Origin of the sequence: Carnimonas nigrificans ATCC BAA-78 (assembly GCF_000526695.1) — a bacterium.
In the GTDB taxonomy this organism is placed as follows: domain Bacteria; phylum Pseudomonadota; class Gammaproteobacteria; order Pseudomonadales; family Halomonadaceae; genus Carnimonas; species Carnimonas nigrificans.
In genome coordinates, this window is record NZ_JAGO01000013.1 from 1 (window position 1) to 230,686 (window position 230,686).

General features: G+C 54.7%; 188 protein-coding genes, 1 other RNA gene and 1 pseudogene (1 of these 190 cut by a window edge). 92 read left to right on the plus strand and 98 right to left on the minus strand.

Annotation, left to right across the window (positions count from 1 at the left end):
- Positions 1 to 210: 210 nt before the first annotated feature.
- From ruvX to poxB, 5 genes are all read right to left on the minus strand, one after another.
- Positions 211 to 747 (minus strand): Holliday junction resolvase RuvX, encoded by a 537-nt coding sequence (ruvX, locus tag L881_RS0107550; RefSeq protein ID WP_025733090.1) that lies wholly within the window; start codon positions 745 to 747, stop codon positions 211 to 213.
- The gene (locus L881_RS0107555) at positions 740 to 1,297 is read right to left on the minus strand and encodes a YqgE/AlgH family protein (protein WP_025733091.1); all 558 of its coding nucleotides are present in this window, start codon (positions 1,295 to 1,297) and stop codon (positions 740 to 742) included. The genes ruvX and L881_RS0107555 overlap by 8 nt, the downstream gene beginning before the upstream one ends.
- Before the next feature lie 18 nt (positions 1,298 to 1,315).
- Positions 1,316 to 2,215 (minus strand): TonB family protein, encoded by a 900-nt coding sequence (locus tag L881_RS0107560; RefSeq protein ID WP_169730601.1) that lies wholly within the window; start codon positions 2,213 to 2,215, stop codon positions 1,316 to 1,318.
- Positions 2,216 to 2,258: 43 nt separating this feature from the next.
- Positions 2,259 to 3,218: a glutathione synthase gene (gshB, locus tag L881_RS0107565; RefSeq protein ID WP_025733093.1), complete on the minus strand. Its 960-nt coding sequence runs from the start codon at positions 3,216 to 3,218 to the stop codon at positions 2,259 to 2,261.
- Positions 3,219 to 3,948: 730 nt separating this feature from the next.
- A complete protein-coding gene (gene poxB / locus L881_RS0107570) occupies positions 3,949 to 5,676 on the minus strand; it encodes a ubiquinone-dependent pyruvate dehydrogenase (RefSeq protein ID WP_025733094.1) in 1,728 nt (575 codons plus the stop codon).
- A 338-nt stretch (positions 5,677 to 6,014) separates the two neighbouring features.
- Here poxB and L881_RS0107575 point away from each other — a divergent pair, with 338 nt between their 5' ends.
- Positions 6,015 to 6,383, plus strand: a complete 369-nt coding sequence (locus L881_RS0107575) for a hypothetical protein (RefSeq protein ID WP_025733095.1) — start codon at positions 6,015 to 6,017, stop codon at positions 6,381 to 6,383.
- Between the two features lie 89 nt (positions 6,384 to 6,472).
- Here the strand turns inward: L881_RS0107575 and L881_RS0107580 are convergent, their stop codons facing one another.
- From L881_RS0107580 to L881_RS0107590, 3 genes are all read right to left on the minus strand, one after another.
- Positions 6,473 to 7,210, minus strand: a complete 738-nt coding sequence (locus L881_RS0107580; RefSeq protein WP_025733096.1) for a 16S rRNA (uracil(1498)-N(3))-methyltransferase — start codon at positions 7,208 to 7,210, stop codon at positions 6,473 to 6,475.
- Between the two features lie 6 nt (positions 7,211 to 7,216).
- Positions 7,217 to 7,672, minus strand: coding sequence for a protein-export chaperone SecB (gene secB, locus L881_RS0107585; protein WP_025733097.1), 456 nt, complete (start codon positions 7,670 to 7,672; stop codon positions 7,217 to 7,219).
- A 111-nt stretch (positions 7,673 to 7,783) separates the two neighbouring features.
- Entirely contained in the window at positions 7,784 to 8,218 is a 435-nt protein-coding gene (locus L881_RS0107590) for a rhodanese-like domain-containing protein (RefSeq protein WP_025733098.1), read from the minus strand.
- A 304-nt stretch (positions 8,219 to 8,522) separates the two neighbouring features.
- Here L881_RS0107590 and L881_RS0107595 point away from each other — a divergent pair, with 304 nt between their 5' ends.
- Positions 8,523 to 10,100 carry a murein hydrolase activator EnvC family protein gene (locus L881_RS0107595; protein WP_156926524.1) on the plus strand — a complete coding sequence of 526 codons (1,578 nt, stop codon included), beginning with the start codon at positions 8,523 to 8,525 and terminating at the stop codon, positions 10,098 to 10,100.
- A gap of 529 nt (positions 10,101 to 10,629) precedes the next feature.
- On the opposite strand, the gene L881_RS0107600 is transcribed toward L881_RS0107595, so the two are convergent.
- The 4 genes from L881_RS0107600 to L881_RS0107625 form a co-directional block, all read right to left on the minus strand.
- Entirely contained in the window at positions 10,630 to 11,343 is a 714-nt protein-coding gene (locus L881_RS0107600) for a LysE family translocator (RefSeq protein ID WP_211238907.1), read from the minus strand.
- Positions 11,344 to 11,434: 91 nt separating this feature from the next.
- Positions 11,435 to 12,730, minus strand: coding sequence for a UbiH/UbiF/VisC/COQ6 family ubiquinone biosynthesis hydroxylase (locus tag L881_RS13045; protein WP_034578886.1), 1,296 nt, complete (start codon positions 12,728 to 12,730; stop codon positions 11,435 to 11,437).
- Positions 12,731 to 12,793: 63 nt separating this feature from the next.
- A complete protein-coding gene (ubiH, locus tag L881_RS0107620) occupies positions 12,794 to 14,005 on the minus strand; it encodes a 2-octaprenyl-6-methoxyphenyl hydroxylase (protein ID WP_025733103.1) in 1,212 nt (403 codons plus the stop codon).
- 23 nt (positions 14,006 to 14,028) lie between these two features.
- Positions 14,029 to 14,640 (minus strand): UPF0149 family protein, encoded by a 612-nt coding sequence (locus L881_RS0107625; protein WP_025733104.1) that lies wholly within the window; start codon positions 14,638 to 14,640, stop codon positions 14,029 to 14,031.
- A gap of 266 nt (positions 14,641 to 14,906) precedes the next feature.
- On the opposite strand from L881_RS0107625, the gene L881_RS0107630 reads away from it, so the two are divergent.
- From L881_RS0107630 to pyrC, 4 genes are all read left to right on the plus strand, one after another.
- Entirely contained in the window at positions 14,907 to 15,227 is a 321-nt protein-coding gene (locus tag L881_RS0107630) for a cell division protein ZapA (protein WP_025733105.1), read from the plus strand.
- A gap of 65 nt (positions 15,228 to 15,292) precedes the next feature.
- Positions 15,293 to 15,472: non-coding RNA, 6S RNA (gene ssrS, locus L881_RS13585), on the plus strand.
- Between the two features lies 1 nt (position 15,473).
- Positions 15,474 to 16,202, plus strand: coding sequence for a 5-formyltetrahydrofolate cyclo-ligase (locus L881_RS0107635; protein WP_342664100.1), 729 nt, complete (start codon positions 15,474 to 15,476; stop codon positions 16,200 to 16,202).
- Positions 16,203 to 16,665: 463 nt separating this feature from the next.
- Entirely contained in the window at positions 16,666 to 17,718 is a 1,053-nt protein-coding gene (gene pyrC, locus L881_RS0107645; protein ID WP_025733107.1) for a dihydroorotase, read from the plus strand.
- A gap of 119 nt (positions 17,719 to 17,837) precedes the next feature.
- Here the strand turns inward: pyrC and L881_RS0107650 are convergent, their stop codons facing one another.
- Both L881_RS0107650 and ilvA read right to left on the minus strand, forming a co-directional pair.
- Positions 17,838 to 18,323, minus strand: a complete 486-nt coding sequence (locus L881_RS0107650) for a universal stress protein (protein ID WP_025733108.1) — start codon at positions 18,321 to 18,323, stop codon at positions 17,838 to 17,840.
- Positions 18,324 to 18,593: 270 nt separating this feature from the next.
- Complete coding sequence (ilvA, locus tag L881_RS0107655) at positions 18,594 to 20,159, minus strand: threonine ammonia-lyase, biosynthetic (protein WP_025733109.1); 1,566 nt, start codon at positions 20,157 to 20,159, stop codon at positions 18,594 to 18,596.
- Positions 20,160 to 20,740: 581 nt separating this feature from the next.
- On the opposite strand from ilvA, the gene rpiA reads away from it, so the two are divergent.
- Together rpiA and L881_RS0107665 are read left to right on the plus strand one after the other, a co-directional pair.
- Positions 20,741 to 21,445, plus strand: coding sequence for a ribose-5-phosphate isomerase RpiA (gene rpiA, locus L881_RS0107660; protein ID WP_025733110.1), 705 nt, complete (start codon positions 20,741 to 20,743; stop codon positions 21,443 to 21,445).
- 23 nt (positions 21,446 to 21,468) lie between these two features.
- On the plus strand, positions 21,469 to 21,672 hold the full coding sequence (locus L881_RS0107665; RefSeq protein WP_025733111.1) for a hypothetical protein: 204 nt from the start codon (positions 21,469 to 21,471) through the stop codon (positions 21,670 to 21,672).
- Between the two features lie 200 nt (positions 21,673 to 21,872).
- On the opposite strand, the gene L881_RS13050 is transcribed toward L881_RS0107665, so the two are convergent.
- From L881_RS13050 to L881_RS0107685, 4 genes are all read right to left on the minus strand, one after another.
- On the minus strand, positions 21,873 to 24,824 hold the full coding sequence (locus L881_RS13050; protein ID WP_025733112.1) for a DEAD/DEAH box helicase: 2,952 nt from the start codon (positions 24,822 to 24,824) through the stop codon (positions 21,873 to 21,875).
- A 173-nt stretch (positions 24,825 to 24,997) separates the two neighbouring features.
- Entirely contained in the window at positions 24,998 to 26,320 is a 1,323-nt protein-coding gene (waaA, locus tag L881_RS0107675; RefSeq protein WP_025733113.1) for a lipid IV(A) 3-deoxy-D-manno-octulosonic acid transferase, read from the minus strand.
- Positions 26,321 to 26,322: 2 nt separating this feature from the next.
- Positions 26,323 to 27,753 carry a bifunctional D-glycero-beta-D-manno-heptose-7-phosphate kinase/D-glycero-beta-D-manno-heptose 1-phosphate adenylyltransferase HldE gene (gene hldE / locus L881_RS0107680; RefSeq protein WP_025733114.1) on the minus strand — a complete coding sequence of 477 codons (1,431 nt, stop codon included), beginning with the start codon at positions 27,751 to 27,753 and terminating at the stop codon, positions 26,323 to 26,325.
- Complete coding sequence (locus tag L881_RS0107685; RefSeq protein ID WP_245587950.1) at positions 27,750 to 28,865, minus strand: glycosyltransferase family 9 protein; 1,116 nt, start codon at positions 28,863 to 28,865, stop codon at positions 27,750 to 27,752. Before L881_RS0107685 ends, hldE begins: the two co-directional genes overlap by 4 nt.
- Before the next feature lie 151 nt (positions 28,866 to 29,016).
- Here L881_RS0107685 and L881_RS0107690 point away from each other — a divergent pair, with 151 nt between their 5' ends.
- Positions 29,017 to 29,766, plus strand: coding sequence for a 3-deoxy-D-manno-octulosonic acid kinase (locus L881_RS0107690; RefSeq protein ID WP_025733116.1), 750 nt, complete (start codon positions 29,017 to 29,019; stop codon positions 29,764 to 29,766).
- Here L881_RS0107690 and L881_RS0107695 read toward each other — a convergent pair.
- Positions 29,742 to 30,863 (minus strand): glycosyltransferase family 4 protein, encoded by a 1,122-nt coding sequence (locus L881_RS0107695; protein WP_025733117.1) that lies wholly within the window; start codon positions 30,861 to 30,863, stop codon positions 29,742 to 29,744. The genes L881_RS0107690 and L881_RS0107695 overlap by 25 nt on opposite strands.
- Positions 30,864 to 31,331: 468 nt before the next feature.
- Between L881_RS0107695 and L881_RS0107700 the strand changes: the two genes are divergently transcribed.
- A complete protein-coding gene (locus L881_RS0107700; RefSeq protein WP_025733118.1) occupies positions 31,332 to 32,369 on the plus strand; it encodes a glycosyltransferase family 9 protein in 1,038 nt (345 codons plus the stop codon).
- A gap of 31 nt (positions 32,370 to 32,400) precedes the next feature.
- On the opposite strand, the gene L881_RS0107705 is transcribed toward L881_RS0107700, so the two are convergent.
- The 3 genes from L881_RS0107705 to L881_RS0107710 all read right to left on the minus strand — a co-directional run bounded on the left by L881_RS0107705 (position 32,401) and on the right by L881_RS0107710 (position 34,606).
- Complete coding sequence (locus L881_RS0107705) at positions 32,401 to 33,486, minus strand: NAD(P)H-dependent flavin oxidoreductase (protein ID WP_025733119.1); 1,086 nt, start codon at positions 33,484 to 33,486, stop codon at positions 32,401 to 32,403.
- A gap of 109 nt (positions 33,487 to 33,595) precedes the next feature.
- Positions 33,596 to 33,763, minus strand: coding sequence for a hypothetical protein (locus L881_RS13770; protein WP_156926525.1), 168 nt, complete (start codon positions 33,761 to 33,763; stop codon positions 33,596 to 33,598).
- 150 nt (positions 33,764 to 33,913) lie between these two features.
- Entirely contained in the window at positions 33,914 to 34,606 is a 693-nt protein-coding gene (locus L881_RS0107710; protein WP_025733120.1) for a glutathione S-transferase family protein, read from the minus strand.
- 116 nt (positions 34,607 to 34,722) lie between these two features.
- On the opposite strand from L881_RS0107710, the gene L881_RS0107715 reads away from it, so the two are divergent.
- Positions 34,723 to 35,502, plus strand: a complete 780-nt coding sequence (locus L881_RS0107715) for a glycosyltransferase family 2 protein (protein WP_025733121.1) — start codon at positions 34,723 to 34,725, stop codon at positions 35,500 to 35,502.
- Between the two features lie 550 nt (positions 35,503 to 36,052).
- Here L881_RS0107715 and waaF read toward each other — a convergent pair.
- The gene (waaF, locus tag L881_RS0107720) at positions 36,053 to 37,105 is read right to left on the minus strand and encodes a lipopolysaccharide heptosyltransferase II (protein WP_025733122.1); all 1,053 of its coding nucleotides are present in this window, start codon (positions 37,103 to 37,105) and stop codon (positions 36,053 to 36,055) included.
- A gap of 2 nt (positions 37,106 to 37,107) precedes the next feature.
- Positions 37,108 to 38,061, minus strand: a complete 954-nt coding sequence (gene rfaD, locus L881_RS0107725) for an ADP-glyceromanno-heptose 6-epimerase (RefSeq protein WP_025733123.1) — start codon at positions 38,059 to 38,061, stop codon at positions 37,108 to 37,110.
- A gap of 243 nt (positions 38,062 to 38,304) precedes the next feature.
- On the opposite strand from rfaD, the gene glyQ reads away from it, so the two are divergent.
- From glyQ to gmhB, 4 genes are all read left to right on the plus strand, one after another.
- Positions 38,305 to 39,294: a glycine--tRNA ligase subunit alpha gene (gene glyQ / locus L881_RS0107730; protein ID WP_025733124.1), complete on the plus strand. Its 990-nt coding sequence runs from the start codon at positions 38,305 to 38,307 to the stop codon at positions 39,292 to 39,294.
- Between the two features lie 2 nt (positions 39,295 to 39,296).
- Positions 39,297 to 41,375, plus strand: coding sequence for a glycine--tRNA ligase subunit beta (gene glyS, locus L881_RS0107735; RefSeq protein WP_025733125.1), 2,079 nt, complete (start codon positions 39,297 to 39,299; stop codon positions 41,373 to 41,375).
- A 435-nt stretch (positions 41,376 to 41,810) separates the two neighbouring features.
- A complete protein-coding gene (gene crcB, locus L881_RS0107740) occupies positions 41,811 to 42,194 on the plus strand; it encodes a fluoride efflux transporter CrcB (protein ID WP_025733126.1) in 384 nt (127 codons plus the stop codon).
- 146 nt (positions 42,195 to 42,340) lie between these two features.
- Positions 42,341 to 42,898, plus strand: a complete 558-nt coding sequence (gmhB, locus tag L881_RS0107745; protein ID WP_025733127.1) for a D-glycero-beta-D-manno-heptose 1,7-bisphosphate 7-phosphatase — start codon at positions 42,341 to 42,343, stop codon at positions 42,896 to 42,898.
- 996 nt (positions 42,899 to 43,894) lie between these two features.
- Here the strand turns inward: gmhB and L881_RS0107750 are convergent.
- The 6 genes from L881_RS0107750 to L881_RS13055 all read right to left on the minus strand — a co-directional run bounded on the left by L881_RS0107750 (position 43,895) and on the right by L881_RS13055 (position 47,961).
- A complete protein-coding gene (locus tag L881_RS0107750; RefSeq protein ID WP_025733128.1) occupies positions 43,895 to 44,158 on the minus strand; it encodes a hypothetical protein in 264 nt (87 codons plus the stop codon).
- A gap of 77 nt (positions 44,159 to 44,235) precedes the next feature.
- Positions 44,236 to 44,586, minus strand: a complete 351-nt coding sequence (locus tag L881_RS0107755; RefSeq protein WP_034578891.1) for a hypothetical protein — start codon at positions 44,584 to 44,586, stop codon at positions 44,236 to 44,238.
- Positions 44,587 to 45,247: 661 nt separating this feature from the next.
- On the minus strand, positions 45,248 to 46,174 hold the full coding sequence (locus tag L881_RS0107760; protein WP_025733130.1) for an electron transfer flavoprotein subunit alpha/FixB family protein: 927 nt from the start codon (positions 46,172 to 46,174) through the stop codon (positions 45,248 to 45,250).
- Positions 46,171 to 46,923 carry an electron transfer flavoprotein subunit beta/FixA family protein gene (locus L881_RS0107765; RefSeq protein WP_025733131.1) on the minus strand — a complete coding sequence of 251 codons (753 nt, stop codon included), beginning with the start codon at positions 46,921 to 46,923 and terminating at the stop codon, positions 46,171 to 46,173. Before L881_RS0107765 ends, L881_RS0107760 begins: the two co-directional genes overlap by 4 nt.
- Positions 46,924 to 47,324: 401 nt before the next feature.
- Positions 47,325 to 47,480 carry a YbhB/YbcL family Raf kinase inhibitor-like protein gene (locus L881_RS13985; protein WP_245587951.1) on the minus strand — a complete coding sequence of 52 codons (156 nt, stop codon included), beginning with the start codon at positions 47,478 to 47,480 and terminating at the stop codon, positions 47,325 to 47,327.
- Positions 47,458 to 47,961, minus strand: coding sequence for a YbhB/YbcL family Raf kinase inhibitor-like protein (locus tag L881_RS13055; protein ID WP_245587952.1), 504 nt, complete (start codon positions 47,959 to 47,961; stop codon positions 47,458 to 47,460). Before L881_RS13055 ends, L881_RS13985 begins: the two co-directional genes overlap by 23 nt.
- 384 nt (positions 47,962 to 48,345) lie before the next feature.
- On the opposite strand from L881_RS13055, the gene L881_RS0107775 reads away from it, so the two are divergent.
- A complete protein-coding gene (locus tag L881_RS0107775) occupies positions 48,346 to 48,549 on the plus strand; it encodes a cold-shock protein (protein WP_025733132.1) in 204 nt (67 codons plus the stop codon).
- Positions 48,550 to 48,689: 140 nt separating this feature from the next.
- On the opposite strand, the gene L881_RS0107780 is transcribed toward L881_RS0107775, so the two are convergent.
- Together L881_RS0107780 and L881_RS0107785 are read right to left on the minus strand one after the other, a co-directional pair.
- Positions 48,690 to 50,984 carry an ATP-dependent DNA helicase gene (locus L881_RS0107780; protein WP_025733133.1) on the minus strand — a complete coding sequence of 765 codons (2,295 nt, stop codon included), beginning with the start codon at positions 50,982 to 50,984 and terminating at the stop codon, positions 48,690 to 48,692.
- Positions 50,981 to 52,633 carry a VRR-NUC domain-containing protein gene (locus tag L881_RS0107785; protein ID WP_025733134.1) on the minus strand — a complete coding sequence of 551 codons (1,653 nt, stop codon included), beginning with the start codon at positions 52,631 to 52,633 and terminating at the stop codon, positions 50,981 to 50,983. The genes L881_RS0107780 and L881_RS0107785 overlap by 4 nt, the downstream gene beginning before the upstream one ends.
- Positions 52,634 to 52,863: 230 nt before the next feature.
- On the opposite strand from L881_RS0107785, the gene L881_RS13065 reads away from it, so the two are divergent.
- From L881_RS13065 to L881_RS0107810, 5 genes are all read left to right on the plus strand, one after another.
- Positions 52,864 to 53,310 carry a MerR family transcriptional regulator gene (locus tag L881_RS13065; protein WP_025733135.1) on the plus strand — a complete coding sequence of 149 codons (447 nt, stop codon included), beginning with the start codon at positions 52,864 to 52,866 and terminating at the stop codon, positions 53,308 to 53,310.
- Positions 53,311 to 53,517: 207 nt separating this feature from the next.
- Positions 53,518 to 54,687 (plus strand): siderophore-interacting protein, encoded by a 1,170-nt coding sequence (locus L881_RS0107795; protein WP_025733136.1) that lies wholly within the window; start codon positions 53,518 to 53,520, stop codon positions 54,685 to 54,687.
- Positions 54,688 to 54,699: 12 nt separating this feature from the next.
- Complete coding sequence (locus L881_RS0107800; protein WP_025733137.1) at positions 54,700 to 55,506, plus strand: TrmH family RNA methyltransferase; 807 nt, start codon at positions 54,700 to 54,702, stop codon at positions 55,504 to 55,506.
- Positions 55,507 to 55,691: 185 nt separating this feature from the next.
- A complete protein-coding gene (locus L881_RS0107805) occupies positions 55,692 to 56,093 on the plus strand; it encodes an OsmC family protein (protein ID WP_025733138.1) in 402 nt (133 codons plus the stop codon).
- 168 nt (positions 56,094 to 56,261) lie between these two features.
- Positions 56,262 to 56,939, plus strand: a complete 678-nt coding sequence (locus L881_RS0107810; RefSeq protein WP_025733139.1) for an HAD family hydrolase — start codon at positions 56,262 to 56,264, stop codon at positions 56,937 to 56,939.
- 89 nt (positions 56,940 to 57,028) lie between these two features.
- Here L881_RS0107810 and L881_RS0107815 read toward each other — a convergent pair whose 3' ends face one another.
- Entirely contained in the window at positions 57,029 to 58,570 is a 1,542-nt protein-coding gene (locus L881_RS0107815; RefSeq protein WP_025733140.1) for a mannitol dehydrogenase family protein, read from the minus strand.
- 341 nt (positions 58,571 to 58,911) lie between these two features.
- Here L881_RS0107815 and L881_RS0107820 point away from each other — a divergent pair, with 341 nt between their 5' ends.
- The 9 genes from L881_RS0107820 to L881_RS0107860 all read left to right on the plus strand — a co-directional run bounded on the left by L881_RS0107820 (position 58,912) and on the right by L881_RS0107860 (position 76,231).
- Positions 58,912 to 59,949, plus strand: coding sequence for an AGE family epimerase/isomerase (locus L881_RS0107820; RefSeq protein ID WP_025733141.1), 1,038 nt, complete (start codon positions 58,912 to 58,914; stop codon positions 59,947 to 59,949).
- A 325-nt stretch (positions 59,950 to 60,274) separates the two neighbouring features.
- Positions 60,275 to 62,320, plus strand: coding sequence for a capsular polysaccharide export protein, LipB/KpsS family (locus tag L881_RS0107825; RefSeq protein ID WP_034579001.1), 2,046 nt, complete (start codon positions 60,275 to 60,277; stop codon positions 62,318 to 62,320).
- A 2-nt stretch (positions 62,321 to 62,322) separates the two neighbouring features.
- Positions 62,323 to 63,588: a capsule biosynthesis protein gene (locus L881_RS0107830; RefSeq protein ID WP_025733143.1), complete on the plus strand. Its 1,266-nt coding sequence runs from the start codon at positions 62,323 to 62,325 to the stop codon at positions 63,586 to 63,588.
- The gene (locus L881_RS0107835) at positions 63,552 to 64,337 is read left to right on the plus strand and encodes an SDR family NAD(P)-dependent oxidoreductase (protein WP_025733145.1); all 786 of its coding nucleotides are present in this window, start codon (positions 63,552 to 63,554) and stop codon (positions 64,335 to 64,337) included. The genes L881_RS0107830 and L881_RS0107835 overlap by 37 nt, the downstream gene beginning before the upstream one ends.
- Complete coding sequence (locus tag L881_RS0107840; protein ID WP_025733146.1) at positions 64,334 to 65,926, plus strand: LTA synthase family protein; 1,593 nt, start codon at positions 64,334 to 64,336, stop codon at positions 65,924 to 65,926. Before L881_RS0107835 ends, L881_RS0107840 begins: the two co-directional genes overlap by 4 nt.
- Positions 65,923 to 73,251, plus strand: coding sequence for a type I polyketide synthase (locus L881_RS0107845; protein ID WP_025733147.1), 7,329 nt, complete (start codon positions 65,923 to 65,925; stop codon positions 73,249 to 73,251). The genes L881_RS0107840 and L881_RS0107845 overlap by 4 nt, the downstream gene beginning before the upstream one ends.
- A 228-nt stretch (positions 73,252 to 73,479) precedes the next feature.
- Entirely contained in the window at positions 73,480 to 74,820 is a 1,341-nt protein-coding gene (locus tag L881_RS0107850; protein WP_025733148.1) for an aminotransferase class I/II-fold pyridoxal phosphate-dependent enzyme, read from the plus strand.
- A 168-nt stretch (positions 74,821 to 74,988) separates the two neighbouring features.
- Positions 74,989 to 75,996: an adenosine deaminase gene (locus tag L881_RS0107855; protein ID WP_025733149.1), complete on the plus strand. Its 1,008-nt coding sequence runs from the start codon at positions 74,989 to 74,991 to the stop codon at positions 75,994 to 75,996.
- 16 nt (positions 75,997 to 76,012) lie between these two features.
- Positions 76,013 to 76,231 (plus strand): hypothetical protein, encoded by a 219-nt coding sequence (locus tag L881_RS0107860; RefSeq protein WP_025733150.1) that lies wholly within the window; start codon positions 76,013 to 76,015, stop codon positions 76,229 to 76,231.
- Positions 76,232 to 76,710: 479 nt separating this feature from the next.
- Here the strand turns inward: L881_RS0107860 and L881_RS13070 are convergent, their stop codons facing one another.
- Positions 76,711 to 77,232 carry an IS481 family transposase gene (locus L881_RS13070; RefSeq protein ID WP_051464841.1) on the minus strand — a complete coding sequence of 174 codons (522 nt, stop codon included), beginning with the start codon at positions 77,230 to 77,232 and terminating at the stop codon, positions 76,711 to 76,713.
- 455 nt (positions 77,233 to 77,687) lie between these two features.
- Here L881_RS13070 and L881_RS0107870 point away from each other — a divergent pair, with 455 nt between their 5' ends.
- On the plus strand, positions 77,688 to 78,035 hold the full coding sequence (locus L881_RS0107870; RefSeq protein WP_025733151.1) for a hypothetical protein: 348 nt from the start codon (positions 77,688 to 77,690) through the stop codon (positions 78,033 to 78,035).
- A 330-nt stretch (positions 78,036 to 78,365) separates the two neighbouring features.
- Here L881_RS0107870 and L881_RS0107875 read toward each other — a convergent pair whose 3' ends face one another.
- Together L881_RS0107875 and L881_RS13990 are read right to left on the minus strand one after the other, a co-directional pair.
- A complete protein-coding gene (locus L881_RS0107875; protein ID WP_025733152.1) occupies positions 78,366 to 78,944 on the minus strand; it encodes a histidine phosphatase family protein in 579 nt (192 codons plus the stop codon).
- A gap of 370 nt (positions 78,945 to 79,314) precedes the next feature.
- Positions 79,315 to 79,956, minus strand: coding sequence for a hypothetical protein (locus L881_RS13990; protein ID WP_245587953.1), 642 nt, complete (start codon positions 79,954 to 79,956; stop codon positions 79,315 to 79,317).
- A gap of 506 nt (positions 79,957 to 80,462) precedes the next feature.
- Between L881_RS13990 and L881_RS13775 the strand changes: the two genes are divergently transcribed.
- The 3 genes from L881_RS13775 (at position 80,463) to L881_RS0107895 (ending at position 82,787) form a co-directional block, all read left to right on the plus strand.
- Entirely contained in the window at positions 80,463 to 80,630 is a 168-nt protein-coding gene (locus L881_RS13775; protein ID WP_156926526.1) for a hypothetical protein, read from the plus strand.
- A 15-nt stretch (positions 80,631 to 80,645) separates the two neighbouring features.
- Positions 80,646 to 81,836, plus strand: a complete 1,191-nt coding sequence (locus L881_RS0107890) for an aminoglycoside phosphotransferase family protein (RefSeq protein WP_025733154.1) — start codon at positions 80,646 to 80,648, stop codon at positions 81,834 to 81,836.
- Between the two features lie 216 nt (positions 81,837 to 82,052).
- Positions 82,053 to 82,787, plus strand: a complete 735-nt coding sequence (locus L881_RS0107895; protein ID WP_025733155.1) for an FkbM family methyltransferase — start codon at positions 82,053 to 82,055, stop codon at positions 82,785 to 82,787.
- Positions 82,788 to 82,797: 10 nt separating this feature from the next.
- Here the strand turns inward: L881_RS0107895 and L881_RS0107900 are convergent, their stop codons facing one another.
- From L881_RS0107900 to rfbB, 5 genes are all read right to left on the minus strand, one after another.
- Positions 82,798 to 83,976, minus strand: a complete 1,179-nt coding sequence (locus L881_RS0107900; RefSeq protein ID WP_156926527.1) for a hypothetical protein — start codon at positions 83,974 to 83,976, stop codon at positions 82,798 to 82,800.
- Positions 83,977 to 84,276: 300 nt separating this feature from the next.
- Positions 84,277 to 85,302 carry a glycosyltransferase family protein gene (locus tag L881_RS0107905; protein WP_025733158.1) on the minus strand — a complete coding sequence of 342 codons (1,026 nt, stop codon included), beginning with the start codon at positions 85,300 to 85,302 and terminating at the stop codon, positions 84,277 to 84,279.
- 454 nt (positions 85,303 to 85,756) lie between these two features.
- Complete coding sequence (locus L881_RS14120; RefSeq protein ID WP_156926535.1) at positions 85,757 to 85,900, minus strand: DUF3761 domain-containing protein; 144 nt, start codon at positions 85,898 to 85,900, stop codon at positions 85,757 to 85,759.
- 278 nt (positions 85,901 to 86,178) lie between these two features.
- Positions 86,179 to 87,084, minus strand: a complete 906-nt coding sequence (gene rfbD, locus L881_RS0107915; RefSeq protein ID WP_025733159.1) for a dTDP-4-dehydrorhamnose reductase — start codon at positions 87,082 to 87,084, stop codon at positions 86,179 to 86,181.
- On the minus strand, positions 87,081 to 88,166 hold the full coding sequence (gene rfbB, locus L881_RS0107920) for a dTDP-glucose 4,6-dehydratase (RefSeq protein WP_025733160.1): 1,086 nt from the start codon (positions 88,164 to 88,166) through the stop codon (positions 87,081 to 87,083). Before rfbB ends, rfbD begins: the two co-directional genes overlap by 4 nt.
- A 661-nt stretch (positions 88,167 to 88,827) precedes the next feature.
- On the opposite strand from rfbB, the gene L881_RS13995 reads away from it, so the two are divergent.
- The 3 genes from L881_RS13995 to L881_RS0107930 all read left to right on the plus strand — a co-directional run bounded on the left by L881_RS13995 (position 88,828) and on the right by L881_RS0107930 (position 91,481).
- Positions 88,828 to 89,310, plus strand: coding sequence for an AlbA family DNA-binding domain-containing protein (locus L881_RS13995; protein WP_245587954.1), 483 nt, complete (start codon positions 88,828 to 88,830; stop codon positions 89,308 to 89,310).
- Between the two features lie 101 nt (positions 89,311 to 89,411).
- On the plus strand, positions 89,412 to 90,563 hold the full coding sequence (locus L881_RS14000) for an ATP-binding protein (protein WP_245587955.1): 1,152 nt from the start codon (positions 89,412 to 89,414) through the stop codon (positions 90,561 to 90,563).
- 300 nt (positions 90,564 to 90,863) lie between these two features.
- Entirely contained in the window at positions 90,864 to 91,481 is a 618-nt protein-coding gene (locus tag L881_RS0107930; RefSeq protein WP_025733161.1) for a nucleoside deaminase, read from the plus strand.
- Between the two features lie 422 nt (positions 91,482 to 91,903).
- Here the strand turns inward: L881_RS0107930 and L881_RS0107935 are convergent, their stop codons facing one another.
- The 18 genes from L881_RS0107935 to L881_RS13600 form a co-directional block, all read right to left on the minus strand.
- On the minus strand, positions 91,904 to 92,737 hold the full coding sequence (locus tag L881_RS0107935; RefSeq protein WP_025733162.1) for a DUF4435 domain-containing protein: 834 nt from the start codon (positions 92,735 to 92,737) through the stop codon (positions 91,904 to 91,906).
- On the minus strand, positions 92,730 to 93,992 hold the full coding sequence (locus tag L881_RS0107940; protein WP_025733163.1) for an AAA family ATPase: 1,263 nt from the start codon (positions 93,990 to 93,992) through the stop codon (positions 92,730 to 92,732). Before L881_RS0107940 ends, L881_RS0107935 begins: the two co-directional genes overlap by 8 nt.
- Positions 93,993 to 94,342: 350 nt before the next feature.
- Positions 94,343 to 96,652 (minus strand): glycosyltransferase family 2 protein, encoded by a 2,310-nt coding sequence (locus tag L881_RS13435; RefSeq protein ID WP_025733164.1) that lies wholly within the window; start codon positions 96,650 to 96,652, stop codon positions 94,343 to 94,345.
- 99 nt (positions 96,653 to 96,751) lie between these two features.
- The gene (locus L881_RS0107950; protein WP_025733165.1) at positions 96,752 to 99,874 is read right to left on the minus strand and encodes a glycosyltransferase; all 3,123 of its coding nucleotides are present in this window, start codon (positions 99,872 to 99,874) and stop codon (positions 96,752 to 96,754) included.
- 42 nt (positions 99,875 to 99,916) lie between these two features.
- The gene (locus tag L881_RS0107955) at positions 99,917 to 102,535 is read right to left on the minus strand and encodes a hypothetical protein (protein WP_156926529.1); all 2,619 of its coding nucleotides are present in this window, start codon (positions 102,533 to 102,535) and stop codon (positions 99,917 to 99,919) included.
- A gap of 111 nt (positions 102,536 to 102,646) precedes the next feature.
- On the minus strand, positions 102,647 to 103,201 hold the full coding sequence (gene rfbC, locus L881_RS0107960; RefSeq protein ID WP_025733167.1) for a dTDP-4-dehydrorhamnose 3,5-epimerase: 555 nt from the start codon (positions 103,199 to 103,201) through the stop codon (positions 102,647 to 102,649).
- A gap of 45 nt (positions 103,202 to 103,246) precedes the next feature.
- Positions 103,247 to 104,125 (minus strand): glucose-1-phosphate thymidylyltransferase RfbA, encoded by an 879-nt coding sequence (gene rfbA, locus L881_RS0107965; protein ID WP_025733168.1) that lies wholly within the window; start codon positions 104,123 to 104,125, stop codon positions 103,247 to 103,249.
- Between the two features lie 215 nt (positions 104,126 to 104,340).
- Entirely contained in the window at positions 104,341 to 106,776 is a 2,436-nt protein-coding gene (locus L881_RS0107970) for an acylphosphatase (protein WP_084055447.1), read from the minus strand.
- Positions 106,777 to 108,285: 1,509 nt separating this feature from the next.
- The gene (locus L881_RS13595; protein WP_156926530.1) at positions 108,286 to 109,107 is read right to left on the minus strand and encodes a glycosyltransferase; all 822 of its coding nucleotides are present in this window, start codon (positions 109,105 to 109,107) and stop codon (positions 108,286 to 108,288) included.
- A gap of 367 nt (positions 109,108 to 109,474) precedes the next feature.
- Positions 109,475 to 110,488, minus strand: coding sequence for an ATP-grasp fold amidoligase family protein (locus L881_RS0107980; protein ID WP_025733171.1), 1,014 nt, complete (start codon positions 110,486 to 110,488; stop codon positions 109,475 to 109,477).
- Positions 110,485 to 112,305 (minus strand): glycosyltransferase family A protein, encoded by a 1,821-nt coding sequence (locus L881_RS0107985; protein ID WP_169730602.1) that lies wholly within the window; start codon positions 112,303 to 112,305, stop codon positions 110,485 to 110,487. The genes L881_RS0107980 and L881_RS0107985 overlap by 4 nt, the downstream gene beginning before the upstream one ends.
- 450 nt (positions 112,306 to 112,755) lie before the next feature.
- Complete coding sequence (locus L881_RS0107990) at positions 112,756 to 114,849, minus strand: glycosyltransferase family 2 protein (RefSeq protein WP_169730603.1); 2,094 nt, start codon at positions 114,847 to 114,849, stop codon at positions 112,756 to 112,758.
- 599 nt (positions 114,850 to 115,448) lie between these two features.
- The gene (locus tag L881_RS0107995) at positions 115,449 to 116,537 is read right to left on the minus strand and encodes an alginate lyase family protein (RefSeq protein WP_084055451.1); all 1,089 of its coding nucleotides are present in this window, start codon (positions 116,535 to 116,537) and stop codon (positions 115,449 to 115,451) included.
- A 223-nt stretch (positions 116,538 to 116,760) separates the two neighbouring features.
- Positions 116,761 to 117,888, minus strand: coding sequence for a KpsE/RkpR family capsule polysaccharide export protein (locus L881_RS0108000; protein ID WP_245587956.1), 1,128 nt, complete (start codon positions 117,886 to 117,888; stop codon positions 116,761 to 116,763).
- A gap of 2 nt (positions 117,889 to 117,890) precedes the next feature.
- Positions 117,891 to 118,592: an ABC transporter ATP-binding protein gene (locus L881_RS0108005; protein WP_025733176.1), complete on the minus strand. Its 702-nt coding sequence runs from the start codon at positions 118,590 to 118,592 to the stop codon at positions 117,891 to 117,893.
- Between the two features lie 27 nt (positions 118,593 to 118,619).
- On the minus strand, positions 118,620 to 119,435 hold the full coding sequence (locus L881_RS0108010) for an ABC transporter permease (RefSeq protein WP_025733177.1): 816 nt from the start codon (positions 119,433 to 119,435) through the stop codon (positions 118,620 to 118,622).
- 63 nt (positions 119,436 to 119,498) lie between these two features.
- Entirely contained in the window at positions 119,499 to 121,337 is a 1,839-nt protein-coding gene (locus L881_RS0108015; protein ID WP_034578898.1) for a polysaccharide biosynthesis/export family protein, read from the minus strand.
- 18 nt (positions 121,338 to 121,355) lie between these two features.
- On the minus strand, positions 121,356 to 121,721 hold the full coding sequence (locus L881_RS13600) for a DVU3141 family protein (protein ID WP_245587957.1): 366 nt from the start codon (positions 121,719 to 121,721) through the stop codon (positions 121,356 to 121,358).
- 462 nt (positions 121,722 to 122,183) lie between these two features.
- On the opposite strand from L881_RS13600, the gene argG reads away from it, so the two are divergent.
- Positions 122,184 to 123,518, plus strand: a complete 1,335-nt coding sequence (gene argG, locus L881_RS0108025; protein ID WP_025733180.1) for an argininosuccinate synthase — start codon at positions 122,184 to 122,186, stop codon at positions 123,516 to 123,518.
- A 125-nt stretch (positions 123,519 to 123,643) separates the two neighbouring features.
- Here argG and L881_RS0108030 read toward each other — a convergent pair whose 3' ends face one another.
- Together L881_RS0108030 and L881_RS0108035 are read right to left on the minus strand one after the other, a co-directional pair.
- The gene (locus L881_RS0108030) at positions 123,644 to 123,856 is read right to left on the minus strand and encodes a hypothetical protein (protein ID WP_025733181.1); all 213 of its coding nucleotides are present in this window, start codon (positions 123,854 to 123,856) and stop codon (positions 123,644 to 123,646) included.
- A gap of 323 nt (positions 123,857 to 124,179) precedes the next feature.
- Positions 124,180 to 125,655 carry a carboxypeptidase M32 gene (locus L881_RS0108035; RefSeq protein ID WP_025733183.1) on the minus strand — a complete coding sequence of 492 codons (1,476 nt, stop codon included), beginning with the start codon at positions 125,653 to 125,655 and terminating at the stop codon, positions 124,180 to 124,182.
- Positions 125,656 to 125,980: 325 nt separating this feature from the next.
- Between L881_RS0108035 and galE the strand changes: the two genes are divergently transcribed.
- Positions 125,981 to 127,033, plus strand: a complete 1,053-nt coding sequence (gene galE / locus L881_RS0108040) for a UDP-glucose 4-epimerase GalE (protein ID WP_245587958.1) — start codon at positions 125,981 to 125,983, stop codon at positions 127,031 to 127,033.
- 168 nt (positions 127,034 to 127,201) lie between these two features.
- Here galE and L881_RS0108045 read toward each other — a convergent pair whose 3' ends face one another.
- Both L881_RS0108045 and pdxR read right to left on the minus strand, forming a co-directional pair.
- On the minus strand, positions 127,202 to 128,368 hold the full coding sequence (locus L881_RS0108045; RefSeq protein ID WP_025733185.1) for a nucleotide sugar dehydrogenase: 1,167 nt from the start codon (positions 128,366 to 128,368) through the stop codon (positions 127,202 to 127,204).
- A gap of 113 nt (positions 128,369 to 128,481) precedes the next feature.
- Positions 128,482 to 129,945 (minus strand): MocR-like pyridoxine biosynthesis transcription factor PdxR, encoded by a 1,464-nt coding sequence (pdxR, locus tag L881_RS0108050; protein ID WP_025733187.1) that lies wholly within the window; start codon positions 129,943 to 129,945, stop codon positions 128,482 to 128,484.
- Between the two features lie 175 nt (positions 129,946 to 130,120).
- Here pdxR and gabT point away from each other — a divergent pair, with 175 nt between their 5' ends.
- Entirely contained in the window at positions 130,121 to 131,392 is a 1,272-nt protein-coding gene (gene gabT / locus L881_RS0108055; protein WP_025733188.1) for a 4-aminobutyrate--2-oxoglutarate transaminase, read from the plus strand.
- A gap of 78 nt (positions 131,393 to 131,470) precedes the next feature.
- Here gabT and L881_RS0108060 read toward each other — a convergent pair whose 3' ends face one another.
- The 3 genes from L881_RS0108060 to L881_RS0108070 all read right to left on the minus strand — a co-directional run bounded on the left by L881_RS0108060 (position 131,471) and on the right by L881_RS0108070 (position 134,038).
- Entirely contained in the window at positions 131,471 to 132,343 is an 873-nt protein-coding gene (locus L881_RS0108060; protein WP_025733189.1) for an oxygenase MpaB family protein, read from the minus strand.
- Between the two features lie 9 nt (positions 132,344 to 132,352).
- On the minus strand, positions 132,353 to 133,141 hold the full coding sequence (locus tag L881_RS0108065; RefSeq protein WP_025733190.1) for an SDR family oxidoreductase: 789 nt from the start codon (positions 133,139 to 133,141) through the stop codon (positions 132,353 to 132,355).
- A 207-nt stretch (positions 133,142 to 133,348) separates the two neighbouring features.
- Complete coding sequence (locus L881_RS0108070) at positions 133,349 to 134,038, minus strand: S24 family peptidase (protein ID WP_025733191.1); 690 nt, start codon at positions 134,036 to 134,038, stop codon at positions 133,349 to 133,351.
- Positions 134,039 to 134,316: 278 nt separating this feature from the next.
- Here L881_RS0108070 and L881_RS0108075 point away from each other — a divergent pair, with 278 nt between their 5' ends.
- Positions 134,317 to 135,393 carry a mandelate racemase/muconate lactonizing enzyme family protein gene (locus tag L881_RS0108075; protein ID WP_025733192.1) on the plus strand — a complete coding sequence of 359 codons (1,077 nt, stop codon included), beginning with the start codon at positions 134,317 to 134,319 and terminating at the stop codon, positions 135,391 to 135,393.
- Between the two features lie 78 nt (positions 135,394 to 135,471).
- The gene (locus L881_RS13085; protein ID WP_025733193.1) at positions 135,472 to 136,374 is read left to right on the plus strand and encodes a LysR family transcriptional regulator; all 903 of its coding nucleotides are present in this window, start codon (positions 135,472 to 135,474) and stop codon (positions 136,372 to 136,374) included.
- Between the two features lie 62 nt (positions 136,375 to 136,436).
- On the opposite strand, the gene argC is transcribed toward L881_RS13085, so the two are convergent.
- The 3 genes from argC to L881_RS0108095 form a co-directional block, all read right to left on the minus strand.
- Positions 136,437 to 137,396, minus strand: coding sequence for an N-acetyl-gamma-glutamyl-phosphate reductase (gene argC, locus L881_RS0108085; protein WP_025733194.1), 960 nt, complete (start codon positions 137,394 to 137,396; stop codon positions 136,437 to 136,439).
- A gap of 243 nt (positions 137,397 to 137,639) precedes the next feature.
- On the minus strand, positions 137,640 to 137,885 hold the full coding sequence (locus L881_RS0108090) for a CsbD family protein (protein ID WP_025733195.1): 246 nt from the start codon (positions 137,883 to 137,885) through the stop codon (positions 137,640 to 137,642).
- Positions 137,886 to 138,034: 149 nt separating this feature from the next.
- On the minus strand, positions 138,035 to 139,303 hold the full coding sequence (locus tag L881_RS0108095; protein WP_025733196.1) for an NAD(P)/FAD-dependent oxidoreductase: 1,269 nt from the start codon (positions 139,301 to 139,303) through the stop codon (positions 138,035 to 138,037).
- A gap of 385 nt (positions 139,304 to 139,688) precedes the next feature.
- On the opposite strand from L881_RS0108095, the gene L881_RS0108100 reads away from it, so the two are divergent.
- Both L881_RS0108100 and L881_RS0108105 read left to right on the plus strand, forming a co-directional pair.
- A complete protein-coding gene (locus L881_RS0108100; protein WP_025733197.1) occupies positions 139,689 to 140,021 on the plus strand; it encodes a hypothetical protein in 333 nt (110 codons plus the stop codon).
- A gap of 419 nt (positions 140,022 to 140,440) precedes the next feature.
- Entirely contained in the window at positions 140,441 to 140,647 is a 207-nt protein-coding gene (locus tag L881_RS0108105; RefSeq protein WP_025733198.1) for a hypothetical protein, read from the plus strand.
- Between the two features lie 193 nt (positions 140,648 to 140,840).
- On the opposite strand, the gene L881_RS0108110 is transcribed toward L881_RS0108105, so the two are convergent.
- Positions 140,841 to 141,497, minus strand: a complete 657-nt coding sequence (locus L881_RS0108110; protein ID WP_051464842.1) for a helix-turn-helix transcriptional regulator — start codon at positions 141,495 to 141,497, stop codon at positions 140,841 to 140,843.
- Positions 141,498 to 141,748: 251 nt separating this feature from the next.
- Here L881_RS0108110 and L881_RS0108115 point away from each other — a divergent pair, with 251 nt between their 5' ends.
- From L881_RS0108115 to L881_RS0108125, 3 genes are all read left to right on the plus strand, one after another.
- Complete coding sequence (locus tag L881_RS0108115; RefSeq protein WP_025733200.1) at positions 141,749 to 142,375, plus strand: superoxide dismutase; 627 nt, start codon at positions 141,749 to 141,751, stop codon at positions 142,373 to 142,375.
- A gap of 174 nt (positions 142,376 to 142,549) precedes the next feature.
- Positions 142,550 to 143,386 (plus strand): mechanosensitive ion channel family protein, encoded by an 837-nt coding sequence (locus L881_RS0108120; protein WP_025733201.1) that lies wholly within the window; start codon positions 142,550 to 142,552, stop codon positions 143,384 to 143,386.
- 83 nt (positions 143,387 to 143,469) lie between these two features.
- Entirely contained in the window at positions 143,470 to 143,907 is a 438-nt protein-coding gene (locus L881_RS0108125; protein ID WP_025733202.1) for a hypothetical protein, read from the plus strand.
- Positions 143,908 to 144,084: 177 nt separating this feature from the next.
- Here the strand turns inward: L881_RS0108125 and L881_RS0108130 are convergent, their stop codons facing one another.
- The 6 genes from L881_RS0108130 to dnaA form a co-directional block, all read right to left on the minus strand.
- Complete coding sequence (locus tag L881_RS0108130; RefSeq protein WP_025733203.1) at positions 144,085 to 144,414, minus strand: helix-turn-helix domain-containing protein; 330 nt, start codon at positions 144,412 to 144,414, stop codon at positions 144,085 to 144,087.
- On the minus strand, positions 144,395 to 144,778 hold the full coding sequence (locus tag L881_RS0108135) for a type II toxin-antitoxin system RelE/ParE family toxin (protein ID WP_025733204.1): 384 nt from the start codon (positions 144,776 to 144,778) through the stop codon (positions 144,395 to 144,397). The genes L881_RS0108130 and L881_RS0108135 overlap by 20 nt, the downstream gene beginning before the upstream one ends.
- Positions 144,779 to 145,251: 473 nt before the next feature.
- Positions 145,252 to 147,666 (minus strand): DNA topoisomerase (ATP-hydrolyzing) subunit B, encoded by a 2,415-nt coding sequence (gene gyrB, locus L881_RS0108140; RefSeq protein WP_025733205.1) that lies wholly within the window; start codon positions 147,664 to 147,666, stop codon positions 145,252 to 145,254.
- Positions 147,667 to 147,878: 212 nt separating this feature from the next.
- Positions 147,879 to 148,973 carry a DNA replication/repair protein RecF gene (recF, locus tag L881_RS0108145; RefSeq protein WP_245587960.1) on the minus strand — a complete coding sequence of 365 codons (1,095 nt, stop codon included), beginning with the start codon at positions 148,971 to 148,973 and terminating at the stop codon, positions 147,879 to 147,881.
- 39 nt (positions 148,974 to 149,012) lie between these two features.
- Positions 149,013 to 150,137, minus strand: coding sequence for a DNA polymerase III subunit beta (gene dnaN, locus L881_RS0108150; RefSeq protein ID WP_025733207.1), 1,125 nt, complete (start codon positions 150,135 to 150,137; stop codon positions 149,013 to 149,015).
- 113 nt (positions 150,138 to 150,250) lie between these two features.
- Complete coding sequence (dnaA, locus tag L881_RS0108155) at positions 150,251 to 151,717, minus strand: chromosomal replication initiator protein DnaA (RefSeq protein WP_025733208.1); 1,467 nt, start codon at positions 151,715 to 151,717, stop codon at positions 150,251 to 150,253.
- Between the two features lie 494 nt (positions 151,718 to 152,211).
- On the opposite strand from dnaA, the gene rpmH reads away from it, so the two are divergent.
- The 9 genes from rpmH (at position 152,212) to L881_RS0108200 (ending at position 164,709) form a co-directional block, all read left to right on the plus strand.
- Entirely contained in the window at positions 152,212 to 152,346 is a 135-nt protein-coding gene (gene rpmH, locus L881_RS0108160) for a 50S ribosomal protein L34 (protein ID WP_025733209.1), read from the plus strand.
- 32 nt (positions 152,347 to 152,378) lie between these two features.
- The gene (rnpA, locus tag L881_RS0108165; RefSeq protein ID WP_025733210.1) at positions 152,379 to 152,777 is read left to right on the plus strand and encodes a ribonuclease P protein component; all 399 of its coding nucleotides are present in this window, start codon (positions 152,379 to 152,381) and stop codon (positions 152,775 to 152,777) included.
- A gap of 417 nt (positions 152,778 to 153,194) precedes the next feature.
- The gene (yidC, locus tag L881_RS0108170; RefSeq protein ID WP_025733211.1) at positions 153,195 to 154,874 is read left to right on the plus strand and encodes a membrane protein insertase YidC; all 1,680 of its coding nucleotides are present in this window, start codon (positions 153,195 to 153,197) and stop codon (positions 154,872 to 154,874) included.
- 207 nt (positions 154,875 to 155,081) lie between these two features.
- Complete coding sequence (locus tag L881_RS0108175) at positions 155,082 to 155,483, plus strand: pyridoxamine 5'-phosphate oxidase family protein (RefSeq protein WP_025733212.1); 402 nt, start codon at positions 155,082 to 155,084, stop codon at positions 155,481 to 155,483.
- 245 nt (positions 155,484 to 155,728) lie between these two features.
- Positions 155,729 to 157,120 (plus strand): tRNA uridine-5-carboxymethylaminomethyl(34) synthesis GTPase MnmE, encoded by a 1,392-nt coding sequence (mnmE, locus tag L881_RS0108180; RefSeq protein ID WP_025733213.1) that lies wholly within the window; start codon positions 155,729 to 155,731, stop codon positions 157,118 to 157,120.
- Positions 157,121 to 157,288: 168 nt separating this feature from the next.
- On the plus strand, positions 157,289 to 160,177 hold the full coding sequence (locus L881_RS0108185; RefSeq protein ID WP_025733214.1) for an autotransporter domain-containing protein: 2,889 nt from the start codon (positions 157,289 to 157,291) through the stop codon (positions 160,175 to 160,177).
- 245 nt (positions 160,178 to 160,422) lie between these two features.
- On the plus strand, positions 160,423 to 162,699 hold the full coding sequence (locus tag L881_RS0108190) for an outer membrane protein assembly factor BamB family protein (RefSeq protein ID WP_025733215.1): 2,277 nt from the start codon (positions 160,423 to 160,425) through the stop codon (positions 162,697 to 162,699).
- A 370-nt stretch (positions 162,700 to 163,069) separates the two neighbouring features.
- Entirely contained in the window at positions 163,070 to 163,849 is a 780-nt protein-coding gene (surE, locus tag L881_RS0108195; RefSeq protein ID WP_025733216.1) for a 5'/3'-nucleotidase SurE, read from the plus strand.
- Positions 163,850 to 163,908: 59 nt separating this feature from the next.
- Entirely contained in the window at positions 163,909 to 164,709 is an 801-nt protein-coding gene (locus L881_RS0108200) for a DsbA family protein (RefSeq protein WP_025733217.1), read from the plus strand.
- A 333-nt stretch (positions 164,710 to 165,042) separates the two neighbouring features.
- On the opposite strand, the gene L881_RS0108210 is transcribed toward L881_RS0108200, so the two are convergent.
- Together L881_RS0108210 and L881_RS0108215 are read right to left on the minus strand one after the other, a co-directional pair.
- Complete coding sequence (locus tag L881_RS0108210) at positions 165,043 to 167,160, minus strand: pyrroloquinoline quinone-dependent dehydrogenase (RefSeq protein ID WP_025733219.1); 2,118 nt, start codon at positions 167,158 to 167,160, stop codon at positions 165,043 to 165,045.
- Between the two features lie 10 nt (positions 167,161 to 167,170).
- Positions 167,171 to 167,536 (minus strand): hypothetical protein, encoded by a 366-nt coding sequence (locus tag L881_RS0108215; RefSeq protein ID WP_025733220.1) that lies wholly within the window; start codon positions 167,534 to 167,536, stop codon positions 167,171 to 167,173.
- Positions 167,537 to 167,857: 321 nt separating this feature from the next.
- Here L881_RS0108215 and L881_RS0108220 point away from each other — a divergent pair, with 321 nt between their 5' ends.
- From L881_RS0108220 to L881_RS13090, 4 genes are all read left to right on the plus strand, one after another.
- Positions 167,858 to 168,772: an MBL fold metallo-hydrolase gene (locus tag L881_RS0108220; RefSeq protein ID WP_025733221.1), complete on the plus strand. Its 915-nt coding sequence runs from the start codon at positions 167,858 to 167,860 to the stop codon at positions 168,770 to 168,772.
- 368 nt (positions 168,773 to 169,140) lie between these two features.
- On the plus strand, positions 169,141 to 170,478 hold the full coding sequence (locus tag L881_RS0108225) for a paraquat-inducible protein A (protein ID WP_025733222.1): 1,338 nt from the start codon (positions 169,141 to 169,143) through the stop codon (positions 170,476 to 170,478).
- A complete protein-coding gene (pqiB, locus tag L881_RS0108230) occupies positions 170,475 to 172,130 on the plus strand; it encodes an intermembrane transport protein PqiB (RefSeq protein ID WP_025733224.1) in 1,656 nt (551 codons plus the stop codon). Before L881_RS0108225 ends, pqiB begins: the two co-directional genes overlap by 4 nt.
- Positions 172,127 to 172,819, plus strand: coding sequence for a PqiC family protein (locus tag L881_RS13090; RefSeq protein WP_025733225.1), 693 nt, complete (start codon positions 172,127 to 172,129; stop codon positions 172,817 to 172,819). The genes pqiB and L881_RS13090 overlap by 4 nt, the downstream gene beginning before the upstream one ends.
- A gap of 248 nt (positions 172,820 to 173,067) precedes the next feature.
- Here the strand turns inward: L881_RS13090 and tcuC are convergent, their stop codons facing one another.
- The 3 genes from tcuC to L881_RS0108255 all read right to left on the minus strand — a co-directional run bounded on the left by tcuC (position 173,068) and on the right by L881_RS0108255 (position 176,787).
- Entirely contained in the window at positions 173,068 to 174,342 is a 1,275-nt protein-coding gene (gene tcuC / locus L881_RS0108245) for a tricarballylate/proton symporter TcuC (protein WP_025733226.1), read from the minus strand.
- A 75-nt stretch (positions 174,343 to 174,417) separates the two neighbouring features.
- Positions 174,418 to 175,215 (minus strand): substrate-binding domain-containing protein, encoded by a 798-nt coding sequence (locus L881_RS0108250; protein ID WP_025733227.1) that lies wholly within the window; start codon positions 175,213 to 175,215, stop codon positions 174,418 to 174,420.
- Positions 175,216 to 175,509: 294 nt separating this feature from the next.
- Positions 175,510 to 176,787, minus strand: coding sequence for an NTP/NDP exchange transporter (locus L881_RS0108255; protein ID WP_211238909.1), 1,278 nt, complete (start codon positions 176,785 to 176,787; stop codon positions 175,510 to 175,512).
- Positions 176,788 to 176,936: 149 nt separating this feature from the next.
- Between L881_RS0108255 and L881_RS0108260 the strand changes: the two genes are divergently transcribed.
- Positions 176,937 to 177,665 carry an NADPH-dependent F420 reductase gene (locus tag L881_RS0108260; RefSeq protein WP_051464843.1) on the plus strand — a complete coding sequence of 243 codons (729 nt, stop codon included), beginning with the start codon at positions 176,937 to 176,939 and terminating at the stop codon, positions 177,663 to 177,665.
- A 171-nt stretch (positions 177,666 to 177,836) separates the two neighbouring features.
- On the opposite strand, the gene L881_RS0108265 is transcribed toward L881_RS0108260, so the two are convergent.
- Genes L881_RS0108265 through L881_RS0108280 form a run of 4 tightly spaced genes read right to left on the minus strand, consistent with a single transcriptional unit; the run spans position 177,837 to position 181,001 of the window.
- On the minus strand, positions 177,837 to 178,331 hold the full coding sequence (locus tag L881_RS0108265) for a nucleoside deaminase (protein WP_025733231.1): 495 nt from the start codon (positions 178,329 to 178,331) through the stop codon (positions 177,837 to 177,839).
- A 59-nt stretch (positions 178,332 to 178,390) separates the two neighbouring features.
- Positions 178,391 to 179,158, minus strand: a complete 768-nt coding sequence (locus L881_RS0108270) for an ABC transporter permease (protein WP_025733232.1) — start codon at positions 179,156 to 179,158, stop codon at positions 178,391 to 178,393.
- A complete protein-coding gene (locus L881_RS0108275) occupies positions 179,159 to 179,977 on the minus strand; it encodes an ABC transporter ATP-binding protein (protein WP_025733233.1) in 819 nt (272 codons plus the stop codon). It abuts the gene before it with no gap.
- Position 179,978: 1 nt separating this feature from the next.
- Positions 179,979 to 181,001 carry an ABC transporter substrate-binding protein gene (locus L881_RS0108280; protein ID WP_051464844.1) on the minus strand — a complete coding sequence of 341 codons (1,023 nt, stop codon included), beginning with the start codon at positions 180,999 to 181,001 and terminating at the stop codon, positions 179,979 to 179,981.
- Positions 181,002 to 181,627: 626 nt separating this feature from the next.
- On the opposite strand from L881_RS0108280, the gene L881_RS0108285 reads away from it, so the two are divergent.
- The 5 genes from L881_RS0108285 to L881_RS13095 all read left to right on the plus strand — a co-directional run bounded on the left by L881_RS0108285 (position 181,628) and on the right by L881_RS13095 (position 187,664).
- Positions 181,628 to 182,647: an ABC transporter substrate-binding protein gene (locus L881_RS0108285; protein WP_025733235.1), complete on the plus strand. Its 1,020-nt coding sequence runs from the start codon at positions 181,628 to 181,630 to the stop codon at positions 182,645 to 182,647.
- A 93-nt stretch (positions 182,648 to 182,740) separates the two neighbouring features.
- On the plus strand, positions 182,741 to 183,757 hold the full coding sequence (locus L881_RS0108290) for an isopenicillin N synthase family dioxygenase (protein ID WP_025733236.1): 1,017 nt from the start codon (positions 182,741 to 182,743) through the stop codon (positions 183,755 to 183,757).
- A gap of 24 nt (positions 183,758 to 183,781) precedes the next feature.
- On the plus strand, positions 183,782 to 185,137 hold the full coding sequence (locus L881_RS0108295) for an amidohydrolase family protein (protein ID WP_025733237.1): 1,356 nt from the start codon (positions 183,782 to 183,784) through the stop codon (positions 185,135 to 185,137).
- Positions 185,138 to 185,544: 407 nt separating this feature from the next.
- A complete protein-coding gene (locus L881_RS0108300; RefSeq protein ID WP_025733238.1) occupies positions 185,545 to 186,777 on the plus strand; it encodes a purine-cytosine permease family protein in 1,233 nt (410 codons plus the stop codon).
- Complete coding sequence (locus tag L881_RS13095) at positions 186,777 to 187,664, plus strand: polysaccharide deacetylase family protein (RefSeq protein ID WP_034578924.1); 888 nt, start codon at positions 186,777 to 186,779, stop codon at positions 187,662 to 187,664. Before L881_RS0108300 ends, L881_RS13095 begins: the two co-directional genes overlap by 1 nt.
- Positions 187,665 to 187,760: 96 nt before the next feature.
- Here the strand turns inward: L881_RS13095 and rlmJ are convergent, their stop codons facing one another.
- The 10 genes and pseudogenes from rlmJ to L881_RS0108350 all read right to left on the minus strand — a co-directional run bounded on the left by rlmJ (position 187,761) and on the right by L881_RS0108350 (position 196,092).
- Positions 187,761 to 188,387 carry a 23S rRNA (adenine(2030)-N(6))-methyltransferase RlmJ gene (gene rlmJ, locus L881_RS13100; RefSeq protein WP_245587961.1) on the minus strand — a complete coding sequence of 209 codons (627 nt, stop codon included), beginning with the start codon at positions 188,385 to 188,387 and terminating at the stop codon, positions 187,761 to 187,763.
- A gap of 38 nt (positions 188,388 to 188,425) precedes the next feature.
- Positions 188,426 to 188,590, minus strand: a pseudogene (locus tag L881_RS14125) (23S rRNA (adenine(2030)-N(6))-methyltransferase RlmJ); the annotation flags it as partial.
- Between the two features lie 69 nt (positions 188,591 to 188,659).
- Positions 188,660 to 189,376: an OmpA family protein gene (locus tag L881_RS13440; protein ID WP_084055455.1), complete on the minus strand. Its 717-nt coding sequence runs from the start codon at positions 189,374 to 189,376 to the stop codon at positions 188,660 to 188,662.
- A 120-nt stretch (positions 189,377 to 189,496) separates the two neighbouring features.
- Positions 189,497 to 190,666 (minus strand): radical SAM family heme chaperone HemW, encoded by a 1,170-nt coding sequence (gene hemW, locus L881_RS0108320; protein WP_025733240.1) that lies wholly within the window; start codon positions 190,664 to 190,666, stop codon positions 189,497 to 189,499.
- Complete coding sequence (rdgB, locus tag L881_RS0108325; RefSeq protein ID WP_025733241.1) at positions 190,666 to 191,265, minus strand: RdgB/HAM1 family non-canonical purine NTP pyrophosphatase; 600 nt, start codon at positions 191,263 to 191,265, stop codon at positions 190,666 to 190,668. Before rdgB ends, hemW begins: the two co-directional genes overlap by 1 nt.
- A gap of 168 nt (positions 191,266 to 191,433) precedes the next feature.
- Positions 191,434 to 192,594 (minus strand): P-loop nucleotide/nucleoside kinase family protein, encoded by a 1,161-nt coding sequence (locus tag L881_RS13110; RefSeq protein ID WP_025733242.1) that lies wholly within the window; start codon positions 192,592 to 192,594, stop codon positions 191,434 to 191,436.
- Between the two features lie 129 nt (positions 192,595 to 192,723).
- Positions 192,724 to 194,007 carry a glutamate-1-semialdehyde 2,1-aminomutase gene (hemL, locus tag L881_RS0108335; RefSeq protein WP_025733243.1) on the minus strand — a complete coding sequence of 428 codons (1,284 nt, stop codon included), beginning with the start codon at positions 194,005 to 194,007 and terminating at the stop codon, positions 192,724 to 192,726.
- An 88-nt stretch (positions 194,008 to 194,095) separates the two neighbouring features.
- A complete protein-coding gene (gene thiE / locus L881_RS0108340) occupies positions 194,096 to 194,725 on the minus strand; it encodes a thiamine phosphate synthase (protein ID WP_025733245.1) in 630 nt (209 codons plus the stop codon).
- On the minus strand, positions 194,718 to 195,551 hold the full coding sequence (gene thiD / locus L881_RS0108345; protein ID WP_051464845.1) for a bifunctional hydroxymethylpyrimidine kinase/phosphomethylpyrimidine kinase: 834 nt from the start codon (positions 195,549 to 195,551) through the stop codon (positions 194,718 to 194,720). Before thiD ends, thiE begins: the two co-directional genes overlap by 8 nt.
- A 109-nt stretch (positions 195,552 to 195,660) precedes the next feature.
- Positions 195,661 to 196,092, minus strand: a complete 432-nt coding sequence (locus tag L881_RS0108350) for a CopD family protein (RefSeq protein WP_025733247.1) — start codon at positions 196,090 to 196,092, stop codon at positions 195,661 to 195,663.
- Between the two features lie 548 nt (positions 196,093 to 196,640).
- On the opposite strand from L881_RS0108350, the gene erpA reads away from it, so the two are divergent.
- The 17 genes from erpA (at position 196,641) to glmS (ending at position 214,402) form a co-directional block, all read left to right on the plus strand.
- Positions 196,641 to 196,994, plus strand: coding sequence for an iron-sulfur cluster insertion protein ErpA (erpA, locus tag L881_RS0108355; RefSeq protein ID WP_025733248.1), 354 nt, complete (start codon positions 196,641 to 196,643; stop codon positions 196,992 to 196,994).
- A gap of 855 nt (positions 196,995 to 197,849) precedes the next feature.
- Positions 197,850 to 199,748, plus strand: coding sequence for a tRNA uridine-5-carboxymethylaminomethyl(34) synthesis enzyme MnmG (gene mnmG, locus L881_RS0108365; protein WP_025733249.1), 1,899 nt, complete (start codon positions 197,850 to 197,852; stop codon positions 199,746 to 199,748).
- Entirely contained in the window at positions 199,745 to 200,380 is a 636-nt protein-coding gene (gene rsmG / locus L881_RS0108370) for a 16S rRNA (guanine(527)-N(7))-methyltransferase RsmG (protein ID WP_025733250.1), read from the plus strand. Before mnmG ends, rsmG begins: the two co-directional genes overlap by 4 nt.
- 126 nt (positions 200,381 to 200,506) lie before the next feature.
- On the plus strand, positions 200,507 to 201,277 hold the full coding sequence (locus tag L881_RS0108375) for a ParA family protein (protein ID WP_025733252.1): 771 nt from the start codon (positions 200,507 to 200,509) through the stop codon (positions 201,275 to 201,277).
- 49 nt (positions 201,278 to 201,326) lie between these two features.
- Positions 201,327 to 202,337 carry a ParB/RepB/Spo0J family partition protein gene (locus L881_RS0108380; RefSeq protein WP_025733253.1) on the plus strand — a complete coding sequence of 337 codons (1,011 nt, stop codon included), beginning with the start codon at positions 201,327 to 201,329 and terminating at the stop codon, positions 202,335 to 202,337.
- A gap of 298 nt (positions 202,338 to 202,635) precedes the next feature.
- Positions 202,636 to 203,055 carry an ATP synthase subunit I gene (locus L881_RS0108385; RefSeq protein ID WP_025733254.1) on the plus strand — a complete coding sequence of 140 codons (420 nt, stop codon included), beginning with the start codon at positions 202,636 to 202,638 and terminating at the stop codon, positions 203,053 to 203,055.
- A gap of 9 nt (positions 203,056 to 203,064) precedes the next feature.
- Positions 203,065 to 203,874 carry a F0F1 ATP synthase subunit A gene (atpB, locus tag L881_RS0108390; protein ID WP_025733255.1) on the plus strand — a complete coding sequence of 270 codons (810 nt, stop codon included), beginning with the start codon at positions 203,065 to 203,067 and terminating at the stop codon, positions 203,872 to 203,874.
- Between the two features lie 126 nt (positions 203,875 to 204,000).
- Positions 204,001 to 204,228: a F0F1 ATP synthase subunit C gene (gene atpE / locus L881_RS0108395; RefSeq protein WP_025733256.1), complete on the plus strand. Its 228-nt coding sequence runs from the start codon at positions 204,001 to 204,003 to the stop codon at positions 204,226 to 204,228.
- Positions 204,229 to 204,308: 80 nt separating this feature from the next.
- Positions 204,309 to 204,779 carry a F0F1 ATP synthase subunit B gene (locus L881_RS0108400; protein WP_025733257.1) on the plus strand — a complete coding sequence of 157 codons (471 nt, stop codon included), beginning with the start codon at positions 204,309 to 204,311 and terminating at the stop codon, positions 204,777 to 204,779.
- 12 nt (positions 204,780 to 204,791) lie between these two features.
- Complete coding sequence (locus L881_RS0108405) at positions 204,792 to 205,334, plus strand: F0F1 ATP synthase subunit delta (protein WP_025733259.1); 543 nt, start codon at positions 204,792 to 204,794, stop codon at positions 205,332 to 205,334.
- 16 nt (positions 205,335 to 205,350) lie between these two features.
- Positions 205,351 to 206,892 (plus strand): F0F1 ATP synthase subunit alpha, encoded by a 1,542-nt coding sequence (atpA, locus tag L881_RS0108410; RefSeq protein WP_025733260.1) that lies wholly within the window; start codon positions 205,351 to 205,353, stop codon positions 206,890 to 206,892.
- A gap of 142 nt (positions 206,893 to 207,034) precedes the next feature.
- Positions 207,035 to 207,904, plus strand: a complete 870-nt coding sequence (gene atpG, locus L881_RS0108415) for a F0F1 ATP synthase subunit gamma (protein ID WP_025733261.1) — start codon at positions 207,035 to 207,037, stop codon at positions 207,902 to 207,904.
- Between the two features lie 66 nt (positions 207,905 to 207,970).
- Complete coding sequence (gene atpD / locus L881_RS0108420; RefSeq protein WP_025733262.1) at positions 207,971 to 209,347, plus strand: F0F1 ATP synthase subunit beta; 1,377 nt, start codon at positions 207,971 to 207,973, stop codon at positions 209,345 to 209,347.
- A gap of 96 nt (positions 209,348 to 209,443) precedes the next feature.
- Positions 209,444 to 209,863 (plus strand): F0F1 ATP synthase subunit epsilon, encoded by a 420-nt coding sequence (locus L881_RS0108425; protein ID WP_025733263.1) that lies wholly within the window; start codon positions 209,444 to 209,446, stop codon positions 209,861 to 209,863.
- A gap of 265 nt (positions 209,864 to 210,128) precedes the next feature.
- Complete coding sequence (gene glmU / locus L881_RS0108430) at positions 210,129 to 211,496, plus strand: bifunctional UDP-N-acetylglucosamine diphosphorylase/glucosamine-1-phosphate N-acetyltransferase GlmU (protein WP_025733264.1); 1,368 nt, start codon at positions 210,129 to 210,131, stop codon at positions 211,494 to 211,496.
- A 108-nt stretch (positions 211,497 to 211,604) separates the two neighbouring features.
- Entirely contained in the window at positions 211,605 to 212,396 is a 792-nt protein-coding gene (locus tag L881_RS0108435) for a DeoR/GlpR family DNA-binding transcription regulator (protein ID WP_025733266.1), read from the plus strand.
- A gap of 167 nt (positions 212,397 to 212,563) precedes the next feature.
- A complete protein-coding gene (gene glmS, locus L881_RS0108440) occupies positions 212,564 to 214,402 on the plus strand; it encodes a glutamine--fructose-6-phosphate transaminase (isomerizing) (protein WP_025733267.1) in 1,839 nt (612 codons plus the stop codon).
- A 172-nt stretch (positions 214,403 to 214,574) separates the two neighbouring features.
- Here glmS and L881_RS0108445 read toward each other — a convergent pair whose 3' ends face one another.
- Positions 214,575 to 216,263, minus strand: coding sequence for a BCCT family transporter (locus L881_RS0108445; protein ID WP_025733268.1), 1,689 nt, complete (start codon positions 216,261 to 216,263; stop codon positions 214,575 to 214,577).
- 418 nt (positions 216,264 to 216,681) lie between these two features.
- On the opposite strand from L881_RS0108445, the gene L881_RS0108450 reads away from it, so the two are divergent.
- The 8 genes from L881_RS0108450 to L881_RS0108485 all read left to right on the plus strand — a co-directional run bounded on the left by L881_RS0108450 (position 216,682) and on the right by L881_RS0108485 (position 227,448).
- Positions 216,682 to 217,806, plus strand: a complete 1,125-nt coding sequence (locus L881_RS0108450; RefSeq protein WP_025733269.1) for a M20 family metallopeptidase — start codon at positions 216,682 to 216,684, stop codon at positions 217,804 to 217,806.
- Positions 217,807 to 217,863: 57 nt separating this feature from the next.
- The gene (locus tag L881_RS0108455; RefSeq protein WP_025733270.1) at positions 217,864 to 219,258 is read left to right on the plus strand and encodes a YfcC family protein; all 1,395 of its coding nucleotides are present in this window, start codon (positions 217,864 to 217,866) and stop codon (positions 219,256 to 219,258) included.
- 629 nt (positions 219,259 to 219,887) lie between these two features.
- On the plus strand, positions 219,888 to 220,862 hold the full coding sequence (locus tag L881_RS0108460) for a 4-hydroxyproline epimerase (RefSeq protein WP_025733271.1): 975 nt from the start codon (positions 219,888 to 219,890) through the stop codon (positions 220,860 to 220,862).
- A gap of 68 nt (positions 220,863 to 220,930) precedes the next feature.
- Positions 220,931 to 221,875 (plus strand): dihydrodipicolinate synthase family protein, encoded by a 945-nt coding sequence (locus L881_RS0108465; RefSeq protein ID WP_025733272.1) that lies wholly within the window; start codon positions 220,931 to 220,933, stop codon positions 221,873 to 221,875.
- 94 nt (positions 221,876 to 221,969) lie between these two features.
- Entirely contained in the window at positions 221,970 to 223,547 is a 1,578-nt protein-coding gene (locus tag L881_RS0108470; protein WP_025733274.1) for an aldehyde dehydrogenase (NADP(+)), read from the plus strand.
- 117 nt (positions 223,548 to 223,664) lie between these two features.
- Positions 223,665 to 224,327 carry a GntR family transcriptional regulator gene (locus L881_RS0108475; protein ID WP_025733275.1) on the plus strand — a complete coding sequence of 221 codons (663 nt, stop codon included), beginning with the start codon at positions 223,665 to 223,667 and terminating at the stop codon, positions 224,325 to 224,327.
- A gap of 240 nt (positions 224,328 to 224,567) precedes the next feature.
- Positions 224,568 to 225,902, plus strand: coding sequence for an NAD(P)/FAD-dependent oxidoreductase (locus L881_RS0108480; RefSeq protein WP_025733277.1), 1,335 nt, complete (start codon positions 224,568 to 224,570; stop codon positions 225,900 to 225,902).
- Positions 225,903 to 225,966: 64 nt separating this feature from the next.
- Entirely contained in the window at positions 225,967 to 227,448 is a 1,482-nt protein-coding gene (locus L881_RS0108485) for an alanine/glycine:cation symporter family protein (protein WP_025733278.1), read from the plus strand.
- Between the two features lie 420 nt (positions 227,449 to 227,868).
- Here L881_RS0108485 and L881_RS0108490 read toward each other — a convergent pair whose 3' ends face one another.
- Both L881_RS0108490 and L881_RS0108495 read right to left on the minus strand, forming a co-directional pair.
- Complete coding sequence (locus tag L881_RS0108490; RefSeq protein ID WP_025733279.1) at positions 227,869 to 228,819, minus strand: 3-hydroxyacyl-CoA dehydrogenase family protein; 951 nt, start codon at positions 228,817 to 228,819, stop codon at positions 227,869 to 227,871.
- Positions 228,820 to 228,903: 84 nt separating this feature from the next.
- Complete coding sequence (locus L881_RS0108495; RefSeq protein WP_025733280.1) at positions 228,904 to 229,833, minus strand: sugar phosphate isomerase/epimerase family protein; 930 nt, start codon at positions 229,831 to 229,833, stop codon at positions 228,904 to 228,906.
- 245 nt (positions 229,834 to 230,078) lie between these two features.
- Here L881_RS0108495 and L881_RS13115 point away from each other — a divergent pair, with 245 nt between their 5' ends.
- Positions 230,079 to 230,686 carry the start of an MFS transporter gene (locus tag L881_RS13115; RefSeq protein WP_034578944.1) on the plus strand. The gene runs 691 nt beyond the window's last position, so only the first 608 of its 1,299 coding nucleotides appear in the window; it begins with the start codon at positions 230,079 to 230,081; its stop codon lies off the right edge, out of view.

Consider the following 230,686-nt stretch of genomic DNA (forward strand, 5'->3'; position numbering starts at 1 on the left):
GGGCGTGGGCGTGGGCGTGGGCGTGGGCGTGGGCGTGGGCGTGGGCGTGGGCGTGGGCGTGATTATCGTTGCATTTGCTACACGTACAATAGTGACGGTACGCTTTTTCATCATGCAAAAGTGCAGGCGGAGATTAGGAAGCCCGCTAATGCAAGCCGAATACTGCGCAGGGCGCGGCAACAGAGATTCTACTCTCTCACCACGCGCAGTTTATGCTTCAGGAAGGCGTAATTCAGCGAACTTTATGCGCGTTACAGCGCCTTGCCAGGCGTCAAAAAAGGTGCGCAGAATGATCTCCGCAGCAATGCCGTCAACGCCATCATCGCGATAGCTGCCCGTTTTCCTGCCACGTTCACGGGCGATCAGCTTGGCTTCCCGGGTGGAGCCACGCTCATCAACCAGCTCAAGCGGGCGTGCATAACGACCATAAAGGCGATTGCCGAATTTGCGGGCACGCCGACTCATCTCTGATTCGCTACCGTCCATATTGAGGGGCAGCCCCACCACAAACAGGTCTGGCCGCCACTCGCAGATCAGATCAGTCACCTTGCGCCAGTCGGGAATACCGTTGCGGGCCGTCAAAGGGGCCAACGGTGTCACGGATTGCGCCATTTCATGGCCTACCGCAGCGCCAATACGGCGAGCGCCAAAATCGAACGCCAGCACCAGCCGCTGGCCCGCTTCCAGAGAGGGGGAATCAGCGCGAAGCTGGGCAACTCTGGCATTTTCAATAGCGTCTTCAGCCATGTCCGGCGATGCTCCCCAACAGTCCTAAATCAACGCCCAGCAAGGCCGCTGCCGCATCCCGACGGCGATCACAGGGGGTATCAAACATCACCCTGCTATCCGCTGCGACCGTCAACCAGGCATTGCCTTTAAGCTCTTCTGTCAACTGAGGAACCTGCCAGCCCGCGCAGCCCATCAGCATCACAAACTCTTCCGGCCCTTCACCGCACGCGATGGCATTAAGCATATCCATCGAAGTTGTGAGAGCAATCTCTTCACTCACCTGTAGGCTGGATTCCCACTCACTGGCACTCCCGCGATGCACGATAAACCCGCGATCGCTATGCACGGGGCCACCATAAAGCACAGGCATGTCAGCATTAACGGAATCGGCGACATCCAGCTCAAGCTTTTCGAGCAAGTGTCCTATCGTCAACGTTAACGGCCGATTGACGATAACGCCCAACACGCCTTGCTCATCGTCGTCACACACATACACCAACGAGTTGGAAAAGTTGTCGTCCGCAAGCTGCGGCATGGCAATAAGAAAATGATTACGAAGACCGTGCATTGACCAATTGAATCTCGATTACTGGAAACGGAACCACGCCCCTTCACCGAATACCCACGTCCGGCTGAAGGTAAGCTCTGGCAGGGAACCCATGCCGGAGTCAAAGGGGCGGAATGGCCCTGCCCGATGAATTGTACGCACCGCCAACCTGTCAAGGTCGGCGTTGCCGGTCGATTGTATCACCCATACCGAACGCAGCCGCCCATCGCGTCCGACGGTAATTCCAAGCTGCATACGCGCATTGCCAGAGGCTTCGCTACCGAGATTAAGATCAATGTAGGTCTGCACGGAGCGGGTGAAGTACGCGATATAGCGACTCACCGCATTACGTTGCGCGTTGGTTGACGGCCCGGCAGCGAAACGATCAGCGGCCCGCTCCCAACCGTTCGAAGAGGCGGTAGAGGCCACCTGATTAATCAGCTCCTGAGCGGAGGGCGTATGCCCCGAGGAACGCTGCTGCTGGGCGCTGCTGGCACTTCTACTGGAAGCTGCGACATGCTGGGTGGACTGGCGACTGGCTCGCTGAGTCGTCGATTGACGGGAAGGCGTCGGGGGGGCCTGACGTGATGCTGAACGCGGCGGCTCGTGCCTCTGCTCACGGGCGGGCGGAGCCGCCTGAGCCACGGCCTGCTCGACGCTGGAAGTATCGACACGCGGCTCAAGAGAACGTGCATCAATGATTGACACGCGATAGGGCTTACCCTGATCCAGCGGCGGCAGCTTGTGCTCCGGACGCTGTTCAAGCCACCAAATACCCACAAGATGGAGCGCGACAACTACCAGCAAACATAGCCATGTCAGCCATAGTGAGCGCCCACTACGGCCTTGATAGCCGACATCATCTTCCTCCAATGACGAAATAGAGGCCGTTAGCGGCGGATCGTCACGGTCGGCAGAAATCCCCCTGCAAATAGTCACTGGCGGCTCCCCGAAACGGGGGGCCACCAGGCTGACAAACTGCTCAGGTTCGCGTGAGTCGCTTCTCAATTGCATCCATTAACTGTCCGGCAATGTCCGTGCCTTTTTGATCATCAATCTCGCGTAGGCAGGTCGGGCTGGTCACATTGATTTCAGTAATATAATCACCAATGACGTCGAGGCCAACGAAGATCAGCCCCTGTGCCTTGATTGACGCTTTCACCTGATCGACCAGCCAGAGATCGCGTTCGGTCAGATCACGCGCAACGCCGCGGCCACCAGCGGCAAGGTTGCCACGTACTTCTCCTGCGCTTGGAATACGCGCCAATCCGTAGGGCACTGGCTCTCCGTCAATCAGCAGAATGCGCGTATCACCGGCACTGATTTCAGGAAGGTAACGCTGCACCATAATCTGGCGCTTTCCGCCCTGGGTGAGCTGCTCGATCACCGCTCCCAAATTGCGTCCATCTTCACCCACTCTGAAGATACCGGTGCCGCCCATGCCATCGAGCGGCTTGTAGATTACGTCACGGTGTTCAGCATGAAAGGCACGCAGAACTTCCTCATTGCACGACACCACGCTAGGCGGAAGGCACTGGGGAAAGCACTGGGCATAGAGCTTCTCGTTGCATTGGCGCAGCGCATCGGTCGGATTGACGACCAGCACACCTTCACGCTCGGCAAAGCCCAGCAGGTGAGTAGCGTCCAAAAATTCCTGGTCAACCGGCGGGTCCTTGCGCATCAGGATCACATCAAGCTCGGCCAGCGGGCGCCCCTGACGCTCGCCGAGGTCATACCAATGGGAGGCATCGCGATATACCTGCAACGGCGCCATCACGCCATAGGCGCGGCCATTATCGAGATACAGATCGGACTGCTCAAGATAGAAAAGCTCCCAGTCGCGCTCAGCGGCAGCCCAGAGCATGCCCAGCGTGGAATCCTTCTTGAAGGAAATATCGGCGATGGGGTCCATGATAACCCCCACCTTGATTGTTGCTGTCATCTCACTCACTCAATACTGGTCGAAAATATACAAAGTAAGCACTTGCTTACTTTGCTTACCCCAAGGTAAGAGGCCCCTTCCATGGCTATTATCGCTAGCCTGCTCGGACCACCACTCCCTCAAGGGTTCTATAGTGCCAGTATGGGCGAATGCAGAGGCAGGAACCAGCGTGCTATATGCAATTCCTGCTATATCGGAAAATCGTCGCCGTAAACGTTTCTCTTTCTGCCACGTTAGTGCTCGCGCATTATTGAAGGCAAGCACGGCTCTTCAGCACCCTGAGTATCGTGATTACTCCTCAGGGCAGCAGAGCAGCCGTCAGTGGCGAAGCAATCCCTATCCAGATCAGGTCACAATATGCTTCGCGATGTGCCGGGCAGTAGCCATGGAAGACAAAGCCGACACTTCCCCAGAAGTTCGTTAACCCATTGGCATTTCAGGAATCACAAAAGGGCTTGCTTCGTCATTCCCAGCACTTATCTGGCGGATGGCCGTTACCATCTTACGGTGAATGTTCGGCGCGCACCCGATTCAACACAAACGCCAAAGGGGCACCGCACGGCATTCGTCCTTGTGCTGCCGGCAAACTTCGAGCGAAATATCTTCTCACCAAATGCCATAAAAAAGGGATGCAGCCTGAATGAACTGCCCCCCTTCTATATTGCCAACTGTCACTCACTTCATTGAATAAGCATTTTGGCGCGTTATATGCCCAATACTGACGATATCGCTACGAACGCAGCAGCGGGATATTATCGCGCGCCAGGTCGATCAGCTCGTCGCCACGCCCGCTCATCACCGCGCGCAGCATATAGAGACTGAAGCCTTTCGCTTGAGCCGCCTTGATTTGTGGTGGCAGCGACAGCTCCTGCGAAGCGGTCCACACGTCGATAATCACCGGCCCATCATGACTGAACGCTTCCGACAGCGCTTCATCCAGCTTATCGGCCTGCTCGACACGAATGCCTTTAACCCCCAGCGCATTCGCCATGTCAGCGTAGTTGATGTTGTCGTATTTGGTCGTGTCGTCTATGAATCCTGCGGCCTTCATCTCCATGGCGACAAAGCCCAGCAGAGAGTTGTTGAAGACCACCACCTTCACCGGCAATTTACGCTCGCGCAGCGTAATCACATCACCGAGCAGCATGCTCAAGCCACCATCACCCGATAGCGAGACCACCTGACGCTGCGGCTGCGCCGCCTGAATACCGAGCGCCATCGGCAGCGCCGTCGCCATTGAACCGTGGGTAAAGGAGCCTGTCAGGTGGCGTTTGCCATTCATCTGAAGGTAGCGTGCGGCCCACACCGTCGGTTCGCCCACATCGCAGGTGAAGGCGGCATCTTCGTCGGCCAGGGCACTAATGCGCGCGGCAACATGCTGCGGATGCAGTGCATATCCCTCTTTCGACGGTACTGCCAGGTCATCAAGCCCTTCCCGCGACTTGCGATAATGCTTCTGACTCGCTTCCAGGAAGCGCGTATCTTCATGGGCGTCGAGCTTCGGCAGCAGTGCGTGAAGGGTCGCCTTCACATCGCCTGCCAATCCCCATTTGAGCGGCGTGCGACGCCCCAGATGATGAGGTCGGGTATCAATTTGAATAACATTGCCGTGCTCGGGGTAAAAATCGCGATAAGGAAAGTTGCTGCCCAGAACCAGCAGGCAGTCACACTCCTTCATCGCTTTATAGCCCGAGGCGAAGCCGATCAGCCCTGTCATGCCGACATCGTAGGGGTTATCGTACTCGACCGCGTTTTTGCCCCTGAGCGCGTGAATAACGGGCGCTTGCAGCTTTTCAGCCAGCGCTACGACCTCATCGTGCGCTCCCATGCAGCCATAGCCGCACAGCATGGCGATCTTTTTCTCGCCATTGAGGTATTCCGCAATTTCATCAAGGCGCGGCTCGGGGGGCGTAATCACCGGCGCTACAGGGTCTGTCCACTGGGTCTCCTTGAGCGGAGATTCAGCGAGCGCCACATCCCCCGGAAGCACAATCACGGAGACAGAGCGGTTGAGAATTGCGCTGCGCATTGCAGTTTCCAACACGCGCGGCAGCTGCTCGGCATGGCTGACCAGCTCGCAATAGTCACTACAGGGTTTAAACAGTGATTCAGGATGAGTTTCCTGGAAATATCCCAGGCCAAGTTCGCTGGAAGGTATCTGCGCTGCGATGGCGAGCATCGGCACCTTGGCGCGCTGCGCTTCAAACAGGCCATTAATCAGGTGCAGGTTGCCAGGGCCGCAGGAGCCTGCGCACACCGCCAGACCGCCGCTGATATCTGCATCGGCACAGGCGGCAAGTGCGCCTGCTTCTTCGTGGCGCACGCCAATCCACTCAACGTTACCGTTTTTGCGCAGGCTCTCGGTAATGCCGTTGAGAGAGTCGCCAGGCAATCCCCATACTCGCTTGACGCCTGCCTTTTCAAGCGTACCAACCAATAGATCGGCAACCGTTGCCATAACGTACTCCTTCTCACTATCTACCGCGGATGGGAAACGTAGCCAGTGCCTGCCGCTTGCTGCCAGGCAAGGCTGGCCTAAAGTCGATTACCGTACTCCAATATAAGTAGCCCGTCAGCCACTTTGGGCAGGCTGATATCTGGAATAAAAGGCCCAGCTAAGTCCGGCTGATTTACCTATGGCGTGGCAAAATCAATCTATTGGCCCCCTTCTTACGCGACACGGCGCTTCTCTCCCCAGGCGCTCATTTCCTGGCTATATATTCGCAGGGCTATCATAAACCGCTACAGTGAAGCCAATTCACCTAACACGATGCGGGCGAGCGGGAGTTTAATCACATGAAATCGAGCGGCTTGAAAGGCACGACAGGATTAATCGCCATCGTCTGCCTTGCACTGGCGCTGGCGGGCTGCCACGGAAAAGATGACGAAGAAACCGGGGCTGACTCTTCACCCGATACCACAGAACATCACGCCACCCCGCCGGAGCCTAACGACAGCGTTTCAGCACCTCAGCAGACGCCACCGGAGAAAGAGGCGCCCCCAGAAAGCCAGCCGCAGCATAATGGCTTGACCGCCGCCGATTGCACCCGCTCGCAGTGGAAGCGAGTCAATTGCACCAATAAAAGCGATAGCTGTATCGAGCAGCAGATTGACCAGATGGGTAAATACGAACGCTGCCGGAAGGCTGGCCTGCTGGAGAAGTAATACGCGCAGCCCCCTCTTTATCTCCAGCCAATAAAAACGCCGCGAGCAATGCCAATGCTCGCGGCGTTCTCATTACCGATCATCCGACGCTACAGGTCACCATAGCGGCTCTGTAGAATACTCAACGCCACCAGTGGCGCAGTTTCAGTACGCAAGATCCGTGGGCCGAAGGTACGTGGCATAAAATCCCGACGACGCGCCAGCTCCACTTCTGCCTCGCTAAAGCCCCCTTCCGGGCCGATCAGCAGCGATGTTTCACGTGAAACATCAGCGCCGAACACATCAGCCTCGGCAGAATCGGCGGCTTCTCCCGGATGCAGTATCCAGCGCAGCGGCCCATGCTCGCCTTCCAACCAATCGGAAAGCCGGCAAGGGGGATTGATCCGCGGCAGCCAGGCACGTCCGCACTGTTCGCAGGCACTGATCGCCACCGCGCGCCAATGAGCCAGTTTCTTGGCTTCCCGCTCATCGTTCAAGCGCACGTCGGCACGCTCGCTATACAGAGGCGTAATCTCGGCAACGCCAAGCTCAGTGGCTTTCTGTACCACGAAATCCATGCGCTCGCCCTTGGAGACCACCTGCCCGAGATGAACACGCAACGGTGATTCCGGTAGCGGCTCATGGAGGGAGACAATGCTCACATCCACCTGCCGCCGCGCGACGCTGGAGACCAGCGCCTCGACTTCACCGCCGCGCCCATCGAACAATCGCAGCGACTGCCCTTCCCGAGCGCGCATTACGCGACCAACATGACGCGCCTGAGCATCGGGCAGAGTAATCTCCTGCCCGACCAGTGACTCAAGCGCTACATCGAGATAAATACGCATTCAGGATCAGGCGTTGTTCTGCTGTTCCTGCTTCTGCGCATAGAGCGCATCAAAGTTGACCGGCGCCAGCATCAATGTCGGGAAGCTGCCACGGTTAACGAGACTATCGACGCATTCACGCGCATAAGGGAAGAGAATATTGGGGCAGAAGGCATTCAGCGTGTGATCAAGCTGCGCGCCTTCAAGACCGGAGATAGAGAAGAGGCCCGCCTGCTGCACATCTGCGAGAAATGCGGTGGTTTGCTCTTCGCCATTAAAGACCTGAGCGGTGACGTGAACTGTCACTTCATACAGATCATCGGCCAGCTTGGTGAAGTTGTTATCAACGTCCAGCTTGACCTTGGGCTGGAAGGGCTGCTGGAAAATGGTCGGAGAATTGGGCGACTCGAAGGAGATATCCTTGACGTAAACACGCTGTAGCGCGAACTGAATGTTGCTTTCCTGGGCGTTGCCTTCACTCATGGTGGCTCTCTCATTAAAGGTAACAAAATGGATATTGCGCACTTTCTGGCCGTTATCAATCGGCCATTAAGCTTGTGGCGGCCACGCCATCGTGGGTGGCCGTCCGAGATACTACTTCTTCTTTGAGGTGTTCACGGTGGGCAGATCATCTGCCTGCCACTGCGCCATGCCACCGCGTAAACGCTTCACTTTGCTGAAGCCAGCCTTTTCCAGCTTGAGTGCCGCAGCAGAAGCCTGCTGCCCCGCTTTGCATACCAGAATAACAGGGCGATCCTTGAACTTCTCAAGCTCGTTGATGCGCGAGTCCAGCTTGCCATTGGGGATATTGATGGCGCCAGCGATGTACCCCGCCTTGAACTCCTTGGCTTCACGCAAATCAACGATTTGTGCATCTTCGCGGTTAATCAGATGAGTCGCTTCACTCGAACTGACAGCATTGGCACCCGAGCGACGGGCTTCATAGAGAGCCCACACCAGCAGCACAACAACAAAGGCACCTACCAACAGAGGGTGGTGAGTAGCGAATTCTAGAAATCTGTCAAACATGGGGGTAAATAACTCTTGAACATCCGGGAACGTGCTATTGCCCCAAGTATACACTGAGCCTACCGTCATTTCACCGAACGACGTGATTTGAAGCACTGTACAGGCAAGGGGTGGCTGCGCCTGAAATCAAGCTGCGCTATCATCCCTGACAACTATCGCTCAAGAATGCGCAGCAGAACTCAATGTGCTTTTTTGACTACACTCGATTGGCCAGATTGCGGCTTGCTTATCGCTGTCCTACGCGCGCCGGCAAACCCTATGCACTGAAGCAGCTCACACAGGGCAGTGAACGAGAGCACGCGCCTTGTTGAACAGGCAACCGACGCACCACGCCGATGGCGGCACTCCTTACGCCGGTAACAACCCTATGACGATTGATCGCAGCACCCCGCAGTACAGCAATGCGCACGCCAAAATGCCCACGACGGCAGCAAGGCTGAGCCTCTATGGCGCAGGCGCGCTGCTTTCGTTTCTGCTGTGTGCTCCTTTGGCACACGCTGATCGAGTGGATGTTCCTGCCCAGCAGCTGCGTCAGATCAATCAGAACATTACCCGTGCCCAAGGAGACCTGCGCACGACCCGAGGTCAACGCACACAGGCACAGCGCGACCTGCAACTTGCCGAAGAGAATCTCGCCAACACTCACACCACTCTCGACCGGCTGACCCGCCAGCATCGTGATACCTCTCAGCAGCTGGAAACACTTTCTGCCCAGCTAGAAGCTCTGGAAAAGGAAGCAGGCCAGCAGCGCAAGGCCCTCGCCGCTCAGTTAAATGCCCTGTATCGCCTGGGAAGGGACCCTGAAATCAAGCTGCTGCTGGAGCAGAAAGATCCTACGCAATTGGCACGCTATCAGCGTTACTTGAACGCGATTGAGGGCGCACGCCGCAACCGGCTTGAGACTCTGGCGGCACTCAACAGCAGGATCACCGCCAACCGCGACGAAACCCGCCAGCAGCAGCAGCGCCTCGACAAACTGATTGCCGCACAGCGCGATAACGAGAAGACCCTGGCCGCGCAACAGGCACAGCGTCAAAAGGTGTTGAAGGAAATCAATCAGCGTTACAGCAGCACTCAATCCCGTCTCGATGCCCTGAGCAGCCAGCGCGAGCAAGCCGAGCAAACGCTGGCGCGTATCGAGCGTGAAGTGGCTGCTGCGCGTGCTGCCGCCGCCCGTCGTGCCGAGCAGCAGCGCAAACAGGCAGCCGAGCGCCGTCGCCGACAGGCCGAGCAGGAGCGGCGCGCCCGCGAAACTGCCAGACTGGCCGAATCACAGCGTCAGAAGGCTGAGCAGGATCAGGCACAACGCCAGCAAAGCGAACAGACGCGCCCCAGTGAGCCCGATACCACAGCGCCTTCAACCTCATCCCCATCGCAGAGCGGCAACACGCATCAGCTCACCGCAGAAGAGATGAGTGCAGAAGCGCCGTCAACCACGAGTGAACCGGAAGACTCCACGCCAGCCCCCAGCCGCCGCTCAGATGCGCCACGCAACCTGTCAGGCGCTCCCTGGTCGGGAAGATGGCCAATCAATGGAGTGGTCGCTTCAGGCTACGGTCAGGGCGAGGGAATCAACAAGAATGGCGTGATGCTCAGTGCCCCCGAAGGTACGCCCATTCACGCACTGCGCGCAGGACAGGTTGTATTCGCCAGTTGGCTGAACGGCTTCGGCTATCTGGTGATTGTCGATCATGGCAGCAGCTTGTCGGTGTATGCCCACAACCAGCGCAACACGGTCTCCGTCGGTGATAACGTTAAACGAGGCACCGTCATCGGCAACGTAGGCGATACCGGCGGCCTCTCTTCACCCGCCCTTTACTTCGAAGTACGTCGTGGAGGCAAACCGATCAACCCCAACGCCTGGGTAACCTCCTCCCGCTAACGGCAACCCCACGGCCTTCATGTACGATATTGTGTCATGAGCGCCGTGGGAAACTTCGTTCCGCTTCTTTCGAAAACGTACTTGTGCGCTAACTACCCTCGCTTCCTGCTATTTGCTGCTGGCGTATTGGGCGGCTATGGCGCACACCGAACGCGCCACTTGCACTGCAAATACTGAAAGCTACCGCAAGACATCAGCCCAGCCTCTTCCGTCACCCGCTATCCCGAGTTTTTCCCAGCTCAATGGTGTTAAGTGCCTCCCGTCCCGCAGCTCAACAGCACGACAACCGAATGTTTCACGTGAAACAAAACCGGGCTGATACCAGAACAACAGCGGCTCTAGTCCACAGTGAATAGTGCGGAGGAAAATCCGGTTATCAGCGATGGCTTCCAGCTACGCGAAGGTGAGGTGTTTTTGGAAGGGTAAGTAAGTAAGATAATAAGAAACCTGGTGCGACCAAGGGGCAGGTGACCGCCCCGAACGCTTGCGCGGAATACTTAATAAATCAAAGGGAGGAACGCCACTATGACTACCGGGGAGAGAGAGCCAGGCGCGCAGCAAAGGCCACGAATACGCCGCCGGTAATGCGGTCCATCCAGCGCACCATCGAGCCTTCACGCAATCGACACCCCAGCGGGCGCGTCGCGGCAATCAGAATCCCGCACCAGATCACTCCCAGCAGTACATGAATACTTGCCAGTAGCATGGCGTAACCCGCAATCGAAGCACCTGCGGGAATAAACTGTGGCAGGAAGGAGACATAAAACACGCCGATCTTGGGATTCAGCACATTGGATGCCAGCCCTTTCAGCAGCCAACCACCGCCGCCCAGCGTTTGAGTGCTGCCTTCAGTACGAAAGGATTGGCGCGGTTTCAGCAGCATGCCTAGTCCTAGCCACGCAAGGTAGGCAGCGCCTATCCATTTGAGCAGGTGGTAGGCAAGCTCCGAGGCAGTTAGCAGCGCACCCAGCCCGACAGCGACCAGTGCGCCCCAGCACAGCAGCCCCAGATTGATGCCCAGCGCAGCAAATACCGCGGGTCTGATGCCCTGAACCAGAGAGGTACGCAGCACCAGTGCAGTATCCAGCCCAGGCGTCAGGACAAGCAGCAGCACTGTGCCCGTATACACCCACAGCATCGACGACATACGTTCTCCCTGCTCTTTTTGCACTGCCAAAAGAATATTCTGCCGCTCAGATTCATGAGGCAGCACACGCACTTCATCTTCACCGAACAATGGCATAACGCTTCGTTTTCATACGCTACTGCGCCGGAGCGCTTAGTCAGGCGGGAGAGTGACGGCTCCAGCCAGTTATCCCGCAATCAGGCCACTATCAGAGGGACGTTTGCCTTTTCATCCGCTCAGGCAGGTCATGCCGATAACCCAACGCCTGATGAATCATCGCCTGCTTGACCGGCGCGAAACGGTCGATGCTGCGCAGCCCAAGATTACGCGCCATGCGCACCAGCGGTTGACGACTGCCAAAACCGAGCCGGAAGCCGTCCATCAGCTTGAGCATGGCGCTGTTATCCATACGCCGACGACGTGCGTAACGCTCCAGCACACGCTCATCGCCAAGCGCCGCACCCCGCTGATGCGCCCGCGCCAGCTCCTCGGCCAATACCGCCACGTCCAGAAAGCCCAGGTTGGCCCCCTGACCGGCCAGAGGATGCAGGCTGTGCGCCGCGTCCCCGACCAGCGCCAGCCCCGGCAGCGTATAGCGGCGCACATGGCGCTGTACCAGCGGGAAGGAGGCGCGCCCTCGAAGCTCAAGGATATCTCCTACACGCCCTTCAAACGCCTCTCGAAGCGCGCCGGCAAACTCATCGTCGTTCAACGACCGTAAACGATCCGCCTCGTGACTATCAGCAGACCATACAATCGACGACCAGTACTCACCTTCCACCGGTGAAGCGATAGGTAAAAACGCCAGTGGTCCGGTGGGCAAAAAGACCTGCCGCGCCGTGTTGTCATGGCTTAACTGGTGATGAACGCTGGCAACGATCGCCTGCTGCCCCGTGGGGTATTCATTCACTTCCATCGCCGCCATGCGTCGCACCATGGAGCGTCCGCCATCGGCTCCCACCACCAGCGGCGCAACCACCTGTCTACCGTCATCCAAGGTAAGCGAGCGCTTACCTTCCGTATAAGGCCGTGGAGTATCTTCCGGCTCATACCACTCAAGCGCTGTAACCTGATGCCCAAACAGGCCGGTGACCCGCTCGTTTTTCGCCAGCGCTTCATTCAACGCATCGACGATGGCGCTGTTTTCGACGATATGCCCCAGCTCGCTGGCTGCTACATCGCTGGCGGAGAAGTTGATCTCCCCCAGGCCCTCGCTGTCCCATACCTGCATGTGCTGATAAGGCGCAATGCGGCGTTTGGCAATGTCAGGCCATACGCCCAGCGAGGTAAAGAGCGCCCGGGAAGCAGCCGTGATTGCGCTAACGCGGTTGTCGAGCTGCGCCTTCTTCCATCGAAGTGAATACTCACCAGCATCAATAAGGGCCACGCTGATACCTGCCTCGGCAAGCAACAGCGCCAGGGTAGCGCCGACCATGCCCGCCCCCACGATCGCTACTTCGCTCTCCAGCACCTTGTTGGAAGGCTGCGCGCTATGATCCTTCATCTGACACCTCTCGCTTGACCGCTGCTGCTACTGAAATATCGTCTCTTGCCATTGATTACGGAATTAGCGCTCAATGCCCATCGCACGGCGCGTTAGCCCTCGGCGTATTGGCCCCAGCAGATTCAGGCCAATCAGGCCCACTGCACGGGCATGGGAAAGCAGCGGATTATCAATGCCAAACAGCTCGACCAGCCCATGGCTCGCCTTGACCATGACGTCACGGTCCCGCGCGCGCCGTCGCTCAAAATCGTGCATGACCGTCGCGTCGCCCACTTCCTTCCCTTGTGACAGGGCTTGAGCCAGCGCATCGCGAAGGTCAGTTACACCGCGCAGCGCCAGGTTGAAGCCCTGCCCCGCCACCGGATGCATGGAGTGCGCCGCATTCCCAAGTACCGCCAAATGAGGTCTGACCTGTTCACGCGCTTGCACCAGTTGCAGCGGATAGGTACTACGGGTGCCGATACGAGTGAAGCGCCCCAGGCGGTCACCGAAGAAGCGCTGAATCTCCTCCAGTAACTGCGCATCGCTGAGCGCTTCCAATTCAGCCAAACGCTCCGGTGAACGCGTCCATACCAGCGCCATGCGCTGTTCGTTGAGCGGCAGCAGCGCCATTGGCCCCAGCGCGTCGAAACGTTCGTAAGCGACACCGCGATGAGGGCGGGAAATTTCCAGCGTGCTGATCAGGGCACGTTGCTGATAATCATGAACAGCGCTATCAATACCCAGCATCGCTTTGAGCGGCGAGCGCCCGCCGTCAGCGAGAACCGTTAGCCCCGCTTGCAGGGTATCGCCGTTATCCAGGGTAAGCTGATAACCACCTTCCATGGGCACAACCTGCTCAACGCGGGCCGGACAGCGCCACTCCAGCGGCAGTGTCGCCATGCGCTGCATCAGTACCTGGCCCATCCACGCATTGGGCACCACATAGCCAAGCGCATCGGTTCCCATATCACGATCATTGAGGCGCGCAGCACCAAACCGACCACGCTCCGCAATATGCACCTGATGGATCGGGCAGGCTTCACCCGCCAGCCCTGGCTGTTCATCATCGTGATGCCACAGGCCCATTCGCTCAAAATGCAGCCGTGTCCCATACGCCAGCGCGCTGGAGCGCTGATCGAAACTGGGCTGCCACGTGCGCTTTTCAAGGGAGATGGCGGCGGCCTCAATCACGACCACCCGCAAGTGATGCTGCTCTGTCAACTCGGCCAGCGAAGCCGCCAAACTGGCCCCCACTAGCCCACCGCCAACGATGGCAATATCAAACCGCTCCATCGGTTGTTCTCCCTGAAAGTAAATCAATGCAGCTGTGAAGGTGACTGTTCGTCTTCCTTGAATACCTGCGGATTGCCCGGATGGCATTCGAGATAGAGCGTAAGTGCGGTCACGCGCACATGCTCGTAAAGCGCCAGCAGATCAGCTTCGCTCTCGCCATCGTCGGCCACGCCGTCATCAAGATCGAGGGCACCGATTTCCGACATCGCTTCAACCGCCTCGCGCAGTGGCGCCGACCAGTTATCATCAATACCGAACTCGTCGATCACCTCAGAGAAGCCCATCGCCCACATCTTGAGGCTTTGGGCACGCTCGGGCACCGAGAAGAGTTCGTCGGGCAGCAGCGGTTCGAAATCCATCTGCTCGTCAGCTAGCTGGTGACGCGCCTGACTGCGCCAACCCAGCAATACAGCGGCATCTTCCCTGTCGTGAGGCTGTTCTACGCCCAGCACGGCACAGATTTCCTGTAGCCACTCTTCACTGGCAACATCCTGTTCGTCAGTCGCTACGGCCAGCGATGCCACCATGCGCCCATCAAAGAATGAAGGCGATGACAGCGAGCCATAGCGCAAAAAAAGATCGGCGATATCTGAAAATTCCAGGGCGTTTTCTGCGCTGCTCGGGTCGTTGTTCATGCGGTCCTCTTGATTGCCATACCGCCGCAGATTGGCGTATTGCAACGGCGGTGTGCTTGCAGGTAGTGGTGACGAGACTTGCGTAACCGCGCCTGGCGGCGCACAGCTCTCGTGAAGCACCCCCGTGGCTGCTATAGTAAGCCCCTTAAAGGAGACTTGGCGTTAGAGATGTGCGCGGCACACCCAACGCGCCCAGAATACCATTTCCGTGACATCGTGGTCGCCTCAAACGCCTTGACGCCGCCTAGCCAACCCAGGAGCCTCGCATGAGTGACGCCCCCCAAAGCACTGTCGAAGTTACTCTACTTGGCAAACGCTATACGTTCCGATGCAGCAAGAAGGAAGCCTCTGGCGTTGAGCGCGCCGCACGCTATCTTGACCAGGCGCTGTCCGGCGTGCGCGAACATAGCCAGACCAAGGATGACGGCAAGGTCGCCATCATGACCGCACTTAACATCACCCATGAGCTACAGCAGCAAATAGAAGAAAAGAAAAAGCTGGAAAAAGAGGTCGCGGCGCTCACCCAGCGCATCGAGAATGCACTTTCTCAATCACGATCCACCAACGACGACGAGCACCAGCAATAAGTGCGGAAAAATCAGCAACTTCATGTCAAGTCTGTTGTACAGCCATGCATCTGATACAATGGTGACGTTCTCTGGTGTGTGCGTGAGTTGCCATCGTCCCTCGAGCCTATGCTTTACCCTCGGGAGGCTTGCTAGCCAGGGCTGTGTGCATGTCCATGCGTCGGAACGCCTGAGGCCCTGACTGTGGCTTCCCACCTGAACCAGTAGGTTCAGGGCCAGGACAACAACGGCACTCCGGAGAACCCTATGCTTTTCCCCCGTTTGTCGAAGCCGACCAAACGCACCCGCCATCAAACACGCTCAGCTACATCGCTGTTTACGGTGACACGCTTCCACGCTCCTACTGGCAAAGACATGCCCTGCCAGCCGCTTGCCGCCAGCAGCAATCGCTCTGCCCTGCGCCGCCAGCTACGCCTGCGCCGTCGCTCGCTCGCCCCTTCCGATCAACGCTACGCCGCCCAGCGCCTTGCGCAACGGCTACTCTCCAGCACCGCCTTATTGAACGTTCGCCACCTTGCGCTCTATCTTCCGCACAATGGCGAAATTGATCCGTCACCGCTCATTACCGCACTCCATCAGCGTGGCATCGCGCTATATCTGCCGGTATTACGCCCGTTCACTGCGCATCAACTGTGGTTTGTGCGACTGACGCCAGCCACACGGTTAACCGCCAATCGCTTCGGTATTTTAGAGCCTGTTACCCGTGATGCAGCCCGCTCCAGCCGGCGCCTTCCTTCATGGGCGCTCAGCACGCTGCTGGTGCCGCTGGTCGGGTTTGACCGGTATGGCGGGCGGCTTGGCATGGGGGGAGGCTTCTACGACCGCACGCTGGCCTTCACTCGCAATGCTAAAGGCCCGCGCCCTACGCTTTACGGGGTCGCTCATGACGAGCAAGAGGTGGTACGCATTCCAATGAATGAATGGGATATTCCTTTGGATGCGGTTATTACCCCCCGCCACTGGTGGCAGGCGTAACGCTAGTATTCATTGGGTAAATTCATGGCGGGCGTTTGACGACTATCGAACAGGCCGGATTTGCAGATTGTCACACTGCTCACGCTGACAATGGAAGAGCGACATTGCCGCTGCGGGCAACCATCAAAGCGCCTGCCAGAAGGGAGTCAGGAATCAGAAACTGCTCAGCATGGCCTGCGCATAGCCCGTGGCAACCATACCGACACCAAATACTACAAAAAGGATGACCATCAGGTCGGGCTTACGTCTTCTCATTATCGTTCACTTGATTAACTATCCCTCGCGCCCGCAACCATGGCGCTCATGCCCCTGCGGCGATAAAGTAGACCACAGTCGCCGCATTTTACCAGCAGTAAAATCGCCAAACATGTTACGCCGTTTAATGCCTCATCGCGACGCGCATGGCAATCGCTTTGACGCCACGGCAAAATAACGTCCCCACTCTACCAAGCGACCGATCACCATGACTTCAGCTTCTGCCCCCGAACGACTTACCTTGCGCCGCCCTGACGACTGGCATCTTCACTTGCGCGACGGTGCAATGCTGCAAGCGGTATTGCCCAGCACAACCGCTCACTTTGGCCGCGCAATCATCATGCCTAACCTGGTGCCCCCCATTACCAGCGTGAATGCAGCCATCGCTTATCGCGAGCGGATTATCGCGGCCATTCCCGAAGGGGACGACTTCACGCCGCTGATGACCTGCTATCTCACCGATACGCTGAGTCCTGAAGAGCTGGAGCGTGGCCATCGCGAAGGAGTATTTACGGCAGCGAAGCTTTACCCCGCCAATGCCACCACCAACTCAAGCCACGGCGTCAGCGATATTGCCAATATTCACCCGCTGCTCGACACCATGCAGCGGATTGACATGCCGCTGCTGATTCACGGTGAAGTCACCTCTCCCGATATTGATATCTTTGATCGCGAGGCGCGCTTTATCGAGACGGTGCTTGAGCCGCTGCGGCGCAACTTCCCGGAGCTGCGCATCGTGATGGAGCACATTACCACTCGCGACGCCGCTTCCTATGTGCAGGCGGGCAACGACTATATTGCTGCCACCATTACGCCCCAGCATCTGCGCCATAATCGCAATGACATGCTGGTGGGCGGCATCAAGCCTCACCTTTACTGCCTGCCCATTCTCAAGCGCAATGTTCACCAGCAGGCACTGCGTGCGCTGGTTGCCAGTGGCTGTGAACGTGTATTTCTGGGCACCGATTCAGCACCGCACCCTCGCCATGCAAAAGAGAGCACATGCGGCTGTGCAGGCGTTTTCAATGCCCCCGCTGCACTGGGCGTTTATGCGGAAGTCTTCGAGGAAGAGCAGGCGCTACAGCATCTGGAAGCCTTCTGCTCGCTGAATGGGCCGAACTTTTACAAGCTGCCGGTTAACCAGGGCACCATCGAGCTGGTGCGTCACGAAACCCACTATCCGGATACCATAAGCGAAGGGGATACCGTTCTGCATCCGTTTATCGGGGGAGCCAGCACTCGCTGGGGTGTCCAGAAGTAAGCGAGCACAGTTTCCTTCCCTGAAAACAGCAAAGGCGAGCATTAAATGCCCGCCTTTGTTCATTACGCCGTTCCTCACACAACAGCACTATCACTGCCTGCTAACGTTCTTACGCCGGTTCACTCCAGTTCGCCCGGGTCTCTGGTAGAGAGCACCGGCACGGGAGAAGCACGCACTACCCGTTCGGCGGTAGAACCCAGCAGGACACGCCGCAAGCCCCTGCGTCCATGAGTTCCCATGACGATCAGGTCAGCCTTGATGCGCAGGGCTTCCTCGATAATCGCCTCGTCAGGGAGCGATGCCTGAATGACGCGGGTCTCTATCCTTCCGGCCTGAATGTCGCTCGATGAGCGCAAATGGGTATCGGTAAATTCATTCAGACGGCGTACCGCATCATCCACGATTTCGCCATTGATGGTATCGGCATCCACCGAGTGGGCAAACAGCGTGCTTTCGACGCCTGAACTTTGCGAGAGCGGCAGCGCCACGTTTACTACGTGAACGCTGGCTCCCGACAGCGACGATAGAGTGAGCGTCATGGCCGCAGCCTTGACAGAGCCTTCCGAGAAGTCAGTTGCCAGCAGAATCGTATTCAGTTGCGCCATGAGCAAGCCCTCCATGGATAAAGGTGGCAGCGTTAAAAGCCACGCACATTGCATGACCTAGCCTACTATAGCGCCGAAACCTCCCCAGTGCGTGCTTCAAGCCCCGCGCAGGGCTAGTCAATAGGTCTAAGCCAAGGGCGCAAAAAAAGCGGTGTTTCACGTGAAACATCGCTTTTCCTGAAAGCTCGGACCGCTACCGGCTTTGATGCAGCGCAGCGTCATCCGTTATTGGCAATGGGCTACCGCCTACGCGAACGATGTTCCACCGCGCTATTGCAAAAACAGGCTATTCGCCGGGTTATCGCTCTCGTTCCAGTAGCTGTAGCCAATTTTATCGAGGTGGGATTCCAGCCCTTCCAACTCCTGCTGCGGCACCTGCATGCCCACCAGCACTCGTCCATAGGCCGCACCGTGGTTACGGTAGTGGAACAGCGAGATATTCCAGCTTTCCGGCAGATGATCGAGGAAGTTGAGCAGTGCGCCGGGGCGTTCCGGAAATTCGAACCGATAGAGTGCTTCCTGCATACCGGAGGGCGCATCACCGGGGACTCTCCCGCCACCAAGATGGCGCACATGCAGCTTGGCCAGCTCGTTATCGGAGAGATCTTCAACGGGATAGCCCGCTTCTTGTAGCGCACTAATCACCGCGTTGCGGTCACTACCCCCAGGGACGACCTGCACACCGAGGAAAATACGCGCGCGTTCAGGGCTAGCGTAGCGATAATTGAATTCAGTCACCATGCGCTCACCGATGGTCTGGCAGAAGCGTTTGAAGCTGCCCGGCTGCTCAGGAATGGTGACCGCCAGAATCGCTTCACGCTGTTCGCCCAGCTGAGTACGCTCGGCAATATGCTGAAGGCGATCAAAGTTGGTATTGGCGCCTGAATTCACACAGGCCAGTGTTTTCCCTTCAAGCGCGTGACGCTGCGCATATTTCTTCAGCCCCGCCAGAGATACGGCCCCTGATGCTTCAGCAAGGCCGCGCGTGTCTTCGAAGATATCCTTGACCGCCGCGCAGATTTCATCGGTCGTTACCGTGACAACGTCATCCACCAGCGATTTCGCCAGCCGGAATGGCTCCTCGCCAATCCGTGCCACCGCCACACCTTCGGCAAAAAGCCCCACCGATGGCAGCGAAACCGGCTCCCCTGCTTCGAGGGCCGCCTTGAAACACGCCGCATCCTCAGGCTCCACCGCAATCACTTTGGTATCAGGACGCAGGTATTTGATATAGGCCGCCATGCCTGCCAGCAGGCCGCCCCCGCCCACCTGGATAAAGACCGCATCAATGGGTTCCTGATGCTGGCGCAGCAGCTCCATGGCGACCGTTCCCTGGCCGGCAATCACGTCAGGGTCATCAAAGGGCGCGATATAGCTATACCCATGCTCCGCCTGAAGCTGGGTAGCGCGTTCGAGTGCCGCGTTGAACGCATCGCCATGCAGCACTACTTCCGCACCTCGTGCACGCACCGCTGCCACCTTGATATCCGGCGTAATGCGCGGCATCACGATAATCGCATTGATGCCCATTTGCTGCGCTGCCAGCGCAATGCCTTGCGCATGGTTGCCCGCCGACGCGGTAATCACGCCTTTGCTTTTTTGCTCGTCAGTGAGCTGCGCCATACGGTTATAAGCGCCGCGAATCTTGAACGAGAAGACCGGCTGAAGATCTTCACGCTTGATCAGTACCGTGTTGTTCAAACGCTTGGACAGAAAGGGAGCTGCGGAGAGGGGCGTCTCAATAGCGGCACCGTAAACGCGCGCGTTAAGGATCTTTTTGACATAGCTCGCTACGTCGCTGGTGGTATCGCTACTGAGCTTCGAACTGTCTGACATAAATGTGTTCCGAGGCAAAAAAGGCTCGGTCGCCGACTTCCCGGTGAGATGAAGAGATAAGGCTTTACGCCAGCCAGAGAAAACATCTTCAGCAGGGAGAAGCCGCTGCGCCAAACCATCAATATGAGTTGTGCGTCATGGGAAAGAGAAGAAACCGCGCCTTGCGTCGCGGCAGCGAAGGGCAAGCACAGTATCTCTTTGCGCGACATCATCTTCGATCATAGGCGCTTGTCACGCGTTTTTATACCCTCGCGCCCGGTAGATGCCCCCGTATTCGATGTTAATCGCTGGCAATTGCCGCTCGGCGAGATGTGGAATCACGATGCATCATTCCAGCAAATTTCGCTTCACATCCACGAGCGTTTTATACTGGGAATCCTGGGGACTGGCCTGAGCATCGCCTCATGGAACGGCAAGAGGCATGGCGCATCGCCTCAAGGCATCTCGCGGCATACCTGCGTAATGCCCAGACAGGCACCATTCAGACAACGCCTGGCCAGCGCGATGAGTGATCTTCATGCATCAACACATCAATATCGAACGTTACGTGTGCCGCGTGAGGCGGCATTCTGGAGCTTGTGATGTCAGCGCGGAACAAAGCCGCTCAGCGGCAAGACCAACTGAAACAGGCGGTGGCCGAAGCCGCCATTGAAGAAATTGCACCGCACCTCGATGCCGATACCATTATCGGGGTGGGAACAGGCTCCACCTCTACGCTGTTTATAAAAGCGCTTGGCGCCCTGAAGGATCGCTTCGCCGGAGCAGTTGCCAGCTCTGATGCCAGCGCAGCACTGCTGAGATCAGAAGGAATAGAAGTGGTTGATCTCAACAGCGCCGGTACGCTGCCCTTCTATATTGACGGTGCTGACGAGATTACTTCCGACCTGGCAATGATCAAGGGTGGCGGCGCAGCGTTAACACGCGAGAAAATTGTCGCCGCCAGCGCAACGACCTTCATCTGTATTGCCGACGAAAGCAAGCAGGTAGATATCCTCGGCCAGTTCCCTCTACCCATCGAAGTGATCCCCATGGCCCGCTCCTATGTCGCAAGGGAGCTGGTCAAACTGGGAGCGAATCCGGTCTACCGCGAAGGTGTCACCACCGACAATGGCAATCAGATTCTCGATTTGTACAACTTCATGATTGAAGACCCGCGCGCCACAGAAGATGCCATCAACGGCATTGCCGGTGTGGTGTGCAACGGCCTCTTCGCCCATCGCGGCGCCGATATACTGCTGCTGGGCTGCGGCGACGGTGTTGCCCGCAGCGAACGCCGCACTAGATAGACGCCCCATTCACAGGAGAAATTATGCGCCGCTTACTCAGCTATCCGTTTATCGCCGTGCTGCTGTGCTACGCGAACAGCGCGCTGGCCAAACGTGAAGCTACCCCCGAAGCCATTGCCTACTGGCGCGCCAATGGCCCCTACTGGGTATTTGCTGCCGGCATTGTCAGTGTGCTGATCGTGCTGTTTATCGCCTGGACATTGGCGATAAGAGCCAAGCGGCGTTAGCAGCGTACCGGTGGGAGCTTCCCTTTCTGACGCCCTTTGCAAGTACTCACTAGCAGCGCAGTACCTATAATTTCAAGGAAGGGAAGGAAGAGAGGAGCGGGCAGCGCGATGGCCCGCTTTTTTGTCAGTGCATGATATTCACTACTGCCGAAAACCGTAATGAAGAAGCGCGCTGGGAATCGTTTGGCGCGCGCACCCCGCTACTCTTCATCCAGTGGGGCAAACAGCTCTCTGAGCGTCGCGGTATCAAATGACCAGTCGAGGCCACTTTCGCCTTCCAGCAGCGTATTGCTCAACGCAGCCTTGCGGCGCTGGATCACGCGAATACGCTCTTCGACCGTACCGCGGGCAATCAGGCGGTAAACGAATACGGTCTTGTCCTGACCGATGCGGTGCGCACGGTCGATGGCCTGGTTCTCTACGGCAGGGTTCCACCATGGGTCGAACAGAATAACCGTATCGGCAGCGGTCAGATTAAGCCCCGTACCGCCCACCTTCAGACTGATCAGCATCAGTTGGGCTTCATGGGCTTGAAAGGCACGCACCGGTTCACGCCGATCCTGGGATTCACCGGTCAGCACCAGATATTCCCAGGCGCGCTCGTTGAATGCGTCCTGCAACAGCGTGAGTACGCTCGTGAACTGCGAGAAGATCAGCACTCTGCGCCCCGCCGCCAGCATTGGGCCGAGCATGTCGATCAACGCCCCCAGCTTGGCTGAATCCCCTTCCTGCCAGTCCGCATCAGGCCGAGTTTCATCACCGCTGACGCCACCGACCAGACGCGCGTCGCAGCAGATCTGACGCAGCCGCAGCAGCGCTTCAAGCACCAGCATACGGCTGGCATTCATGCCCTCTCTGTTAAGCCGCTCCTCAATGGAAGCCAGCATATGGCTGCGCATCTCTTCATAGCGTTCGCGCTGCTGCCCTTCCAGCTCGACCCTGACCACCATCTCGTTTTTACTGGGCAGATCGGCGGCCACCTCTTCCTTGGTGCGACGCAGCAGATAGGGTTCCAGACGTGCCAGCAGCAGCTCCAGCCGCGTGCGATCCCCACGCGCTTCGATAGGCTGACGGAAGCGCCGATTGAACTCCTCCTGCTTACCCAACAGCCCCGGCATCAGGCATTCGAACTGCGACCATAGCTCGCCCAGATGATTTTCGACCGGCGTACCGCTGAGGCAGAGGCGCATGCCAGCGCGCAACCGACGCGCCGCCGTTGCCGTGCGGCTGGTGGGATTTTTAAGCGCCTGAGCTTCATCGTAGATTGCGGTATGAAACACACGATCAACCAGCACCTCAACATCGCGCACCAGCACCGGATACGAGGTCAGCACTACAGCGTATTGGTCGATGCGCTGATAATGCTGATGGCGAGCATTGCCGTGCAGGGTCAGTACGGAAAGTCCGGGGGCGAAGCGGGTGAACTCATCCTGCCAGTTGGCTAACAGACTGGTCGGCACCACCACCAGCGAGGGCGCTGTCGCCGAAGGCTGTTCCCCCAGCAGAAAGGCGATCACCTGGACGGTTTTACCCAGCCCCATATCGTCAGCCAGCAACCCGCCTGCGCCCACGCGCTGCAACCGTTTCAGCCAGCCCAGCCCCTCGCGCTGATAGCCTCTTAGGGTGGCATTCAGTTGCGCTGGCACCACGGTTTCAGCTGCTTCATTCTGCTCACGCTGGAACTGTTTCAACCACGCGACTACACGCTGATCAGGCCATTCAATTTCGTCATCTACCAGCGGCAACAAGCGCTGCAACTCAAGCCGCGACCAGCGCAGCGGCTCCCCTTCGATAAAGGCAGCAGGGTCAAGGCGCAGCTCAGTGAACACATCCAGCAATCGGCGCAGACGCGGATACGGCAGCGCCAGGCGCATGGTGGGACGATCAAGTTCGGCAGGAAGCTCAAGCACCAGCGCTTTATTATCGTCACGGGCACTTAACGCCTCGATACTGAAGCGCTGAGGATTGCGCGAGATGGCCCGCGCCAGCGCGGCACGTAGATCAATATCGAAGGCGTTCCCTTCCATATCCCGGGCGTGCACGCCAAAACTGATATCGGTAGGAAACTGCTCAGGGTCGAAATGCAGATACCAGCCTTCAATGGACGCAATATTGAAAGCAAAATCGGGCTGCATCACGATATGCCAACCGGCATCACGCAAGGCGGCAAGCCCGCGTCGTGCAAACGTCAGCCAGCCATTTTCAAGGCCCATCTCGAAGGCTTCACCACAGGCTTCACTCAGCGCCTCGCTACGGCGCTTGGCAATGCGGAAACCCCACTCGCCCAGCTTCGCACGCGCCTGCTGTTCAGCACCACGGTCGCGGCTTACCTGCCAGGTTTGTCCATCATGCTTTACCGATATGGCTCGCGGCGTCTCCCCTGACACCACCACACCGCCATAGCTGAAGGCGAGTGCTGCGCGATGCCGTTGGCGTACCACCATGCGGCCGCTGCGGGGCTGATACACCCGCTCACGACGACTGCCAAGGGTCAGTTGCGGCACCATCGCGAAGGCGCTGTTGGAAGATTGTGCCAACGGAGGCGGCACAACCCCGCCCAGTTCAAGCATCTCCGCACGCAGCGCTTCCGCCTCATCAATACCGAACAGCGCACCGTGCTGCGCCTTGTGCATCATGGTGTCACTCAGGCCCGTGGTCAGCGCCCCGATTTGCCCGTGATAGAGATCGAGATAGTGCGGTGGGAAGGTGCTCAATACGCGCTGAAAGTGCTCGGCGGGATCGGCCGCTAACCATTGCAGCTGATAGAAGTCACCCGGGCCGCTGGCAGGCCGCCAGTCGAGCTTCACACCGCGTGGTGCCCCTTGGGTCAAGGCGAGACCATCCACGTTGTGCAGCGAGAAGCGCTCAGTATTCAAAAGAAGAGTGAGAATGGCTTCAGCGCCCGCCTCATCAAGCCGCAACACCTCGGGATCATGCTGCTGCGCTGCCAACGTGGAGAGCTGATGGTCCTGCTCCGTGAGCTGGATACCAGTGAGTGCTGCCAGTCCGCTGAGGGCTATACGCTCAACCCCTTCAATGGTGCTGTCACGCCGCTTGAACACCAAATAGCATTCAACCAACGCTAGATCGTCGTGGCTATAGGGCGCCAATACATATTCAAGCGCGCCTGTACCTGTATAACCTGACCCCATCTCAACATCCCGGCCAATCACGAAAACCCATCATGCTAGGGCGTTTTTGGCAGTGGGCACAAGCAAAACAGCGATCGTGGGCGTACAAAAAACCGTTGCAAAGAACTGCAACGGTCAGGGATGAATGGCTTATTGATGAAGCACTCGCACCACACTCTGTGCGCGTGAGCCTGTTACTGCTCGTGCTGCTGACGGGAAGAAAACTGCTGCTGCTGTGCACTGTAGGCTTCAGCAGAGAGCGGATGCACCATGGTTAGCAAGTGCTCACGTATGCGCTCGGCGGCACCACGGTTGCGCTCCACCACATCGAAAGCAGCAGCGCCCCGCGCCTTGCGTTGCTCGGGTGAGGCCAGCCAGCCATTCACCGTCGCGCCCAGTTCGTCACCATTTTCGACCTTCTGCAGAGCAGCATGAGCGCTCATTTCTTCAGCCACCTCGGTGATATTGGCGAGATGCGGGCCGCTGATTACCGGCAGCCCCAGCGCGGCAGGTTCCAGCAGATTGTGGCCGCCCACAGGCACCAGACTACCGCCAACGAAGGCGATATCCGCACTGGCGTATAACGTCATCAGCTCGCCCATGGTGTCACCGACATACACGCTGACCGATGGGTCGATGCGCTCGTTAAGGCTGCGTCGGGCGATGCTCAAAATGCCGAAACGCGATTCGCAGAGCAGCGCGACCTCATCAAACCGCTGCGGATGGCGCGGCACTAAAATCAACAGGGCGTTGGGATGTTGCGTCAGCACTGCCTGATGCGCTTCCAGCACGCTCTCTTCTTCCCCTTCACGCACTGAAGCTGCTACCCACACCGGACGCGCGCCGATCTGTTCGCGCAGAGCCTTCCCGGCAGTTACCGCTTCGGGCGGCACTACCACATCATATTTAAGCGGCCCGGTGACGGTAATGCTTTTGGCTCCCATGCCCAGCGCACGGAAACGCTTGCCATCCTCGCCGCTTTTCACCGCCACCCAGTTGATCCTTTCCAGCACGTCGCGCACCAGAATCTGGAAGCGCGCATAGCGGCGGAAGGAGCGTTCACTGATGCGCGCATTCACCATCACGATGGGCACCTGATGATCGGCAGCGGCATGAATCAGGTTAGGCCATAGCTCGGTTTCGATAATCACCAGCAGGGAAGGGTCCAGACTGCGCACCATCCGGCGCGTGGCATGAGGGAAATCGAGCGCAACGAAGTGATGACTTACTTCGTCGCCAAACAGCGCCATTACCCGTTCGCCCCCAGTGGCCGTCATCGTGGTTACGATAACCTGATAGTCAGGATTATCGTTGATAAGATTACGGATGACCGGCGCGGCGGTCATCACCTCCCCCACTGATGCAGCGTGCACCCAGACCACCGGCTTGTCGTTCGTCTTCTCTATCCAGCCCAGACGCTCGGCGCGCGAATGGCGCGGAAGCTGCTCACGCCAGACAAGCTTCCATACCAAGGGCGATAAGAAATAGAGCAGCGTGCTGTAGAGATGTCTGCCCACAATCAGGTCCGCGATTTGATCTTATTGATGAGGCCCGTGGTGGAAACACCATCTTCAAAGCTCAGCACCCTGACTTCACCACCGTTGGCAAGTACCGCTTCATGACCTGCAATCTCTTCCACACGGTAATCGCCGCCTTTCACCAGCACATCGGGCAGCACCGTTTCGATCAAGCGCTGCGGCGTATCTTCACTGAACGCCACAACCCAATCCACAGCGGCCAGCCCCGACAGTACGCGCATCCGCTGCTCAAGGGAGTTCATCGGCCGCGTCGGCCCCTTCAAGCGCTGCACCGAAGCGTCATCATTGACCGCCACGACCAGACGATCGCCCAGTTGACGCGCTTCTTCGAGATAGCCTACGTGCCCAGAGTGGAGAATATCGAAGACGCCATTGGTCATGACCACCCGCTCGCCGCGCGCCTGCGCCGAACGCACCAGCCCCGCCAACGCAGCCCCGCCGGTATCAGCGGGTTCAATACTGAAGCCATGTTCGTGCAGCGCGCCATACAGCTCGGCCATCGTCAAGGTCGCGGTACCGGGTTTGGCGACCACCAATCCTGCCGAGAAGTTGGCCAGCCACAGCGCCTGCTCCAGCGACTTGCCCGCCGCCAGTGCCAACCCCAGCACGCCGATGACCGTATCCCCCGCGCCGGTAACGTCATACACCTCGCGGGCATGAGTAGGCAGATGCAGCGGCGCGGCACCTTCACGAATCAATACCATGCCGCGCTCCGACAAAGTAATCAGCAGCGCTTCAAGGCCCAATGACTCACGCAGCTCTTCACCCTTGGCAAACAGCTCGGCGTCATTCGCGGAAGGCCCGACCACTGCCTCGAACTCGCTAAGGTTCGGAGTGATCAGACTTGCCCCTTGATAGCGCGAGAAGTCGGTGCCCTTGGGATCGACCAGCACACGCTTGCCCGCCTTGCGGCCAGCCTGAATCAACGCCTGCACATCCGATAGCGTACCCTTGCCATAGTCTGACAGGATCATCAGATCGCACTCGCCCAGGGTTTGCTCAACCTGTTGCAGCAGCGGTGCCTTATCTACGTGAATCAGCGGCACTTCGAAGTCGAGGCGCAGCAGCTGCTGGTTGCGGCTCATCACCCTCAGCTTGGTGATCGTCGGTACATCGCTATTCACATGAAAGTGCGGAGCGACACTGTTTTTTTCCAGCGCGCTGGCAAGCAGCTCGGCATTTTCGTCATCGCCAACCAGCCCAATCAGCCCTGCATACGCCCCCAGAGAAGCGATATTAAGCGCTACGTTGGCTGCGCCACCGGGGCGATCCTCGACTTCATCCACTCGCACTACCGGCACGGGCGCCTCGGGCGAAATCCGCGAAGCTGGCCCATGCCAATAGCGATCAAGCATGACATCGCCGACTACCAATACGCGCGCCGCATCCAGCGCATCTATGTCGAGTTTCACTCACTGTCTCCCGCGACTTGCGTTTGAGTATCCTGGTAAAGCTGATCGAGCTGCGTGCATACGTCAGCGCTGGTAATCAGCGACATCGCATCGGGGTGGCGCACACGCGCTCCCCAGGTAATCTGGTCCGGCGCTTTTTGCATGTAGGCACGCACGGCGTCAGGGTAGCGATTGACCACGTAATGCTGCCATAAATAAGGGGCCGCACGCTCCGGATTGGTGGTGGCATAGAGTCCTACCACTGGAGTTCCTAGCGCGTTGGCCATATGCACGGGGCCTGAATCCGGCGCGATGACTATGCGCGCTTTCGAGATAACGGCCAGCACCCCTTTCAATGATGTCTTGCCGAGCAAACTGACCGGCTGCCCTTCGCCAAGATGACGGCTCAGCTCGCTGATGCGTGCCACCATCTGCTGCTCCACCTCACTGTTTCCACCGGTCAGAAAGGTAGTAAGTCCATACTTACGCCATGCGTGCTCAATTACTGCCGCGTAACCTTCAGCCGACCAGTTACGATAATTACGCAGCCGTGGATTGGCACATGGGCTAATCACCAGCGCCGGACGACTGCCAATAAGGGCATCAGCCTCCTGATATGCCGATGCAGGAATGGGCAGATCCCAGCGTAGCTGCGCCAGTTCTTCTCTGGTATCCAGCCCCAGCGCGCCCGCAAAATCCATGAAAGACTCAAGCACATGAGCGTGAGCGTGCGGTGCAATACGGCGGTTGGTAAACCAAGTTTGGTGATCCTTGGCGCGCGCCTTGTCATAGCCGAGACGCATGTTCGCGCGAATGCCCAGCGATAGCACGCTGGCCCTGAGCGATTGCTGCATATGCAGCAGGATATCGAAGCGCTGGCCTTTCAACTGTCGCCATAAGGCGCGCATTCCCGCCAGCCCGGTACTCTTGTCATAGGCCAGCAGCTCAATGCCATCAATGCCGCTGAGCAGGCTGTATTCCGCCTTGCCCACAATCCAGGTGATATGCGCCTCGGGCCAGCGCGCGGCCAGCGCACGCACCGTCGGAACCAGGTTGCAGACATCGCCCAACGCTGAGAGTCTAAGTACGCAGATGCGTTTCGGCGCTGCCGACAGCAGTGAGTTGTTACTCAAAAACGTGTCCCCATATATCGAAAGCGACGCCGCGCCCGTATTCTCTACAGGCACCAGCGTTATAGCCATGCGCCAAACGTTACGCTTCGCCCTAAATACGTGCACTATAGACGTGTGCCAATAAAGTACTGCCTACCGCCCCTGGAACAGCATGTCGATTACTTATCTACAACACGCGAATACCTACATTCTATATGAAGCCGACCAATTTTGCGGAGTCGGTCAGGGGGAGCAGGCTGTGCAGCAACTTGAGCCGCTATTCACCCCCTCTTATTGGCAGCACCAGCAGACAATCGTGGCAAAAGCACCAGGGCGTGGCGAGAGCCTTTTTGTAACACCGGAAAGCATGGCAAGTGATACCGAGGCTCAGTGGGTACTGCGCCCCTATCGGCGCGGCGGCGCCATCGCACGGATAAACCGCCAGCGCTACTGGTGGCATGGCGTCAACACCACGCGCGCTTTCAGGGAGTTTCGCCTGACCGCGACGTTGAAAGAACGTGGGCTGGCCGTACCACAACCGGTCGGCGCCTGCGTTTGGCGCACGGGTGTGACCTATCAGGCGGCCTTTCTCAGCGCCAGAATCGAAGGCGCCACGCCGTTGGCCGCCCTGCTTGATCGTATCGACAACGCGACTCTTGAGCAGACTGGGCGGCTGATTCGCGACGCTCACGACCTGGGGCTTGATCATGTCGATCTGAACGCCCGCAACCTGCTAATCGACAAGCGCGGCAAGCCCTGGATCATTGATCTGGACCGCTGCCGTTTGCGCACGCGTGGCCGCTGGCAGGAAGCCAACCTTCAGCGGCTCGGGCGCTCTCTGGAAAAGTTCGCGCCACAGCGCAGCACCGCACTGCTGGAAGCGATCCAGCGGGGCTATCAGGAAACCGGTATCCCACGGTAGTAGTTAATCAGCGTGTCCAGGTGGCGCTCCAGAGAAAACTGCTGTTCTACCCGTGCACGCCCCGCCTTGCCTAATTCGTCACGCAGGCGAGCATCGTTTTCCAGCCGAACAATGGCCTCACACCACTCTGAAGGCTGCTGCGGATCAGCCAGAATACCGGCGCCGTTGCCGAGAATCTCAGGCAGTGCGCCTGAGTCAGAGCCGATCACTGGCCGCGACATCGCCATGGCTTCAATGGCCGTCAGGCCAAAGGCTTCATTGGGCGACGGCACACAGACGATATCCAGCGCCCCTAGCACATCCGCCAGATCACTGCGAAATCCTACAAACTGCACACGCGACTCAAGCCCTGCCGCCACCACCTTGTGGCGCAGTTCGCTGACAAACTCCTCGCTGCTGCCGCATGAACTATCAAGCCCGCCAATAATCAGGCCGCGCACGCGGCTGGACGCAGGCAACTGTGCTAAAGCGTCGAGAAAGACATCATGCCCTTTACCTGGCGTGATACGTGCAGCCAGCCCGACCGCAATATCATTCTGCTCAATGCCCAGCGAACGGCGCACCTGCTGCTGAGCCATCCCAGAGTGGGCACCAAATTCAGCCACATCCACACCATGGTAGAGCCGCGCAATGCGCTCGGGAGCCACCGGCAGCGCCTTTTTATTGCGCGCCAGTGTCGCTTCACTGATCGAGATGACCTGATCGACCTTGCCAAACGCCCAGCGGTGGTACAGATCGCGCTTGGGCCTGCTAACGCCCATGTGCTCGGTGAAGACAATGCGCAGTGATGGCATACCCGACTTAAGCAGTGCAGCGAGGCGCAAATCGCTGGATTTATGGCAGTGCAGCACCGAAATCTTGCGCGCACGAATCCAGCGCCGCAGGCGACATACGCGACACAGGGCGCGAGTAACAGAGCTGTACTCCAGCACTTCGACACCCTGTTTACGCATTTCTTCCCCCAGACGCGCCCCTTCCAGCGTCACGCAGTGCACTCGCCAGCCACGATTGGATAGTGCGGGAGCAAGGCGAGAAGGGTACATTTCCAGCCCCCCCCAGCCTCGCGACATACACATTTCGAGTACGCCCTCACTCATACCGACAGTCCCTTCCCTTTATCATCATGTGGCGTGCATCGGGCGAGTTACCCCATCGCACGCCACACCCGTTATTCTTTGCTCAACCACACATGGCAGATATGAAAGCAGCTCTCCTCCGAGATACTCCCCCACGAACGAAAGCCCACTGCCCCGCCAAAAGCCGCACAGAGTACATTGGTTAATCTGCGATTACACTACCCGTTAAAGGTATCAATATTGATGTGAATGTTGTTCACGGCAAGCCATGTCGCCAGCGTCCTCAAAACCACTTCAAAAACAGTGAGATATATTCATCACGACAAGCTGAAATGTGCTCGGCAGCACTGGTTTTGCGCGTGAGAGCGAGAGTCACCGCGCAGCATTCTTCCCACCGGACACACGTCGCACGGATGAAAAATCCGCTTTTTTCAGGTAGTCTAAGGGCCGCTCGACCACCCACCTCGCCATCCGGAACCCCTCCACGTCATGAGTTTTTCGCACCGTATTCTCGTTGTTCGCAATGACAAACTGGGCGACTTCATGCTCGCGTGGCCTGCGCTCAAGGCATTACGACATGCCTCACCGGATAACCACATCGCGGTTCTGGTTCCTGACTACACAGCGCCAATGGCACGCCTTTGCCCTTGGATTGATGAAGTCATCATAGATCCAGGCGCAGGCAGCGGCAGCCAGCTCACCACCTTAATGCGCAATGGTCATTTTGATGCGCTGCTAACGCTATTTTCCACGCCGCGTGTTGGCTGGGCTGGCATGCGTGCCCGTATTCCGCTGCGCATGGCTCCTGCCACCAAATGGGCGCAGCTGTTTTATGGCACTCGCATTCCTCAGCGTCGCTCGCGTTCATTGAAGCCGGAGTACATCTACAATCTTGAGCTGGCAGAAGCGCTGGCGGAGCGTCTGAACCAGTATCCGCGCCGCGTATCTCCCCCGTATTGGCCACTCAGCGATGAAGAGAGAACTGCCCAGCGCCAGCAGCTTGCACAAGAGCTGAGCCTCGATAGCCAACGACAATGGTGGGTGCTGCATCCCGGTAGCGGAGGCTCCGCAGTCAACCTGACGCCACAGCGCTATATCGAACTGGCAGAGAAAGTGGCCCGCCAAACCGACAAGGCGATCAGCTTTATCGTGAGCTGGGGGCCGGGGGAAGAAGAGCGAGCGACTGCCGTGGTAGAAGCGCTGACGACCCACGGCGTCGATGCCCGCCTGATGCCTGCGCGTGCCGGCCTTGCCGAATTCGCCCTGACGCTGGCGGCAGCCAATGGCATGATTGCCGGCTCGACTGGCCCGCTTCATATCGCAGGCTGTCTGAATATCGCCACCCTCGGCTTTTACCCTGCCAAGCGCTCCGCCACATCATTACGCTGGCAAACCTGCAACAGCAGTGACAAACGCCTCGCTTTCAGCCCGCCCCCCAGTGAAAATGCAGGCCAGGCCACCAATATGGAGCTTGTCGATATTGATGCAGCTGCCTCTGCGCTTGCAGAGCTAATCAATAAAGGCTGATGTTTCACGTGAAACATCATGAGAACAGGCGCTACGCCTGCGGCGGTTGAGGAACAGCCTGACCGCCCTCGGCCTCCTCCAACTCAGCGGCAAGCACCGCGATCAGCTCCTCGGCCTCCATATACCGAATACGAGCCACGCCCGTACCAGCCCACAGCGACAGATAGTCGGCATCGCCCTGACGGGCTGCTGCGGCGCGCAGTGGGCCGGTCAAGGCATTCTGAATCGGATAGGCTGGCACGCTGGCTTCATTTTTTTCAAGAATGCGCATCGCACGATTAGGCAAGCCACGCGCGTAACGTCCGCTGAATACACGCGTCAGGCGCGTTTCCCCACTGGCTTCCAGCAGCGCATTCTTCCAGGCATCACAGATGCCGCTCTCGGGAGTAGCCAGAAACGCCGTGCCTAGCTGCACCGCCTGCGCGCCCACCGCCAGCAGTGCAGCGATGCCGTAGCCATCTATCACCCCGCCCGTCGCAATAATCGGTAGCGAGGTGACATCAAGACACGCCTCGACCAGCTCCGCAGTATCGAACAGGGCCTCCTCATATGGCCCCATAAAGGTACCGCGGTGTCCTCCTGCCTGCGCTCCCTGAGCCACAATCGCATCGGCACCCAGCGCTTGCCAGGCTACTGCTTCCTGCGGATGGGTCACATTACCGACCACCAGAATGCCAGCGTCATGCAACCGCTCACACTGATGAGCTTCAAGTATTCCGAAAGTAAAGCTTGCCACCGCGGGGCGCACATCAAGCACTGCTTCCAACTGCGCTTCGAACGGCTGGCACCATTGATGTGGTAACTCAGGCGAGATGCCCAGCTCCTCATGAAGAGGTGCCAAACGCTGCCACGCTTGCTCAACTTCCGCCGGATCAGGTACAGGAGTGGGCTGCACAAAAAGGTTGATAGCGAAGGGCCGGTCGGTGAGCGCCCGAATCTCACTCACCCGCGCCACGATTGTCTGCGGCGTCAGCGCAGAAGCCGCAAACGAGCCAAGTGCCCCTGCGTTGGATACCGCCGCCACCAGCTCTGGCGTAGTGGCACCGCCCGCCATCGGCGCCTGTACGATAGGCAGCTCCAGCCCCAGCGCCCTGATAAAAGAACTCGTCGTCGACATACCCCACCTCCCTCAACCGAGAATATGGCCTCATAGAAGCACAAAACATCTTCGTCTGCATGGGAGGAAGCGTTGGTACTTCGGCTAACCCAGCCTGATATTCGCAGACTCACAGACCATGAAACTGGATGCGTTTACCAAGGTCATCCGGCACGACAAAGGTATCCCTGTTGCCCTGCCTGAACCTGCGCAGCAGATTCAGAGCGGCCAGCCCCTTCAGATCAGTTCGGGCCGTTGGTCGGGTGACCCGGTATTCATTGGAAATGTCACAAAGCATTGTGAGGCGGCTCGGTGACTCTTCGGTGGGAAACGGCTAATTTTTCAAACATTAGCCGTTTTGCTCATGGGAGTAATTTTTTACTTTAACTATCAGATAGATACAAACACTTCACCATTAGCCATGTTTGAGATCTTACTGGCAAAATGGTCAATCGCTTGTATTCGAGCGCTTATCCGCCACTATCTCCGCATAGGCCCGCGAATCCGCTTCATGCCCCTCTTCCGGCGACTCCTTGAGCGCGGCGCTCAGCCACTGCTGCATGGAATCAAGCGCGAGCATGTGCTTGATATAACTCTGACAGGGGGCAGATAGCGGCAAGCCATAACCGACACAGCGGAAGACCACCGGAGCGAAGAAGGCATCGACCGCCGAGAATTTACTTCCCGCCAGGAAAGGACCGCCAAAACGTTCCAATCCTTCGCACCAAAGCTGGTCAAGACGCGCCAGATCCCTGGCAAGATCCTCAGGCAAAGAGGAGAAGCGCAGCTCCAGCGCGCAGTTCATCGGGCAACGATTACGCAGCGCGGAGAACCCCGCGTGCATTTCGGCGGCTGCACAACGGGCCCATGCACGCGCCTGATGAGATTGCGGCCAGATGCCTTCGTGCTGCTCGGCAAGGTATTCGATAATCGCTAGAGATTCCCAGATGGTCAGCTCGCCATCCTGCAACACCGGCACCTTAGCCGTAGGAGAAAAACGAATGAAATCAGGGTTCCCGCCTGCATGGGTAAAGGCCACCTGCTTCTCTTCAAACTCAATCCCGGCTTCTACCAGCGCCATCCATGGCCGCAGCGACCAGGAAGAGTAGTTTTTATTGGCAATCCACAAGGTTAGTGACATGGGCCGCGTCTCTCTCCAGCATTATTCATCAGGAATCACTCGGATCATGGCACGGTTCGCTCATCCTCTCCAATACCATTAAGATAGGCGCTTTATTGATTCAGCGAGTATCCCTCATGCCTTCGATTACCGGCGTCGTTATAGCATTCAACGAACAAGAGCATATTCAGCAGTGCGTCGAATCGCTCAGCCAGGTATGCGATGAAGTTATTGTCGTCGATTCGCATAGTCAGGATGATACGCCTGCATTGGCGCGACAGGCTGGCGCGCTGGTACTGGATAACGATTGGCTAGGGGATGGGCCGCAGCGCAGCTATGGCGCCAAGCGGGCCAGGAATGACTGGATTCTGTCGCTGGACGCTGATGAACGGCTGGAAGATGACACGGTCGCCTTTATCAAGGCACAGTCGCTGGATGACCCCAGCGTGGCCTATAGCTTTCGCCGCCGCAATCTGGTCGGCAAACGTTGGATAAAGGCCGCAGGTTTCTACCCCGACCTCGTCACACGGCTTTATAACCGCACTCACTCTGATTTCAATGACAAGAAAACCCACGCCAATCTCATTGCTGCTCGCACGATCAACAGCAATACGCACCTGCGCCACTTCACCTATCAAGGGCTGAATGACTGGATCACTCGCATCAACACCCTCTCCAGCGAAGATGCGCTCTCCATGCACGCCCGCGGCAAAACCGCCTCACGCTTCTCCCCCGGCTTCCACGCGCTGAATAGTCTGGTGCGCAAACTGGTATTCAAAGGCGGTTTCTTCCAGGGGTTGGATGGCATGAATGTCGCCGTGACCACTGCTTTTCATGCCTATATGAAGTATTTGAAGCTGTATGAGATGGGCGTGAAGGAAAAAGGCGAGCAGTCACAGTGGGAAGGTAGAAGGTAGCCCTTCCGGGGGCTGGCCTTCCTTGGGAATTCTGGAGCCTGTGCGAAGCTTCATTGTTGGTGGCCTTTCTTGGGAATTCTGGAACCTGCGCAGAACCTCACTGTTAGAGTCTTTGCAAACCTGATCTTTTCTTTAAATGCGAGAGGAACCTTGTCCCTCTCGCGCTCTCCCGCTGGTGGAAGCGCCCCGAATGTGATGACGCTGTGCAAAAGCAGCACAGCGCACACATTCAATGGGCTGTCATCCCTTCATGGTTATCACGATTTCCATGGATAAAGCATCAACACCAGCCAACGTCGTAATAAGGAAGGCGCGGAATCATACAATTGCAGCGCAGTTTTGCAATCGTATGGTCTGACGCGCCTGACGACTGCGGGGGTGAAGGGGGGCTGCAAGGCCCCCTTCAGAATCAAATCAATAACGTGCGAAAAGACACCAACAGTGAAATTCTGCGCAGGCTCCAGAATTTCCAAGAAAGGCCACCAACCATGAAGTCCTGCGTAGGCTCCAGAATAAGCTACTTAGAAAAGTCACCAGCCCCCCTGACAAACTATCCCCCCTCCACCTCATACCGCTTTATCGCACTCCCGATCCTCGCCACCGGTAACTGATTCAGGCAGTTGGTATGCCCGAGCGGACAGACGCGCTTAAAGCAGGGTGAGCAGTCAAGGTTGAGCCAGTGAATGTCGGCATTATTGGTGAGGGGCGGGGTGTAGTGCGGTGAGGAGGAGCCGTAGATCGCTTGTATGTGAGTACCCACTGCTGCTGCAACATGCATCAAACCAGAGTCATTACTAACCACTTGCTCACATAAGGCGAGGAGATCAACGGCATCTTCAAGGCGGGTTTCACCGCACAGGTTATGCACGTTGAGCCCCCCTTCGGCAATACGCGCTCCCGCTGGGTGATCCTTGGGGCCGCCCAGAATGATGACATGCTTCCCTTGATCGACCAGCTCCTTCGCCAGTGCGTGGAAGTATTCCAGCGGCCACTGCTTGGCGGGGCCATATTCGGCACCGGGCATCATGCCGATTACGTGATGGTCAGGCAGGCCAAAACGCTGTTTAAGAGCGTACTGGTTCTCGCTATCAATGCGAAGTCTAGGGAAGGGAATGTGTGCAGGCACACCAGGCTGTTTCAGCCCCAGCGAGACGAAGCGTTTCACCGTTTGGTCGAGCTGCTGCTTATCTAATGTGCGGCGCCGATTGATAACGCCATAGCGCTGTTCACCGGTAAAACCGATACGCACCGGAATCCGCGCAAAAAACGGCACCAGCGCCGACTTGAGCGAGCGTGGCAACACGATCGCACGGTCGTACTCCCCCTTGAGCTTACGCGCCAGTTGCCAGCGCGTGCGCAGGCCCGATTCACCGTGACCGACATCCAGGGTTAGCGCCCGACGCGCCTCGGGCATGCGATGAATGATGGGCGCTGACCATTTAGGCCCCAACACGTCGATAACGCAGTCAGGCATCTGGCGTTTCAGCGTTATCAGCAGGCTTTGCGCCATGACCATATCGCCCACCCACGACGGCCCCACAATTAGAATGCGCGGGCCGCCTTCATCGCTACCACGGTGGTTATGCTCAAAGTGATCGCTCACTTTTATACCGCTTCCCGCTCTTTGGTCAGCCACTCAAGGTATGCCTGCACACCTTCAGCCACCGTATGAAACTGATGGTCGAAACCAGCCTCACGCAAACGCGTAATATCGGCCTGAGTGAAACTTTGATAACGGCCCTTCAGCGAATCAGGAAAGTCGATGTAGTCGATCTGGCCTTTGCCATAGAAGTCGATCACGGTATCGGCAATTGCCTTGAACGGCTCTGCTCGCCCAGTGCCCAGGTTGAATACACCGGAAACCTCGGGGTGGTCAAAGAACCACAGGTTGCACGCCACAACATCGCCGACATAAATAAAGTCACGGCTCTGCATGCCTGCTTCATAGCCATCATATGCCCCGAACAGTTTAGGGTTTTCACCGGCCTGCACCTGCTGATGATGATGGAACGCCACGCTGGCCATGCTGCCCTTGTGCTGTTCGCGCGGGCCATACACGTTGAAGTAGCGGAAGCCCACCACCTGTGTTTTCAGCTCGCTCTCACGCGCACGCACATATTGATCAAACAGCAGCTTGGAATATCCGTAGACATTAAGCGGCTTCTCGAACTGCGGCTCTTCGATGAATTCAGCGCTGCCGCCATAGGTCGCGGCAGAAGAGGCATACAGGAACTGCACGCCGTTTTTCTGGCAGTAGTGGAGCAGCTCTTTGGAGTAGGTGAAGTTGTTGTCGAGCATGTACTGACCGTTCCACTCAGTGGTCGAAGAGCACGCTCCTTCATGGAACACCGCTTTGAGCGGTGGCAGCTCGTCATTGGCCAGTTTGGCGCGAAATTCATTGATATCCATGTAATCTGCAATCTGGCAATCGACCAGATTGACGAATTTCGTACCATCAGTGAGGTCATCAACCACAATAATGTCGCTGATACCGCGTTCATTAAGCCCTTTTACGATGTTCGAACCGATAAAGCCGGCGCCGCCAGTCACCACAATCATGCGCTACTCCTGAATCGAAGCTGATTTCTACCGTTATCAACGCCGAGGTCAACGCGAAAGCCATCGAATAACGCTTTACCTATACCACGGGTCTACAACGAATTTGCCCGTAATTGTATACTTGTGAGTCTTTTAATTCATGAATTACAGGTCAACAGCGCGTTAAACGCCGCCTGACCAACGATGGAAGCGCGAAACGCCCCCCATGTATTCATGCTTTCCTCACCCAGCCGGACCAAGCCAATGACACAGTCAACGCCAGACGTGACCACCTTTCAGGGCCTGATCCTAGCGCTACAGCACTATTGGGCCGAGCAGGGCTGCGTCATCATGCAGCCGCTTGATATGGAAGTCGGCGCCGGGACCTTTCACCCCGCGACCTTCCTGCGCTCAATCGGGCCGGAGCGCTGGAATTCAGCCTATGTTCAGCCATCGCGACGCCCCGCTGATGGCCGTTACGGTGATAACCCGAACCGTCTGCAGCATTTCTACCAGTATCAGGTCGTCATGAAGCCGTCCCCCGAAAACTTTCAGGAGCTTTATCTAGGCTCACTGGAAGCACTTGGGTTCGACCGCTCCATTCACGATATCCGCTTCGTCGAAGACAACTGGGAATCACCCACGCTTGGTGCCTGGGGTCTTGGCTGGGAAGTATGGCTTAACGGCATGGAAGTCACGCAGTTCACCTACTTCCAGCAGGCCGGAGGCATTGAGTGCTATCCGGTGATGGGCGAGCTGACCTACGGTCTTGAGCGCCTGGCCATGTATCTGCAAAACGTCGATAACGTTTACGATCTGGTCTGGGCACGCACGCCCGATGGCAACACCGTCACCTACGGCGATGTATACCTGCAAAACGAGCGCGAGCAGTCGGCCTACAACTTCGAGCAGGCGGATGTCGAGTATCTGTTCGGACTGTTTGATGAGTGCGAAAAATCCTGCTCTCGCCTGCTGGAAGCCAAACTGCCCCTGCCCGCCTACGAGCAGGTCATGAAAGGCTCCCACACCTTCAACCTGCTCGACGCACGCCGCGCCGTATCGGTCACCGAACGCCAGCGCTATATTCTGCGCGTGCGCACCATGGCGCAGAAGGTGGCCCAGGCGTATTACCAATCGCGTCTGGAAGCAGGCTTCCCGCTGGCTGATGAAGCTATCCGCGCGCCGCTACTGGCCGCCTATCGCGCTGAACAGGAAGCAGCAGCGTCCGCTTCCGACAACGAACAAAAGGCTTGAGCATGTCATCGCAAACTACATTTCTGGTGGAACTAGGCACTGAAGAGCTACCGCCAGGCAGCCTTTCCTCTCTGGCGGATGCCTTCGCAGAGAGCCTGCGTGACAGCCTTGAGACAGCCGACATCGCTCACGGCGAAATCCACGCTTATGCCACCCCGCGCCGCCTCGCGGTAAAAATCGAGCAGCTGAGTGAACGCCAGCCTGACCGTGAAAGTGAGCGGCTGGGGCCGGCAGTTGCGGCAGCCTTCAAGGATGGCGAGCCTACCAAAGCGGCAACCGGTTTTGCGGCCTCACTGGGGATTGATGTCAGCCAGCTGGCGACCATCGACACCGACAAAGGCCCACGTATCGGCTATCGTCAGACGCTGCGCGGCGAAGCCACGGAAGCGCTGCTGCCGGCCATGGTCGAGAGCGCCATCAAGCACCTGCCGGTCGCCAAGAACATGCGCTGGGGGGATTCACGCATTGAGTTCTCACGCCCCGCTCACTGGCTGGTCATGCTATATGGCAACAGCGTAGTGGAAGGCTCCGCGCTTGGTTTGAGCGCAGGGCGCACCACCTACGGCCACCGCGTGCACTGCTCCCACCCTATTGAGCTGACCAGCGCCGATGACTATCTCGCACAGCTTGAGTCTCCCGGCCATGTCATTGCCGATCAGCAGCGACGCCAGGCACTGATCCGCGCTCAGGTAGAGGCGGAAGCTGACAAGCTTAATGCGCAGGCGGTCATTGATGATGATCTGCTGGAAGAAGTAACAGGGCTGGTGGAGTGGCCGGTCGCCTTGACCGGAAGCTTCGATGAACAGTTCCTGAAGGTGCCGCAGGAGTGCCTGATCACGTCGATGAAAGAAAACCAGAAGTATTTCCACCTGGTCGACGGCAACGGTCAACTGCTGCCCTCTTTCATCACCATTGCCAATTTGGAAAGCCGCGATCCTGCTCAGGTCATCGCTGGCAACGAGCGCGTTATTCGTCCACGCCTGGCGGATGCCGCCTTCTTCTTCGATACCGACCGCGCCAAACCGTTAGCAGAACGACGCGGCATGCTTGAATCCGTCGTATTCCAGCGTCGTCTTGGCTCGATGGCAGACAAATCCCGCCGTATCGAAACGCTGGCCGCAGATATCAGCGAGCGTATTGGTGGCGACCCCAGCGCTGCGGCGCGTGCGGCTCAGCTTGCCAAGTGCGATCTGGTCACCGAGATGGTGATCGAATTTTCCGACCTGCAAGGCGTGATGGGCGGCTACTATGCTCGCCACGACGGTGAGTCGGAAGAAGTGGCGCAAGCGATCGCCGAGCAATACCTGCCGCGTAACGCAAGCGATGCGATTCCTGCTTCGCTAAGCGGTGTTGCGCTGGCACTGGCAGATCGACTGGATACCCTGACAGGCATCTTCGGTATCGGTCAGCGCCCCACCGGTGCGCGCGATCCCTTCGCGCTGCGTCGTGCCGCCATCGGCGTGCTCAATATTCTGATCAAGGGGAAATACGATCTTGATCTGAAACAGCTGCTTCAGCTGGCCGTTGAGCAGCACACCGAACTGAGTGATGACGACCGTCAGGGGCTGGCATTCGACGTGCTGGAGTACACCCTTGAACGTTTGCGTGGCTGGGCGCAGGACAACGACATCGAAACCGATGTGTTCAATGCCGTGCAGGCGCGTCCCGTGTACAAGCCGCTCGACGCGGTGCGTCGTTTGCAGGCAGTACAGGCGTTCACCCAGCGTCCTGAAGCCAAGGCGCTGGCAGCCGCCAACAAGCGTGTCGCCAATATTCTGGCCAAGCACGATGAGGCGCTGCCCGAGGAGATCAATGCGGCACTGTTTGAATCCGACGCTGAACGCGACCTGAACGAAGCAGTCCAGCGCCTGCGTGAGCAGACCCAACCGCTGTTCGCCCAGGCAGCCTACGGCCCTGCGCTGGATGCGCTGGCAACCCTTCAGCAGCCGGTCGATACCTTCTTCGATCAGGTGATGGTGATGGCGGAAGAGCCTGCCGTGCGTGGCAACCGTCTGGCGCTGCTGAAAGAGCTACAGGAGCTGTTCCTGGAAGTAGCTGACATCTCGCTACTGCCCCAGTAAACCGCACCCCAGCATGGGGTAAGTGCTGGCAAAGCCCGTTATTCCGCTTCGGCGGATAACGGGCTTTTTTACATCTCTACCGTTTTTTAGCCCTCTACAGGCTGAACCGCAGTAACCTGGAAAGAGAACTCTTCCTGCCCGCATAAAGGCCCACCCTCACTGCAAGGGAAGCTCTGCTGCCCTGACAACGCCATATTGCTCGCGCAGCAATCAGGCGCTATCCTGCAACGCCTAGCGGAGATGGATATCCTCCGGCCCAGCCGCCATAGGCTGGCAAACCACCTACCTGCTGTGTTCTACCAGCCGTGAAGGTTAATGATACCTGCGTACTCGCGCTGCCACTCCACTGAGAGGCAGGGGAGCCTTGCGCAGTGGATTTCATTCAACCTTGCGCCATGCCCCCCGCGCGTTCTGAACCTTTGCTGGAGATTATTGATGTTTGCAAGTCTGATCGCTGTTGCCTGTGGCGGAGCCGTGGGGAGTGTATTGCGCTGGTGGATGAGCCTGCGATTGAACGGTCTTAATCAGCACATTCCACTGGGCACCCTGGCCGTGAATATTCTCGGCAGTTTTATCATCGGGATATTGATTGCCAGCTTCACACGCATGCCCAACCTTGACCCTATGTGGCGCGCCCTGCTGGTGACCGGCTTCTGCGGCGGTTTAACGACGTTTTCGACCTTCTCCGCTGAAGTGGTCGGCATGCTCTACAGCGACCGTTTCGGCTGGGCGCTGGTGATCGCTGCCAGCCACCTGATCTGTGCGCTGGCGATGACCTACCTCGCCTTCCTGCTCGTACAGTGGCTGGCACCCCGCTGAGTTTATTCATACACTGGCAGGTCGCTCATCAGCGGGGCTAATAGGCGCGTCACAATACCTGCGGCCAATCATTGCCGTATGGTGAAAGAGGCGCGTTCCTCTCCTGCTGCCCAACTATATCCATGAGCATTTCCAGGAGGCGTCTGGTGAACAACCAGCTTGTTATTCTTGATCGTGATGGCGTCATCAACCGTGACTCCAGTGCCTACGTCAAAACCCTTGCAGAGTGGATCCCCCTTCCTGGCTCCATTGAGGCGATTGCACAACTCAGCAAGGCAGGCTATCAGGTGGCGATCGCCACCAATCAGGCGGGCATTGGGCGCGGCATTCTCGCTGCCGAAGAAGTCGCGAAAATGCACCATCACCTGACTCAACTGGTTACCGAAGCCGGCGGTCATCTGGCAGCCATCGAGTTCTGCCCTCACCATCCTGATGATGGCTGCGCATGTCGTAAACCGCAGCCCGGCATGCTGTTTGCCATTCGCGATGCACTTGGCATCGACGACATGACAAGCGCATGGATGGTGGGCGACTCGCTGCGCGATCTTGAAGCGGGAGAAGCCGCTGGAACTCGTACCGCGCTGGTACTGACCGGCAACGGTGAAAAAAGTCGCCAGCAGCTTTCTCAGCTCCAGCACCCCGAGCGGGTCGAGGTTTTTGCCACGCTGGCAGATTTTTCCGACTGGCTTCTGTCAAAGCAGTAAGCACATGCTCCCTGGCACAGCTTCCCCCTGCTGAGAACCGTTCAACGTTTTGCGAGCTAGCGCTATGCAAGACAAAAGCAGGCGGGGATGCGGAGTTTACGCACTGTAAATAAGCAGCCCGAGCCTGTTTTAACGCAGTAGAGCCAACGCGCAGCAGACGTTAAACAGGCTCTTGGGTACGGCGCTGGTAACGACGCAAAACTCAACCAGAAGACATCGCTCCGTACCGTCATCCCAATGCCCTCTGAGTCAGGCATCGCTGCCAAAGCTCCACACTCCTGCCAACACTTCGCGCTTCTCCGCACCGGCCTGATAGTCTGATCCAGGCTACCCCGAGGCCCGATGTTTCACGTGAAACATTCCCGTGCCAATGGGTTCATTCCATACCTATCAATGTCATTGTTGTAATGAAGCAGGGAAAGGGCTGCTGAGCGGCCCAAGCGATTCTGATGCAGACGTTCCTTTTCAGCGACGGCCCTTTGGAAGCATCCGGAATTTCGAATACGGGTTCTGGCAGTAGATGAAGCTGCCACCTGAAACATGCAGGCTAGTGCGCCTTACTCTACCCTGACTTGATTGCCGCAATGAGTTGGATTCATTCATGGCTCGGGAATCGTTAGAAGCAACTGACTTCGAGACCTTTTTGCCGTAGGGCATCAAGGCATAAGCCCGTGGAAATAATTCTGATAACAGTGGAGAGTGGCTCAAAAGCGCCTGATGGGAGAAGCGGCCAGTTCAGCTACTCAGCTCAGAAGAACAGCGCCTCTGGCAAGGAACGAAGCCTGAGTAGTCACTATTGAAGCGGCAAACAGTAAGACAGAGATTATAGAGCGAAAACCCAGAAATTGGCTCACTCCGCACTGCATAAACCAGAAGCAACGCCTTCCCGATATACCGCTACTGTTGGCGGCCCTGACACCTTCCAGGCGCGCACTAAATCAGCTACCGCACATGCCAATAGGCCAGCAGCCGACGTATTCAGCAAAATAATGAGGATTAACGATTCAGCAGCGCGTGAATAAAACTGAGGTCGCTGAAGTACACCAGCGCTATCAGGTTAGCCAGGCTGATAATGACACATGCCCAGAAGGGGCCACGCCCAAATACCCGAGCAGCAATGCCCAGCGCCAGCGTGTGGCTGATGGACGCAAGGCCCACCGACAGGTATCCCAGCGAAAGTGTCGAGGAGATGATAAACGGCAGCACGATCAGCAGTACAACTGCGCTGATCACACCGATAGAGAAACGACTGACGCCCATGCAGAGGATCCCAAGGCGATTTATTGAGGGGGCACAGCATAAACGATTGCGCAGTGCTTCGCGACGACTCTGTTCTATCAGCGGCTTAATAGCTGCACGATCAAGCTGGCAAAGCTCAACGCAACCAGCGCAGAGATGCCCAGCCCCAGCAGACCGGAAATGATGCTTTTGACCCGCGCCCTCAGCGTATGGAACAGGCGCAGCTTTTTAAACAGGTAAGCACTGCCATCAATCGCCTGCATAATCAGCGGCACCGATACCGCCAGCCCCACCACCAGCAGAATAACGCCGCCGAAGCTGGTATCCCGCGACCATCCCCACCCGATCATGCCGCCTGTCAGCAGCAGACGAATCAGCCAGTTGAACAGCGCATCAACGTAGCTACGCGCCTTCATCCAATCATAGAAGTCAGCCAATCGCCTGATCATCGCAAACCCTTTTCACGGCCTATATATCTACAGGAATGGGGAGAAGTGCCCTTCAGCCAGAATATGCTCAGCAGGGGCTCTTGGCCGGCTCAATTGCCCTTATATCAGGAAAAAGCGCCTTGCCGTGCTCGCCGAGCATTCAGGCGGCTTCGCGTGACATCACGGCACGAAGCCATTAGCATAATGATATACGCCGATTTAATCAGCAACTTGCGGGGCGTAAGCGATATTGATCGCTGCAAGAAGTACCGCTAAAGCCGCTTTCCGGGGAGCCAGGCCTGCACCGGCAAAGCCAGTGACCAAGGAATCATTTGCCGTATGTCCGCTAATACCCCCACTCCCTGCCCTACCGTCACTCAGTGCAAAGCACGCATTTTATTGTGCGGTTACGACCGTCGCCCCCTTCTCCAGCGACTTTACAAATGGCAGCGTGGACAGCGCATAACGCTTGCGCAGTTCGATATCGTCTTCGCCCTACCAAGCGAAACACTTCCCATTCCCTCGACTTCAGCATCAGAAAAGGCGTTTCAGCTCATCGTCTGCCAACTCTCTGAGCGCGAGAATTTTTCAGAGTGGCTGACATACTCAATAGCCCTCGCCGATGAGGCGCTGTTTCTCAAGCCAACTGCTGCACCGGCCGTTGCAGCCAGTGCAGATAACGTTACAGCTTGGCCGTCAGCTCGGGCAGCAGCTCAAACAGATCGCCTACCAGCCCGTAATCGGCGTTCGCAAAAATGGGCGCATCGGCATCCCGGTTGATCGCCACCACCACCTTGGCTCCCTGCATTCCCGCCAGGTGCTGCATGGCGCCAGAAATCCCAACCGCGATATAAAGATCAGGGGCCACCACCTTACCGGTCTGGCCCACCTGAAAGTCGTTGGGCACATAGCCTGCATCAACAGCCGCACGAGAAGCGCCTACGGCAGCCTCTAATTTGTCGGCCAGCGCTTCGACCAGAGCGAAGTTTTCACGACTGCCAACACCGCGCCCGCCGCTCACGACCACTCTGGCTCCCATCAGTTCGGGGCGGCCACTACGGTTAAGCTCTTCGCCTTCCAGCTGCACGCCCAGCGTTTCACCGTAGGGGTCGAGAGCGATACATTCCGCCTCGGGTTGTTCACCTACCGGTTCAAACGCCGTACTGCGCACGCTAATCACCTTCTTCGGCGCATCCACACGCACCGTCGCGATCAGCGAGCCAGCATGAACAGGGCGCTTGAAGGTCGCCTCGTCGATCACCTCAATGATCTCGGAAACCTGGCTTACCCCTAAAAGAGCTGCAGCACGCGGCAGCACATCCTTGCCATAGCAGGAAGCCGAGGCCAGTACGTGCGTATAAGGCTTCGCCTGTTCAGCCAGCAGCGCAGCGGCCGGTTCGGCAATATCGCCTGCGTAGCGCGCATCGTCCGCCACCAGCACCTTGTTCACCCCTGCCAGCGCCGCCGCCTCGCGCGCGCAACCCGCCATCTGGTGGCCGATCACCAGCACATCGACCTCGCCCCCCAGTTGCAGCGCAGCGGAGATCAGCCGTGCGCTGGAGCCGATAATGTGGCCATCACGATGCGCCATCAGCACCAACGTACTCATAGGATCACCTTATCTATATTTTTCAGCTGCTCCAGCAGCTCATCGACGCTCTCTACCATCATGCCCGCCTGCCGCGGCTGCGGCTCCTCAATCGCCAGAAGCTCCACCTGAGAGGACAGCTCAAGCCCCAGCGCACTCAGCTCGCGCTGATCAATCGGTTTTTTCCTCGCCTTCATAATATCGGGAAGACGTGCATAGCGCGGCTCGTTAAGGCGCAGATCAGTGGTAATCACGGCGGGAAGCGGCATGCTCAGAGTGCGCAGGCCGCCATCGACTTCGCGAGTCACGGTTGCTCGACCTTCATTGATAACCACTTTCGAAGCGAAGGTGGCCTGCGGCCAGCCCAATAACGCAGCAAGCATTTGTCCCGTCTGGTTATCGTCGGAATCAATCGCCTGCTTGCCCAGCAGCGCCAGTTCGGCACCTTCTTCGGCAACCACATGCGCCAGCACCTGAGCCACCGCCAGCGGTTCCAGCGCCTTTTCAGTGGTAATGAGCAGCGCCCGATCGGCACCCACCGCCAGCGCGGCCTTCAGCTGCTCCTGCGCGGCAGGCTCACCGATGCTGACCACGACTACCTCGGAGGCGATGCCTTGTTCCTTGAGACGAACGGCTTCTTCCAGGGCGATTTCACAAAACGGGTTGATTGCCATGGTCGCGCTGGCCGCTTCGACGCTGCGACCGTCAGCGGATGGGCGCACGCGAACAGCATGGTCGATAACGCGCTTTACAGGCACGATGATCTTCATTCACACGTTCTCTCTTGAGTGTACAAGCCACGTTGACAGCAGCTTGCACAGGATTTTGCGCATAGGGATAAATGCAAATGCGCCTCGATTCAGCGGTGTAGTTTACGCGAAAGAGGGGATGTCGGTCGAAGGGCGTACTTGATGAGCGTTGCCGAGAGAGCCTGCACGGTGGTGCGTAAACCAACCAGCGCAGGCGTGTTTTTCTCGCAGTCGATGGCCGATCACCCTCTTCAACGCTCTAGTGGAAGAAGACATTGAAGGGAAGCACGCTTTCGAGAGTGAAAGAAACGCCTGCCTGCACACGCGACGCAGCGCATGCCAACGCTTTTCAAAAAGCCAACAAGACCGAATGGCCGGACTGACCGCTTGAACAGCAGCGGCCAGCCCTCGGCCCGTCGTGCTTATGCTTTCAGCAGCCGGCTATTCAGCGTGTAGGTGCCGGTAATACTGGCCTGACCAAGAATCTTCACGCCTTCCAATGCTTCTACACCATTGGCGCCGCAAAGGGAGCCGGTTACTTCAAGGTAGGACGCATCAATAGCGTAAACGGTGAACACATAGCGATGCTCCAGCGCGTCGTTCCAGGGGGGGGAAAGGACCGTCGTAGCCATAGTAGTCCCCCCTCAGTTCTTCGTCATCGGCGACGAAGGAAGTATAATCGTTCAGCGCATGTCGCCAGCCCTGAGGGGCTTCAGGGCCACGCTTGCCGCCCTTGGTGACACCGTTGGAGTGCGATCCCTCTGCGATTTCAGTCACCTCTGCGGGAATATCGAACAGCACCCAGTGATAGAAATTGACGCGCTTCAGTGATGCCGGCACCTCGCGATCCTCCTGATTGAGATCTGTCATCTCGCTCGGCACATCAGGATCAACACAGGTCACGACAAACGATTTCGTTCCCTCTGGGATATCACTCCACTGCAAATGAGGGTTAACGTTATCCGACAGTACAAAATGCGCCGCTTCATCGGGTGCCGCAAATGCATACCGCGTTGCAATACGTTCACCGTCAGCAATACTTTGGCTTGTAAGTTTCATTTAAGAAAACCTCGTGAGAAAACTGTTCGAAGCTTCGCAAAAGCCCATGCCTTGCCAGCTACAACCTAACAGACACAGCACTATCGCCCCAAAAATAGCCAAAATGTGATTTAACGTCTGTTCACTCGTTCAGTTCGCGCAATAAGTGCATTAAAAAGCAGCGAACATGTGTCACTTCTATTAAAAAACACGATATATTCATTTTCACTCTTGACGCTCATACCGTAAAGGGCGCAGGATGCCAGACAGGGTCGGCAAGTTGCATATCGCAAGACCGTCGGAATGACCGACGATCGGGTGAAATCCCTTGTTAACCTTGAACACTCGGGTTACACCCGTAAATACTAAAGTAACAAGCGCGCAAGCGTAGTTAAGGAATATTGAATGGCAACTGGTACTGTCAAATGGTTTAACGATGCCAAAGGCTTCGGCTTCATTTCTCCGGACGACGGTGGTGATGACCTGTTCGCTCACTTCTCTGAAATCCAGGCTGAAGGCTTCAAGTCTCTGCAAGACGGCCAGAAGGTTTCCTTCGAAGTGACTCAAGGACGTAAAGGTCTGCAGGCATCCAGCATCAAACCGCTCTAAGCGACTGATACTGAAGCACACCGAAGCAGCTCACCGGAAGGTGGGCTGTTTTTTTATGTGCCAATTTTCCATCCTGTAGCTACCTGAGTCGCGCGGCCGTTTTCACCTTCCCTCTTGGTCTGAGGGCTTTCCCCCTCCCCCTAGCGAGAGATATCCCACCAGCGCGGTAGCAACGCCTGCACTTCCCTGCCAGTGAAGCGATCGTCGATGAGCCAGATCTGGCCCTGATCCTGCTCGCTGCGAATAACCCGGCCAGCAGCTTGAACCACCTTGGTAAGGCCAGGGTAAAGATAGGCGTAGCGATAGCCCGCAGCGCTGCCGTACAGCGTTGCAAACCGTCGGCGAAGTGCCTGGTTAAAAGGGTTGAATTGCGGCAGCCCGAGGGTAGCAATAAAGGCACCGATCAGTCGCCCACCCACCAGATCAATGCCCTCTGCAAAGACACCGCCAAGCACCGCAAACCCTACGCCATGTCCGCCTTCACGAAAGCGCTCGATAAACTTCCCGCGCTCCTCTTCATCCATATGGCGCTGCTGTTTCCATAGGGGAATATCGGGCGCTAGCCGTGCAAGCTGTTCAGTCACCCGCTCCATATAATCAAAGCTGGAAAAGAACGCGAGATAATTGCCCTGCTGTTTAGTTACCTGAGCAGCGATCAAAGCCGCCAGCGGCCCTACTGATTGCGCCCGATCGTGATAGCGCGTTGAAATGTGGCTAATCACATGAACATCAAGCTGACGCGCATCGAAGGGCGAAGCGATATCGCGCCATAGAGTCTGTTCAGGCAGCCCCAGCAGCGTGCGGAAGTACTCGCCGGGGGCCAGGGTCGCCGAAAACAGGGTCACAGCGGCACTGGCAGTAAAGCGGGGTGACAGCCAAGGGCCAGGAATCACATTGCGCAGCCGTAAGGTCAACTGCGCATAACGCCCGAATGAACGTTCAAATTCCCATTGGAAGTAGCGTGGATCATAGCGTTCAAGCAGTTTTTCGAAGCGCAGCGCGTCAAAGTAGAAGCGCATCAATGGCCCTTCGAGCGGCTGCTCAGGGTGTTCTGCCAGATACTCGCCAATACGGCCTGCCACACGTTTTACCTCAGAGGCCAGCGCCGTGGGCAACTGCTCCATAACCCCTGCCATTTGCCCGCGCTGTTGTTCTTCATCCAACTGCTCGCGCTGCTGCGAGAAGGTGCACGCCAAGCGTTTGAAGCCATTGCCTAAACCACGCGGAACCGAGCCAGCCAATGCCTTCACGCTACGCTCACTCAGTTCGGCGGAAAACATCGACCGGCCCCGCTCAACCAGATTGTGCGCTTCATCCAGCAGTACGCCCGGCTTCCAGCGCTGCTGTTGAGCGAGCACAAACAGCATGCCGCCCAGACCGAAGTAGTGGTTGTAGTCCCCCACCACCACATCGCTCCAGCGCGCCATCTCCTGCCCAAAGTAGTAGGGGCACAGTGAGAAGGTCAGTGCGATGTCCCGCAGATGCTGTCGATCCAGCAAAATACCATCCCGCGCTACGGCTTCTACCGCCCAACGACGCGCCTCTGGCAGACGATCATAAAAGCCTTGCGCCAGCGGGCAGCTTTCGCCATGGCAGGCCAAATCGGGATGCTCGCACGCCTTGTCGCGCGCAATCAGTTCGAGCGTACGCAGCGGGGTGGCTGTACCGCGATTCATCTCCCGCACTCCTTCCAGCGCCAGTTGACGCCCCGTAGTGCGTGCGGTGAGGAAAAAGAGGCGATCAATATCGCCATCGGCAACCGCTTTCAGCATCGGAAAGAGCGTGCCCAGCGTTTTGCCGATACCGGTAGGCGCCTGTAGCAGCAACGGCCGTGATAATCGCGCTGCTTTATACACGCTTTCTGCAAGATCACGCTGACCCGGCCGGAAGCTCGACTTAGGGAAGGCGAGACGCCGCAGGGCGTCATCACGCTGCTGGCGGTGAGCGCTCTCCTGACGTGCCCAGCCAAGAAACTGCTCGCAGCATTGCTCGAAGAAGCGGCTTAACTCATCCCGAGAGAAGCGCTGCACCAAGGGCGTTTCACGATCGCGCTCGATATCGAAATAGATCAGCGCCAGCTCAATCTCTTCGAAACCGAAGTGTTCGCACGCAAGCCAGCCATACAGTTTGACCTGCGCCCAATGCAGCGCTCGATGGTTGACAGGCTGCCTGTCCAGCGCGCCGCGATGTGTCTTGATCTCCTCAAGACGCCGCCGCTGAGAGTCAAAGCCATCCGCGCGCCCTCGCACAACCAGATCCTGATATTCGCCCGAAAGCACCAGTTCAGCCTGATACTCCTCTGCCCGCCGTTCGACCACCCTGGCATGGCCTTCAATACCTTCCAGCGATGATGGCGACGGGGTAAAGCGCAGATCAAGATCGCCGTGCCGTGCGACAAACTCGCTCAACGCTCTGACCGCTACGCTGTAGCTCACACGCGCTCCTCACGCCACGACACCCAGCATACGGCGATGGGCAGATCATGCGCGTGGCAGAACGCCATCATGCGCTTTTGATTATCCTGAAGGCGATCTCCCGGCCCCTTGACTTCGATCATGCGGTAGCGCTTTTGGTCAGGGTAGAACTGCACCAGATCAGCGAAACCTGCGCGGTTGCGCTTGATATCGCGCATCAGCCATTCACACCAATGACGCAGGTGCTGGGCAGGAATACTGTGCAGCGCCAGTTGGAGCAACGCTTCATCTATTTTTCCCCACATCACAAAAGGCGACTGAATTCCCTGCTTGATCCGGAAACGTTCCAGAATGCGCTGCTGATAACTACCGTCCTCGATATAGCCAAGGCAGCGCTCAAACAGCACGCGCCGCCGCTCGACGAAATCACTGCGCAGCAGATCAGCGGGGCCGCGATGAAACGGATGGAAGAAGGCACCGCTCAACGGCGCAAAAATGGCTTCCCAGCACAATAGCCCGAAAAGTGCGTTGATCAGCGCGTTCTCCACGTAGAAAACCGGCGCCTGATCGCTGGCAAGCGCTTCAGCCGCAGCAATTTCAACGCTGGGAGCGCGCTCGACTTCCAGACAGAAGTGATCTATTGAGGCACTCGCCGGAACAGCCGTTTTGGGCTTGCCCAGCTTGCGCTCAAGGCGCGGCAGAATACGCGCTATCTGCTGCTCCTCTTCGCTATTGCCGGGGGCATGTCGAGCCTTCTCGGCCAACTGCCAGGCATGCTCTACAGCCCCGGTTCGCTCCAGCAGCCGCACCTGCTTTACCCTTGCTGACGGCTCTCTACATAGAGCATACAGCCCTAGCGAGCGCTCACTTTCTCCTTCTTTCTGAAGCACTTCGGCTGCCTTTAATAGCCATCGTTGACGGCGCTGCTCTATCCATTCGTTGGCACATTGGTACGCTATAAGCGCGGCAGCATCCTCACTATCAAGCGCCCCACTGCCATCGCGTTCAAGGGCTTCACGCTGGTGATGAATACGCAGATAGTCATCAATATCCTGACGGCACTGAAATCCGCGCGATTGTGCGTCGATGGGCACTGGTTCGAAGCAGAAAACGCCCAGGTCAGCCAGCACGAAGTCGGAAAAATCCTGGCGCAGATTGCCAAAAAACATCAGCCGCAAGCGCTCGTAAAGATCGGGAAACAATAACTCGATGCCACACTCATTGAGCTGCGGCGCCCACTCCTGCAAAGTACGGGGCGGCCAAGGCTGCTCGGCCAGCTCATCATGCCACTGCTGCTTACGAAGTGAGCGATCAGGTTTACCGAAGATAGGCTCAAGCTCAGCCTTCCTGAGCAGCTTGAACAGCGCCTCAAGGGGCAGCCGTGGCGATAAGTTCACCAACCCCGCTTCGCTGAGCAGCATTAGCGCATTCGGGCCATGTTCAAGCGCCTCGATTTCGGGATAATTCAGCGCAGAGCGGCGAAACAGCTCGCCTTTGCGCATCACCACTCTCGCCAGCAGCGCCGTGGCACCCTCCGGCAGCGCGTGAATCCTGTGAAGCAACGTACGCTCCTGCGCATCGAGCATATCGTCGTAGCGTTGCGCCACCCATTGCAGCAGCGTGCGAAAGTTATCCAGATAATAAAGGGGGTCGTCCAGCGGGTGGCTCATGGCAGGGGCACAAAAAGGGAGGGAAAATTACTGTATATCCAGCCACTCTATACTACGCTTGCCACCTTCATCAATCGACTGATGAGAGTCAGCTTCCTACTGTTTACGCAGAGCGCCGAGGCTTCGCCGCTTCCCAACGCACCCCATAAGGAAACGCCAAAGAAGCTGCAAACCAGCGGCGTTACCGGTATGTTATAGGGGTCTGTTTCTCCAATGCTAGGTTCGCTGCCATGTCCGACAGCCTGACGATCTCCGCGCTCGCTCGCGAACTGGGCGTCACTACCCGCACCATCCGTTTTTATGAAGAGCAAGGGCTTGTGGAGCCAGAGCGTCGCGGCCTGGAACGCATCTACAGCGCCAACGATCACACGACGCTTGTGCTGGTCCTGCGGGCCAAATCGCTCGGCTTCCCGCTCAGCGAGTGCCATACCCTGGTATCGCTGCTCCGGCAGTCGCAGCAGCATCTTGATAAAAACGCGCTGATCCATCGCCTCGAAGAGATAGCCTCACTGCGCGAACGGCTCGAAGAGCAGCGCAGCTCCATCGAACATATCACCCAGACGCTGGAAGATGCCGAGCGCTCGGTCTATAAGCGCCTTGATCGCATGCAGCGCCCCCATGCTGAAGCCACGGGTGCCAGGTATCAGCTTGATCTGGGCTTTCTCGACGACGAATAGATATTACTGGTGGCGCTTACACAGGCCACACTGCCGCAGCCGCCTTCTGTATTCAGGGCCAATGGATGGCTTATGAGACAAAAACAAAAATGCTAGAGTAATAGCCACGATAACCCTCACCTGCCCGGCCTTTTGGCGTACTTATATGCCTGTTGGCGTCGTGCTCCCCGCAATCACCGTATTCACTTGATAAAGGCTCGCCCGCCGATGATAAGCAACGTACTTCCTATCACCCGCCAGTGTTCCAGCAAGGAACAGAAACTGCTGCGGGCACTGCGGGCGATGAATGGTCGCAATGCCTGGCCTACCCACGCGGGCTATCTGTTGGCCGACATCGGTGTCGATTCGAGCGGCATCTATTCGCTGGCGCGCTTGATGCAGGCGATTGAAAAGGATGTGGAAGACTTTGAACTGCTGGGGCCACGCTCGCAGTTTGTGTCACGCGATGAACTCAATCTGCTGGCGGCACTCGGACAGCCGCTGGAAGTCGAGGAAGCAGCACGGACGCGCGCGCGAATTATTGGCAACGAGCAGTTTGGCGGCGCTGAACTGATTCGGGCCTGCGCCGAGGCGCTGGAACGGGCACAGGTTACCTTGCGCCCACGTGCCGCGCTCAAATCAGCCTTCAACCCTTTAAGCACCGATAGTGTGCTGACCGTACATCCGGTCGCCGAGCGTCGGCTGCGCAAGGCACACATCGTTTCCATTGAAGAGATCACTCCGCGCGTGCGTCGCCTTACCCTCGGCGGTGACGAATTCGACGGCTTCTCGGTCACCGCCCCTGCGCAGTGGGTACTGCTGTTTTTGGGTGGCGACAAGGAGCATCGCAACCGGGGCCGCATCTATACCCTCCGCACCTTCGATCCAGCGCTGGGGCAGCTCACCCTCGACATCACGCTAAATGATGATGGGGAAACCTCAAACTGGGTACGTCACGCCAGCCCTGGCGATGAAGCCATTGTGGCAGGCCCTCGCGGCGGCTTCGTACTGCATGAAGACGAGCCGTGGCTGCTGCTGGCAGGTGATGAAAGTGCGCTGGCGGCAATGAGCGATATCATTTCCGCTCAGCCTGCCCAGCGACGCTTGACCGTCTTCATTGAAGTCAGCGCGAAGGAGGAGATGCAGCCCCTTCCCGAGCATTCGAACATGAACGTGGAGTGGCTGATTCGCGGGCAATCGCGCTCACTGATGGCAGCCATTCAGGCGTGTGCTACCGACCACCAGCACGGCTATGCCTGGGTAGCGGCGGAGGCCGCCACGGCGAGCGATATTCGCCAGACACTGACCCGAATGCGCGGCTTCGGCTTCGAACGCACCCACGTCACCGGCTACTGGAAACAGGGCGAAACGCGCTTCAAGGATATCGCCGCCGGATAGCGGGCACTTAATATGGCAGAGATTATTTCCAGCCTTGCCAACGGCAAGGTAAAAAACATGCGCAAACTGCGCGAGCGCAAATATCGCGATCGCACCCAGTCTCATCTGGTGGAAGGTGTGCGTGCGATTGAGGAGGGGCTTGCGGGTCAGGCGCACCTCGTGCAGCTACTTTACGATCACGCGCAGGCTACCCAGCAAAGCGAACTGGCGGCTCTCGTCAAAACTGCCCGCAGTCACCATGCGGAGCTGCTGCCTACTACCCGTGAAGTGCTTGGCGGGTTCTCTTCCCGCGATAATCCGCACGCGGCCATTGCCGTATTTGCACAGCGCTGGCAGCCGCTGAATACTCTCACGCTGGACGAAAAGAGCGTCTGGATTACCCTGGAATCACCGCGTGACCCCGGCAATCTGGGCACCATTATCCGCAGTTGCGAAGCTGCGGGGGCGAGCGGCGTGATATTGATTGACCATGCGTGTGACCCCTACAGCCCTGAGGCGATGCGCGCCAGCACCGGGGCGCTCTTTGGTGTGTCATTGGCCAGAGCCAGTCTGGATGAATTTATCGAGTGGCAGACCAACAGCGGCGCTACGCTGGTAGGTACTGGCCTTGAACGCAGCACCGATTATCGCGCCCCTGACTACACAGGCCCCATCATCATTGCAATGGGCACAGAGCGTGATGGCATTACTCCGCGCCTTCACGCTGCCTGCGGGCAGATCGTGCGCATTCCCATGCGCGGCAATACCGATTCGCTCAATCTTTCCATTGCCAGCGCCCTGATGCTGTTTGAAGTGACCAACCGCAAATATCAGGATTGAGTTCCTGCTCACCGGATGTTTCACGTGAAACATCCGGCCCTTTCATCAGACAGCCTGCCCGCAAACTTCCCCGATAACAGCTCGCCACCGCAGCCGCCAGTGCTATATTGGGCGCGTACTCACGGCTCAGCGGCTCAAGCGCCGCTCATGCCATACCAGTAACGCCCTGCCCCGCGGAGGTCAGCATGTCTTCCCATACAGTCCATAGCAGCAGTAACGGTACCCCCTGGCAAGTAGCGCTTCATAGCGATAGTCACCAATGGCAAGCAGACGTTGATCCCCAAAGCGGTGGCGGCGACCTTGCCCCCAATCCGGAAAGCTATCTACTGGGAGCGCTGGGCGCCTGCACTGCGATGACGGTCAGAATGTACGCCGAGCGCAAGCAGTGGCCGCTGCAGGGCGTGGATGTCACGGTCTCGATAGCCCAACACGACAAGCAGCATGTGCACCTTGAACGCCACATTTCGCTACAGGGCGAGCTGAATGACCAACAGCGCCAACGGCTGCTTGAGATTGCCGAGAAATGCCCCGTGCACCGTTTGCTTACAGGCGAGGTCACCATTGGCAGCCAACTGACGCCACAGTGATAATTGGCGCGCCTCTTGAGCCAGGTGCTGCCTAAAGCGGTGAATTCCCGCGGTGGCCAACAGGAGTACCACTCTTCAGTGTGGTTGAAAATGTTGAGTTATACCCATTAATTGGCCAACATGAAGTACACCTTCGTGCCTTTTCAGCGCCACTTTGGAGACTCCCCAATGTCAGACAACACTACCGTTAATGCCGTAATTTTCGACATGGACGGCCTGCTGCTTGATTCCGAAACGCTGGCCATGGATGCACTGGTCATCTCTGGGCGCGAGCTGGGCTACGACATGCCCGACGACTTCTGCCAGGCGATGATTGGCATGCCCGCAGACCGCTGCCGCGAAATGGTGGTTGAAACCTACGGAGCAGAGTTCCCCCTCGAAGCCTTTTTCGAAGGACAGGAAAAAGCGCTGCACCGTTTGGTGGAAGAAGGCGCGCTCACCACCAAAAAAGGGGTCGAGAAGCTGCTCGATCTGCTCGACCAGCACCAGATACCGCGCGCGATTGCGACCTCCTCAAGCCGCTACCGCACCGATCGCCATCTTGAGAAAGCGGGCCTCGATGGGCGCTTCAACGCCATCATCAGCCGCGATGACGTCAGCCAGGGCAAGCCGCATGCAGAACCCTATCTGACCGCGGCCAAGGCGTTGGGTGTAGCGCCCGCCCACTGCCTGGCGCTGGAAGATTCCTATAACGGCATCAGGGCAGCCCATGCCGCCGGAATTCGTGTCATGATGGTGCCCGATCTGCTACCGCCCACCGATGAGATGCGCGAGCTTGCGTTCAACATCGTGGATAACCTTGAAGAAGTCGCGGAGTGGCTGGCGCCACGACTCGCTTCTGCCTGATACGCCATGATTCATCAGTAATAACAACGGCGGCCCTTGGAGGGTCGCCGCTGACGTTTACGTAAAGCGCAAGCCTGCTTTCCGCGCCGTTACTGCTGAGGGTAACGCCTGCCCAGAATGGTCTCCTCAAGCGTGGCGGCAATCACTTCCCGCAAGTCATAGCGGTGCAGGTTATTGATCGCTTGTGCCAGTTCACCGGTTACCTTCTCCTGACGCGGGAAGCCTTCACCGAACACTTCATCGTATTCAAGAAAGGTTTCAGCACGCAGCAGAGGGTTTTCACGGGTGGCGCGACACAAGCGATAAATTTCGTCCTTGTTCGGATCATCAATATGGATCGCGGTGCCGCTGGTATCCAGCATGGAGAAGCCGCGAATCCAGGCGGCAATGGCGAAGATGGTACAGGGCGTATCGCGACGCTCCGCCAGGTTATAGCGCATCGGTTCAAGCAGGCGCGTTGCCAGTTTCAGCGAGCCATTACGACCAACGCGCCCCACCTCATGGTGAATCGCCGGATTCTCAAAGCGTTTCAACAGCTCATCAATATAGTGTTCACTCTGGGAATGCGCGACCGGCACCGTCGGGCCTTGCTCCGAACGCATGAAGCGCTCGGTGAGGCGTTTGATTAGCGGGTCGGCAATCGCTTCAGCAATGGTTTTATAGCCCGCCAGTGAGCCGACATAGGCCAGCAGCATATGAGTGCCGTTAAGCAGCCTCAGCTTGGCGATCTCATAAGGCTCTACATCGCTGACAAACTTGGCGCCGCCCTTGTCCCACGCGGGGCGCGGGCCGTCAAAATCCTCGATCACCCAGTCAAGAAACGGCTCCGCCACTACAGGCGCAGCGTCATGCATGCCGAGCAGACGGTCGGTTTCCTCAATATCATGCTCGGAGACGGAAGGAGCGATACGGTCCACCATGGTATTGGGAAACTGCACGTTGCCTTCGATCCACTGACTTAGCCCGTCACTCTCGAGCGCAGCGAAGTCGAGCACCGCTTGCCGCAACGTCGCGCCATTGGAAGTCAGGTTGTCGCAACACAGGATAACCGGCGGCGTATGTCCCGCTTTGCGGGTCAGCTCCAGGCCACGCACAATCGAACCGATCGCCGTAGCGGGGCGCTCCTTGCCGATATCCTCCTTGATCGCGTCATCTTCGACATTAAGGCGGTGCGTCGAGGGGTCAAGAAAATAGCCCCGATCCGTAATGGTGAGGGTGACAATCCGCGTATTGGGGTCCGCCAGGCGCGCCGCCATGCCCTTTTCATCACTGGGGGCATGAACAACTTCAGCCAGCGAGCCAACCACTTCGACATGGTTCCCCTTCGCAGAGCGCTCCAGCAATGTATAGAGACCTTGCTGAGGACGCAGCGCATCCGGCGTATTGGTGCGCACCAGGCTCGCGGACGCGATGCCCCAGCGCAGACCTTTCCTGCCTTCTGCTTCAATGGCGCGCTGAGTCACCAGCGCCTGGTGAGCGCGGTGGAAAGCTCCGCAGCCAAAGTGAAGGATGCCTGCTTCCAGACGGCTTACGTCATAACGCGGCAGGCGAATATTGTCTGGCAGTTCACGCAGCGTTTCACGGCATAGTTGCCGCTTTGCGGGGGTATCCGAGGATGTAGCGTCACTCATGGGTCATCTCCTGTCCGTGGTTGGCAGCGCCGAATACCCAAGCGCCCTCAAGGTGTCACACGTGGAAAAAATCTCGCGCAGCGCTATTCCTCTATGGTGTTTCTATCGTGTTGGCCGCGACTCTTGTCATTAGCATGGCGGCGAATGGGCATGATGATATGCGACCATCGTCGCAAGGCTTCCATGCAGAAGTTAAAACGATAGCAGTAAAACAGGGCCACGTTTGAAACTCCGAGGCTCAGGAACCCTCTCAGAACATACCACTATAGCGTAGAGGTAACGCCTATTTGTTCGTGTCGTGGTACGGTAAGCACCGGTTCTACACTATTGAGACTGTATTAATGTCTACCCTTTCACACTTCCGCGCCTGTATCGACAGTTTTTACGAGACGCTTCTTACCGCTGTCGATCAGCACGGTCTAGTGCCCGAGTTCATTGCGCAAAGTGACATGGCACAGCCGCAGCCGCGCATGCTGTGCCAGACGCGCGGCATTCTGTATCTGTGTCATGTGTACGAGCTAAAGGGCGATAGCACGGCATTACGCTATGCGCGTCAGCTCTATGAGACGCTGCGACAGCGCTATCTACAGCCGCAAGCCGATTATTTTGCTCCCCCTGCCGCGCACGATGGCGGCGCACGCTACGAGCTGGCCTTTCTGCTTCAGGCGCAGGCGCGTTTGAATCATCTTGAGCCTATCGAAGGGCTAGGCGCTGACCTTGCTGCCACGCTCGATGATATCCTCTCAAGCCCCCTTTCTCGCTGGCTGGCTCCGCGCGAACAGGGCGACTTCCTTGAGCTGAACGCGCTCATGCACCTCTACGAAGCGCTGGCTTTTAGCCACCGCTGCCGTCCGGATCAACGTACTGCCGCGTACCTGCATCAGCTGACGCAGCTCGCTGCGGCTCATTTCGTCGATCATCAGCACGGCATACTGGCAGAGAGGGTAAGCTCCTCCGGCGATATTCTGGAATACGATCTGGGCCATATCTATGAATGGTCATCGCTTCTGCTCATCCATCAGGATCAAGGCTTCACGCTGGAAGGCATTGAACCGGCCACTCAGCTTACCAAGGCAGAAGAGATCAGCCGCCAGGCATTCGGCACCGCGATGGTTTCCCATCAGCTTGATCGCGCCTTCACGCCTATCGGCAAGGATGCACGTATTTGGGTAAATCTCGAACGCCTGCGTAGTCTTTCCCTCATCCAGCACCCCAATGCTGACACGCTGCTGGAGACTATTCTGGCGGACTACTTCCCGAACCGGCTGCCTGAAGAGTACCTGGGCAAATCAGGGCCGATTAAATCGACCACCGGCTATCACGTTATCGAGTGCTATCGCGCGGTAGTGCATGCGCAGCGTTCCTCCCACAGTTCGTGATAATTCAGGAAAGGGGCGCTTCAAACCGCCCTCTTCCCGAAGCAGGGGCGCTGCCCGCTTTTAGCTCCTTATGCTAAACTGACTCGCTTAAGGCTTATCCTGGGTTAGGGGTGCGCTACATACTTGCAGCCAAATAAATAAGTGTGGCAAGCATTTATGTTGCTGCTCGACTATCCTGAGTCCATCTATATGCAGGAAGTCATTGAGCTGGTCCATAAGAGCATGTACAGGAAGACACTTGCTCGCGCAGCCCTGCCAGGCTAACCGTGCATACCTCTCATTCATTGAATTTCATGCCAAAATAAAAGGTGTTGCGACAGGTCCCGTGCTTTCCTCCACTCCCTCTCATACAACCGCAGGCTATTTTTCGCGTGGCATCATGCGCTGGCAGGCTGTCCCTGAGTTATTGCACGAATATCGCCACTTTGTCGCGCTTGGAAAAACTTCCCGCCGTCAGGTTGGTGCAGTGGTGGGCTGGGGAGCAAAGCCCAGCAGCGAGCGCGCCCGTCACTATGCGGTAAAGCACGGGCTTCCCTATATTGCACTGGAAGATGGCTTCATACGCTCCTATGGACTTGGCGTAGAAGCCGAGCAGCCGCACAGCCTGGTGGTTGATCACACCGGTATCTACTACGATGCCACGCGCCCTTCTGATCTTGAGCAACTGATCAGCGACGCCAGATTCAGCGATGCTGAACTGCTGCGCGCGCGCGACGCCATGGCGCAGATTCGCTATCACCGCCTGAGCAAATACAACGCCGCCCCCGACCGCCTGCCCAGAGAGCTGGTTGCCGGCCGCCGCTATGTGCTGGTGGTGGATCAAACCCGCGGGGACGCCTCTGTCGCGCTGGGCATGGGCAGCGCAGAGTGTTTCAACTCGATGCTTGAAGAGGCGCTGGCGCGACACCCTGACGCCGATATCTTGATCAAGGTGCATCCTGATGTTGCCAGCGGTCATCGGCGTGGCTATCTCGCTGAGGGCGCGCTTCCCGAACGCTGCTACCGGATCGACGAGGCACTGAACCCCTGGGCGCTACTGGAACATGTGGAGGCGGTACATGTGGTGACCAGCCAGCTTGGTTTTGAAGCGCTGCTGGCCGGCTGTCAGGTATTTTGTCACGGCATGCCCTTCTACGCGGGGTGGGGGCTAACCGAAGATCGCCAGTACTGCCCACGACGCAAAGTGAAGCGCTCTCTTGAACAGGTATTTACGGCCGCTTATTTACGCTATAGCCGCTACTACAACCCGATTACCCGCAGCGCCACCAGCCTTGAAGAGACCATTTACCTGCTGGCTGACATCAAGCGTCAGACCCAGCGCCTGAGCGGCCGCTGGGCTATCCATGGCATGTCAGGCTGGAAGCGACGCTTCATCCACCAGTACCTCGGCCCCCAGGCGCACATTCGCTACATCAAAGACAGTGCCCGCGGCCTGCATATCGCTCCCGACGAACGAGTATTGGTGTGGGGCTTCAATGAAAGTGATCAATTGAAGGCGGCATACCAACAGCGCGGTATCTCCCCCTATCGTGCAGAGGATGGCTTCGTTCGCTCGAATGGGCTGGGAGCCGACCTTGTCCACCCATTGTCTTTGGTGATCGATGCCAACGGGCTTTACTACGACCCGGCCCAGCCCAGCGATCTCGAACATATTCTTCAGCATCACGCCTTTGATGAAAGCCTGATTCATCGTGCCACGGCTCTGCAAAAATCACTGGTAGAGCTAAAACTCTCCAAATACAACCTTGGCGGTGCATCGTTGCCGAGCCTGGCTGCCCTTCCCAAGCATAAGGAAGTCATTCTGGTGCCGGGGCAGGTAGAAACCGATGCATCAGTGCTGCGTGGCTCGCGCTCGGTAACCAGTAACAGCGAGTTATTGCGCAGGGTCAGAGAGCGCTACCCTGAGGCGATTATTCTCTACAAGGAACATCCTGATGTGGTCAGCAAGGCCAGGCGGGGGGCGCTGTCGGCAGATGAGCACGCGCTCTATGACATCAACGTAAGCGACGCCAATATTACTGATCTGCTTGATCGAGTAGATAGCGTACACACCATGAGCTCTTTGACTGGCTTTGAAGCCTTATTGCGTAACGTAAGGGTTCACACCTGGGGCATGCCCTTCTATGCGGGCTGGGGGCTCACCGAGGATGAGGTTGAGCTGCCGCGCCGTAAACGGCGCTTGAGCCTTGAACAGCTGGTAGCTGGCGCTCTGATCCTTTATCCATGCTACGTGGCCCCCCATAGCGGCCAACTGTGCAACATTGAGAGCGTCATCCAGCTCATTCACCAGCGCGCCTCCCTGCAGCAACGGCTGACACTTAAAACCAGACTGTGGCGGTTGTACCGCGGCGTGGTAGAGGGACAGCGTTAACAATGACCAGTAAACGTTCATTTCTGTTTCTGCAAGGGGTGTGCAGCCCCTTTTTCAACGCCCTCGGAAGCGCCTTGCAGCAGCGTGGACACCGTGTTATCAAACTGAACTTCAACGTCGGTGACCAGCTATTCTGGCACACTTCTCCTTCCTATAACTGGCGCAGGGGCCCAGGTAAACGCCTGACCGAGTACGTCAGCACCCTGTGGGAAAAGCACGGCGTCACCGATCAAATTCTGTTTGGTGATCGTCGCGCCGTTCATATTGATCTCGTTACTGCCGCCCGTCAGCGCGGCATTGTTAACCATGTGTTCGAAGAGGGCTATCTACGGCCTTACTGGGTGACGCTGGAGCGCGAAGGAGTGAACGCTCACTCAATGCTGCCACGGAACCCGGAATGGTTTCTTGAGGTGGCAAAACAGCTCCCCGATCAATGGAAGCCTTCCAAAATCAATAATGCGTTCAAGGTGCGTGCATGGCACGACGTTAAATACCACCTGGGCGGAATATTGAACCCGATGCTATACCCGGGGTATCGAACCCACGCCGCGCTCAATGCACCGCAGGAATACATGGGCTATTTATGGCGATTCGCGCGCATGCGCAGCTATAAAAAGCGCGACACGGTCCTGATCCAGAAACTATGGGGCAGCCGACGCCCCTACTATTTACTGCCGTTACAGCTCAATGGCGACTTCCAGGTACGCCATCACTCCTCTTTCAACGATATGAACGAGTTGATGACATTTGTTGCTGAAACCTTCGCCCTGCACGCGCCCAAGGATGCCATTCTGGTCATCAAGAACCATCCTCTGGATATGGGCATGACGCCCCATGCGCGGGACGTAAAGCGCATTACCGAACGCTACGGCCTGAAGGATCGTGTGGTCTATCTGGAAACCGGCAACCTTGAACGGCTGGTCAAATACAGCCGTGGGCTGATTACTCTTAATAGCACCAGTGGCCACGTATCACTGGCCGCTCTCAAGCCTACTATCGCTCTGGCCAATGCCATTTACGATATGCCCGGCCTGACCCATCAAGGCCCCCTCGAAAGCTTCTGGTATCAGCCTCAGGCCCCTGATCCTGCGACACTGGATGCATTTCGCCGCGTTCTGACGCACAGTGTGCAGTTAAATGGGGGCTTTTATACTGGTGATGCCATTGAACTTGCTGTAAAAAACGCCCTTCCCTTAATAGAAGCTGAGCGATCACCATTGGAGCAATTGCTATGTCAGACTCCCGCAGGCCTATGCGCCATATCCTGATTACAGGCGCGACAGGCGCAATAGGGGGAGCACTGGCAGTGGACTGGGCCGCGGCAGGTGTCACGCTGCACTTGCATGGTCGCAATCGTCCTGCCCTTGAAGCACTCGCCGGGCAGTGCCGAGCGCGCGGGGCGGCTACCGTTTTACATAGCCCGTCACTAACCGATCATGATGAGTTGAGACGCTGGATTACCGCCCTCGATGAAGAGGTGACGCTTGATATTGCAGTGGCTGCTGCAGGAGTAAATACTCACTCCCAGCATGAGAATGGTGAGCAGTGGAACCAGGTCAAGGAGCTAATGGAGCTAAACTTCGGCGCTCCTATCGCCCTCACCAACTGTCTGGCAGAACGCATGAAACAGCGCGGACGCGGTCAAATTGTGCTGATGAGTTCGCTAGCGGGCTATTTTGGTCTGCCCGTCACACCGGCCTACAGCGCCAGCAAAGCGGGCATTAAAGCGTATGGAGAGGCAATGCGCGGCTGGCTGGCGCCTCATGGCGTCAAGCTCAACGTAGTGATGCCCGGCTATGTCAGCTCAAAAATGTGCCATGAAATGCCCGGCCCCAAGCCTATGCTCTGGACACCCGCACGTGCTTCACGGCGTATCCGGCGCGGTCTTGAGCGTAACCAGGCCCGTATCAGTTTTCCCTTCCCGCTTAATTTTGGCTGCTGGTGGCTGGCGGTGTTACCGGCAGCGATCTCTCAGTGGATTGTCGGTCTGGCGGGCTACAACGGAGATCACTCATGATCCTGGCGCTATGGATGCCCCTGGTACTCAGTCTGGTGCTGTGGTGTGCGTTCGAGCAATTGCTGTTGCCGCGCCCACGGCCAAACGGTCAACGTCCCGCCTTCACTACCGCCATTGATATAGGCAGCTGGGCGCTGCTGTACGGCGGCTTCGTGCTGTTACTACAGCGCCCATGGTTCGCTACAGTCGTAGTCGGGGCGCTGCACATGGTGATCGTCCAGGTCAGCAATACCAAAGCGCGCACGTTGCGCGAGCCATTCTTGTGCCAGGATTTCGAATACTTCATCGACATGGTGAAGCATCCGCGGCTCTATCTGCCGTTCTTTGGCGTTGGCTTGGCGATCGCTTCCATTCTGGCAGGCATTGCCGCCATTGTGGCCGGCTTCTGGTTAGAGCCATCGGTGCTATTGGCCCGAGGTTGGCAAGCACTTACCCCCACGCTTGGCCTTATGGCAGCAGGAGGCATTGCGCTGCGCTGGGGGCTCAGCAAGGATACTCCCAGCGATTATCGCGATCAGCCGCCACTGCATCCCAATGATGAATTGACTCGCTTTGGCCTGACCACTTTGCTGTGGCGCCAAGGCCGTGAACTGGTCAAACCATTGGATGCAACGGTTGGCCGCGAAGAGTTCCGCCAACCCATGCCGCAAGTTCCGGCACAGGCACTGCCTAATGTGGTGATCGTACAGAGCGAATCCTTCTTCGACCCACGTCGTTGGAACGATGCCGTGCGCGAGCAGGTGCTGGCCCCCTGGGACAACATCGCCCAACGTTCGCTGTTACGCGGGCCGCTCAACGTACCCGCCTGGGGCGCCAACACGGTACGTTCTGAATGTGCCTTCCTGACAGGCCTGCGCGACGGTGCGCTGGCAGGCCATCGATTCAACCCCTACCACTCGCTCTCCCATCAGCTGGTGCCCTCGCTGATTCAGCGCTTCAAGACGCTCGGCTATCGCACGCTCTGCGTTCACCCCTATCCCAAAAGCTTTTACCTGCGCGACCGGGTATTTCCTCTGTTTGGCTTTGATGAATTCATCGATGGCGAAGCGTTCAATGAGCAGCAGAAGGATGGCCAATATATCGCCGATGCTGCGCTGGCAGAAAAAGTGGAGCAGTTGCTGGCATCGAGCGATCAGCCCACGGTGATCATGCTGATTACCATGGAAAATCACGGCCCGCTTCATCTGGAACGACAGCCCGCCGAGCCGCAGCAGTGGCTGCACCGTCCTCTTGAAGAAGGCTGCGAGGATCTGGCGGTCTACCTGCGCCATCTGCACAATGGCGCGCGAATGGTTGAAGGACTGGCAACAACGCTGCAAGAACAGCAGCGGGAAGGTATCCTGTGCTTTTACGGTGACCATGTGCCTATCATGGACAAAACCTATCAGCGACTCGGCGAGCCGGACGGTTTTACCGAGTATTTTATTTGGTCTACCTCAGGTACCGCACAGCCTGACGAGCGGACCATGGATATCGCTGACCTGGGACCAATCCTTTTGAATGCAGTACTAGCCAGCATCACCCATGCCCCCCTTTCAGCCGGTGGTGCTCACTATAATGCTGGCTCTGGCGACGAGACATTTCAATGACAAAGAAAGTGGCCATCATCGGCGCCGCCTATCGCTTTCCGGGCGCTGACACCATCAAGGCCTTTGCCGACGCACTGATTAACGAGCGAGACCTCGTCACCGAAGTCGACAGTTCTCGCTGGGACAAATATTCCTTTCAACACCCTGACCGCAAGCACCCCGGTACCAGTGTTACCTTCGCTGCCGGCAGTCTGGGAGATATCAGTGGCTTTGATGCTGAATTCTTTGGCATTTCACCGCGTGAAGCGGCCCAGCTTGATCCGCAGCAGCGCATTATGCTCGAACTGGCATGGCAGACGATGGAGCATGCCGGCATCAAGCCCTCATCGCTGCGCGGTAGCGACTGCGGTGTATACCTCGGGGTCGCCAGTCTGGATTACTCGTATCGGCTTGCTGAAGATTTAGCGCTCACCGATACCACCACCGCGACCAGCAACACCATGAGCCTGGTCTCCAACCGCATCTCTTACCTGTTTGATCTGCATGGCCCCAGTGTCTCGATGGACACCGCCTGTTCCTCGGCCATGGTCGCCTTCCATCACGCCTGCGCAGCGATTCGTGCGGGCGACATCGACATGGCACTAACCGGCGGCATCAGCCTGCATCTGCACCCGTTTGGCTTCCTGATCTTCTCCAAGGCGAGCATGCTCTCCGCCAACGGTCGCTGCCGCAGCTTCGACGCCGATGGCGATGGCTATGTGCGTTCGGAAGGCGCGGGCATGTTCATGCTCAAGGATTACGACAAGGCCGTGGCCGATGGCGATCGCATTATCGCCGTAGTGGCAGGCAGTGGCGTTAATACCGATGGCAGCAAGCAAGGTCTGACGGTGCCCAACCCTGCTGCGCAGCAGTCATTGATGGCGCGCACGCTTGCTACTTCCGGCATCAGCGCCGATGAACTCAGCTATGTGGAAGCACACGGCACCGGCACCCGGGTGGGCGACCCCATTGAGGTCAGCGCCATCGGTGACGCCTTCGCCAGCCAGCGACAAGCGCCATTGCCGATCGGTTCGGTCAAAAGCAATATCGGGCATATGGAAACGGCCTCCGGTGTGGCGGGGCTGGCCAAAGCGCTGCATGTACTGACCCAGCGCGAGATTCCGGCCACCATTGGCGTGCGCCGTTTGAATCCTGCGCTGAAAGTGGAAGAGCGCAATATAGAAGTTGTCACCCAGCGCCGCTCGCTGCCCGCATCAGGCAAGCTGGTGGTGGCGGTGAACTCCTTCGGCTTTGGTGGCGCCAATGCTCATGTTCTGCTGGAGAGCGCGCCCGATATCAGGAACGTTGAGCAGAACCTTCCTCAGTCAAACGAAAAGCCCCTGCCCCTTTTCCTGAGTGCGAAAAGTCCCGACACCTTGACCGCTCAGGCGGGTGCTCTCGCGCACCACTGGCAGCACCTCGCTCAGCACAGCGACGCCGCCCCTGCCCTTGAGCGCATTGCCAGCGAGCTGTGGTTCCGTCGCGAACATCTCAATCATGGAATGCTGCTGTGGCCCTCCAGCGATCAGCAGGCGATTCAGCAGCTCGAAGCCTTTGCCAACAGCGGCTCGAACGCTTTTCAACGGACCCTCAGCGCTGATGCAGCACGCCAGGGGCCAGTATTCGTCTACTCCGGCAACGGCTGCCAGTGGTTCGGCATGGGGCAGGCGCTGCTCAAGCACTCGCCGCTGTTCGCGCAGACGATAGATCAGGTCGATGCGCTCTATCAACCGCTGGCAGGTACGTCATTACGGGCAGAGCTGGAAGGTCAGCACGGCGACCGCCTTGACGCCACCGAATTCGCCCAGCCTACCCTCTTTGCAATTCAGGTGGGCCTCACCCAACTGCTCAGAGAGCACGGCATCGAGCCGGCTGCCGTTGTCGGTCACAGCGTCGGTGAAGTAGCCGCCGCCTGGGCTTGCGGCGCATTAAGTCTTGCCCAGGCTGTCTCTGTCATTCATTGGCGCAGCCACTATCAGGGCAAAACCCGTGGCGCGGGAGCAATGCTGGCCGCAGCGCTGGAACGAGAAGAACTGGACGGCTGGCTGGCCGATCCACGCTTCAGTGACATCGTGATCGCTGGCACCAATAGCGCCAAGGGCTTCACTCTGGCGGGCGATACTCGCCAGATTGCGCAGCTACAGCAGGCGCTTACTGACCAGCGCATCTTTGCGCGCACGCTACCGCTTGACTATGCGTTCCATAGCCCAGCCATGGATAGCGTGAAGCAGGCGCTACTCGACAGCCTCAGCGATATTCGTGGTGGCACCACACGCTGCCCCATGTACTCGACCGTGACTGGCAAAGTGATCGAGGGCAGTGCGCTGGATGCCGATTACTGGTGGCACAACATTCGCCAGCCCGTTGCCTTCCACGCAGCGCTCAATGGCTTGATTGGCGCGGGATTTAGGCTCTTCACCGAAGTGGGTACTCACCCCATCTTGCAGCGCTATATCAAGGATAGCCTGGCCGAGTTGGGTCAGAGTGGTGCAATTCTCACGACACTCAAGCGCCCGACCCACGACAGTCACGACTCCGAGATCAGCAGCATTGAGCAGTGCATTGCGGCGCTGTGGATCAGCGGCATCGAAATTCCCATCGAGCGCTGGCTAACTCCTGACAGCGCACGTATCGACCTGCCCCATTATGTCTGGCAGCGGGAGTCGCACTGGTACAGCAACAGCGGTGATCAAACGGGGCTGGTAGATCGCCGCTATGAACATCCGCTGCTCGGCTACCCTCTGGTGGGGCACGATCACCGCTGGCAGAGCGAGCTTGATACCCAGCGTCTGTCCTGGCTTGCCGATCACAATGTCGGCGACAGCGTGATCTTCCCCGGTGCCGGTTTTGCCGAGCTGATGCTAGCGGCCGCGGCCTCCTGGCAGGGCCGGAGCGTGATCGAGGTAGAAGCGCTTGAGATACTCTCGCCGCTACTGCTTGATGCTGCTCCCAGCAAGGAAGTGCGTACCGAGATCGACGAACGGCAGGGCCACGTCAGCATTCACGCCCGCGAAGCCGCCAGCGGTGATGCCTGGCACCTTCATGGTCGCGCACGTTTGCCAGCAGATACGCTCGGCCTTTCACTGGCTGCCAACGCTCCCTCGCTTCCATCCCGCCAGCCCGACTTCGAGCGCCAGCAGCATTTGGCGCAAGCCCAGCAGCTGGGTCTCAACTACGGCCCTGCTTTCCAGGGCATCGCCCATGGCTGGCTCGAAGAAGGTTGTGCCATCGCAGTACTTGAAAATACTGCGGCGATCAGTGAATCCCAAAGCGAGTGCCTGCTGCCGCCCGGTTTGCTGGATAGCGCTTTCCAGCTCTTTATTCCGCTACTGAGCGCGCTGGGCGTCAGCGATGCCAGCATGGCGTTCGTTCCTGTCAGGCTGGAGCGATTGCAGTTCAACGCAGAAGCGAGCGCTCCTGCACTGGCCTGCGTGCGCCCGACCCAACGCTCCCCGCATTCGTTGTGTGCCGATCTTGAGCTGTTCGATGCCAGCGGCAAGGCAGTGGCGGTAATAGAGGGCGCACGTTTCCGCGCCGTGCGCCTGAAAAGTGCTGCTCAGCGCCCCATCGAGCGACTGCGTCAGCGACTGGCACCCGCACCTCTGTCAAACGCCATTGTTTCACGTGAAACATTACAGCCTCCGATAGTGACGGACAGCGACTTCGCCCGCCTTGGTGAGCTGACCGCGCACAGCAGCCAGCGCTATTCGGAAGAGCTGGAGCCACTGCTGGAAGCGATGACCTACGCATTTGCCGAGGAAGCCCGCCAACAGCATCACGGTAGCGCTGATGATGAAGCACTCAAGCGCCTGTTCGAACGTCTTGCGCTCAGCGACGATGACGCAACGGCAGAGGCAACGGACACCTCGGCAGCAGATATCTGGCAGCTCGCGTTGCAGGACTACCCCGATTACGCCGAACTGGTGCTCGCGCTGGGTCGTGCCGGTTATTGTTTGGGAAGTGCTCAGCCGCCGGAGATGGATACTGCGCGCCTGTGGCAGGCCGCGATGGATAATGCCACCAGAAAGTCTCTCGCCACTGATATTTCTCAGCTGATCGAGCGCCATGTAGCTGAGCTGCCTGCGGGGCAACGCCTCACGCTGATCGAAGTGGCTGCACGCCAGCTGAGCTGGCTGCCGCGCCTCAGCCCAGGGAACGGCTCTCTCGCCCTTCGAGAACAGCTGATCACGCTGGATGACAGTGCCTGGCACGACGCACATCTATTTGCACCGTCGCGTGCGGGGCTGGACATCTACAAGGCTGATGAGCCGATTGAAGCCGGTAGCGATGCCGCGCTGGTGCTCGTCGGGGCTGGCATTACGTCGCCCCAGCTAAAACAGTTGCTTGAACAGCTGACGCAGCAACGCAGGACCCTGCAACTTCTGTTTGTTGGTCCACGCAGCAGTCGCTGGCAAGCGCTGGTTGAACAAGGCAAGCAGCCGCTCCCATGTACCAGCGAGCAGGTTCGCCAGCTGCTGGAGCTATACGATTTTGCTGTCGAAAGCGGTGATAGCGATGCCGCTGGCATTGAGCTGCTGCTCGCAACAGCGCCTGAAATAAACGCTCAAGAAAACTTGCCTGCGCCGCCTCAGCACTGGCTGATATGCAGTGACGCCAGCTCGCAGGCCATGGCGACAGCACTTGCAGAAGCGCTACAGGAAGCCGATCAGCAAGTGACGCAAAATGATGGCACTACGCCTCCGGCGGCACTGTTGCTGGAAGTCGATCATATCGTCGATCTCGCCCTGCTGGGCTGTAGTGCGCCTGACGCACGCTGCACGCGCATGGCAACGTGGTGGCAGCAGCTTGAGCAGCACGCCAGCGCTGCGCGCCTGTGGTGGTTCACCCTGGGAGCCACTCAGCAGTGGAGTAATGCCCAACACATCACCCTTGCCGAAGATGCGGCGAGCTGGGGCTTTGGACGTACCCTCCAAAATGAGAGTGGCGGCGATCGCGTCAGGCTGGTGGATCTTCCTGCTCAGGTGGATCATGCCAACGAGTGTCCAGACGCACTGATTGATGCGCTGTTGGCGCAATTGATTGAGCCAGATGCTGAGCTGGAAGTCGTGTTTGATGAGGATGGCACCCGCCTGGCACCGCGGGTAGAAGTCGTTGCCGACGAAAGCGCAACGACGCCCGACACAGCGCTCACTCTTGGATTCGACGTACCAGGCCAGCTACGCCATTTGCGCTGGAAGGAGCGCACATTGGCACCGCTCGGGGATGACGATGTTGAGATCAGCGTCAAGGCAACCGGACTCAACTTCCGTGACGTGATGTACGCGCTGGGGCTGCTCTCTGATGAAGCAGTCGAGCAGGGCTTTGCTGGTGCCAGCCTTGGGTTGAAATTTTCCGGCGAAGTGGTTCGCACTGGCGCGAATGTTACCCGCTTTGCGCCCGGCGACGCGGTGGTCGGCTTCGGCCCCTCCAGCTTCTCCACCCGACTCATTGCGCGCCAGCATACCCTTGCCCCCATTCCCGCGGGCATCAGTTATGCAGCCGCGGCCACGCTGCCTACCACCTTCTTCACTGTCTACTATTCGCTCAAGCATCAGGCACGGCTGGAAGCAGGTGAACGCCTGCTAATTCACGGTGCCGCAGGCGGTGTTGGGCTGGCTGCGATTCAGATTGGCCGCTGGCTGGGTGCCGAGATTTACGCCACCGCAGGCAGCGATGAGAAACGCGATGTGCTCAGACTGATGGGCGTCGAGCATATTTACGACTCCCGCTCGACCACCTTCGCCGAAGCATTGCTGGCCGACACACCGGATCACCAGGGGGTCGATGTCGTGCTTAACTCCCTGGCGGGCGAAGCGATTGCGCAAAACCTCAGGGTATTGAGGCCGTTCGGGCGCTTTGTAGAGCTTGGCAAGCGCGATTTCTACGACAACACCCAGGTGGGCCTTCGCCCATTCCGCAATAACCTGAGTTATTTTGGTGTCGATTCCGACCAGCTGATGCAGGAACGCCCGGCCCTGACGGAGCGACTGTTCGGTGAAATGATGGCGCTGTTTGGCGATGGCACGCTGTCACCGCTGCCCTTTACCGCCTTCAGCGCTGATCGCGTGGTAGAAGCCTACCGCTACATGCAGCAAGCGCGCCAGATCGGCAAGGTGGTGGTGACCTACGAGCAGCCGCCGAAAGCGCAATCTTCCAGGCACAGTGAAGCGCCACTGACGCTTGATCCAACAGGAAGCTACCTTATCACCGGCGGGCTAAGCGGCTTCGGGCTGGCAACGGCACGCTGGCTCGCCGATCATGGTGCCCGCCATCTGGTGCTGGTGAGTCGGCGCGGACTGAACGCTCAAACGTCTCAAGACGAAGAAGCGCAACAGGCCATTGAGCAACTCAAGGCGCAAGGTGTGACGGTCAATGTCGCTGCATGCGATGTGAGCCAGCGTGAGCCTCTCACTGCGCTGCTGGGAAGGCTTCGCCAGGAGGAAGTACCTCTTACCGGCGTGGTACATGCTGCCACGGTAATTGATGATGCGCTGGTGCGCGATCTGACACCCGAGCAGATCACTAATAGCATGCGCGCCAAGGTAGAGGGTGCGCGCCTGCTTGATGAATTGACACGCAGCGACGATCTTTCGCTCTTTGTGCTCTACTCCTCAGCCACAACGCTCTTCGGCAACCCGGGGCAGTCCTCCTATATCGCTGCCAACATGTGGCTTGAGGCACTGGCCGCCAGCCGTCGCAGCCAGGGGCTGGCAGCCACCTGTATCAGTTGGGGTGCCATCAACGATGTTGGTTTCCTGGCCCGAAATACCCGCACGCGCGATACTCTCGTCCAGCGTCTCGGCGGTCGCGCCATGAATGCCAGTGAAGCTCTTGAAGCCTTGGGTCAGGCGTTGGTGCGCGATTCTTCCAATGAAGGTCTCCTGCCGTTTGACTGGGCAACCACGGCGCGCTTCCTGCCCACCTCATCTTCGCCGCGCTACCGCTTGCTGCCGCATGATGCCAACGAGCAGAGCGACAGCGACGGTGACGAAGATCTGCGCCAACAGCTGATGTCGCTCTCCCCCGAGCAGCAGCGCGAGGCATTGATCGCTCTGCTGCGCCGTGAACTGGCGACCATTTTGCTGAGTGACGAAGCCTCTCTGGAGACTGAACGCTCGGTATATGACATGGGTTTCGATTCCCTTATGGGGGTTGAACTTGTGACCGCACTAGAGGGAAAACTGGGCATTCAGGTGCCGGTCATGGTGCTCAACGATAGCGCCACTATCGCGAAACTGGCGGACTATCTGGTCGAGCGCTTAACAGAAGGCGAAGAAGGAGGAACCGACAATGAGGATGAGGTGCTGGCGGATATTGATTACCGTCACGGTATCAGTGAGGGCTAATGCTTAAGGATGGGTGCGTTGTTCACCGTTCAGTTGTAGCGGAAAATAGCGTAGCATCACGTTTCTCTACTATACAGCTGCACTAAACGCTGTCTGAGCGTGGGCATAGGCGGCATTCAGACCTGAAAAACATCGGGAGGGGTGCCGTTTACCGAGCCATACGAGCCACTTACCGACCGTTTTGAATACCTCATCACCCGTGTCGGCACTGACGGAAAGCACCCAGACATGAGCAACAGCGGTACCGACAAGCTCAAGAAGTCCCTCAAGCAACGCATTATTGAGCAAGCCAAGCAGCGCCGCCAATCGCCTGATGGCGAGCGGGGCGCTGGTCTGGCAAACAGTGCCGAGCCGCGTATCTCCGAGAAGTTCACCCGTTTCGATCTTCAGCCGGGCTATCAGCAGGTCAAGATGATGCGCGCCACAGGCGAGCGCCGAGGCATTGATAACCCCTTCTTCAAGCTCCATGAAGGGATTGCTGGCGCCACCACGGTAATCGGCGGGCGTACGTGCATTAACTTCGCCAGCTATAACTATCTGAACCTGTCCCACCATCCCGAAGTGCTGGAGGCCGCTACCGAAGCGATGCAGCGCTACGGCACCTCCGTGTCGGCAAGCCGCGCCGTGTCGGGCGAGCGCCCTATCCATGAAGCTTTCGAGCGTGAGCTGGCAGCGGCTTATGATGTTGAAGACGCCGTAGTCTTCGTCAGCGGCCACGCCACCAACGTATCAACCATTGGCCATCTGCTCGGCCCCAGGGATCTGGTTCTTCACGACGAGTACGCACACAACAGCCTGCTGATCGGTGCGCAGCTTTCTGGCGCTCGGCGCATGAGCTTTCCGCATAACGATGCAGGAGCGCTGGAGAAGCTGCTCTCACGCCATCGTGAACAGTTCGAGCGCGTGCTGGTGGTGATCGAAGGGCTGTACAGCATGGATGGTGACATTCCTGACCTGGCGCGTTTCGTGGCGATCAAACAGCATTACCACGCCTGGCTGATGGTCGATGAGGCCCACTCTTTCGGCACTTTGGGCAGCAGCGGCAAGGGCATTCGCGAGCATTGCGAGGTCGCCTCCCGCGATGTTGATATCTGGATGGGCACGCTAAGTAAAACGCTGTCGGGGTGTGGCGGCTATATCGCAGGGTGCCATGCGCTGGTCGAAAATCTGCGCTACCTGGCACCCGGTTTCCTTTACAGCGTCGGCCTGCCCCCACAAAATGCCGCGGCCTCGCTGGCTTCCCTGCGTATCATGGCGCGCGAACCACAGCGTATCGAGCGGCTTCAGCACAACTCCCGCTATTTCCGGGAACAAGCGATCAACGCAGGCTTCAATGTCGGCAAAAGTATAGGTGTCGCGGTCATCCCCATTATTACCGGCAGCTCCATTATCGCCGTCAAACTCTCCGAGGCATTGTTGCGGCGCGACATCAATGTGCAGCCGATCCTCTACCCCGCCGTGCCGGAACGCAGTGCGCGCCTACGCTTTTTTATCAATAGCGAACATAGCGAAGCGCAGATCGACGCGACACTGAGCGTCTTGCAGCAGGAGTGGGCGCAATTGGCCTAGCGTTAACCGCCGCGAGCAACTGAGGAGTACCTGCCGAGGCTACTCGGCAATGCGATTGGAGTATGAGGTGGGTGTATGCCTATTGCGCATCGCTTACCATGAGCAGGTAGGGGAAAGCTACGCTGCTGCCCCTCTCATACTCCCTTCGGAACGGACTCCTTGCTATTCATGAATACCTTTCTTCATAGCCTCCCGAAAATCGAGCTGCACCTTCATATTGAAGGCACCATGCAGCCAGAGCTGATTTTCTCCCTGGCCGAGCGCAACGGAGTAACGTTGCCATATACCAGTATCGACGAGCTGAAGGCCGCCTACGATTTCAAGAACCTGCAATCGTTTCTCGATCTTTACTATCAGAATATGCAGGTGCTGCTGAGCGAGCAGGATTTCTACGACCTGACATGGGATTACTTTTCCCGTGTTGCCGCTGAGCAGCTGATTCACGCTGAAATATTCTTTGACCCACAGGCGCATCTGGCTCGCGGCGTTGAGATTGGCACTCAGCTAGCAGGTATCTCGCGCGCCTGCCAAGAGGCCCAACAGCGTTACGGCATTACCAGCGCCATTATCCTGAGTTTCCTGCGGGATATGAGCGAAGAATCAGCGCTGGAAACACTGCAAGCCGCCCTGCCCTACCGCGAACAATTCATCGGCATCGGGCTGGATTCAGCGGAAATGGGCAACCCGCCAGCCAAATTCCGTCGCGTGTTCGAACAGGCCAGAGCCCTTGGCCTGCGTCTGGTCGCCCATGCCGGTGAAGAGGGGCCGCATGACTACATCAGCGAAGCCCTCGACGAATTGAAGGTAGAACGCATCGACCATGGCGTGCAGTGCATCACTTCTTTGCCATTAACCGAACGCCTCGCCCGCGAACAGATTCCTCTGACCGTTTGCCCTCTCTCCAACATCTATCTGAAGGTGTTCGGCACCCTGCAAGAGAGCACCATTCCGCAAATGCTTGAATCCGGCCTCAAGGTCACGCTCAACTCCGATGATCCCGCCTACTTCGGCGGCTATATGAACGATAACTTCGAAGCGGTGCAGCAAGCGTTTGGGTGGAATAAAGAGATTTGGGCACAGCTCACCCGTAATGCGATTGATGCAAGTTTCGCCAGCGACATCCGTAAGCGGGAAATGAGCGCCCAGCTTGATCGTTATCTGGCAAGGTGCTCATAACAAGGAGAGGTCGAAAATGGTAACAGCAACACTATTAGGAGTATTAACAGGGGCACTAGGAAACCTGAGTGCAGATACGATAAAAGCCCTGCTAGTAAAAGTTTTGGTAGACCGTCCAGAGGTTAAAGAGCCCATAGATCTGTTAGAAACACCTATGTCATTGGATAAGGTGAATGATCTTTTTTCAAAAATGAAAGGGGCGATCCAAGCGTCCGCAGCAACGGGAAAAAAATAGAGCTAAGCCATGCTTACTTGAATGCTATCAGCGGTATAAAACTTGATCACCAAAAAGGACAAATATTAGTGGATGGCATGGAGATAGAGGCGCCTATCCTAGTCACCGGTGGGAGCACTGGTGCCATAGGCAGTACTTTTATAACAGGTGAAACCACCATGACTAGCCAAGGAACTTCAGTGAAGGTATCAGGAAGGGCTAAAATCACAATAACGGGTGATGCCCAAATAATTCAGAATTAGCCTCAAATACAGTTCGATCCTGCTAGCAACCATTGATCTCGATACGTTTTTCTTGCTCCCTGTAACTTCCAGGCCACTTATTCACCTTGGCCCAAGTCTTAAAGCTTAAATGTGTCGAGTCCACAACTTCCGGACAGGGATCCAAGTGAATAGCCACAAGAATGAATGCACCTATCAGGATCCTTTAAACCAGTAATGGGGCCTGCTAGTTGTGTAACCCCAGCACGTTGTTCACGATTAGCCCCAATCGTTGGACTGGAGGTTGGTAGCTGATTCCGACGTGTGCTTCAGCCCCAGTTTGCGGCATAAGAGTGCAAATTCACGGGAGCGGTAACACGCTCCATTGTCGGTCAACAGCGTTCTGATACGTCCCCCCAGTCGCGTGTAGTGCAACAGCGATTGTAGCAGGGCTTTACAGGCGCTCATGCCTGTCTCATTCTCCTGTACCGTGGCATGGGCAACGCACGAGTAATCATGGATCGCCACATGGACATATTCCCAGCCAGCGCCACGAGAATTTTCCGTCCGGTTACCGGTCACTCGATGCCCTGGCCGCTCGAACCGCTCCAGCTTCTTGATATCGAGGTGTAACATGTCACCCGGCGCTTCGTGCTCGTAGCGATTGATTAGGCGAGCCGGCTCCAGGTTGGCAAGCCGGTTGAGACCTGCCTGTGCAAGGATACAAGCGACGGTGCTTTTACCCACTTTCAACGCTATGGAAATCTGACGATACGTTTGTCTCTCATGATGCCGCCGCATCACTTCCTGCTGCACCGTCTGGCCGTATTCATAAGGGCAGCTATAGGGCCTGGAACTACGATTTGCCAGACCATCGCGAGCTTCTTTCCTGAATCAACGCAGCCATTTGTAAACTCCCCCCTGTGCCTTGACTACCTCAATCGGCCGGTAGACCTTCTTCGACAACGCATTTTACCAGCAAGGCTCGACTATACGCTGCCAGATGTCCATTCGGGCATCCTTGCCCTGAGGGTTGTGGATTCGACACCCTCGGTCTTTCAGGTCTGGATTCGAGTGAACAACCCACCTGGAAATCATACTTAGTCATTATTCATGCAAAATATAATAAAAATATTATTATTTTGTATATATTTCTGGAAATTATCGTATTGAGTTAAAAGGGTAGGTGTGTTTAAAATAGAAGTTTGACACTGCTGATGGCAATAATTCAGCGTATAGAATAATCAGGAGCTTTAATGAAAATGAAGTTATCGGACCATTTTAAATATAAGAATTTTTCAGAAGAATTGCTTCCTTTCTTGAACAATTTTTTATCAACATCCGTTTTAATGGCAATATCTTTATCTGTTGTGATAATGCATGTTAATAAAATAGTGACTTTCTTCATGATTTTTTTCATGATAATGGTTATATTGGCGATGTTTATCAATAACAAAAAATTTGTTAGCTGTATTATAGATAACCCTGTGCCAGAGTCTGTGTCACCCTTCTATAACGCAAAAGGTCCGAAACCTTTAGGTTGGTATATGGAGTTTCTCAAAACTCTTTTAAAAGAAAAAAATATATGTTTGTGGGAGTGGTAATATTTTTTTTGATAGAAATCATAATGATGGCAAGTTTTTGTTCGGCAATAATAAGTCTCAAGTCTTTGATTTGACCTTTTTTCCTCAATTATAACAGGTTATATTTTTCTCGCTGACCGATATAAAGGGCGTTTCGATAAATATGAGCGTCCTGTTCAGCTAATAAAAGACGCCCCAACCAACCTCACTTTTATTTTTTACTCCAGAAAGCACCAAATATAATAACCAAAGGCCCGACCTTTTCGGATCGGAGCCTTTGGCATTAACGGGCTATCAACGGCCCTTTTTCACTGCACATCACTCACATAATAAACGTGAACGCGAGTTGGCTCAGTGGTGCGTCACGTTCCATTTCTTGATGACGCGATCTTCACGGTGATAGCTCAGTACGCTGAGCGACGCTGGGGAAAGCGCTAAATGAGCGCCGAAGCGAATATCACCAGTCGTCCAGTAGCCTGCGATACAGCGCAGTATGTGGGCATGGGCAAATAGCGCAATACGCCCCCCCTGCTGATGCAGCTCTTCTACAAACGCCGCTACCCGCTTCTGTACATCCTCGCAGGACTCACCTTCAGGAATAGGCGATCTGAATACGTCCCAGCCGGGTATTTCCTTGCGAATATCGCTAGTGGTACGCCCCTCATAGATGCCGTAATCCCACTCCAGCAGCTGCGGTTCGATACGCATTTGCTCAGCGACACCTGCCAGTTCGCAGGTATGTTTGGCACGCCTCAGCGGACTCGACAGCACCTGATCGAAGGCGATGCCGCTCAATGCAGGCTCAAGCGTTTTTGCCTGCTCGACACCCTCTTCCAGCAGAGGTAAATCAGTACGCCCGGTATGCTGGCCCGACTTGCTCCACTCCGTTTGTCCGTGGCGCACCAGCCACAACTCTGTAGATGATGACACTTTGCTCTCCCGTCGTTTTTATCGAAGTCAGACCTTACAACATGAAGGTGTAACTGAGCCTATCTTTTATAGGTTCATAGGCATAGTAACGTAACACGCCATGAAACTCTCAATACCTCCCTGACACATTCTGAGAGCAATATCGAAGGCAGCCACGAAGGGCCAACAAAACCGGAAAAAAGCACGGTCATAGCCGTCACATAGGTGCCTACTGACAAAGCAACGGACGGTAGTTAGGCAAAGAAAAACAGGCATGGAAGCAAAGTTTACGTGGGGTAAATAAGCAGTCCGAGCCTGTTTTTAACGCAGTAGAGCCGGTGCGCAGCAGATGTTAAACAGGCTCTTAGCGCTGGCAGTTTTCAGACAGCCGCTAACGCCTGCGCCCCCCGATATAGCGATACAGAATCGCCACCAGCACACAGGCAATCACAGGGCATATCACATCCATGATTGAATCAAGGTGCCAATGGGGTGAAAGAATGCCTGCATACCAGGGCACATTGAGCGGTTGCCCGTAGCTCCACCCCATATAGCGGGCTGCCCACCAATATTCATTTTGGGCAATTTCCCTTCCCAGGAAGACGGCGACGGCAATGCCTCCAGTGCCCCATAACGTGATGCGCTTCACGAAAGGAATCTGAAATAGCGCTATTTGGATAGCCGCCGCAATAATGGCATGTTCCAGATTACTTGGTGTAATTGACATACCTAGCCCTGCTCCCGTTAATGGAAGTTTGGCGGACAACTCCCCATTGTGGCCGGTATGGGCCATCTTCAACAGCCAGTGGACTATCTGCTCTTTTTCAGCATTTCGCTTCAATATATAGCCATAACCCACCTGGCTCATCATGAATGCCTGCCAGAGAAATCGAGTGGGTATTTTCCCGCCCGGCCCTCGGCGTCTGGATGACCTTGCCCCTTTTTTCGAGCGCTTTCGTGACGCGCTCGGCCCCGAGCTTCTTCCCAATATGTATTTTGCAGCGTCGAGCATTGTCGGCTTCAGCTCCTTCATGCGAGCCATCATCAAGGCCACTATGCCCACCCTATTGCCCCGCCAATTGTAGAAGGTGACGCTCCCGCTGCCCAGATCCCAGCGAATATCCGCTCTCATCTAATGTTGTTCGACACACCGCGTGTCGATGACAGGACGGTGATGGAGCGCGCTTTTCAGCGAACTGGCATATCGCACGAAAAAGAAGAGGCTCGGAACAGCCCCAGATCGCGCCGGTGCTGCGCAGCTTCTGCCGCCCTAAACATGTCATAGAGCTGAAGATTCAAGAGGCTCTATCTATCAGCGCGTACCAAAGCACCAGCCTCCTTACGCCGTGTTGCGCCAGAGGCTAGCACTGCAAAGAGTGACCAGCTACAAGCGGCCCCGCATGACACCGGCACCTAAAACATAGCGGGATAATTATTCACGCCCACCGTGCAAGTGTAGTAGTCTGATGCGAAAAGCAGTCTTTGATAGATAAAGACAATCACATCTATCCTGAAACGTAAGTTATAAAACAGGAAGGCATGATCATCCCATCCGCTGGCAAGAGCATCGCAGGCGATGACACCAGCGCGTCACAGGAACACATTGCAGCCGGAACGCCGCGCTGTACCAGCGAACTCCAGACGCATCGGGCGACAGCTACCCCGCGCAACCGTGCTGAGCAGCGCACCGTTGACGAATACTTATAACCCAATAGAGTTTTCATGGGATTATTCCGCCCACATCGTCAAAATACCGCAACCGGCGCTATCGACAGAATAGGCACTGATGGTGTGAGAGGCTGGTGCAGCACGTCAGATCGCGTGGTCATCACGGTCAATGGTCAACCCCGCATTACCGCCCTTTGCTGGGTCAAGCGCCCGGATGCGCAGCGAGCGTCTGGCGCCACCACTGACAGACTCGGCTACCACATCAAGCTCCCGATTCAACCCGGCGACCAGGTAGCCATCCATACGCCGGAAGGTCAGCTATTGCCCGGAAGCCCCGGCTTTGTGGGGGACAAGGAGTGGCTGGACCTCCACTGGCTGAGCCTCCCTGTCTTTACGCCACTGGGTACACTGGCCGAGCAGTTTGAGGCGACGCACTTCTGCCCGTTCTTCCATCGTAACCGGAGAAAACGGCAGCTCATTGGCGCCGCTTTTGATACCCCCTCGGGTCAGATCATATGGGCAAAAGTCGCCTTCGCGCGCGGCGAAAAGGCCGCCATTGCCGACTACCATGCCAATATCATTACCCCTTATGGCTTGCCAGCGCCCCAGCTTCTCACCCAGCCCCCCAATGGCACACCGCTGCCTGAGCAGGTGATATTTTTCGAATACGCCCAGGGGCATAACTACAAATCCCCGCTGCGCCTTTCTGTAGAAGAGCGCCAGAAAGTGCTCGCCACACTCACCACACTACACGGCATTGCTCCCCTGATCGGTCGTCGCTCTTTCCTGTTCCGGTTAACCGTCAAACAGAACCTGTACCGGCTGATCACTCACTTTGTGAATGATACCCTGCGCTCCTGTAGCCCTCGGCGCATCCGGCTGATGACATCAATGCTATGGCAGCTGGCTCGCCTGCCTCGGGTGTTGTCCCACGGCGACATGCACAGCTCCAACGTCATTCTGGATCATCAGGCGGAAACCATCACGGTGATTGACTGGGATCACTTGGGTATGCGTCCTACCGGCTATGACGAAGCCTTTTTTCTCTCGGGCCTCTCCTTCAGGGAGGCGCTTGAGCACCTGCCTAACGAACGAGATATGCGGCTCGGCTTCACTATTGTGCTGTTCTGTCGAAAGCTCATGTATACACGCCACTTCGTCACCACCCCCGAGTACGATGAGATGATCGCGTACTTCCATCAACTGCGGAAACAGAAGGCCACCGTACCGACGACCGATAGCTGAAGATCACTTCCTCGAAAGCTGGGCGTTCCTACCTTCGGGATTTTGCATAATAGAAGCCGCACTTATCAGCCCCGTAGCCCTCCTCTCAAGCTGTCGCCAGCCACTCTTCCGTTTGACCGAAGTAACGCTTCGACCAGTGGCGCATTTCACACAGCGCATTTCCTGATCTATGCTTAATTTTTTCGCTGTTTCTATGCCAGCCAAAGGAGCCACCTGATGCCGGATACGCGTATCGACGATTTCCTCAGCGATATTGCGCCTTTTTTCAAGGGACGTGCTATCTGCTACCTGGATGTGGGCGCTTATATAGGCTTGGTATATGACGACCTGATGCGCTCCGCTATCGTGGTGGGAGATGCTTATCTGATTGAGCCTAATCCTGACTCCTTCGCGAAGCTTGAAGAGCGTTTGGCAACAGCGCTGAAAGCCGGAAAGCTGCACACCTATAATCGGGCCGTGAGTGATAAAAATACGACGCTAACGCTGCAAAAAAATCGTACCATGACGCGAGTTGTCAACGCGGGAGAAAATACTGAGTCCCGGGTGACGCACCCAGGCCGCGAACGCGCCTCGAACAGCTCCGATGGCGAACTCTTTTCCATTGAGAGTATTCGCCTGGATGGCTTTGCGAATCGCCATATCAAGCAAAACGTCGATCTCATGAAAATTGATGTGGAAGGGCATGAAATCCCTGCCTTGCGAGGAGCGCGCAAGCTACTGCAACGCCAGCAGATCAATGTGATCTATATCGAGGCTGGCCTTGACCCCGCTAATACCCAGCAAACGCATCTTCATAAGATAGATGAGTTCCTGCGCCGGTACGGATATCGGATTTACCGCATCTATGAACAGAAGCATGAATGGCCAACCAAATCGCCCTTGCTACGCCGGGTCAACGTGGCTTATATGAGTGAGTCATTTGCGGCTGAGCATCCAGTGGAAGACAGGTAGAGTCATAGTATTAGAACAATGACCGCAACCGCTCTATAAATTCATCCAGATTCAAGCGCTTATGCTTTTCAACGCCCAGTGCTTCATCCAAATGGGCAATATAATCCACAATGGCCCTGAGCCTCATTGCATGGCGTTCGTGCGGGGGTATTTGTCCATTTTCAGTGCCGCTGCTTAGGCGGATCACTCGCCCTGCTTGACCGCCATAGCTCGATTTCAGTTTGCCTGCCGGGCGGCGTGAAGGGTCGAAGAAGGCATCCTTGTACTTATCCCATACACCGCTCGCCCCAAGCCGCCAAATCAATTCGACCTTATCGCGCCGGCTGTAATAGTAGCGCTCATCGAAGCGATGACAGGTGTAGCGATTGAACGCCAGCTGCGGCTCCTCCGAATAGGAAAATTCGTGAGCGCGCTTCTCGACAGCCTCATTCATATCGGCTCGCGCCATTGGTAATGCGAAAACGCCTTTACGCGTGGCCTGTACCGCCTGATTAAATTCGTTCCATCCCTCGCGCGTCACCATACAATTACCATCCATGGGCAACGCCCACCGGCCCCTCAATTGCGCCTGTTCCAACGCGACATTACGCGCCTCATTGATGGGTATCGCATACCGAATTTTGCTCTGCAACAAACCAATTGCGAGCGTCAGTACCTGGCCCGATATCTTGCACTTTTCAGGCTTTCCCATATGCTGACGAAGTCGTTCATTACTGACTTCTTCCAGACCAATTTCTCGGTACTGAGCTGGAATAAAAGGAATCTCGACATACTCTTGCCCATAAGACGCAATTAACGCTTTCAGCTCGCTGGCAACCGTGCGGTCGGCAAAGCGATTCAGTATCCAGATCTTTTCACAGCCCTCAAAACGCTTCTCGTACTCTAGCAGATAGCGAGTGTTTCCCACTGTTTGGCCGAGCTTATGGCGCGGCACCAAGTCGTTACCAAGAATGCGCGCAATACAGACATCTTCAACATCCGTAAACAGCTCTTCCCTCACCGCCTGATAAGAGAAGTCAGGCAGCAAATCATCGCCCTTGGGATAGCACTTCTTGATATAGATATCGAGCGCATCCAGATCGGGGTACTGCGTAAATAACCCTAGTTTTTTATAATGAGCATCCAGTGCCTTGCCCAACCCATGAACCGTCACCAGCCGACTTAACCACTTTTTTGAAATTCTACGCATACTATCTACTGTCCAATATCTGGCGAATACCAATGAGGAGCGCAACACTCAATATATTAGGGGACGAGAGTTGCCAATTACGATTACGAATCTCCTTTAGAGACCACTACTAACAAGCTAATAGGCTATGGCCCATGCGCAACCTACACCGTGACACATGACTCAACTTTAAGAGGGTGAATGAAATGCTGATAACGCAGGCCGCACCAGCAGGTCATATTGCATAGCTGCTGGTACTCAGACTCCGCTGCTCCCCTCCCGGCAGAAATGACCTCGAAGGATCGGAAGGCTAACCACTGCCTACCACAAGCGCTCCAGCCAAAACTGCCTGGCTATTTGCGGGTCACCCACTGTCAGTGCCTTGCGCGCAGCCGCTTGCGCCATTTTTAGTCGGGTTTGTGGGGATGATGCCAAGGAGTGAAGCGCCTCATACCAGGCGCCGGGCGTATCCTCTACCAGCAAGCCGTCCACGCCATCTTCGACGACCTCAGTATAGGGCGCACGCTTGCTATAGATGCCAACGCCCCCCATCACCGCGATATCCAGAAACTTGATCCAGGACTTCCCCGCGTTGAAATCGGTCGGCCATAGCGGCGCAATCCCAATCTGCAAGCGATGCTGACGCTGATACTCAAGAAAGGCCTGCCAGGGCAAGGGAGCGGGCGTATTCACGGCCTCCAGGGCTTGCAAGGCAGGCGGCGTATAGTCGCCCAGCATAAGTTCAAGGGTGATATCAGAACGGCTCTTTACGATATCCACCAGGGCAGGTGTTACCGCCTGTAGATCAGGCAGATGCGCACGGGTGCCGTGAAAGCCAATCTCCACCTGATGATGAGATTGATGCTCCAGCGTCGGCAAGGGAGGGATCAGCGAAGGCGTTAAAAGAGAGACCTTCCGATGGCGCCGCCCCAACTGCTGCTGAAGATGATGACATGCCACCACTACCTCATCGGCAAGCTCCAGGATGCCAGGCTGGATACGGTGCGCCAGCTTCGTCATGCGCTTGCGATATTTGGCAGGCAAGGCGGGATCAGCGGCGGCGGCCGCAAAGTCGTCATCCACCAGATAGAAAATCCTGCCGAGCCGAGAACGGTGCCGCTGCAACCAGCGTAACCAGACCAGCGGAAGGGAGCGTGTAATCAGAATATGCGCCCCCTGCCATCGGGAGCTACGCCACTTTGACGTGAACAGGGGGGAGCGCGCGAAGGCGTCGATACGCTCGCATTGAATTCCTTCACGCTCAAGCCAAGGGATGGTGTGATCGAAATACAGCGCTTCCGTTGGGCGAGCACCATCACTCAGCGACAAAATTCGAGAAGTAGGCATTGGCGCTCTCTTATGGTGGCGCGGGAAAATTTCATGCGCTCAGCTTGTCATTGCTCTCGGCCGCCGCTTCAGTAGTTGACATCACCGCTCTATGAATTGAGGGCATCGTCAGCGCTTTATTGGCAATATCAATGATGGAGCCACAGTACGTCAACACATCCTTCCTAAACAAGCGACTTCTCGGAGGTCCCATGGAGACAGGCGAGCTAGACTTGATGATGGCCTTCTTATCAGAAAAGTGTCGGATCTGCTTATGAATTTCGGGCGTTATCTATGAATAAGTCCTTCAGCTCATTGGAGGTTAGCCGTTTATTCGATTATATAATTATGGCTACGTCCATATTAATTTTTGGTTGCTATGATTTTTCTGGTATAACTTTTACTACTCTACCGTATCTCTTTACCAGGGGGAGTTTATATCTATTCCTTCCTCACATTATTACAAGCAACCATTTCATTTATAATGATCAACCCCACCATGATGTGAGCAAGTACCTCGCCCCACTGAAACGGAATAAGTTCCATCTCTACACACTGCCCTTATATTTGGATCATCTGGATCGGTAGTGATATATCTAAAAGCATAAGAGGGGAGCATTATAAAAAATAACAAATAAAATATTTTCAAGATTTATTATCCTTATATTAAAATAAAATTAGCATCACGCCTGCCAGTTACAATAAAGGTAGGATATATCGGCTTTATTATTACCAGAACTTCTCTAAGCCAAGCGAGCTGACGGCAATGTAGCAAACGATATTCAAAATACTCTGATGCCCCCTGGCACCCCTGAACCTGAGGGGACCTCCCCCAGTGCTTGACCAAGGCAAAGTGGGACTCAACTACCGCATGCCGAAAGTAAGCCGTATAACACATCAACGCATCCCATACCAAAGACGCTCAACCACAGCCCTTTCGACACCCCGTTGCCATGCGGGCAGCGTTAGGCCCGTTAGTGCTGTGATGCTCTCGGTATTCAGGCGAGAATTCAGGGGTCTGGCTGCTGGTGTGGGATATTCACTGGTGGTAACTGGCGTGATCTCCGCTAATGGCTTTTCACCGGCTTCTTCCAAAAGCTGCTTAATAAAGCACGCATATTCAAACCAGCTCGTTTCACCCGCAGCAGTGAGATGCAATATAGAAGAAGTAAGCGGAGCCTTTTCCACTATAACGCTACGCAGTACAAAAGCGGTCATATCGGCAATCAGCTCGGCGCTGGTGGGTGCCCCCCACTGATCCGCCACCACCGATAGGGCAGGCTTTTCGCGAATCAACCGCATCATGGTGCTAATGAAACTTTTTCCCTGAGTGGAAAAGACCCAGCTTGTGCGCAGAATCAAGGCTCGGCAGCCACTGGCGCAAATGGCCTTTTCTCCTGCCAGTTTGGACGCGCCATACACATTCAGCGGCCCAGTGGGGCTATCTTCCTGCCAAGAGCTGCTGCCACTGCCATCAAAAACATAGTCGGTGGAGTAATGCACCAGCAGCGCATTCAGCCGCTTCGCCAGTCGGGCCAACAGCGCGGGAGCCTGAGCATTAATGTCGAAGGCGTGTTGCTGATTTTCCTCAGCGGCATCGACCGCCGTATACGCAGCCGCGTTGACGATAACGTCAGGCTTCAACTGCATCAGGGTACGTTCGATACCTTCCGCATCATTGAGATCGCCGCAGCCTACCGCTGTATTCTCACGCCCTAGCGCGGTCACACGGCCCAATACGCTCAATGAGCGCCTTAATGCCCAGCCCACCTGACCGTTAGCTCCCAGAAGCAAGATATTCATGACTCGCCATCCTTCACAGAAGCATGTCCCATGCCTAATCGCTGGCGTTGGTAGCTGCCTTCAAAGATGTGCTGACACCATTCAGGATTCGCCAGATACCACTCGATGGTCTTACGTAAACCGCTGGAGAAGTTATCCTGCGGACGCCAGCCAAGCGTCGCTTCTATATGGGAAGCATCAATGGCGTAACGCATATCATGCCCTGGTCGATCCTTCACATAAGTAATCAACTGGTCGTAACGATGGCCGTTGGCGCGTGGACGCAACTCATCAAGCAAGCGACACACCTCGTGCACCACCTCGATATTGCGCCACTCATTATGCCCCCCCACCGTGTAGGTCTGCCCCAGCTCACCGTGGCGCAGCACCTCCACAAGCGCTCGGGCATGATCTTCCACATACAGCCAATCGCGAATCTGCCGCCCCTCGCCATACACCGGCAGCGGCTTCTCCTCCAGCGCATTCAAAATCATCAGCGGAATCAGCTTTTCAGGAAACTGATAAGGCCCGTAATTGTTGGAGCAGTTGGTGACCACCACCGGCAGGCCATAGGTCCGATGCCAGGCACGCGCCAGGTGGTCGGAGCTGGCCTTGCTCGCGGAATAGGGCGAACTCGGCGCATAAGGCGTGGATTCAGTGAAACGCGGCTCGTCTTCGCCCAGATCACCAAACACCTCATCGGTGGAAACATGCAGAAAGCGAAAATGCTCGCTGGCGTCCTTCTCCAGCGAAGCCCAATAACGCCGCGCGCTTTCCAGCAGCGTATAGGTGCCCACAATATTGGTATGAATGAATTCCGCAGGGCCATCAATCGAACGATCAACATGACTTTCAGCCGCCAGGTGCATCACCGCACTCGGCTGATAACGCTGAAAAACGCGATCAAGCGCCGCACTATCGCAGATATCCACCTGCTCAAAATGGTAGCGCTCGCTGCCAGCTACGGAAGAGAGAGATTCAGGATTACCGGCGTAAGTAAGTTTATCGACATTCACCACCACCGCGTCTGTGGTGTTAATCAGATAACGCACTAACGCGGAACCGATAAAACCGGCACCGCCGGTGACAAGAATGGAAGACACAGCGGCCTCTGATAGAAAGAAGGGGTGAATGGTGGGGGAGATACCAAGAGGGAGGTTAGCAAAGTGATGACGAAAAACGAAGGTGGGAGAGTTGGTGGGGCACTATCACAATGGGAAAAAGGCCATGGAACAGCCGCGCGACTCGCTACCCTTCCAGCAAGCCTTGCTGCCTACCATGCCCTTCAGCAAGTCGAGTTCTTTGCGACGCTGGAAGCCAATCGTAGATGATCGGCTTTCTTCATTGTCCCAGTGGTATTGAGGTAGGGTTTCTCAGAAATGTTTCACGTGAAACACCTGTGTCTGAGAGGGGGATATTATGGTCTTGGACTTAAGGCGGTTACTGCCAGCGGCTCGGTATCGGGTCAGCGTGATACAGTGACGCTAACGGCTCCAGCACGATGTTGATATCCATCGTGGAACATGACAGCACGCATATCGAGCAAAATGTTGTTGGTACGGTAATATAGCCGATACGTCCTTTCCTTTACCAAAGAGAACCCCTTTGCATGATGGAATTTACCTCAGCGCAGTTACTGGACCAGCTAAGGGAATTGGATGAATGCGCCCGTATCGAGGCAAAACGCGGTGGTGAGATAAGCCCATCGGTAATGCAAAGTATCTGTGCTTTTGCCAACGAGCCAGGCCTGGGCGGGGGGGGTATTTGCTACTGGGTGTCGATGAACCCAGCGCTACTCAAGCAAGCTTTGTTGTATGTGGCATCAATAATAGCGATCAATTGTTGGGTAACCTGCAAGCCAACTGCCGCGAACAGTTTGAGCAGCCCATTCATTGCGAGGCCGAAGTAACGCTGTTGGAAGGCAAGAAGGTGCTGGTTATCTTTGTATCTGAATTGGCCCCTGCGGCCAAACCTTGCACTTTCAAAGGTCGATTCGACAGCAAAAACAAGCGTAAAAGTGGTGTTTGGCGACGCGGCCCCAACGGCGACTACGAATGTACTCAGACAGAGTTAGAACCACTGCTACTGGCCAAGAGTGGCTTAGGGTTTGAGCGGGTAGTGCTACCTGATACCGAGTGGGACGATTTAGACTCGGAAGCCCTTGCCCTTTACCGTACCTTACGCGCGCAGGTGCGGCCCAACGCACCCGAATTACAAGTATCCGACCAGGAGATGCTATACGCCTAGGGCTGGTAGAGAAGTGTAGCGATAGCTGGCTACCCAACATTGCCGCACTGCTGCTACTGGGTAAGCCCCTGTCCTTAAGACGGTTACTGCCAGCAGCCCGGGTGGATTATGTGCGCATTGCTGGCAACCAGTGGGTGGAAGACCCCAAAAAACGGTTCCAAACCACACTCGACCTGCGAGAGTCGCTACTGCGGCTGATCCCCAGACTAGAGGCGACCATTCTTGACGATCTGCCCAGACATTTTCGCCTGGAAGAGGGACGAACCCAACGCACAGACCATCCGCTATTGCCACAGCAAGTAATCCGCGAGGCAGTGGTAAATGCCGTGATGCACAGAGATTACCGGGTCAATCAACCCATACTGGTAGTACGTTATAGCAATCGTATCGAGATCCATAATGCCGGTTACTCTCTCAAGCCCGAGGCCAGTCTGGGAGATGTAGGGTCGATACTGCGAAATCCAGTGTTAGCAGGCGTGCTTTATGACATCAACTTTGCTGAAACCAAGGGTTCAGGTATCCGCACTATGCGTGGTTTACTTGAGAAAGCGGGGCTGACCGCACCGGTGTTTTTGAGCAAGGTCCTCTACAATCAATTTCTGGCCACCTACCTGCTGCACCAGTTATTAGGAGAAGAGCAGCTTGGCTGGTTGAAGCAATTTGGCCACCTCCAGCTCAGTAACGACGAAGCCAAAGCGTTGATCCTGGCCTGGGAAACGGGCGCCATCGACAACGCTGGCCTGCGCGCTATCACAGGGCTTGATACCCTTGCAGCAAGCCAGGTACTGAGCCGTCTGCATCATCAGTATCATTTGTTGGTTAAAGGCGGAGCAGGACCAGCCACTTACTACCGGCTGTCAGAACTCAGCGAGCTCCCTGCCTTTGCCGCCAACGATGCAAATACGAGTGACCTCAACGCAAATACGAGTGACCTCAACGCAAATACGAGTGACCTGCCTTTGGCATTGCGCCAGCGCCTTGCCCAACCGACCCCCAAGGCCCGTAAGGAAAGCCTTTGGCCGGTAATCACTTGGCTTTGTGCAATCAAGCCACTCAAGGCGGAACAGCTAGCCAGCCAATTGGGCCGAACCGTTACTGCCTTGAAAACGGCCCATTTGAACAAGTTGCGGGAACAAGAAGGGCTGCTCGATTATCTCCATACTGAAGTGGTCAATCACCCCGAGCAGGCCTACCAAATAACAGAGAAAGGCCGTCAATGGCTGGCACAGCAAGGCATTGAATTGGATAACTGATCCACACTTTCACAGCCACCAAGGGCAATAACACAGCAAAAGGGCTGAGATGGACGTATCCTCGCCTTCCACCTGATTGGCACTATTTGGGCTTCGTGCAGGAATGATTTGCTCAGTAGCTGACAATCATATAACTTTACAGAGAGGTAAATTCTTAGGGTCAGTTAAAAAATACATTAGCGCCGACCTTGCTATAGCCCCTCATCTATTCAGTCTAGATTGAAGCACCAAGTCAAGATATTGCATGTTGTGCAAGTGAAATTAAAAGGATAACCGTTGAATTGGAAGGAATGCTTGATTATGAAACAAAATGTATCCAATAATAAAAATTCCATCGCTTTTATAAATCAACTACTCTCTGCCATTGAGTCGGATATCATTCCAAAAACCAAAGCAGGTATTGCAAAGGGCAACAAATTATTTGGTGGCGCTTTGTTAAGAAAAAACGATTTTTCTGTATTCCTAGCAGCAACCAATGATGAAATAACCAGCCCACTATTGCATGGAGAAATAAATTTATTAAAGCAGTTTTATGAGCTTCCCACTTCTCAACGCCCCGAAACCAGTGAGCTCATATTTCTTTCAACACATGAACCCTGCTCCATGTGCCTCTCTGCCATTACATGGGCAGGCTTTGATAACTTCTACTATTTCTTCACGCATCATGACTCCCTGGCCTCATTCTCTATTCCTCATGATTTGGATATTTTACAAGAGGTTTTCACATTATCACCAGGCGAGTATAGACAACAAAACAAGTACTGGACAGCCTATTCAATTAAAGACTTGATTGACGAAGCCGATATAAAATATAAGGCTAGCTTTGAAGCACGTGTAGAAACAATCACAAAATCCTATGCGGACATGTCCAAACACTATCACAAACATAAAGCCAACAATGGCATCCCTCTGAACTAGGCTATTTATACATGTAGAGTGTTCAACTCGGCGGCTTTCCGACGATCGATAAGTCTTGTTTTATACAGGAGTAGAAGAAGGGATCATCTACCATTGATATGTAATCCCAACTGTATAGGGACGCCACGTTCCATTCACTCCCAACTCGCAGCTCGTTTCCCCTTTGAGGCCCGCAGAGCGAGCCGCGAGCTATGAAGGTAGTCTTTTCGGCGCCCTTGCGCCTCTCCAAAGCTGCGCCTGATCATTTGCTTTCCCATCGCATAGCCCCCCTAGTACACACATAGATTATTTTACTTATACAAATGATAACAAATTAAAAGATAGCTACAATAAGAGTATCAATGCATATCTTTATATAGCTGAACTTTTAAAAAGGAATGTATAATACTATAGGCTATAATAAAACCTCATCTCCATAAAAATCAAAATATTGCTTTTATTTGCTTTTGGTAGAAATAGAAATGTTTATGACCATCATGAAAATTATTCTCAAAAACAGGGGACAAATTAGCAAAAAAAGAGTCATTCGACATATTCCCTGATTTATTCGATCGTTTACTCATTATAGTGATAAACCTTAATGCCATAGAAAATAAAAAATGCCCTCTTACAATATCATAAAAAAACAGCCCTTGATCTTTTATATTATATTTGCAATTATCAATCTCTTCGGATGTGAATTTTATACATTTACTTTCTATATATTTTTCTATCTTATCAGAACAAATTCTATATGATTGCTTAGATTCTAAAAAAATATTACATGCACTAGGTGTTATAGAAACACTCTTACAAGTTTGTCGGCACAATATATCATATATTGTTATAATTTCTAAACATTCATCTAACTCCTTCATCCATTCATCGCATTTCTCTATAAGAACTGACTTTGAAAGTGATTTAGACATATATTTCAAAATTTTAAAAATGGCCTCTCTTGTAATCATGCTGTTTTCAATAGAATATCCATAAGTTCTTAATAAAAAAGGGAACTCTCTTCCACCTTGAATATAATCATAGTCCGAATCTTTTGCTATTAGATATTCCACATCCTCACCTATCGACTTATTTATCTTTTTTGCTATTTCTTCCTTTCCTCCAAGAGGAATACATTTAATACTAAGCTCCGCTATTTTTGAAAAAATAATTTCCCAAAAAATTACATCATCATCTCCTTCAACATAGACAATCTTATCTTTTCGATAAAATTTATTTAGGACATTACTAGCATCTATAGAATAATCTATTTCACTCATGAATCAATTGTTCCATATCAAAAATACTATCTTTGTATTTTGATGCCACCTCAGGGGAATGAGTAGCCACAACAACCTGAGAATTGGGATTGATCCTTTTTACGGCCGGTATTATATTTCTTTGCCAACTAATATGCAGTGATAATTCAGGCTCATCTGTCAAGAAAACATGATCACTCTTTTGTTGTAACAACGCCTCTACCATTAGAATTATCAATTGTTTCTCACCAGAAGATAACTTCTGATAACTAATTTCTCCATACTTACCTAAAATAATTAATTTCCCAGAAGAAAATTCGATAGTTTTATCCGTAATAAATTCCTTCAAAATCTCAATAAACAATTCAATTTGGGAATATATTTGTTTTGTTTTTTTTTGGGCCGAGAGTGAAAAATCAATTATTTTTTTACTTTTACGCCAAGCCTCTAATGGCTCAACATCAATAGGCTTAATATTCTCGCTTTTACCATTTCTTATTTCATAGAGAGTTTTTTCAATTGCTGAGACATGGAACTTAATCTTTTTCCTAATACTTGTATCCATAACTCCTAGTTGAGTATATGCTCCGATGAGAGACTGCCTTTCCCTTTCTTGTTCAAACTCTAATTGAATCTTATAATTTTCATTAGCATCCTCCTCACTATACAAGATAGATGCCAAAACCTCTTTTTGAAGTTGAATAGATACTTTCTGCGCTTCTTCAGCCAAATCCAACTGATACTTTGTTAAATTTTGCAGAGCTTGATCTAATCTTTGATCTACAGGTGATAATATTTTAGATCCTCGATTACCCCTTAACTCTTCATCACTGTCATTCCTCATTCTGTAAACTGATAGTGATGAAATAGAAACCAAACTATTCAATTCGTTTCTTATTTTTGAAGTATGTTCATACACCCTACGCCTCATGCTAATAGGATATTGACGATCATCAATCGAAGCTATCCTCATAGAATACTTAGACTTAGATATCACATATTCTAAATGAGCAGAAGAACCGTCATCACCTTCTATTTTTTGGACCTTTATTGTTTTTACTTTATTGTTACCTCTTAATTTAATTTTAGCGGAATCAAACTGATTCTCAAGCAATCCATTAATATCAACAGTTAAGACTGCATTAATTATATTAATAAAAGTTGTTTTTCCTGTACCGTTTTTCCCTATAATAACATTAACATCATTGTTAAATAAACAGGCAGCATCAAAGCGATGCCAAAACCCATTAATTTCAACTTCCGCTATTTTATACAATATCAATACCTTAAAATTAAAAAATTAAACATATACGATATTACAAAACAATCCAATATGTATATATTGCAGGCGATATTCATCGAATATGTAATGCTAAAACCGAGCAGATAACCGAATAGTTATTTAACTAAGTTAACCAATGATACCTCCGTACAGGATCATATGTTTAACCATAACTACACAAGCCCCAGATAGGCCATCAATTGACACAGAGAACCAAAACAACTCAGGCCCCTAGACCGGGTTGCCTCCCACAAAACTCTCCAAGTTAATTCCTCTCAGCTCACACGCCTTCCAGCTTTGTTAAAAGCTGGGGCCACATAACTGAACTGGCCCACTCCACTTTACTAACCACCAGGCCGATGCTCCTGCACAAGGCGTTGATAGAGCTCTTCCCACTGCTGCCAGACCGGTTCGCTAGAAGCTGTATCTAAAGGGGGCATCGCCACAGCACGTCTCTTTTCGATGCGCTCGAACTCCGCGTCATCGGCAGCGGCGATCTTTTCCCGCAGAGATTCCTGGAATGAAAAAGTAGCCACGGGGGGGCGAATGGCAAACCGCGCCGTCGTTTGCATCAGCAGATAATCGGGCGTAAAGGCATCCAGCAAGACTTCGTCCAGGTTGCCAGCGGTATGTGCGAATACTACGCGGGCAAACATGCGCGAAAGGTAGTTGAACAACGCGGTGCTGGACGAAGCGCCGCACAGTAGCAAGGTGCCTTCAGCCGGCGCGTATTCATTTTCAAAGACCACCAGACGGCCGAAATTGGGTATCGCGTTGTCGTAAACCTTGAGCTTCGCATTGGAGAAGGATTTCAACACCTTGACCGGCTTCAGTACCGGCGGCTCCAGCTTTCCACCAAGATCGCCCTTGTGATCCACTTCACGATACTGATCTTCATGAAACAGCTCTTGTAGTGTTTGCCGTTCCAGCCCGATGGAGACGCCAAACTCAATCGCGGTACGCATGGCCGCCTGGTGTGTCCAGTGGGTATCGGTTCGATAGAACGCCTCATCGCCGAGCTCGCGCAGTACCGCAAGCGGGTAGAGTGTATCGGAAGGGGCCAACCGCAGAATTTGATCAACAGCAGTGAACGGCGCGCGGGGTGTGCCGTATGCTTGCTCCAGCACCGTCTCCTTGGAGGGCGTAATTAGAAAACGGCTGGTGATATTTCTCGATGCCGTTTTAGTCGCCAGAGTGTCGAAATAATCCTGCCAGTGCGACAGCCCCTGGTCGGTCAGCAAAAGCGCACCGCACTGTTGCTCCAGGCTCATGTTGGTATCGGCACGTAGAAACAGCCAACCATCTTCCCCCGAATAGACCTTTTCCCACTCCTGCGGCGTTTTGTCGGCTGAATGTATTTTCAACTTTTGCAGGGGCCAGCGCTGCTGACCAAGTTCCAGCTCCAGCTTGCACCGGGAAACGCCCAGAGGCAGGAAAAACTTGAACCCGCAACAGAGCTGAGGATGATCAGTAGGGTCGTCGAAGCCAAAATGCTCTACGACATCGGGCCGTTCTTTGGTCAAACCATGCTTTAGCTCGAATTCCGATGTCCAGCTGGCGACAATTTTCGCTTCAGGATTGAGGTCAGCAAAACTGTCCGTGAGAAACAGCCATCCCTGAACCAGAGTCTGTCCCGCTTCGGTGCGGCTCTCCCCTTCTGCCGAAGGATAATCCACGGCCAGCCGGCGAATGGGAGAGGCTCCCTGAGCGCGCTTGCGCGAAAAGAAAGGAAGATCAAGTTTCCCTTCAAGTGCGCCTTCTTGCGCCAGACGGCGCTCAATATCTACGTGTAGCTCAAGCCGCTCGAGCTCCGCTTTAACCAACGGCGCAAGCGAAGCCGCCAGGGCGCATGGCTCGTCATTCCGGTCGTGGCGCTCGAAATAAACAGATGTCTTGGTATATCCCACCGTGGCGGCACTACCTCGGCGCGCTTTTTTCAGCACGAACTCTTCAACCGACTTCACGATATAGTGATTAAGCCGCACACCCTGCCAGCATATTTCCTCGGATAGCCCACGACGGGGCAAGCCCTGTTTGGAGAGGCGATATTCGAACTGCCGCCCATCAGCATTGCGCATCTCTCCCCCCTTCAACCCAGGGTGATGGGGGTTTTGCATGCGCTCCAGCGCAGAGCGGCGAACGATGGATTTGTAGTGATGATTAGGGCCAAACCCCTTTTTGGCACGCTTCTGAAAGCGCTCAATCACCAGCCCCTCCTTGCGGAAGCGATGTCCATTCGACCCGAAACAGGCCCAGCTCATCGTCACCGCATTGATATTTTCATCACTGAATCGGGCATTGAGCCAGTCGTGAAGGTACTGACGCGGCGAATCAAGCGCTTCATCGCTTTCAGCCATCGGCAGGATGTACTCGTCAGCATCAATGAACGCAATCAGATCAACATCCGCAGGGCAAAGCGCTGCCAGTTTTTCATAAGCGACCAGTTGGGGCGCTCGATCCGGCGGCGTGGCAACGTCGATAACATCCAGCCACTCGCTGTTATGCTCCAGCGACTGCAAGTACTCTCTGGTGCCATCCTGACTTTTATTATCTGCGATCAGGAAATGATCCGCGCCGAGGACGCGATGATAGGCAATCCATTCCGCCAGCGAATCAATTTCATCTTTAACAATTGCTGCAATAGCTAGCTTCACCAACGGCTCCCGTCACATCCTGCGTCGCTCCGGCATGGGTGCCGAACGTATAAAACCTGCCCTATCCCTGCGACATGGACGCCTCTCAGCGCCACCTGCTCAGCGACCCAACAGACCGGTATAGGCTTCTTTCAGTGAATTCACATAGGCGGCCCACCCATAGCGCTCAACCGCTCGCTCCCGCCCAAGCTGCCTCAGCGCTAGTACGCGCTCGGGAGAATGCTTCAAGATCATCAGCTCACGGGCCAGTCCTGTAGTATCGCCAAACTCGATCAGAACTCCCGCATCGCCCACCACCTCGGGCAAGGCCCCGTGATGATACCCGACAAAGGGGCGGCCTGCCGCCATCGCTTCCAGTGCGGTGCGACCGAAAGACTCCTGAAAGCGTGACAGACTCAAGACCACATGAACACGCTCCAGCGCTTCAGCGGGAGAACTCACATAACCGGCCAGTTCCAAACAGACTTTCCCTTCATTCAGTCTGGCTGCCATCGACCGTAGCGCAGGGTCAACATCACCAAAAACGACGAAGCGAACCTCCTCGCGGGCAAGTGCTCCTATCAGGTGCTCAATATCTGCCAACCCCTTCTTGGTATGACCACTGGAGAGAATACCTACCTTGACGGCTTCCTCCGGTTCAGGCGCTGTAGAGGGCAACGATAACAGCGGTTGCATCTCGATGGTATTGGGAACGGTCGCCATGGTCACGGAAGCGCTATTGACAACGCCTCCCTTAGCAGCGATATGGCTTGCGCTGGGGACAGGAGCAAACTGAAGTGCGGTAAAGCTGGAATTGGCGATCAATAGATCCGCCTGTGCCCGAGCATGTTCCACGATCCAGCTCGCGTCTGCATTCAATGTCTCACACAGAGCAGAATCTGCATGTGGCAGCTCTCTTAAGTGAATCGCAACCGGAATGCCAAGCTGTTTTGCCGTCACCGCAGGCTCATCAAGCACCAGACTGTTGAGCGCAACCGCTTGAATGGAGAAACGCTCAATCATCGCGTGGAAGTGAGCCACTGTCGCTGGCTCGGGCGGCTTGCCCTGTTGCTGCCAGCCATACGGCAAAATAACCAGCCAGTCACATAGCGCCAGCAGAGAGTGCATGTAATCGCGATTCATGGCTTCCGGCAGCGCTATCACCAGGCGATACCCCAATTCATCCAAGCCTCGCGCCACATCAATCAAACTGCGCTCCGCGCCGTATAGATGAGCCCCCGCCTGGTGACCACACAGCAGCACTGTTGTCGCGCTCGGCTTCGCTTGCTGCCTTCCCTTCAAGGCTGGCATCGGCGACGCATGAGCCAAGGCGGATTCATCGCCCGATGGAGTGCGATCAATCAGGCCACACTCCTGAGCATCCAGAAAGTGCGATAACGCCTCACTCAAGGGAACCTCATCGTTAAGCTGGCTGACATAACCGGATTGGCTAAACCCGGGGTTAGGGTCCAGCCCGGCAAAACGACCTTCACGCCAATAATGATCGAAGGCTTCGACCCGAGTGTCATGCAACTGCACATACCGCCGCAGATACCACCCAGCATCAAACAGCCCTGACGCCTCAATTCTGTCCCGCTCATCGTACTCGGTCACGGTGACTTCACGACGCAACAGACCAAGGGGTGCAGGAAAGGGGCGAACATCGCCACCGGCAGAAAGATAGAAGTTGTCCGCGCTCGCCGCGCGCTCATGCCAACGACGGGCAGCGGCCATATATTGAGCGCGAATGCCGATGAACTGAGTTTGCAGATGCGTCTCGCCATGCTGGCTAAGTGAAAGCTCCCAGGCACGCCCAAAGGCCAACGGCACGTTCGGTAGCACCTCGGCGAGTGCGCCAGCGCCATAAGCAGCGCGAACTCTTTCCAGATACTCCGAATCGGCATTGACGCTGACCTCATCCCAGAAGCCGAGCTTTTTGATCACTTCACGGCGAAACATCAGCGAGGAGACGTTTCGATGCACAAAGCCCTCCTCTTCCAGGCGCCAGCGATGAAACTCCAGGCTCGGGGTTACCCGCGCCCAGGCACTTACACATGCAACCGGAGGGCGTGCTGAATCAACCGGATACTGCAACGCCTGAACCTGACGGGCCAGCTTTTCTGGATGGGACCAATCGTCCGCGTCATGGGTAGTGATGAAGGCACCTGTGCAGGCGTTAAGACCCGCATTGCGCGCAACATAAGCGCCCTGATTGGTCTCCTGTGGAAGGATTCTATAGGTTATGTTAGCCGGACACTCGCTTTCGAGTTGTCGCAGCACCGCAAGTGTCTGATCTTCACTCGCATCATCAACAACAATGATCTCCAAAGAGCGCCAGCTCTGTGCGAACAGGCTACGAATTGCCGTCGCTACCGTGCCCGCAGCGCTGAATACCGGCACGATGACACTAACCAGTGGCGCTTTATCTCGCTGATGAACGGGCGATTCCTTCGCGGCGAGCAAGCGATCAAGCAGTGGCGCATCCTCTGGCGCTATCGAGATCGGCATAAGCTCATGGCGCCCCCAAAGCGCATTGAGCGAGGCCAGACACGCCCCCTCCCCTGCTCCGCTCCAGAGCGAAAGATTAGCGCGGGCCAGGTCAAGATTCGTATCCTGCGGGCAACGCTCCTCAAGAATGCTCAGCACTTCTCGCAATCGCTCAACTGGCGCAGCGGTGCGGTGCAGACACTCCAGCGCCAGCAGCCCCGGAGCCACGCTACGCGGCCAAATGCTTAGTCCTGCCGGTGGCAGTAGATAATCAAGCGCTTTGGCAGGATCTTCATGGCGCGCCCACCAGCGCCCCAGCGCCCAGCGGGCCGTACCCTGCTCTTCCTCACTACCTGCCGATGACTCCAGCAGCCGCTCCAGGCGCGGCAACATTGCCGCATCGGCACCACGCCACAGATGGAAATCCCATGCCAGCGCGCGATTCCGACGTGGCAAGCGTCCTTCGAATTGACCGAATTTCACGAAATGGACGAGCGGATTCATATTGGCCTGGCCCACATCAGGGTAAGCAGCCAAGTACCACGCAGCATCGAAATCCGGCCCCGGCATCAACCCGTGTGCCGCGCCGACAGATAGATAATGCCCAACGGGATCGGCCAAAGCGCTGCCACGCTCATGAGCTTCAAGCTGTGAACAGTACCAATCAGCATCGAACCAGGCCGACGCCTGAAGCAGTTCATGGTGCGGTTCGGAGCGACCGCGCAGACGAAACCATCGTTTTAAGAGATTTTTCATGGCTGCGTCATCAATAGACTCGGCACTTGCGCAGAGAGCACGCTAAGGCCTCGGCTCCCGCCCTTCTTTAATACCATTACGAATAAAGTGCAGCAGCGGATTGATCTCCGTCATGGCGACATCTGGGTAGGCATCGAGATAACCGGCACTATCGAAATGGGGTGAAGGATCACGCCCTTCAAATCCTCCAAACTTGAGATAATGCAGCGCCGGGAAGCGTGCATAGCTTTCATCACTGGCAATATCCGGATTTTGCGCCAGATACCACTGAGCATCAAACCAATCACTTGCTTCCAGCTCAGCGAGAGCTTCCTGACGCTTGCGTCGCAGCCGCCGCTTCTCCTTTCGTTTATCATGCTCGCCGCCTAACGAAAAACGCCCGAGGCCCCATCGGGAAGTAGCTGCCTCAGCGCCAGTACCTGATTGAGCTTGCACGGCGATAGACTCCCTTGCGATATCTGACCTATCACCGGTATCAGAGAGAGAAAGAGACGAAGAATCAGTTTCTCCCTTGAGGGACGAGATCTCTCGATCGCGCTCTTCCAGTGTTTGCGTCAGAATCGCAAGCTCTTTGAAGCGAGCGGCAATGCTTTCATCACGTTCATGAAGCATCGCTTCCAGGTCGCGCATGCGAGCGATGGCTTCTGTTGATGCAGTATCAGTCGATACAACCTTCTTCTCGGCCGTTTTGAGAGCCGCGTTTTCGCTCTCCAAAGCATCACGGCGTTGCTCTGCCTCAGCAAGTGAAGCGCGTATGGAAATCAGTTCACGCTCAAGAGCGCTCTCGCTGGCCCTAGCGCTCGTTTTGAGCTCCGTGTTCTCAGCCTCCAGCACGTTTCGGCGCTGTTCCGCCTCAGAAAGTGAGCCTTGCGCAGCCGTAAGCTCATGCTCATACCCGCTGACTCGAGATTCGAGTTCCGTCACTGAGAGCTTCAACTTTTCAAGAGCGGCATCCTTTTCCTCTGCCAGCGCCGTAAGCTTCGCCAGCTCCGAGAAGCGTGTCTGAATATTTTCCTTGTGCTCGGCTAGCTCCGATTCGAGAGTGTTCACCTGCGATTCAGAGATACGGAGCGCAGATTCCACTGAGGCGAGACGTGTTTGCGCCTCGGCCGATGCGCTTTCGGCTTGCTCCTGTCTCCGTTGGCCCTCGGTATAACTATCACTGAGTGCCTGCTTTTCAGACTCCAGGCGTACTTCGCGCTCATGAGCCTGACGTTCAAGCTCCGTCATTGAGAGTTGCAGCTTCTCAAGAGCGGCATCCTTTTCTTCTGCCAATGCTGTCAGCGTCGCCAGCTCCGAGAAGCGCGTCTCGATATTTTCCTTGTGCGCGGCCAGCTCCGACTCGAGAGCGCTCACCTGCGATTCAGAGGTACGAAGCGCGGATTCCACCGAGGCAAGACGCGTTTGCGCCTCTGCCAGTGCACCCTCGGCTCGCTCCTGGCCTAACCGACTGTCGGAGTAGCTGTCGTTGAGTGCCTGTTTTTCCGACTCCAGGCTCGCCAAACGTGTATCGCGCTCCTGAGCCTGCAGTTTCAGATCCGCTACCGTAAGCTCAAGCTTTTCGATGACACGATCCTTCTCCTCTGACATCGCCGTAAGCGCTGCCAGTTCCGAAAAACGTGTCTGCACATTTGCCTTTTGATCGGACAGCTCCGACTCCAGGGAACTCACCTGCGATTCAGAGGTACGAAGCGTCGCTTCTACTGATGCAAGACGTGTCTGCGTTTCTGTCAACGCAGACTCAGCCTGCTCATGCTCCAACAGGCTTTCGGTATAGCTGTCGTTGAGTGACTGTTTTTCAGACTCCAGGCTCGCCAGATGCTCCTCGCGTTCCTGGATCTGGCGTCGCAGATCAGTCAGTGACGAGTCTCGTTCATCCCGCTCGCGTATCAGTTCATCCAGACGCTGCTTCATGCCCTTCAGCCGGGCACGCTGAACATTAGCCAGCGCCTGATCCGCACAGCCTCGGCCCAACCGGGCAAAGACATCACGCACCGTACGCGCAGCGGTTGGCTCACTCCAGCGCTCCAGCAATGTCTCGATCAGGCTGGTGGGGCGTGAGCCCACTACCAGGATTCCTAATCCATCTCCATGGAGGAAAGTGAGCGAAGGATAAGTGTCCTGTAGCGCCTCAAAGTGCTCATAAACAGCACACCCCGGCTCACGGCGGTTAATACCGGGAATCAGCACAATGCCGCGATCCGACATGCGCGATAGCCAACGATCAAGGGTATCATCAAACTCGGGATCATCCGGTGCGAAATCCAGCGCAAGAATATCCACACTACCGGCGGGTACCTGCCTGGCACCACGCCGTGGAAGCACATTGAGACGTCGTGCAATCGCTCCATAGCGCCGATCAGCTGCCTCGTGGATGGACTCCGCTTCATCATCTTCATCTTCTGCCGCCAGCACGCATTCGGCATCCAGATTAAGACGACTAACGCCTTGGCAAAATGCCGTATGGGGGCTGCCAGTACGCGCCCCCAATGTCACACAACGTTGCGGGGACAGCGCCTCCATCAGCCAAAAAATCCAGGGGAGATGGTCGAGCCAGGGTGACGGTTCGATATGGTCCGGGCGCCAGAACATGGCCCCTTGAGCCAAGGATTGTAAAGGTGCCGACATCACTGCGCCGCTACTACGTTCTGTTATTTGCATTTCATCTTCTCGCGCATCATCGATTCGAATTCCCTACGACAGCCTTGCTGGATTCTTCCATATAACGTTCTATTCTTCCACACGGCCTGCATTCCGCACACCGCCACCCAATCAACCAGGCGAGGCGTCCGCCCATGCGGGTGCCTTGCGATCCTTTTCCGAAAGAGCAGGCAGCCCCTCCCAGGCCCAACGTTGCGGCTGCCAGTCGATCGCCAGTGTTGCGTCGTCCCAACGTACCGAACGCTCGCAGCTGGGCGCATAGTAATCCGTGGCCTTATAAGCCACTTCCGCGACTTCGCTCAGCACCAGAAAACCGTGAGCAAAGCCCGGCGGCAACCATAGCTGATGGCCATTTTCTGCCGAGAGATGGGCACTGACCCACTGACCACAAAACGGTGAATCACGGCGTATATCTACCGCCACATCAAGGATCTCACCCGTAATGGCTCTCACAAGCTTTCCCTGCGGTTGATCAATCTGATAATGCAAGCCGCGCAGCACGCCCAGCGACGAGCGCGAGTGGTTATCCTGGACGAACTCATGACGCCCGCAGTGCGCATCGAACAGATCCTGCCGGAACGTTTCCATAAAAAAACCCCGACCGTCTTCAAAACGTCGGGGGATAATCAGCATGACATCCGGGATGGGTTGTGGCTCAAACTGCATGTTCTACTCCGTCTAAAGACCAACAGTGGCAAGGTAAGGCCCAGCTCACACCTTCTGGGTTATCAGCCGCCTGAGATAGTCGCCATAGTTTGTTCTAGCCAGCAGCGCCGCTCGCGCCAGTATCTCCTGTTCACCGATCCACTTCTGACGCCAGGCAATCTCTTCCAGACAGGCAATTTTTAGCCCCTGACAGTGTTCGATACTCTGCACATACTGGCTGGCCTCCATCAGGCTCTCCGGTGTGCCGGTATCCAGCCAAGCGAAACCACGCCCCAGTCGTTCGACGAACAGATCACCGCGCTCGAGATAGGCAGTATTGACCGAAGTGATCTCCAGCTCTCCGCGTACAGAGGGCTTCACCTGACGCGCAATATCAACAACATCGGCATCATAGAAGTAAAGCCCGGTTACCGCATAAGGAGATGGCGGGGCAACGGGTTTTTCATGGATGCCGCATACCTTACCGGCCTCATCGAAGGCGAGGACTCCAAAACGTTCGGGATCCTTCACCCACTGCCCAAAAACTGTGGCACCGTGAGGCCGCTCAGCGGCGAGCCTAAGCTGCTCGGAAAAATGCTGACCATGAAAAACGTTATCACCAAGCACCAGGCAGACAGGGGAACCATCAATAAATGACTCCCCAATCAAAAACGCCTGTGCCAACCCATCCGGGCGAGTCTGCTCAGCGTACTCAAAGATGACGCCAAACTGCTCGCCCGTACCAAGAAGCTTGCGATACTGCGGCAGCGCCTCCGGTGTAGAGATGATCAAAATCTCACGAATACCTGCCAACATCAGCACCGAAATTGGGTAGTAGATCATCGGCTTGTCATACACCGGTAGGAGCTGCTTGGAAGCGCCGAGTGTCATGGGGTAAAGGCGCGAGCCGGTACCTCCCGCCAGAACAATACCTTTACACGTCAACACGCTCTCCTTATCAATGTTGCTTTGGAATAACAATCAGCTGCGAGTGCTATGACTATAGTTTAGTACCAATGCTTGTCCAGTATTAGCCAGAAATAGTACGAGCATACAACCGACAGTGAACACTACTCGTCGACGAGCTAGCACTTTATCCCTATGCGAAGAATAGGCTCAAAACGTTACGTGGCCTTTTATAGGAAATCACTTGGCCACAGTTAGCGTACAATAGAGAAGTTACTGAAGGAGTCTTTCTTCACCTGTTCAGTAATTTCAATCTTTTTAACATCCGCCTTTATCGGACCTTTACTGGCAACCTTCACTAAATCTTCAATAGCGGAAGGGGACCCTTGCACAATTGCATGAACAGAACCGTCCTGGCAATTACGTATTTCTCCCTTAATGGCTCGAATGACAGCTTGTTTAGCAAACCATTTCCGATAATTCACTTTTTGGACCTTACCGGTAATATGCAGCTCTCGACTAACCGCAGGTACTACCTCAGATTCGGGGAATAGTGCATCAAGAATGGCCCCAGCAGCATTACGAGACTGTCCGCGAGTCGGGAAATGGTGCATCGCCAAATCACAATTCACGTTAACTTCGATTACGGCATAACGCTGAGAAGAAGCAGGTTGACTAATATCTTCTGTAAGCAAATCTAGACCACAGAATGCAAGGTCATCAAAAGAGCTATAGGTCCGTTCAGCAATTTCAACAAAGTCAGAGTGCACTCGATCCGTCACATCTTCACTATCTCCCCCCGCACCAATGTTGGCGATATCTTGTAGATAGAGCATTTCGCCAAAAGACAGTACTGAGATTGCATCGTACCCCTTACGCTGAATGCGCGCCAATGTGGCATTATCCAGCGTTAATGGATATTTCCCGCTATAAGGGTTATTGTTTCTCAGCTTGTTTTTCTGCTTTATCAGATCTTCTACTGTAGAGAGTCCGTCGCCTACAATATGAGCGGGATGCCTTTTTATGGCGTATTTGAACTTACCGTTCACGACAAACAACCGGTAATCGAAACCCGGAATATGTTCTTCCAGAACAGCTTGTTCATGCTCAAGATTGGCGAGAGCAAGAGCGGTAAACATGGCAGATTGGGTAGTAATATTTGATGTAACCCCCTTTCCACTTGCCCCAGCAAGTGGCTTGACCACAATCCGAGGAAAATCTCCTAGTGAGTCAAACCAGTTGGATGCTTGAGCAGTATCTTTAGCCTTGATACGTATGCCTACTGGAACCTGAACTCCATGTTCCAAAAGCCTGTTCTTGGTTTTTTCCTTGCTATTCGTCAAAGTACGAGTTTGATGAGAAGTATTGGAAGGCATATTTTCACGAAATATTATAGAGCGCTGAGCACTACTTAAAGACCAGCGCTGATTGCCTTTCTCATTGGTCCACCCATGCCTCCGCAGCTCTCTCGCAGAAGCCTCACGAAAAAGCATTAGCCGATTGATATGAACAGGAACATTATAATTATGATATCGTTTGTCATTGATATCATTCAACGTTGAATGGAAATCAAATTTCTCAGCCTCTAATAAAATACTTTTATTATATTTTCTGGCAAGGCTAATTCCCTTTTTAATATTATCCATCCCTTTACCCATTTTATGAAGCAATGGCGCATTAGGAAATAGCGATTGAACTAGAGCATCACCAATATTCTTCCCTTTCCCTCTGTCTGGTACTAACAAAGAGCTCAGCTGTGGTCTACCATTTGCTTCAATAATATAGAGTTTTTTATCACTCGCAATGATATCTAGACCAACGCACAGACTTTCTTGAAAATATACACTAAGTTCATTGAGCTTGTATTGAATCCATTTTGGAAGGCTAGCAGAAACATCATAGACATCCCCTCCAGATGACCTGCCTAATACACTAGTAAGCGGCAACATGACTCCCTTTTCAGGGATATAATTAGCCTGAAGTTTCTTAGTACTCAGGAATTCTAAAGCTTTATCTTCCTGAATCAAAGGGAGATATTTATCCCTCTTCAACTTGTTCTTTTTAACTATCAATTCTCTAACTGTCGACTTACCATCCCCTACCACATGTGCCGGCACTCTTTTGACAGCACCATAATACTTCCCCTCAATCAAATAAATCCGGTACTCATCTCCCTGAATCTGCTCCTCAACAATGAGATCGCCAGGGTTACTTTCATTAATCTTCTGGTATAGCTCTTTCACGGACCCAATATCTAGACATACCCCTTCCCCCATACTCCCATTTACCGGCTTTAGTACTACGGGAAAGGAGATATTTTTCTTTTTTAGTAACTCCGGCGAAAAATTATTTTTTTTAAACACAATCCCCTTAGGGGAGTCGAAACCTGGACAAACGCCTTCCTTTAGAGATGTTTTTGAGAACGCAGATGGCAATTTAGATGTGAAAAATTTAGTTTTATTCAAAACATATATTTGTTCATACTCTAATGAGAATATCTGCCCCACCCGGTGATAATGCTTTTTATAGGGGATATTGGATTCCCTACATAATGTCATAATATCATCAAGAGAATATATTCTTACATTAATACCACGTGCTAACGCACTTGATATCAAGGAATAGCAACACCTAGATGAGCTATTAACACCATAAGACTTCATACTCTGGAAAAGAATATCTTCTTTCATTATTAATACACCATGAATTTAAAAAATAACTCTATGCTTTCTTAGTCAAGCCCACAGTCAATAGGAATGACTACAAAATTGGGCATAAGAACACCCTATAGTCTATACAAGCACGATATAGGTTATATAATAGCAAGTCAGAAAAACATAGTAGTGTATATGTTTGAGCGAAATAATTCTCACTAACTCATTAATTTGAGTATTGTATTAAAGAAACATCTAAATAAACATGTCTTCCCGACGAAATTTCCTATCCAGGCATTAGATAAAAAAACTATTTATATTTTCTACACTCTAGATGATAGTAGCCCCAATCCTCTGGATAGAGACTGGATACGTATATAAATATATTTCTTTTTAATTATGCAATGCAGCGCCGCGAAAAAGGAATAACAGCTGGAAAAGTATAACTGTCACTAATTATTGATTTCTCATAACTCGGCGCCCATATAGATACACTATTGGTTAACAATAGGACTCTATTAATATTTCTATTTTTAACATCTATTATATAATAATAAATTTAATGAATTTTATATATCTTAACCTAATGATAAAATCAACATCCCAATATAACAACTGAGAATAGGCTTACAGTCGACAATTTACAAGCTCTGATTAGAATAATTAATTTCTAGATTAACAGCGGCATTGTTATCAAAAATGCTTACAAATCAACACCCTCATCATATAAAACTGCTAGCGGAGAACGACTCTCATTTCCGTTGCAACCAGATGAAAATATACTTAAAAAAATCATGGACTTGAAATTTTTCGCTAATAGAGAAAATAATTCATCTAAAAAAGCTTTCTACTATAAAAATGATATCTATAGGTAAAGGTATCAATCTCTAAATTGAGTATAATGTTATTTGATCTTTTAGAAATGACCGGAGTTATCTACCTGCTCAGATATAGTCCCGGCCAGCCTCTGAAACAGAGGCCCTTATCAGCAACTCGGTCTTATCAATGAGGCATTCTGTAACAAGGATGCCGTAGATTTTCCCTTCAGCTATTTTAAAACCAATCGTATATATACTACGTTTGGTGATCGCTCTCCCACGTCATTTGTCAATAGCTACTTTTACTCCATACCAAGCCCTACTTTCATACATACAGGAGAGTATGGAGATCACCGTCTTCAGTGTAGACCTACTTCATATCAATTTTGTCTGGTAGCTCAAAAAATTGCTCCCGTATTCTAATCCAGAAGTTGAAGCAATCCTAGATCATTTGCTAAGGATAAAATAACTTGCAATATCGCGTCAGGGAGCGCTAACTCGAAATTCTCAGAGCATTTTTTCCACCACATTCCAGTTATTGGACCAGCACCCCTTTGCCTTCATGACAACTTAAAACTATTTCCAAGTATCAACAGGCACAAAATAGCGTTTCATGGCAGTAATCTTCTCTACCGAGAAAAATCGTGCGGTCCTGCAACAAAGCAATAGGGGCAGTCTCTCTTTCAAAATAATAACATGCCCTAATATGTTCAAAAATTTCACTAAATCATGAGTTTAAATTATGCTCGAGAAAATCGAATCCTGAGATGTTAGCTATATCTACACTTTTGCTATTTTTATTTCTTTTTTCATATCCTTTACCACCTGTATCTTGATAAGCATAGGCTGATCTGAAGATTTTAGGCGCTCTAGAGTCTAAAATAGTCGGATAATTCCGGTCTACTCTTACGTGATTTCCTGCTCCGTAAATTGAGCGATTAACATGTCCATTCGATGATTCTCGAGTATCAATTTTGGCCAGCCCAGCAGAAACCTTGGGATAGTAAAACTCATTAATATTAATAAATTTAAAAGATTCAAGATCAAAAAGCCCTTCATAGCCATAACCATGAGAAACAATATGGCCACTAAATTCAGGACGTAAATATGAATATATATTTTTCAGAAAATCATTTGACAATCCATCGTCGTCATCTAATCTTATAGTTGCATAACACATGTCCTCATCTATAGAAGCGATAATGTTACGAACTTCAGTCTCAACACCACTATTTTCATTAACTCTAACTATATTGGCCCAAGAATAATTTTTAATAGATGAATATAAACTAGTATACCATTTTTCTGGCATATCCTCAGATGTTAAAACAATAAGAGTAACATCTTGATTCAAATCAACACCCTGTTGATTTTTCAGCGATTCAAAAGTAACATGTTTAAATAAAAAATCATGCACGGCCATGCGATCATCATTAAATAATTCAGCTTTGTAATCCACTAAATTATTATTGCGACCTAAAATAAAATTTTTGGCACCTGTACGGGTAAAAACAGAGTACCTTACAATAACAAATATATGTTTTTTCATTTTTTCCCTAAGATAAAATTTCAAAATATATAAATTTTCGAATATGATTTCCAGATATTCTATCACTTATCTAGAAATAAAAACGAGCTATAGCACTGTTCCGTTAATTCACTTACCATCTCGATTAGGAGAAAGGCTCAAATTCAATTCGAGCCTTATTTATATTTACACTGAGTGCCATCTAGCTGACACCACACTGGGTGAATATCATCATATGTGACCATTATTTTTATGGCTCTCAGTCGTAAAAAAAACTGATGCATAAAATATTTTCTTAATATGTAGAATATTCCGCGAAATAGATATTATTTTATATCTACACTTCCCAAATTGCTCAATATCAAATCCTAAGACCATGGCCAATTTGTCAATTATACATATCTTTAAATAATCGACCTTCAGCATTTAAATAACACTCTCCGAGATATCTATCAAACACTTCATTAAACGAGGAAAACTGTCCTGGCCGTGGTGTGAACTCGCCAAAAGAAAAAGTATTTTTACTTCTGATAAAATCAATACGTATAAATGGAGTAAGAATAGTTTTACTAATCCGTTTCGCCGTCTCAAGCTGCTGATTGGAGAAACCATTTCCGATGAATGTCTTTCCTTCATAGCGACCAGTAGCTGCCAGCTGGCCATCCGGCATCCACTCGCAGTAGCGGGTTTGGTTGCCCCTTTCTACTTCCAATACGAACCCCACCTCACCGTAAAAGCAGTAGAATTTCAAGTCGACCGGAGCAGAAGGCTTACCTTTTTCAAAGTCTCCTATAAATTCTTCTAGCAACCAAGAGTCTTTCTTAATTTTTCCTTCTTCCATCAGTGAAGCAGCTTTCTCTAGAGCACTATCGGCAGTGCGTAAACTTTCACCTGTACGTACTTCAAAAGCTCCACCTTGTTCATCAAAAATAAATACTCCATGGCTGGATGAACCATTTTCTGGCTTTAAGACAGTCCCTTTCTTAGGAAGAATTTTGGAAAGTACCTGATTAAAGGCATAAATTTTTGGTCTCCTGACCCCTAGGCTATCAATAAACTTATAGGCATGACGCTTATTATTCAATTTCCACTCTGGCTGAAAGTTAAATAATTGTCTTCTGCGAGTTGCCTGTACTAGTAATTGTTGGAATGAGGCTGCATTAGTCAATTGAATCTTACTCTGACTTAACAGACGGGTGAATTTCTCCGTAAGCTCATCTGCTGTTAATAGTTCAGACATCTTCTCCAATATGCCCTGGCGTTCCGCAGCTGATAATTGTTGGGCAGCGGCTGCCAATTGATTGGCAATCACACGTTTTTGCTCTTTCTCACGATCTACTTGTTCTTTTGACTGAGCTAATGCTTGCAATAGAGCAGTCACGTCCTGCTGATGTTTTTTCACAGAGCCCCCCATTCCTTCAAACCAATAAATTCAGGATATCCATCCAGTGGATAGTCAATTAATGTTTTATCCGCTGTTTTGTAGTGGTTGGCCTTTACAGTCTGCCCCATTACGACAGGCTCTATTTTCCCTTGTTTGAGTAACTCAAAGTAAAGATTACATAAAGACTCTGGAGACTTGTGAAAACTAGCCCAATGGAATAGAGCAATCTTCTGCTTATAGTGCTTTTGAATATACTCAGATGCCTTTTGACAATCTTCCAAACGTGAAAAGTCACCAGCAATCACACTATTGAATACTAGTGGTTCTCCGGCGCGTTCGAACATACTCCGAGGTGCTGGAAAAGCTCGCCCAGATTTTGCATCCTGAATGTTAAGATGCTTTTGAGAAGCGTGCCACCAAGCGCAGATTTCGCGATAGATGTGCCGTAGGCCAAAGTACACAGTACGTACATGGGTTGCTTTAGTACGCGTTAGTGAAGACTCTTCATCTAGTGCAAATGCCAGTGGCGTATCTGCATGGATCTTAGCAAATGATTTTTTGCCAAACTGTGCCTGCATTCTCCAAATATATTCTGTATCCCCGCCTATGCGCACGTGATCCCATTCACCGAGGGTATCTAACACTTCACGCCTAAACATAAAGGAGGACTGGCTCCAGTGAGTCAAGCAATTATTTGGTCGCCAATTCTGAGTAAAGGCCAGGTTACTACGGGCACGAATCCAGTGAACCGAACAACCTTTCACATCTGGATTATCTTCCAAATAAGCAACCTGAGTAGCAATTTTCTGCGGGTGGGACCAATCATCACTGTCGTGAGTAGTGAACAGATCACCCGTGGCAAAGGTTAACCCAAAATTACGTGCCGCGTAGGCGCCTCCATTGTGAGGCGGTTGTATGGCCTTGATCCGGGGGTCCTCTTTCTCCAATGCTTTTAACACACTGAAAGTGTCATCAGGAGAACAGTCATCTACTGCTATAATTTCAATATTTGCGTAGGTTTGTGCCAGTAAGGACTCGATGGCTATACGTACCTGCTCACCGGCACTATAGATCGGCATAATTATGGAGACTTTCATAGCCCCCTTCACCTTAGACGCTGGTAACCCCGCCACATTACCGATCGAAAGCGGCTGGTCTGAGTCTTTGAGGCAAATACCAGAGAAGCCATGAATAGAAAATGCCTGGTTAATTAGTTCTATTCGCTGGATATCAGTTTCTAACGCATTGCTCAACGCAAAGTGTGCATCGGCATCATTCGGGTGGCGATTGACATAAGCCCTCAACCCTACATAAGCTTCCTCAACTCGACCCAATGTCAGCAAACAGAAGTAAGTCAGGTACACCGTTTCCTTACGTGACCGGTTTGCTGATGCTAGCTCTTTCATTCTGTTCGCAAATATCAATGACTGCTCGATATCCCCACAGAAATAGAGCCAGCGTGCCGTGTGCCACATTGCCCACCAACGTGATGCTTCTATAGCTTCTGGATCATTATAGACGGCTTCTAGTGCTTTCAATGCCGATTCAGAATGACCATTCCATAATTGAACAGCCAAGTTAGAAGTACCACTAGCCGCTTTGCTCTTAGTTATTTTCTTTATCGGCAAATTTTGATGGATACCAACCTCTAAATAATGCACAAGTGGATTAATATCATCTGGAATTGAGTTGCTTTCTTTATAAAAAGATGTATCAAATCGCTTGCAGGGATTTCTATTTAATCTCCATCCATATTTCATAAAATGTAATATGGGGTCCATTCCAAGAATTTCAACATCCGGGTAGGCCTTTATATACCATTTCCCATTGATCATCCTTGACTTTCTAATAAACTTATATTCCGATGGCGTCATAATATTAAAACCTAAGTTAATTTCTTACTCTTTAGTATTTGATACTCTCGACGGGAAAATACTAAACCCTAATAAAATGCTAAAATCGCTATCAAGCATCTGCTAACCAGCCATTTTTATTAGCCTAGTCGAAGGCAGATACCTCAGAATTCATAGAAATAACCACAAGACTTTATTCATCACAGGAACCCCACAGCAAACTTTGATGCCCCTACCAAGAGTGGTACAGATCATGATATTTTATCACAAGAATTAACCACGCACCTATAATCATATAATATTACATGCATAAACATTATATTGGTATCCTTGTGACTTCGCCTTACGCACCTCTCAAGCAATCACAAACTTATATAAAAAACAATTCCCAGTATGTAATATTGAATTTAATGTTATATAATGAGAAATTGATTACCTCAATGAAAAGTCTTCAAAACTCACGGTCAGATTAGGATTATAGGCTGGGTCATGCAGAAGCTGTTGCCCCCAGCGCGAGCGAAAATAATCCACTTCTCTTTTTGCTCTTGCTTTTTTGACGGGGTTATCGTCAATGCCACGTGAAACAGATTCATGGTGGTACAGTTCAGCAAATGGTGTCCAGAGATTCCGGTACCCAAGTTCTCTTACCTTTAAGCATAAATCTACGTCATTATAAGCTACGGGCAAATATTCTTCTTCCAGCCCCCCTGCCTCCTCAAATATAGATCGTCGCAGCAGCAGACAGGCTGCCGTAACTGCTGAAAGATTTTGAGTGTGATGCAAGCGATTCTGGAAACCCCCGTCTTCACGCGGGAAAAAGCGGTGTGCATGGCCGGCAACTCCGCCCAGACCGAGAATAACGCCAGCATGCTGCAACGTATCATCAGGGTAATAAAGTTTGGCTCCCACACAGCCTATGTTAGGTCTGACCGCATGACTGACCATCTCCGTTAACCAGCTGCCATTGATCGGCTCAATATCATTATTCACCAGACCGATGACATCGCTACTACAGTGCCTGGCTCCAAAATTATTGATCGCTGAATAATTAAATGGATGATCCCAACGCAACACACGTACACGGGTATCGCGAGCGATCTTATTTAGATAAGCAAGCGCCCCTGGATCAGAGGATTGGTTATCCAGAATGACAATCTCGTAATTTGGATAGTCGGTTAGCTCAAGGATTTTATCCACACAGGGCTGCAGCATATGCAGCATATCGCGTGTAGGGATGAGCAAACTTACCGAAGGCAATGGTCCGTGCAGCCCCCACTGAACGCGACATCCTAATTCGGGCTGTTCTGAGGCAGTTGCGCTAGCATCTTTTTCAACCAGAAAACGTTGCACAGCAGTAATGCTGAAACCTGGGCCGTCAGGCGTTAGCTCCGCGGCACTTGTAGCATCAGAATAACGACGGTGTAAAACCACATAGGCCACATGTTGAATATCCGCTTTGGATAATCCATCGGTATATGCAAGGAGCAGGGCATGCATATCCACCTGCTCGGGAGATTCACACAAGTGGCTATATTGTAGGAGCCGCTCCAATGAGAAGGCAGCCGCACGGCCTATATAATTGACCGAAAGTAATAGGTCCGTATTCCATTCCGGTTTGAAATTAGGCAATGCTCTCTCGCCATCAACGCACCGATCTTCATCACCATACAGCAATACTGCCTCTGGATGCTGGTAACTATGTGCCGCAAGATGGTAAGTAGCATTGATCGCCAGTGCATCGCCCGCTGCCAGAAAAGTGACATAATCAATCTGCTGGGATAACGATGCCAGCCACTGATGGAACGATGTACTTTCGGGGGGCTGGATCAGGAGATGCTGGGCCAGTATCTCATGCTCGTGCAGACGCTGGTTCAGCAATTCCGAGATATCCTCATCGGCATCCTGCTCGGCACTAATCAATAAATACCAGTGTGAATATCGCTGTTGGATCAGAGAATCCAGGGTTATCGCTATATCCTCAACCGATGCCCCTTCTGTCGATAGAGCAATACCGAAACTGGAGTGCTCAGTCAGCTTCTCAATGGCAATAACGACTCTATTATTTGAAGGCTCTCGTAGCGGCTCTATCTGCTCACGCCATAGCGCATAATTGAAATTTGGCGCACCGCGTGCAAAAGTGCCTTCGTAATAAGCTGCCAACAACCTTCGCCAGGAAACATTCTCTTCCCGTGATTCCTCTTTTAACGCTTTAAGAATCTGCTGTGCCCCAGCGCCCTGAAAATGCCGATCGGCATAGTTCAAGCGCCGTATCATTCTACTGTATGCAAATCGTGGCGTTAGCCACACAAAGCGGAAATGCTTGACCGAAAAACATCCCTTCTGCCCTGATAAAGGCTCCAGACGAATTCCCTTAATGCCGTAAGGCACATAGCAAATACGCTTGGCTATACGACCACGCCGCACGGCAAGATAAATGGTATTACGGCGGTCAAATCCGTTACCTCTATCGAAGGTTATTCCCGCAGCGGCAGAGGTTTGATCATGCTCGATCTCGATTTCCAGCATGTTGAAGCCGGGCAGCGGGCTAGCCCCTTCCGTGTGAAAACATGCATGTTCATCAAGCGCTCGCCAGGAGAAGTTATCAGTATAGTGTATATGAAGCTCTCGCAACGTCTCCAACGCGGTGGGGATGAGCGTAGGCTTAGCAGTAAGCCTGAGCAAAGACGGTAGAGTGGAAGCAAAAAGCCGTTTATATATCATGAAGAATTAGTCGACCATTGAATCTCAAGGACAACAAGCAATTACTTTTTTTGCTTTTTCCAAGAAGTGTGAATATATAAGACTAGTACTATCTTCAATCGACAGCAGCTCCAGTGGAATTGACTGGTTCAAGTATGTTACTGGGTGGAAACCTAACTCAGCGATTGCACCCTATTCCTTGATTAACCGGTAGCTCCTCAATATACGTTATTATCGTACGCATCAGAGACAGGCTGGCATTGCGCACTAACTAGGTAACTTTTCTATAGCCTCAAGTCGTAGGGTCAAATAGCCACTGCATATTATCACCATGACCCATAGTTAAATCATGGCATTGCAGGACATGCCATCCAACGAATGTGATAAAACTAGGTAAAGCTGACGATTTATTTTATTCAATATTATTATTGTCCACACATTTTTAGATAAAATGGTGGGGTAGAAGATAATTCCGAAGCAATAGAGGCTAATTGTGGGTTAAACTGTGATGAAAGCCACATAAGAGTCGATGCTTGTTTCGGTTCGAAATTTCCTGAAAAATCTTTTACCCCAGCTTTTGCTCTGGCCGCATCAAAGCCCTTTGCATTAGGAAATTCCTTATGATTTTTAGTCCCCTTAGCATATGGAATAACCCAATCAACAGCCTTATTCAGCGACGCCCCATTTGGCGCTCGCCAAAAATACCAATCTTCTCCCATTGTGCGAGCTGCTAATGCAGCCCTCACCAGAGGGACTAGGTCATAAACTGCATAATGGACAGCATGCCGTGCCCGAAAGTCATATGTTACTCCGTCTGAGTTAATATTTTTTTCAATTTGCCTCCGGAAGAGGCTGCGTAATGAGCTAAACATTTCGCGATCATTTAAAGCCACAGCGATCGCTACTGCAATTGAAAGTCTATGACTTTGCCAATTTGAATGCCCTCCTTCCTTCATCCTTACAATATATCCAGATGCCCACCGATGCAGGATTCCCCTAATCTTCCGTTGTTGTTCAAGCGGTAACGTATCCTGAATAATAACGAAACTAGACACCATCGGTAATAATCTATCTTCATCAATGGGGTTGAAACTGAGCTTATATATTGAGAACCAACTAAGTAGATAGTTTTGTGCGATCTGTAACCATTTGTTATCTCCCGTAGCTCTCCAAGATAATGCTGCTTTTAACATAATAGGCATATCTTGACGTGCCTTAATACTTTCATCGCGTATACCTTGGTGAGGTAGGGTGCCCTCTGAATGAACCTCAGGCATTGGGTTAGGAGATCTATCCTTAACCTTGGAGTAGAAGTTCGTATCAATTAAAGCTCTAGCTTTGACAGAGGATACTGAGCACCAATCTGCCCCATAAGCGAAATTATTTGAGAGCATTAATATAAAAAGAATTAATGAAGCCACACTCAATCTAGCAATACTTAATTTTATTTCGCGTAAATTTACCCATAATTTTCTCATAAAGACCATCCAAATAAAATACTTTGCTACTGTCATATTGAAAATATATCAATATGGCTTTATGTTAAAATTTACTTGTAATCCTCATACACTTTCTATAGAACGATATTATTCAAATAACTTCCTAAATCATTCTATTTTTTCAGATTTACCATACAACCATGCATTACATAGGTTAGTAGCCATAATACAGAGGGTGATAATTAAAAAAATGATTATCCGCCCCCCTGCTCGATAGATCTACGCGGCTGTATATGTTTCAATCTTTATGATCTTTAACAATAAGTATAAGCATGTTAACTATTAGAGTCACAAATAACGCGATCATTATAAATACAGCTATATTATAGATGCGCGTCGGCTCTTCTGAATATTGCGGCAGGGTAGGCCGCTGCAGGTAAGAGACCTGAACCGTCTGATTGACAGCTGCAACCCGCGCATTCTGTAGTGCTGTCAGTACACCGGAATATGCCTGCAGTGCGAATTGCGTGCGCAGCTGCAATACCTGGAACTCAGCTGCTACACTATTCAGCGGCCTACCCGACTGACTTGCCAGCCTCTCCTGCTCGCTATCAATCTGACGCTGAGTAGCATTAATCTGATTGTTAACCGACATCATTTCCGCTGAGCGAGGGCTTTGGAAGGCTGCCAGTGATGCCTTTCTCGCTTTGAGACTGGCGAGCTGAGACTGTAACTGCCCCACAATGGAACCAAAGTTTTGCAGCGTTTGAGTAGGCTCAGGCAGATTGTGTTCGTTCTGGAACGTCAGGCTTGCCTGCTGCGCTTGCTGATACTGCTCCTGAAGCAGCTCACTCTGTTTTTCCAGAAACTTGACCTGTTCCTGGGCAACTCGCTGCGCCATTTCATTCATATGACGCTGCCCTTGCTCTAAAATAGCCGATGCAAGGCTATGTGCCTCTTCCGGCGAATAAGCCTGAACATCCACATGCATTACGCCGCTATATTCATCAGGTTCAGCCGATACGATGCTCTGATAATACTTTAGCATCTTTTCCGTCGGTGCATTTTTATTCCACAAGCGGCTAAACAGATCGCCATGTTGGGAAAAGTGCTCACGAATATCCGTATTCTCCTCAAGATATGTCAACATATCTGCTGACCGAATATAATCACGCAATAGCAGGGAGGCCGCCATTTCACGACTAATACTGGCATCCTCCGAAGAGAAGTTACCCTGGGCTGTCGATATTTGCGGCATGCTAATCACCACATGAGCATGCGACACATAGCGATTGGAGGCCCAAATCCCCCAGTAAAAGCTCACCAGAAGAATGAGCACGACACAAATCGTCCACTGTGGGTAGCGCTTTGCGGCACCTTTAATAGTATTGACATTGAACCACATGGTGGGGGTATTTTTAGCCATAATCACACACTAGTAGAGTTCATAAATGATGAAATATCGGCCTTTCCATCGCTAATATCATGATACGCATTCAACGCATCGGTTATATCGTCAAACCACACGGCTCTTCCCGTTTCAAGAATAATCCCGGACTGGCACAAATCCTTGAGCAAGCCCTCACCATGAGCAGCCATAACAATACTCGACGTCGCCATACGCTCCTTAAAAGCCTTCTTTGCCTTATCCTTAAAGGCGCGGTCCCCCACAGAGGTGGCTTCGTCTGATAGATACACATCAAAATCAAAAGCCAGCGATAGCCCAAAATTCAGACGCGACTTCATACCACTGGAGTAGGTACTGACGGGGCGATCAAACTGTTTCCCCAACTCCGCAAAAGCCTGTACCTTCTGAATAAACTCCCCAAGATTCCCTTTGATGCCATGAATACGCGCAACAAATTTAACGTTCTGGCGCCCCGTCATACTACCCTTGGAACCGCCACTCAAGCCAATCGGCCACGAAATACGCGCATCGGTGGTAATTTTTCCTTTATCAGGGTGGTCCATACCACCCAATAGTCTTAACAGTGTGGACTTACCCGCCCCATTGCGACCTATCAGGCCTACACTAACATTAGTGGGGATCGTAAAGCTGATATTGTTTAGCACCCACCCTCCACCAAAAGGGCCGTGATACCGTTTAGACAAATTCTCAACTTTTATCATTTGGTCATTTTATCCATAACAGCAGCATCACATCATTTTTAAACGCGTTGAGAAACGTACGTGCATTAACAATGCTAATGTTAAAATCATGATAATAGTGCTCCACAGATAGATATCACTCAAATCATTCAGAGTATGATAATATTGAAAAAAGCCAAGTCGTACTTTTTCAATTGCTATTAATAGCGGATTCCATGACATATATACTTTGATATAAAGAGGAAAGTTTTCGATCGGGAATATTGTCCCTGATAAAAACAAGAGAGGCATTGAAAGCAGCCTTACAACACGTCCTATTTCTGGTACCAATGCTGCAAGCACTGCAAACAATACCCCAAGACTGGAGCCCAGCATCCACACGGCTAAAAGGTTATTGATAACAAGCAGAGGATCATAGGGGAAGTCAAGTGCACCGATCATCATGCTGAAGGAGATAATCACCAAAAATATAAAACCACGTAACATCCCTCCCACCACACATCGTGCGATTACCGGGTCAATCGGCTGTACCTGCCGGTAGGAGAACATGCTTTTGCTTGAGCTAATGGCCGCGATAGGAGTTGTCATGCATTCGCGAAAAATATAAAAGCACATCAATCCCACTATCAACCAAGGGACGAACTCTGCCCCCACCACGTGTCTCATGGAGTGACGCAAATATTCACGCACAAACATCATCACCGCAATTGTTGCCAGCGGCTCAAACAGCATCCAAAACCAGCCCATGCGGTCGGCTGTTGTACGCGAGGTGAACTCACGCAGCACCAGTGCGGACCACACATCCCAGGTCACCTTTAATGACCCCCTGGGCTTGCGCAAATCCGATTCAGTAATATCTGACATCTTGCCCTCCAATGACAGCTGCCGACATCAGGTCGGCAGCTGCGATTAACACTCACACCATCATCAGATTCTTAGCACTGCAGCAGTGGATACCGCAATGTTGTACATGATCTGAGTGATAGAGCTAGCCAGTTCGATGTTACTGGTGGGCGGTTTGGGCAGTACCAAAATTTGATCGCCGGAGCGCACGTCGGTTTGATCCGCACGTACCACCTGACCATTGCGGTGCACCACCAGTACCTGGCCTTTATCAGCACGAGGACTGAAGCCACCGGCCTGCTCGATATAGTCGAGTGCGTTCATGCCTTCGGTATACACCGCCGCCTGAGGTACGGTCACCTCGCCGCTCAGCAGGATAGAGTCGTTGCTTTCCGGAATATCAATGATATCCCCATCCTGGAGGCGGATATCCGCTATGCCATTACCGCGGGCAACCACCAACCGGCCCGATGGCTCGGTTTTACGCGCCTGGGCCACAAAGCGTTCGATTAGCTGCGCCTGCTGGAGCTGAATATCCGCTTCCTTGGAGGTACGGGAGGGGTATCCTAGGTAGGTTTGCTGCAAGCGATCAAGGCTGTCCTTCAGCGCGATCTCCTGCTGTTCTTTCACACTCTGGCGAATTACTGATACGTCCTTGATGCTGGTCATATCCTGCGGGACGCTGATCGCATTCAGTAGCTCGCCAAGACGCGCGTTGCGCGGCACTGCATAGCGTTTAGGCCCGTAGAAGCTGCCCTGAAGCTGTACCACAATGGTTTCGCTACGCTTGTCAGCACTGAACAGCACTTCATCGCCCGTCTGGATGCGCGCATCGGCAAACTGCGACAGCGGCATGTAGTTCGCCATGGGGCCATTGTCGCGCTGACCGCGTAGCAGCACATTGGACACACCGGGCTCAAGGCGCGACAGGCTGGTGACCATATCACCACTCAGCGATTCACCGTTTTTCAGCTCATAGCGGAAGGGGCGCTGCACATCCCCCGTTACTGCTACCGCTGGGCCGCGGTTCGATACGACAATGGTATCGCCTTCACGGAACTGCACTTCAGGCAAGTCACCGTTGGTCAGGAAGTCATACAGGTCTACACGCTGAATCACCCGCCCCTGACGTTTGACCAAAATATTACGGTAGCTACCCAGACCGTTATCAATACCGCCCGCCTGATCCAGGAAGTAGAGAATGGAATCAGCCGGCGTACCTGCATAACGGCCAGGGTTTTGAACATTACCGGTAACAAAAACGCCCACCGGCTGCACCCCTTGCAAGTTGGTGTATACCTGCACCTGCTGCGGATAAATCTGGCGAATGGCAGAGGTCACGGTGCCGTTCAAGGCAGACGCGGAGGTGCCCTGTACCTGAATCGGGCCGACACCTGGCAGGAACACATTGCCTTTGGGGTCCACGGTCAGCGTCTGGTTAAATTCAACGGCGCCCCAGACGCGCAGCGTAATCTGATCGCCCGGCTTCACGGTATAGCCAGGATTCAAGCCATCGGAGGCCTTGCTGCGGAATCCGCCATTGAACAGATTACCGCCAAAGGGGGGCAGCAGATCAGGATCAGTAGGCCCGGAGTTCTTGCTGGCCGTATTGGCCGCTACGTTCGCATATTGAGCTCGCTGCGCAGGGTTCTGCGCATTGGGCACCGGTCCATAGTTGGAATCATTCCAGTTAGCGCGCGGGCTATCATCAACCTGACCATTGCCACTCGCAGCACCATTCTGCTGCTGACTGCCATAGGAGGCACCGCCGCTCTGCTGCGGGTCGGCGTAGGTACCGCCTCCTTGCTGCTGATCCATATTACCGTCGTAACCGCCTACCTCTTGAGCGTGAAGAGGAGCGTAATTTAGGCACGCTACCGCCACCAGGCCACTCGCCCGGAGCCAAAATTTAAATTGTGACATTCCTGTTTCCTGAACGAATTAGTCGGGCAGAGCGGTGATACGGCCGCTGGTCGTACCGCTGCTATTACGGTTGATATATTCCGGCTGCACCTGATTGATGATGGAGCGCTGCAGCTTCCATCGAGAACCGTCCTGCTGAGCGTTTTGCGCATTGCCAGCGTCGCCGCTGCGACACGCGATGCTGCTCTCGAAGCCGGGCGATACCACTGCTGCGGCAACGTTCAGGCGCAGGCATTTAAGACCTGTGCCCGAAAAATAGCTGTCCTCCACATTGACCGTGGCATTGTTTCCCAATGGACTGCTATATACGCTAGCCGTGCTGCCTGGAGAAGCACGATCGAGGAAGGAAGAGAGCTGAGGGCCAGCTGGAACACCACTGTTCACACCGTTGATGTTACCGCGGTTCAGATCGGGCGTGGAGGCACACCCTGAGAGCGCAGCGGTGAAGGCGAGTGCACTTGTTAAAAGTACAAATAATCGCCATTGTCGTGGCTTACCAGAATATCTGAAGTTAACTGTCATTTATAATCTCATGGCTTTGAACACGGCTTGTGCTGGCGCAGCATGATAGCCCGATTCAGGGTTGCCCCATGCACGGATGGCGCTGCCTCGGCATGAAACCAAAGTCGCGAATACACAACGAGCGCAAAATACCTCAATATCAGCCGCAAATGATCGCTCATGGTGCATCAATCTTCAACGGCGAGATACACTTTCCAACAAAATGTGGTGGAATAAAGACAGAACGGCTCCCCTATCAAATTCGTCTGTATTCGTATCGCCATTCATACCACTATTAATAACCGTTATACTGAGAGAAATTTCCAGCACATAGATTGGGCCATCATGACTACCAGCACCATACTCGAACATCTTCCTCACGGTGAGAAAGTCGGCATCGCTTTTTCCGGCGGCCTCGACACCAGCGCGGCACTGCTCTGGATGCGCCAAAAAGGTGCCGTCCCCTATGCTTATACCGCCCATCTGGGCCAGCCTGATGAAGACGATTACGACGCTATTCCCAGAAAGGCGATGGAGTATGGCGCTGAAAATGCCCGTCTGGTGGATTGCCGTGCGCAGCTGGTGCATGAAGGCATCGCGGCCCTGCAATGCGGCGCTTTTCACGTCACTACCGCAGGCGTCCCCTACTTCAACACCACTCCCATTGGCCGCGCGGTAACCGGCACCATGCTGGTGGCGGCGATGAAGGAAGATAATGTCAATATCTGGGGCGATGGCAGCACCTATAAAGGAAACGACATTGAACGTTTCTATCGTTACGGGCTGATGACCAACCCGGACCTGCGCATCTACAAGCCGTGGCTCGATCAAAACTTCATTGATGAGCTGGGCGGCCGCGCAGAGATGTCGGCATTCATGAACGCCAACGGCTTCGACTATCACATGTCGTCCGAAAAGGCGTACTCCACCGACTCCAATATTCTTGGCGCTACACATGAAGCCAAGGATCTCGAATATCTCAACAGCGGTATTCGCATCGTGAAGCCGATTATGGGCGTGCCATTCTGGAAGCCGGAAGTCGAGATTGCGGCAGAAGAGGTGACGGTTCGTTTCGAGGAAGGGCAGCCAGTAGCGCTGAACGGCGTTGAATTTTCTGACCCGGTAGAGCTGATTCTGGAAGCCAATCGCATTGGCGGACGCCATGGGCTAGGCATGTCCGATCAGATCGAGAACCGCATTATTGAAGCCAAAAGCCGTGGTATCTACGAAGCCCCCGGGATGGCGCTGCTGTTCATCGCTTATGAGCGCCTGCTGACCGCCATTCACAATGAAGACACCATCGAAGAGTATCGCATCAATGGCCTGCGCCTTGGCCGCTTGCTCTACCAGGGCCGCTGGTTCGACTCTCAGGCGCTGATGCTGCGCGAGAGCGCACAGCGCTGGGTCGCTCGTGCGGTTACCGGTGAGGTAGTGATCGAGCTGCGCCGCGGTAACGACTATTCCCTGATTGATACACGTTCGCCCAACCTGACCTACCAGCCAGAGCGGCTCTCAATGGAGAAGGTGGACTCTACCTTCACTCCACGGGATCGTATCGGTCAGCTCATCATGCGTAACAATGACATCACCGACAGCCGCGAAAAACTGGAGCTTTATACGCGCACAGGCCTACTGAGAAAACCCGACGCCAGCAGCCTCCCCAAACTTGACGAGAAATAAATACTCGCCGCTCTCACTGGGCGAGTATGGGCAAGCTTCCTTGCGGCTTGCCCCATCACTAAAAAGGCAGCCTTGTAAAATAGGCTGCCTTTTCTCTTTACTGACAAGACCGTAATTAACGGTAACTAACGATTGTTGCCTAATCGGGTATCCACACCGTGGTCATCGGTGCCGGTTAGTGGCGATACACCGTCTTGCTGCACTTGCATGGTAATCCAGCCCCCGTGACCGCCGTGCCCCGGTGCTGCGTCAATACCGGACTTATCAGCACTTGCCTGCAGGCTGGTAACGCCCAGGGCAATGACGATGGATGCAAATAGTAGTTTCATGCCTTTCATGGTGGATTCTCCTCACACAGCGAGCGGTCTGAGCATCGTGTATGGGAGCCAAATAGGTCGGCCAGTGCGCTTTGCTTACCGCTCCTGATTAACGGTGATTATGATGCGCCTGATATTGATATATAAAAACAACCAAAACAGGATTTCTGCGTTGCCGTTACAACACCAATAGCGAGTATCCAAGGAGTATCGAGAAGAAAACCAGCGTGCTCCAGGAGAAAGAGAGCAAGAAGAGAGGTTGCCGCATGTGAAGTAATTCACGGCCCCGACGCACGCTAGCGCCGAGGTACAGAAGAAAAGTAGGGCAGGCAGATAGTCCGTTTCTACCCGTACCGGTTTTCCAAATGAGCGCGATAGTCCTGAATATCCAGGGGTTTACCGGTTGCCTGCGAAATCAGCTGCTGCGACGAATAGCGACGGCCATGCTGCCAGATAGTATTGTTGTACCAGCCAAATAGTTCGGTCAGTTCACCTTTCTCGATCTGCTGCGTCATGGTAGGCGTAGAACGACATGCTGCCTTGAACAGCTGAGCCGCGTAGATGGCGCCCAGGGAATAGGTGGGAAAATAGCCAAATGCACCATCGGTCCAGTGAATGTCCTGCATACATCCGTTCGCGAAATCCCCGCGCGTGTCGATACCAAGATAGCGCTGCATGCGCTCGTCCCACTCCGCAGGAATATCATCGACTTCAAGATCGCCTTCGATCAGCGCTCGTTCAATTTCATAGCGCAGCATCACATGCGCGGGATAACTAAGCTCATCCGCATCAACGCGGATTTTTCCTGGAGCGACATGGCGCACCCGCTGCGCCAGTGCCTCAACGCTGAAATGGGTACCGAGGTGAGTATTCACTAGCGGAGTAACAAGCGATAAAAAGGCATCACTGCGCGCCAGCTGCATCTCGAAACTCAAACTTTGGGACTCATGAATGCCCATGGAGCGCGCTAATCCGATAGGCTGTCCAGCAAACTGCTCGGGGAGGTTCTGTTCATAGCGGGCATGGCCCATCTCGTGAATAACGCTCATCAACGAAGTGACGAAATCGTTTTCATCGTAGCGAGTCGTGATACGCGAATCCGTTGGCACACCGCCCGAAAAGGGGTGCACGCTGACATCCAGGCGCCCTGCACCGAAGTCAAACTGCAACAGCTTCATTATCTCAAGCGCTAGCGCATGCTGTTGTTGCTGCGGGAACGGCCCCTGCAACGGTGGCAATGGCATGCTCTTCTGCTTTTCCAGGGCACGTTGGACAAGCTCAGGCAGCCAACTGCGTAAGTCATTGAAAACGCTATCGAGTACCTCACTTCGCATGCCTGGCTCGAATTCGTCCAGTAACGCATCATATTTGGATAGCCCTTTTCGCTCGGAGAGGCACTCGGCCTTTTCACGGGACAAGCGCACCACTTCACGCAGATTGCCCTTGAAACCTTCCCAATCGTTATTGCGACGCTGCTGACGCCACGCGACTTCGCAGCGACTCCCGGCAATAGAGAGGGCCTCATTCAACTGCGGCGGCAGGGCGGTGGCATATTCGTACTCACGGCGCATTTCACGCACATTCGCAAGCTCCATATCGTCTAGCGGCTCCTGTGCAGCGCTATCCAGCCACTCTCCAATATGCGGAGCCGCTAGCCGCCGTTGAATTTCCAGACCTAGCTCAGCCATGGCGGCACCTCGCGCGTCGCTGCCCTTGGCTGACATCATCACATTCATGTCCCAACTGCCTATTGATAGCAGATGCTCAAGACGAGAAAGACGCTCGAAAGTATCGGTAAGCTGCGAGTAGGCAGTGCTCATGGAAGCTGATTTCCCTGTTATTGGTGGCTGGCTCGAACAGACAGAATAGCGCTCACCTTACGTCAGGTTTAGCTATAGCGCAGTATTCATCGTGACAGGAGCGGCATCACCTGTATCGTAAGCAAAAACATTCAAGCAAGCTGCCTTACCCGTCAAGTAACTCAGCACTGTCATCGCCTTACAACCCATCCTCCCCGCGAGCAACGGACTGGCCCCACAAGAGCGTTGATGGCTTGAACAGCGACACAAGCGTTAGTGCGGATGCGTTTTAACAAGGCAAAATACGACCACGCTACTCATGCATTTTCCTGGCTAAGCGCTTACCATGAAGACCAAATTTCTTTATCGGTACTTAAGCATGATTCTAGTCACCGGTGGCGCAGGCTATATCGGCTCCCACACCATCCTAGTACTGCTGGAGGCAGGCTATGACGTGGTGGTTTTTGATAATCTGAGTAATGGCTCCACGGAGGCGATAAAGCGCGTTGAGCGGTTAGCCAACAGGAAAGTACACTTCGAACATGGCGATATTCGCGACCGTAAGGGCCTGGATGAGGTGCTTGCCACTTACCCTGTAACTGCTGCCATCCATTTCGCGGGCCTCAAGGCCGTCGGCGAGAGCATGAAAAAGCCGCTGGAATACTTCGACAACAATGTCAGCGGCAGCATCCAGCTACTAAAAGCTCTGCGCCAGGCGGGTGTTTTCAACATTGTCTTCAGCTCCTCGGCCACCGTGTATGGTGATCCGGGCACGCCTGTCTTCAATGAAGAGATGCCGACTGGAACACCTTCCAACACCTACGGCTACACCAAGCTGGTGGTCGAAGAGCTATTGAAGAAGACACAGGCCGCCGATCCACGCTGGCGAGTTGCCCTGCTGCGCTACTTCAACCCCGTCGGCGCACACCAGAGCGGCACCATCGGTGAGGACCCTGCAGGCATTCCCAATAACCTGCTGCCCTTTATTGCTCAGGTTGCGGTAGGCAAGCGCCAACAGCTCAGCATCTTTGGAGATGACTACCCCACACCAGATGGCACCTGCCTGCGTGACTATATCCACGTCATGGATCTCGCTGAGGGGCACGTTAGTGCGCTGCAGGCTCTCAAGCGATTTGACAAGGGCGGCGTGGGTATCTGGAACCTTGGCGGCGGGCAAGGGCATTCGGTGCTGGAAATGGTCAAGGCCTTCGAAAAAGCCAGCGGCCAAGCAGTACCTTACCAAGTAGCGCCGCGTCGAGAGGGCGATCTCGCACAGTTCTGGGCAGATCCAGGCAAAGCCAAGCGTGAACTTGGCTGGGAAGTGGAACGTACTCTCCACGATATGATGGCAGATACCTGGCGCTGGCAGTCAAAAAACCCCAACGGCTATCAGAAATAGCGCGGCCCCGTCCCTCAACGCTTGGCAGCGATGCTGAAAAACCAAAGCCCCGATGCAATGAAACTTGCATCGGGGGCTTTGTAGGTTAGCCGCCGTAAAACAGGATAGGCGGCCAACCTTCCAACGCTGCTACCACCATGACGCTATAGGCGATAGCGCGTATCGGGATTAGTCCTGCCCGAACAGGTCGCGGGTGTAGACCTTCTCGGCCACATCCGCGATATCATCGGTCAAGCGGTTGGAGACAATCACGTCACTACGCTGCTTGAACTGGTCAAGATCGCTCAGCACTTCCGAGCCGAAGAACGTCTCTTCTTCCAGCACCGGCTCATACACGATCACCTCAACACCCTTCGCCTTCAGGCGCTTCATGATGCCCTGAATGGCGCTGGCGCGGAAGTTATCGGAACCCGATTTCATGATCAGGCGGTGGATGCCCACGACCTTTGGATCACGATTCAAAATCGACTGTGAAATGAAATCCTTGCGCGTACGGTTGGCTTCCACAATCGCACCGATCAGATTGTTGGGCACGTCCTCGTAGTTCGCCAACAGCTGCTTGGTATCCTTGGGCAGGCAGTAGCCACCGTAGCCGAAACTGGGGTTACGGTAATGGTCGCCAATACGCGGATCGAGACACACACCTTCGATAATCTGGCGCGCATCCAGGCCGTGTGATTCGGCGTAGGTATCCAGCTCATTAAAGTATGCAACGCGCATTGCCAGGTATGTGTTGGCAAACAGCTTGATCGCTTCCGCTTCCGTGCTATCGACAAAGAGGGTCAGAATCTCTTTCTTGATGGCGCCTTCTTCAAGCAGGGCAGCAAATTTTTCGGCACGCTTGGAGCGTTCGCCTACCACAATGCGTGAGGGGTAGAGGTTGTCATAAAGCGCCTTACCTTCACGCAGGAATTCCGGGGAAAATATGATATTGCTGGAGTCGAAGCGCGCGCTCGCATCGCGGGTAAAGCCAACCGGCACCGTGGATTTGATAATCATCACCGCATCCGGATTGATGGAGGTGACATCAGCAATCACGGCTTCAACCGAGGAGGTATCGAAAAAGTTGGCTTTCGGATCGTAGTTGGTCGGCGTGGCGATAATGACGAATTCAGCGTCGGCGTAGGCTGCCTGCTTATCGAGGGTAGCAGTAAAGTTCAGGGTCTTGTGCGCCAGAAATTCTTCTATTTGCGCATCCACGATAGGACTTTGGCGATTATTGAGTAGCTCAACCTTGTGAGCGTCGATATCAAGCGCCACTACTTCATGGTGCTGAGCCAGCAACATTGAGTTGGAAAGCCCAACATAACCGGTACCTGCTACTGCAATTTTCATCCAGACATCCTGATGGGTAATCAAAAAGTGTATTTAGTGTATGAGATGTGCCTGTCACTTATAGAAGCGAACCTTAATATAATAGGCTCTTCTACCAGCGAACAATTGCAAAATTATAAAACTTTTGCCAAGCACTCTACCAGCGTATCGAAGGGCCTTTTCATTTCATCTTCGGCCACACACGCATAGCCTAACAGCAACCCTCTACTTGGAGCATCACCGAGGTAATAACGAGACAGAGGGCGCGTCAACACCCCATGCTGGGCCACGGTATGGGACAAAGCGGCATCGTCTATCTGAGATGGAAGCCGGAGCACCAGGTGCAACCCTGCGCTATCGCGGGCTTCGCTAGAAAGCAGTTGGCTTCCGAAACGTGCTTCTACCAGCGCACTCAGCGCATCACGGCGGCGGCGATATACCCCTCTCATGCGCCGGATATGCTGGGCATATTCACCGCTCTCGATAAACTCACCCAGCGCCTGCTGCATGGCAGTATGTCCTCCGCGATGCACATCAAGATAGGCGCGCTGGAAATGGGGCGCCAGCGATTTGGGCAGCACCATGTAGGCTACCCTCAAGTTTGGGTAAATTGTCTTGCTGAAAGTGCCGACGTAGATAACGGGCGCGTCAGGCTCCAGCCCCGCCAGCGCGGGCACCGGGCTGCTGGTGTAGCGAAACTCGCTGTCATAGTCGTCTTCCACGATAATCGCATGATGCTGCCGCGCATATGCCAACAATTGGCGGCGGCGCTGAATGCTCATCACCGCACCCAGCGGGTAGTGGTGGGAAGGAGTAGTGAACATAAGCCGCGGTGGTCGAGAGTGCAGGGGGATCGTGATGCCTTCACCATCTACCGGCACCGGCCGCGCCTGCACGCCATTCACCTCAAGAAGGCGACGAATGCCCCAATAGCCTGGCTCTTCCAGCCAGGCACTATCACCGGCGTCAGCAAGCAGTCGGATAATCAAATCAATGCCCTGATGGGCACCTTCCACGATAACGATCTGTGGCGGGTCGCACTGCACACCGCGTGCCACGCGAAGGTGCTTCGCCAACGCTTCACGCAAGACCATGCTGCCCGCCTGCTCAGGATAGCTCAGCACCCCGGGAGTCGCCGTATAGAGCACTCGCGCGACCCGCTTTTGCAGCCGTGCATAAGGAAACAGCCTCACCTCCGGCACCCCCGGCATAAAGGCGCCCCACTGTTGCGTCGCCGCACTGCTGCGAGACGCTAGCCTTCGCCCTCGCTGCGACAGTCTGGGCGGCGCAGCAGGCTGGCCCTCGTGGAGCGCAGCCCCCTGCACGATACTGCCCTGCACGTCAGCCACATAAGTACCGGCCCCTACCTGACTCTCGACAAATCCTTCGATCGTTAGCTGATCGAACACTCGCGTTACCGTGTTGCGCGAAATGCCCAGCCCTGCTGCCAGTTCGCGTGAGGCCGGCAAGCGCGCCCCAGCGCTGAAAGAGCGATCCAGAATGGCATCGCGAATAGCGCCGTAGAGACGCTCGTTCAAGTGACATTCAGTACGCGCTGGCAATTTTAATTGCAGCAGGTCGATCCATAAGTCGTGCATATCCCCCCTTCAAAGCGTCGCTGCCAGCCATGGCGCTAACGAAAGCGCCGGAAAATAGCACGAGCCGGTGAAAAATTGGCTCCCTCTATTTTATGGATATTGGCTCTTTACCCTGAGCCAAAGCAATTCAACAATGGTGGAGAACCCCTGACACTTCATGCTGATGAGCCTTCCTATGAATAACGATCAATTACGCGAATTACGCGAGCGCCATGTCTCCAAAGGAGTTGGCGTTATGTGCGACTTCCATGCAGCAGATGCAAAAAATGCCGAAATTTACGATACGGATGGCAATCGGTATATAGATTTTGCTGCGGGTATCGCTGTGCTTAACACCGGCCACCGTCACCCGAAATTAGTGGCCGCCATTCAGGAGCAGCTTGAGCACTTCACTCACACGGCCTATCAAATAGTGCCTTACGCCGGCTACGCGACACTGGCCCAGAAGATCACCCAGCGCGCTGATGGCGATTTTGACAAGAAGGCGGCGTTTTTCACCACGGGGGCAGAAGCGGTAGAAAATGCCATCAAGGTCGCGAAAATTGCGACTGGCCGTTCAGCTGTGATCGCTTTCGAGGGGGCCTTTCACGGGCGCACGGCCGCGACTCTGGCGCTTACGGGCAAGACACGCCCCTACAAGATTGGCGCAGGCCCTCAACTGGGCGAGGTCTATCGCGCCCCCTTCCCCAATGAGCTGCATGGCGTCTCCGTCGATCACTCCATCAACGCCATTGAGCAGCTGTTCAAAACGGACGTCGAGCCACAGCGTGTCGCGGCCATTATCTTCGAACCCGTACAGGGCGAAGGCGGTTTTAATCCGGCTCCGGCGGAGTTTGTCACACGCCTGCGCCAACTGTGCGATGAACACGGTATCGTCATGATTGCCGATGAAGTGCAGTGCGGATTTGCGCGCACCGGTAAATTCTTCGCCATGCAGCATTTTGATCAATCCGCCGATATCACCACCTATGCTAAAAGCCTGGCGGGAGGCATGCCTCTCTCGGGTATTGTGGGGCGCGCGGACCTCCTGGATAAGCCGATCCCCGGCTCGCTGGGCGGCACCTATGCTGGCAACCCTCTGGCGATCGCTTCGGCGCACGCGGTTATTGATGTCATCGAGGAAGAGAAACTGCTAGAGCGTGCGGATCAGCTCGGGAAAAAGCTGACGGCAACGCTGCACCGTCTTGCGGAAACCCATGCGCAGCTCAAAGGTGTTCGCGGCTTCGGTAGCATGATTGCCGCCGAGTTCTTTACCTCGGAAGGTGTGCCGGATAGCGAGCTGACCAACCGCATTCAGCAGCATGCACTCAAGCGTGGCCTGCTGCTGCTGACCTGCGGTGTCTATGGCAACGTGATCCGCTTCCTCTATCCACTAACGATTGAAGAGCCGATCTTCGACGAAGCGTTGAAGATTCTTGAGGAAGCCATTACAGAAGCGGTTCAGTAGCACCCGACTCAGCAGCACAGCAAACAGAGGGGCGGCTCATGTGAGTCGCCCCTCTGTCCGTTTTCAGCAATAGAGAAACTAGCCAGCTCCGGCAACACGCTGCTCGGCCAGCTCGCGCGCGGTACCCGACACCGACGACCGAATGATCGGCGCAATGGCCTGCACGCCTCGTCGGGTGAGCGCCTGCTGCATGTTGCTGCGCTTAAACCCCAATTGATGCGTGGCCCAGTCAGGCAAGAGGTCGATGCCTGCATTCATGAAGAGCCTCGCGGCACGCCGCCCCGCCATATCCTGGGGGCCTGAGCGAAACAGAATACGTGCTACCTCGCGGGTGCGCTCACTACACTCAAGCTGCGGGCGTATCTGCTCAAGATAGTCGGCTACTTCCGAGGCTGAAGTGGGCACTTGCCGCGCCCCCAGCGCTACCGCAATCCGAGCACTTTCGGCGTAGTAACGATCCTGCTCGGCACGAGAGCAGTCGGGCGCTCGATAGCGCAGATAGGAGGCCATGAAACTGCTCATTTCAGCCACATGCACCCACGTCAGCAGATCGGGATCATCCGCCCGGTACGGCCTGCCGTCAGGGGCAGTGCCCGTTACCTGCTGATGAATGGAGCGTACACGGGCAATGGCCGCTTCCGCCTGCCGGCGCGAAGCGTAGGTGGTGATCGCAATAAACTGGCTGGTGCGACGCAACCTGCCCAGCATATCGTCACGGAAGGTGGAGTGATCCCACACCCCCGCCAGCGCCAGCGGATGCAGCATTTGCAGCAGCAGCGCGCCGACACCGCCACACATCATTGCACTGAAATCACCATGAATGCGCCACACCGTACTCTCCGGCCCAAACAGCCCCGGATCACCCGGAGGTGAAGTGTAATCAACAGGAGAGTGGCGGCGACCGGTAAGATCTGCGATACGGCGATCAATCGCCTTGCGGAAAGGATTCATGACCCACCTTCAGAAGGTACCTGGATAGCCGCCTCCATCCATCAGTACGTTTTGCCCCGTGAAGTAGCTGGCGGGCTGACTGCATAAAAATGCGCAAAAGAGGCCAAACTCTTCAGCGCTGCCAAAGCGGCGCGCGGGAATGGCCTCCTGCTGAGCGCTCATCACCTCATCAGTGGTACGTCCCGAGGTTTGCGCGATGTGCTCAAAATTGTTGCGAAGGCGTTCGGTCAGGAATTTGCCCGGCAGCAGATTATTCACGGTAACGTTGTGTGCCGCCAATTGAGGCTGGCGCGCGAGTCCGGCCACAAATCCCGTTAAACCTGCACGCGCCCCGTTGGAGAGCCCTAGCGGTGCGATGGGGGCCTTGACCGAGCTGGAGGTAATATTGACGATGCGTCCGAAACCGCGCTCGGCCATTTGATCAACAGTTGCCTTGATCATTTCGATCGGCGTAATCATGTTGGCATTCAGGGCGCTTTGCCACTGCGCCGGCTCCCAGTCGCGGAAGTCGCCGGGAGGCGGGCCGCCCGCGTTATTGATCAGAATATCCACCTGTGGGGCCGCCGCCAGCACCTGGGTGCGCACAGCGGCATCAGTGATATCACCCGCCACGGTTTTAATCTCGACATCATCGGCCAGAGCGCGTAATTCGCTGGCGGTGCGCTCAAGCACCTCCTGAGAGCGTGAATTAATCACCACATTCACCCCCTCTTTTACCAGCGCCTCGGCGCACCCTTTGCCCAGCCCTTTACTGGCGGCACATACCACTGCCCAACGCCCTGCGATACCTAGATCCATGATGCCCTCGCTAGCCACGAAAAATCGCAATGCCCATCAATAGCAGCCGCCCATCTTTCCCTGGCTGAATGCTGCTCCGTTATCACCTCACCTTAGCAAAAAAGCCAGGGGTAAGAAGCAGCGGCGGTATCGCACCAAGAGCCAGCGCGCGCGAATAACCTTCAGCTTCTACCTGTGAACACCCGCTCTCTCAAGCACAGCCCTGACTCACTTCATCCAGCGCGTGACGCGAACGATTTTCCCCAGCACAGCAAGATGAGCCATCCCATCATCGGGAATCTCGATATTGTCGAGCTGAGACGCATTGCAGAGTAGCGTGATTCCCCGCATGGTGCGCTGTACTCGGCGCGCAAGACGCTCACCCTTGAACTCCACCATAAAGATGCCGGTACCACCCAACAAGGTGCGCGCTGTATTCACCAGTACGATATCGCCGATATTCAGCGCAGGCGCCATGCTGTCATCCTCAATGGCATAGGCCGCCAACTGATGGGGAGCCACATGGTTGGATTCCAGCTCATCACGCGTCACCGAGCAGCTGCCGATGTCAGATACATCGCCGAATTGAAACGGCTCGATCTGGTAGCGGGCCGGCTGCTCTCCCACCTCGGAATGGGCACCGTTCTCGCCCTCCAGGTAGGGTTTTCCTTCCCCGCGAATCAGCCAATCCATCGACATGCCGGAGCGCTGCACCAGCGGCAACAGGTTGCGCAAACGAGGGTTGGGCTGAGTGTTTTTCTCTGTCCATCGCCCAACGGTATTGGCATCAACACCCGCAATATGTGCCGCCGCTGACTTGGTTCCGAAATGGTTAATCAAGACAGACAAGCGTTCGGGCAGCCCGGGGGCTACATCAATGTCACCTTCTTTTGTCTTAAGTGATTCTTTGTTCGACATAGACAACGCCTCTTCCGTTTGATGCGCGACATATGCGCAAAGCTTTTCTATAAATTTATGCACCCTTGCAACAGTGTACAACGCTTTTAATTTGACCTATGTTTACCCAAATGATGACACCCATGAGAATCACCTGATATTTACATATCCATCCATCTCACTATACCCACATAGATTCAGGCAATGACAACGTTAATCGTACCCAGTCGTTTTGCACTACGGCACACATTGCATTAATGGCATCTGCTGAATGCCGGTCAGAAACCAAGAGATATCGCATGAAAATCAAGGATATTCGCGTTTGCCGACCCAGCACTATGCAGCTTGCTCAAGGCCCGACGGTTATCGAGATTACCACCAGCGATGGTCTCTCAGGCATGGCCGCCGTTGAGCTGGGGCATACGCTGGTAGCGGCGATTGTGCATGAGATCGCGCCTTTTTACCGCGATGCCAATGCGCTGGAAATCGAACCCTTGAGTCAGCGCATGCAGCAGCGATGGCACGATAACGCTGTGTTTTCGCAGGTGATTTCCTCCATAGAGCAGGCCCTGTGGGATATCTTTGGGCGCCACGTAGGGCTATCGCTGACGACCTTGCTGGGCGGGCATCCACACACCGGCGTTGATGCCGGTATTACGCTCGAACTCGATTCTACCGAGGGTATCAGCGCCCGTGTGGAGGCTCTTAAGTTCGAGCAATGTCCGGCGCTTATGCTTCAGGACGGCGCTTTCGGGCATGGCTCCAGCCTGGAAGATGAGCGTTTGATCAATCACATTATCGGCATGATTCCCTCTTCGGCCTTGTTGACCGTGCGTGCGCCTGTATCCCGCGCCAACGACTACAAGTGGGCACGCCGCACCGCCGACATACTGAGCGATTACGGTATCCAGCGCTTCGACGCACCGTTTCACCCGACGGATATCGACGCCTTCGCACGGCTTCGCAATAGCTGCCGGATTGATATCGGCATGCGCCAGGGGCCAACCAGCGGCGCTCAAGGGCGGGCATTGATCGGTGCCAATGCGGTCGATCTCCTCACCCTCGACAGCAGCCGTTGCGGCGGTCTCGGCAGTGCAATCTGGCTGATACGCACTGCTATCGCCTTCGGTATTCAACCCGTGCTGTTCGGCGCCCATGATCCCTTTTCACTGGCGGTTGACCTGCACCTCAGTACGCTGATCACGACTGACCCGCGCGTTGTGCTGCCGCTCCCTACGCCCATTGATGCACTGTGTGAGCCAACGCTTAAGCCCGACGCCTCGACTAACCGGCTGGAAATTCCCACGGGAGCCGGGCTAGGCATCCACTGTCGTGCCAACGCCTTTAACCACGCCACTGGGTGTGCGGTGCACTGAAGAATGTCCCCTTAACAGCGACTCCGCTACCGCTATCATCAGCGTGAGGAAAGGGAGCGCCTACCTGGTAGATACGCTATGGATCATCGACAATTGCAGTTTCTGGTTGCGCTTGCACGCGAACAACATTTCGGACGCGCAGCGCGCCGCTGTCACGTTACCCAGCCCACGCTATCTGCACGTATCAAGCAGCTGGAGAATGAGCTGGGCATGTCGCTGATTGAGCGCGACCGCCGCTTCGGGCGCTTTACGGAAGAGGGGGAGCGCGTGCTTTATCACGCACAGCGCGTGTTGCAGGAATTTCAGGCCCTGCGCAATGGCAGCGGCAGCCAGCGCCATCATCAGCAACGCTTCAGAGTCGGTACCGTACCGGCCGCCGCTGCGGATATTGTCCAATGGCCCGGGCTGCGCACTCATACGCTCTCCTTCAGCCTGAAAGAGTATTCGATGCCCGCCCTGCTGCAAGCGCTAGCCGATAATGAGATTGATCTCGCGGTGGGGTATCTCGATGCGGCGCTGGTCATGTCAGAGGAATTCGTTACGCTGCCGCTGTTCAACGAGCGCTTGATGCTATTTGCCTCGCCCCGCTACTTTCAGCTGCCGACGACGCTGGGATGGCCGGATCTGGAGCGCTTTCCCCACGGTATCCTGTCGGGCGATATGCGTCACCGGCGCAGCGTCGATACTCTCTTCAAACGCCATGATCTGACCATTGATGTGCGCTTTGAAGCCGATTCAGCCGTCATGCTCGGAACCATGGTCGCCCACGGTCATGGCGTGGCCATACTGCCACAGGCGCTGCAACAGCAGCTGGCACCGCTGGGCCTACAGGCACTCGGTTTGCCCGACAACGATATAGAGTCATCGCGCATCGGAATGATATGGCGCCGTGACGAGCCTTTAAGCATTGCACCCGCTTATTTGCTGGGGCAGGAAGAGGCTTCGCTGCCACCGTCTGAAAACAGTACAACAGCAGCCTAGCGGTAAGCAGGGGCGGCGCTTGCTCTACGCCGCCCCTGTATTCGGGAAAGTATTCAGCTTCGTTAATCGCGTGCCAGCGCGGTATCTTCAGCGATTCCCAGATGAATATTCATGCTTTGAATCGCAGCCCCGGCAGCACCTTTCCCCAGGTTGTCCAGCCGAGCCATCAGCATCACCTGATCGGCATTGCCAGCCACCAGAATATCTACGCGGTTAGTGCCGTTATTGTGCTGCACATCCCAGCAGCCACCGTCCAGCTGGGCATCATCCCCCAACGGGAGCACCCTGACGAACAGCTCCTGCTCATAATAGCGCTGATAGAGCGAATGAATGTGCTCAAGGGTCACGTTACCCAATGCTGCCAGCGACAGCGGTAGCTGTACTGAAAGCCCTTGCAGGTAGGGGCCAACGATAGGCGTAAACAGCGGCGCATGCTGCAAACCGCCATGCTGCACCATTTCAGGCAGATGCTTATGTTGCAGCGTTAACGCGTAGGGGCGCGGGCTTTGCAGACGCTCATCCCGTGCGCGACCATCGGTGGGTTCGTAGTCAGCAATCATGTTCTTGCCGCCACCGCTATAACCGGTCAACGAGTAGGCGGTGAGCACTTCGCTGTCGGGCAGCAACCCCGCTTCGACCAGCGGCCTTACCAGCATAATGAAAGCGCTGGCATGGCAGCCTGGGTTGGCAATACGCTTTGAAGCCTTGATACGCGCCCGCTGCTCGGGCACCAGCTCCGGCAGGCCGTACACCCAATCGGGCGCGGTGCGAAATGCGGTACTGGCATCAATAACGCAGGTATCAGGATTATCAATCAGCGCCACCGCCTCACGCGATGCCTCATCGGGCAGGCAGAGAAAGGCCACGTCGGCGGCGTTCAAAAGGCGCGCGCGCTCTTCTCGGTCCTTGCGCTTCTCATCGGCGATACGCAATACCTCGACCTGATCGTGCTGCGCAAGATAATCGAGCAGCCTTAAACCGGTCGTCCCCGCTTGACCATCGACAAACACCTTGAACGTCATACCACCACTTCCGCTGTAAAGAAATCTTCGCTCCAGGAGCGGCGCCGCGCCGTTCGCGACATATCAAGCATGCCACGGCACGCAAGGCAGCGAAAGAACGGCAATCAAAGTACCGCTGCGGATCGCCAACTAAAGCGCGCGATTGCCTATACGCTACGCTTTCGATGCTTTTTCATGCCCCAAACGAAAACCGGCCCCTATATAAGGGGCCGGTCGCTTATAGCACGCTAAATGTCGCGCAACTCAGCGCAGAAAGCGCCCAAAGACAAAACCAACAGCGGCGGCGACGGCCAGCGCAGCGAAGGGATTTGCACGGGTGGTATCACGCACCTGATCCACGGCTTCACCATAGTGATACTGCGCAGAGCCCGCTGCCTGACGCGCCTTGCCGCGCAGGTCTTGCTCATGGTCGTCAGCGAACTCACCAAAGGCTTCCTGGGCCTGCCCCGCAAGCTCGCGAGCTTTTCCTTCAATGCGATCCTTCGGCATATCCATTTCTCCTTGAATGAGTCCAGGCGGAAGTCGCCCAGCGCATCATGAATCCATCCAGTTATCGACGACGCTCATTTGGCCCGCCGAACGGATTTTTTAACATGAACCCTCGGTAGATGCACGAACAATAGCCATGCCTGACAGCGCTATTTTTTATCAATACGGGCGCGGGTCAGCCATTCACGCCCTTTCAGCATGCCATTCCAGTACAGGCAGGGCAGCAGCTCGGTTTTCATCCACCAGTTGAGCTTGCGCGGCACTTTCGGATCGAGTGGGAAGGTCGGCAGCAGCTTGCCGCCATAACCGAACTCAGCCAGCACCACCTTGCCGCGTTCTACCGTTAATGGGCAGGCACCGTAGCCATCGTAATGGGCGGGTAGCTCCTTGCCGTTACGGGCGGCGAGCAGGTTCACTGCCACCACCACGCTCTGTTTGCGTGCCGCAGCCGCCGTTTTCGCATTGGTGGTGCCGATGCAATCGCCCAGCGCGAAAACATCCTCAAACCGAGTGTGGCGCAAGGTGTCAGGGTCTACCTCGACCCAGCCAGCAGCATTGCCCAGCCCGCTCTCCTTGATGAAATCCGGTGCGACCTGCGGCGGTACAACGTGGAGCATGTCAAAGTGCTTCTCGACACGCACCTGCTCACCCGCCTCGTTGGTCACTTCGAAGGTCGCCTTGTGATTAGGGCCATCGACCGCAACCAGATTCTGGTTGAAGCTCAGCGCGGCGTTGTAGCGCTCGATATAGCTTTGCAGGGTCGGCACAAATTCAGCTACACCAAACAGCGCCGCTCCGGCCAGCGCGAATTCAACATCAATACTGCTTGCCACGCCCTGATGACGCCAGTAGTCACAGGAGAGATACAGCGCCTTCTGCGGTGCTCCTGCGCATTTGATCGGCATGGGCGGCTGAGTAAAGAGGGCCGTACCATTTTCCAGTGCCTGCACCAGTTTCCACGTATAGGGTGCCAGATCGAGGCGATAGTTGGAGGTAACGCCATTTTTGCCCAGCGTCTCTTCAACGCCTTCGATCTTCTCCCATGCCAGCCGTAGGCCAGGCGCAACCACCAACTGCTGGTAGCCAATGAGACGGCCATCGTCCAGCTCGACCTGGTGTGCTGAAGCGTCAACGCGCTGAGCGCTGTTATTCAGCCAGGTAGCGCCCTGAGGAATCACTTCGCTGGTCGCCTTGACCGTTTTGGCCACGTCGTAGACACCGCCGCCGACCAGCGTCCATGCCGGCTGGTAACAGTGCTTGCTGCTCGGCTCGATGATCGCCAGACGCAGGGTTTTGTCGCGCTTCAAGAGGCTAGCGCTGACGCTGATGCCGCCTGAGCCGCCGCCAATAACCACAACATCAAACTGCTCAGAAACAGCAGAATCAGAGGAAGACTGCGCAGCGTTATCGGAAGTCATGGGTAAACCTCGGTGCATATGAGTAGTGGGGAAAGAGCCGTGCGGAATCGTATCAGCTTAACCGAATGTTCGATTTCCAGTAATAGATAACGCCCGATGGATGCACTTTTCGAGGAAGCTGGCGCGCAAATATCGAGGCAACACTATCGAATGTGGTATTTTAATGGTCGTTTGGACGGCTGCCGATTATAAAACGCAGCTCATTAACTACGGTGTGGCCTAACGTGAAAAGTCGGCATCGCGCTCTTCTGCTCGCTCCATTATAGGCAGGAATCGCGCGTATCTCGTCACATGGCGATGCGCCGCATGAACACTTTTCAGATAAAGCCCAGGGAAGATGCTAACGCCTTGGCGCAGCGTCAGGTTTGATCAGGAGACAATCCCCATGAGCAAGCACGTATTTTCATCACTGGCCGTTGCGGCCAGCCTCGCCATTGGTTGTGGCGTTACCCAGGCGCAAGCCGCAGAGCACGACCATTCCGATAACCCGCTGGTGAAAGAGTGTCTCGCTCAGGGCCAGGCAAAGGATGGCGGCACCTTCAAGACTCACTCCTATGTCTCCGACAACCTCTCACGCTACGAGCAGAATCAGCCCTATCGCCTGACCGTGAGCCTTCAGGGCCGTGGCAACACCTTCTACAACCTCAGCTGCCAGGTTGATGAGTCGGGCAGCGTAACTTACCAAAGTTACGCCATTGGCGGCATGCCGCTGGAATAACGGTATTACGCTTCACAAAAAGCTGACTGTTTGAGTGGGATATTGCGCTGCCTCAGCCGATAAACATCATATTGGCACGGGGCTTCTCACACAGTAGGCGATTGGTGAAACGGATTCCGTCGAAGGCTGAACCTGATACTGCATCGGGTTCAGCCTTTTATTATGTGCGAGATACACGCCGCCAACCGCCGCCTGCTTTTCCGAGGCTGCCGCAACGTTTTCCACAGAGACGATCCCGACAGCTTCCCGGCACACTATTCCTTGTTCCGCTGTTTCTCGGTAGCGCGCCGAATAAATGATCCCATTTAGAGTGTAGCGATAGCGTTAAGACAGGCGTCAGAGTACATTTAAGCCTCGCCAGCGAGTGCTGCTTTGGACACGCCTGGAAATGAGTCGAATTCAGAAGCGAAGGAAACGCCATGAGCGAAATTGCCAAGTTGTCAGGGAACGTCAAAGCATTTGCGTCCAGTTTGCTGGAAAAGGCCAGCAGCCAGGAGCTGGATCAATTGAGCCACGCCGGAGAACCGGATCAGAAAGAGCTGGAGGAGTGGAGCATCTCCTCAGAAGAGTGGAATCAGGCAGTGCAGGCAGCATTGGCTGATAGAATGGCCGATCGAGCGCCATAACGATTTCCAAAATGAAACGGCTCTCTTATGGAGGGCCTCCTGGGCGGGCAAACCCCACGATGCAGCAAGTAAGTTAAGTAGCGGAAGGCAGTCAGCCCCGTCTTATGGGAAGCGAGCTTCCGACCTGCTCATTTGAAAGCGCCCGCCCTTGCTTCACCATATGTTTGAAGACAGGAAATATATTGCCCCATCATCAGCAGGCCGCTGCGAGCGCGCTGATCTTGTAAGCACAGCGCCTTTCACCCTGCTGAAGATGCTCCTCCCGAACGATCTCGACGTTATCCCCAAGAATCGCTTGAAAAAGCCGCAGCTCACTGGCGCAAAAACCGCCACAGGAAGCCGCCGCCGCACCAATTGGGCAGTGATCCTCGATCAACCGCCACACCTGGCCGCTCTCGACGGTTTCAAGGCGCGCCATATAGCCCTCGGCATCGCGTAGCTGCACCAGGCGTTCCAGCCGCTCCTCCAACGACACCGCTGAAGACAAGACTTCTTCATATCTCAACTTGATGCTGTTTTCACGCGTTGCCAGCAGCGCTTCGATGCCCGTCTCGCCATGCAGCAAGCTGGCGGCCTCCAGTAATTGCACGCTCAACTGGGCGTGCGTATCGGGGAAGCGTGCATGTCCCTTGCTCGAAAGCGTCCAGACTCCCAGCGGGCGACCGATGCCTTTGCGCTGTTCATGCTTTTGTACCAGCCCCCACTGCGCCAGCCGATTGACCCGCTGACGCGCAGCTTCCTGAGAGATGGCGAGCTGCGCAGCAATTTCGGCAAGGGATAGCGAACCGTGCCGCTTGATTACACTGAGCAGGTGCTGTTCGGGGCTGTCGGGCGGTGCGGAGGAAGCCATCATCATCTCCTCGCGGCTTATGGTTGAAAATTGATTGGCTGGGACCAATTCTTTCATTTGAAGGCAGAATCGTCAGTTGCATACGCTACAGCCTGGTCCTATTATCCAAGGGCGTGCTTGCAAAAGCCAGTATGGGTAGCCTTGCATAGCGTCCGCGCCGAAAGATGCTGTGGTACCCACTCTGAAGAATCCGGATGCGCTGAGCCATCCGATGAACACATAGAACGACAACCCAAGAGAGGCTTGTTGATATGGCTTACGAACTTCCAAAACTTCCTTATGCCTACGATGCACTCGAACCGCATTTTGATAAGGCAACAATGGAACTCCACCACACCAAGCACCATCAGACCTACGTTACCAACGCAAATGCAGCACTTGAGAAACTGCCTGAGTTTGCGAATCTGTCTGCTGAAGAGCTGGTGACCAAACTCGCCGACGTTCCGGAAGCGAGCCAGACTGCTCTCCGTAACAATGCTGGCGGCCACGCTAACCACTCGCTGTTCTGGACTATTCTGACCCCTGAATCCGAAGGCGCTCCGGTAGGTGATCTGAAAGCCGCCATTGATGATACCTTCGGTAGCTTCGAGAAATTCCAGGAGCAGTTCACTACCGCAGCCAAAGGCCGTTTCGGTTCTGGCTGGGCGTGGCTGGTCGTCAAGAATGGCAAGCTTGAAATTGGCTCTACCGCCAACCAGGACAGCCCGCTCTCACCGAAGGATTTCGGTGGCCTCGACGCGACGCCGGTACTTGGTCTCGACGTGTGGGAGCATGCCTACTACCTGAACTACCAGAACCGTCGCCCTGACTACATCGGCGCCTTCTGGAAGCTGGTCAACTGGGCAGAAGCTGAAAAACGTTACCAGGCTGCGAAGTAAGTCACGCTTAGGCTAACGCTACGCTCGTAGACAATCGCCCGCTCACTTCTGAGCGGGCGATTTTTTCGTTTACCAACTACCTTTAATGAAGAAAAAAAGCCCCCGATCATTTGATACAGTGATGGCATTACCGAGGGATTTAGGCGTTTTTTCTCCACCAAACAAGGATGCAACGTGAATAGCACACTGGAACATGACTGGCAGATGTTTAATTCCATGCTGCCTTCTTTGCTGGGTTTCGCGGGCAGATTGCTCGTTGCGCTGATATTACTCGCCATCGGCTGGTGGGTAATCAACGTCATCATGCGAGTGCTGAACCGTATCATGAGCGCACGCCACATGGAGCAGACGCTACAGGGCTTCCTTGGCAACATGATCCTGCTGCTGCTGCGCTTGTTGTTGCTGATCAGCACCGCCTCCACGGTGGGCATCGCTACTACCTCATTTATTACCGTACTCGGTGCCATGAGCGTGGCAATCGGCCTGGCATGGAAGAACAGTCTGGCCAACTTCGCCGGCGGGGTGATGATCCTGATGTTCCGCCCCTTCAAGTCCGGTGACTACATTAGCTGCGGCGGCCACGAAGGCACCGTGATCGCGATTGAGATCTTCCGCACCATTTTGCGCACCACCAGCAACGACATCGTCTATGTGCCAAACTCCTCACTGTCGGAAACAGCGCTGGTCAATAACAGTGAAAACGGTCAACGCCTGGCTACCATTAGCCTGCTGATCGACTACGATGACAATATTGATAAGGCGCGCTCGCTGCTGCTGGGCCTTATTGAAGGCGATAGCCGGGTATTCACCGAGCCTGCGCCCTCGGTCTCCTTTGCTCCCCAGCCGGTGAACGTAGCGGTCAGTATCTGCTTCTGGTGTTCGGTTGCCGATAAGTCATCACTGGTATCGACGTATTCCGAAGAAGCGATCAAACTGCTGAAGAAGGAAGGGTATCACCTGGGCACTACCAGCCGTCCTGCGGCCGCTCCACAGGTGGTCATCAACAAATAGGTGATCGTCCTCGATTACTGAAAAGGGAGCGGTGGCCGCACACTACCGACTCCCTTTTTCTATAGCCGAACAGGAGAGGCCATATGAAATCCCCATTCTCCTATGTGATGGCCGGCTGTGTGCTGCTGTTGGCGGTAGTGGCACTATGCGGGCACTGGCCTGACGCTGGGTTAAGGTCATACCGCCACTCCATTGAGCGGCTCAATGCTCATATGCCCGTCAGACTGGATGGCGAAACAGAAGTGGAATCCGTGCGCCTGGTGCCGGAAAGTCGTGAAATTCGCTACACCTATGTCGTGCTGCATCACGATGCCAATGAATTTGATCAACAGCTATTTGCGCAGGGGGCCGCGACAGAGCACCGCCACTCTCTCTGCGAGCAGAACCGCAACGGCCTGCAGAGCGCGATCGAGGAAGGGTTACGTATGCGACACACCTATCTGGGCGCCGATGGCCGCTTTATTGCGTCGGTGGTGGTAGACCCACGCCGCTGTCTGGTGAAGGCTGAACGCTCGCCATAAAGCCAGTCAGCAGGGGTAGATGTAATTAACGGAGAGTGCTGCCAAGAATGTGGGAGCCTTAAAAGTCACCAGGCGAGCTATCCTCTTGGCCGCTGGAAAATGCAGGCAAGATACAACAACGTGTTCCCCAAGCCATTAAACGGTGGTCGAGTAAACACAAGAGTGATAACTCGATTATTATTGAAGCACTTCGATGCCTTTGTGCCGAATCACATTCAACAGGACTAACGCTGGCCCCTTGGCCTGTTTTGTTCCTCGTTCGAGCTGCGAGATATACCCCGTGGTCAGGTTCAGGTATTTGGCAAGCGCTGCCTGGCTCAAGTGAGCCTGCTCTCGCATACTTCGAATTTCCTCGGGGCTGATAGGCGTTGCATTAGGCAAGGCATCTGCTCCCAGATGACGCACCGTAATTTTCCTGCAGGTCTCATCACTCACCATTCCAACCCGATGCATATCTTCGGTTGTTTCGAGCAGGGCTTTGGTCAAGTCACTGAGTTCTTTCGCCATGATCAATCTCCTGAAGTTCGCCTGCCTCTTTTGCTTGTTTCAAAATAGCCTCACTACGGGCCAACATGTCGGCGGCCAACTCCCGCAAGGTCAGTAATTCATCGTTACTGATGTTATCCAGAACATTTTTAGCAAAGCCATAGAGAAAGAACGCTCTATCTTCCGCTCGATAAGCGATGATCATCCGATAGCCACCCGACCTTCCCTGACCGGTTCTTGCGACACGCTGCTTGATAAGTCCAGCCCCTAGATCGGCATCAATGATTCCTCGCTCAGCCCGAGCGATGGCTTCTCGTAGGCTGGCATCGCTGATTCGTTCTCGTCGGGCGAATCGTGCCATCCACCTGGTCTTGAAAATGCGCACGGCGACTACCTATGCTTCACATAACTATAGCACCATGTGCTATGTTTTGAAGAACCCTTCCTTCCGACCTGGCGCAAATAAACATGATGGGCGGAGTCGGGATATAAGAGGCCAACGACTCCCGCAGCCTCTCCTTCAAAAGGCCGCTCTGCCTACCAAACGCTAGTCGTGCTCGGTGATCGCTACTGTACTGCACCTGGCGCAACACCTGCCTTAATTGCTCTTGGCGAGCGGCAATGGCGATGCCTCACCCATCAATCCAGCAAGTGCGTGGGTATAAGGCGCAGCATCGTGCCATTCAGACAAGCCGTATCCCCCTGGCTTCGCCATAGATCGCTACATCAGGAATGAAAGCGATGAGCACACAAAAAAGCTGAACTCGGTGTAGTACCAAGTCCAGCCTTTGAGGATGCCCGATTCCACGAACCATGGTTAGGGTCAGGTCATCGGGCTATCGCGCTTTTCTTTAAGGATTAAACGTCCAGGTTGGCGACCAACGCGTTCTGTTCAATGAAGTCACGGCGTGGCTCGACTTCGTCGCCCATCAGGGTATTGAACATCTGATCGGCTACTACAGCATCTTCGATGGAGACCCGCAGCATGCGGCGCACTTCTGGGTCCATGGTGGTTTCCCACAGCTGCTCGGGATTCATTTCACCCAGTCCTTTGTAGCGCTGGATGCTCAGACCGCGCTGCGCTTCGCCCTTGAGCCATTCCATCACTTCGCCGAACTCCTTGACCTCACGACGACGCTCGCCACGAGCAACATAAGCGCCGGCTTCAAGCAGACCATCGAGCGTTTCACCAAGCGATACCATGGCTGAATAGTCAGGCGAGCGGAAGAAGCTCAGCCCCAGCGAGTAATCGGTATCAACGCCATGCGCGGTTACCGTGACCTTGGGGAAGTAGAGCTGGCGTTCTTCATCGAACTGAGCGGAGAAACGGTAGCTCGCATCGCCCTCGTATTCGCTGATCAGCTCCATGCGCTGGGAGAGCTTTTCCATCCACGCATTCACCGCCTGCTCATCGGCCAGCTCGGTATCCTTGAGACCGCCAACGCGAATCATCTCTTTCAATACCTTGCGCGGGTAAACACGCGACAGACGATCAAAGCGACGCATGACGTCCTGGTACTGATTGATCAGCTTCTCAAGCTCAGCGCCGGTAATGCCTGGCGCAGTCTCATGGACATGCAGGCTGCCGCCATCAAGGGCCGTAGTCACCAGATATTGCTCCAGTGCGGCTTCATCCTTGAGATACATCTCCTGCTTGCCACGCTTGATCTTGTAGAGCGGCGGCTGCGCAATAAACACGTGGCCCCGCTCGATGATTTCAGGCATTTGACGGAAGAAGAAGGTCAACAGCAGGGTACGAATGTGCGACCCATCGACATCGGCGTCGGTCATGATAATGATCGAATGGTAGCGCAGCTTTTCGACATCGAACTCCTCGCGCCCGATCCCACAGCCTAGCGCAGTAATCAGGGTGCCGACCTCGGCGGAGGAGAGCATCTTGTCAAAGCGCGCTTTCTCAACGTTAAGAATCTTGCCCTTCAGCGGCAGAATCGCCTGAGTACGGCGATCACGGCCCTGTTTGGCCGACCCACCGGCAGAGTCACCCTCCACCAGATAAAGTTCTGATTTGGCAGGATCCTTCTCCTGACAGTCGGCCAGCTTGCCGGGCAGCCCTGCGATATCCAGCGCTCCTTTACGGCGCGTCATCTCACGCGCCTTGCGCGCCGCATCACGCGCTCGCGCGGCATCAATCATCTTGTTGACGATGATTTTCGCTTCGGAAGGATGCTCAAGCAGGTACTCGGAGAAGTTTTTCCCCATCTCCTGCTCCACCGCGGTTTTCACCTCGGAAGAGACGAGTTTGTCCTTGGTCTGCGAGGAGAATTTAGGATCAGGCACCTTCACTGAAATGATCGCTACCAGTCCTTCACGAGCATCATCGCCGGAAGTGGTTACCTTCGCCTTCTTCTGTAGCTCTTCAGCCTCAATGTAGTTATTGAGGGTACGTGTCAGGGAAGCACGGAAGCCCGCCAAGTGAGTACCACCATCACGCTGCGGAATGTTGTTGGTGTAGCAGAGCAGGTTTTCGTTGTAGCTATCGTTCCACTGCATCGCCACTTCTACCGTAATGCCATCTTCGCGATCGAGGGAGAAGTGGAACACCGGGTTGATAGTGGTACGGTTCTTGTTGAGGTGCTCAACGAATGCCTTGAGACCACCCTCATAGTGGAACAGCTCCGACTTGCCGTCGCGTTCATCCGTCAGCCGAATGGCAACGCCTGAGTTCAAAAACGACAGCTCGCGCAAGCGCTTGGCCAGCACTTCATAGTGGAACTCGATATTGGCAAAGGTCTCGGGCGACGGTACGAAATGAATCTGGGTACCCGAGCGCTCGGTGTCGCCAACCACCTCAAGCGGTTTTTGCGGCACGCCGTGGCTGTAGGTTTGAGTGTGCACCTTGCCGGCCCGCCAGATGGTCAGGTCGAGCTGCGATGACAGCGCATTGACCACCGAGACCCCTACACCGTGCAATCCGCCGGAGACCTTGTAGGAGTTGTCATCGAACTTGCCGCCCGCATGGAGCACCGTCAGGATAACCTCGGCGGCAGATACTCCTTCAGCGTGTAAATCGGTGGGGATACCGCGCCCATCGTCCGACACACTAATGGACTCATCAGCGTGAATGGTCACGTTGATCTCGTCACAATAGCCTGCCAGGGCTTCGTCGATCGAGTTATCAACAATCTCGAACACCATGTGGTGCAGACCGCTGCCGTCATCGGTATCACCGATGTACATGCCCGGGCGTTTGCGCACCGCGTCCAGTCCCTTCAAGACCTTGATACTTGATGAATCGTAAGCCTGCTCGCTCATGTCCACTCCTGGGCTGTTAAGCAGCTATCTATCGACGCTGCGTGCTGGTACCGCCGCCGCAGCATGATCACCTCTTGCTACGTGACCCAGCTGCTGTTTCGCTACTGGCGGGCGGCACCGTGCGTGCCACCTTGCGTTATTTCCACGCGGAAGCGTCAAAGGCCCCCGCGAGCGACTATCCACGAATATGCTGCAATCGTTGCCTTGCCCGATCAGGCGCTCTCAAGGCGCCCACCGCGCAACTCAAACAGGGCGAACTCTTTGGAGAACCCTTGCTGTACATCAGCGCGCTCAATCGCCGTGATGAAGCTTTGGCCTTGCTGCTCTTCAAGCAGCTCGCAAAAGCGCTGCCGATGGCGGCTATCAAGCTCGGCAGCCAGGTCATCGATCAAATACAGGCAGTGGCGCTCGGTCAAGCGCTCAAGCAGCTGCCCCTGGGCCAGCTTCAAGGCGCTCACGACCACCTTCTGCTGACCGCGTGACAACACCTCTGCAGCCAACCGCTTCCCGACCCGAATACGAATATCAGCGCGCTGCGGCCCCTGCTGGGTAAACCCCATTTTTCTATCGGTGCCGATACCCGCTTCGAGTACTTCCTCAAGCGGACGCTGGCGCTCCCATCCGCGCGTGTACTGTAGCGTTACATCGGGAAGATCAGCCAAACGTGCGAGGGTTTCTGAAAACAGCGGCGCAAGCTGCTCGATATACTGCTTGCGCAGGCTATCCATCTGCTCTGCCGTGCGCCCCAATTCCTGATTCCAGGCAGCCATGGAAATTCGGTCGATTGTACCATATCTCAGCAGCGCGTTGCGGTGTTTCAACGCCCTCCGCATACGCTTCCAGAGCGTTAAAAAGTCGTGATCGAGATGGAAGACGCCCCAATCGAGATATTCCCGTCGGGCGCGCGGAGAACCTTCGATCAACTCGAAGGTGTGGTTATCAATCAACTGAAGGGGAAGCTGTTCTGCCAGACGACTGATGCGCTCCACACGCTCACCGTCAAGCCTTAGCTCGACACTGCTGCTATCGCGACGACGCTGGATGCCAATGCGCTGGGGCGGCGTACCTGCAATACGTCCAAAGACGGTCAGGCTCTCGGCATCGAAGTGGATCAACGATTTAACATGACGCGCCCGAAAGGAGCGCGCCAGCCCAAGCAAATGCAGCGCTTCCAGCAGACTGGTCTTGCCGCTGCCATTCGCGCCACAAATGAGATTGATACCCGCGGAGGGAGTGAGGTCGGCCTGCGCAATGTTGCGCAACCCGGTCACCTGAAGACGATCAAGCGCCATAATAGAGACCGCCACTGAGCTGAAACAAGGCGTCAGAACAGCGGCGACAGGGCCTTACAGACGCATCGGCATAACAACATAGCGCGCGGAGAACTCCGGCGCGGCGTTATCATCGCTGGTGGCTGCTTCCAGCAACACGCTGGAAATGGAGTCGGAGAGCGTCATGACCACCTGCTCGGTGCCAACCACATTCAGTACATCGACCAGATAACCGACGTTGAAGCCGATTTCCAGACCACTGCCCTGATAGTCAACGGCCACGTTTTCCTCGGCTTCTTCCTGTTCAGGGTTGCTCGCCTGAACGCGCAGGTTGCCATCTTCCAGATAGAGCCTGACACCGCGATACTTTTCACTGGAAAGAATGGATGTACGCGCCAGCACCTGACGCAGCTCGCCGCGTTCAGCGACCAGACGCTTGTCGCCACCTTTCGGGATGACGCGGTTAACATCAGGGAACTTGCCGTCAATCAGCTTGGAAGTGAAGACGTAACCACCCGTGCGGGCACGCAGGTGATTGGGGCCAAGCACCAGAGTGACCGGCTCGTCGCTATCGTCGAGCAGCCGACCCAGCTCAAGCACGCCTTTACGCGGCAGAATCAGCCGTTGCAGGTCGCTCACGGTCAGTTCGTTGCGGCTTTCTGCCAGCGCCAGACGGTGACCATCGGTCGCCACAACACGCACGGCGTTGCTATCCAGCTCAAACAGCATACCGTTGAGATAATACCGCACGTCCTGCTGCGCCATCGCAAATGAAGTGGCGTCGATCAGGCGCTTGAGCGCCTTGCGCGGCAGCGTGACTTCGGCATCCTGCTTGCTCTGCTCGATATTCGGGAATTCAGCCGCCGGCAGGGTCGAAAGCGTAAAGCGCGAGCGTCCGGCGCGCAGCACGGCACGTCCATCTTCCAGCGCCAGGCTAATAATCGACCCTTCCGGCAATGAGCGGCAGATATCCATCAGTTTGCGAGCGGGCACCGTTGCGGACCCCGCGGTTTGCAATTCATCTAGCTCGGCATGCCCGATCAGCTCGACTTCAAGATCAGTACCTGTAAGCGCCAGGCCATCGCTACCCGCCATCAGCAGGACATTGGACAGCACCGGAAGGGTCTGACGGCGCTCAACCACGCCCGCCACCAGGCTTAGGGGCCGCAGTAGAGCTTCACGCGAGATGGAGAATTTCATCGGAGCCACACTCTCTTCTGTTGATCGTTGCAATGGTCGATAAACGCGATCATTGCGGGCTAAACGGCGTGGGTCAATGCCCGCTGACATTTACCCGTTTCATTTTCTGATAGTTAGCTGGTCAGCAACCGCATCAGGTTTTTGTAGTCTTCACGAATGTCGGCACTTTCTTCTCGTAGCGCCAGCACCTTACGACACGCATGCAGCACCGTCGTATGATCGCGCCCACCGAAAGCGTCGCCGATTTCCGGCAGACTATGGCTGGTCAGCTCCTTGGCCAGCGCCATGGCAACCTGACGCGGCCGCGCTACCGAACGAGAGCGCCGTTTCGAGTGCAGGTCTGCCACCTTGATCTTGTAATATTCCGCCACAGTACGCTGGATATTATCTATACCCACCTGTTTATCCTGAAGCGCCAGAAGATCCTTGAGCGATTCACGGATGAACTCCTGGTCGATCGAGCGCCCCATGAAATGGGAATCAGCGATCACCTTTTTGAGCGCACCTTCCAGCTCACGCACATTGGAGCGGATTTTCTGAGCGATGAAGAACGCCGCATCGTGCGGTAAATCCACTTTCGACTGCTCGGCCTTTTTCATCAGAATGGCGACGCGCGTCTCAAGCTCGGGGGGTTCAATGGCAACGGTAAGGCCCCAGCCAAAGCGGGATTTCAAACGCTCTTCCACTCCCGAAATCTCCTTCGGGTAGCGGTCCGAGGTCAGAATCATCTGCTGGCCGCCTTCAAGCAGCGCGTTGAAGGTATGGAAGAACTCCTCCTGAGAGCGCTCCTTGCCAGCAAAAAACTGAATATCATCAATCAGCAGCGCATCAACGCTGCGGTAAAAACGCTTGAAATCGTTGATGGCGTTAAGCTGGAGCGCCTTGACCATATCCGCCACAAAACGCTCGGAGTGCAGATAGACCACCTTGGCATTTTCACGCAGCCCGGCCATGTGGTTGCCCACCGCGTGCATCAGGTGCGTTTTACCCAGGCCCACACCGCCATACAGAAACAGCGGGTTATAGGCACCGCCAGCATTCTCGGCAACCTGACGCGAGGCGGCACGGGCCAACTGGTTGGATTTACCTTCCACGAAGGTATCAAAGGTAAAGGAGGGGTTAAGACCGCTGGTGTGCTTGAGGCTACCCTCCACCTGCACATCTCGTCCCTTGTCCTGCGACGCTGACGACTCTTCGGGAGGTGCGGCGGGGACATCGACATCTTCAGAGAAGGAAGCACGAGAAGGACGGCTGCGACTGCGAATAACGGCGGGCGCTTCAGGCGCCGCTGGTCGGGCAGGGCGCTGCACAGCAGCAGGATTGGAAACACTGCGGCGGCTGCCGATGCCCAGTTTTACCTTGGGCGGCTTGCTGGGCGCGAGTTCACGCAACAATTCGTTGATACGCTTGAGAAACTTATCGTTTACCCAGTCGCGCACGAAGCGGTTGGGCGCCAAGAGCACCAAATCGCCGGCTTCGCCCTCTTCAGCCTGAAGCGGACGTACCCATGTATTGAACTGCTGGGAGCTTAGCTCATCCTGCAGACGTTCAAGGCATTGCTGCCATAGTGCAATCAACACGCTAATTCTTCATCCTGATAACTGCCAGTGATCTGTACCTGTCGCCACGCTAACATATCCCACTGTTATACCGTCGCGCTCAGGAGAACCGCCCACCGCGCATACCTTGTTGAATCGGCGACGTTTCGCATAAATGCCGCACCTGCGCTGTAAAAATCAGAGCGGAACCGCTAGTGTATCGACCCTGACACCAGTTATCCACACCCGCACAACATCATCCAGGTGTGGATAACATAAGCAAAAAAGTGGAAGAATCTGCATTTATCCACTTTTGAACATGAAATGAGCAGCTTGCCAATAGGTTACCACCAGCTTACTCACAGCATTTTGCACAATAAGAATGAAAAAATTGCTCTAAATGCGCGCGATAATGCATAGAAAAATTGCGTCGCTGCGTTGGATTCTCTAAAATCCCCGCTCTTGACATTCCTGAAGGGCGCTTTTGCTCTCGGAATATTTCCATCCTTCCCTTCCTAGCTGAGGAGAAAGACGCAATGAAACGCACATTCCAGCCCAGCGTACTGAAACGTAAGCGCAACCACGGTTTCCGTGCTCGCATGGCGACCAAACGCGGCCGTCAGGTCATCGCTCGTCGTCGTGCCAAAGGCCGCAAACGTCTGAGCGCCTAAGTGTTGTAAAGCGAAGGGGCATGTGCCTCTCTATGGCAGAGAAAACAGCAGATCGCCGCTTCCCGCGCAGTATGAGAATACTGTCCAGTCGGGAATATGGGCATGTTTTTGAGGCAGCGTGCTTCAAGATTCACGGTAAAGGGCTTCTGGCACTGGCGTGCCCCAACAGCTGCGGACATGTACGAGTGGGCCTGGTGTTCAGTCGTAAGAACATGAAACGCGCTGTGGATCGCAACCTGCTCAAGCGCCTGACCCGGGAATCCATTCGCCTGCGCCAGCACCGCTTGCCGGCCGTTGATATTGTGGTGTTGTCCCGTCGCGGGGTAACCGAGCTGGACAGAACCACACTGGCGCAGCAGCTGTCAGGCATGTGGCGACGGTTAGAGAAAGAGGCGCAGAAGCGCACTCTCGCTACCGCGCCGTCAGCCTGACGGCTTTTGCTTTTTCGCCCAACACACTTTTGCACAGCCAGACCGCCCCGCCTTCACCAGAGAAAGTCGCTCATTCTGTGTGAATGCAGCGGTTCGGTCGTGCTGGCTCGATGAATAACGTCAGTTGCCGTAATTCCCCCTATGGCGGTAGATACGACAATCGCTGACAGCAATGCAGTAACAAGGTAGGCGAAAGCAGCCTTTCTTCCCGCCATCTTCTGCCTGCAGAACACACGTAAAAGGTGTTTTGTACCTATCGCCAATAGTTTCATTTGAGGCGCCAAGGGATGGTCGATAACATGGCACGCTGATCGCCGGCTATGCTGTCGAGCGCACCCATATATAGTCAGGGCTGCTCTCCCTCAGCATGGCAAAGCGCTCATTCGCCAAGCCACTTCTTACCGGGCATATTCCTACATGGACTTCAAACGCATCATCATCCTGATTCCGCTGGCAGTGCTCGCCTACCTGCTGGTGGTCCAGTGGAACAAGGATTACCACCAGGCAGATCAGGAACAGCAGACCAGCCAGCAAGCCGAGCAACACTCGGATGAATCACGCCAACCTGATGATGTGCTCAAGGCACCTGAATCAACGGCTGACCGAGCCTCTCAGTCGCTTGAGCAGGGACAGCAAGGCAACCAGCAGCAGCCTGCCCACCACTCTTTGGTCAGTATCACCACTGACGTGCTGAACCTGCGCATTGATCCACGCGGTGGCGATATTGTGTACGCAGCACTGCCGCAGCAGTCGCAAGCGCTGCACTCCGATCAGCCTTTTGTACTGCTCGCTGACAGCAAATCGCTGCATTATGTTGCGCGTTCGGGCCTGCAAATCCAGAACCACCCAGGACGCCTGCAATACAGCGCCGATCAGACCGACTACCAGCTTTCTCCCGATCAGAAGCAGCTCACCGTTGACCTGCATGCTGACGTAGATGGCGCGCGTGTCACCAAACGCTTCACCTTCGATACCGGCTCCTATGCCGTGAAGGTCAGCTATCTGATCGACAACCAGGGCAGCAATCCGCTGGACGTGCGTTTCATTGGTCAGCTGGTGCGCGATCAGTCTGCCGATCCGACCGAGAGCCACGGCATGGGAATGCACTCCTATCTTGGCGCGGCATTCTCAAGCCCGGATAACAGCTACGAGAAAGTGAGCTTCGACGATCTGCGCAATAACAAATTCTCCGAGCGCAGTGCCGAAGGTGGCTGGGTAGCAATGATTCAGCACTACTTCGTGAGTGCCTGGGTGCCCGAAGGCGACCAGCAGAATCTCTATTACGGCAACAAGGATTCCCAAAATCGTAGCGTAGCCGCCTTCGCTGGCCCTGAGCAGCAGATCGCTGCGGGCAGCAACGGCGAAATGAGCGCGACGCTCTATGTCGGTCCGAAGCTGCGCGATCAGCTGCTGGCGACAGCCCCCAACCTTCAGCTGACGGTTGACTACGGCTGGCTGTGGTTCCTGGCAACGCCGCTTTTCTGGCTGCTGTCGAAAATTCACGGCCTGATCGGCAACTGGGGCTGGTCCATCATCCTACTCACATGTGTGGTCAAGATTATCCTGCTGCCGCTTTCTGCCAAGGCGTACAAGTCCATGGCGAAAATGCGCAAGCTGGGTCCGCAAATGCAGCGTATCCGCGAGCAGCATGGCGATGATCGCCAGAAAATGTCGCAGGAGATGATGAAGTTCTACCAGAAAGAGAAGATCAACCCGCTGGGCGGCTGTCTGCCGATGGTCATCCAGATGCCGGTGTTCATCTCGCTTTACTGGATGCTGATGGAATCCGTCGAGCTGCGCCATTCTCCCTTCATGCTGTGGGTGCAGGATCTGTCGGCCATGGACCCGCTGTTCATCCTGCCGATCATCATGGGTCTGTCGATGTTCCTGCAGCAGCAGCTCAACCCGACACCGCCCGATCCCACTCAGGCGAAGCTGATGAAGATGCTGCCGATTATCTTCACCTTCTTCTTCCTTTGGTTCCCGGCAGGTCTGGTGCTCTACTGGATTACCAACAACGTGCTCTCAATCGCTCAGCAGTACTTTATTACCAAGCAGATTGAGAAAAACGATGCCAAACGCGAAGCTCGATCCTGATTCAAGATCAAGCGCTAGCGAAAAACCGGCCCTTCGGGGTCGGTTTTTTTATGTCTGAAGGCAGACCGCTTGTTCATCGTCATACAGCCATAGTGAAGGTGAAAACGCGGCACGAAGAGGAATGACACCCCCTTAATTAACCTTTGTTAAATTTTGGTCTCATGGTATTTTTCGGCTTTATCATTCCTCTCACCGAGCGTTTTTACCATGAACAAACTGACTGACGCCATGAAGCAGATGCTGGCAAAGCAACTTCCCATCCAGGCAACAGTAGGCGCAGATGGCCTGCCTGATATTGGCCCCAAGCGCTCGCTCAGGGTCTATGATGACCACACGCTGATCTATAACGAAAATACCGGCGGCCAAACGCTCACTAACATTCGCAACGGCTCGAAAATCGCGGTCGCCGTGATTGATCGCGAAGCGCTGGATGGCTTTCGTTTCATTGGTGAACCCGAGATATTCACCTCAGGCGAGCCTTACCAGAATGCTCTTGAATTTGCGCGCAACAACGGCATGAAAGAGCCAAAATGCGCCGTGCTGATTCACATTGGCATGATCTATACACTGAAATCTGGCCCTACCGCAGGCGCGCGTATGGATCAGTAACCGTTATCCAGCAATGAAGCCTATCGCCGCCCAGCCAGACCGGTACTGTTCTTGAACTATCGGCTGCACTGGCGGCGATTGAGCGACTCCTTCCGGCAGACTTGCTTCTCTCATCCTGATACAAACCGATTGCCGCTGAGAGCTTCCCGACAAAGAAATAGCCTGCTGTGCCCCGCTTTCTTTGTGGTATCTCACCGCGGCCCGTTATCATAGCGCCTATCTTTTTCCGTTCTGCTGGATACGCTATGACCACTGCCGCTCGCGCGCCCTCAGCTCATCTTGACCGCGATACCATCTGCGCCCAGGCCACGCCTCCCGGCAGAGGCGGGGTGGGTATCGTACGCATCTCCGGGCCGCTGACAGCGGCATTGGCTGAAGCCATTCTCGGCTATAGCCCTACGCCTCGGCACGCGTACTATGGCCCATTTCTTGCGGCTGATGGCAGCCATATTGATCAGGGCGTTGCGCTTTATTTTCCTGGCCCGCGCTCATTTACCGGTGAAGACGTACTAGAGCTTCAGGCCCACGGCGGCCCCGTCATCATTGACTGGCTGCTGGAGCGCAGCATGGAACTTGGCGCGCGACTGGCGCGCCCTGGCGAGTTTTCAGAACGCGCGTTCCTTAACGACAAGCTGGATCTGGCTCAGGCAGAGGCGATCAGCGACTTGATCGAAGCCAGCTCGCGGGCCGCAGCAACCAATGCCCTGCGTTCGCTGGATGGTGAATTTTCGAACCGCGTACAAGCGCTGGTGCAATCACTGATTGAGCTGCGCGTGTACGTCGAAGCCGCCATCGACTTCCCCGAAGAAGAGATTGATTTCATTGGTGATGGTGTCGTGGCTTCACGTCTGAATGAAGTACGTGAGCGCCTGCGTGCTGTGACCGCCGCCGCGGCTCAGGGGTCTCTGATGCGAGAGGGCATGCACGTAGTGATTGCCGGGCGCCCCAATGCCGGTAAATCGAGCCTTTTGAACGCTCTTACCCAGCGCGACAGCGCCATCGTTACCGACATCGCCGGCACCACCCGCGATGTGTTGCGCGAGCATATCCATATCGACGGCATGCCGCTGCATTTGATTGATACCGCAGGGCTGCGCGATACCCCCGACGCGGTTGAACGCATCGGCGTGCAACGCGCCTGGGCCGAAATCGAGAAGGCCGACCGAGTGCTATTGCTGGTCGATGCCAGCGAAACGGCATCCCTCGACCCACTGGCGATCTGGCCAGAATTCGTCGAACGCCTGCCAGCCCCCGAACGGCTCACCCTGGTACGCAATAAAATCGACGTCACGGACGAAGCCCCTGAAAGCAGCTTATCCACAACCCCTCCTGTCATCCGCATCTCCGCCCGTGAAGGTCGGGGTGTGGATAACCTGAAAGCCCACCTGAAACAGGTGATGGGCTATCAAGCGACCAGCGAAGGGCAATTCTCCGCCCGACGGCGGCATCTCGAAGCGCTCCAGCGCGCCTCCGATGCACTGGAGACGGGACACCGCCAGTTAACCGAAGGCGGCGCTGGCGAGCTACTCGCCGAAGACCTGCGCGCCGCTCAAGAAGCCCTCGGCGAAATTACCGGCGAATTTACCGCCGATGATCTATTGGGCGAGATTTTTGGCAGTTTTTGTATTGGGAAATAGATTCCCACCCAAGCAAACATCCAAAACTATCCACCACAAACACACCACTAATCTGCCAACCTTAATTCAATACCACAGTGCATGATGCACTGCCGTTTCCGTCAAGTAACTGTCATTCGCCGCCATTAGCGTTAGCGCGGGTTATTACTGACGGGAACGGAAAACACCATGAAGACATCTCGCTTGCTCGCCCACGGCATCATGGCCGGCGGACTTGCGTCACTGGCATCAATATCTGCGCAGGGTGCGTCGTTCGACGATGTGCTGGCGTATGAAGATGGCAAGATCAACGACTGGTTTCACTATTCGGACGAGAAGGTGCTTGGTCCTTATCCGGCCCGCCACAGCGGTTTCGAAGAGCAGGATCGTGTTGCCTTCAATCGCTATTCGCAACAGCAGGGGACGCGCAAGGCGCTGTCGGAGCGTGATGCCAATCTCTCCAGCGACTATAGAAACGCCACCTTCGCGCCAGCAGCCTTTGGCAATGAAGCCAGCAAGATTGATGTGCGTCATTCCGACGCTTATCAGCATATTCGTGCCATTAATGATCGTACCAACAGCTATATCGCCGAGAATGGCGAGATGCGCTTCACCAACAGCTACTTCAAGGATAAGTGGGATCGCGCCCGCCCCTACAATGCCATCGACCCCGACACGGGGGAGTGGCTGCCTTCTTACCCGACGCCGCCGGCAGACGAGAGCAGCCATGCCTATCCCAGTGGGCATACGGCTATCGGGTTCGCCGAGGCCGTACCGCTTGCGCTGGCCTTTCCCGAGCGCGGGGAAGAAATTTACTCACGCGCCCTGCAATATGGCGAGAGCCGCGTTGTGCTGGGCGTGCATTATCCTACCGATACCATCGGTTCACGCGCATTGGCCAACTACACCACCACGCAGCTGCTGAGCGATCCCACGCTGAAGGACTATCTCGTCACCCAGGCTCGCCAGCTACGCCAGGATGTGGCTGCCCATATCAATGGCGATCTTCGTCAAACACTCGCGCAGCAGCCAACGCTGCTGGCTGACCATTACCGCGCTGATGGCAATAATATTGGCTACTACGGTGAGGCGGGCAAACAGGCAACACCCGGTCTCGCCCCTGACAAACTTCCCAATAACGCTGGCAATCTGCTGCTGCTGCGCTTCCCTTATCTATCCAGAGAGGAACGTCGCAACATCCTGGCGAGCACGTCATATCCTGAAGACTCTCTCGCTGGCTATATGACCAAAGAGAATAATCCGGACAGCTATTGGGGCTTGCTGGATGTGCCGAACGCCTATCGCGGCCCCGCCCGGTTCTACCGTGATACCACCGTCAACCAGCGCGTCACAGAGGACGATATCGCTGACTTCGGCATTTACGACGAATGGAAGAACAACATCAGCGGGCCGGGGCGTTTGATCAAGCAGGGCACCGGTGCGCTGACGCTGTCAGGTAACAACAGCTTTGCTGGAATCACTTTAGAAGAGGGCACTCTGGCGCTGGAAGGTGCCAATGCGTTAACGCAAACTTCCCGCGTGAACGGCGGTACGCTGATCGTCAATGGCACGCTCGACCAAGGGCTGACCGTAGAGGGCGGTCGCCTGCAAGGTCACGGCACCCTCAAGGGCGATACGCGCATTACGCACGGCACCCTTGCACCGGGTGGTTCTGGCTCAGTAGGCGCTCTCACGATAGATGGCGACCTGCATCTGGCTAACAGCAGTACCTACGCAGCAAAAATCGACGCTCAACGTGAAGAGAGCGATACCGTGAACGTTAGCGGTACGACGTCGCTGGAAGGCGGTCAGCTGAAGGTAGTAGACGGTGACGGCGGCGAGTTATCGCCTGATGCACTGAAGGCAGCCTACGGCAAGCAATACACCCTGCTCACAAGCAATAAAGGAATCGAAGGCAGCTTCGGTAAGGTTAACGCGGGAACATTGCCCTTCGCTGGCGGTACGCTGAATTATACGGATAACGAAGCCATCGTAACGCTAGGCCGTAACGGTCGCCGCTTCGCTGAGGCCGCGCATACCTCCAATCAGCGTGCAGTTGCCGATGTTCTGGAAACTCTGCCCACCGAAGGCACGCTCTATCGCAATTTCGTCTTCTCACCCAGCGATGGCGATGCCCAGCGTTCGCTGGAGCAACTGAGCGGTCAGCTCTACAGCGATATTCTAGAGGCCACGCTGGTCGCTGATCGGCAGGTGAGTTCGGCCATTATCAATCATCTGTCACGCAGCACGGCGCGTGATGGCGTCTGGTTCCAACTAGTCGGCAACAACAACCATGTCAGCGGCAAGAATGGGATCGAGGGCTATCACAACAATACCAAGGGGCTACAGCTGGGCGCTGAAAAACAGTTACCTGATAACACGACGCTGGGCGCCGCTTTCGCTTATCTGGATGGCAATTTGCACGCAGGCGAACACGGCAAGGCCGACAGCGACAACTATTACCTCGACCTATACGCCAACCATCGCTGGGAGGATTTGAGCATTTCCTTCGGCGGAGGCTATGCGTGGCACCATATTGATACCAAACGCTCGGTAGACGTCGGTGATCTCCATCAGCACCTTGATGACAGCAACCATGGTCATTCATGGCGGCTGTTTGGTGAGGCGCGCTACGACATCCAGGCAGGGCCAGTCACGACTACGCCCTATCTGAATCTCAGCTATAACCGCTTCCAAAGCGGGAAGGTGAATGAAGGCAATGGCAGTGCCGCGCTCAATGGTGCTGAGCGTGCTGTCACCGATACCACCTCTACCGCTGGTGTGCGCTTTGCTTATGCGCTTGGCACTCCGCAGACACTACCCGTGACACTACAAGCGGATCTTGGCTGGCTACATCAGTGGGCCTCGCGCGATCGTGATCGCTGGCTGCACTTCAATGACAGCACCAGCGACTTCCGCAGCCGCTCGGTGGATGCCTTCAATAACGCAGCGGCAGTGAGTGCAGGCGCCATGTTCGGGCACGCCGATGGGATGAATCTCTCTGTCGATTACGTAGGCAGTTTTGGTGGCAAGCAGCACAATAATGGCATCAACGCACAGCTAAGCTGGGCGCTATAAGCTCTCCAACGTCAGGCTTCATTGCATCAGCACATGTCAAAGGGCGGCCTTTTCAGGGCTGCCCTTCGATATTGAAACGTCTTGATCCTTTGCCATCTGTATGGGCAAAACAGCTTCCCCGCTGTGCGACATGGGTGCTCAGGCTGCTGTCAGGCCCCAAATCGTAGTAGCATGGCCCTCAGTTATCCTTAAAGCCTTAACGTTCAAAGACTAAAGTGTCGCCATTTACTTCAGGGAGAGAAGGCGTGACATCATCTGCTCAGCCCACTGACCAACCAGCATCCACCGCTGCACGCGGTTCGCGACTGAACAGCGGCTTCCGCATACTGGTGACACTGATACTGCTGATCTCCGGTATTGCGCTCGGGGCAGGTGGCATCATGCTGGCTGCAGAAGGCGGTACCTGGTACTACCTGTGGGCCGGGGCAGGGTACGTTATTTGCGCGCTCCTATTATTGCTGCGCGTGCGTATCACTGGGCTGCTGGCAACGCTTTTGTTTATCGCCACTGTTGTCTGGGCGATCAAGGATGCCCCCAATTTCGGCTTTTGGACGCTGGTGCCCCGCCTTGGTACTCCCGCTCTTCTGCTGCTGCTCACGCTATGTAGTTCTGCGCTGCTGACCAACGTGCATCGTGTGGCGAAGTGGCTACAGCTTGCGCTGGCAGGCGCCTTGTTTATCGCACTGCTGGCCGTGTTTATCAGCGGTTTCTATCCCCATGACAGCATCAGGCGTGACACCCCGATCGCCCAGCGCAGCCTGTTGCCCGACCAGTCCCCCGATTGGCACACCGTTGGCCGCGACAATAACGGCACGCGCTTTGCGCCGCATCAGCAGATTACGCCACAGAACGTCGATCAGTTGGAAGTGGCCTGGCACTATCGTGATCAAAGCGACTCACAGCAGCCCGACCACACACAGCATGCAACACCGCTACAGATTGGCGATACGCTCTATACTTGCAGCGCCTCGCATCTGATAACGGCGCTTAATGGCACGACCGGCGAGTCCGAGTGGCAGTTTTCTCCCGAGCAAGGTGCTCCTTCTTCCTGCCATACCCTTGGCTACTACGATGTTACCCAGGATGTCAGCCTCAGCTCACAGCAGCGCCAACCGGTTGATGGCCAGCAGTGCCAGCAGCAGCTATTTGCCGTGGCGGGAAGTCGTCTCTTTGCCGTGGATGCGCATACTGGCGAGGCGTGCAGCGATTTTGGCGACCACGGTAGTGTGGCGCTTGGTGCAGATAACGAGGGCAACAGTGCCCATAGTCTGACTGCGCCGCTGGTGGCCGGCCACTTGGTCATTACCGGCTCACGCAGTGGCAGCGATAACACCGTGCATGCCATTGATGCGCGCACTGGCCAGCAGGTATGGCAGTGGGAAGGTCTTAATGCTGCACAGCAGGATGAAGCACCTGGCCCACGCATGACGACCAGCGCCATCTATGACAGCGACCTTGATGCGGTGTATCTCACCACAGACAGCGGTAGTCCGGCTGCTTCTGCCCAGCAGGATAGCGACGTTCAGCAACGCTTCAGCTCAGCCATCGTGGCGCTGGACGCTAACACCGGCAGGCTGAAATGGTCATTCCAAACAGTACACCACGATGTATGGGGCTATGGCGTTAATGCCCAGCCAGTACTGACAGAGATCAACAACACGAATAAACGCACCTTGCCCGCGCTGGTGCAGACCTCTCCCACGGGCAATATCTTTATTCTGGATCGTCAGACAGGACGCCCCATTGAGTCGGTTGAGGAGCGCTCGGCACCGGAACTTGAACAACAAGGCCACAATGTTCTGGCGACTACCCAGCCCTATACCGGTACGATGCCGCAGCTACAGGGCACCCGCCTCGCCGACAACACCATGTGGGGCCTGACGCCCTTTGACCAGCTATCGTGCCGTTTACAGCTTCAGCACTCCAGCTATCAGGGTGACTATACGCCGCCCGCTGGGCGCTCCACCATTCAGTATCCCGCGGCCAATACGTCAGCGATCAAGGGCGTTTCCCTTGATCCGACCCGCCGGCTGCTCTTCGTCAACAGCTCCCATATGGCAGAAAAAACGGTACGCGACCGGGATGGAAATATACGCTACACCGAGCCGCTGACATCAGCACTGGGCGTGCCTTGCGTAACACCACCGTTGGGTATCCTGAGCGCCATCAATCTCGATAGCCACAAACTCGTATGGCAAGTACCGGTAGGCACTACGCTAAACGCTGGCCCCTTCGGACTGCATAGCCAGCTGCCCATGCCGGTAGGTATGCCAAACAACGGTGCTCCTACAGCGACCGCATCAGGGCTGGTGTTTTTCGCCGGTGCAGATGACAACTATCTGCGTGCGTTCGATTCCACTTCAGGCGAAGTTGTATGGCGCGAACGTCTACCCGGCAAGGCTGTCTCGGCCCCGGTAAGCTTTACCTCGCCCAGCAACCATCGCCAGTACGTAGTAGTCGCCGCCCGAGATCAGGATTCTCACGAAACACATCTGGTGGGCTTCTCGCTGCCCCGCGACTGATCGCTATTGCCCCGCTCCCGAGAAAACAGCGGGAGCGGGGCAGGGATAGGGTGGGTGCCCGCTTTTCGTGAGGCAATAACATGTCTGCTGAGTATTCAGCTACCAGCGCCCCGAAGAGGTAACGGTATCCAATAACAGGAAGGAGCGATGCTTCGCCTTTGACATAAATAGCGCTGGGCGTGAGGTGGCTCGCAGGTCATATCCTGCTGGCAGCAAGCGCCCCTCACAGCCCTTCATTCGAAAGCAGCTCCATCACCCTCAAGCAGATTCTCCACGAGTCTGACGAGCAACAGCCCCGCTGGACGCGCTCGCCTCTTAACGAGATGATAACGAGTCCTCGGTAAACCGCAGCTTTTTCAACGGAGTTCTCATGTCACGTCCCTTCCTTGATCGTATTCTGCTCACCAACGACGACGGTATCTCCGCACCGGGCCTGGCGGCGCTTACCAACGTGGCACGTTCCATCGCACGCGAGGTCTGGATAGTGGCACCGGCCCGGGATCAGAGTGGCGTCGCCACCAGTTTGAGCCTGCATGATCCGCTGCGCGTTACCCAGCTTGAGCCGCAGTGCTTCGCGGTCACGGGAACGCCCACCGACTGCGCGGCCATTGCGATCCGTCATCTGATGGCTGATAACCCGCCGGATCTGTTGCTTTCGGGCATCAATAGAGGCGCTAATCTCGGCACCGAAACCAGCTACTCAGGCACGGTGGGTGCCGCGCTCACCAGCATTGCGCTGGGTGTGCCCGCCATCGCGCTTAGTCAAGCATTTACCGATGGTCAGGCCGTAAAGTGGGAAACCGCCGAAGCGCTGGCACCCGCTGTCATTCAACAGCTCGTCGAGCTTAACTGGCCTGATCACGTAGCGCTCAATGTCAACTTCCCTGATCAGCCTGCCGACAGCGTCAAACCGCTGACAGCCACCCATCAGGGCAAGGGCGCCCTCGATACCATTGACGTGATTGAGCGGGAAGATCCTCGCCAGCACTCCTATTACTGGCTGAAAATCAGAAGGCAAACCGGGGAAGCCGATGACAACAGCGAAACTCACTGCTTAAGTGACGGTCACATAACCGTATCGCCCATTGCCTTCGAGCGCACCGATCAAGCGACCTATCAGCATTTGCAGACGCAGCTGACGAAGGCATGAGGTCTGACAAATCTGCCCGTTACCACGATAAGTCATCCACCAGGGAAAGGGATTGAGCAATGAAACTACCTACGCCTCACACGCTATTGCTGAGCGCCGTTATTGGCGCCATCGCGGTGCCGATCAGTGCATGCGCTCGCTCGGACGATGGTTTCACCGACGAGCAACAGCAGCATATTGGAGAAATCGCGGCGAAATATATCGTGGATCATCCTGAAGTTCTTCAGCAGGCTAGCCAGAGGCTCCAGCAGCAGCAGCAGGACCAGGCAACCCAGCAGCTGCGTGAAGGTGCGCTGCAACAGCAGGACGCCTTGCTGCACGACAAATCGACCCCAAGCGTAGGCCCGCAGGATGCCAAGGTTGCTGTGGTCGAGTTTTTTGACTATCAGTGCATCTACTGCGCCCACACTGCGCCAGAGCTTGAGAAAACCATGAAAGCGCACCCCGAAGCGCGCTATGTCTTCAAGGAATTCCCGGTGTTCGGCCAGCGCTGGCCCGCTTCCACTCAAGCCGCACTAACAGGCTTGAGCATCTATAAAGAGAAGGGCGCTCAAGCCTATCTCAACTATCACAACAGCGTCTTCGGCACAGGCAAGAACGAAGGCAAACTGCAACAGAGTGATATCCAGTCGATTGCAGCCAAATCTGGAGTGACTTCCCAGCAGATCAACGCCAACCGCGCCGGTGCCGAGCAGTCACTCAACGACACTATGGAACTGGCGCAGAAACTCGGCGTCATGGGCACACCAACGCTGGTCGTCATGCCGGTAGAAGGGGCCAATGCTGACAATGTGACCGTCATTCCGGGAGCTGCCGATAGCGATACCCTCAGCGCCGCCATTCAAAAAGCGGCCGACTAACGCCAGAAGTGTAGTGTCATCGTCGCTACCCGCATCGCGCCCCCAGCCCCTGCACCGAACACTCGGCGCAGGGGCTTTTCTATCGGCAGAAACAAATCTTTGTGCGCGATTCTCTCAGCAACACCACCTTGCCTCCCCACTCCCGAAAGCGCCACCGTCCTTATCAGCAAGTCTCTCATGCCTAGCCATCCTCACACTGCTGCACTTCACTTCATTCGCTGTGATCAGCGTAAGGCGAGGCTTTTTCCTACAGAAAGATGCCCATATCAGACAAGCCAAAAAACGGGGTGAGCATTCGCTCACCCCGTCGGGTCTACCTAGGCGATATCGAACTCAGTCGTCGTTTTTCGGTAGGGCGTAAACGACCACCTGATCGCCGACCTGATCCTTGAGGATCGTGTTGCCGCCAGCCACGAAGGCGACATATTGACGGCCCTTGTACTCATAGACAGAGGGGTTGGCCACTGCCGGCGCTTCAGCCTGGTCTTCCCACAGCTCGTCACCGGTTTCCAGCGAGAAGGCACGAACCTTGGCATCCATCGACGCACCAATGAACACGACTCCGCCAGCCGTCACCGCCGGGCCACCAATCGTCGGTGAGCCCCATCTTTCCGGCATGAAGAAGCCGTACTGCTGCGAGGCTCCCATCGGACGACGCCATTTCACGTCACCAGTATGCATGTCGATCGCGACCAGTTCACCGAAGGGAGGCTCCCAGCACGGCATGCCGAGCCAGTTTAGCGCTGGTTCAAGACGCATGCCGTAAGGAGCGCCTTCCTGCGGCGCAAAGCCGCTTTCGTTACCCGAGCCTTTATCTGCCGCATCGTAGTCTTCACGCGAGTAGAGCTTCAGCGTCTGTACGACATGGGATACGTTGACGATGGCAGTCTGGCTCTGTGGATCAAATGCCACGCCGCCCCACTGCACACCACCTGCGCTGTCGGGATAAGTCAAGGTACCTTCACCCTTGGTTGTGCCGGGCGTATACATACCCTCATAGTGGAGATTGTCCCACAGGCGAGAACACTGACCACCGCTCACTGCATCGGCAAGTGCCCATATCTTGGGCTTCTTCGACTGATCAAGCAGTGGCGCAGGCTTGGTCGGGAACGGCTGCGTCGGCGAGTAGACTTCGCCTTCCACCGTGCCATCGCCCTGAGGCACCGGGCGCTCTTCAATAGGCCAGATGTCTTCGCCGGTCAAGCGATTGACCGCGAACAGAAAGCCCATCTTGGTTGCCTGGAGCAGCGCGGGAATCTGCTTGCCATCGACGGTAATATTCATCAGCGTCGGAGCGGCGTTGATGTCGTAGTCCCAGATGTCGTGGTGAACCCACTGACGCGACCAGACAACCTTGCCGGTATTAACATCAAGCGCGGTCGTCGAGGTGCCGAGAGGGATCGACTCCTTGCGGTTACCGCCCCAATAGTTGGGGGAAGGCGAAGAGATCGGCAGATAGATCAGACCGTGCTGTTCGTCGGCGCTCATGTGGGTCCAGACGTTGGCGGTACCGCTCTGTTCGCGCACCTCGGGCGGCAGCGCTTCAAAGGTCCACTCGCGTTCGCCGGTGCGGGCATTCACCGAGAACACCGTGCCCGGAGGCGCTGAGGCGTAGGCCCAATCCTTGCCAGCCCAGCCAAAGATGATGTGGTCACCGACCACTGTCGGCGGTTGCAGCAACGACAGCGGATACTTGGCGTTGATCGTATTCCACTTATCAACATCGAGCATGCCGTTGTCGGCAAAATCGGCGCAGCGTTCGCCGGTATCAGCATCGAGCGCATAGAGCTTGGCATCGACGGTGCCCATATAGACGATCTTCTGGCACGACTGGCCTTCGACGGGGTTAGCTGCCTGCCAATAGGAGACGCCACGGTTCTTGAGCACCGGCTGCGTCAACGCTTCCCGCGGCGCCTTGGTGTCGAATCGCCACTTCTCTTTACCGCTACCGGGATCGAGAGCGATCAGATGGCCGAATGGCGTGCCAATGTACATGGTGTCGTTAACAACCACCGGAGTAGCCGACCAGACGGTAGCCGGGGTGTCGCCTGAACCATCAGAGACATCGCCAGTGTGAAATTCCCATACCTTCTTGAGATCCCCCACATTAGCGGTGGTAATCTGCTTGAGGGGGCTATATTTCTGCGCGTTGAGCTGACCATGGAAGCTGGACCAATCGGTCGAATTGGGCACCAGCGGAATGGGGCTGCCCTCGCTGGCGGCTGCCGATTGCGCTGAGGTGGTATTGGGAGCTGCCGAGGTATCGGCCTCGTCCGTGGTTTCCGTGGAGGAGCCTTCCTGCTGATCGGCAGCCTGAACGTTGAGCCTGGTCTGTGCTCCCTGGGAAGCCTGGGATGCGTTATCCTGCGCCAGTAGTGTAACGGGGGCGCTCAGCAGCGCCAGTGCCGTCATGTTACTAAGCGCCTGCGCGATAATTCGGGATTTGAGCATGGGTAACTCCTCAGGCGTTGGCAGTGTTGTTATGGCTGACCGGACAGCCAATGCTGGCGATCAGACCGACGAGGCCCACCACCATGGCGACAGTGATCCACCACTGATGCAACAGCAGGGCAGCACAGCCGGTGCCGATCAGGATAAGCAGCGTAACGATGCCCCAGAAGATTCGCCCACCACGCCCGCGAGATGCGCGAAGCAGCAGCGCCAGAATTGCGATGATGACGTTGGCAACGATAACCCCCAGCGCACCAAGCGTGCCGGTAACGCCTGTGAGCGGTGTAAAATAGGCGTAGAGCGCCAGTATAAAACCGACGATAGCCGCCAAGAGCAGCAGTAGAATGCCCCACCGTGACGATCGAGATTGCGACATGGTGCGATTGCCCCCTTATTTGATGATCCTTGATTCAGTGCGCTTTGCCTGACGTCTTATCGCTATGGCAGCCATTTGCCAGCGCGTGAGCGACGTTCAGGGTAATGAATAACGCTTTATTCGTTCAGAACTGGTATCCCTCTACCAGACAGGTATAAAGGTAGTTCAATTCCTGTATAAAACCGAGATTTCTTCCGGCGGGAGCGATCTCGTTGGCAATATCCATAAAGGGTCAGCATCGGGCTGGCGTTATATTGCAAATTGAGTCTTGATAGAAGTTCCTGGTCGCTACTCTGTGGGTATATGTCTCAAGGAGCCGTCATGAAGACCTTTGCTCTCTCTCAAGGTGGTCGAAAGAAGGGCCGACCTGACGTCGCTGGTTTTTTCGATCCTCGTACATTCAGCATTCAATATATTGTCAGCGATCCCGCGACAGGGCGTTGTGCCATCATTGATCCAGTGCTCGATTACGACGAGAAGTCCGGCGCTACCGCAACTCATCAGGCTGATAAGCTGCTGGCCTATATTGAGAGTGAAGGGCTTGTGCTCGACTGGATTCTGGATACACATCCCCATGCTGACCATTTTTCCGCCGCTCACTACCTTCATGACAAGACTGGCGCGCCGACCGCTATCGGCCAGCAGATCACCCAGGTTCAGGCGTTGTGGAAGAAGATATATCACTGGCCGGATCTAAAGGACGATGGCAGCCAGTGGGATCGGCTATTCGGTGAAGGGGATACATTCAGGTTGGGCGAGATGGATTGCCACGTGATGCACTCGCCAGGACATACGCTGGCTTCCATCACTTATGTGGTCGGCGATGCCGCCTTTGTACACGACACCCTGTTCCAGCCCGATTTCGGTACTGCCCGTGCCGATTTCCCCGGAGGAAGTGCTTACCAACTATGGCATTCGATTCAGGCGATTCTCGCGCTCCCCGACGAGACGCGGTTATTTACCGGCCACGACTACATGCCAGGAGATCGCGAACCGGCATGGGAAAGCAGCGTCCGTGAGCAGCGCGAGACCAACAAGCACCGGCTGGGGGAGAGTAGCGAAGCCGAGTACGTCGAGCTACGCCACCGTCGCGACAAGGCATTGCCGATGCCGAAGCTGATTCTGCATGCGCTACAGGTCAATATTCGCGGCGGACGCCTGCCTCCCCCTGAGAGCAACGGCAAACGCTATCTGAAGCTACCTCTGGATGCGTTGGAAGGCGCAGCGTGGGAATGAGAAACCGTCGTCAGAGCGCGCCGTGAACAATCAGCCTGCGGTCCGTTTTCCTGCCATGTATTCGGAGAACGCTCGGCGTCCAGAGCCGTCCTGCTTCCTTTTCAGGGTATTCCTGTTGATGCAGCACGAAAGAGCCATGCCAGGCGGCGTGTTCCAGCTTTCACACTCGCGAGGATGTCAATGACTTCACGAACCCTTTACAATGGCCCCAAAGAAACATACACACTTGCATGCAAAACGGGATGCCGTCGTATCATGAGGCTGTGGCACTTTTTTATGTTCAAGATGACCGCTGTTACTGCCGTCGCCACTGTCATAAGTGACGCTCTATCCCCCAGCGGCTCGCTTCAATTACCTGGTGATATGCCATGAGCGCAGACGCGCAGCCATCCTGCGAGCACGTGCATCACACCCACGTATGCACCGAGTGTGATTTTGTGTCTCGCGTACCGCAGCTACAACGCGGCGAACGGGCGCGCTGTCCGCGCTGCGGCCACACCCTGGCCAAGCACATGCACCGACGCTTCAGTGCGCCATTTGCCTATTCAGTGGCGGCGGTGATGTTAGGTCTGGTGTCGCTCTATTTCCCGTTTATCTCGTTTGAATCCTCCGGCATCAGCAAGGCCATGTCGCTGCCCGATGCCCTGCTCATACCTTATCAATACGGCTATGGGTTTCTGTCATATTGCTACCTGATCGGGGTATTGATACTGCCGTTTGCCTTTCTCGGTATTGTGATTTACCTGCATCTCGGTGCCATTTCCCATACCCCCGCACCGGGTGGTCGCTTTCTTACCAAAGCACTCAGGTATATGCAGCCGTGGGTCATGTCCGATATCTTTGTGGTGGGTGTGCTGGTCAGTCTGGTCAAGATCATGTCACTGGCTACCATCGGTTTCGAACTGGCCTTCATTCCCTTCTGCCTCTTTGCGCTGCTGCTGATCTGTGCCATGCAGAGTATCGACTACGGTGCGCTTTTCGAGCGTCACTGCGGCCCCTTCCAGCCACTGCCGCTACGTGCCGGTGAGCCAGGGCTTATGCAGGGGGTAACGGGCTGCCGCTCCTGCGGACAGCCGGGCAAGGTCGATGAGCGTGGGCGAGGCACCTGCCAGCGCTGTGGCGATCCGTTGCGGGCGCGCACGCCTTACAGTATCCAGATCACCCTGGCTCTGGTAATTACCTCGGCGCTGCTCTACATCCCCTCCATGGCGCTGCCCGTGATGAACATCACCAGCGTTGGCAGTAGCGAAGGCCAAACCATTATCAGTGGGGTGTTGTTGCTGCTCTCTTCGGGAGATTTTCCCGTCGCGCTGGTGATCTTCTTCGCCAGTATCATGGTGCCGGTGGCCAAGGTCATCGCCCTGCTGTGGCTATGTCGCAAGACCAAGCAGCCGTATCCCTCGCGGATGCGAGCGCGCATGAAGCTGTACCACATCGTCGAATTTATTGGCCGCTGGTCAATGATCGACGTTTTTGTGGTCACCGTACTGACAACCATGGTGCAATTGGGCCAAATCATGCAGATCGTGCCAGGGAAGGGAATTATTGCCTTTGCCCTGGTGGTGCTGATCACCATGGTGGCTGAAATGCAGTTCGACCCCCGCTTGCTATGGGACGCATTGGAGCATAAGGCCGACGATGCCGTTCCCGACAAAGACGAAGCAAGGGTCTCCCAATCCGCTTTAGGACAGGATTTCTCTCAATGAGTGAAGATGCTCAAAAGTCACGAATCAGAAGACTGGGCGACTATATTTCGCCCGTATGGTTCGTACCGTTAATCGCGCTGTTGATCGGCATATGGATGGTCGCTCACAGCTTCAGCGAGCGCGGCCCCATGGTCACCATGACCGTTCAGAACGCCGATGGCATTCAGGGCGGTACCAAGATCCGCGCCCGTAGCGTGGATGTGGGGGAAGTCCAGTCGGTCGATCTTTCAGACGATGCCAGCCATGCCGTGATCAAGGCCCGTATGGACCGTGACGCTGAGCGCCTGCTGGGCGATCAAACCAAGTTCTGGGTGGTGAAACCACGCATCGGCAGGGACGGCATCAGCGGCCTGAATACCGTGCTTTCGGGGGCATATATCGAGATGCAGCCCGACGTTGGCGGTGATGGCAGCGTAACTGAATTTAACATGCTCGACCAACCCCCTGTGGCCCCCTCCGATGCAGGCGGCCTGCGTATTCACCTGGACAGCAAAAACGGCAATGCGCTGTCGATTGGTGATCCGGTTGTCTTCCAGGGCTACACCGTCGGTCGTGTAGAAGCATCGCGCTTCGATCCGGATGAGCGCATGGTGCATTACGATCTCTACATCTTTAAGCGTTATGCCAGCATGGTGACTGCCAATACCCACTTCTGGGTCACCTCGGGCATTGACTTCGATATTTCAGCTTCCGGCTTCAACATGCAGCTGGGATCACTGGAAACACTGCTGAGTGGCGGCGTAACCTTCGACGTCAATCACGGCGTTGATCCTGGTTCCACCGTCGATGACGGTACGCACTTCCAGCTCTTCCCGACCCAGGAATTGGCTGAGCAGGGCAGCTACAACCAGTACATACAGTTTGTGGTACTGCTCGACGACTCCATTCGCGGTCTCTCGGTGGGAGCGCCGGTTGAATACCGCGGCGTGCGTATCGGTACGGTGGTCGAGATGCCGTGGCGTATCAATCGCCTGGCGGTCAACCACATCAACGGCTTCCGTATTCCCGTGCTAATTCGGATCGAACCACAGCGCTTGCAGCCAGTGGTCACCGGAGAAGATGTGGAAAAATGGAAAAAAATGCTCGCGCAGTGGACAGGTCACGGCATGCGCGCATCGCTGGCGACCGCCAATATCGTGACCGGCGCACTCTATATTGATCTCAGCTTTGTCGATAAGGAAAGTGCGGCGAAAACCAAGGCGACCCAGAGCGAGTTTGAAGGCGTGCAAGTCTTCCCGAGCACGCAGAGCGGCTATAGCCAGATTACCGGTCAGGTATCCAACCTGCTTGAGAAGGTGAATGCACTGGATATGCAGGGCACCGTGAACGGCGTCAATCAGACGCTGAACAACTCGACCGAACTGTTGAAACAGCTCAACTCAACAACCCAGGGCGTCAATGAGCTGCTTAACGACCCGGCCACCAAGGCGATGCCGAAGGATGTAAGAAGCACGCTCGAATCGGCCAACCGCACGCTGGAAGGCTTCAATCCGCAGTCGCAGGCGTATGGCGAGCTACAGGGCACCATTCAGCAACTTCAGCAATTGCTGCGTAACCTGCAACCAGCCGTGCGTGCGATCAGTGAGAAACCGAATTCGCTGATCTTCAATCGCAGCGGCAACAGTGACCCAGAACCCAAGGCACAGCCATGACACCTTCTCTTGCTACCCATTTGCTGCGCTCCGGCGCAGCACTCTCACTGCTGGCGCTGCTGAGCGGATGCGGCGGCGGGGCAGTAGACATGCACTACTACAACCTGCCCAGCGCAACCCAACCGCCGCTACAGAAGCAGACCACCGCGCAGTCACGCACGCCGCTGAGTGTGGCACCGGTATCGCTCTCTTCCTATTTGAGCGGATCGGGCATCGTGTACCAGACCAGTCCGGTGGAATACAGCGAAGCACAGCTCAACCTGTGGGCCGATGATCTATCGGAGCAGCTGACCTCACAGCTACGCAGCTCGCTGGATCAGCGTCTGGGTTACGCCCAGGTGCTACCCACTGGCGCCGATAACCGCAATGCGCAGCGCGTAGTGATAAAGCTCTCGCAATTCCAGGGGCGTTATGACGGCAAGGCGGTGATTCAGGGCCGCTATCAGCTATACGACGCGGCACAGCATACGCTGCTCGACAAGCCCATTGATGTCAGCGTGCCGCTCAAAGAGGATGGCTACGAAGCACTGGTCTCTGCGCTAGGGGATGCCTGGCAGCAAGCCGCTCAGCAAATTGCTGTCTCACTCGATGGTTATGCCGCCTCAGAGCAGCGCAATGCCGCAGCCAGCAAGCCGATATTGATTGGAGAACCGCATACCTCCTCACCGTCAGCTAGCACGAGCGAATAGCGTATTATCGCCGCAAAGCTGCTGACAGGAGCGCCGTGATCGCAAGATCACGGCGTTTTTTATCGCATAGGGAAGGGGAAGGCAGCCCGGCGGAGGCTTCACGCTGCACCTCGTAAATGGCGATAGCAATATCCTTCGAATAATGAGCCGGATTTGCCACGTCACACCTTGATACGCAGGCGGGGCTGAGATTTATGGATGGAGAGGCTATGATTCGAGACGATTCGTCACTATGCCAAATCAAGTGGTCATATCTTCAGCCTCTCTTCCTTCAACATCTCAGTCTTGAGGAAAAGAGTGGCTACCAATGCAATCAAAGCAGCGAAACACAATACTATGGCAGGTGCAGCTGTCGAGCCTGTTTCATGGATAAGCCAAGTAGAGATCAGAGGTGTATTACCACCAAATATGGAGGTTGCCAGACTATAGGCAAGTGAAAATGCCGTGGTACGAAGTATTGCAGGCATAAGCTCTGCCAGCGTAACAATCATAGCGCCGTTGTAGATGCCATAAAGAAACGATAGCCAAAGCTCAACGAGCAACAACTTGGAAAAATCAGGAGCTTGTACTAACCAACTCATGGCTGGCCATGCAGTGACAAGCATTATGACACTGCTGAAAATCAGCAATGGGCGACGACCAAAACGGTCAGAAAGTGCGCCGCCTATCGGCAACCAGACCAGATTGGAAATAGCAACCATGACCGTCACCACCAATCCAGCAGTCAACGATAGATGTAATTCTTGTTTTCCATAGGTCGCCGTGTATGAAGTAATCATATAAAACGATACAGTGGTCATAATGACCAGCATTACCCCTAGACACACCCGTTTATAATGCTGACAGAGGCCCTTCAGAGTATCGATAAATCCGAGTCGATGATGATGTGCTTCCTGTTCTGATTCCACGTTATCCATGGAAGCACGTAACCAAAAAAAGACTGGCAACAATAATAAAGCAAAAAAGAAAGGAATACGCCATCCCCAATTTAGCATCTGCTCATCAGAAAGATGGGTATTCAGTGCGGCGCCAATTAATGCCGCTACCAACACCGCTACCTGTTGGCTACCCGACTGCCAACTAACATATAGACCTTTTTTATTGGCGGGTGCAATACGATGTAAATACGTTGACACACTACCTAGTTCGACTCCGGCAGAAAATCCCTGAATCAACCTTCCCGTCAATACAATCAATGGCGCCGCTATGCCAATACTGTGGTAGCTAGGCACTAACGCAATCATTGCCGTTCCTAACCCCATCAGTCCAAGGGCCAGGATCAATCCTGCACGCTGACCATGTCTATCGGTATACGATCCCAGTACCACCGCTCCAATCGGACGCATCAGGAAACCAACACCGAACACTGCCAGTGTCATGATCAACGATAAATATTCAGAGTGATTGACAAAAAAAACCTTTGAGATAATTGATGAAAATATTCCATAGACCATGAAATCATACATCTCGAAGAAGTTCCCGCAGCATGCCTTGAATGCATTGCTTATAGCTGATCTATTCATTTTAATTTTCAACTCGACGCTACGATTTTGTTGATATTATCTGGCATTTTTATTCAAATTAAAAATACAACTCAATTATTTAACATCCAAGTTAGTATAAGATGGGACTGCTTTCATTCCCTTGGTCTCTATAACACGAGCAACATCTTTGGATTGAAGATATTGGATAAATTCACTTGAAGCATCCTTCTGCTGGCTGTCGCTAGACTCGATGCCTGAATACAGCGTCATTTTCTGTACGGACTTGGGAAGTAGTCCCACGATAGAGATACCCGGGACTGCATTCAATTCAGAAAGCTGTTGAAAACCAATATCAGCTTTTCCTTGAGCAACAATGCTGCCCACAGGCGTTGCCTGAATTTGTTCTGCCTTCCCTTTCATTTCTGATTCAATGCCTAGCTTTTTGAATAATGTACCGGAGATATAACGACCGCTGGCACTATCGGAATAAACTACATGTCTGGCTTTTAGCAATACTCTTTTTAACTTGTCGGGTGTGGAAATGTCGGGAATTGGCTGTCCTGCCGGTACAGCCATACCAATATAGGATTCAGCAAGCGGCGTGCGAGATTCCGTATCTACCCAGCCCTGCTTAATTAGCGGATCAATTCCTGCATCCACCATTACCAACACATCGACCTTCTCGTGATGCGCGAAACGCTCAGGCACACTTTGTGGTGTTACTCCCATGGAAGGAGCCGCCTTAATATCCAGGTGCACGCCTTTGGCATGTTCATAGGTAGGAGCAATTTCCTGTATCACCGGCATGAGACCACCCGAAACCCATACCTCAAGCGTTTGTTCTGCTGCCCATGATGATGGAGCAGAAAAGATACAGGTAAGAACTACCAATGCTGCCAGCCTTTCTTTCATGCGGCTCTCCTGAATTTACCTTAATAAAATATGAACGATATTATTCTCCGATAGTGAAGTATCTCAATGAGCCATTAGTGGATATGGAGCACGGTAACCGAGGGAGGAATTTCGCTCTCACGGCGCCTGAATGTAAAAAGGAAGTCAGCAGCCTTGCTGTGTGTCCACCCGTCTCCACTTGTTCAACCAGACAGAGCTGCAAACTCACGCAGTATCGGAGTTCCTATTCGATTCATGAGCCCGCTACCGTGAACCCGCGCATGTTGGGCGCGCCCAGGCCCATAGCCCCCAACATCAGCCTACCTCTCCCTCTGCGCGTTTCTGGCGGTAGCCCAGCCAGCCACTCAGGCAGAGCCAGCCGATAACAATGGGCAGGGCGGTGGCCGAGATGCCGGCAATGCCCATTCCTGCAATGGATAGCAGTGCGTAGGACCAGCTCCCCAGTTGATCGCCGCTGCGATAGACCACGGTATCAATGAAGTTCTTCGCCTTGTAACGCTCTTCCCGCGGTATCACCGTAAACAGCACTTCGCGGGCGGGTCGGGCGAAGGCGAAGTTACTGACGCGGCGCAGCACCTGAACCACCATCAGTACACCGGCGGTAGGCCATAGTAGCAGCGCAGAAAATCCGATCATCGACACCAGTGGCAACAGCGCAATGACAACGCCTACTCCCAGCCACTTGGTCAAGCGGCCGGTAATCCATATCTGTAAAATCAGCGTGAGCATATTGGCCCACAGATCAATATTCGCGAAAAAGCGAACCCTGAGCTCTTCCGATGAAAAGCCGCTGCTGGCGACCTGGGCCTGCTGGAAGTAAAGGAAGGTCGAGGTAATCGAATAGAGCAGGATGTAGCCACCAATCCCTAACAGGTAGGGGGATTTGAATGTGGCTTTGAGCCCCTCCAGCACGCAGCCCGATGCCACCTGTTCATCGTGGCGGGTACGTTCCACGCCATTGAAGTCGCTGCTGTGATGCAATAACCGCTTGCTTGCCAGCACCGCCAGCTCCAGCAATACGATCGCCAGCATCAGCATACCGGGCTGCCCGATTGCTCCCACCAGCGCATAGGTCATAAGTGAGCCAACCACACCGCCCAAGGTGGCACCCGCTGCGATAAAACCAAACAGACGCTTGCCCTGTTCACTGGTGAATACATCATCCACCAGCGACCAGAAGACCGATACAACAAACAGATTGAAGACGGAGACCCACACGAAAAAGACGCGGCCAATCCACAGGAACTGCTCGGGAGATGCAAACCATAGCGCCAGAATAAACAGCACTAGATTCAGCTCGAAGAAGCGGTAGGCGATGGCGACGAAGCGCTCCCGGGGCCAGCGGTTAATCAGCCATGCAAATATCGGGTTGAGGACCAGCATGGTGATCAGAGTGCAGGCGAACAGCCACGGCAGGTTGTGTACGCCACCGCTGCTGCCCATGGCGTCACGAATGGGCCTCAGCACATAGTAGGCCAGCAGCAGTGACCACGAATACAACCAGGCCCAGCACAGTGCCTTGATTTCAGTACTACGTACATCCACTGCCTTGCTTACCAACCATCCAAGCATCAATCTCACCATTCCTCGATCGAGTACGATGAAAACGTTACCAATACAGAATGCTGCGATCCCACATAATTTGAGCGACGGGGCTTTACAACATTGCGCATGGGAGTAAATATCTTAAGACAACCCTAAGTCAAGGAGGCTGTTTACCCATGACGTTACGCCATCACACGCATTCCGTTTTTCGCCGTTTAGTGACCGGAGTGACTACTGCCGTAGTGGGGGTCGGGGTAGTCGGTGTGCTATTGAGCCAACCAGCGCAGGCAGATTCGGAGCGTATCGGCATCATTGGTGCCGGTTCAGTAGGGCAGACCCTGGCCCAGCTCTGGATCAAGTCCGGTCATCCGGTCATGATCTCATCGCGCCATCCGGATGAAATCTCAGATACCGCGCAAGCGTTGGGTGCCAAGGTTGGTACACCGGAAGAAGCCGCGCGCTATGGGGATGTGGTGGTTACCGCAGTGCCTTTTAGTGCTCTGCCCGATATCGGGAAATCGGAAGGCAAACTGCTGGCCGACAAGGTAGTGCTTGACCCCTCCAACCCATACCCAAGCCGCGATGGCGAGATGGCCTCTCAGGCAGCGTCATCCAGCTCAGGAGAAGTGTCAGCCAAAGCGCTGGGAACGCAACACCTGGTACGCGCCTTCAACACGCTTGCCATGGGCACGCTTTCAGGACAGGCCGGCAGCTCTGATCCCGTTGGTATCCCGCTGGCTTCTGACGATCAGCACGCCATCGAAGTGGTCTCACAATTGATCAAGGATGCTGGTTTCGTGCCAGTAGTCGCAGGCGGGCTCAGCACTTCGAAGCGCTTTGATCCCAGCTCTAGCGTTTTCCTGAACCCCATGTCACCTGACCAGTTGAAGTCTGCGCTTAATTAATCACGTAGCAGCTCGCTACATATAGCGCTTTGAAAAGCCACTCAGCCGATTCATTGCGCCCGCCTGAATGCTCACATGGGCATTCAGGCGTTTTTGTTGTACACATTAATTAAATGAAGGAAGCAAAGGCGGACAGAGTGACAGACTCGGCCTGCCCACCTGCTGATAGTGCTAGCGTTGAGACCAGAAATCGTGCTGCATGCGGGATGTCTCCTCAATAACACCTTCGATAGGCCCCATCACTTTGACCGGTTTCTGCCCATGGCTAAATACATAATGGGCGCTGATATCCAGAGTAGGGTTTTCATGATGAGCTCCGGTCGCCTTGAGAAGATCCCTCTCTTCCATGCCATAAACCACTCTGCCTATATTGGCCCAATAGATGGTGCCTGAGCACATACAGCAGGGTTCTACTGCCGTATAAAGCGTACATTGCCAGAGATAATCGGGATCGAAACGTTCCGCTGCGCGCCTTGCCAATGTGGATTCGGCATGATTTACCGTGTCGATGTTGGCTTGTTCCATCAATACGGTTTCATTATCAGGGCCTATCAATAATGCCCCGAAAGGGTGATGCCCCTGTTCAATGGCTTCCAGCGCAATCGCGTTCGAACGGCGTAAATGCTTCAGAATCTGCGCTGAAGAAGGTTCCTGTGGCGTATTCATCCTGATTCCAGTTATGTAGTAGTGCTGTAAATAGTGGGCTGCCTATTTTGTATCAGCGGCTAGTTACGCTGCTCACTCCATGGAAACAGGCGCCGTTGCAAGACCGTCAATGCTCCATAGAGAAGCAGGCTGGACATGATCAATAGCATCAAGGCGGCAAACGCAGTGGCAATCTTGAATGATGACGTAGAGAACAGAATGAGATAGCCCAGGCCATGTTCAGCCGCAACGAACTCGGCAACAACAGCACCGACGATAGACAGGGTGATGGCTACACGCAGGGCACTGAATATATAGGGCAGGGTATAAGGCATGCGGATTTGCCAGTATTCGCGACTCTGTGGTGCCCGTAGTGAACGTGAAAGCTCCGTGTACTCTTCAGGTACCGAGGCCAACCCCGTGGCGGTAGAAACCACAATAGGAAAGAATGAAATCAGCGTAGTAATGACCACTCGAGGGAAGGTGCCCGCACCAAGCGTTACCACGATAATCGGAGCAATGGCGACGATAGGCGTCGATTGAATCACGATCAGCCACGGCATGATGATGCGGGAGGCCAGTTTTGAGCGGGTGATCGCTATCGCCAGTGGCACGGCAATAATGGTTGCCATGATGAACCCCAGCAGAGCAACCTCGATTGTCGCCCAGCTATGCTGCAACCAGCGTTGCAACGGCAATGTGGTGAAGGCTTTGGCAATAGCACTGGGCGCAGGCAGTATATAGGGCGGCACCTTGAGCAAATCACACGCACCTTCCCACACGATCACCATCAAAATGAATACGAGGAAGGACGCATAACGGTAGCCAAAACGGCGTAACATCGACATTTACGCATCTCCTCTTGCTATCGTGCTTTCTTCAGGCTTCCGGCTAAATACCTGACGACGAATATCATTGGCCATGGTGTTGAAACGCGGGTCTGATAGCGTCTCCATCGTGCGCGGGCGCTCCAAAGGTACATCAATGATGTCGGCAACCTGGCCCGGGCGAGCGCTCATGACGACGATCCGATCAGAAAGCAGTAACGCTTCCTGAATGGAGTGGGTCACAAACACGACTGTTTTGGGACGCTCGCTCCAGATTCTGAGTAGTTCAAAACTCATTTCATCGCGGGTGAGTGCATCCAGTGCAGAAAACGGCTCGTCCATGAGCAGAATTTCAGGATCGTGTAATAACGAGCGAGCAATGCCCACGCGCTGCTGCATGCCACCGGAAAGCTCTTTGGGATGACGGTCGGCAAAATCCTTTAAGCCGATCATTTCCAGCAGTTCAAACGCGCGTGATCTCTCCTCTGCCGTCACCCGACCGTATTTGTGCTTCATGGGGAAGGTGATGTTGTCTATCACGGTTAGCCACGGCAGCAGGGTCGCCTTCTGGAAAACAATCCCGATCTCGTCACGAGGCTCGGATACCTGTAGGCCAAAGATAGAGACCTGCCCGGCAGTAGGTATCAATAAGCCTGATACCAGCCTGAGAATAGTGGATTTGCCACACCCGGAAGGGCCAATCAACGAGACAAACTCATGGCGTTTGATATTCAGGTTGACGCCCTGTAAAGCCGTTACCGGCTTCCCATCATGGGTATGAAATGTCTGGTCTACCTGGTTCAGGCTGATGACAGCGTTGTCATGTATTCCTCGACTCATTTCACTCTCCAATGAATCGGGTATCGACAATGGACTGAGGATCAACCGCATCCGCCTTGAGATCCATCGACCTGGCGACCCACTGCCAGGTGGTCGATAGCAAAGAAGGGGTAAATGCCCCCATGCCATCGCGCGTTGATATCTCGTTATTAATCAACGGAATAGAATTGCTCATCTGCTTGGTCATGACAGCTACGTCAGCTTCAGGAACAGCCTTCAGGACATCTTCAGCCGCCTTGTCCGGATGCTCGGTCGAGAATGCAATCGCTTGCTGGGTCGCTTTCACAAAGCGTTTCAATACATCAGGGCGCTGGGAGATCATCTTCTGGGACGCCATCAAGGCCAGACCGTAGCCTTCAAGCCCATAGTCAGAGAGCGGCAAAGTCACCATCTTCTTGCCCGCCTGAGTGAGCACATCCTCTATTTGCGGTGATTGAGTGACCCAGTTGAGCGTCATATCCACTCGACCTTGCGCCAGCATGGGTGCCATACCGCTGGGGTCGGTCTTGATCTCGGTAATGCTGCCAGGGGAGATATTGTTATGCTGGAGCACGGCAGGCCATATATCGTTGGAGGACGAGAACGTTGGCATGGCAATCTTCTTGCCTATGGCGCTGTTTAGATCCGTAATCCCCGATCCTTCATAGGTAAGCACGGCATCAGGCTGTTTGGTATAGATCGACATAACGGCCTTGACGGGAACGCCACCTTCGGCGGCTGCCTGCATCAATGAGCTGATACCTGCTGTGCCTACATCTGCATTGCCCGATGCAATCTGGGTGACAGCATCAGAAGAGCCGCGCCCGGGACGAATGGTAACGTCCAGCCCCGCCTTGCTATAAAAACCCTCTTTTACGCCTGCATAGATAAATGCCTTGTCCCCTGCCGGTAACCAGTCCAGTTGGACGCTGACGTGATCGGCGGCCTGCGCGCTGAGACCTGCCCCCATTAACAAAGAGCCTGCCAGCCAGGACAGCGCAATAGTAGTGTGTTTCCTCGATAGAGAGGTCCGTAACAAAGGCATATGGGCGTTTCCTGATCACAAGGTAAAAGACGGTTGTCTAATCCTCTACTGCAAATTGCTTGCCAATCGGAACCTCCATCACGCTGCTGCTGTCATGAAACAAAGAAAATAGAGGAATATCTGCATATCGAAAGCACAATGATTGCAGATAAAACAGAATCATTATGTAGAGGCAAACCCCGCTGGTGCCTTGTAGAGAAGGTATTTATTAAACTGGGCATAGCGCGTTTTTATGGTGCCCCTTTCGGCCTGATTTAGTTTCAGCCATACCTGTTATTTTTTTGCACAAAAATAGTGCGCATTCCCCATTTTAGCTCGCGTTCAATTTCCCTCGGGTACTCTTCCTCTCTGCGTATATGTAGCACCCAAGGGAATTTATTGAACTGGCACGCTTCGTGCTTAATAGATATTGATCAATCCCACTTATGAATTGGTCATTCAGTTTGGTAGAAGCTGTCAGGGTTCCTTTCACCCAGGTCATTGCCAGACACGCACGCGTTTTATCCATAGTGATGGAACGCAGGGGCGTGTTCAGGTGTAATGACACTTCACGTTGTCCGCACTTTTGTACTCGTCCCTCTATAACAACATGTGCCGCTAGGCCACTACGGTGTGAGGTGATGAGGATGAGTCTTTTGCGTCAGGGAATTGCGCCTTCGATTATGGCGATATGCATGTGCTTTGCGTCTGCGGCGCATGCCACGGACAAGATCAACTTCCAGCTGGACTGGCTGGCGGGTGGTGATAAAGCACCTGTCTATGTTGGTATTGCCAAAGGTTTTTTTGCCAAGCAAGACCTTGATGTGTCGGTAACACCGGGCAGTGGTTCCAATGATGCGCTGACCCGAATTGCCAGTGGCCGCGCAGATATTGGCTTGACCGATATTACAGCGCTCATGGTAGCGCGGGCGCGCGCAGACTTGCCGGTCAAGGCATTTTTATCTGTTTTTACCCAGGCACCACACGCCTTCTATGTACGTGAAGATAGTCCGATCAAAAACATCAACGATTTAAAGGGCAAGAAGTTAGCCACTGCCACCAATACTTCATCGAATTATTTTCTACCCCTGGTACTTACGAAAAATGGCATTGATCCCTCCAGTATTCATCTGGTGAATACTGATCCTAATGCACAGGCGGGATTATTGATTACAAAGCAAGTGGATGGTGTTATCACCTGGGTAACCGACTACGCCACCTACGAGCAGGCAGCCAAAGAAGCAGGTACTGGTGTACGCATGATGCCATGGTACAACTATGGCCTTGAAACCTACGCGACCAGTGTGATCGCCAATCAAGCCTACCTTGATGCCCATCCTGATGTAATCAAGCGTTTCTCCACGGCCTACCTGCAATCTATCGAATACACCTTTGCACACCCTCATGAAGCGGCAGAAGCCGTTCATTCCATCGTGCCTGAAGTGGATGAGGCCACCGCCGAAGAGACCATCAACCGGATTCGCCCGCTGGTCTATAACGACATCAGTCAGCGCGACGGCCTGGGCAAGTTTACGCCTGCCTATCTGAAATCGACCTGGCAGCTAACAGCCAAAAGCCAAGGTATCGAAGAGGAGAGTTACGACCCTCTGAGTACGGTGGATGCCCGTTATCTGACGAAGTCAGCGGAAGCACCGGCAACAAAGTAGCGCTAATGGAGTAGAAGCGGCAGGCGACGTGGTGTTGTCCGGCATTGCTCCCAATAATTCATGGCATAACAACGTTATTTATTGGAGAACATAATGGCGACTATGAAAGAACTTGAACTTGAAAGCACCATGGGCGGTCAAGGGCGTGAACAGGCTCGTGATATTCCTGTTATTGATCTGAGCGATTTCGAGAACCGGCGTGAAGAGATTACCCATGCGCTATGGCAAGCCGCAACCGAGGTTGGCTTCTTCCAGTTAGCCAATCACGGTATTCCCATTGCTGAACTGCATCAGGCGTTTGATCTCTCACAAGCCTTCTTTTCTCTCCCTGAAAGTGAAAAGCGGAAATTTGCGCTACAGAAGGGGCAAAACGTCGGCTGGGAGTTCAAATCGCAGGTGCGTCCTTCCACCCATACCCCGGATCAGAAGGAATCCTTTCAGGTCACGCTGTCACGCATGCAAGGGTATTGGCCGGATCAGTTGGTCTTGCCTGAGTTTCAGCGCGTGATGCTTGATTTCGAATACAAGGCGTGGGCATTGGGTATGCAAGTATTGTCCTGCTTCGCGACCCGTATTGGCTTCGATAAGGAATTTTTCACACGCGCACATGATCGCTCTTCTCCTGAATACCAGAGCACTCTACGTCTGATTCACTATCTGCCCGTCAATGAAGAGATAGCGAAGGACCCCACATTGTGGCGTGCTGGCGCGCACACGGACTTCGATTGCCTGACGATGGTCTTCCAGCGGGAAGGACAAGGAGGGCTACAAGTGTGTCCGGGCAATGACGCCGATGCCAATGGTGAAGGCCCCGCCTGGACCAGCGTGGCTGCCCATGATGATCTGATCACCTGCAATATTGGCGATATGCTGATGCGCTGGAGCGATGACAAGCTGAAATCCACCCTGCATCGGGTACGAATGCCAGCGCCTGAAGATGCCACCAAGCCCCGTTTCAGCACCGTATTTTTCTGCCAGGCCAACCGTGACCAGATTGTACAAGGGCCGGAACACAAGTATGAGCCGATCACAGCCGCCGATTACCTACAGCAACGCATTGAAGCCAACTACGGCAAAAAACAGGGGCAAAAGATAGCGGCATCATTATAAAAACAGGCCCAGGATGACAGACAGATGAATTACCTCATACGTAATGCAGTAGGTGTGGTATCACCCGCGAGCCTGAATGCTACGGATATTCGTATCCGTGCTGGCAAAATCGCTGACATTGGTTGCCAGCTGGACATCCGGCCGGATGAAACCGTGATTGATGGACGCGGGTGCGTGGTATGGCCTGGGTTGGTCAGCACCCATCACCATCTTGCCCAGTCATTGCTGAAGGGCGTGCCCGCAGGCATCAATGAGCCTCTGGGCGAATGGTTAAAGGCAGTGCCCTGGCGCTTCTGGCCGCACTTTACGCCCACCATGATGTATCACGCTGCGCGCCTGGGGCTGTATGAAATGCTGCTTTCAGGGGTCACCACCTGCGCAGACCATCACTATCTCTATCACAGGGATACATCGCCCGAGCTGGAAGAGGCCGTATGGCAGGCAGCGGAGGAGATAGGTATCCGCTTTGCCTTGTGCCGTGGCTTTGCCATTGAAGCTGGCTCCCACAAGGGGATGCAGGGGCTTCATGTGGAGCCGGAGTCCATCGAGCTTGTGATTGACAGGCTTGAAGCGACACGTAAGCGCCATCACGACCCGGCGAGCGATGCCATGGCACGGTTAGTGGTTGCACCCACCAGCCTGGTGCACTCAAGCGGGCCGGAAGCACTGCGGATATTGAGCGACTACGCCCGCGGCAATGGCTTGCGTCGCCACTCCCATCTGCTTGAAGTTGGCTTCGACGAACAGCAGGCCCAGGCCAAATACGGTATGCCAGCTATTGATTACGCCGCGAGTAATGGCTGGTTGGGTAACGATATCTGGTTTGCCCATCTGGTGCACAGTGATCGCCATACTATTAACCAATTGGCTGCGAGCGGCACCGGCATCGGTCACTGTCCTACCTCAAACTGCCGGCTTGGCAGTGGTATCGCTCCCTTGCGCGCCATGGCTGATGCTGGTGTCCCTATTAGCCTTGGCGTTGATGGATCGGCTTCTTCCGAGTCGGCCTCCATGCTCCAGGAGCTGAACATGTGCTGGTTGATCCACCGCGCTATTGGTGGCCCGCAGGCAACAAGAGCGGAAGAGGTTCTGGGATGGGGCAGTGCCGGAGGCGCCAGCATTCTTGGCCTGGAGAATGTCGGTACTCTCGAAGTAGGCAAGGCAGCGGATATGGTGCTTTTTGACATAGATACACCTCGTCATAGTGCTGTTCATACGCCATTAATGGCACCACTGATGTGTGGAGAACCGACGACGGTAAAACACAGCTTTGTAAATGGGCGCCAGGTCGTGGCCGACGGCAATGTGGTGGGAGTCGATGACGAAAGGCTGATACATGAAGTGAAGGAGAGCATCGCGTTACTACTGAAACACCAATGAATCCCGACAGTCCTGTGCACAAGCTACAGCGCCTCTGACCAGTCAAGCGGGGAGCTTCAACCCGTCATTCGCGACTAAAATCAGCTTCCTGCGTACCGCTCTCCAAGGGGAGTGGCTCCATGGATCACCGGTTTTAGTGGGGTGGCTCCCTTCCCGCTAATGGCTAGCTCCTTCCCTGCGACGCTTTGATCGCCGGTCAGCTTAATGCGCTGGCAAGGTGCATATTGGTGTGCCTGAGCACTCTTTCGGGACATTTTGGTGCAGTTGCTTCACATTATCGGCGTATTAAGCCTGTTTCTTCTGGCATGTAATTTGCCTTACTAATCGTAGGCATCCAGGGAACTAGCCAGATGGCGGGTAACGGCTAGTGACTGGCAACACATGCAAGAGATGGAAGAAGCGCAGCGATGAGCAACGAATACGAGCACGAGCCTGTTCCGCAATCAGCCAGACGCAGTCTGTTCTCCGTCGCTGCGGTGTGGGCGGGGTTCCCCATGGTCATGATTGGCGCCTTTGTCGGCGGCCAGGTGGTGAGTGGGCTGGGGTTTGCACGCGGGATGCTGGTGATCGTACTAGGTAACCTGGTGCTGGCTGCCTATGTCGCGTTCCTGAGTGCATTGGCGGCCAAGGAGGGAAAAACCTTTGGTTTAAGTGCCAAACGGCTGTTTGGTCACTCGGGAGCCAAGCTCGTCTCGATTCTTCTGTCAGGATTGGTCGTGGGGTGGTTTGCGGTCCAGACGGGGCTGGCTGGGCGCGGAGTCACCGAACTGACAGGATTGCCTGCTGCCCCTGCGATTATTGTCATCGGCGTGATATTCATGCTGATGACGTTAGCCGGAATGCGCATGCTCAAACCGTTGAGTATCGTCTCGATCCTGCTGTTTGCCTGTGTCGCGGTGATCAGCATGGTGACCAATTTCACCCACGCCAGTTGGGGCCAGGTGATTCACTTCCAGGGCTCCTCCACCAACATGCTCTCGCTGGGAGCCGGTTTGACCATGGCGATCTCTTCCTTTATCGACTCGGGCACCCTGACCGCTGACTTCACTCGCTGGTCGAAAACGCCACGCCAGGCGGTGCTGGCATCACTCTGCGCCTTCCCTATCGGCAATATGATTCCAATGCTGCTAGGCGGCATCGTGGCTGCCAGCGGTACGGCAACAGATGGTGACTTTTCCCACCTGCTCGGGCAATGGGGCCCGTTGATGGGCAGCTTCGGCGCGCTTTTCTTTGTGATCAACTGCTCATCGGTAGCGGTACACGGGCTTTATAACGCCACCGCGGGTTGGAGTGCGTTGCTGCCGCTGAACTTCCGTCCAATGACGCTCATGCTGGGCCTTATTGGTATTCTGCTGGCAACAGCGGGCATCACCGAGTGGCTGACCAATTGGCTGGCGCTGCTGGGGATTGTGGTGCCGGGGATCGGTGGCGCGATTATCGGCTGGATGGTGAGCGGTCACTCCGAAGCGGCACCCAGGCGCCTTCTGCTGGCCTGGCTGATCTCCATCCTCTGCGGTAGCTGTGCCAACCTCTGGTGGCCGGGAGCAAGTGTCGCGCTGGTCTCGATAGTTTCCGCGCTGGCCGTCTCCTGGATCAGTCTAAAGGTAGGCCAGAACGCCGTCAGGTGGGAACACGCCTGATGGCGGGGCAAGGATGGCTGCAACATATTGAACACCACCATCGCTACCGCTATCGCAGTCCTGCGCAAATCAGCAAACAGCGCTGGCCGAATGGCAAGGGGCTGGCGTTATATGTGGCGATGAATCTTGAGCACTTTGCGTTCGGCAACAGTGAAGGCGCCAAAATCGCCCCCTCCAATCAACTGGATGTGCTCAACTATGCGTGGCGCGACTACGGCAATAGGGTAGGCGCCTGGCATCTCGTCGATCTCTTCAAGCGCCTGAACATTCCCCCCGCGCTGCTCTGCAATACCTCGCTGCTCGACTATTGTCCCGAACTGGTCGATGCCTGGCTGGCATGTGAAGGCAGCGAGTTGATTGGTCACGGCCATACCAATTCCGAGCGCCAAGGGGAGCTTGAGGAGTCAGAAGAGAGCGATATGGTGCGCTACTGCCGCCATCGCTTGCAGACCTGGTCAGGACAGAATATTCGCGGCTGGCTATCGCCCTGGATATCGGAAAGTACCGCGACTCCGGAGCTACTGGCCCGGCACGGCTATGGTTACACCCTGAATTGGGCTCACGATGACATGCCGAGTGTTTTTCATACCCGCGAAGGTGAGTTGATCTCCGTTCCTTACCCTCAGGAAATCAACGATATCCCTACTATTGTGCCCAATGGCGCAAGTATCGAGACATTCTGCGCGATGATCGAGGGGCAGTTCGCAGAGTTGCTCGAACGCAGCCAGCACACCCCCCAGGTCATGGGCATTGCCCTCCACCCCTATATTGTCGGCCAGCCATTTCGCTTCCACCTGCTGAAGAAAACCCTGGCCCGTATTCTCGAACAGCGCGATCAGATCTGGCTGACCACACCGGGCAAAATTGCCGAGCATTTTCAGGCTTAACGTCCGCTGTGTTGATGATCGTTAGGCTGGAGAGCTGGGAAGTCGGCCAGACTATTCGCAATGGCTCGATACGCAGCCTAGACAACGCTGATCCGACTACTCCGCCACCCACCACTCTACCGTCGATCGCCCTGAGTAGAGCGTTGCCAGTTGTTCGCCTGTCTCGGCCAATAGCTGATCGAGCTGCCAGGGTGGGTTGAGCACCAGCATGCCTGAACCGTACATGCCGCGGGTCTGTTCGGGGTCACCATATATCAGCTCGCTGCGAAGCACCTTGCGCACTCCGCTGGCGCGTACTGCGTCGAGCAGCTCTAGATGACGCTGCGCCGCCAGCAGGGGATACCAGATCGCCACTACCGCATGGCGCACCTTGTCGGCGATACGCTTGAGCGTCTCCGCCACTGCCAGATAATCACTTTTCACTTCGTAGGAAGGGTCAATCAGCACGCACAGGCGTGGCGTAGCCACCGGCAGATGTTGAAGCAGGGTAGCGGGGCCGTCGCCAAAGTGACGCCGCCCACCTGGGGGTAGCTGCTGATCGAACTGCTGAAGGTGTTGATGCTCGCCGGGGTGCAATTCGTAAAGCTCCAGACGATCACCACTGCGCATCGCCTGAGCCAGCCACCAGGGCGATCCTGCATAGCATTGCAGACGCTCGTCAGGATTGAGCGTAACCAGCTGTGGATAAGATGCTGCGGTGGAAAACTCTCGCGGCGCTGCCATAGCGGCTGAATGCCCTCCAGAAACTCACCGCCACGCTGGGTTTCTGCGCTATCCAGAGGATAAATACCGCGCCCTGCATGGGTATCTACCCAGGTAATGGCCGATTTCTTTTCCCGCAACCGTTGTGTCAGCGCAAACAGCGTCAGGTGCTTATGCACATCGGCGATATTGCCCGCATGGTAGGCGTGTTGGTAAGCAAGCATTCAGCATCTCATACGGGCGCTACGCGCCGTTGGTATAAAGCGGTGCGCTTGTGTAGCGCACCAAAGTGATTATTGTCCCGGAATATTCTGACCGGGCACCGTCTGATCGGGAATCTGCTGGCCGGAAGGATCTCGTTGGCCATCGGGGTCACGCTGCCCAGGCACATACTGCTCAGCCGATATCTGCCCCTGAATGACCTGATCGCGATATTGCGGTGGCACCAGGGTAATGGTTACACGACGGTTTTTCTGGCGACCGGCACTGGTGGCGTTGGACGCGACGAAGTTGGTCTCGCCCTTGCCTTCGATGTGCAGCCGCTTGTAGGGAATACCGCCTTCGGTCAGATAGTTGGCAACCGCCTGGGCGCGCAGCTGTGACAGCTGCTGATTGTATTTGGCGCTCCCTGTACTGTCGGTATAGCCCGTGACCAGCACCTGGGTATCCGGGAAGTCGCTAAGCGATGAGGCAACCTTGCCAAGCACCGGCTTGACACTATCGGAGAGTGTGCTGGAGTCGTTGCCAAACAGCAGGGCGTTGGGAATTTCCAGACGCACGGTGGTCGCTGTACGAATAACCTGAGCGCCGCTGCCAGCGACGCCTTCGCGCAGTTGATTCGCCTGCTGATCGAGCACGCGCGCCCCCTGTGTTGCCGACGCCTGGTTATCAGCAGGAGCCGCCACCGCGGCGTGCCCGGTGACAGCACTCAGCATTATCGCCATGGAGACTGCGAGACCGCGTTGCATTAACCGTACCTTGTTCATCACGACATCCTTATCGACTGTCATCGAATACGTTCAGCGATTATGACGTTAACGCCTGCTGCCCGCCAGATTTCCGCTGAAAAGCTGACAAGCGAAGTAGCGCGCTTCACCGAATACCTGCCTCAGGCCGCACTGCCATGGTGCTTACGCGGGCGGCTCAATATCAGCCAACACATCATTCAGAAATGCCAGCCCCTTGTCGCTGGTCGCTATCCGCTGATTCAGGGTAAGTAGACCGCGCTGGCGCACTCGGGCGGTGGCACGCTCAAGGGCTTCCAGAGATAGACCCGTGCGCGCCGACCATAGTTCAGTTTCGACGCCCTCAACCAGACGCAGCGCATTGAGCAGAAACTCAAGACCGATCTCATCATCGCCAATCACCTGCTGACCCGCCACATAACCGCGTGGGTCAGCGCGCCTGCGCAAATAGGCATCGGGCTGTCGGCTTTTCCAGCGCCGCAGCGCACTCAGCCGGCCATTGTCGGTGCGCGTGACCTTGCCATGAGCGCCCGCGCCAATCCCCAGATAGTCACCGAACTGCCAGTAGTTCAGGTTGTGGCGTGAGCGCTGCGCAGGCGAGCGCGCATAGGCAGAAATTTCATAACGTTCGAAGCCCGCCTGCTTCAAGCGTTCATGCCCTTCATCCTGAATATCAAACAGCGTCTCCTCCTCCGGCAACCGCGGCGGATGGGAGTAAAACTCGGTATTTGGCTCAAGCGTGAGCTGATACCAGGAGAGGTGCGCAGGTGCCAGCGACAGCGCTCGCTCAATGTCCGCCAGCGCATCGCTGACACGCTGGCCCGGCAGGCCGTGCATGATATCAATGTTGAAATTATCGAAGCCCGCGCTACGGGCCGCCAGTACCGCTTGCTCGGCGTCATCGCCGCTATGAATGCGCCCCAGCGTGGTCAGGTGAGCATCGTTGAAGCTTTGAATACCTAGCGACAGGCGGTTGATGCCTGCCTCGCGGAATCCGTCAAAGCGGCTGCGCTCGACGGTGCCAGGATTGGCTTCAAGAGTAATTTCGATATCAGGCGTGAAGGGAATCCGAGCGCGAATTTCGCTGAAAAGACGCTGGAAGACCGCCGGAGAGAGCAGGCTGGGCGTACCGCCGCCAATAAAGATCGAGTGCAGCGGACGCGCCTCTACCATGGCGAGATCCTGCGCCAGATCATCAATCAGCGCATCAATATACGCATCCTCGGGCAGCTCGGCATTGTGCCCAACGCCGTGAGAATTGAAGTCACAGTAAGGGCACTTGCGCACGCACCACGGCACATGAATGTAGAGCGAAAGCGGCGGTAGGGCGGTCATTACAGCGCTCGTAGCTCTTCAACCAGCGCCGCTACCGCACGACCACGGTGGGAGAGGCGGTTTTTCTCCGATGCCGGCAGCTCAGCAACACTCATCTCGCGGTCGCGCAGCCAGAACAGCGAATCATACCCAAAGCCACCTTCCCCGCGTGGCAGCGATAGAATGTCACCCCGCCATTCGCGCTGAACGATCAGCGGTGCAGGGTCATCGGCGTGACGCAAATAGACCAGCGCACACCAGTAGCGCGCGCCCCGCAACCCTTCCGGCACCTCTGACAGCGCATCCAGCAGTTTGCGGTTATTGGCTCGATCATCACTGGGCTGGCCTGCATAGCGCGCTGAATAAATGCCGGGCGCTCCATTCAACGCATCAACGGCCAGCCCCGAGTCATCGGCTAGCGCCGCCTTGCCGCTGGCCCGTGCGGCAGCGCGTGCCTTGATCAGGGCGTTTTCGACAAAGGTGAGGCCGGTTTCTTCGACATCGTACACACCATAGTCGGCTTGCGAGCTGAGCTGTACGCCCAGCGGGGTCAGCAGCTCTCCAAACTCACGCAATTTACCGGGATTGGCGCTCGCCAGCACCACTTCAATGGATGACATTCGACATACTTCCTATAGATATATGGTGGGCCGTGACGCCGCTATGGCAGACAGGGGCTGGAAACAACCAACATGATAAAGCGATCCCAGCCCCATGACGCGCTTTTCTCGACACGACAACGCCCTGCAAAAAGCAGGGCGTTTAGCGTTTGCCACTTTCGCTGCACGCTAGTTGAGGCGCAAATGCTCGCGAATCAGATTGACCAGCGTTTCGTTGGCATCCGGCGCGTCGGTATCGATCTGGATCAAATGCGTGCGCTCTTCTCCCTCAAAAGGCTCGAAGGCGCGCTGCTGGTAGGCTAATAGCTCGGCCACCAGCGCCGGATCCTGACCGCGTTTTTGTGAGCGATGCTCAAGACGAGCCTTGAGCGTTTCATCGCTCGCCTTGAACTGCACCATCACCAGCGCCAGTCCGCGATAGCGCGCTTCATTGCTGAGCAGTTCGCGCTGCTCGCGGGTCAGGCAAGAGGCATCAATATAGACCGGATAGCACGCTTCAAGCAGCGCACCGGTAATGCGCGCCATACGCTGGTAGGTCAGGCGGGTCATTTCAGCGGAGAACTTGTCGAGGGCCGGCAGCCCTTCAATTTCACGCTGGCGCATCAAACGCTCACGCTCGGCACTGGAACGCACGCGAATACCCGCCAGTTCACGCATCGCTGAGCGGGTGAAACGGCTTTTGCCGGAACCCGTCACACCGACGCCCAGCAGCAGGTAAGGCACGCGGAATTCGTAGATATAGACGATGGCTTCAATATAGCCTTTGAGCGCTTCAGGGTGGTCAACCACATTGAGCGCGCGCATCAGCGTAAAGAGGACAGCGGCATAGTCAAACAGCCGCATCATCTCGAAGTCGCCGCACCCTTCCAGATAGTGATCGACCACCTCGTTGGCCAGCGATAGTCCATCCAGCGTCAGAATATCGCAGCACAACGATACCAGTTCGAGACAGACATCCCCTTCGACGACCTCACCCACGGGGCGCTGCAAGCCTTGCTGCTGGCGTTTTTCAAGCGCCGGCTGCATGCGTGCATAGGCTTCACTGGCCCAATACTCAAGCTGCTGAAGCTCTTCGTCATAGGGCGCGCAGGCCGGATTGCTGCGCAGGCTGGCAATAGCGGCCAGCATGGCCTGATCCAGACGCTGGAATTTAGGCGCAGCGCTGGCCGCCGGTGAATCACGACGCTCAAGCATGGTGTCACCAATCTCGTGACACAGCGCAATCATCTCATCATTGCTGAGGGTGTCTGCCTGCTCGATTAAAGACGCGTCGATCACCCCGTGAAGATGGAGCGCCTCGAACAAAGGCTTGCGGGAAGTCTGAGTCAAGATAAGGCTCCTGGCTTGAGCCAGCCGTTCAGCAACGGGTGGCGCGGTTGAAAATAGTGCAATGAAGCACCCTTGGGTACGAATAGTATCAAAGTGTTACTTGCTTGACTCGACTCTCGGCGTAAACCATTACGCTAGGGCGGCAAACGCTTTTTCTGCCGCATCCAGGGTGGCCTGAATCTCCTCATCCCCGTGCGCGCTCGACATAAACGCTGATTCATAGTTGGAAGGCGCTAGATATACGCCCTGATCCAGCATATGAGAGAAGAAACGTCGGAAGGCTTCAACATCACACGCGGTTGCTTCACTGAAATTGGTCACCTGCGCTTGATCGGTGAAGAAGATGCCGAACATGCCGCCTGCCTGATGGGTCAGCAGCGGAATGCCCACTGCTTTGGCCCGCGCTTCAAGCCCTTCACACAGTTGAGTGACGCGATTTGATAGCGCCTCGTGGAAACCGGGTTCACGCACCTTGCTTAACAGGGCAACGCCCGCCGCCATCGCCAGCGGATTTCCGGCCAGAGTGCCAGCCTGATAGACAGGCCCCAGCGGAGAGATCTTCTCCATGATATGGCGCTTGCCGCCAAACGCCCCTACCGGCATGCCGCCACCCACGATCTTGCCCAGACAGGTCAGGTCCGGCGTGATGCCGTAGTGCGCCTGAGCGCCTCCCAGGGCTACACGAAAGCCGGTCATTACCTCGTCGAAGATCAGCACCGCGCCGCTGTCGTCACAGACTTCACGCAGCGCCTCAAGAAAGCCTTCCTGCGGCGGAATACAGTTCATGTTGCCCGCAACCGGCTCGACGATAATGCAGGCGATTTCGTGGCCGCGCTCGGCAAACAGGCGACGCACCGCGTCGATATCATTGTAGGGCGCGGTCAAGGTGTGTTCGGCCAGCGAAGCAGGCACGCCGGGGGAGCTTGGCTCGCCCTGTGTCAGTGCGCCTGATCCCGCCTTGACCAGCAGCGAATCGACGTGACCGTGATAGCAGCCTTCAAATTTCAGAATCTTGTCACGGCCAGTGTAGCCGCGCGCCAGACGAATCGCCGACATGGTAGCTTCGGTGCCAGAGTTGACCATGCGCACCATCTCAATCGACGGAATAATCTCGCAGATAAGATCCGCCATGGTGGTTTCAAGCGCTGTCGGGGTGCCGAATGACAGCCCCGCTTCAAGGCGCTGGCGCACGGCATTCAGCACGTCAGGGTCAGCATGGCCGGTAATCATCGGCCCCCATGACCCCACGTAATCAATGTAGCTTTTGCCTTCAACATCGTGGATGTAAGCGCCTTTACCGCGCTCGATGAAGATCGGCGCACGATCAATACCGGTAAAGGCACGCACCGGAGAGTTCACACCGCCGGGAATGTGACGCTGAGCGAGATCAAATAGCTGTTGTGAGGTGGTCATGACAATATCCTGGAAAAGAAGACAGCATCCATGTGCTGGTAGCCGTGTTGGTCAGTAGGGCAACTCGCAGCCGACCATCAATATGCGACTAGTCTGACACAGCTTGGCGAAGTCGAAAAACCGCTTGTGTGGGGTCGGTTGCGCCAAATACCGAGTGAACGACAGCCGCCAGGTCCGCGCCTGCCTCCATCACTTGCCTGATATTGCCAGCCTCGATCCCGCCAATGGCGACAACAGGAAGGTGCCATTGGCGCGCTTCGCGCAGCAGTGTCAGAGGAGCAGGGGGCGCATCCGGTTTGGTGCGTGAAGGAAAGAAGCGCCCAAAGGCGATGTAGCTGGCACCTTCCTCGACCGCCTGAGCTGCGCTGGCAAGGCTGTCGTGACAGGTGGCTCCAATAATGGCGGAAGCGCCCAATCGCGCCCGTGCCGCCGCAATCGAGCCATCTTCCCGGCCTAAATGCACACCGGCGCCTACCGCTTCTGCCAGAGCAACGTCGTCGTTGATAATCAGGGGCGTCGCATACTGCTCGCACAGCCGCCCAAGGCACTGCGCCTGGCGCAAACGACGCTGCTGGTCGGAGGATTTATCACGGTATTGCAGCAGTGCAATCCCCCCTTCCAGCGCAGCAGCCACGCGGGCAAATAGCGTGTCATCATCCGGCATCAGCCCCGCATCGGTAATCGCGTAGATGCCGCGCTGCCAGCCTGAGTTATTCATCGCCTTCATTTCCTTGATAGAAGTTACCGTGCCACCGGTCAGGCAAGTATTGGCCCTTTCCCAACCGCTGCGCATGTTTCAGCGCGTGCCAGGTATAGCGCTGAGCGCGCTCACAGGCATCGGCCAGCGAATGACCAAGCGCCAGTTCCAGCGCAATCCGCGCGGCCAGTGTACAGCCAGAGCCGTGATAGCTGCCCGGCAAGCGCGGCCAGCACCATTCACGCACTGGGTGCCCCTGCTGATAGAGACGGTGCACCACCCTGTCACCTGTAGGTGCTTCATCAGGCAATGGGTCGGTTCCCGTGACCAGTACCGCAGTGCCTTCGGCACACAGTGCCAGCGCTCGCCGCTCATCGTTGGGCTGCTCGGGCACCAGCCGTGCAAGTTCGCTGCGGTTGGGCGTCACCAGCGTGGCCCTTGGCAGTAAAGACGCTCTCACTTCCGCCACCAGATCATGCTGGGCCAGCGCTGCACCACCGCCCGCCTTCAACACGGGGTCCACGACCACCGGCAGCGTTGCAAAGTCATCCAGCAGCGCGGCCACCGTTTGAGCACTGGCCTTGCTGGTCAGCAGCCCAATCTTGATCGCCTGGGGCGCAACATCAGCGGTGACGGTCAGCGCAGCCGCCCTTATATAGTCGGGCGCTACATCATAGACAGCGGTCACATTAATGGAATCCTGCACCGTCAGGGCCGTCGCCACGCTCAACGCCCACCCGCCACCGCTGCGAATCGCCTCCTGATCGGCCCCCAGGCCCGCGCCATGGGTAGGATCATGGCCTGCCAGCACCAGTACCACCGGCATCGTTGACGCGATCTCTGACATCCCGAACTTCCTCAAAAACGTCCTACATTCAGCAGCAAGCCAAGCGCATATCAATGGCAGCCAAACAGCGCCCGGCCTTTATCCAGTGCCTACCTGCATGGGCAGCTCGCTAGAACGGTCGCACGATCGCCAGCACCACAATGACGCCCATAAGGATGGGAGGAATCATGCTGAAGATTTTGTAGAAGAGACGCGGCTTGCCCTGGGTAGTACGCAGCTTGCGCATAAAGGCCTTGCTCATGTGGTGACAGCCAATCAGCAGAATCACCAGTACGATCTTGGCCCAGAACCAGGGCGCGCCCAGCACGTAGTGATATTTAAGAACCGCCAGCAACAAACCCAGCGCCAGGGTTACATACATGGCGGGATTCATGACCACGCGATAAAGCTGACGCTCCATCACCTCAAACCGGCGCGCACCTTGCTCATCTCCCTGACGCAGGGCAACTACGTGGTACTTGAACAGGCGAGGAAGGTAGAACAGCCCCGAAAACCACAAAAATGCGGCGATCAAGTGAAACGCCACTAGCCAAGCGATCATAACAGCTCCTTTTCGGCTACTACGGTTGTGCGTTATGGACAGCATCTGACGGCTGACCTAACACTTCTCATTATAGGAAGGTGCGATCACCTGAATAACCAGCTCTCGCAGCCTATCATTATTGCAAGACAAAGCGGGCGATCAGCCTTGCTGCCGGATTGAGTGAATATATTCACTGGCGGAAAGGATTTCCTCAACATGCCCCACCGCTACATCATTACACCCGACACAACACCACGAGTCAGGCCGCGAGTATGCCTTCTTTTCCCGACATCGCCGCCCTCTTGATCGAAATGGTACACTAGCACTCATCCATGCGGTGCCGCTGATCCTTTTGCCGTAGACGTTTTTACCGTAACGCAGAGGGGCGCAGTCACACATCGCTCTCCAGGCTTCACGCAATCAACCGTACCAACGGCGTTGCCAACAGGCCGTGAAATGACCCAATAGAACCTGCCACTGCCAGGCTTGCGCGACTCACTCAGTGAGAAGCGTTCACATAACCAGGCAAACAGCAGTAGCAGGTTGATACCAGGAGGCTCTTACCCATGAGTGGCGCCCAATCCTTCGTGCCGTCTCCGCTTTACCTGACCGAGAGTGCGGCCGCACGCGTGCGAACCCTCGCAGAAGCCGAGAATAACCCGAACCTGAAGCTGCGTGTTTATGTCACCGGTGGCGGTTGCTCTGGCTTTCAATATGGCTTCGATTTCAGCGAAGCCGTCGATGAAGAGGACACCATCGTAGAAAAAGATGGCGTCACTATGCTGATCGACCCGCTTAGCTATCAATATCTGGTCGGCTCTACCGTGGATTTCGAAGAAGGTCTGGCAGGTGCACGCTTTTTGATCAAAAATCCCAATGCCACCACTACCTGTGGCTGTGGCGCATCCTTCAGCGTCTGATATTTGCCCCCCTCCTTGCCAATGCCGTCGCGGGGTTTTCCTCCAGCGGCGGCATTGTCGTTTGTACTCCCTCCAACTGCTAAAAATCCCCTGTAAAGTAGTCTGCTTCCTTTCTCTTGCATCGCCATAACGATCGTCAACACCGCCGCATTACTCTCTTGAACAGCCAATCAATGCCCAGTTTGAGTGACGAAACCTGCATTTTCACATTTCATTCAGAAGAGACCGCATAGTCGCCTGAAAGCTGACAACCATGCGGGTTGCAGAGTCTTTTCCCGCCTTGATAGAGACATCGCTTTACTGCCCATTATGGCTGTGGAAAACTCTTACGGTTATCCTCTGCAAATCGGGCTAGGGAGTCCGCCATTTCTGGCGCCCTGCGACCTTGACGTAAACGTTAACAACTACACAGACAACAACGTCAGCCACGGGTGGATAAACAGGGGACAACTCTGGCTGTGGATATCCGGTACTTTCTTCCACAGGCTACCCACCAGAACTGCGCAGCTCATACGCCTCTTATCCCTCCACAAGATAACAGCGTAACTGCCTGATTTTTATCGTTTAAGTTGAGTTTTCCACGAAAAATCGCCGCAACAATAATCATCACCACAACAGAACTTCATTTAAAAACATTCTTTTTTATTTATTTAGATAAACGCTCTTGAATGCGCGCTTCAGAGATCAGTGTGGAAAACCACTGACGGTTACCCACAGGCACGTTATACTGCTCGCCCTGATCAACACCGTGCTGACGCTTCAGCACCTTCACACTATTTTTCGCCTGGCACATTGACGCTAACGGAAGCGTCCACCTGAAAGCGTGTCGGGCGTTCTGCTATCCGAGGTTGTACCGTGGATTACCCTGACCGCTTTGGCGTAATCGTCATCGGCGGTGGACACGCCGGCACTGAAGCCGCTCTCGCCGCCGCTCGCATGGGCGTTAATACCCTGTTGCTGACCCATAACGTGGAAACGTTGGGCCAGATGTCCTGCAATCCCGCCATCGGTGGGATTGGTAAAAGTCATTTGGTCAAGGAAGTGGATGCACTGGGCGGCGCCATGGCACTGGCTACCGATCGCGCTGGCATCCAGTTTCGTGTACTCAATTCACGTAAAGGGCCAGCGGTGCGCGCTACCCGTGCCCAGGCTGATCGTGCGCTATACAAGGCGGCCATTCGTGAAATGCTGGAAAACCAGCCGAACCTGGCAATCTTTCAGCAGGCGGCCAGTGATCTGATCGTGGCGGGTGATCGGGTATGCGGTGTCGAAACACAGGCCGGCATCCGTTTTCATGCTGACACCGTGGTGCTGTGTACCGGTACCTTCCTCGGAGGGGTCATCCATATCGGCCTTGAGCACCACAGCGGCGGTCGTGCAGGGGACCCGAGTGCCACTGCGCTTGCCCAACGCTTACGTGAACTGCCGTTTAATGTGGCGCGGCTCAAGACCGGCACGCCTCCTCGCATCGACGCCAAAAGTGTCGATTTCTCGCGTTTGCAGGAACAGCCTGGCGACACGCCAACACCGATCATGTCCTATCTGGGCCAGCAGGAATGGCACCCTGAGCAGGTCAACTGCTTCATCGCTCATACCAATGAGCGCACCCATGACATTATCCGGGCCAACCTTGACCGCTCGCCCATGTATTCAGGCGTTATTGATGGCGTTGGGCCGCGTTACTGCCCCTCCATCGAGGACAAGATTCACCGCTTTGCCGACAAGCACAGCCACCAGGTGTTTATCGAGCCGGAAGGACTATCAACCAACGAGCTGTACCCCAACGGTATCTCTACCTCGCTGCCCTTCGATACGCAGCTTGAGCTGGTACGTTCCATTGAGGGCTTAGAGAACGCTCACATCACTCGCCCCGGCTATGCGATCGAATACGACTTCTTCGATCCACGCGATCTCAGGCACTCTCTGGAAACCCGCTTTATCGAAAACCTGTTCTTCGCGGGTCAGATCAACGGAACGACCGGTTACGAAGAAGCCGCTGCGCAAGGCTTGTTGGCAGGCACCAACGCTGCGCTGCGCACGCTGGGACGCGATGCCTGGTATCCGCGCCGTGACGAAGCCTACATTGGCGTTATGGTGGACGATCTGATTCGTCTCGGTACCCAGGAACCCTATCGCATGTTTACTTCGCGGGCTGAATATCGGTTGCTGCTGCGTGAAGACAACGCTGATCTGCGCTTGACCGAGATTGGCCGCTCGCTGGGGCTGGTGGATGATCAGCGCTTTACTGCCTTCGAGCACAAGCGCGAAAGCATCGAACGTGAACGTCAACATTTGGCGAGCACCTGGGTGCTGCCCGACAGTGAGGAAGCCAACGCGCTGGCGCCCAGGCTGGGCACGCTGGCCCGTGAACATAACCTGCTGGATCTGTTGAAGCGCCCCGAGGCTGAATATGCCGATATCGAGACGATCAAGCGCGGCGATATGCCAAAGGTTGATGCTGCGGTTGCCGAACAGGTGCAGATTCAAACCAAGTACCAGGGCTACATTGATCGTCAGCAGGGCGAGATCGAGAAACTGAAGCGCCATGAACAGACCGCGCTGCCCGATGACCTGGACTATTCGTGCATTGCGGGGCTTTCCAGTGAGATCAAGCAGAAGCTTGAGCGCGCTCGCCCGGCGACTCTGGCAGAAGCGGCCCGTATTTCCGGCGTTACCCCTGCAGCTGTGTCGCTGCTGCTGATTCAGCTCAAAAAGCGTCAGCACATTGCACAGACTGAGGTAAACGCTGGATGAGCGGTGACAAGACACTTCAGCCCCTGCTGGAACAAGGCTTGGCTGAACTCGGTATCGCGCTTGAACCGCAGCGTATTGATCTGCTGTTGCGTTACGTAGCGCTATTGCACAAGTGGAACGGCGCTTATAACCTCACCGCCGTGCGCGATCCGCGAGACATGGTGGTACGCCACCTGCTCGATAGCCTTAGCATCCTGCCATGGGTGACAGGGCCTTCGCTGCTGGATGTAGGAGCGGGAGCGGGGTTGCCCGGTATCGTATTGGCGATTGCGCGGCCTGAACTGGCGGTAACGCTGCTCGACAGCAACGGCAAGAAAGTACGCTTTCAGCGTCAGGCGGTGCTTGAACTGGGGCTTGATAACGTTGTGCCGCTGCATCAACGTGTCGAATCTCTGGATGCAGGGGAAGGCTTTGCTCAGATCGTCAGCCGCGCCTTTGCCGCAGTCGAGCAGTTTATCGGGCTGTCGCGTTCGCTGATTGCTGCCGATGGCGAATGGTTGGCCATGGTAGGCCAGCTGAATGAAGCGCCTGCACTGCCCGCGGATGTAGCGCTGATAGAGCAGACGGCGCTGAAAGTGCCCGGTGAACGGGCGAGCCGCCATTTGTTGCGCATCGCTCCCGTCCGCTCATAGCCTTTGCCTCTGACAACGGCACACACTGGTGATAGTGCGATCACCACCGGCATCCACCGCTCACTCTTGTGATGAGTGTGGTTCAAGGCCGATTCGACATACTCGTTTGACCGAAGGAATGGATAAGTGACCCATATCATTGCGCTCACCAACCAGAAAGGCGGTGTTGGCAAGACCACCACAGCGGTGAATCTGGCCGCCGCGCTTGGCGCGCTGAAGCAACGCGTGCTCCTGGTGGATCTCGATCCGCAGGGCAACGCCACCACGGGGAGCGGCGTTGATAAACATGCGTTGGCAAGCGGCAGTGTGCTGGATGTGCTGCTGGGGGATGTTGACGTGCGTGAAGTGGTCACCAACTGTCCCGAGGCAGGCTATTTGCTGCTGCCAGGCAACTCTGACCTGACCGCCGCAGAGGTCAGCCTTTTGGATGTTGAAGATCGTGAGAAGCGGCTCTCCGATGCTCTGGCAACGATCAAGGATAACTTCGATGTTATTCTGATCGACTGTCCGCCATCACTGAACATGTTGACCGTGAATGCGCTGACCGCCGCGGATGGGGTGCTGATTCCGCTACAGTGTGAGTTTTATGCGCTGGAAGGACTATCGGCGCTGCTCGACACCATTGACCAGGTGCGCAGTAGCATCAATCCATCGCTGGCGATCTACGGCATCCTGCGTACCATGTACGATAACCGCATTAGTCTGACGCGGGATGTAAGCAAGCAGTTGCTCGACTATTTCGGCGATGATCTGCTGAAAAGCGTTATTCCGCGTAATGTCCGCGTCGCAGAAGCGCCCAGTCATGGGCTTCCGGTCACCAAGTACGCTAAATTATCGCGAGGAAGCCACGCGTATCGTGTGCTGGCCAAGGAGTTGATCAAGCGGTTGGCGCTGTGATCTTTTTCATTCGTTCACTACCTTGTATCACCAATGAGGGCCATTCGGGATGACACGCAAGCGCGCTTTGGGACGTGGACTTGACGCATTGATAGGCGCTCGCTCGCGCAGTCAGGCATTACACGAGCACGAAGAGGTGAGTGTCGACGATGCTCAGCACGACGCCCCAGCCAACGAAGCTGGTCTCTCGGCCCCTTCCAGCGAGAAGCCTTCCGCTGACCAACCAGCGTATGGCAACAACGTAGCGGGGGAGGGCGGTGCATCTTCCTCCCAGGTCAGCGTCGATCAGCTGATACGGATTCCGCTGGCAGCACTGTCGCGCGGGCAGTTTCAACCGCGCCGCGAGTTTAATCAGCAAAGTCTCGAAGAGCTGGCGGCGTCGATTCGCTCGCGTGGCGTGATGCAGCCCATTGTGGTGCGGCCCCTGGCAAGTGGCACCGGTCGCCAGCGCTATGAAATCATCGCGGGTGAGCGACGCTGGCGCGCGGCCCAGTTAGCCGATCTGGAAGTGATTCCAGCGGTAGTACGTGAGCTGAACGACGAAGCGGCGCTCGCGCTTGGCCTGATCGAAAACATTCAGCGTGAAGATCTGAATGCGGTAGAAGAAGCCTTGGCGCTCAAGCGGCTGATTGATGAATTTGAACTGACGCAGCAGCAGGTCGCAGATGCCTTGGGCAAATCGCGCGCCCAGATCGCTAACCTGCTGCGTTTACTGGCACTTGAAAGCGAAGTATTGGGGATGCTGGAGCGCCGTGAGCTTGATGTGGGGCATGCGCGTGCGCTGCTGCCATTGAAGGGAACACGTCAGCGTCACACGGCGCGTGATGTCGTCGCCAAAGGGCTGACGGTGCGGCAGACGGAAGCATGGGTGAAGCGCTTGCTCAAGCCAAAAGCCAAGGATGCTGCGCCTGGTGCTGATGTTCTTCAGCTGGAAACGCGACTGGGAGAATTACTGGGCGCAGCGGTGAAAATCGACCATGGCTCTTCAGGGAAGGGGAAGGTCGAAATCAAGTATTCCAGTCTTGATGAGCTGGACGGTATTCTTGCCCATATTCGTTGAATCAGGCTGGAAAACGGTCAGTCTTGTCGGGAGAATTTACCGGGGTTATCTGCAAGTGTGGCGGGCAAAAAAGTTAAAAAAACATTAATAAAATTCGCTAAGGTGCGACAAATTGCCGCACTCTGATCGAAGTTGTTTAATTTTTGCCCATTTGGACGGTTAATTTTCATTTTTGGTCCAATATGTCATTGATGCTCGCTAGCCAGCCCCCTATAATTCGCGTCAATTTTGAAGCTGGTAAGGCGTGCGCAGTGGAAAGGTGTATGTCTACTGATCGAGCCAAATAACTGGACCCGCCATGCGACGAGCAAGTTCCGCGGCATTTCGACAGCGTTTGCCGCAGCAGTCTCTTCCGCTCAAGGCAGTTGCTGTTCAGTCTTTATTCGGTGCGATTATCGCTGTGGCGGTGTTTTTGCTGGCGTCTCGCGGGGCGGGTGCAAGTGCCCTCAGCGGTGTACTGGTCAGCATTCTGCCAAGCTTCTATTTTGCCTGGCGCTTCATGCGTGTATACGCATCGCGTCAGGCATCAGAGTCTGTAGGCCTGATGTACAGGGCTGAGGTAGGCAAGTTCGGTTTGACAGTGGTGATGTTCATAGCAGTTTTCGTGCTGCTGCCACCGTCTCACCCAGCGTTTTTCTTTTTTGCATACATAGCGACAACACTTGTGCAATGGCTGGCCCCCTGGCTACTGCGCACGCTGTTTCGCTGCCGAATCTGAGGCAGATCAATGGCTAGCGGTTCATACATCAGTCACCACCTTCAGAACCTCGTCTTCGGACTCAGTCCCGAGCATGGCTGGTCCTTCGCTCATACCGCCGAGGAAGCTGCGGCAATGGGCTTCTGGTCAATCAACGTCGATTCGATGTTCTGGTCGATTTTGCTGGGCCTGGTGTTTTTGGTGCTGTTCCGCCGTGTGGCCAAAAAGGCCGACACCGGCGTGCCAAGCGGTATTCAGAACGTCGTTGAAATGGCCGTCGAGTTCGCCAGTGGCATAGCGCGTGACAGCTTCAATGGCAAAAATCCGCTGATTGCTCCGCTGGCGCTGACAATTTTCGTCTGGGTACTGCTGATGAACTCCATGGAGTTCCTGCCGATGGACCTGATTCCGAGCATCGCTGGCTTGCTGGGCATCGAGCACATGAAGGCTGTACCGACTTCCGACGTTAACATCACCTTCGGTCTGTCGATTTCGGTCTTCTTCCTGATCCTTTTCTATAGCCTGAAAGTGAAGGGCATCGGCGGCTTTGCCAAAGAGCTGAGTTTCCAGCCGTTCAATACACCGTTTTTGATTCCCTTCAACCTGGTGCTTGAGCTGGTCAACCTGATCGTTAAACCAGTTTCCCTCGCGCTGCGACTGTTCGGTAACATCTTTGCAGGGGACGTTATCTTCCTGCTGATCGCGATGCTGCCGTTCTGGATTCAGTGGGCGCTGGGCGTACCCTGGGCAATCTTCCACCTGCTGATTATTCCTCTGCAGGCGTTTATCTTCATGATGCTGACCATCGTCTATCTTAGTCAGGCGCACGAGCATCATTAAGAAATCTTCGACCCTGATGCTTCGGGCAATAAGGGCTTCGATGAACGTAGCGTGCGACGCTTGATAGGCTGCATGCACTTACACCCCGGAAATGACTAACTTAGCTTTATCCTTAGGAGCTTCATCATGGAAATGATCTACGTCGCCGCTTCGATCATGATTGGCCTTGGCGCGCTCGGTACCGGCATTGGTTTCGGTATCCTCGGAGGCAAGCTGCTCGAATCCAACGCTCGTCAGCCCGAGCTGAGCAACATGCTGATGTCACGTGCCTTCCTGATGGCCGGTCTGCTTGATGCTGTGCCGATGATCGGCGTTGGTATCGCTCTTTACCTGATGTTCGCTGTCGCTGGTTAATCTGCCGACGCCGGGTGTAACGCGAGCGTTGCCCGGCTCTTGCGATTCCGGTCACCACGAACAGCCAAAGGTACTTTACCGTGAACATCAACCTGACACTCATCGGACAGATAATCACCTTCGTGATTTTTGTCTGGTTCTGCATGAAGTATGTGTGGCCGCCCATTTCTGGCGCCCTTGCAGAGCGTGAGAAAAAAATCTCCGAGGGTTTGAACGCTGCTGATCGCGCCAGGGAAGAACTGGAACGTGCCAAGGCAGAGGCCGAGCAGATCCTGCGGGAGACCCGCGAAGAAGCCTCACATATTGTTGAGCAGGCGCGTTCGCGCTCCAACAAGATGGTTGAGGAAGCACGCGAAAACGCTCGGGCCGAAGGCCAGCGCATGATCGATAACGCACACTCCGAGATTGAGCAGGAGCTGCAAAGTGCCAAGGCGGCATTGCGCGCCCAGGTATCTTCTCTGGCCGTGCGTGGCGCAGAAAGGATTCTCGAGTCGTCGGTCGATGAGAAGCAGCATGCTGACCTTCTCGACAAGCTGACCGCCGAACTCTAAAGGGGAAATCCGATGGCACAATCGAGTCCCGCAACGGTCGCCAGGCCCTACGCCAAGGCTGCATTTCAGACAGCACTGGAAGAGAAGGCGCTGGATAGCTGGTCTCAAACGCTGGCATTGTTAGAAGCGCTGGTTAAAGAGCCCAAGGTGAGTGCCTACATCAATGATCCCAGGCACTCCGAAAAGCAGCTTGCAGAGAAACTCATTTCTCTGTGCGGCGGCCAGCTCGAACCCAAGGCGGTCAATTTCGTCACTCTGCTCGCAGAGCACCACCGGCTTCCAGCGCTGGACCAGATCCACGCACAGTTTGAAGCCGCTCGGGAAGCTCACGAGCGCCGCGTCGAGGTCGAAGTCGTCAGCGCGTTTGCCCTCAGCGATGAACAGCAACGCAAACTGGCTGATGCGCTGAAAAAGCGTCTCGACCGAGAAATCTCTATCACTACTTCAGTGGACGACTCGCTTATTGGCGGTGTCATCATCCGCGCAGGCGATACCGTTATCGACGGTTCGCTTCGTGGTCGATTGGCGCAGCTTGAAAGCAGTCTGAATGTCTGAGGTCAGGGGACATGGCATGCAGCAACTGAATCCTTCAGAAATCAGCGATATCATCAAGAGCCGCATCGACAACCTCGACGCCGGTCTTGAAGCCCATAACGAGGGCACTGTTGTCAGCGTAGCTGACGGCATCGTTACCGTACACGGCCTGAATGACGCCATGTACGGCGAAATGATCGAATTCCCCGATGATGTATACGGCATGGTGCTCAACCTTGAGCGCGATAGCGTAGGCATCGTGGTGCTTGGCGAATATGAATCTCTCTCCGAGGGCATGATCGCCAAGTGCACCGGCCACATCCTGGAAGTTCCGGTTGGCCCTGAACTGCTGGGTCGCGTTGTTGACGCGCTGGGCAACCCGATTGATGGCAAGGGTGAGCTGGGTACTACACTCACCGATCGCGTTGAAAAGATCGCGCCTGGCGTTATCGCACGTCAGGGCGTGGATCAGCCGGTTCAGACCGGCCTGAAATCAATCGACGCCATGGTGCCGATCGGTCGTGGTCAGCGTGAGCTGATTATCGGTGACCGTCAGATTGGTAAATCTGCCGTTGCCATCGACACCATCATCAACCAGAAAGACAGCGGCATCGTATGTATCTACGTTGCTATCGGTCAGAAGCAGTCCACTATTGCCAACGTAGTGCGCAAGCTTGAAGAGCACGGCGCGATGGATCACACCATCATCGTTAACGCCGGTGCTGCTGATCCGGCTGCCATGCAGTATCTCGCGCCTTATGCAGGCTGCACCATGGGCGAATACTTCCGTGACCGTGGTCAGGATGCACTGATCGTTTATGACGATCTGACCAAACAGGCATGGGCTTACCGTCAGATCTCCCTGCTGCTGAAACGTCCTCCGGGTCGTGAAGCTTATCCGGGTGATGTCTTCTACCTGCACTCCCGTTTGCTGGAGCGTGCTTCTCGCGTTAACGCCGAGTACGTGGAAGAGTTCACCAAGGGTGAAATCAAGGGCAAGACCGGTTCGCTGACGGCTCTTCCGATCATCGAGACCCAGGGCGGTGACGTAGGTGCATTCGTACCGACCAACGTTATCTCCATCACCGATGGTCAGATCTTCCTCGAAACCAGCCTGTTCAACTCAGGTGTTCGTCCTGCCATCAACGCAGGTCTGTCGGTTTCTCGTGTAGGTGGCTCGGCACAGACCAAGATCATCAAGAAACTGGGCGGTGGTATTCGTCTGGCACTGGCGCAGTATCGTGAGCTGGCGGCGTTCTCGCAGTTCGCTTCCGATCTCGACGATGCCACGCGCAAGCAGCTCGACCACGGTGAGCGCGTTACTGAACTGATGAAACAGAAGCAGTACTCGCCGCTTTCGGTTGCCGATATGGGTGTCACGCTGTTTACCGCTAACGAAGGCTATCTCTCTGACGTTCCCGTTGAAGATGTACTCAGCTTCGAAGACGATCTGCTTGAGTACATGCGCACCGAGCACGCTGATCTGTTGAATAAAATCAACGAGAAAGGCGGCTACGACGACGCGATCCAGAAGGGCCTCAAGGAAGCTGTAGAGAGCTTCAAAGCGACCCGTAACTAATGCAAGTTTGCCCGGGCCTTGTGGCTCGGGTAATTAGCGTTCGTGACGCGGCGTGGTAGCAACATCCTGGCGTAAGTCCAACAGGGCAGTCGTGGTGTAGTGAAATGTGTGTCACGGTTCCGGGTTGGTAGAGGAGATCGGTATGGCATCCGGAAAAGAGATCAAGCAACAGATCGGCAGCATCAAGAATACGCAGAAGATCACCAATGCGATGCAGATGGTCGCTGCTTCCAAGATGCGCCGAGCTCAGGATCGCATGGCGGCCAGCCAGCCCTATGCGAAAAAGATTCGCGAGGTGTGCTATCACACCGCCGAAGGTCAGGTGGATTCAACGCATCCTTATCTGGCCAAACGCGACCTTAAACGTGTCGGTATCATCGTGGTGAGCACTGACCGCGGTCTTTGCGGTGGCCTCAATGTCAACGTATTCAAGGCCGCTCTGGGCGAAATCAAAGGCTACCGCGACCAGGGTGTCGATGTAGCCTATTGTGGTATCGGCAAAAAGTCAGTCAGCTTCTTCCGTCGTCACGGTGGCGAAGTGCTGGCGACTGCATCGGATTTGGGCGATGCGCCTGAACTCAATGATTTGCTGGGCGGCGTGCGCGTTATGCTCGATGCCTATGACGAAGGCAAGCTCGATCGCATCGTCATTATCAGCAACGAGTTCGTGAATACCATGACCCAGAAACCCGTGGTGCGCCAGCTGGTACCGCTCGAACCGCGCAGCGGCGAAGAGCAGGCTGGCAAGATGCCATGGACGTATGAATATGAACCTGACGATCCAACCATGATCCTCAACGAACTGTTGACTCGTTATGTTGAATCCCAGGTTTATCAGGCGGTGGTTGAAAACATTGCCTGTGAACAGTCAGCTCGAATGCTGGCGATGAAAAATGCTACTGACAACGCCGGTCAAATCATCGACGACCTGCAAATGGTCTACAACAAGGCACGTCAGGCGGCGATCACCCAGGAAATCTCCGAAATTGTCGGTGGTGCCGCGGCGGTGTAATGCCGTGGGTGATGTGAATTTACATGCCTGGCGGCATGACAGGATCGCAGGTTTAGAGGACACCAGATGAGCGGACATATCGTACAAATCATCGGCGCCGTTATTGACGTGGAGTTTTCCACGGGTGACGTGCCAAAGGTCTATGACGCCCTCAACGTTGAAGGCATCGAGACCGTACTCGAAGTACAGCAGCAGCTCGGCGATAACGTCGTGCGTGCCATTGCCATGGGCTCTACTGAAGGGCTGAAGCGTGGTCTGGCAGTTGTTAATACAGGCAACCCCATCCAGGTACCGGTCGGCGAAAAAACGCTGGGTCGTATCATGGACGTGCTGGGTCGCCCGATTGACGAGCAGGGCCCGATCGGTGAAGAAGAGCGCATGTCGATTCACCGTAAGGCACCTAGCTACGCGGAGCAGGCTACTTCCAACGATCTGCTGGAAACCGGCATCAAGGTTATCGACCTGATCTGCCCGTTTGCCAAAGGCGGTAAAGTGGGGCTGTTCGGTGGTGCCGGTGTGGGCAAGACCGTCAACATGATGGAGCTGATCCACAACATCGCGAGTGAGCACTCCGGTTACTCCGTATTCACCGGTGTTGGCGAACGTACTCGTGAAGGTAACGACTTCTACTATGAAATGAAGGAGTCGAACGTTCTCGATAAGGTATCGCTGGTTTACGGTCAGATGAACGAGCCGCCCGGCAACCGCCTGCGCGTGGCACTGACCGGTCTTACCGTTGCGGAGAAATTCCGTGATGAAGGCCGTGACGTACTGCTGTTCATTGATAACATTTACCGTTTCACCCTGGCAGGGACCGAAGTGTCCGCACTGTTGGGTCGTATGCCTTCTGCGGTGGGCTACCAGCCGACGCTGGCAGAAGAGATGGGTATGCTTCAGGAACGTATCACTTCGACCAAAACCGGCTCCATTACGTCGGTACAGGCCGTTTATGTTCCCGCGGATGACCTGACTGACCCTTCTCCGGCCACCACCTTCGCGCACCTTGATGCGACCGTGGTTCTGGCGCGTTCCATCGCCGAACTGGGTATTTACCCGGCGATCGACCCGCTCGACTCCACTTCGCGTCAGCTTGATCCGCTGGTTGTAGGTGAAGAGCATTATGGTGTTGCGCGTCGCGTACAGGGTGTTCTGCAGCGCTACAAGGAACTGAAAGACATCATCGCGATTCTGGGTATGGACGAACTGTCCGACGAAGATAAAGCGATTGTGGCGCGTGCGCGTAAAATTCAGCGCTTCCTGTCGCAGCCGTTCCACGTGGCCGAAGTATTCACCGGTGCCCCGGGCCGTTATGTCTCTCTGAAAGAGACCATCGCTGGCTTCACTGGCATCCTTAACGGTGATTACGACGACATGCCGGAACAGGCGTTCTACATGGTCGGCGGCATCGAAGAAGCAGTCGAGAAAGCGAAAGGCATGCGCTAAGGAGAAGCGAGTGGCCGCTGATAGCTTCACGCTGGCAGCGGCTACTGGCTCTCCAGGCAAGGTGCCACCTCTGGTGGTGCATCCAGGAGACGAAGAATGGCTAAAAGCTTTCAGTGCGATATCGTCAGCGTTGAAGCATCGTTGTTTTCCGGCAAGGTGTCGCAGGTCATGGCCACCGGCGCGGAAGGCGAGATCGGTATTCTCGCAGGCCATGAGCCGCTGCTGACGCGCGTAGCGTCTGGCCCGGTTGAGGTAACGCTTGAAGACGGCAAGAAGGAAACCTTCTTCGCGTCCGGCGGTATCCTTGAGGTTCAGCCGGATTCTGTGTCGATTCTGGCCGATACTGCAGAACGCGGTGGCGATCTGGATGAAGCAGCTGCGCAGCGCGCGCTTGAACAGGCGCGTAGTGCGATGGCAGACAAGCAGTCCGAGCTGGATTATTCTACGGCGCTCGGTGGAATTGCAGAAGCGACAGCGCGTCTGCGTGCGCTACAGCGGGTACGTAATAACCGCTGATTCGCCACGCACTCTGCTGTTTCGATGTGGCTGCCATATCGTGCAAATGCCTCGACTTCGGTCGGGGCATTTGTGTATCTGGTGCTGCGGATTCCGGGCCAAAGAGACACGGTAATGGCGAGCATCTTCTCGGGCGACTAATCGTCTCTGGTTCTGGTTTGGTGAAATCGTGACGAATGTGCGACTCTTTTCGGATTCGCTGTGTGGCATCAACGCTCGCGCTACATTCAGTCAACGCAAGAATTGAACAATCATTGGAGTTGTCATGTCGCTTGACGTGGTTATTCTCGCTGCCGGTCAAGGCAGCCGCATGCGGTCCCATTTACCCAAGGTGCTACATACGCTGGCGGGCCGCTCAATGCTTCAACGCATTATCGACAGTGCCAGACAGCTAAGTGATGTAACGATTCATGTAGTGGTGGGCCATGGGGCCGATCAGATTGAAGCGGCGCTGGCGGGCCAGCCAGATATTCATTTCGTTTATCAGCACCAGCAGCTGGGCACCGGACACGCGGTAGCTCAAGTGCTGCCCGCCCTTGGTGATGGGCCAGTGCTTATTCTGACCGGTGATACACCGCTGCTGACTGCTGCGACGCTGGAACAGCTAAGCACAGGGCTTGCGCAGGATCAGCTAACGCTGCTGAGCGTTGTTCATGAAGATCCGAGCGGTTACGGGCGTATCGTGCGCGATGATAGCGGCCAGGTTACGGCGATTGTGGAGCAGAAGGATGCCTCCGAGCAGCAGCGCCGCATTCGTGAATGTAATACCGGATTGATGGGCACCACGGGCAAATTGCTGAAACGCTGGCTGCCGGCCCTCTCGGCAAACAATGCGCAGGGCGAATATTATCTCACCGATATTGTGGGTATGGCATATGCGGAAGGTGTGCCGCTTGATGCCGTGCAGGCCAGTTGTGTCGAGGAAGTCTCTGGCGTCAACGATCGGCACCAGCTTGCCGCGCTTGAACGCTGGTTGCAGCATCAGCAGGCTGAACAAGCGATGGCACAGGGCGCTTCTCTCGCGGACCCGGCGCGTTTTGATCAACGCGGCACGTTAACGCTCGGGCGTGATGTCTCTATTGATGTTGGCTGTATCTTCGAAGGCGACGTTACCCTTGAAGATGGCGTCATCATTGGCCCTTATTGTGTGATTCGTAACGCCCATATTGGCGCGGGTACTCATATAGAGGCTTATAGCCATATTGAGGAGGCCAGCGCTGCGGGTAACAACCAAATCGGACCTTATGCGCGGCTGCGGCCTGGCAGCAAGCTTGCGACTGAGGTCAGGGTAGGCAACTTCGTTGAGATCAAGAAAGCGACCCTTGATTACGGCACCAAGGTGAATCACCTCAGCTATATAGGTGATGCTCACATTGGACAGCATACCAATGTAGGCGCAGGCACCATCACCTGTAACTATGATGGCGTTAACAAGCACCATACCGAGATTGGCAGCCACGTTTTTGTTGGCTCCAATACAGCACTGGTTGCGCCCATTACCATTGGTGATCATGTGACCATTGCGGCTGGCTCTACCCTGACTGAATCTGTTGAACGCGGCCTTGTATTTGGCCGTGCCCGCCAGGTGGTGAAGGAGGAGTGGCAGCGCTCCGAGAGAGCCGGCGAGGATTAGCTCGCATCCAGCTAGCTGGAATGTTTCAAAACAAAACCATTGAACGGCGTTTTCGAAAGAATTACTATTTCGGAAACGCCGTTTTTATATGGGAAGTCGTGTCCGTCTATGGCTGCATCCAAAACCTCAGCTCGTAATACAGGGGCTCGTCGCGAGGCGATTATCGCACTGCTGGAAGAGCAGGGTGACGTTAGCGTTGAATCATTGGCGAACGCCTTTGATACCTCAGAAGTTACGATTCGAAAGGATCTTTCCCAACTGGAGCAGGAAGGCATCCTGATTCGCCGTTATGGTGGCGCAGCACTGCTGCCCCGCGGCCAGATGCAGGATTCCACCTCTTGTCCGCTCAAGCGCAGGCTCGCTGAAGCTGCCAAAAGCCGCATCAAGGATCACGCCCGTATCGTGATTGATAGCGGTTCCACGACCAGCACACTGATTCCCCAGCTGAAAAACATCATGGGGTTGGTGGTCATGACCAACTCGCTGGAGGTGGCCAATCATCTGCGTGAATTGCCCAACCGACCTTCGCTGCTGATGACAGGCGGCACCTGGGATGAGCGCTCGCTCTCCTTTCAGGGGGTAACGGCTGAGCAGACGCTGCGCGTATATGATTTTGATCAGCTGTTTATTGGCGCTGACGGTATAGATCTTGAGCGCGGCACCACCACTTTCAACGAGCTGCTGTCGCTCTCACAGGTGATGGCGCAGGTTTCCCGCGAAGTGGTGGTGATGGTGGAGTCGGACAAAATTGGCCGGCGCATGCCCAATCTTGAGCTGGATTTCGATGCTATTGATGTCGTGATTACCGACGACCGGCTGGATGTTGCCAGCCGTCAAGCGATCATCGAGCACAACGTTGAGCTGGTGGTGGTCGAGTGTCCTGCGGGCAGTCGGTCGTAGTCTTTATTCCGGCAGGAAGCAGTGGCTGAGCGCTCGCTGCCTTCCCGCTGCAATTGTTAATGAACAAGATATTTCTTCAGCGCTACCGCCGTTGAAGAACAGGATCAGCAAGCATGGCTTTCAATGCACGGATAGCCGCCTGATCGTTTGAATCAAGGAGAATGACCATGTGTGGGATTGTTGCTGCCATCGCCAGCCGAGAAGTCCAGAACATTCTGTTGGAAGGGCTGAAACGGCTGGAGTACCGAGGCTATGACAGCGCGGGCATGGCGATTCTGAGCGACGCTGGGCAGCTTCAGCGCCAGCGTGAAGTAGGCAAGGTTGCAGCGCTGGAAGCGGCGCTGGCAGAACATCCTCTTAAAGGCCACATGGGGATCGCCCACACGCGTTGGGCAACCCATGGACGCCCCACCGCTGGGAATGCGCATCCACACTTTTCCAAGGGTGAGCTGGCGCTGGTACACAACGGCATTATCGAAAACCACGAAGCGCTGCGTGAAGAGCTTCAGGCAGAAGGTTATCTCTTCGAGTCGGAGACCGATACCGAAGTCATGGCGCACCTGATTGAGCGTGAATTCGAGCGCTGTGGTGATCTTTATCAAGCGACGCTTAACGTGACCTCGCGTTTGGAGGGCGCCTTCGCCATCGCCGTGATGCACAAGCATGTTCCCGGCGAAATCATCGGTGCCCGCAAAGGCAGCCCGCTGGTTGTTGGCGTGGGCATCGACGAAGCGTTCCTCGCTTCTGACCCCCTGGCGCTGCTGCAAGTTACCGATCGTTTTATCTATCTGCGTGAAGGCGACATCGTGCGGCTTGTCGGCGGGGATCTGATCGAAATTACCGACCAGCACGGCGAGCGAGTCGAGCGCGATACCGTGGTCTATGAACACGGCGATGGTGCCGCCAGTAAAGGCAACTTCCGTCATTTCATGCAGAAAGAGATCTTCGAACAGGCGACGACGGTAGGCGCAACGCTGGAAGGGCGGCTAGGGGCTGATCACGTCTTGCCGCAAGCCTTTGGTGCCGACGCTGAAGCGCTCTTCGAGCAGGTGCAGTGCATTCACATTATCGCCTGCGGTACCAGCTACCATGCTGGCATGGTGGCACGCTACTGGCTGGAGAAATTCGCCAGGATTCCAACCCTGGTTGAAGTCGCTTCCGAATATCGCTACCGCGATGTGGTGGTTCCCCCCGGTACTCTGTTCGTCAGCATTTCCCAGTCAGGTGAGACCGCCGATACCCTCGCTGCACTGCGTCATGCACAGCAAAGCGGCGACTATCTCGGCAGCCTGGCGATCTGTAACGTAGCCGGCAGCTCGCTAGTGCGTGAATCGGAGCTATCGCTGCTGACCATGGCCGGCCCCGAAATCGCCGTCGCTTCCACCAAAGCCACCACCACCCAGCTAACCGCTCTCATGCTGATGGCGCTCTCATTGCGTCAGATACGCTATGGGATCGACGAGACCATCGTCGAGCTGGTAGAAGCGCTGCGTAGGCTGCCCAAAGCGATTGAACGCACCCTCACCCTCAACGATAAAATCGAACAGCTATCCCGGCGTTTCGTTGAAAAGCAGCACGCCCTCTTCCTGGGACGCGGCGCCCAGTTCCCCATTGCCCTTGAAGGCGCGCTCAAGCTCAAGGAAATTTCCTATATTCACGCCGAAGCCTACCCTGCCGGCGAGCTTAAGCACGGCCCTCTCGCACTGGTCGATAGCGACATGCCCGTGATTGTTGTGGCGCCCAACGATGAACTGCTCGAAAAACTGAAATCCAATTTGCAGGAAGTGCGCTCCCGCGGTGGTCAGCTGTTTGTATTTGCCAACGAAGCCGTCGGCATTCAGGAAAGTGACGGCGTTACCGTCTTCTCACTCACCGATGTTGATGACCAGCTCGCCCCCATCATCTACACCATCCCGCTACAGCTGCTCGCCTACCACATCGCCGTGATGCGCGGCACCGATGTCGATCAGCCGAGGAACCTCGCGAAGAGTGTGACGGTGGAGTAGTGGTGTGGTTGGTAAAGGTTGAGTTGATAAGAACATCGCAGTGGGGATCATAGCCCCAGATAGATAAACAGCCTGAAAAACAGAGCTCCCATCCCTATAGATGGAAGGTTCTACCTTTCAGGCTGTTTACCCAGCAGGAGCCACCGCCTGGTGGCTCCGAAGGATCACGATGTCATGTGGCTCTGGCCGGTTTTCTCTTGGGCGATCGAGGTTCCGACATCAAGCCTTTAACAAGTCCGTAACAGCCTATCACCAGTACGATAGTGAATGGCAATCCGGTGGATACCGCAGCAGCCTGCAGCCCCTCCAGACCTCCTCCCAACAGAAGTGCGATGGCGATGGCACCTTCGATAAGACACCAGAAGACACGCTGCGATGTCGGCGCATCGACCTTACCCCCAGCGGTGATTGAATCAATGACCAGGGACCCTGAATCAGATGATGTAACGAAGAAAACGATTACAAGCACGGTACCGACAATGGAGGTCAGTGTTGCTAGTGGTAACTGATCGAGCATGACGAACAGCTTGAGTTCTAACGCTGCATCCTGAACTCCCTGAAAGCCAGTAGTGAGCTGTTGGTGGATCGCCGTCTCACCGAATGCGGTCATCCATAAGGTTGAGACCAGTGTCGGTACAAGGATCACCGACAACAGGAATTGGCGCACGGTTCGACCGCGGCTAACACGGGCGATGAACATTCCCACGAACGGCGACCAAGAGATCCACCAAGCCCAGTAGAATGTAGTCCAGTCCTGACTGAAACTTTCATCCTCGCGACCAAAAGGCATGGAGAGGGCGGGGATGTATTGGACGTAAGAGGCTAGATTAGTGAAGAAATCGGTGGCGATCATCAGTGTCGGACCAACAGCGATGATGAAGGCGAGTAACACGAACGCCAGCGCCATGTTGATCATGGAAAGGCGCTGTACCCCCTTATCGAGCCCAGATACAACCGAGATCAATGCCACAATGGTGATCGCTACGATCAGGATGGTCATCGTCACGGTGGTATTTGGCACATCGAACAGATAGTTAAGCCCCGAGGTCGCCTGGGAAGCCCCATAGCCTAACGACGTTGCCAGACCGAACAGTGTCGAGAATACAGCCAAAATGTCGATGCAGTGCCCCGGCCAGCCCCAGACGCGCTCACCCAGAATGGGGTAGAAGATGGAGCGAACGGTGAGTGGCAACCCCTTGTTGAAAGAGAATAGCGCCAGCGCTAGTGCCACGAGACTGTAGGCAGCCCAGGGATGTAGCCCATAGTGATAGATCGTTGCCGCCATACCTAGCGAGCGTGCCGCTGCCTCATTGCCTTGGGCGCCACTCAGCGGAGCTTCGGCATTTCCCGCGAGCGCGTTGCCGAAATGAGTCATGGGCTCGGCGACACCATAGAACACCAGTCCGATGCCCATCCCGGCGGCAAACAGCATCGCAAACCAGCCGAAATAGCCGTAGTCGGGTTTCGCATCGGGACCACCCAGCCGCACGCGGCCAAGCGGCGAGCAGATCAGTCCTATGCAGACGATCACAAAAATGTTGGCACCAGACAAGAAGACCCAGCTAAGGTGATCTGTTAACCAGTTTTTGACCCCATTGAGTACAGGCTCAACCTCGTTTTGGAACGCCAGAATCAGGAATACGAACGCTAAAATGACGATAGATGCTACCGTGAATACCTTGCCGTGGAGGTCGAACTCGAGCCCCATTATCCGGCTCGACACGTTGTCCTGACCGATGACGTAATCGGTGTTGATTATGTTGGTTGCCCCTTCAGGACGGCGAATTCCTTCCTCGTTGGTCGTGGGCTGATCGGCTTTTGAATCGTCGGATCCGTCATTTGGGTGCGGCGTAGTAACCATTGCATCGGCCTCTTTTTGCGTTGTAGATATTCTCATACCGAGTACCGGAATATAGCCCGGCATGAGAGCGGCATACCTAAAAAGGGTAGGCCATATGCCGGCATAAAATAAAGTTTTGTCCGAACCTCGATGGTTGCCTCTCTGAACTGGTCTAAAGTAACCGGTCATTTTTATCAAGATTATATAGTTATATGATCTATTAAGTAAAAAGGAATTAGTCGCCTATCTCATTGATTATTAGTAAAAAATATCGGGATTTGGTTGTATTAAGGAGGGCAGTTTCTGGGGGCAACAGCCATAGGGACACCTGTGATGCCTCCGCACCAAGGTCGTATTTTACTCTCAACGGAAAAGGCTCAAAATTACTGCTATTTTTCAATACCTACAGATGCATGGTATACAAAACCAAGGAATTCCCATGACCGCTGTTTCTCATTACATGGATGAAAATAAAAAAAATATTTTCGATGACATCCAAGAACTCGTTGCTCATCAGTCTCCTTCCACTGACAAGTTGGCAGTTGATAAATGTGGAGCATTTCTAGAGCAATTGTTCACTGAAAGGCTTGGTACAAAAGCCCAACGTTTTCCCCGTCAGGAAGTCGGCGATAATCGACTGTTCACTATTGGCTCTGGCAGCCGAAAAGTCCTTCTGATAGCTCACTTCGATACTGTATGGGATATCGGTCGTCTAGGAACCTACATTGAAGATGATAAGTTCTATGGGCCCGGTGGCTACGATATGAAAGCAGGTTTAGTTCAGGGGCTATGGGCAGTGAAAGCGCTATTAGATCTTGATTTGCTTGGGGATCGTAAAATCCTGTTTTTATGTACTACTGATGAGGAAACCGGTAGTCATCACTCACGACCACTGATTGAGGAAACGGCACAAGGTTGTGAATGTGCCTTAGTGCTTGAGCCTGCAGTAGAAGGTTCCGATGATCTGAAGGTAGGTCGCAAGGGGAGCGCCAATTATTTCCTGACCTTGCGTGGTAAGTCTTCCCATGCAGGAAATAATCCATTGGGCGGTATAAGTGCAGCAGAAGAAATGGCTCATCAAATTTTGCGTATCAATGCATTGCAGGATATGTCACGCGGCACTTCAGTGAATGTAGGAGTAGCTCAGTCAGGCACACGCACTAACGTTATTCCCGATACCGCTCATATTGCCGTTGATGTTCGTATTACTACGCGGGAAGAGGCCCAGCGCATCGAGCAAGCTATTTATAACTTACAGCCCGTTCTGGATGGTGCTCGCATAGAAGTTGAGGGTCAATTAAATCGCCCCCCAATGGAATTTGGTGAGGGTACTCGCAAATTATTCAAACTGGCACAGTCTTGTGCTCTCGAACTCGGATTCGAATTAGAAGGTAGTGAAGTGGGCGGTGGCAGTGATGGAAACTTTACTGCGGCAATGGGTATTCCCACATTAGATGGCTTAGGGGCATTGGGTGGTGGTGCGCATGCTGAGTATGAACACATTAGGATCAAAACCATTCCTCAGCGCGCAGCATTAGTAGCAGAACTAATTGCGGCGTTATAGATATATTCAAATTCCATAACAACAAGATGGCCGTTGGCTTTCAAGAGGAACACTTGGATGGCTAAAAAAAACTCTCAGACTTCACATTCAAGCCTGCAAAATCCTTATGTATTGCTTTTCTGCATGCTGGTACTTGCAGGTGCTGCTAGTTGGCTCATTCCTGCCGGACAATACGAGACAGAAAAACGCAATGGAATCTCTTTCTCGATTCCTGGTAGTTATCATGCGGTTGCCAGTCATGGTGTGTTGCCACAGGATCTGTTTCTTGCTATTGGGCAAGGTTTGATCAGTAGTGCTCCTATTGTTTTCATGGTGATGTTCACTGGTGGTGCCTTACGAGTGCTGGAACAAAGTGGTGCTATCGCCCATATGCTTTATCGCATATCTTCAAGTAAGCGTTTCAATGACTTTACTTTGGTACTTACCTTCTTTGTGGTGTTCTCGATCCTGGGCACCACAGGTATCATTGTAAATTCGGTCATTGCCTTTGTACCTTTGGGCATAATGGTGGCGCGTTCATTAGGGCTAGGTAAGCTCTTTGGTATCAGCTTTGTCTATGTAGCGACTTATACCGGCTACAACGCATCCATTACATCCCCTACGTCAGTAGGTGTTGCCCAGCAGCTTGCTGAGGTTCCACTGATGTCAGGCATAGGTTACCGCTCAGTAATTTATGTCTTGTTTCTGTTTGCGGCTATGGCTTTCATGTGGATCAAGATCAAACGAGCACGGGCCTCATCCCAGCATCGTGAGCTTGATAGTGGTGATGACACAGCAGTTATACCTTCTGCACCATCAGGACACCCTCGACGTCATGCCTTGACTCTGATTTGGGCCGCCATATGTCTAGTGGCCTATATTACAGGAGCCATACTGCGGCATTGGGAGTCGAGCGAAATGCTCGCCATGTTTGTCATTATGTCTCTCGGCGTGGGCATTATCTCTCGTATGTCGGCAGATACCATCGCTCAGAGCTTTCTGGCAGGTTGTGCCCAATTGGTCGGCGGTGCTTTTGTTGTAGGTCTAGCTCGTGCGGTATCGGTCATTCTTCATCAGGGGGTGATCCTTGACACTATCGTGTATTACTCGGTGCAGGTGCTGAATGATCTTCCTCATGCTTTCACCGCCATAGGCATGCTGTTTAGCGCCATGATCATGCACTTCTTTATCTCATCTGGCTCCGGAGAGTCAGCGGTATTGATCCCCATTTTTGCGCCGATTGGAGATGTCTTGGAGATTACCCGCCAGACAACGGTTCAGACCGCAGTACTAGGCGAAGGTGTAGTGAACTGTATCAACCCAACCTCAGGTGTTTTGATGGCCATTTTGGCAACATCTAAAGTACCTTTCACCAAGTGGGTCAAGTTTATTCTGCCACTTGTTCTGGTTTGGCTAGTGATCAGTATTGTCGCTCTTTATATCGCTGTGCAGATCAACTGGGGGCCCATTTAAGAGGTTAGCCAAGCCCTTGGAGGGGGCTCAATCCTCCTCAGGCAAGCTTAAGGATACAATGTCTTCTTAGATGCTCTCTAATGCAACAAAACATGTCTCCGGAATATCAGTGACCAGTTGTAATGCGACGTTAGAGTGCAGTACCGAGCGGTTATCCTTGGGGGCTGGTATCTGGCTAACCTTGGCATTAACGAGCTGCGTGCCCACTGACTTTTGGTAACTAATAGTTTTAGTGATGAGAATCGCACAATACTGGTCAATAAAATCACTTTATTAGCTACTGATGTCATCTTATTTTTTGTTAACCAATCCTATTGACCAAGGTAAAAAAACCTTCATCAGGTGTATCACTGTGTAGTTCTGCTACAACAAGCTGGGCTCACTATGGCTCATCACATAGCACAGGCGTGGGAAACCATTGACCGGGACGGGCACTCGCCCAGTTCATCTCATGCTCCTTCCTCTCTACTCACATACAGACGTTTTGTCTATGCGCTTGCGCAGTGATGAAAAAGCGACTTCACAAATCTTTATGTATATTGTATAAAATCTACAATGAGTGTGTGGAGCACATTCTTTGATGCTTGCTGTCCGCGATTCCAAGCTGCCTAGACCAGAGAGAAACCAGCATGAAGCGAATCCACGTTATTGATTCACACACCGGGGGAGAGCCGACACGCCTAGTGATGGAAGGTTTCCCGCCTTTGCCTGGCGCGACTCTGACTGACAAACGCAATTCCATGCGTGAGCACTATGACCACTGGCGGCGATCCTGCCTGCTTGAACCGCGGGGTAATGATGTACTGGTGGGAGCGCTTTACTGTGAGCCTGTTTCCCCCGATGCGACTTGCGGCGTGATTTTCTTCAACAATAGCGGCTATTTAGGCATGTGTGGCCACGGCACCATCGGGTTGGTGGCGTCGCTGCATTATCTTGGATGCATTCAGCCGGGCGATCATAAAATCGACACTGTCACTGGGACGGTCAGCGCTACGCTGCATGAGGATGGGGCAGTGACTGTGCGAAATGTACCGGCCTATCGCTATCGCCAGCACGTACCGGTGGAAGTACCGGGATATGGCGTAGTACATGGCGATATCGCTTGGGGAGGGAACTGGTTTTTTCTGGTAGGTGAGCACGAACATGCGATAACGCTGGCCAACGAGGAAGCTCTGACTGTTTTTACCTGGGCTATTCGCCAAGCGCTGGATACACAGGCCATCACTGGAGAGGGCGGCGGTCATATTGATCACGTTGAGCTGTTCGCCGCCGATACCGATATAGATCACCCAGCCGACAGTCGCAATTTCGTGCTCTGCCCCGGCAAAGCCTACGACCGTTCCCCCTGTGGAACAGGCACCAGCGCTAAGCTCGCCTGCTTGGCTGCTGACGGAAAATTGGCTCCCGGTGATATATGGACTCAAGCCAGCATCACGGGCAGCCGGTTCGAGAGTTATTTCGAGTGGGAGGAAGAAACAGCAGGCAATGGCGGCGAGAGCGCGCAGCGTATTCGCCCTTATATCAGGGGACATGCCTATTTGAGCGCCGACAGTACCCTACTCATTGATGATCAGGATCCTTTCGCCTGGGGCATCCCGCGATGATGCATCGGCGCACCGCCGTTGGCGCGCCACTGACTCAATTACCTTGAATGATTTTCAGAGGAATGATTATGAACGACAATATTTTTACTGGTTGCATTCCCGCTTTGATGACTCCCTGCACGGTGGACAGGAAGCCGGATTACGATGCTCTAGTCGCCAAGGGACGTGAGCTCATTGAGGCTGGTATGAGCGCTGTTGTCTATTGTGGCTCGATGGGTGACTGGCCGTTGTTAAGCGAGGCCGAGCGTCAGGAGGGTGTGGCACGCTTGGTTGAAGCTAATGTCCCCACTATTGTTGGTACTGGTGCTGTCAATTCTCGCGAAGCCGTCTCTCATGCAGCACATGCGGCCAAAGTGGGGGCACATGGTTTGATGGTAATCCCTCGTGTGCTCTCACGTGGAACCTCCAGTGTGGCTCAAAAGGCGCACTTCTCCGCCATTTTGAAAGCGGCTCCTGAACTCCCTGCGGTGATATACAACAGCCCTTACTACGGTTTCGCGACTCGCGCTGATCTGTTTTTCGAACTGCGTCGCGAATTTCCCAATTTGATTGGTTTCAAAGAGTTCGGTGGTGCTGCGGATCTACGCTATGCCGCCGAACACATCACTTCCCAGGACGATGATGTCACCTTGATGGTGGGTGTCGATACTCAAGTGTTCCACGGCTTCGTTAATTGCAACGCTACCGGTGCTATTACTGGGATAGGAAATGCTCTGCCGCGTGAAGTGCTGCAACTTGTCGATCTCAGCAAACAAGCTGCCAAAGGGGACCCCAAGGCGCGCAGGATGGCTCAAGAGCTAGAGTCTGCATTAGCAGTGCTCTCCTCTTTCGATGAAGGGGCTGATCTAGTGCTTTATTACAAGCATTTGATGGTCCTGAATGGTGATACCGAATATACCCTGCATTTTAACGATACCGATGCTCTGAGCGATGCTCAGCGTCGCTATGTAGAAAACCAGTACGCCCTGTTCCGCGACTGGTATGCGCAGTGGTCAGCCAATCTCGATGCCTGACCCGTCGCGGTAATCCCAGATTATCGTGAACGAGCCTTCCGGGGTGGGGAGATGCTCACTACCCCGGACCGTTGACATGTAACCAGGAGGCAAGATGAAACTGACAGGTGAAATGCTGATAGGCCAACAAACCGTCAAGGGCAGTTGTGATCCGATTCATGCGATCAACCCGGCTACCGATGAGCAACTTGAACCTGCCTACCCTGGTGGTACGCAGGTAGAAGTTGAGCATGCCTGCAAATTGGCATGGAGCGCATTTGACACTTACCGCGAAACTTCCCTTGAAGACCGTGCCAAATTCCTTGAAACCGTGGCCGACGAGATTGAGGCGATCGGTGAGGATTTGATTGAACGTGCAGTAGCAGAGTCTGGGCTCTCGCAGAGCCGTATTCAAGGCGAGCGTGGCCGTACCTGTGGGCAATTGCGTTTGTTCGCCAAGACCGTGCGTACTGGTGAGTGGCTCGATGTTCGTATAGATCCAGGTATGCCGGATCGCCAGCCAATGCCCCGGGTTGACCTGCGTCAGCGTCATATCGCGTTAGGCCCGGTTGCTGTCTTTGGTGCCAGTAACTTCCCCTTGGCATTTTCCGTTGCAGGTGGGGATACCGCCTCTGCTCTGGCTGCTGGTTGCCCAGTGATCGTTAAAGCACACAGCGCACATCCTGGTACGAGTGAGATGGTAGGTCGAGCGATTCAGTCTGCGATCAATAAGTGTGGTCTTCCGGAAGGTGTCTTTTCACTGATATACGGGGCTGGGTATGAAGTTGGTACGGCGCTGGTTACTGACCCTCATATCAAAGCTGCGGGGTTTACCGGCTCACGCAGCGGAGGTTTGGCATTATGGAAAGCCGCCCAGTCACGCTCCGAGCCGATACCGTTCTATGCCGAAATGAGTTCGATCAATCCGGTATTCCCTTTGCCGGAGGCCCTGAAGGTGCGTGGCAGGGAGATGGGCAAGGCATTTGTTGGGTCACTCAACATGAGTGCCGGACAGTTCTGTACCAATCCGGGGCTGGTCATCGCGATTAAAGGGCCGGATTTGGATGCATTCATTGCTGCAGCTGGTGAGGCCGTTAAAGAAAGTGCTGCTCAGACCATGCTGACACCAGGTATTGCCGATGCTTACGCTAGCGGTGTTAAAGGGCTGTCATCCAGCGGAAAGGTTAAGGAAGTGGCACGTGGTCAGGCAGGTGAAGGCCCCAACCAATGCCAAACTGGACTTTTTGTAGCCTCGGCGCAGGATTTCCTTGGTAGTGAAGTGCTGCAGCAGGAAGTTTTTGGTTCCACATCACTGGTAGTTGAGTGTACTGATGCGGCCGAGTTGGAGAAGGTTGCTGAGCATTTAGAAGGCCAGCTCACTGCTACGCTACAGATGGACGGTGCCGATCTGGATAATGCAAAGGCGTTGCTACCGATTCTTGAGCGTAAGGCAGGCCGTGTAATGGTTAACGGCTGGCCGACCGGTGTTGAGGTTTGCGATGCCATGGTTCATGGTGGACCGTTCCCGGCAACATCTGATTCTCGCACTACGTCTGTGGGTACAGCGGCGATCTTCCGCTTTCTTCGCCCAGTCTGCTATCAGGATTTTCCGGATGCACTGCTGCCAGAAGCGATCAAGCAGGGCAATTCGCTTAAACTGAAGCGTTTAGTCGACGGCAAGCGCGAAGCCTGATCCATCATGGGTAGGTAGCAGCGGGGGAGTGCCAATTGCGGCCTCCGCTGCTGTGCGTTGACGGAAAATTGCCATCTGCATAAAATATGCAAAATTTTGCATAAGCATTCTCGCCCTATGGCAACTTTCAAAACACGCGCCCAATACGTCGCCGACGATCTGCGTCAACGCATTCTCGGAGGTGAGTTCAAGGGCGGCACCCAATTGCGCCAGGATGCCCTGGCCACAGACTACGATGTCAGCCGCATTCCCGTTCGGGAGGCATTGTTGACTCTGGAGTCTGAGGGATTGGTTGAATTTCACGCTCATCGTGGTGCCTTTACCACTGAGCTTTCTGTTACTACGATCCGTGAATTATTCGATCTCCGTGTTTTGCTTGAGAGCCATGTGTTCAAGCATTCCATCCCTAAACTGACGACATCTGATTTCGAAAAGGCCGAAGATATTCTTCGGGACTACGACGCGGCTCTCGATTCCGGTAGTCAGATAAATGGCTGGAGTGATTACAACTTTGCATTCCATCACACTCTTTACGCACCAGCTGATCTGCCGGAGGCGATGGCTATAATCAGCCAGCTCAATACCAAGTGTGATCGCTATATTCGCATGCAACTGCTCTATACCCGAGAGATCAAGAAAGCCGAGAAAGAGCATCATGAACTATTGGATTTAGCACGGCAGGGCGATAGTCAGAGAGCCTGCCAGATGCTGGAAAAGCATATCCTGGAAGCCAGTGATGGAATCGTGGCATTACTGGAAAAGAGGCTGCAAGACGGCTGATTACGTTATAGATATCAATCTGGCATTTCCTTTCTCTCCCCCTTTCTCATACGACTCCGTCTTACCAGCAGCTCCGCCAGCTGTGCGCTTGCTATTACTGGCAAGAGCCTGAGCATCAGTTCCCACCACAAGCCCTCTGTTCATCACATTTATTGATCGACTTTTGTCGACATCGACACTAGTATCGGTTTTTAATAATATATATTTTATACAATCTACAACTAGATGGCAGGAATTAGCATGGCGCAATATTCGACCCCCAGTGCCTGTTTCAATGATACCGATATCGCCATCGTCGGCGCAGGGATCATCGGTGTGGCGTGTGCCCTTTCTCTGCGTCGCAGGGGATTGCGCGTCCTGGTCATGGATCGGCAGGAACCTGGTAAGGGAGCTTCCTATGGGAATGCTGGGCATATGGCGACCGAACAGATATTTCCAGTCGCTGATGCGATGATCCTTAAGCGCTTGCCAGGAATGCTCATGAACCCCATGGGGCCGCTCCGGCTGGACTGGAAATATTTGCCTCAAGCCCTGCCCTGGTTTACCCGGCTGCTGCTGAATCTGCGGCCAGAGCCGTATCGTGCCAGCGTTGCCGGAATCCGAGCACTCAATGAAGCCAGCATTGCGGCCTGGCGGCGATTATTGAGTTCTATTGGTGGTTCCCACTTACTCAAAGACGATGGCTCGATGCTTGTATTCGAGCAGTCGGAGTCAGCGGCGGCGATTGATGTGCTGCAACGCCGAATGGCCGAACATGGGATTCCCGTCGAGCGTTGGCAGCGGGAGAGTGTGGCTGCAGCGGCGCCACAGCTATCCAGTCATATTCTGGGTGGGCTTTTTTTCCCCGCCACAGGCCATGTTGTGGACCCTTATCGTGTCATTGATGCACTGGTGGTAGCGGCTAAAAAGGAAGGGGTCATTTTTTCTCAGGAAGAAGTGATATCGGGACGGATAACCGACGCTGGTGTCTCCCTCAAAACAGAAAAGCGCCAAGTGGACGCTGATCGAGTTCTGATTGCCTGCGGTGCCCACTCAGCATCATTGACTGCTGAACTCACGGGCAAGCATGTGCCGCTGGATACGGAGCGAGGTTATCACTTGATGCTGCCGCGTGAAATTGGGCGGCTTCCCTTCGCGGTTACCTCGCTGGAACGTCGTTTCATTATGACTCCGATGGAGACCGGGCTTCGCCTTGGCGGCACTGTGGAGTTCGCAGGTCTTGTACGACCGCCTAATATGCAACGTGCCTGGCAACTACATCGTCTCAGTCAGGGCTTGTTCGATACTGATCTTGATATTGAAGAGGCGACCCCATGGATGGGATTTCGCCCATCGTTGCCTGATTCATTGCCAATCATTGACAGGGTTGCTGACGGTCGGGTGATGCTCGCCTTTGGCCATCATCATCTTGGACTTACCCAAGCCGCCATTACTGCGGAACTGATTACTCGCCTAGCCTGTGCAGAAAGCTCGTCTGTGACACAGGAAGGCCCCTCACTGAGACCCTATCAGTTGGAAAGATTCGGCCAAGGCCGATGTCGGACGCGCGTAGGCAAATCTATACGCGACCGTTGAAGTTGCATTATCTGCAGCAATGCTCTGGACCCCCGATAAACACAATCAGAAACGGATACTTGAGATGGAAATACTACAACGCATCAATGACGTAATATGGAACCCCCTGGTTGTTCTTGCTCTTGGCTCGGGTCTGCTTTTCACTATCGCGACACGTTGCCTGCAAATTCGGCGCTTTAAGGATATGATCAGTCTGATTTTGCATGGTAAATCAGAGGCTGGGGAGATCTCATCGTTTCAGGCTCTAGCGCTGACGTTGTCGAGTCGGGTAGGGGTGGCTAATATTGCGGGGGTAGCTACTGCGGTTGCCGCGGGTGGCCCGGGGGCTCTGTTTTGGATGGCTGTTGTAGCCTTCCTTGGCGGTGCGACAGCGTTCATAGAATCGACACTGGCACAGATCTACAAACGCAATATCGACGGTGAAGTGCGGGGTGGGATCCCTTACTACATTGAGCGTGGCCTGCGTCTCAAGCCATTGGCAACCCTGGCTGCGATAATAGGACTTTGCGTCTATGGATTCTTCGCTCCGGGGATTCAATCGAACAATATTGCCAGCAGCTTTTCGTCAGCCTTCGGGATTGCTCCTTGGGTGACTGGTCTGATCCTGGTCGCTTTGCTGGGTTATATTATATTTGGCCGCCGCAAACGGCTGATTCGCTTCGTTGAGTACGTTGTACCGTTCATGGCTGCTGGCTATGTTCTGGTTACTTTGCTGGTGTTGGCAGTAAATATCACCGCCATTCCCGAAGCATTGAGAGTTATTATTTCCAGTGCCTTTGGCCAGGACTCGGTATTTGGTGGAATACTCGGCTCGGCAGTGTTATGGGGGGTACGCCGGGGGATCTTCTCGAATGTTGCCGGTGTAGGGGAAGGTACCTTCGGCGCTGCTGCTGCGCGAGTCTCTCATCCGGCCGAGCAAGGTCTCGTACAATGCTTCTCTATCTATATCGACACGCTAGTGGTCTGTATGGCGACCGGGGTCATGATTGTCCTGACCGGCAGTTACAACGTAGTCACGGATGGTGTCACTCTGGTACAAAATCTTCCTGGCGTAGAAGCGGGTCCGGCGTTTACCCAGACGGCTGTCGACTCTCTTCTCGACGGCTTTGGGAGTATCTTCGTCGCTATATCCATCGCGCTATTCGCCTTTACCACATTGGTGGCGTTCTACTATATCTGCGAATCCAATCTGTTCTATATTTTCAAGTCTCGGCACCGTATCAGCATGTTCTGCCTGCGAGTCGTGCTATTGATAATGACGTTTTTCGGCACCGTGCAGTCGGCCGATTTCATCTGGGCCCTGGGCGATGTCGGTTATGGCTCGCTTGGTCTTGTCAACATGATCTGCTTGCTATTCCTGGCGCGCCCCGCCCTGGCTGCACTGCGTGACTATGATCGTCAGCGTAGCCAAGGTGGACCGATTACCTTTGTACCAGAGGAATTGGGTATCCAAAATGCTGACTATTGGACGCAAGATGGTAAACGTCCAGGTCACTTGGATACTAGCGACAACGTTGATGTTGTCCGATCAGGCAGTTCGGCTTGACGATATTGAATCTACAGCGGCATCGCATGGTGCCGCTTGCTTTGATAGATGAAAGCTCATCCTGGTCAGGCACCTTTGCAGTGCCACATGGCCTCATCCATCTCTGGAGTAATATTCGTTAAAGGCAACGCGGCGGCTTTTCGTTTTCATAGACGTCGATCGCGAGGCCGCCAAGCTATTCGTTTTTGAGGGTGGGATAACGCCATGAGTGTCAATCAGGCCGCTGCGTGAGGTGTTGATCAGCAGCGCGTCTTTCTTCATCGAGGGGAGGGTATCCGTTGATCAGAAGGCGGGTAGATTCGAGCAGCGGACAGTGTAGGCTGATAACGTCGAATATTTCGATCAGCGGCGGCAATTAGACCAGCGAGCGCAAGTAGGCGAGCACTCGCTAATCCTTTGGGCAGTTAAATAATCTCAGAATCAATACACCAGGGGTGGTGGTCCGAGTTCTTCCAGCAACTGCTGCATTTTGACATAGGCTTTGTTCCGATATTCGATCAGTTCGGAAATGCGGTCTGCCGGTACATTGAGGAATCCTGCACCGCTTTTAACTCCCAGCTTGCCTTGTGCAATCAAATCACTCAGCACGTCAGGGGTAGCAAAGCGTTCCGGGAAAGAGGTTTGCAGGGACTGGTAGCAGAAATTGTATACATCCAGTCCTGCCATATCTGCGATGGCAAAGGGGCCAAAGAATGGCAGCCTGAAGCCGAATGTTGTACGCACCAGCACATCAATCGCTTCAGGGGTTGCTACTCCTTCTTCAACCAGTTGTGCGGCTTCATGGAACAGCGCGTATTGAAGTCGGTTCAGTACAAAGCCGGTAACATCTTTAACAACGGCGGTTTCTTTACCGGTGCTATGAACAAGCGCGCAGGCTTCTTCAATCGTCTGACTGGATGTACCTTCGTGGGGAATAATCTCTACGCCGGGGATAAACGGTGAAGGATTAGAGAAATGTACGCCAAGAAAACGCTCAGGATGAGTCACTGCTTCAGCCAGACTGGCGATCGAAATGGTGGAGGTATTGGAGCCAATCAGCGCATCGGGCTTTGCTGCCGAGCAAATCTTGCGCAGCGTTTCATGCTTGATTTCAATTATTTCAGGGACAGCTTCCTCGATATAATCGGCGTCTTTCACTGCTTCTTCAATGGAAGAAGCAACGCTGATGTTCTGCTCAATCTTTTCTACCGAGCCTTCAGGAAATAAACCATCCTTGACGAACTGTTTGGCTTCGGTAATCAGGCGGGAGAGATTTTGCTTGCTCGCTTCAACATTAACATCAGCGATTTTTATATGATTTCCAGCAATGGCGAGTACTTGAGCAATACCGCCTCCCATATAACCTGAGCCGATAATCGCGACTTTTTTCATGGCGAAGTCATATCCTTTAAAGCGTTTAGTAGAGTAACGGCATAATGGACATGCCGTTACCCATCCATACATCTCGAAGAGGAGTTAGTCTGCCAGTGCAGAGGTCAGTATCTGACGAATATATTGAACGTTCTCAGCGATCACGCCGAGAGAATCGGAGCCATAGTGCTCACAGCAGAACGGAGCGTTATAGCCCAGCTCCAGGGCACGGCGAATCACCTGGCGGTAATTGATATAGCCATACTTTAGCGGCGTAGGGTCTGTGGCATAGGCACCAGTTTGTGGATCGAAATCGCGGGAATAGTTCTTGATGTGCCAGAAATTGGAGTAAGGCAGCACTTTCTCAAACATCTGCGGCCACGGTTCAACTTCACGATGTAGACGCACCAGATTACCAAGATCAGGGTTCAGACCCACGGCGTCGTGCGCGACATCCTTGACGAAGGAAACCGCATCGTCCGGCGTGCCTACATAGGTGTCTTCATACATTTCCAGACTAAGCTGGATGCCCTGGGCCTTGGCAGCATCGCCCAATGCACGGGTACGCTCAATGGCCTGATCACGCAATGCAGGATCATCGTGATGACCATCCTCCAGCCAGAACCATATCGCCTTGGCCTGGGCTGGTTTGAGTGCTTGCATGAAGCCGGTATTGACGACGGTTACGCCAAAACTCGGAGCGATCTCAATAAAACGTTTGGCATCATCGAAGTTTCTCTGACCATTACTTGTATCTACGACAGAATTACGTGTCATGGAAATTGACGATAGCCCCAAACCTTCACCGTCCAATACACGCCGGAACTCTTCAAGTCGCTCGTCGCTTAATTTTGCCAGCGACAGCCACGCATCGGTGGGGTCGATCAGATCAACGCCCAGCTCTTTCATCTGGCGCATCTGGGATGCCCATACGGTCGAAGAGGCTTCTGTCAAAGGGGTGCCATCGGGGGTCACATTCCCAAATACCAGCATATTGCCGCCAATCGGCCAGTTAGCTGCGGTATAGGTTGCCATCGTTTTCTCCTGGAAAGTAAATATCCTATAGGATTTATGGCACAGGGAATGGGGGAGGGGTATTCTACTTTTGTCAGGGAGGCTGGTTAATACATCACTTTCTCTTCATTCATTGAAGATGCTGCATTTATGAATGTCATCTGCCCGTTCTTATAAAGTCGTATATCGAGCAGAAAAATCGTATGGGATAAATCGTATAGGATATTTATTTTCATGAATGCTGTGCTCTCCACTGGAGACCTAAAATGCGAACACCCTCTGGCACTCCTACCACCATAAAGAAAGGTCGTAAGATCAGAAACTTGCGGTGGTTTATTGTGATATTTGCCTTGCTTGCCGGCATTATCAATTACATGGACAGAAGTGCTCTCTCCATCTCGGCCCCTGAGTTAATGGAGGAGTTCAACTTTAGTGCCGCAGACATTGGGCTGATGGGAACGGTGTTCTCCTGGATCTATGCGGTTTCCCAGCTTCCTGCGGGATGGGTTACTGACCGAATGGGGACTCGGCGAGTCTATGCAGGCGCAATTGCCGGTTGGAGTATCTGTATCGGGCTGGTCGCCCTATGTACCCGTTTCTGGCACTTCCTGTTGCTGAGAGCGCTGTTAGGCATTACCGAATCTCCCAATTCGCCTGCTTCAGCCAAGATGACATCGGACTGGTTCCCTCGTAGTGAGCGCAGTCATGCGACGGCTATATGGGATAGTGGCAGCAAATGGGGGCCTGCAATTGCTCCGCCGATTCTGACGTTGATCATGATCGGTTATGGATGGCGCGCCATTTATATATTCCTTGGCATTATTGGTGTCGCGCTTGCGGTTTCCTTCTTTATCTTTTATCGCAAACCATCAGA

Excerpts from the sequence above, each read along its gene's own strand:
- ruvX (WP_025733090.1), bottom strand. The coding sequence starts at position 747 with ATGGCTGAAGACGCTATTGAAAATGCCAGAGTTGCCCAGCTTCGCGCT.
- L881_RS0107555 (WP_025733091.1), bottom strand. The coding sequence starts at position 1,297 with ATGCACGGTCTTCGTAATCATTTTCTTATTGCCATGCCGCAGCTTGCG.
- gshB (WP_025733093.1), bottom strand. The coding sequence starts at position 3,218 with ATGACAGCAACAATCAAGGTGGGGGTTATCATGGACCCCATCGCCGAT.
- poxB (WP_025733094.1), bottom strand. The coding sequence starts at position 5,676 with ATGGCAACGGTTGCCGATCTATTGGTTGGTACGCTTGAAAAGGCAGGC.
- L881_RS0107575 (WP_025733095.1), top strand. The coding sequence starts at position 6,015 with ATGAAATCGAGCGGCTTGAAAGGCACGACAGGATTAATCGCCATCGTC.
- L881_RS0107580 (WP_025733096.1), bottom strand. The coding sequence starts at position 7,210 with ATGCGTATTTATCTCGATGTAGCGCTTGAGTCACTGGTCGGGCAGGAG.
- secB (WP_025733097.1), bottom strand. The coding sequence starts at position 7,672 with ATGAGTGAAGGCAACGCCCAGGAAAGCAACATTCAGTTCGCGCTACAG.
- L881_RS0107590 (WP_025733098.1), bottom strand. The coding sequence starts at position 8,218 with ATGTTTGACAGATTTCTAGAATTCGCTACTCACCACCCTCTGTTGGTA.
- L881_RS0107600 (WP_211238907.1), bottom strand. The coding sequence starts at position 11,343 with ATGCCATTGTTCGGTGAAGATGAAGTGCGTGTGCTGCCTCATGAATCT.
- L881_RS13045 (WP_034578886.1), bottom strand. The coding sequence starts at position 12,730 with ATGAAGGATCATAGCGCGCAGCCTTCCAACAAGGTGCTGGAGAGCGAA.
- ubiH (WP_025733103.1), bottom strand. The coding sequence starts at position 14,005 with ATGGAGCGGTTTGATATTGCCATCGTTGGCGGTGGGCTAGTGGGGGCC.
- L881_RS0107625 (WP_025733104.1), bottom strand. The coding sequence starts at position 14,640 with ATGAACAACGACCCGAGCAGCGCAGAAAACGCCCTGGAATTTTCAGAT.
- L881_RS0107630 (WP_025733105.1), top strand. The coding sequence starts at position 14,907 with ATGAGTGACGCCCCCCAAAGCACTGTCGAAGTTACTCTACTTGGCAAA.
- L881_RS0107635 (WP_342664100.1), top strand. The coding sequence starts at position 15,474 with ATGCTTTTCCCCCGTTTGTCGAAGCCGACCAAACGCACCCGCCATCAA.
- pyrC (WP_025733107.1), top strand. The coding sequence starts at position 16,666 with ATGACTTCAGCTTCTGCCCCCGAACGACTTACCTTGCGCCGCCCTGAC.
- L881_RS0107650 (WP_025733108.1), bottom strand. The coding sequence starts at position 18,323 with ATGGCGCAACTGAATACGATTCTGCTGGCAACTGACTTCTCGGAAGGC.
- ilvA (WP_025733109.1), bottom strand. The coding sequence starts at position 20,159 with ATGTCAGACAGTTCGAAGCTCAGTAGCGATACCACCAGCGACGTAGCG.
- rpiA (WP_025733110.1), top strand. The coding sequence starts at position 20,741 with ATGTCAGCGCGGAACAAAGCCGCTCAGCGGCAAGACCAACTGAAACAG.
- L881_RS0107665 (WP_025733111.1), top strand. The coding sequence starts at position 21,469 with ATGCGCCGCTTACTCAGCTATCCGTTTATCGCCGTGCTGCTGTGCTAC.
- L881_RS13050 (WP_025733112.1), bottom strand. The coding sequence starts at position 24,824 with ATGGGGTCAGGTTATACAGGTACAGGCGCGCTTGAATATGTATTGGCG.
- L881_RS0107690 (WP_025733116.1), top strand. The coding sequence starts at position 29,017 with ATGTCGATTACTTATCTACAACACGCGAATACCTACATTCTATATGAA.
- L881_RS0107695 (WP_025733117.1), bottom strand. The coding sequence starts at position 30,863 with ATGAGTGAGGGCGTACTCGAAATGTGTATGTCGCGAGGCTGGGGGGGG.
- L881_RS0107700 (WP_025733118.1), top strand. The coding sequence starts at position 31,332 with ATGAGTTTTTCGCACCGTATTCTCGTTGTTCGCAATGACAAACTGGGC.
- L881_RS0107705 (WP_025733119.1), bottom strand. The coding sequence starts at position 33,486 with ATGTCGACGACGAGTTCTTTTATCAGGGCGCTGGGGCTGGAGCTGCCT.
- L881_RS13770 (WP_156926525.1), bottom strand. The coding sequence starts at position 33,763 with ATGCTTTGTGACATTTCCAATGAATACCGGGTCACCCGACCAACGGCC.
- L881_RS0107710 (WP_025733120.1), bottom strand. The coding sequence starts at position 34,606 with ATGTCACTAACCTTGTGGATTGCCAATAAAAACTACTCTTCCTGGTCG.
- L881_RS0107715 (WP_025733121.1), top strand. The coding sequence starts at position 34,723 with ATGCCTTCGATTACCGGCGTCGTTATAGCATTCAACGAACAAGAGCAT.
- rfaD (WP_025733123.1), bottom strand. The coding sequence starts at position 38,061 with ATGATTGTGGTGACTGGCGGCGCCGGCTTTATCGGTTCGAACATCGTA.
- glyQ (WP_025733124.1), top strand. The coding sequence starts at position 38,305 with ATGACACAGTCAACGCCAGACGTGACCACCTTTCAGGGCCTGATCCTA.
- glyS (WP_025733125.1), top strand. The coding sequence starts at position 39,297 with ATGTCATCGCAAACTACATTTCTGGTGGAACTAGGCACTGAAGAGCTA.
- crcB (WP_025733126.1), top strand. The coding sequence starts at position 41,811 with ATGTTTGCAAGTCTGATCGCTGTTGCCTGTGGCGGAGCCGTGGGGAGT.
- L881_RS0107750 (WP_025733128.1), bottom strand. The coding sequence starts at position 44,158 with ATGGGCGTCAGTCGTTTCTCTATCGGTGTGATCAGCGCAGTTGTACTG.
- L881_RS0107755 (WP_034578891.1), bottom strand. The coding sequence starts at position 44,586 with ATGATCAGGCGATTGGCTGACTTCTATGATTGGATGAAGGCGCGTAGC.
- L881_RS0107760 (WP_025733130.1), bottom strand. The coding sequence starts at position 46,174 with ATGAGTACGTTGGTGCTGATGGCGCATCGTGATGGCCACATTATCGGC.
- L881_RS0107765 (WP_025733131.1), bottom strand. The coding sequence starts at position 46,923 with ATGAAGATCATCGTGCCTGTAAAGCGCGTTATCGACCATGCTGTTCGC.
- L881_RS13055 (WP_245587952.1), bottom strand. The coding sequence starts at position 47,961 with ATGAAACTTACAAGCCAAAGTATTGCTGACGGTGAACGTATTGCAACG.
- L881_RS0107775 (WP_025733132.1), top strand. The coding sequence starts at position 48,346 with ATGGCAACTGGTACTGTCAAATGGTTTAACGATGCCAAAGGCTTCGGC.
- L881_RS0107785 (WP_025733134.1), bottom strand. The coding sequence starts at position 52,633 with ATGAGCCACCCGCTGGACGACCCCCTTTATTATCTGGATAACTTTCGC.
- L881_RS13065 (WP_025733135.1), top strand. The coding sequence starts at position 52,864 with ATGTCCGACAGCCTGACGATCTCCGCGCTCGCTCGCGAACTGGGCGTC.
- L881_RS0107795 (WP_025733136.1), top strand. The coding sequence starts at position 53,518 with ATGATAAGCAACGTACTTCCTATCACCCGCCAGTGTTCCAGCAAGGAA.
- L881_RS0107800 (WP_025733137.1), top strand. The coding sequence starts at position 54,700 with ATGGCAGAGATTATTTCCAGCCTTGCCAACGGCAAGGTAAAAAACATG.
- L881_RS0107805 (WP_025733138.1), top strand. The coding sequence starts at position 55,692 with ATGTCTTCCCATACAGTCCATAGCAGCAGTAACGGTACCCCCTGGCAA.
- L881_RS0107810 (WP_025733139.1), top strand. The coding sequence starts at position 56,262 with ATGTCAGACAACACTACCGTTAATGCCGTAATTTTCGACATGGACGGC.
- L881_RS0107815 (WP_025733140.1), bottom strand. The coding sequence starts at position 58,570 with ATGAGTGACGCTACATCCTCGGATACCCCCGCAAAGCGGCAACTATGC.
- L881_RS0107820 (WP_025733141.1), top strand. The coding sequence starts at position 58,912 with ATGTCTACCCTTTCACACTTCCGCGCCTGTATCGACAGTTTTTACGAG.
- L881_RS0107830 (WP_025733143.1), top strand. The coding sequence starts at position 62,323 with ATGACCAGTAAACGTTCATTTCTGTTTCTGCAAGGGGTGTGCAGCCCC.
- L881_RS0107835 (WP_025733145.1), top strand. The coding sequence starts at position 63,552 with ATGTCAGACTCCCGCAGGCCTATGCGCCATATCCTGATTACAGGCGCG.
- L881_RS0107840 (WP_025733146.1), top strand. The coding sequence starts at position 64,334 with ATGATCCTGGCGCTATGGATGCCCCTGGTACTCAGTCTGGTGCTGTGG.
- L881_RS0107845 (WP_025733147.1), top strand. The coding sequence starts at position 65,923 with ATGACAAAGAAAGTGGCCATCATCGGCGCCGCCTATCGCTTTCCGGGC.
- L881_RS0107850 (WP_025733148.1), top strand. The coding sequence starts at position 73,480 with ATGAGCAACAGCGGTACCGACAAGCTCAAGAAGTCCCTCAAGCAACGC.
- L881_RS0107855 (WP_025733149.1), top strand. The coding sequence starts at position 74,989 with ATGAATACCTTTCTTCATAGCCTCCCGAAAATCGAGCTGCACCTTCAT.
- L881_RS0107860 (WP_025733150.1), top strand. The coding sequence starts at position 76,013 with ATGGTAACAGCAACACTATTAGGAGTATTAACAGGGGCACTAGGAAAC.
- L881_RS13070 (WP_051464841.1), bottom strand. The coding sequence starts at position 77,232 with ATGCGGCGGCATCATGAGAGACAAACGTATCGTCAGATTTCCATAGCG.
- L881_RS0107870 (WP_025733151.1), top strand. The coding sequence starts at position 77,688 with ATGAAAATGAAGTTATCGGACCATTTTAAATATAAGAATTTTTCAGAA.
- L881_RS13990 (WP_245587953.1), bottom strand. The coding sequence starts at position 79,956 with ATGAAGGAGCTGAAGCCGACAATGCTCGACGCTGCAAAATACATATTG.
- L881_RS13775 (WP_156926526.1), top strand. The coding sequence starts at position 80,463 with ATGATCATCCCATCCGCTGGCAAGAGCATCGCAGGCGATGACACCAGC.
- L881_RS0107890 (WP_025733154.1), top strand. The coding sequence starts at position 80,646 with ATGGGATTATTCCGCCCACATCGTCAAAATACCGCAACCGGCGCTATC.
- L881_RS0107895 (WP_025733155.1), top strand. The coding sequence starts at position 82,053 with ATGCCGGATACGCGTATCGACGATTTCCTCAGCGATATTGCGCCTTTT.
- L881_RS0107900 (WP_156926527.1), bottom strand. The coding sequence starts at position 83,976 with ATGCGTAGAATTTCAAAAAAGTGGTTAAGTCGGCTGGTGACGGTTCAT.
- L881_RS0107905 (WP_025733158.1), bottom strand. The coding sequence starts at position 85,302 with ATGCCTACTTCTCGAATTTTGTCGCTGAGTGATGGTGCTCGCCCAACG.
- L881_RS14120 (WP_156926535.1), bottom strand. The coding sequence starts at position 85,900 with ATGCTCCCCTCTTATGCTTTTAGATATATCACTACCGATCCAGATGAT.
- rfbD (WP_025733159.1), bottom strand. The coding sequence starts at position 87,084 with ATGAATATCTTGCTTCTGGGAGCTAACGGTCAGGTGGGCTGGGCATTA.
- L881_RS0107930 (WP_025733161.1), top strand. The coding sequence starts at position 90,864 with ATGAAACAAAATGTATCCAATAATAAAAATTCCATCGCTTTTATAAAT.
- L881_RS0107935 (WP_025733162.1), bottom strand. The coding sequence starts at position 92,737 with ATGAGTGAAATAGATTATTCTATAGATGCTAGTAATGTCCTAAATAAA.
- L881_RS0107950 (WP_025733165.1), bottom strand. The coding sequence starts at position 99,874 with ATGAAAAATCTCTTAAAACGATGGTTTCGTCTGCGCGGTCGCTCCGAA.
- L881_RS0107955 (WP_156926529.1), bottom strand. The coding sequence starts at position 102,535 with ATGCAAATAACAGAACGTAGTAGCGGCGCAGTGATGTCGGCACCTTTA.
- rfbC (WP_025733167.1), bottom strand. The coding sequence starts at position 103,201 with ATGCAGTTTGAGCCACAACCCATCCCGGATGTCATGCTGATTATCCCC.
- L881_RS0107970 (WP_084055447.1), bottom strand. The coding sequence starts at position 106,776 with ATGAAAGAAGATATTCTTTTCCAGAGTATGAAGTCTTATGGTGTTAAT.
- L881_RS13595 (WP_156926530.1), bottom strand. The coding sequence starts at position 109,107 with ATGAAAAAACATATATTTGTTATTGTAAGGTACTCTGTTTTTACCCGT.
- L881_RS0107985 (WP_169730602.1), bottom strand. The coding sequence starts at position 112,305 with ATGATCAATGGGAAATGGTATATAAAGGCCTACCCGGATGTTGAAATT.
- L881_RS0107990 (WP_169730603.1), bottom strand. The coding sequence starts at position 114,849 with ATGCTGGAAATCGAGATCGAGCATGATCAAACCTCTGCCGCTGCGGGA.
- L881_RS0107995 (WP_084055451.1), bottom strand. The coding sequence starts at position 116,537 with ATGACAGTAGCAAAGTATTTTATTTGGATGGTCTTTATGAGAAAATTA.
- L881_RS0108000 (WP_245587956.1), bottom strand. The coding sequence starts at position 117,888 with ATGGCTAAAAATACCCCCACCATGTGGTTCAATGTCAATACTATTAAA.
- L881_RS0108005 (WP_025733176.1), bottom strand. The coding sequence starts at position 118,592 with ATGATAAAAGTTGAGAATTTGTCTAAACGGTATCACGGCCCTTTTGGT.
- L881_RS0108010 (WP_025733177.1), bottom strand. The coding sequence starts at position 119,435 with ATGTCAGATATTACTGAATCGGATTTGCGCAAGCCCAGGGGGTCATTA.
- L881_RS0108015 (WP_034578898.1), bottom strand. The coding sequence starts at position 121,337 with ATGTCACAATTTAAATTTTGGCTCCGGGCGAGTGGCCTGGTGGCGGTA.
- argG (WP_025733180.1), top strand. The coding sequence starts at position 122,184 with ATGACTACCAGCACCATACTCGAACATCTTCCTCACGGTGAGAAAGTC.
- L881_RS0108030 (WP_025733181.1), bottom strand. The coding sequence starts at position 123,856 with ATGAAAGGCATGAAACTACTATTTGCATCCATCGTCATTGCCCTGGGC.
- L881_RS0108035 (WP_025733183.1), bottom strand. The coding sequence starts at position 125,655 with ATGAGCACTGCCTACTCGCAGCTTACCGATACTTTCGAGCGTCTTTCT.
- galE (WP_245587958.1), top strand. The coding sequence starts at position 125,981 with ATGAAGACCAAATTTCTTTATCGGTACTTAAGCATGATTCTAGTCACC.
- L881_RS0108045 (WP_025733185.1), bottom strand. The coding sequence starts at position 128,368 with ATGAAAATTGCAGTAGCAGGTACCGGTTATGTTGGGCTTTCCAACTCA.
- pdxR (WP_025733187.1), bottom strand. The coding sequence starts at position 129,945 with ATGCACGACTTATGGATCGACCTGCTGCAATTAAAATTGCCAGCGCGT.
- gabT (WP_025733188.1), top strand. The coding sequence starts at position 130,121 with ATGAATAACGATCAATTACGCGAATTACGCGAGCGCCATGTCTCCAAA.
- L881_RS0108060 (WP_025733189.1), bottom strand. The coding sequence starts at position 132,343 with ATGAATCCTTTCCGCAAGGCGATTGATCGCCGTATCGCAGATCTTACC.
- L881_RS0108065 (WP_025733190.1), bottom strand. The coding sequence starts at position 133,141 with ATGGATCTAGGTATCGCAGGGCGTTGGGCAGTGGTATGTGCCGCCAGT.
- L881_RS0108070 (WP_025733191.1), bottom strand. The coding sequence starts at position 134,038 with ATGTCGAACAAAGAATCACTTAAGACAAAAGAAGGTGACATTGATGTA.
- L881_RS0108075 (WP_025733192.1), top strand. The coding sequence starts at position 134,317 with ATGAAAATCAAGGATATTCGCGTTTGCCGACCCAGCACTATGCAGCTT.
- L881_RS13085 (WP_025733193.1), top strand. The coding sequence starts at position 135,472 with ATGGATCATCGACAATTGCAGTTTCTGGTTGCGCTTGCACGCGAACAA.
- argC (WP_025733194.1), bottom strand. The coding sequence starts at position 137,396 with ATGACGTTCAAGGTGTTTGTCGATGGTCAAGCGGGGACGACCGGTTTA.
- L881_RS0108090 (WP_025733195.1), bottom strand. The coding sequence starts at position 137,885 with ATGCCGAAGGATCGCATTGAAGGAAAAGCTCGCGAGCTTGCGGGGCAG.
- L881_RS0108095 (WP_025733196.1), bottom strand. The coding sequence starts at position 139,303 with ATGACTTCCGATAACGCTGCGCAGTCTTCCTCTGATTCTGCTGTTTCT.
- L881_RS0108100 (WP_025733197.1), top strand. The coding sequence starts at position 139,689 with ATGAGCAAGCACGTATTTTCATCACTGGCCGTTGCGGCCAGCCTCGCC.
- L881_RS0108105 (WP_025733198.1), top strand. The coding sequence starts at position 140,441 with ATGAGCGAAATTGCCAAGTTGTCAGGGAACGTCAAAGCATTTGCGTCC.
- L881_RS0108110 (WP_051464842.1), bottom strand. The coding sequence starts at position 141,497 with ATGGCTTCCTCCGCACCGCCCGACAGCCCCGAACAGCACCTGCTCAGT.
- L881_RS0108115 (WP_025733200.1), top strand. The coding sequence starts at position 141,749 with ATGGCTTACGAACTTCCAAAACTTCCTTATGCCTACGATGCACTCGAA.
- L881_RS0108125 (WP_025733202.1), top strand. The coding sequence starts at position 143,470 with ATGAAATCCCCATTCTCCTATGTGATGGCCGGCTGTGTGCTGCTGTTG.
- L881_RS0108130 (WP_025733203.1), bottom strand. The coding sequence starts at position 144,414 with ATGGCGAAAGAACTCAGTGACTTGACCAAAGCCCTGCTCGAAACAACC.
- gyrB (WP_025733205.1), bottom strand. The coding sequence starts at position 147,666 with ATGAGCGAGCAGGCTTACGATTCATCAAGTATCAAGGTCTTGAAGGGA.
- dnaN (WP_025733207.1), bottom strand. The coding sequence starts at position 150,137 with ATGAAATTCTCCATCTCGCGTGAAGCTCTACTGCGGCCCCTAAGCCTG.
- rpmH (WP_025733209.1), top strand. The coding sequence starts at position 152,212 with ATGAAACGCACATTCCAGCCCAGCGTACTGAAACGTAAGCGCAACCAC.
- rnpA (WP_025733210.1), top strand. The coding sequence starts at position 152,379 with ATGGCAGAGAAAACAGCAGATCGCCGCTTCCCGCGCAGTATGAGAATA.
- yidC (WP_025733211.1), top strand. The coding sequence starts at position 153,195 with ATGGACTTCAAACGCATCATCATCCTGATTCCGCTGGCAGTGCTCGCC.
- L881_RS0108175 (WP_025733212.1), top strand. The coding sequence starts at position 155,082 with ATGAACAAACTGACTGACGCCATGAAGCAGATGCTGGCAAAGCAACTT.
- mnmE (WP_025733213.1), top strand. The coding sequence starts at position 155,729 with ATGACCACTGCCGCTCGCGCGCCCTCAGCTCATCTTGACCGCGATACC.
- L881_RS0108185 (WP_025733214.1), top strand. The coding sequence starts at position 157,289 with ATGAAGACATCTCGCTTGCTCGCCCACGGCATCATGGCCGGCGGACTT.
- surE (WP_025733216.1), top strand. The coding sequence starts at position 163,070 with ATGTCACGTCCCTTCCTTGATCGTATTCTGCTCACCAACGACGACGGT.
- L881_RS0108200 (WP_025733217.1), top strand. The coding sequence starts at position 163,909 with ATGAAACTACCTACGCCTCACACGCTATTGCTGAGCGCCGTTATTGGC.
- L881_RS0108210 (WP_025733219.1), bottom strand. The coding sequence starts at position 167,160 with ATGCTCAAATCCCGAATTATCGCGCAGGCGCTTAGTAACATGACGGCA.
- L881_RS0108215 (WP_025733220.1), bottom strand. The coding sequence starts at position 167,536 with ATGTCGCAATCTCGATCGTCACGGTGGGGCATTCTACTGCTGCTCTTG.
- L881_RS0108220 (WP_025733221.1), top strand. The coding sequence starts at position 167,858 with ATGAAGACCTTTGCTCTCTCTCAAGGTGGTCGAAAGAAGGGCCGACCT.
- L881_RS0108225 (WP_025733222.1), top strand. The coding sequence starts at position 169,141 with ATGAGCGCAGACGCGCAGCCATCCTGCGAGCACGTGCATCACACCCAC.
- pqiB (WP_025733224.1), top strand. The coding sequence starts at position 170,475 with ATGAGTGAAGATGCTCAAAAGTCACGAATCAGAAGACTGGGCGACTAT.
- L881_RS13090 (WP_025733225.1), top strand. The coding sequence starts at position 172,127 with ATGACACCTTCTCTTGCTACCCATTTGCTGCGCTCCGGCGCAGCACTC.
- tcuC (WP_025733226.1), bottom strand. The coding sequence starts at position 174,342 with ATGAATAGATCAGCTATAAGCAATGCATTCAAGGCATGCTGCGGGAAC.
- L881_RS0108250 (WP_025733227.1), bottom strand. The coding sequence starts at position 175,215 with ATGAAAGAAAGGCTGGCAGCATTGGTAGTTCTTACCTGTATCTTTTCT.
- L881_RS0108255 (WP_211238909.1), bottom strand. The coding sequence starts at position 176,787 with ATGCTTGGATGGTTGGTAAGCAAGGCAGTGGATGTACGTAGTACTGAA.
- L881_RS0108260 (WP_051464843.1), top strand. The coding sequence starts at position 176,937 with ATGACGTTACGCCATCACACGCATTCCGTTTTTCGCCGTTTAGTGACC.
- L881_RS0108265 (WP_025733231.1), bottom strand. The coding sequence starts at position 178,331 with ATGAATACGCCACAGGAACCTTCTTCAGCGCAGATTCTGAAGCATTTA.
- L881_RS0108270 (WP_025733232.1), bottom strand. The coding sequence starts at position 179,158 with ATGTCGATGTTACGCCGTTTTGGCTACCGTTATGCGTCCTTCCTCGTA.
- L881_RS0108275 (WP_025733233.1), bottom strand. The coding sequence starts at position 179,977 with ATGAGTCGAGGAATACATGACAACGCTGTCATCAGCCTGAACCAGGTA.
- L881_RS0108280 (WP_051464844.1), bottom strand. The coding sequence starts at position 181,001 with ATGCCTTTGTTACGGACCTCTCTATCGAGGAAACACACTACTATTGCG.
- L881_RS0108285 (WP_025733235.1), top strand. The coding sequence starts at position 181,628 with ATGAGTCTTTTGCGTCAGGGAATTGCGCCTTCGATTATGGCGATATGC.
- L881_RS0108290 (WP_025733236.1), top strand. The coding sequence starts at position 182,741 with ATGGCGACTATGAAAGAACTTGAACTTGAAAGCACCATGGGCGGTCAA.
- L881_RS0108295 (WP_025733237.1), top strand. The coding sequence starts at position 183,782 with ATGAATTACCTCATACGTAATGCAGTAGGTGTGGTATCACCCGCGAGC.
- L881_RS0108300 (WP_025733238.1), top strand. The coding sequence starts at position 185,545 with ATGAGCAACGAATACGAGCACGAGCCTGTTCCGCAATCAGCCAGACGC.
- L881_RS13095 (WP_034578924.1), top strand. The coding sequence starts at position 186,777 with ATGGCGGGGCAAGGATGGCTGCAACATATTGAACACCACCATCGCTAC.
- rlmJ (WP_245587961.1), bottom strand. The coding sequence starts at position 188,387 with ATGGCAGCGCCGCGAGAGTTTTCCACCGCAGCATCTTATCCACAGCTG.
- L881_RS13440 (WP_084055455.1), bottom strand. The coding sequence starts at position 189,376 with ATGACAGTCGATAAGGATGTCGTGATGAACAAGGTACGGTTAATGCAA.
- hemW (WP_025733240.1), bottom strand. The coding sequence starts at position 190,666 with ATGACCGCCCTACCGCCGCTTTCGCTCTACATTCATGTGCCGTGGTGC.
- rdgB (WP_025733241.1), bottom strand. The coding sequence starts at position 191,265 with ATGTCATCCATTGAAGTGGTGCTGGCGAGCGCCAATCCCGGTAAATTG.
- hemL (WP_025733243.1), bottom strand. The coding sequence starts at position 194,007 with ATGACCACCTCACAACAGCTATTTGATCTCGCTCAGCGTCACATTCCC.
- thiE (WP_025733245.1), bottom strand. The coding sequence starts at position 194,725 with ATGAATAACTCAGGCTGGCAGCGCGGCATCTACGCGATTACCGATGCG.
- thiD (WP_051464845.1), bottom strand. The coding sequence starts at position 195,551 with ATGTCAGAGATCGCGTCAACGATGCCGGTGGTACTGGTGCTGGCAGGC.
- L881_RS0108350 (WP_025733247.1), bottom strand. The coding sequence starts at position 196,092 with ATGATCGCTTGGCTAGTGGCGTTTCACTTGATCGCCGCATTTTTGTGG.
- erpA (WP_025733248.1), top strand. The coding sequence starts at position 196,641 with ATGAGTGGCGCCCAATCCTTCGTGCCGTCTCCGCTTTACCTGACCGAG.
- rsmG (WP_025733250.1), top strand. The coding sequence starts at position 199,745 with ATGAGCGGTGACAAGACACTTCAGCCCCTGCTGGAACAAGGCTTGGCT.
- L881_RS0108380 (WP_025733253.1), top strand. The coding sequence starts at position 201,327 with ATGACACGCAAGCGCGCTTTGGGACGTGGACTTGACGCATTGATAGGC.
- L881_RS0108385 (WP_025733254.1), top strand. The coding sequence starts at position 202,636 with ATGCGACGAGCAAGTTCCGCGGCATTTCGACAGCGTTTGCCGCAGCAG.
- atpB (WP_025733255.1), top strand. The coding sequence starts at position 203,065 with ATGGCTAGCGGTTCATACATCAGTCACCACCTTCAGAACCTCGTCTTC.
- atpE (WP_025733256.1), top strand. The coding sequence starts at position 204,001 with ATGGAAATGATCTACGTCGCCGCTTCGATCATGATTGGCCTTGGCGCG.
- L881_RS0108405 (WP_025733259.1), top strand. The coding sequence starts at position 204,792 with ATGGCACAATCGAGTCCCGCAACGGTCGCCAGGCCCTACGCCAAGGCT.
- atpA (WP_025733260.1), top strand. The coding sequence starts at position 205,351 with ATGCAGCAACTGAATCCTTCAGAAATCAGCGATATCATCAAGAGCCGC.
- atpG (WP_025733261.1), top strand. The coding sequence starts at position 207,035 with ATGGCATCCGGAAAAGAGATCAAGCAACAGATCGGCAGCATCAAGAAT.
- atpD (WP_025733262.1), top strand. The coding sequence starts at position 207,971 with ATGAGCGGACATATCGTACAAATCATCGGCGCCGTTATTGACGTGGAG.
- L881_RS0108425 (WP_025733263.1), top strand. The coding sequence starts at position 209,444 with ATGGCTAAAAGCTTTCAGTGCGATATCGTCAGCGTTGAAGCATCGTTG.
- glmU (WP_025733264.1), top strand. The coding sequence starts at position 210,129 with ATGTCGCTTGACGTGGTTATTCTCGCTGCCGGTCAAGGCAGCCGCATG.
- L881_RS0108435 (WP_025733266.1), top strand. The coding sequence starts at position 211,605 with ATGGCTGCATCCAAAACCTCAGCTCGTAATACAGGGGCTCGTCGCGAG.
- glmS (WP_025733267.1), top strand. The coding sequence starts at position 212,564 with ATGTGTGGGATTGTTGCTGCCATCGCCAGCCGAGAAGTCCAGAACATT.
- L881_RS0108445 (WP_025733268.1), bottom strand. The coding sequence starts at position 216,263 with ATGGTTACTACGCCGCACCCAAATGACGGATCCGACGATTCAAAAGCC.
- L881_RS0108450 (WP_025733269.1), top strand. The coding sequence starts at position 216,682 with ATGACCGCTGTTTCTCATTACATGGATGAAAATAAAAAAAATATTTTC.
- L881_RS0108455 (WP_025733270.1), top strand. The coding sequence starts at position 217,864 with ATGGCTAAAAAAAACTCTCAGACTTCACATTCAAGCCTGCAAAATCCT.
- L881_RS0108460 (WP_025733271.1), top strand. The coding sequence starts at position 219,888 with ATGAAGCGAATCCACGTTATTGATTCACACACCGGGGGAGAGCCGACA.
- L881_RS0108465 (WP_025733272.1), top strand. The coding sequence starts at position 220,931 with ATGAACGACAATATTTTTACTGGTTGCATTCCCGCTTTGATGACTCCC.
- L881_RS0108470 (WP_025733274.1), top strand. The coding sequence starts at position 221,970 with ATGAAACTGACAGGTGAAATGCTGATAGGCCAACAAACCGTCAAGGGC.
- L881_RS0108475 (WP_025733275.1), top strand. The coding sequence starts at position 223,665 with ATGGCAACTTTCAAAACACGCGCCCAATACGTCGCCGACGATCTGCGT.
- L881_RS0108480 (WP_025733277.1), top strand. The coding sequence starts at position 224,568 with ATGGCGCAATATTCGACCCCCAGTGCCTGTTTCAATGATACCGATATC.
- L881_RS0108485 (WP_025733278.1), top strand. The coding sequence starts at position 225,967 with ATGGAAATACTACAACGCATCAATGACGTAATATGGAACCCCCTGGTT.
- L881_RS0108490 (WP_025733279.1), bottom strand. The coding sequence starts at position 228,819 with ATGAAAAAAGTCGCGATTATCGGCTCAGGTTATATGGGAGGCGGTATT.
- L881_RS0108495 (WP_025733280.1), bottom strand. The coding sequence starts at position 229,833 with ATGGCAACCTATACCGCAGCTAACTGGCCGATTGGCGGCAATATGCTG.